Origin of the sequence: Nocardia paucivorans NBRC 100373 (assembly GCF_000308675.1) — a bacterium.
GTDB lineage: Bacteria > Actinomycetota > Actinomycetes > Mycobacteriales > Mycobacteriaceae > Nocardia > Nocardia paucivorans.
The window spans coordinates 57,672-224,548 of record NZ_BAGE01000052.1; the positions used below are offsets into that span (position 1 = coordinate 57,672).

Here is a 166,877-nt window from a genome sequence, read left to right on the forward strand (position 1 = left end):
TATCGCCTCAACGATGTCACCGACCTGTACAGCACGGTGCTCGCCGGAATACGAAACCGTTACGCCACACCGTTTTTCGACGCCCTGCGCGCCTACGCTGCCGCGCCGGTCGGCCAGTTCCACGCCCTTCCCGTCGCCCGCGGCGCCAGCATCTTCAACTCCCGGTCACTACAGGACATGGGCGAGTTCTACGGTCGCAATATCTTCATGGCCGAGACATCGTCCACTTCCGGCGGGCTGGACTCGCTCCTGGACCCGCACGGCACGATCCGAGCGGCGATGGACAAGGCCGCCGAGACGTGGTGTGCCCATAGCACATACTTCGTGACCAACGGGACATCCACCGCGAACAAGATCGTCGTACAGGCCCTGACCCGACCGGGCGATATCGTCCTGATCGACCGCAACTGCCACAAATCGCACCACTACGGCCTGGTGCTGGCCGGGGCATACCCGATGTACCTGGACGCCTACCCGCTGGTGCCGTTCGCCATCTACGGCGCCGTATCCCTGCACACCATCAAGAAAGCACTCCTGGACCTCGAGGCGGCCGGGCAACTGGATCGGGTGCGCATGCTGCTGCTGACCAACTGCACTTTCGACGGCCTCGTCTACCACCCCCAACGTGTGATGGAAGAGGTCCTGGCGATCAAACCGGATATCTGCTTCCTATGGGACGAGGCATGGTACGCGTTCGCGACCGCGGTGCCGTGGGCGCGGCAACGGACCGCGATGGTCGCCGCCGAACAACTCGAAACGATGTTGGCCTCGCCCGAGTACGCCGCGGAATACCGCAGGTGGCGTGAGGCCATGCGGGAAGTCGACCGCGCCGAGTGGAGCGAACACCGGCTGCTCCCCGACCCCCAACGGGCGCGAGTACGCGTATACGCGACGCACTCCACCCACAAATCGCTGTCGGCGCTGCGGCAGGCGTCGATGATCCACATTCGCGACCAGGATTTCAGGGCTCTTGTGCGCGAGACATTCGCCGAAGCGTTCCTGACCCACACCTCGACCTCACCGAACCAGCAGCTCCTGGCGTCACTGGACCTGGCGCGACGACAGGTCGACATCGAGGGCTTCCAAATGGTCCGCCACGTCTACGATATGGCGCTGGTGTTCCGGCACCGCGTCCGCAAGGACCGGCTCATCGGCAGATGGTTCCGCATCCTCGACGAGGACGACCTGGTGCCCGACGAGTTCCGCTCCCCCGATGTCAGCTCCTACCGGCAGGTCCGCCAGGGCGCCCTGTCGGAATGGAACGAGGCGTGGCGCTCCGACCAATTCGTGCTCGATCCCACCCGGGTCACCCTGTTCATCGGCAGAACCGGCATGAACGGGTACGAGTTCCGCGAGAAGATCCTCATGGACCGGTTCGGCATCCAGATCAACAAGACCTCGATCAACAGTGTGCTGTTGATCTTCACCATCGGTGTCACCTGGTCGAGCGTGCACTATCTGCTCGATGTGCTCCGTCGCGTGGCCACCGACCTCGACAGCAACTGGAACGCGGCCGGTAAGGCCGATCGCGCCCTGCACCGGCGCCGGGTCGCCGAATACACCCAGGATCTGCCCGCGCTACCCGATTTCAGCGAATTCGACCGCGCGTTCCGTCCCGATATCGCCTGCCCGTTCGGGGATATGCGGTCGGCCTTCTACGCCGCGTACGCGGAGTCCGACCGCGAACACGTCCTGCTCGGCGAGGCCGGGCGACGGCTCGCCAAGGGCAGGCCACTGGTATCCGCCACCTTCGTCGTTCCCTACCCGCCCGGTTTCCCGATACTTGTTCCGGGACAGGTTGTTTCGAGAGAGATCCTGTACTTCCTGGCCGAACTCGACGTCAAGGAGATCCACGGATACGACCCCGACCTCGGATTGTCGGTGTTCACCGAGGCGGCGCTCGCTCGGTTGGCCGCGGCTCGACACACCGGCGCCGTGACGTCCAACGGTGCGTCGAAGACCGCTCAGGTACCGGCGGGCTACGACCAGGTGGGGATCTCCTAGTGTTCCGATCCTCGAATCCGTTGTTCGACTGCGCATTTAGGCCACATCGATAACCGGCGGATCTGGCGGTGCCCGAGGCTCGACGTCAGGAACCGATGCAGGCGCCCTTCCCGCTCCCTACCGGTCGCTATCCGGAATCATCAGATCTTGCTGCAGCATCATCTCCCGGCGACATCCTCCCGAGGGCTCACGTCGACCTGCACACACCGGCGTGGCTATCGTCCGGGAATCACACGTCGCGGATCGCGCCGGAAATTCTCCTCGTCGAACAATACCCACTCACCTACCGTGATCTCATACAGACGAGATGCCCCCTCGGGCATCGCATCCAGCACCGGAGCCGCGTTCGGCCAGCGCGCCACGAACGCCTTCGCCCGATCGTTCACTCCCGAACCGGGCAACTCGTGTGCCCGCCCCGAAAACGACACCCCGCGCGCCGTCTGCCCGAGCTCGTGCAAAGGGATATCCATGATCGCTCCCGCCACCAACGGGTTCCGTCGGATATTGCGGGAATGCTCACGATCCTGTCGAGAAACGAACCACAAACGATCCGGACGAAACTCCGCCAGATACCACACACTGCACACACGGGGCGCGCCATCCGCATCGATGGTGGAAAGCTGCATCAGCTTGCCGCCGGCAACGTACTCCTCCAAAAGGGCCCGTTCGTCCACTACGCTTCCACCGCCTTCGGTGCCGGATGTTTCCGTTCGGCAAAGCCGCATCAAATCCCCGTGTCCGCCTCGGTCGACGAGATACTACAGCTCGCGAGACGAACGTGGTGGCGTCGGCGGAGGGGCCCCGGACTGTCCTGAAGCTCCGGAACCCGGTGGGTTGCGGTGACAGGGCGGTCGCCCGATTCGAGCGGACAGGCCGGCGAACCGGCCTTTCTCACCGATGTTCGGACGTGCCATTCGGATTCCATCGCTCAGCGGACGCTCGTGCAGCGTTGGGGAGGCGTGATACGTACCCGCCGATCGTGGGGCGCGTTCTCGATGTCGTCGAGTTGCGCGATGATCGTATTGCGCAGGTCGTCGTAGTTCTCGAACCGATAGTCGTGGAACAACGTATAGCCCGTCCACATCAGGTTGGCGCACACCCGGGCAGGCACACGACCCGTTTGGGCGCCCATACCGACCAGTGCCACCGATCCGATGCCGCCCGGCGTCTCGTCGTTCTGTTGGTGGATCGCCTGGAACGCGGCGGCACACGCCAAGGCCACATTCAAGGTCTCGCTGACATCCTCCGCGGACGTTTCCATGGTGGGCGTGGAGATCAGGAACTTCGGGTTGGTCGCCCCGGAGGGAACGCACACCGCGCTTCCTATCGGAAGCCTGCCCGCGAAACGATCGCGGATCGCCCGCTGCACCCGCAGTTGGATTCCGGCCCCGAGGTGCCGTTTGATGGCCGCGTCGACGCCGCCGTCCATCCGCCCGCGGGAGTTGGTCGGGGTGACCCAGGCATCGACATGTTCGTCCAGGATCGACCCCCAGTGGATTTCGATCTCGGGGTGGTCGGCGAACGCCGCCTGCCACGCTTCCACGACGCGTGGGTTGATATCGCTCAACACCACTCGCAGCGATGCCTGTCCACGATCCGCACTCATGTTCTGCTCCAATCGGATACGACTTTCACCGGTCGCGGACGCTACCGCGCCCCACCGACAGGAACGCTTGCCGAGAGAAACGGATGACATATAGTGCCGACGGTGAGCACGACCGATCCGTTGGCACTTGCCGAACTGTTCGAAGGCGGCGGTGAGCCGTGGCTTCCATTGCTGAAGCCGGTTATCGAGGCTCGGCCCGATGCGGCCGTATTCATGGGACCGAACCGTGGCCCGCACGTTGTCCCTGTCCGGGAATTGACCTTCCAGGCGCTCAAGCCCAATCCCCCACACAAATGGAAGGTCGTGGTCTTCGGTCAGAACCCGTACCCGCGTCCGGAAAGCGCCACCGGTATCGCCATGTTCGACAACGCCTTCCACGACTGGAAGGACAGTCGGTTCGGGCGGGTTGCCAGCATCCGCTGCATTATCAAGGCAGCGGCGATGTGGAAGTACGGCATACCCAAGAAGACTCCGATTGCCGATATTCGCGCATTGTTGCGGGAGCACGAGGTCGTCCGCCCGCCGGAATGGTTCCAGGCGATGCTCACTCAGGGGGTGCTGCTGTTGAACGCGGCGCTCACCGCGAGCAGCGACGGGTCGCTGGGCCCCGATGTGCACACCGCGTTCTGGCGTCCGGTCGTCGAGCGGATCATCGAAGAGATCCTCCGCGCCAAGCAGAACGCCGACGAGGCCGACCGAGGCGTCGTGTTCGCGTGGTGGGGGGTCCACGCACGGAACCTGAAAAAGGTTGTTCTGCGACTACAGAAGAAGTATCCCCGGGTCGAGGTGCGGCATGTGGACCATGCCAACCCCGCGGCGCAGGGCGATATCTTCTGCGACGGAAATCATTTCGGCACGGTGAACGCGGCCCTCGCGGCACTGGGCGCCGAAGAGATCGACTGGTTGCCGAGCGCCGGGTGGAACGAGCCCACGACGAAAACCGAGGGAAAGGATCACGACACCGCCGAACGCATGGGAGCGTTCATCGCGTCCACCATGGAGCTGCATCAGCTGTATCTCGAGCGGCTCTCGAGCGTCAAGGACGAGGGGCTCGTCCTTCCCGCGATCACCGGTGTGTTCGACACCCCGCTCATGGGTTTCCTGGAGGCCATCGCCCCGGTCGTCGACCTGCTGCCCGGTCTCGGTCGGTACGCCGCGATGGCGTACGAGTTCGGTGAGGAGCGAGCGAGCCGAACAGGCACTACCCTGTCCGCCCACGCGATCGCCGCACTCTACCTCTACACCTGCGAGTCCGCGTTCTACCGGGAGATCAACGCCGCGCTGCGGGACCCGGACCGGTCGAGGCTCGCCCCCTACCGTCCGTATCTGCGGTTGCTGTTCTCGGCGGTGTCACGGCTTCCCGCCCGCAGCGAACCGTTGTGGCGGGGCGTATCACTGGACCTGCGCGCGCAGTACCCGTTGGGTCGGACCATCACCTGGTGGGGTGTGTCCTCGTGCACGTCTCGGCCGCATGTGGCGCGGGCCTTCCTCGGCGGTCGCGGTAGGCGAACGCTTTTCGAGGTGTTCCCGGCCCGGGCCGTGAGTATCCGGGATTTCTCCGCGTTCACCGGCGAAGAGGAATTCATCCTCCTGCCAGGCACTCAGCTCGTGGTGAAGGATGTCAAGGCCCAACGCGGCGGGCTGTACACCGTGAAGTTGGTCGAATCCGATCGACAGCCCCTCGTGTCCTGAGCTATCGGGAACTTCACATGTCGGAGTCTCCGGCTACGTCACGAACACCCCGATTTCAACGGAATGAGCGTGCCCGTGTTCGAGACCCCGCCAGAATCCACCCACCATGGTGAGGCCGGCCCGGCTGAAGCCGGTGAGCATCGCACCGATTCTCGCATGCGCGCCCCGAGACTCGCGGGGCAGCAACCGGACAGGCCGAGGCGGCCTTGTGCCACTCCACCCGCCTCGGGACCGATCGGCCGTCCTCACGACGCGCCGGAAAACCACCGTCGAAAACGACCGAGTCCGGAACTTTTCCGACCTGGCATATGGCGAATGTGTTCGAACCAGTCGGGTAGTGGTTCCCGCGCGGCGAGCCAGGAGTGAGGCACCCCGGCGGCCGATCCGGATGGGCCGCCGGTGTGGGCGGCGACGATCCCACCGACGATCGCACTGGTGGTGTCGATATCCCCGTCCGCCGCAATGCATGTGGTGATCGCGGTCGGATAGTCGTCCAGATGCGTCGCCGCGACCCATATCGTGAACGGCACCGTGTCCTGCGCGGTCACCCGGGAGCCGTTGCCGAGTTCCTTCGCGGCCTGCTCGGCGGGGGCGTCGAGCAGGGTGCGGGCACGGCGGATCAGTCGGGTCGTCTCGCCGTCGTCGAGGTGGTCGAGGACGTCGGTGACGAATTCCTCCGGCGTGGGACGGGTGCCGGTCAGGCGCGCCTGTGCGGCCCGAGCGGCCGCGAGCGCCACCGCGACCGCGCCGGCGACCCCTTCGGGATGCAGATGCGTCACCTGCGCCGAGCGAACCGCTTCGGCGGCGGCCTTTTCCGGATCGCCGGCGTAATAGGCGCCCAGTGGGGCGACCCGCATGGCCGCGCCGTTACCGCAGGAACCCTGGTTGTCGAATGCGGATCCGGCGGCCTCTCGCCAGTGCACGCCTTCCCGGATGCGACGCAGGATGGTCACTGCCGTGAAGCCGTAATCACGGTGTGACTCGAAGCGGCGGGCGAATGCGGCGGCCAGCCGATCCTGGTCGACCGCTCCGTGCCGGTGCAGTTCGGCGACCACGGTGCAGGCCATCTCGGTGTCGTCGGTCCAGCCCCACGGTCCGGCCGGGAGATCACCGGCCCGCAGGTCGGAGATCGACCGGCGCATGACGGGGAATTCCGCCCCCAGCGCGTCCCCCACCGACAGCCCATCCAGCGAATCGAGCATCAGGTCGACGTACACCGCGCCGATGGTAGCCGCGCCGAAACGGTGACACCACCGGTCCGGTTACCGGCCGCCGCCCGGGGCGATCACCGATCGCTGTGGTACACCGACGTATTCGCTCAACGGACGGATCAGCGCATTGGATTCGCTCTGTTCGACGATGTGGGCGGTCCATCCGGTGACACGGCTCATGACGAAGATGGGGGTGAACGTCTCGATGGCGAAACCCAGCAGATAGTAGGCGGGACCGGTGGGGAAATCGAGGTTCGGCGCGATCCCGGTGGTCTCGGCCATGGTGCGTTCCAGGGTGTCGTACATGCGCACCCACCGGTATCCGTCGGTGGCGGCGGCGATGTCCAGGAACGCTTTCTTCATGGTCGGCACCCGGGAGTCGCCGTTCTTGTAGACCCGGTGGCCGAAGCCCATGATCTTCTCCTTCCGGGCCAGTTTGTCGCGTACCCACTGTTCGGCCCGTGCGGGATCGCCGATCTCGAGCATGTTCCGCATGACCGCCTCGTTCGCACCGCCGTGCAGCGGGCCCTTGAGGGCGCCGATGGCGGCGGTGACAGCGCTGTAGATATCCGACAGGGTGGAGGTGACCACTCGGGCGGCGAAGGTGGAGGCGTTGAAACTGTGTTCGGCGTAGAGGATCAACGACACCTCGAACGCTTTCACCAGCTCCGGCGCCGGCACCTTGCCGAAACACATGTTCAGGAAGTTCTCGGCATAACCCAGGTGCGAGTGGGGCGCGATGGGGTCCAGGCCGTGGCGGCGGCGGTGATCGGCCGCGACGATGGTGGGCAGTACCGCAAACATTCGTAAGGCCTTGGCGCGGTTGGATTTCGGGGAATTGTCGTCCTCGGCCGGGTCCTCGGCGCCGAGATAGCTGATCGCGGTGCGCACCACGTCCATGGGATGGCAGTTGTCGGGTAGTTTCGCCACCAGCGACAGCAGCGACCGGTCGACCCGCCTGAAGGCGCGTTCGCGTTGACAGAAGCGTTCCAGTTCGGCGTGACCGGGCAGCTCGCCGTACCAGAGCAGGTAGGCCACCTGTTCGAAGGAGCAGTGCGCGGCCAGGTCCTGGACGGGATATCCCCGATAGGTGAGGGAATTGGTTTCGGGCACCACCTTCGAGATCGCGGTGGTGTCGACGACGACACCCGCCAACCCCTTGCGGATGGTCGGGAGCGCGGTCTCCGTCATCACTGGTTCCTTCCCAGGGTGAAATCGAAGATTTCGGAATCGAATTCGTTGTAGCGCTCGTACCGCAGCAGCTCGTAGAGGCGGCTTCGGCGTTGCATGCGGTCCAGCAGCCCCGCCTGGGTGCCCTGTTCGAAGATCTCGCGCAGGCCCGCTTCCGTGGCGAACATCGCCAACCGCAGGGTGGACACGGGATAGATCACGGCGTTGTAGCCGATGGATTCCAAGGTCGCGGCCGGGATCAGCTCCGATTTGCCGAACTCGGTCATATTCGCCAGCAGTGGGGTCGATACCGCGGACCGGAATTTCTCGAACTCCGCAGGTGTGCGCAGGGCCTCGGTGAAGATCAGGTCCGCGCCCGCGTCGGCGTAGGCCTTCGCCCGCTCGATCGCCGCATCGATACCTTCGATGCCGGCGGCGTCGGTTCGCGCGCAGATCACGAAATTCGGGTCGCGGCGGGCCGAAACGGCGGCCGCCAGGCGACGCACCATCTCGGTGGTGGGTACCACGGCCTTACCGTCCAGGTGACCGCACCGTTTGGGGTTCACCTGATCCTCGAGATGGCAGCCGGCGATTCCGGCGTCCTCGAGCACGGTGACCGTGCGCGCGGCGTTCATCGGTTCGCCGAAACCGGTGTCGGCGTCGATGAGCACCGGAAGGTCGGTGACCCGCGCGATCCGGTGACCGCGTTCGGATACCTCGGTCAGCGTGGTCAGCCCGATATCCGGTAATCCGAGGTCGGCGGACAGGACCGCGCCGGAGACATAGACGCCCTCGAATCCGATCTCCTCGATCAGCATGGCAACCAGCGGGTTGAACGCGCCCGGGAAGCGTTGGATGCGGCCGGATTCCAGGCCGGCGCGGAAGGCGGCGCGCTTGTCCGCCGCCGATGTGGATGCCGCGAGCAGACCGGTCATCGGAACAGCCCTTTCGGGGTGTGAGGCGAGCGAGCGAGCACATCCGGCGAGACGGTGAGGTTCAGCTCGCACAGCTCGTCGGGTGTCAGATCGGCCGTGCGCTGCGCGACCTCCAGGAACCGGTCCTGCTCGGAGAGGTCGACGACCCCGTCGGCCAGGGTGCGGAACTTCGCGATGTACTGCTCGCGGGCGAAGGGTCGGGCGCCCAGGGGATGCGCGTCGGCGACCGCAAGTTCGTCGACGATCACCTCACCGCTTTTCAGGGTGACCTCGGCGCGCGCCCCGAACGCCTTGTCGTTCGGGTCGACGGAGTGATAGCGGCGGGTCCATTCCGGGTCCTCGGCGGTGGAGATCTTGCGCCACAACTCCACCGTGTCCGGGCGCCGGGCCCGCTCCGGTGCGTAGGAACGCTCGTGATGCCAGGTGCCGTCCTGGAGGGCGACGGCGAAGATATAAGGGACCGAGTGGTCCAGGGTCTCCCGCGAGGCCATGGGATCGAATTTCTGCGGGTCGTTGGATCCGGTGCCGATCACCACATGCGTGTGATGGCTGGTGTGCAGAACGATCGAGGCGACCTGGTCGAGGTCGCCGATCCGGTCGCGGAGTCGGCGGGCCAGATCGATGGGGGCCTGGCTCTGGTATTCCGCCGAATGTTCCTTGGTGTAGGTGTCCAGAATGGCGCGTTTGGCCTCTCCGGGGCCGGGCAGCGGCACCGAGTACTCGGCTTCCGGCCCGCCGAGCAACCAGGCGATCACCCCGTCCTCGCCTTCCCAGATCGGCGCCGGCGCGCCTTCACCGCGCATTGTCCGGTCGACGGCCTCCACCGCCATCTTCCCGGCGAACGCCGGGGCGTAGGCCTTCCAGCTCGAGATCTCGCCCTTGCGGGATTGACGGGTGGCGGTGGTGGTGTGCAGGGCCTGGCCGATGGCCTGATAGATGGTTTCGGTGTCGAGGCCGAGCAGTGTGCCGATACCGGCGGCGGCCGACGGCCCGAGGTGGGCCACATGGTCGATCTTGTGTTCGTGCAGGCAGATCGCGCGTACCAGGTCGACCTGGATCTCGTACCCGGTGGCCAGGCCCCGGATCAGCTCGTGTCCGGATCGGCCCGTGTGTTGGGCGACCGCCAGGATGGGCGGGATGTTGTCCCCCGGATGTGAGTATTCCGCCGCCAGGAAGGTGTCGTGGAAGTCCAGTTCCCGTACTGCGACCCCATTGGCCCAGGCCGCCCACTCCGGGGAGAAGCGACCTTCCACCCCGAATACGGTCGCTCCCGGCCGATACGGGTGAGCCATTGCCTGGGCGCGGGCATTGGCGACGGGGCGGCGGGTCAGTGCCGCCGCGGCGACGGCCGCATTGTCGATGATCCGGTTGACGATCATCTCCTCGGTCTCCAGGGGCACCTCGACCGAGTCGGTCGCCACCTCCGCGATCCGCCACGCCAAATGCTGCTCGCGCGGGAAGTGTTCCGCCGAACGATGGGTTCGGACGAGATGATTTTTCACGTTCCGGTCCTCCGACAGTTGTTGCGAATTTCGCTTCATTCGCACGCTAATCGCGAGAAGATTCGACCGGAATACCTCACAATTGCCTAATTTTGCGGAAACAGGACCTTGAGTTTGTAAAAGTTGCGGAAATGGTGCGTGCTAGGTTGTGGACGTGCGGAAGATGTATGCCGGCGGGCGGTTGCGCGGTCTGCGCGAACGACACGGACTCTCCCAATCGGCCATGGCGAAAGCGCTCGGGCTCTCGGTCAGCTACGTCAACCAGCTGGAGCACGACCAACGTCCCCTCACCGTCCCGGTGCTGATGCGTCTCAACGAGGCCTTCGATCTCGATATGGGGTTTTTCGCCACCGATGCCGACGCCCGGCTGTTGGCCGACCTGCAGGAGGTCTTCGTCGAGGACCCCGACGGCGCCGGTCTCACCACCGGCGAACTCAACGAGCTCGTCTCCCGTGTGCCCACGGCCGCGCGCGTGCTGATCGGTCTGCATCGGCGGCTGCGCGGCGCCACCGAACAACTGGAACGCCTTTCCGCCGAAATCGAGACACCCACGACCGATACCGGCATCACCATGCCGTACGAGGATGTGCGGGACTATTTCTACGACCACCGCAACCATATTCCGGAATTGGATATCGCGGCCGAGGAGCTCTTCGACCGCAATCGCCTCACCCTCGGCGGACTCGATCTGCAATTGGCCCGGTTGCTGCGTGAGCAGCACGGTATAGCGGTGCGCATCCGCACCGACGATCCGAATCGCCCCGGACCCAAACGGATTTTCGACCCCGCCGATCGGATCATCACCCTCGCCCGCCGGCTCTCTCCCGGCCAACGCGCCTTCCAACTCGCCACCCAGCTCGCCTTCCTCGCCCAGGGCGACACCCTGGACGATCTGTTGGCGCGCGCCGATTCGCTACCCGCCGAATCCCGAGGACTGCTGCGGATCGGGCTGGCCAACTATTTCGCCGGCGCGCTGGTGCTGCCGTATCGACGGTTCCTCGCCGCCGCCGAGAATCTGCGCTACGACATCGACCTGCTCTCGGCGCAGTTCGAGGTGGGCTTCGAAACGGTGTGCCACCGATTGTCCACCCTGCAACGCCCCGGCAGTCGGGGGGTTCCGTTCTTCTTCGTTCGCACCGACCGGGCGGGCAATATCTCCAAACGCCAGTCCGCCACCGCCTTCCACTTCTCGCGGGTCGGCGGCAGCTGCCCCCTGTGGGTGGTGCACGATGCCTTCGCCACCCCCGGTCGTATCCGCACCCAGATCGCCGAGATGCCCGACGGCCGGCGCTACCTCTGGTTGGCCCGCACCACCGGCGAAAGCGCTCCCGGTTATCTCACGCCCACCCGCGAGTTCGCCGTCGGTCTCGGCTGCGATATCGCCTACGCCGACAAGCTGGTGTATTCCCACGGCCTGCCGGTGGACGATCCCGGTGCCGCGGTTCCCATCGGTCCCGGCTGCAAGGTGTGCGAACGCATCGACTGCGCGCAACGCGCGTTCCCCCAGTTGGGTCGACCGGTTCGGGTGGACCCGGACCGGTCGGCACCGGTCCCCTACACACCGCTCGCCTGAGCGATCGGACCGGATCAGAACGGACGCTGGGTACGGATGATCTCGGCGAGGTAGGCGTAGTCGTCGGCACGGGCGGTAGAGGTGCGGAACACCAGGCCGAGGGTGCGTCCGGGCGCGGGGGCGGCGAAACGCGCGGTTTCGAGGGCGCCGCCCGTGGTTTCGGCCGCGACCGCCATCTCGGGGATCAGGGTGACGCCGAGTCCACCGGCGACGCACTGCACCACGGTCGACAGCGAGGCGGCACGGGTATCGCCGACCGCGCCCGGGTGGATATCCGCGGAGCGGCACAGTTCCAGGGTCTGGGCGCGGAGGCAGTGCCCCTCGTCCAGGAGCAGCATCGGTAGCGTGTTCAAAGCGCTCGGTTCGATATCGGTGCGGCCGGCGAGCTCGTGACCGGCGGGGACGACCAGTACGAATTCCTCGGTGTAGAGCGGAATCTCGGCCAGACCCGACGATTCGGTGGGCAAGGCGAGCACCGCGACATCGAGCACTCCCGCGCGCAGTTCGTCCAGCAGGCGGGCGGTTTTGTCCTCGACGATCTGCGGGGTCAGCGCGGGAAGTTTGCGTGTAGGGTGGGCAACAGCGACGGAAGGATGTACGGGGCGACGGTTGGGATGATTCCCATCCGGAGCACGCCGCCGAGGGTGTCACCGGTGGCCGAGGCCAGGAATCGGTCCGCCGCTTCCAGCGTGGCAGTCGCCGCGGGCAGCAGCCGCGCACCCGCCGCGGTCACCAATACCCGCCGGGTGCTGCGCTCGATCAGTTGCAAACCGAGGCCGTTTTCCAATGCGGCCAGCGCCTGCGATAGTGTGGGCTGACTCACATCGAGACGAGCCGCCGCCGTGCCGAAGTGCCGGTATTCGGCGACGGCAACGAAGGCACGCAGCTGTGAGAGGGTCGGCTGATAAGACTGATCGGGCATACCTATTAGTGTAGTGCAGCTAATCACCTTTGCCTTTTGGCGATTCTTCGGCAATATCTAGGTAGAACTATCCAGGCAGAACTTCCCCACCGGCCGGTCACCGACCGCGTCGGTACCACCGAAACAGACAACGGACAACGAAGGAGATTCGGGCATGCCCCTGCTGACCATCGGCGACCAGTTCCCCGCCTACGACCTCACCGCGGTGATCGGCGGTGATCTGTCCAAGATCGACGCTCAGCAGCCGGACGACTACTTCACTCGCGTCACCAGCAACGACCACCCGGGCAAGTGGCGGATCGTGTTCTTCTGGCCGAAGGACTTCACCTTCGTGTGCCCGACCGAGATCGCCGCTTTCGGCAAGCTGAACGACGAATTCGCCGACCGTGACGCCCAAGTGCTCGGCGTCTCCGTCGACAACGAGTTCGTCCACTTCCAGTGGCGGGCCCAGCACGAGGACCTGAAGACCCTCCCCTTCCCGATGCTGTCGGACCTGAAGCGCGAACTGGTCACCGCCACCGGCGTCCTCAATGCCGACGGTGTCGCCGACCGCGCCACCTTCATCGTCGACCCCAACAACGAGATCCAGTTCGTCTCGGTCACCGCGGGTTCGGTCGGACGCAATGTCGACGAGGTGCTGCGGGTGCTGGACGCCCTGCAGTCCGATGAGCTGTGCGCGTGCAACTGGAAGAAGGGCGACCCGACCATCAACGCCGCCGAGCTACTGTCCGCAAGCGTCTGAGAACGAAGGTAATTCGTGAGTATCGATAATCTGAAGAACTCGCTACCCGAGTATGCCAAGGATCTGAAGCTCAACCTCTCCTCGCTCGCCCGGACCACCGTGCTGAACGAGCAGCAGCTGTGGGGCACCCTGTTGGCCACCGCCGCCGCCACCCGTTCTGCGACCACCCTGCGCGAGATCGCGGAAGAGGCCGCCGACATCCTGTCCGCCGAGGCGTACAACGCCGCGCTCGGCGCCGCCTCGATCATGGGTATGAACAATGTGTTCTACCGGGGCAAGGCGTTCCTGGGCGGCCGCTACGACGATCTGCGGGCCGGTCTGCGCATGCAGATCATCGGCTCCCCGGGCGTCGACAAGGTCGATTTCGAGCTCTGGTCCTTTGCCGTGTCCTCGATCAACGGCTGTCAGCACTGCCTGGAGGCACACGAGCACACGCTGCGAGAAGCGGGCGTATCGCGTGAGGTGATCTTCGAGGCGCTGCGCGCGGCGGCGATCGTGGCCGGTGTCGGCCAGGCCGTGCAGGCCAACGAGGCGCTGGAAACCGCTTCGGTCTGACCTTCGGCCATCCCGCACGACGAGTGCGGGCCATATCCGGCGACCACCGCGCGGTGCGAACCCGACAACGGGTTTCCACCGCGCGGTGGTCTTTTTTATCCGAGCCTTCCGCCCCGACGACAGATACAGGAAGCGGTCGAGGTGTTCACACCTCGGCCACCACTCGACGTCGAAGCGATCTACCAACTCGAACGCGAGATCTTCGAGTTGCGACGTTCGGCGGCACCACTGATTGCGCCATTATCGACGCCACCCCGGCCCGCATCGCCGTGCGTCAGAACACCGATATGCGCAAGATCTCCGCACCCGTCGCGCTCGCCGCGGAGCCAACCCTGATCGCCGGCATCTACGGAACGAACTTCGGCCACATGCCCGAACCGAAACAGACCTGGGGTATCCCACCGTTCCGGTCGTCATGGTCCTGATCTGCGGTGGACCGGCCGTCCTGTTTCGCCGCAACGGCCGGCTGTGGCCTCCCGACCGGTATCGGGCGAACCGATTCAGCGAGCCGACGACCCCACGGAGAACACGGTGTCGATGAGGCGGGTGAAGCGGCGGGTGAGTTCGTCGGCCGACTCCTCCGGATGTTCGCGGGCCCATGCCATGATGGCGTCCACGATCGCGGTCCAGATACGGGCGAGGGCGTCGATATCGCGGTCGTCGGTATCGCCGAGCGCGTGCAGGAACCGGCGCACACCCGACAGGGCGTGGTCGGCGATCCGTTTGCGGTAGGCCCGAACCAGTTCCCCCACGGCACCGGTGTCGGGCGCGGTGGGGTCGTGCACGACGCGCCAGGCGGTGCGATCCGGACCGAGGGTGTCGAAGATGCCGTGGAGCGCATTGGCCGGCACCGCGAACGGCATTGCCCCACTGTCCATCTCGCGATCCAGCCGCTCGAGCAGCGGCTCGCCCACGTGGGTCAGGCATTCGGCGTACAGCTGCTCTTTCGAGGGGAAGTGCTGATACACCAGCGCCTTGGAGATGCCTGCCCGGGTCGCGATGGAGAGCATGGATCCTCCCGCGAAACCGCACTCGGCGAACTCACGCAGGGCCGCGGCCAGGATTTCTTGGCGGCGATCGTCGGAAGGCATGCCCTTGGTTCCCAGACCCGCGGCCGTTGACATGACCTTGAACTTACCCTACGGTCACTTCCACCGAAGTGACCGTAGGGTCACATCACACGGGTAGAAGAGGTACGCGGGCCATGTCCCTGTGGGAGCAGATCAACCAACCGGTGACCTATGCCATCCCGTTCTTCGTGCTGGCCATGGTGCTCGAGATCGCGGCGCTGCGCGGACACGACGACGACCGAACCGGCTACGAGAAGGTCGATGCGCGCAACAGCCTGATCATGGGCTTGGTATCGGTGTTCATCAGCGGCGCGGCCAAATTCGTGGCGCTCATCGCCTATGGCGTGCTGTATGTCCACGCACCCTGGCAGCTCGACCCGCGCAACCCGCTGTCGTGGCTCACCGTCATGGTGGGGGTGGACCTGCTCTGGTACCTCTACCACCGGGTGTCCCACCGCGTGCGACTGGTCTGGGCCGCACATCAGGTCCACCACAACAGTCGGTATTTCAACTACGCGACCGCGCTGCGACAGAAGTGGAATCCCTGGTTCGAACTGCTGTTCTGGGCGCCTCTCCCCCTGCTGGGGGTGCCCCCGTGGATGGTCTTCACCGCGTGGTCGTTCAACCTGATCTACCAGTTCTGGGTGCACACCGAAACCATCGGGACCCTGCCGCGCTGGTTCGAGTTCGTGTTCAACACCCCCTCGCATCACCGGGTGCACCATGCCAGCAATCCGGAATACCTGGACAAGAACTACGGCGGCATCCTCATCCTCTGGGACCGCATGTTCGGCACCTTCCGAGCCGAAACCTTCCGCCCCACCTACGGACTCACCAAGAACATCGACAGCACCGATATCCTCACCCTCCAGTACTACCAATTCGGCGCACTGTGGCGTGACCTGCGCTCCACCCGGCGCGTACGCGATTGGCTCGGCTACACCTTCGGTCCTCCCGGCTGGCAGCCCGACGACCGGGCGACCCCGACTCCCGCCGTCGGCGAACGACAGTGAGCACCTCGCATCGGTAGCGGGTGATACCCCGGCAGGTGGGTATACCGCGCACAGGACCGACCGAGCGGATCACCTCACTCCCCACAGGAGCCGAGGCGATCGCACATCACGACGGCCGCGCAGCACGACGACGAGGAGGAGTCCGAATGACGGGCGGACGTTACAACTACCTGTACCGGCGGGATCCCGAGGAGCTACTCGGCCTCGACGACGAGCTGACCGCCGTGCGCGAGCGGCTCGCCGAACTGGGCGCGGCGGATGTAGCGACCGAGATCGATGAGATCATCGCCGCGATCGACTCCTATCGCACCCAGGTCGAGCGGCGTATGGACAAGGTCGCGAGTGTGCTCCGCGCGGTGGAATCCCTGGACTCCGACGCCGGCGACGACAGCGACGTCGAGGAAGCGGTGGCCAGGTATCGGGCGCACGTGGACTGACGCCGCTATACCGCGTGTCCCGGCGGTATCAGGACCGGTGCGGAAGCGCGGCCGCCATCACCCGGCTCGCGCCGGCCTTCACCGAGTCCGGCAGCACATGCGCGACGGTGGACATCGCCCGGGTGCCCAGCGATCCGCCCACCACCTTCTGTTTGTCCTTCAACAGCGCGTCGACGCCCTGGCGGGCCACCCGCGCGGGATCCTCTTTGGGTCCGCGACCGACGGGGGTGTGCAGCACCCCGGCGCGGCGGAAGAAATCGGTGTCGGTGGGGCCCGGCATCAATGCGGTGATGTTCACCCCGGTTTCGCGGACCTCCGCGCGCAGGGCTTCGGCGAAAGACTGCACGAACGATTTCGAGGCGTGGTACACGGCCTGGCGAGCGCCCGGCATCATCGCAGCAACCGAGGAGGTGAACAGCAATCCGCCGGCGTCCCGGCGCACCATATCGCCGAGCACCAGTTTGGTCAGATGCACCGTGGAGCGCACATTGAGCGCGATGATGTCCAGTTCGTCGTCGAGGTCGGTCTCGGTGAACGCGCCACCGCGTCCCACCCCGGCGTTCAACGCCACGGCGTCGAGCGGACGCTCGTCCTCCGTCGCAGCCGAATACAGCTGTTCCACCCCTTCCGGGGTGCGCAGGTCCACCTGAACGGCCCGCACCTCGACACCGGGCCGGCGAACCGAATCGGCGGCCTCCTCGATCGCCGCGTCCTCGGCGGCCATCACCACATCGAAACCACGTTCGACGAAGGCCTCGGCCAGTTCGCGGCCGATGCCGCGCGAAGCGCCCGTAACCAGGGCGAGTGGGCGTGTGTCGGTCATGTCCCGCGGCTACCCCGGACCGCGCGGGTCATGCCCGGTGTCGGTGTTCTTTCCGATTACGGCCACCGTGATCGGATTGTCCACCATGAAGCGGGGTCGGGAGGAGAACGCGGACGGTATCTGCCGATACTCGCTGGTGGCGCCATGCGGTGATCTATCAAGTGATCTATCGGATCTATATCCGCAGTTTCGCCGACAGCGACGGTGACGCGGTCGGCGCGCCGCCCACCTGGGTGCTCTCCGGTCACGACACCACCCGGCATGTCACCCGGTACGGGCGGCCGTGCACCCGGGGAGAGGGATCGCGGCTTCAATCGCCCGAACCCGTCGATCGGGTGTTTGGACTGCGGCGCGCGTGGGCGGCATTGCTACTGATGCTCGCGCTGTCCGGCGGGGTCTACCTCTATCGGGGTGAGGAACTCGGTCCGGAAGAGCTCGAAGATCTTCCCGAGGAGGCACTCCAGGACCCCACCTGGCAGCGTTCCGGGCATACGGTGCGCGGCCGGGACGGCTGTCGTGTGCCGCTACCGTGGCGGGGCACTCGGCCACCGTTCGGGTTCGGGCCCGGCGATACGCGCCCCTGGCTACCGCAACCTCGACATTGGGCCTTGCGGACGGTCGAACGCCAAGAGTCGGATCCGAACTCGATGCTCACCCTCTACCGCGCCGCATTACACCTGCGCGCCCACCATCCGGCACTCGGCGCGGGCCGTGGTCGTGGGCGCCCGCCTCGATTCACGGGGCGTGGCCACTCGGCCGACCACGTTCCCACACCCAGCGCCCCGCAAGCCCCACCAACAGGCCGACGACGACACCGATCAGGGTTTCGAGTCCACGCTCGAATACCAGCTCACCCACCGGGGTGGGGGCGCCGAAGGCGGTCATGAGCAGGGCCAAAGGGGTGACGAAGACCAGCGCGAGGGCATAGTTGCGGCCGACGAACAGCTCCGCCCCCACCTGCAGCACCGTGGCGACGAGCACCAACGTCAGATCGGACAGGTCGGGAGCCAGCACCGCGAAGGACAGCCCGAGCCCGATGAAGGTGCCGATCAGTCGGTGCGCGCCGCGCACGAGTTGACCGGTGATCGTCGGGGCGGCGAGAGGCACGACGGCACCGACCATCGCCCAGTAGGGGCGACCGATATCGCTTGCGGTGGCGATACCGCCCGCGATGGCGACACCGATACCGGATAGCGCCACCTGCCGCCACACCCCTTCGGTCGACCCTCCGATAGGCGGGTTGGGTTCGGCTATCGACGCCGTCCTGCGCACCCGGGCCACGAGGGCGCCGGCATTGCCGACCGCCAGGGCGAACAGCGCCGAACCCCCGGCGATGACGGCGGCGACCGGAACGGCGGCGAGGGTGCCCGGAACGGCGGCCACCGCCGAGAAGGCGAAAACCGGGAAGAGCGAGCCGGGCGGATGCCAGTTCTGCCGGAACGACAGATAGGTCGTCACGACCGCGACCACAGTGGTGATCGGAACCGAGAGCCACGACCGGGCCGGGGAGATCGCCACGACCGCGCCCAACACCACCATGACACAGAGGACGGTTCCTGCGGTGGCCTGCAGCACCATACGCGGCCGGTCCACTCGCTCCCGCCCGTAGAGCGAGGTGAAGGCGCCGAACACGGCGTAGATCGACCATTCCGGGTGCCCGAGAAGTTGCAGGAGCAGCAAGGGAACCAGTACCGAGATACCGGCTCGGGCGGCCACTCGATGCGCTCCCGCGTGCGGTCCGATATGCAGAATCTGTTCCAGCACGGTGGGCTGTTGTTCCGGACCGGTGGTCAAGACCTCCCCTTCCGGTATGTCGACGACGAGTTCGGGATCTTTCCGGGCGGGCGATATTCCGGGCCGAGAACACTCGGCGACCGAGGCCCGTGACCGGTGAATCGGTTACGCCACGGTCGGGGCGGGTCGGTTCGGGGTGCGGGTCATACCTTTCCGGTCGTAGAAGGCGGTGACCAGAGCGCCGAAGATCAGGCCGAAGGCCAGCCCGAACACTGCCATCCAGGTGCCCCGCTCCAGCCCGGAGGCGCCGTGGGCGTTGAAGTAGAGGACAGCGCGCACACCGAGGAATATCTGGTGCATGGGCTCGAAGGTGGCGAGCCAGGAAAGGTATCTCGGGGTGGCCTCGATCGGTACCGTCCCACCGGCCGAGGGCAGTCCGAGAACGACGAACACGATCAGGTTCAGCAGCATGCCCGCCGAGCCGAATGCCGCCAGAACCGACAGGGCGGTAACGCCCACGGCGAGGATGGCCAGGGTGCTGTAGAGGAACAGGGCCAGTGGGCGATCGACCGGCATGTCGAGGAGCGCGGTGACGCCGAGGAACACCGCCGATACGATCGGCGCGGCCACGGCGAGCGTGCCCCATTTCATCAGCAGGGTGCGCAGCCGGGACAGCGGGGTGGGCGGGTAGTGCACATACCAGGGGCCGTACTCGGTGGGGGTGAAGCCCAGCGCCGAGTCCACCATGATGTTGATGATCATCGCACCGGTGAATCCCGCCAATAGTAGAAGCAGGGTGTAGAAGAACGCCGACAAACCGTCGCCGGTGCCGTCCGGCAGCGGCCGATACGGGTCGATGACCACCTCGATGGGTTTTTCCAGTGCCAGCCGACTCGCTCCGGACAACTGGGGGGCCGACGCGCCGGGCGTGGAGTCGAGTTGGGCCCGGACGGTCTCGGTGAGCTGCCGTCCGACCTCGGCATTGACCTGCTCCATGGCCTGATCGGCGATGCGCAGCATGATCTGGGTGGCGTAGGTGCCGGTGCGGGGATTGGTCTGCACGGTGATGACGGGTCGACTCACTTCACCGGGGACCACACTGGCGGTACCGAGTATCGCCAGGCGCTTGGTCAGGTCGCTCGGAATGATGATGGCGCCGTAGATATCACCGTTTCGCTGCATATTCTGCGCTTCGGTGATCCCCACCACCCGGAGATCGATCTTGTCCGCGGGAATTTTCGTCATGAGCGCTTCGGTGATCTGATCACCGATATCGAGCTGCCGATCGCCGAGTTTGTCCCCCTCGTCCCGATTCACCAGCGCGATCGGGAAATCGTGCAGGTTGTCCTCGGGACGTACCACATAACCGAGGTATGTCGTGGCCAGTAACGCCATCAACAGGGTGACCACCGCGACGGGTGAAAGCCAGGAACGAATCCGAAGCCGCCGCCTGGTCGCGGCGTGGTCGCGGCCGGAGTCGGCGGTGCCGGTCTCGGCTGCCGGGCCCGACGCGGACTCGGGTTCCTTCGTTCCCATATATCACTCCTCGTGGTCGGCCGGTCGGTGGTTCGACGCTCGTGCCCCGGTACCGACCGCATTCTCGGGCATCGATATCGGTACGTTCTCGAATCACAGTCCGAGGGGCGAACCGAACGCAATTCTCGAATACCACATGTGACCACTGGCACTACCGACACCGGATCCGACGGGCCGTGACGGACGAAACAGCGCACCCAGGGGCAACGGTCCGGCTTTCGAGGTCGCGGTCCATTCGCGATTTCACGGTACCGACCGTCGACGCGGGAAACCGATCCGGGTTTCCCCCGCCGGCGTCCGGGCAACCGGCCACCATGAACGCCGACAAAACGACTCCCGGGACATCCACCTCGACACCGATGCAACCCGGTGCGCACTCCCGCGCCCTCGTCACGGAGGAAGATCTGCGGCGCTTGCTGACCGCCGACGAGCCGAACGCGCGCCTCGTCCTCGAAGAGGGACGGATACGACTCGAAGGTTCCACTGCCGAACCCGAAGGGATGCTCGTCATCTCACGCACCGATCTCCTGGCCCGGATCGGTGACGCCCCCGACCCCACGGCCCTGACCGAGCAGGCCACCGAACTGGACAACGAAATCCGTCTCATGGGCGCGTGACGAATCGGAGATCCGGCCTTCCGATCGAACACCGCGCTCGCCGACGGAACGCCCGCCGATCCGTTCGGGCTTCCAACTCTCGGTCGAGCACGTCACCGGGGGTGCCCACGTTTGTTCGGCAGCCCGACGGGTAGTGACCACGGTGGAGTCGAACCGCTTTTTCGCGGCCGACCGGATACAGGCGCACCACGCATTCGGCGGCGGGCCGGGTAGAGCCCGGCCGACTCGGGCGGCACGGATCCCGCTCGACAACCGAGAGAACATCGGGCCGGCTCACCACGACCGACCGACTCGATATCTGTCATTCCCGGTGTCGGATCACCTATCCGCGTGCACACCTGTATGCGGCACGAAGCGAGGAGGAAGAACATGTCCCAGCGGACCGAACAAATCATCGGTGACACCGTCTACGATCCCAACGGCGACAAGATCGGCAAGGTCAAACGCGTCTACGTCGACAATATGTCCGGAGAGCTCACCTGGGCGGCCGTCAGCACCGGACTGTTCGGCACGGATTCTCTGGTACCGCTGTCCGGGGCCGGTATGCGGGAGGACAAGGCCGGAGGGTTGCAGGTGCAGGTGCCCAAGGAGGCCGTCAAGTCCGCTCCCCGGATGGAAGGCGACGGTCTGATCACCCCGGAGGCCGAGGACGAGTTGTTGATCCACTACGGTATGGACCCCCGCCATACCGGTCGGGACGATTACAACCCCACGGCCGGACAGACCGGCACCGCGGCGCAGAACCGTGGCCTCGGACAGGAGGAACGCGCGGACCGACCGCGCCCGGGCGAATATATCGACCCCGCCTCCGGACCGCGTTCCGAAGAGCAGCTCGATATCGGGACCGAGCGCGAGGAGTGGCGACGCTGACGGGAGCGTCCATCTCGGCTCCGCTCGGCCACACGTCGCCGGGCACCCCGCACGAAAACCCCTCCGGACCGGACCGGAGGGGTTACGTATGACCCGGCTCCCGGCGTGCTTGCAGTTTCGGGTGACGGAGAGACATTCTCGTCAGCGAGTGGACTGCTCGGCGAGGCCGTGGCCTGCGTTCGTCTGCGCGACGATCGCCGCTCCCATCCAGCGCCGCAGATAACGCCGCAACTCGTCGTCGCCGCGCGGTGGGTTGCCCGGCGAGATGAAGAACGACTGCATGGTGCGCAGAATGTATTCGACGAGCTCGGGTAGGGATTCGTCGTCGTATCCGTAGTGCTCCCAGTCGACGTCGAAACGTCGGATCATGGTCATACCGAAGGCCTTCGCCTCATCGGATGTGATGCCGTCGCTGTGGACGTCGGGATATCTGCCGGTGAGCAGCAGGCCCAGGTGGGGTGTGCGGCGCACCTCGGTGAGGGTGAAGACCACGGCCTCGGTCATCGCGTCCACCGGCTCCGTCCGACCGCGCACGTGATCGGCGAGCCGGTCGAGGAATCCGTCGACCGATGCGATGGCCGCGGCCTTCATCAGCGCTTCCGCACTGGGGAAGTACCGGTACACGGTCTGCCGGATGACCCCCAGGGATTCGGCCACATCGGCGATACCGATCTCCGAACCCGTGCGAGCGATCAGTTCCACAGCAGCGGCGACGATCCGACGTGACGCTTCCTCGTCGCTGTCCGGTGGGCTGCCGCCCCATCCGCGTCTGCGTGCCACCGCCCCGCTTTCTCGGCTCGAAACCGAACCGGCCGTACGTCCTTCCCATGGAAGGCTCCCTGACCAGTTCCTGGTCAGGGCCCCTGACGCTATCACAGGCTCCACCTCCACCAATGGCGCGGGATGGAATGTAAACCAGAAAACTGATCATACATATAGACAGTTGTGTGTATGGTTACTTTCGTCGTGGCGGCGCCGAGCGCCCACCGCATCCGTCAGACGAGGTAGGAACAGTGACCGATCTTCAAGTCCGAAAGATGAACTTCGCGTTCGACGAATACGACGTGCCGTTCCTGTGGAATCCGGAGAATCCGGCCTTCTCGAGCATGGCCAATGCGGTCTCGTTCCTGGCGATCGGCTTCGAGAAGATGATCGTGAACATGATCCTGCAGGCCAAACCGCTGATCACCGATCCGGCGGTGGCCGAGGAAGCCGACGCGTTCATGCGGCAGGAAGGGCAGCACTCGACCGCGCACCGCCAGCACGTCAAAGGACTCATCCGCAACTATCCGGGGTTGCAGGAAACACTCGACGAAGTGATCGGCGCCTTCGACGAACTCACCCGCAGCACCACCCTCGAATATCGCCTCGCCTACACCGCCGACCTGGAGGCGACATTCACCCCGGTGTTCAAGCTGATGCTCGACAACGATGCGGCGCTGTTCCGTCCCGGCGACGATCGGGTGGCATCACTGTTCATCTGGCATTTCGTCGAAGAGGTCGAACATCGCAGTTCCGCGCTCATCATTTTCGACTCCGTGGTCGGCAGCGACGTCTACCGAATGCGCAAGGCTCCCTCGGTCTTCAAACATGTCCTCGATGTCGTCGAGCTGGCCTCGGCGGGCTTCAACAAACATGTGCCGCTGGAGGAACGCAAGGTCGACGCACTGGCCATGTTCGCCAGGTACCGACGTATGCAGACCTTGCGCAAACTGATTCCGGGACTGCGGCCGGCCGACAACGGACCGATGCTGCGGGCCTTCGACGTGCTACCGCTGCGCGAACAGCTCGTCGCACTGGCCGGCATCATCCGCAGCCAACTGCCCCGCCACAATCCCGCCCACGAGAAACTGCCCGCGCTCGCCGGTGAATGGTTCGAACGCTACGACGCCGGCTACGACGTCCAGCGTTGGTACACCGCTGAGACGACCGCGTCCTAGGAGCCGTAATCATGGCCGAACATTGCTCCGCCACCTTCGCCCGGCTCGCGACGGAACTCGGTTTCTCCTGTGAGGAGGCCGGCGGGCTCGTCGAATTCCGCAGCCCTCTCACCCTGGAGAACTGGACCCTGCCGGTTCTCGAACTCACCATCGTCATCGGTGCGATACTCGCGCTCGCGCACGCCGTGGCGCGACTGCGCCGCCTCGGCGACCCCACCAATGTGGTGCTGTGGTTCGGCGCCACCGCCTATCTGTTCATCATCGAGCCCCCGCTGTACTTTCCCGCGGCGTTCGGCATCGAAGAACACGTGGACACGATGTTCGCCCACAATGTCTTCACCATCGATTTCCTCTGGGGCAGACTGCCGCTCTACATCATCGCGATCTATCCGTTCATGGCGACGGTCTCCTTCGACATCGTGCGCATGCTCGGCGTGTTCCGGCGCTACGGAGTGCTCATCGGCGCCGCCTGCGTCGGCTTCGTGCATCACGCGTTCTACGAGATCTTCGATCATCTCGGCCCACAGTTGCGGTGGTGGGAGTGGTCGACCACCAACCCGATCAACCAGCCCATGTTCGATGCGGTACCGCTGCCCAGCGTGGTCGTGTTCGCCGCCCTGTGGCCGATGTCCCTGGCCCTGTGCGTCCAGTGGTTCGTGGGGCGCCACATCGATCGAGGGCGCGGCTTCTCCGGAATCGAATTGCTCTGGCGCACCATCATGATCGGCCTGCTCGCCTCGACGGGCACATTCGTGCTGCCGATCCCGGCGACCGTACTCGGTATGGGCAGCACGGTGGTTCGGGGAGTGACCTACGCATTGGAACTGATCGCGGTCTCGGTGGTGGCGATCATGATTCTGTTCCGGCAATGGTCGCGGTTGCGCCGGGAACCGGTGGAGGACCCGGAATACACCAGCGAGTTCGCCCGACGGTACGGCGTGGTGTACCTGGGCGTCATGGCGGTTCTGTGGGCGAGCGCGTTACCCGACTTCTTCGCGGCCGTGGACGGTGTCACCGACAATGGTGATCCCCTCGGCAACCTCTGGTACACCACGGCGTGTTTCGCCGTCGCGATACTCTGCCTACTCGCGGTGTTCACCGCGCCGGCCCGTAGGACCGCGGCGACGGGAACGGGCGGCGAAGTGGTCGGCGCGCCCGGCCGGTGATCCCCGCTCGACACCCGACATTTCTCGAAACCGACCATCGATACCCGGGCGATCGGATCAGATGACGGGAGGGGGGATTCGGGTGTAGGTCACCGGTGCACTGATCCCGCCGGGTGTGGTGACGGTGATCGGGGTCGGCCCGGCCGCTCCCGCAGGCGCGACGGCGACGAGGTGGTTGTCGGAGACGGCGGCGAATGCAGCGGGTGTGGCGCCGAACAACACCGCGTTCGTCCGGGCGAGGGCGCTTCCGGTCAAGGTGACCGTATTGCCCCCGGCGGTGGGGCCTTGGCCCGGATTCGACTCCGTGACGGTCGGCGTGGGCAGGTAGGTGTAGGAAATGGCGTTACTCGTCCCACCGGGGGTAGTGACGGTGACCTCCACCGTCCCCGTTCCGGGAGGAGTTGTCGCGGTGATCAGACCGGCCGAGACCACGGTGAACGAAGCCGCCGGAGTCACACCGAAATGCACCGCCGTGGCCGCGACGAGGTCGGTGCCGGTCAGCGTGACGGTATCGCCGCCCGCGAGCGGACCCGAATCGGGGACGATGCCGGTGAAGGCAGGAGTGTTGAGGTAGAAGTAGGAGCCGGCGAGGGTGCCGCTGCCGCCCGGGGTGACCACGGTGATATCGACGACCCCGGCACAGCCGGCGGGGACCGTCGCGGTGATCTGACCATCCGAGACCACGGTGAACGAGACCGCCGGAGTCACACCGAAACGCACCATGGTGGCCCCGGCCAGATTCGCACCGGTCAAGGTGACCGTATTCCCACCTGCCGTGGGACCCTGGTTCGGACTCACACCGCTCAGGGTGGGCGCCGCGACATAGGTATAGGAAATCCCGTTGCTGGTGCCGCTGGGCGTGGTGACCGTGACCTGCACCGTCCCCGCCCCGGGGGGAGCCGTCGCGGTGATCTGACCGGCCGAGACCACGGTGAACGAGACCGCCGGAGTCACACCGAAACGCACCGCGGTGGCGGTGGCCAGATTCGCACCGGTCAAGGTGACCGTGTTCCCGCCCGATGTGGGGCCCTGGCTCGGGCTCACACCGCTCAACGACGGAGCACCGGCGTAGGTATAGGGAACCCCGTTGCTGGAGCCCTCCGGGGTGGTGACGACAACCTGCACCGTTCCTGTTCCGGGAGGAGCGAGCGCGGTGATCCGGGTGGGGGAATCGATGGTGAAGATAGTGGCGGTACCGCCGAACAGCACCGACGCGGGCCCGACGAACCCGCTACCGGTGATGATCACATTGTTACCCCCCGCGGTGGGGCCCGAGGTCGGAGACAGGGACGTGATGGTGGGAGGCATGATCATGCTCCTTCGGCAGTGGTCCGCGGTGTCGATTCGGTTGCGCTGACAAATATTTCGGCCGCGACGAGTGACGGCGTGAGGGATGGCCCGCCTCGGCCCCGAGCAAGGAATGGACTCGCTCGGGGCCGGCGTCGTCCGATGGCCGGCGGGCCACACGGCCCGGACGACGTCAGATACCGGGTCCGGCGACGTAGGTGAAGGCGTCGGTCCCGGTGGCACTGCCCCCACCGGTGGTGATCACGACGTCGACGGCACCGGCGGTTCCCGGTGGGGTGACCGCGGCGACCGAGGTATCGGAGATGACCGAGAACGGCGCGGCAACATCGTCGAAGGTGACCGTTTGGGTGGTTGTCAGGCCGGTGCCCGAAATGGTCACCGCGGTGCCGCCGGCCGTGGGACCGGAATCCGGGGACAAGGTACCGATGGTCGGCTCGTCGACATAGGTGTAGGACAGACCGTTGTTGGTGCCGCCCGCGGTGGTGACCTCGACTCCCACCGCTCCGGCCGCCGCGCCCGCGGGCACGGTCACGGTCAACTGGCTGTCGTTGACCACGGTCGGAGTGGCAGCGTTACCGCCGAAGCTCACCGAGGTGGCAGTGGACAAACCGGTTCCGGTGATGGTGACCGTGTTACCGCCCGCGGTGGCGCCGGAGACCGGGGACAGGGTGGCCTTGAACGGCGCCCCGACATAGAAGAAGGACAGCGGGTTGCTGGTTCCTCCCGGAGTTGTCACCGTCACCGGAACGGTGCCCGCCCCGGACGGGGCGACAACCGTGACCGAGGTGGGGGTGTTGTCCGTGATGGTGGCCAACTTGGAGCCGAAGTGCACAGCGATGGCATCGGCGAGATTCGTACCGGTGATGGTGACGATCGTTCCGCCTCCGGTCGATCCCTGGTTGGGAGAAATGGGCATGGAACAGCCTTCCTGGACGATCTTCCCTCGGGTGAGGACCCGAATTTGCTTGAGGCCCGCCGATTTCCATTAACCTCCCGGAAACACCACACAACAAGACCTGTATTGATCCGGTTTTGTCCGTTTTCGTTCTCCCGAAGCACCGTTCGGATCACCGGAGCCCCACCCTGAGGGATTTCGATCCGATCGCTCTGTCACACAGCGTGATCCGCGGCGGTCGACACCTCCGCCACCATCCGGGCCGGCAACGCACCGAAACGATTACCCGGGCGCCGATATCGAAGCGGGTTCGGGCACTCCCGCACCCCGAGGCGGCCGAAGCGACCGTCCTCTGCACCGACCGTCCTCTGCACCGACCGTACAGGCGAAAACGGACGAAAACGGAATGCAAGAAGCATTGCCTCGCAACCGATTCAGAGGCATTAATGAAAGAGCGGGTCAAGTAGTCGGGCAATCATCGCCCGGTGCACGAGGAGCATCACTGTAGCCATCAGGAGGCAGCGCACCATGCCCACCATCACTTCTCTCTCCCCGACCTCCGGACCCACCACGGGCGGCACCCCCGTCACGATAACCGGCACCGACTTCATCGGCCCGCTGACCGTACGGTTCGGCGGTACCGCAACTGCCTTCACCATCGACTCCACCACCCAGATCACGGCCATCGCTCCCGCCGGCGCGGCCGGTACGGTGCAGGTCACCGTCACCACCTCGGCAGGTACCAGCAACGGCGTCGACTACACCTATATCGCGGTGCCCGCCCTGAACAGCATCTCCCCCAACCAGGGCCCCACCTCGGGTGGAACGACGGTCACCCTCACCGGTTCGGGACTCACCGGCGCGACCGCCGTCGCTTTCGGTGCCGCCCTGGCCACCTCGTTCACCGTCGACTCCGACACCCAGATCACGGCGATCGCTCCCGCCGGGACGGGGATCGTTCCGGTCACCGTCACCGGGCCGGGTGGGACCAGCAATGCCGTCCCCTACCTGTATGTCATTCTTCCGGCCATCACCGCCGTCGAACCGACCGCAGGCCCCACCTCGGGAGGAAACTCCGTGGTGATAACCGGTACCGACTTCATCGGTCCGCTGACCGTACGGTTCGGCAACACCGCTACCGTTTTCACCATCGATTCCTCGACCCAGATCACGGCGGTCGCTCCCCCCGGATCGCCGGGCACGGTGCAGATCACGGTCACCGGTTCGGGCGGGACCAGCAACGGTGTGACCTACACTTATGTCGGGGTACCTGTGTTGACCGGTATCGCCCCCGACTCCGGACCGGCAGCGGGTGGTACGGCGGTGGTTCTCACCGGAACGGGACTGTCCACCGCATCCGGGGTGAACTTCGGTGCAACACCGGCCACCTCGTTCACCGTCGATTCCGATACCCAGGTCACGGCGGTCGCTCCTGCGGGGACCGGAACGGCGCAGGTCACTGTCACCACCCTGGGTGGAACGAGCAACGACCTCTCATTCATATACACCTGAGAGTCGACTCGACCGGGCCGGCGGCAGTTGACGCCGGCCCGGTCGGCTTGCGGTTGAGCGAACAACTACAGAATTTTCGTCATTGTGGACGAAGGTTGCAGGGGTAAAGGGGGTTTCGTTGGCAACCGTACTGAAAGTTCTACTGGAGGAAAGACATCTCAAAAGTCATCCGGATTTCCTCGCCGCATACGACAGGTGCGCCGCACAGCTCGATCCGTCGATACCGCCGGGATACGGGCCCGCCAAGGCACAGTATTACCAGTGGCTGTCGGGCCGCATGGTGGGGCTTCCGCGTGACCATCACTGTCGGGTACTGGAGAAGATGTTTCCGGGTTGGACGGTCGAGGGCCTGTTTCAACGGGCCGACCCGACCACGACCACCGGCCGATCGCATCGAGTGGACACTCCCGTACCCGACGTCCGACTCGAATCGTTGCTCGGAACCGAAATGATCACCACCGGGGCGACTCTGGTATATCCGGCCTTCGAGTTGACCGGGCAATCCGTGAACGCACTGCGAACAGCGGGGATTCCTCCCGAACACATCCTCGGGAAGAAGGACGGGGCGTACCCGGATCGGCACCACCTCGACAATACGAAATTCGTCCCGGAGAACGAGGTTCGTGGACTGCTGTATGTATTCTCGCTGATCGGGCGATACCCGACCATTCCGACCACGGTGCACAGTGACGACGAAGTCGTGAACCGATGCGACCGACCGTTCATCAGTTTCGGGCTGAGCAGTAACGACTGCACGCACGAGTATGTCGAAACCATGAAGCGCCCACTGTTCACCATCGGAAAACGGATCGCCGAAGACGGCTCGTACCTGGAGTACGTGCGACTGTCCGACGGAAAACACTACGACTCGAGCGATGGCCGCAATCTCGGCATGATCGCCAGAGTGCGACCGAATCCCGACGCACACCCCGACCGGTATTGGATATATTGCGCGGGTCTGGGCCCGCGTGGCACCGCTGGAGCGGGCTGGTATCTCGCCAACAACTGGCGGCCGCTACAACAGCGTGTCGGTGATCGAGAGTTCGTGGCGGTCGTCGGTGTTCATCAGCGCTCCGACCGGGCGACCGGCCTGGAACATCTGCTGGTCGAACCAACCGGATGACTTGGGTCGTATGCCGACGTCGGTGAAAGTTGTCGGCGTCGGCATACGAGCGAAGCCAGGGTTGTGCGACAAGCCGGTGTCGCACAACCCTCCGCAGCCGCCGGCCGAGTCAGGACCGCACGGCTCGGCGGACCGCATCGTCGGCGGCCATCGCATCACGCAAACTCTTCGGCCGCATATCCGTCCAGCTCTTCTCGACGTACTCGATACAGGAGGCCCGGTTGTCCTCCCCGAAGACGACCCGCCATCCCAGCGGGACCTCGGCGAAGGTCGGCCACAGGGAATACTGCTCCTCGTTGTTGATCAGGACGAAGAATCTGCCGTCTTCGTCGTCGAAGGGATTGGTACTCATTTCACCTCTCTGCGAACTGTCATTGGGTATGGGCGAAGAAGCACTCGAATCCGACCATTCCGCTCCCGGGCTCCCCATCCACCGGCTCGGATATTCTCCCGGGAAGCCGCTGTCCGTCCTCCTTACTCGAATCGGTCGGCGTCGCTCATGAACTTCTCGAGGAGCGGCCCGACAATGGCGAGCACATGCCGGTGGCTCATCTCGAGATGACGGGCATCGATGACCGTGTTGTGCACACCGCCCGTGACGTAGGGACGCCACGCCTGTGCGAGAGCCTCGTGATCCGCATGCTCGCGTCCCGCGGTGAAGAAAACCAGGTCGCCGTCGAAGAGCTCCGGGCGGTAGGCGTCGGCGATGACGTCCGCGGTTTCGAAGCTCTCCATGATGCGGTCGGCCTGCTCGGTGGTGAACAAACCCGTATTGATCACCTGGTCCCGAACGATGGCCCACGCTTGTTCGTGGGTCTGCGCCGTCATGTCCTCACCGAGGTCGAACAGCTCCCGCCAGCCACCGAGCAGGTCGGCTATCAACTCTCCTGGAGCGGGATCGGCCGCGGATGTGGTTGTCGAGGTATCCGGTGCGCCGACAGCACTGTCCAGCAGCGCCAGCATGCCGACCGGTTCGCCTTCCTGCTGGAGCCGCACGGCCATGGCATGCGCGATCTGGCCGCCCAACGACCATCCGAGCAGGTGATACGGTCCGCTCGGCTGGGCGCGCCGAATCTCGGCCACATAGCGTTCGGCCAGCTCGTCCACCGATTCCGCGCGCGGCTCCCCCGTGGTGACATGGGGATCCTGCAAACCGAACACGGGCCGATCCTCGTGCAGGAATTCGACCAGACCACCGTAGAACCACGCCAGGCCGCCGGCGGGGTGCACACAGAAAATGGGTGGTCGCGTCCCGCCGGCCCGCAGTGGAAGCAGCACCCGTAGACCGGCGCTGCCCTCCGCGTCGTCGGCGCGCCGCGCCAGGGCCTGGGGAGTGGCGTCGTCGAACATCCACGGCAACGAGACCGTCACACCGCGGGTGCGCAGCTCGGTCACCACCATGACGGCCAGCAGCGAGTTACCGCCCAGATCGAAGAAACTGTCCGCCACGCCGACCGTCGGGACAGCCAATACCTGCCGGTACACATCGCAGATCAATTTCTCCGTATGGGTCCGGGGGGCGACGAAGTCGGTGCCGGTGATATCGAAGGTCGGCGCCGGCAACGCCTTGCGGTCGAGTTTGCCGTTGACCGTGAGCGGCAGCTCGGGCAGTACCATGACCGCCGACGGCACCATATAGCCCGCGAGTGTCTGTGCGGCGGTCTCCCGGACCTGCACCGGATCGATCCGCTGCCCCTCGGCGCCCACCACATAACCGATGAGCTGCCCGACTCCGCTCTCGTGACGGTGCACCGTAGCGGCGGCTCCGGTCACACCCGGATGCCGGAGCAGAGCCGACTCGACCTCACCCAGTTCGATGCGGTAACCCCGCAATTGCACCTGGGCGTCGGCGCGGCCGACATACAGCAGCTCCAACCCGTTCGCCGCTATCCGCCACCGACCGATATCCCCAGACCGGTACAGCCGGGCGCCGGCCGGATCGAACGGATTCGCCACGAAGCGGGCCGCCGTCGACGCCGGGGCGCCCAGGTATCCCCGGGAGAGCTGGCCACCGGCCACATAGATTTCCCCGGCGACCCCGATCGGCACCGGCCGCAACCGCTCGTCGAGCACATACACCCGCATTCCCGGCAGCGGCGAACCGATGCCCACCACATGCGGATCGGTGACCTCGGCGAAGGTCACGTGCACGGTCGTCTCGGTGATTCCGTACATATTGATCAGTCGCGGTGAATCCGGAGCATGTGCCGCGAACCAGTCGGTCAACCGCACCGGATCCAATGCCTCACCACCGAAGACGACATACCGTAAGGCGAGATCCGGCTCCCCACGACCGGATTCGCGCCGGTCACATTCGGCCGCCGCGAATCCGTAGAAGGCCGACGGGGTCTGACTCAACACCGTCACCCGCTCGCGCGCCACCAGGTCGACCAGTGCCTCCGGTGTTCTGGACACGGCATGGTCGACAACCACCAATCGCCCACCGGACAGCAGGGCGCCCCACATCTCCCATACCGCGAAATCGAAGGCATAGGAATGGAACAGCGTCCACACATCGTCGGGTCCGACGTCGAAACGTTCCGCCGTGTGGGTGAACAGGGTGATCGCTTCGCGGTGGGCGACCGCCACCCCCTTGGGGCGACCGGTGGAGCCGGATGTGTAGATCACATAGGCCACGTTCTCCGGGCGGATGTTCGGCAGCGGCGGGTACGGTTCCGCCGATCCGTCGTCGACGCATCCGTCGATGAGCACCACGGGAAGCGGGGGCTCCGGTAGCGCCGGGGCGGTCTCCGCGGAGGCCAGCACCACCGCGGGCGAGGCATCGTCGAGGATGAACCGCAGCCGCTGCGGTGGGTAGGCGATATCCAACGGCAGATAACCCGCGCCCGCGCGAACCACCGCGAGCAGCCCGGCGACCAGGTCGACCGAACGCGGCAGGGCGACGGCCACCAGTGTTTCCGGCCCCACACCGTGCTCGAGCAACTGTGCGGCAATGCGCGCGGCCCGACGATCCAGCTCCGCATAGGTCAGGCTGGTCACCCCATCGGATACCGCGACCGCGTCCGGATGCTCGTCGACCCGGGCGGCGAACAGGTGCGCGAGTGTGGTGTCCGCGACCGGTGCTCCGTCGTGTCCGGCCGCGTCGAGCAGCGCGCGCCGCTGGTCGGGATCGACAAGGTCGATATCACCCACGAGCATCTGCGGATTCGCGGTGACCTCCTCGAGAATCCGCACGTATGCGTGCGCGAACCAGGTCATCGTCCGTTCGACGAAGAGATCCGCCGCGAATGTCAGGCGTCCCAGCATGCCGTTCGGGCGGCTGCGTTCGTCGAATCGTTCGACGAGCTTCACGTTCAGATCCGCCTGCGCCTGATCGAAAATATCCTCGATCGGTTCGACGGTGAGATCCGGCAACCGCAATGCGGCCTCGCTCAGGTTCTGGACGTCCAGCGTCACCTGGTAGAGCGGCAGGTGCGCGGTCGACCGGGGCGGATTCAATGCCTCCACAACCTGTTCGAAGGGCACATCCGCATGCCCGAACGCGGCCAGATCGGTTTCCCGCACGGCGGCGAGCAACTCGGCGAACGACTGCCGCGACCTCACCCGCGAACGCAACACCAGGGTGTTGACGAACATACCGATCAGATCGTCGAGCTCCCGGACGCCGCGACCGGCCACCGGGGTGCCCACCGCGATATCGTCGACCCCGGCCAGTTTCGACAGCAGCACCGACAGCGCGGCGTGCAGCACCATGAACGCCGTCGCGTTCGCCGTCCGCGCCACCGCGCCGATCCGGGCGTGCAGCTCGGCGGACAGCTCGAAATCGACCGTCCGGGCGCGCAGGGACGCCACCGGAGGCCGAGGCAGATCGGTCGGCAGTTCCAGTAGCTCGGGCAGACCCGCGAGGGTGCGTTCCCAGAACCTCAGCTGCCGGGATACGAGTGAATCGGGATCGCCTTCGTCGCCGAGCATCTCACGCTGCCACAGCGCGTAGTCCGCGTATTGGATCGAGAGGGCCGGCCATTGCGGTGCCGTCCCCTGTCTGCTCGCCTGATAGGCCGCTGCCACATCCCGGGCGAGCGGTATCATCGACTGCCCGTCGGCACAGATGTGGTGCACGGTGATCATCAGCACGTGATCCCGCTCGCCGAGGGTGAACAGTTCGGCCCGCAGCGGCGGGGCCTGGGTCACGTCGAAGCCCGTCGAGACGGCGGCGAGCACGCGTTCTCGCAGTTGATTTTCCTCGACCGGAACCGCGACCAGGTTCGGCACGACCTCCTCGGCCGCGACCACGACCTGATGCGGAGTTCCCTGTGTCATGGGGAACTTGGTGCGCAGCGACTCGTGCCGTTCGATGACCATGGCGCAGGCGCGGCGCAGCGCATCGGGATCGAGTTCTCCCCGCAGTCGGATCACCAGGGGAATGTTGTAGGCCCCGACCGAGGTGTCGAACTGGTTGAGGAACCACATGCGCTGCTGCGCCGGCGACAGCGGTACCAACGCGGGCCGGGGGCCCGGGGTGGGCAGTTTTCCGGCGATGCGATCGGAATCGGCCAGGTTCGCGGCGAGATCGGCCACCGTTGCCGCCTCGAACAGGTCCCGGACGCCGACGCGCACCCCGAGGGCGGCGCTCAGCTGCGCGGCCACCCGAGTGGCCGAGAGTGAGTTGCCGCCGAGGTCGAAGAAACTGTCCATCGCGCCCACTCCGTCGACGCCCAGCACCTTCTCGAACACCTCCGCGACGCATCGTTCGGTGTCGTTGCGTGGCGCGACCCGTTCCCGGCCCCGATCGAATTCGGGCATCGGCAGCGCCCGACGATCGAGTTTGCCGGTGGCGGTGAGGGGCCGTTCGGTGAGCACCATGAACACCTCGGGCACCATGTGCGCGGGCAATTTCGCCCGGGCGGCCGCCCGAACCGCGGCGATGTCCACCTCTCCGGCACCGAAGAGGTACCCGACGAGTCGGTCGACACCGCGTTCGTCGGTCCGCAATGCGACCACCGCGTCGTCGACACCGGCGGTTGCGGCCAGCACGGTTTCGATCTCGCCGAGTTCGATGCGTTGCCCGCGGATCTTGATCTGGAAATCGCGGCGACCGAGGTATTCGAGGGTGTGGTCCGCGGTCCAGCGCACCAGGTCGCCGGTGCGGTACATCCGAGAGCCCGCCGCCCCGAACGGATTCGCCACGAAGGCGCCCGCGGTCGCGGCACTGCGGCCCAGGTACCCGCGCGCCAACTGCACGCCCGCCAGATACAGCTCCCCCACCACCCCCATCGGCACCGGTCGCAACCACTCGTCCAGGACGAGCGCCTCGACGCCCCGCAGCGGACCACCGATGGTCACGGCGCCGCCCACGGACAGCTGCCCGCTCATACAGGCCAGGATGGTGGTCTCGGTGGGGCCGTATCCGTTCAACAGACGGCGGCCGGGAGCCCACGCGGTGACCGTTTCCGGTGTTACCGCCTCACCACCGGCCACGAGCACCCGCAACGACTCCGCGTCCGCGGGCGGTATCGTCGCCAGCACGCTGGGGGTGATGAACGCATGCGATATCCGCTGCGATCGGATCAGTTGCCCCAACTCCTCGCCCGCGTAGACCTCCGGTGGTGACAGCACCAGCACCGCGCCATTGGTGTGAGCCAGCAACACCTCGAGAATCATCACGTCGAAACCGGGCACGGAGCCCTGCAGGACACGCGATCGGCTGTCCACCTCGAACCGGACGCGCTGTTCGGCCGCGAAATTCGCCAAACCCTCGTGGGTGACGGCCACCCCCTTCGGGGTGCCGGTCGATCCCGAGGTGTAGAGCACATACGCCGTGTCCAGGACATGTGCCGCGCGCACACGGTGGGCGTCGGTCACCGGGTCGATCGACCGCGCGGCGATCTCCTCCCGGGTGTCGTGGTCGTCGAGGATCACCGGTCGCACCGACTCGGGCAGCAGACCTCGGGAGGTCTCGACCGTGATCGCCACCCGGATATCGGCGTGCTCGACCATGAGGGCGATCCGTTCGGCCGGATTGCGGGTGTCGATGGGTACGAGGGCGGCACCCGCCTTGGTCACCGCCCACAGGCCGATCATGAATTCCACCGATCGCGGCAGCGCCAGGGCCACATGATCACCGGGGCCCACACCCGCGTCGATCAGGAGTCGCGCCACCTGGTTGGACACGGCGTCCAGTTCCGCGTACGACATGGTGCGGTCGCCCGCGATCAGGGCCGGGGCATCCGCGGACACGGCGGCTCCCGCGGTCAACAGATCCGCCATCGGACGCGCCGGTTCCGCCACACCGCCCGAGGCCGGCACCAGTTCGCGCCGCTCGGCGGGGGTCAGCAGATCGAGTGCGCCGATTCGGGTCCGTGGCTCGGCGGCGATGGCGCGCAACACCATCTCGAGCCGGTGCGCCAGACCCGCCGCCGTGTGGGCATCCACTCGGGAAGGTTGGTAGCGGACCCGCACATGCAATGTGTCGGTGTGGTGCGCCTGCACCAGGAGCGGATAGTGGGCGGCGTCGCGACCCTCGGCCGACAGCACCCGCATCCCGTCGATATCGGCGTCACCGAGACCGCTGCTGTCGACCGGATAGGACTCGAAGACGACCAGGGTGTCGAACAGCTGGGGGTTGTCCACGGCCTCCAGGATTCGCGACAGTTCCAGGTAATGGTGGTCGAGCAGACGGGTGCTGTCGGTCTGCAACCGAATCAGCGCATCCGCGACGGTCCGATCACGGCCGACATCGACGGCGACCGGGATCGTATTGATGAACAGACCGATCATCGACTCGACATTCGGCAGGTCGGCGGGTCGACCGGATACCGTGCTGCCGAAGACCACCCGCTCGGCGCCGAGCAGATTACCCAGGACCACCGCCCACGCGAACTGCACGATGGTGGCCATCGTCACCGAGCGGCTCCGGGCGAATTCCACCAGCCTCTCCGTGTCGACGCCGTCGAGCGCGATCGGCAGATCGACCGGGATATCGGCGACGGTGGCGGTTCGCGGATCGGCGACCAGGGTGGGTTCGGTGATATCGCGCAGCGCCTCCCGCCACACCTGGATACCGGCATCGTGGTCACGCCGATCGAGCCATTCCAGGTAATCGCGGTACGACGGCGCCGGCGGCAGCAGATCCGACCGACCATCCACCGCGTACAGGCCGATCAGCTCACGGCACAGCATCGGCAACGACCAACCGTCCAGCAGGAGATGGTGGGCCGTCAGCACCAACCGGAAGTCCCGCGGCCCCACCGTGACGAGGAGGAAACGCAGCAGCGGCGGATCCGCGGGATCGAACACCACCGCCCGCTCGGCCTCCAGCAGCTCGTCCAATTCGGACGGGGCGCCGGACAGATCGACCGTCCGCCAGGGCACGGATACATCGGCGGGGATGACCTGCGCGGGGACACCGTCAGCGGTTCGAGTGAAGGCGGCACGCAGGTTGGGGTACCTGATCAGCAACGCTCGGGCGGCTCGCTCGAACCTGTGCTCGTCGACCGTGCCCGCCAGGGTGAGGGTCGATTGCGCTGTGTAGACGTCGAGTTCACCCGCGGCGAGTTCGGCGTGGAACAGCAGCCCGGCCTGGAGCGGCACCAAGGGCCACACATCGGTCAACCGGCCGTAGCGGTTCGCGAAGGCGTCCAGATCCGACCGGGTGAGGTCGACGAGCGGAACGTCCGCCCGGGACAGTCCCCAGTCGTCGTCCGCGCGGGCCGCGGTGGCGATATCGGTCACCGCCGCCACCCAGGTGTCGACGAGTTCACTCACCTCGTCGTGGTCGAGCAAGCGCGAGGCGTAGCCGATATGCGCCGTCAGGGTCGGTCCGGTCGCGGTGTCCACGATGTTCACATCGATCGTGAGCACCGCCGGGGCGGGCATATCCGGGTCGAAGGCGGCGCGACGGTCGAATTGTTCGTCCGTCGGCACCCAGGCCACATCCGACAGCGTCGTGAGATCGACACCGACGCGACCGAGGTTGTTGTAGCTGATCTGCGGTTCCGGGGCCGCCGCGAGCCGGGGGGCGGTATCGGGGTTCAGATAACGCAGCAGTCCGTAACCGATTCCCTTGTCGGGGATTTCCCGCAACCGATCCTTCACCGACTTCACCGCGGCACGTACATCGATCCCGTCGCTTTCGGGCAGCTCGAACGCGACGGGATAGGTGTTGGTGAACCAACCCACGGTACGTGAGACATCCGCGCCCGCGACGATCTGTTCCTGTCGACCGTGTCCCTCCAACAGCACCTTCATGCCTGTGTTCGGGATACCGCGTCGGGCCCGCCGGCGCGTGAGGGCAACCGCCAGACCGGCCAGCAGCGCTTCGTCGATATCGGCGCGAGCGACCTCGGGCACCGCCTCCAGCAGTGCGGAGGTCACCTCGGTGGGCAAGGACACCGTCAGCTGCCGCACCGTGGCCTGGGTGTCGATCGCGGGATCCAGTGCCGCGCGCCCGAGGAGCGGATCGGGGGCCGTACCCATCCGATGCCACAGGTCGAATTCGTCGGCGCGTTCGGCCGCGGCGGCGGTCAATGCGTGCGCCCATCGACGCATGGATGTGCCCTGCGCGGGCAACTCGACCGCGCGGCCCTGCAGAATCTGCTGCCAGGCAGTGGCGAAGTCGGGGAGCAGAATCCGCCACGACACTCCGTCGACCGCCAGATGGTGGATCACGATGAGGGCGCGGCCCTCGGCCTCGACCCCCGGTTCGGGCAGCAGGCACGCGACCTGCGCCATCCGGCCCGCGGCCGGGTCGAGCCGGTCGGCGGCCTCGCGCGAGGCCGCTTCCACGACGGTGGTGAAACCGGCGCTGCCGGGTGTCGCGTCCGCCCCGAACGTGCGCACGAAGACGGAATCGGCCGCGTCCACCGCGCCCACCGGTAGCACCTCCAGGCCGTGTTCGCCCAGTCGGGAGCGCAACATATCGTGCCGGTCGAGCAATGCCTGCACGGTCGCGACCACATCCGTGACGCGCGCGTCGGCCGGTAGCCGCACCACCATGGATTGCGCGAATCGACGCGCCGCGCCGAGCCGCTCGACGAACCAGGCCACGATCGGGGTGCGCGGAATTTCGCCCACCCCACCACCGGGCAGTTCCGCGATCACCGGCCGTTCCGCGGCCGCGGCCACCTGCGCCAGTCCCCGGACGGTTTTGTATTCGAATATGTCCCGGGCCCGCACCACGACGCCCACGGCCTTCAACCGGGAGGCCAGTTGGATCGACATGATGGAGTCACCGCCCAGCGCGAAGAACGAACTCGTCGCGCCCACCGACGGCACACCGAGGACATCGGCGAAGGCGGCGGCAATGGTTCGTTCCAGGTCGGTGGCCGGCGCGTCGGCGATGTCCTCGCCGATATCGAAGCTGGGTTCCGGCAGGGCCTTGCGGTCCACCTTGCCGGTCGAGGCGAGCGGCATCCGGTCGAGCACGGTGACCGTCGACGGCACCATATGGGCGGGCAGCACCTCGGCGAGACGATCCAGGACGGCGCTCGGCTCGACGACCGCCGCTGGTTCGGGCACCACATAGGCGGCGAGCAGCGGCTGCCCACCGGGGCCGGGACGGCTCACCGTGACGGCGGTGGACACCTCCGGCAACGCGACCAATGCCGCATCGATTTCGCCGAGTTCGACGCGCTGGCCGCGAATCTTGACCTGGAAATCGATACGGCCGACATATTCCAGGGTGTGGTCCGCGGTCCAGCGGACGATATCGCCGGTTCGGTACATGCGCGACGCAGGATCCCCGTAGGGGTTCGCCACGAACGCGCCCGCCGTCGTCGCCGGGCGGTTCAGGTAACCGCGGGCCAATGCGGAACCGGCCAGGTACAGCTCTCCCGTGACCCCGACCGGTACCGGCCGCAATCGCGTGTCCAGCACCAGGGCCTGCGCGCCCCGGATGGGACCACCGATGGTGATCGGGTCGCCGGGCCGCAGCGGCTCGCTCATGGTGATCACGATCGTCGACTCGGTCGGGCCGTAGATATTGTGCAGCCGCCGTCCCGGAGCCCAGGTGGCGATCAGCTCCGGCGGAACTTTCTCACCGCCGACCGCCAACATCCGCACCGAACCGACATCGTCCGGCGATATCGTCGCCAGCACGCTCGGTGTCAGGAACGCGTGCGACACCCGATGCGATCGGATCAGGTGCGCCAGTTCCGGACCACCGAAGACCTCCGGAGGCGAAATCACCAGGGCCGCACCGGCCGCGCACGCCATCAACGCCTCGAGCAGCACCGCGTCGAAGGCCGGGGCCGCCACGTGCAGGATCCGCGAGGTCGGTTCCACCCGGTAACGCACCCGCTGTTCGGTCGCGAAACTCGCCAAACCCTCGTGGGTGACCACCACACCCTTCGGGACCCCGGTCGAACCGGAGGTGTAGATCACGTAGGCCGCGTCCTGAAGGCGCAGGGGGCGCGGCCGATCCGCGTCCTGCACGGCGCGATCGGGACAGGCGGCGATCTCCGCGGCCGAACGCGGCTCGTCGAGCACCGTCCAGCGGGTCTGTTCCGGCAGCGACGACCGCGCGGCCGTAACGGTGATTCCGATCTCGGCCCCGGAATCCCGCACGATGTGGGCGATCCGTTCCGGGGGGTAGCGCAGGTCCACGGGGACGAATGTGGCCCCGGTCTTGGCGATGGCCCACATGGCCGTCTGGTATTCGACCGAACGCGGCACGGCCAGGGCGACGCAGACTCCCGGCCCGGCGCCGCGTTCGAGCAGGTACGCGGCGATCCGATTGGCTCGCCGGTCGAGCTCGGCGTAGGTGAGGGCCTCGGTCTCGCCGATCAACGCGACCGCGGTGGGGTTCGCGGCCACGGCGGACGCCAGCAGATCGGGCAACGGGCACGGCGGGGTGGCCGCACCACCGACGGCGGGGACCAGCCGCTCGGTTTCCGTACTCCCGAGCAGATCGACGGCACCGACGACCCCGGCCGGATCGGCGGTCACCACCTCCAGGACGCGGATGAACCGCTCGGCGAACGCTTCCGCAGTCGAGGCGTGGAAGAGGTCGGTGGCGTAGACGACCTCTCCTGCCAACCCGTCGGGCCGGGCGCCGGCGAATCGCTCGCTCAATGTCACGGTGAGATCGGTTTTGGCCTGCGCCAGACCGGGGTCCAGGATCTCGACATCGACACCGGGCAACTCGAACCGCGCGTCACCCGTGTTCTGCAATCCGAACATCACCTGATACAGCGGTGTATAGGACGTCGACCGCGGGCGCTCGAGAATATCCACCAATCGTTCGTAGGGAACGTCCGCGTGGGCGAGTGCCGCCACGTCGACCTGGCGTACCTCGGACAGAAGCTCCCGGAACGAGCGGTCCTCGCGCACCCGGGTACGCAGCACCACGGTATTGACGAACATGCCGACCAGATCGTCGAGCGCTTGGTGGCCACGACCGGCGACGGGGCTGCCGACACAGATGTCGTCGCTGTGCGCGGTGCGCGCCAACAGGATCGCCAATGCCGCGTGCAGGACCGTGAACACGGTCACGCCCTCGGTGTGGGCCAACCGCACGATCTGCTCGTGCAGTCGCGCCGAGATGTCGAACCGGACGCTGCCGCCGGCCATCGACATCGTCGCCGGACGCGGCCGGTCGGTCGGCAGATCGAGCAGTTCGGGAGCATCGCCGAGGACCTCGGTCCAGTAGGCGATCTGCCGCGCGATGAGCGAGTCCGGATCGTCCTCGGCGCCGAGCAGTTCCCGCTGCCACAGCGCGTAGTCGGCGTACTGAACGGCGAGCGGGGTCCAGTGCGGCGCCCGCCCGTTCGAGCGGTCCGTGTACGCGGTGAAGATATCGCGACCCAATGCGACCATCGACACGCCGTCGGCCGCGATGTGATGTACCACCAGAACGAGCACGTGTTCGGCCGGACCGGTGCGATACAACCGTCCCCGCACGGGCGCCGTTGCCGCGACATCGAACCCCTCGGCGACAACCTGCCGGATCCGGTCGGTCAACTCGTTTTCGTCCACCGGTTCCGGCTCCGGCAGCGCATTGTCGGCCACCGTCGCGGAATCGAGGACGACCTGGCACGGTTCTCCCTCGACCGCGGGATACATCGTGCGCAGGGGTTCGTGCCGGGCCACCACGTCGCAGAACGCCGCCCGCAGGGCGTCGACGTCCAAGGGTCCGGTCAACCGGGCCGCAAAGCAGATGTTGTACGCCGCCGAGGCGGTGTCGAACTGGTTGAGGAACCACATCCGTAGTTGCGCCGCCGCCAACGGCACCCGCTCCGGCCGGGGGCGCGGGGTGAGTGGGATCTGCGCGATGGGAGCGCGCGCCGCGATTCGCCGGGCCAGTCCGACGATCGTCGGTTCGTCGAAGATATCGCGGATGCCGACCTCGACCCCGACAACCGCCCCGGCCCGCGCCGCGATGCGGGCGGCGGACAGCGAGTTGACACCGATCTCGAAGAGATTCGCCGTCACGCTCACCCGGTCGGCACCCGTGATCTGGGCGACGATCCGCGCGAGTGCCGCTTCGCGCTCGGTGCGGGGTGGCACGTATTCCGTATCGTCGTCGAACACCGGCTGCGGCAATGCCGAACGGTCCAACTTGCCGTTGGGGGTGAGCGGCATGGTCTCGAGCACCTGCACCGCGGACGGGACCAGATACGACGGCAACGTGCGCCCGAGCCGGTCCCGGATCGTCCGACCATCGATCTGTGTGCCGGGAGCGAGCGTCACATGGCCGACGACCCGTTCCGCCGTCGCGACGACAACGGCCTGGGCAACCTCGGGCAGCGCGCACAACGCCGCTTCGATATCGCCGGGTTCCACCCGCTGGCCCCGAATCTTCACCTGGAAATCGCTGCGGCCCAGGTATTCCAGTTCACCGGCCTTCGTCCAGCGGGCCAGGTCGCCGGTGCGGTACAGCCGCTGTCCCGGTCGTCCGAACGGATGCGCGACAAAGGCGGTGCAGGTGAGGTCGGCGCGCGCGTGGTAACCACGCGCCACCTGGACACCCGCGACGTACAGTTCACCGGTCACTCCCGCGGGCACCGGCTTCAGCCGGGAATCCAGCACATAGGCCCGCATATCGGTCACCGGCGTACCGATGGGGACCGTGGCGCGGGTACCCGCCCCCGCTCGACAGCGGTGGGCCGTGACGACCTCGGCCTCGGCCGGTCCGTACCAGTTCACCACCTCGGCGTTGCCGAATATCGGCGCCGCGGCGTCGACGGTGCGCTGTGCCAGCGCCTCGCCGGCGACGAACACCCGCCGCACCGAAGGCTGCGCGACGTCGGTGGTGTCGAGGAGCACATCGAGCATCGACGGCACGAAGTGTGCCGTGGTGATCTTCCGGCGGGCGATGAGGTCGGCGAGATAGGCCGGGTCGCGGTGCCCGTCCGGGTCGGCGATCACGATCGACGCGCCGGCCTGCAACGGCCAGAACAACTCCCATACGGCGATATCGAAGGTGATCGGTGTCTTGTACAACACCACATCGGAGTTGTCGTGCGGCCATTGTCGCTGGGCCCAGGCCAATTGGCTCACGGTCGCGGCATGGGTCAGCGCGACCCCCTTGGGCGTCCCGGTGGAGCCGGAAGTGAACAGGACATAGGCGACGTTGTCCGGACGCAGTGACGAGCGGCGCTCGCCATCCTGAATCGGGGCATCCGACAGACCCGTCGTCTCCACTCGATCGAGGCACACCACGTCCCGGTCGGCGGGCAGACCGTGCCCGTCCGCCGAGGTGGTGAGCACCAGCAGCGGGTGGGCCGCGTCCAGTACGCGGGTGATCCGCGCGCTCGGGTGGTCGGGGTCGATCGGCAGGAAGGCGGCACCGGACTTGATCACCGCATACAGCGCGGTGACCAGGTCGATCGAGCGCCGAATCGCCACCGCCACCACTGTTTCCGGGCCGGCGCCGCGGGCGATGAGCCACCGGGCGAGCCGATTGACCTGTCGATCGAAGTCCCCGTAGGTGATGATCTCCCCGTCCGGGAGCCGGAGGGCGGGGGCAGCCGGGGTGCGCGCCACCTGATCGTCGAAGGCATCGACCAGGGTACGGGCCGCCGGCGCGGGACCGGCGGTGTCGTTCCACCGTTCCAGCATCAGCCGGCGCTCGGCGGCATCGAGCAGTTCGATCGCACCGACCGTCGAGTCCGTATCGGTTGCGGCGGTGTCGAGCACCCGCACGAACCGGTCGACGAAGCCCCGGACGGTGTCCTCGTCGAAAAGGTCGGTGGCGTAGGTCAGGCGCAGCGTCATACCGACCGGCTCGTTGTGGGCGCCGTGCCCTTCGCTCACCATCAGCAGCAGGTCGTAGATCGCGGCGCTGTCGCCCGGATCGATGTTCTCCACGGTGAGATCGGGTAGTTCGACGCGGGCCTGCGCCATGTTCTGGTAGGCGAGCATCACCTGGAACAGCGGCGTATGGGCGGTCGAACGCACGGGATTCAGTGCTTCCACCAGCTGCTCGAACGGGACGGTGGCATGTTCGAAGGCCTGGATATCGGTGCGGCGCACCTGGTCGAGCACATCCCGGAACGTCTGATCGGGTGTTATCCGGGTGCGCATCACCAGGGTGTTGACGAACATCCCGACGAGACCGTCGAGCGAGCGGTGACCGCGGCCGGCGTGGGGGACGCCCACGGTGATGTCATCGCTACCGGACAGTTTCGACAGCAGGACCGCCAGCGCCGCGTGCACCACCATGAACGTCGTGACCCCGGCACGCCGCGCCGCTGTCTCCACCCGTCCCTGCAGTTCACCCGGGATGGTGATATGCACGACAGCGCCGTGTTGGGTGCGTTCGAGCGGCCGCGGACGGTCCGTCGGCAGTTCGAGGAGGTCGGGTATTCCCGCGAGCTGCGTGCGCCAATAGGCGATATCGCGGGCGGCGCGCGAGTCCGGATCGTCCACCGAGCCGAGCACATCGCGCTGCCACAGGGCATAGTCGGCGAACTGGAGGGGAAGCGGCGCCCAGTCCGGGCACTCACCGGCGGAACGCGCCCGATAGGCGGTCACCAGATCGGCGGCCAGCGGCGCCACCGAATAACCGTCACAGCTGATGTGATGCGCGGCCAGGGCTATTACCCAGCCCTCGTCCGACAGCTGATACAACGCCACCCGCAGCGGCACCTCGGTCGCCACATCGAATCCGCGGGCCGAGAAATCGGCCAATCGGCGCGCCAGGTCTCGTTCGCCGATCGGCTCCGGGGTGAGATCCCACATCGCGGCGACCTCGGAGACGGGGAGCACCACCTGGGTGGGTGTTCCGTCGACCGCCGGATACATGGTGCGCAGACTTTCGTGCCGTTCGACGATATCGCCGACCGCGGCCGCCAGTGCCTCGAGATCGAGCACCCCTTCGAGTCGGATGGCCAGCGGCACGATATATCCGGAGGCGTCCGGATCGAACTGGTTGAGGAACCACATGCGGGCCTGCGCCGGTGACAGCGGGAGGCGATCCGGGCGCGGCCGGGCGGTCGGCACCGGAAGGCTCGGCACCGCACGCAACCGCTCGATACGTTCGGCGAGATCGGCGACGGTGGGCGCCTCGAATATCACCCGCACCGGTACGGACACGTCGAGAACATCACCGATACGGCTCAATGCGCGGGTCGCCAACAGCGAATTCCCGCCCAGCGCGAAGAAATCGTCCTGTGCGCCGATCTCCGGCAGCTCGAGCAACTCGGCGAAGACCTCGGCCACGGCCTGTTCGACAAGTCCGCGCGGCGCGCGATACTCGGCCTCCCGGTTCCTCGGATCCGGTGCCGGCAGCGCCCGGTAATCGACCTTGCCGTTGGCGGTGAGCGGGATCGCGTCGACCCGGATCACCGATGACGGCACCATATGGGTGGGCAACCGTTCCAGCAGGAAGCTCCGGAGCTGTCCGTGGTCGAGCGGTTGCGCGGTGACCACGTGGGCGATCAGTCGCTGTTCCCCGCCGTCGGAATACACCTGCGCGACGGCCGCGCGCACCCGCTCGTGCGCCAGCAACGCGGCTTCCACATCGCCGAGTTCGATCCGCAGGCCGCGCAGCTTCACCTGGGTATCGGCGCGGCCGATATAGCGCAGGACACCATCGGCATCCCAGCGGACCAGGTCACCGGTGCGGTACAACCGGGCACCATCGGAGCCGAACGGATCGGCGACGAACGCCGCGCACGTCAGATCCCGACGTTCGTGGTATCCGTGGGCCAGCTGCACACCGCCCAGGTACAGTTCGCCGATCACTCCCACCGGAACCGGGCGCAAACGCGAATCCAACACTCGCACCGTGACATTCGATTCGGGTTCCCCGATGGGCACCACGGTTCCGTCCACGGTGTCGATCCGGTGGGCGGTAACGCTGACGGCGGCCTCCGTCGGACCGTACAGGTTATCGATACGAATATCGCCGAGTTCCCGGAAACGCCGCACGGTTTCGGCGGGCAGTGCCTCACCGATGCACAGCACCCGCCGCAGGGCCGGGAACTCGCGCGAACCGGCCACGGCGAGGAATGCGGCGAGCAACGACGGCACGAAGTCCACGGTGGTCACGCCATGGTCGGCCACCAGCCGCACCACCGTCTCGGGATCGCGGTGCGCGTCGGGACCGGCGACCACCAGCGCCGCACCGCATGTCGGCGCGGAGAACAGCTCCCACACCGACAGATCGAAGGTCACCGGCGTCCGCAACAGCATCACATCGGTCTCGTCGAGCCCGTAGTGATCCCGCATCCACCGGATCTGATTCACCACCGCGGAATGCGGGACGGCCACACCCTTCGGCACACCCGTCGATCCGGAGGTGTAGATGACATACGCCAAAGCGTCCGGGTGCAGAGGACGGATGCGATCGGCATCGGTCACCGGGGCGGGGTCGGCGCATTCGCCTTCGAGGTCCGTGATCGACCACACCGGAACCTCGTTCGGCAGGTTCGTCTCGTCACCGGGCCGGGTGACGACCGCACTCGGCCACGCGGTGGTGAGCACGGCCCGTATCCGCTCGACCGGATATTCCGGATCCAGGGGCAGATAGGCGGCGCCCGCCGCGTGGACGGCGTACAGGGTGACCGGCAGATCGACACAGCGGCGCATGGCGACGGCCACCACCGTTCCGGGGCCTATCCCCCGACCGATCAATGCGCGGGCCAGGACGTTCACCCGGGCCGCGAACTCACGGTAGTCGAGGCGGGTATCGCTCTCGGCGTCGATCAGCGCCGTGTTCCGGGGGGTTGCCGCCGCCTGCGCGGCGAACAGGTCCACGAGGGTGGCGGCCGGGGCCGATATCGTCCGCCCGGTCGAACGCACGACCAGTTCACGTTTCTCGGTCGCGGTCAACAGGTCGATATCGCCGATGGCGCCGGCGGGGTCGGCAACGACGGCACGCAGCAACAACAGATAGCGGTCGAATATCGCGGCAACCGATTCCTCGTCGAACAGGTCGGTGGCGAAACCGAATTCGACCGCCATACCGGCCGGCTCGCCATCCGGTGTCGGAGCGTCGATGAGATTCAGATGCAGGTCGTACTTGGCGACGCTCGGGTCGGCCATCCGGACCGTCACCGTCAGGTCCTCGAATTCCACCGTGGGGATCCGGATGTTCTGGAACGAGAAGCCGACCTGGGTCAGCGGAGCGTGGGCCGTGGAGCGCGGCGGATTCAGCACCTCCACCAGTCGCTCGAACGGGATGTCGGAGTTCTCGAAGGCAGCCAGATCGGTGGCCCGCACCTGATCGAGAAGCCGGAGGAACGAGGTGCCGGGTTCGATTCGGGTCCGTAGCACCAGCGTATTGACGAACATGCCGATCAGACCCTCCAGGCCCGGCTCACCGCGGCCGGCGATGGGGGTGCCGACCGCGATATCACCGGTTCCCGACAGCCTGGCCAGCAAAGCGGCGTAGGCGGCGTGCATCACCATGAAGACGGTCGCGTCGTGGCGGCGGGCCAATGCGGCCACCGCGCGATGCAGGTCGGCGGGCACCTTCGCCGTCACCGTCGCCCCGCGGAAACTCTGTTGCGCCGGCCGCGGACGGTCGGTGGGCAGGTCGAGCACCTCGGGAAGGTCGGCGAGGGTCGTCCGCCAGTATTCGGTCTGGGCGGCGGTCGGACTGTGTGGATCGTCCTCGGTGCCGAGCAGTTCCCGCTGCCACAGCGTGTAATCCGCATACTGCACCGGCAACGGCTCCCACTGCGGCGCCCGGTTCCGCACCCGGGCCCGATACGCCGTGGTCAGATCCGCGGCCAGTGGCGCCAGCGACGACCCGTCGAAGGCGATGTGGTGCACGACGAGCACCAGGGTGTGCTCCTCGGGTGCGCTGCGCAGCAACGCGATCCGGAACGGCACCTCGGCGGTGACGTCGAATCCGGCCGCCACCGTCTCGGCGATCCGTTCCTCGAGCCGATTCGCCGCCACCGACACCGGCACCAGCGGGGGCAGTGCCTCCGCCGCCGAGACGACCACTTGATGGGGTCCGCTATCGCTGTCGGGATAGCGCGTCCGCAGGGCTTCGTGCCGATCGAGCACATCCGCGATCGCTGCCTGCATGGCGGCCACATCGAGGGCACCCGACATCCGGACGACCAGGGGAATGTTGTATATCGGTGAGTCCGGGTCGAACCGGTTGAGGAACCACATGCGCGTCTGGGCGGGCGAAAGCGGTATCCGCTCCGGTCGCTCCCGCGGCACCAGCGGGGCCCGACCGGAGGACTCGCCGCCACGCAACCGTTCCGCCATGGCCTCGACCGTCGGCGCGTCGAAGACCGTCCGCAGCGCGATATCGACGCCGAAGGCCACCCCCAATCGCGCTACCGCCCGGGTCGCCGACAGCGAGTTGCCGCCCAGGTCGAAGAAATTGTCGAGAGCACCGACCCGCTCGAGACCCAGCACATCCGCGTACACATCGGCCACGGCCTGCTCGGTCGCGTCCCGCGCCGCGACGAATTCCGTGCCGGCGCCGAATACCGGTTCGGGCAATGCGGCACGGTCGACCTTGCCCACCGAGGTCAGCGGCAGTTCGTCGAGCACCAGCACACTTTCCGGAACCATATGCGCGGGCAGGCGCTGCGCGACGTATACCGCCAACTCCGCCCGGTCGACAGCGGTGCGCGCCGGGACCACATACGCGGCCAATCGTGTTCCGCTCTCCGTCTCGACGCCCACCACCACCGCGGCCGACACCTCGGGATGCCCGAGGAGAACGGCCTCGATTTCGCCGAGTTCGATACGCTGACCGCGAATCTTGACCTGGAAATCGGTGCGACCGACATATTCGAGGGTTCCCTCCGGTGTCCACCGCGCCAGGTCGCCGGTGCGGTAGAGCCGGGCGCCGGGAGCGCCGTACGGATAGGCCACGAATGTGGTGGCCGTGGCAGCCGGTCGGCCGAGGTATCCGCGGGCCAACTGCACCCCGGCGATATACAGATGTCCGGTCACCCCCACCGGCACCGGCCGCAGGTGGGTGTCCAGGACCACGGCCTCGACACCGCGGATCGGACCGCCGATCGTGACCCGCTCCCCGACGCGCAGCGGATCGCTGATCGCGACCATGATCGTGGTCTCGGTCGGTCCGTACCCGTTGAACAACTGCCGACCCGGCCCCCACACCGCGACCGTTTCCGCCGATACCGCCTCGCCGCCGGCCACCAGCACCCGCAGGGAATCCAGACCGTCCGGCGACATCGTCGCCAGCACACTCGGGGTCACGAACGCGTGCGTCACCCGCTGGGCGCGGATCAGCTCCGCCAGTTGTCGGCCCGCGAAGACATCCGGTGGCGCCACCACCAGCGCCGCACCGTTCGCGTGGGCCATGAGCAGTTCGAGCACGACCGCGTCGAACCCGGGGGCCGCCAGTTGCAGAACCCGCGCGGAATTGTCGACCCGATACCGTTCCCGCTGCTCGGCCGCGAAATTCGCCAATCCTTCATGGGTGACCTCGACACCTTTCGGTCTGCCCGTGGACCCCGAGGTGTACAGCACGTAGGCCGTGTCCTGGATCCGGGCGGGGCGCACCCGGTCGGCGTCCGTCACCTCCGCCGCCGACCGGGCGGCGATATCGGCGACGGTCTCCGGATCGTCGAGGACCAGCTGTCGGACCGATTCCGTGAGCAGACCCCGGTGCGCCTCGACCGTGAGCGCGACCCGTATCCCGGCATCGGCGATCATGAGCGCCATCCGCTCGGACGGATTGCGGGGGTCTACCGGGACGAATGCCGCCCCGGTCTTGGTCACCGCCCACATCCCCACCACGAATTCCACCGACCGCCCCGACACCAGCGCGATCCGATCCTCGGGGCCGACCCCCCACTCGATCAATCGGCGCGCTATCCGGTTCGACCACAGGTCCAGTTCGCCGTAGGACACCGCGCGTTCCCCGGAAACCACCGCCACCGCGTCGGGAGTCGATGTCGACAGCACCTCCGCCAACACTCGCGGGGTTTCGGCGGGACCGCCCGAGGCGGGCACCAGGTCGGTCCATTCGTTCGTCGCCAGCACGTCCACGGCGCCCACGTGGGTGTGCGGATCGGTCACCACCGCCTCGAGGACCCGGTTCAGCCGTGCGGCGAGCTCGTCGACGGTGTCGCGATCGAACAGGTCTGTGGCGTAGTCGATGCGCAGGGCGATATCACCCCCGGCGGCCGTGTTCTCGGCGACGGTGACGATGAGATCCACTTTCGCCGGCTGCGGACCCGGGTCCAGGACCTCCACCGTGAGCTCGGGCAACTCCAGGGTCGGGCGGTCCATGTTCTCGAAGGCGAGATACACCTGGCACAGTGGGGCGTGCGCCGTCGAACGCCGCGGATCGATTTCCTCCACGACGCGTTCGTACGGCAGGTCGCTATTGGCGAAGGCGTCGACATCGATGCTTTTGACCCGCGACAGAAGCGCCAGGAACGATTCGTCGGCGCGTATCTCGGTGCGCAACGCCACCGTATTGACGAACATGCCGACCAGGGGCGCCAACACCTGGTCGCCGCGGCCCGCGACCGGTGTCCCGATGGTGATGTCGTCGGAATCCGCGAGTCGGGCGAACAGCACCGCCAGGGCGGCGTGGACGACCATGAAGGTGGTGACGTTCGCCCGGCGCGCCAACTGTTCGATCCCGGCGTAGACCTCGGCCGGGATCACGGTGTCGGCGATATCACCGCGCAGGGACGCCTGCGCCGGACGCGGTCGGTCGGTCGGCAGTTTCAGCAGCGGTGGTTTGCCCGCCAACTGCCGTGTCCAGTAGTCCAATTGCCGGGCCGCCGGCGAGTCCGGGTCGTTCTCGTCCCCGAGCAGTTCGCGATGCCAGATGCTGTAATCGGCATAGTGCACCGTCAAGGGCGACCAATCCGGCGTCTTGCCCTGCGCCCTCGCCTCGTAGGCGGTCGCGACGTCGGCGGCCAGCGGCCGCAGCGACGCGCCGTCACAGCAGATGTGGTGCAGGACGAGGACCAGCACATGCCGATGTTTGTCGGGGGAGGCGAGCAGCGCGGCCCGGATCGGTGGTTGCGCGCTCAGGTCGAAACCCTGTGCCGCCATTTCCCGGATCCGGCGCACCATATCGTCCGGGTCGGTCGGGTCGGGGGTGAGGTCGAGGTGGGCGGCGACGTGTTCGGCCGGCAGCACGACCTGGATGGCCGTCTCCTCGAAGGCGGGGAAAACGGTGCGCAGCGGCTCGTGTCGATCGATCACATCCATCAGCGCGGCGCGCAACGCCGCCACATCGAGCCGTCCGGTCAGCTGCACCACCAACGGAACGTTGTATGCCGCCGAGGCCGGATCGGCCTGGTTGATCAGCCATATCCGGTTCTGCGCCGGCGCCAACGGGATGGGGTCGACCCGGGGTCGCGCCCGCAGGGCGGCTCGGCTGCGATGCTCCTGTCCGGCCAGGTGCGCGGCGAGTTCGGCGACGGTCGGCCTGCCGAACAGGTCGCGTACCGACACCTCGCATCGGGTCAGTTCGGCGATCCGCACGGCGGCATTGGTCGCAGTGAGCGAATTACCGCCCAGCTCGAAGAAATTGTCCAGGACACCGACCCGCTCCATCCCCAGTATTTCGGCGAAGACATCGGCGATCGTCTCCTCGACGAGCGTGCCGGGTGCCACATAGGCCGCGGCCGAGTCGAAGACCGGTTCGGGCAGGGCGCGGTAATCGATCTTGCCGTTGACCGTCAACGGCAACTCGGGCAATACGACGATGCTCGCCGGCACCATGTATTCCGGCAGCACCGCCGCCACATGAGCGCGCAGAACGTCGCCGGCGCAGACCGTATCGCCGGCGGGCACCACATAGGCGACCAGTCGGGCGGCCTCCGTATCGGGTCGGTTCACCACGACGACCGCCGTCGAGACCGTGTCGTGGGTCAGCAGCACATTGCGGATCTCGTCGAGTTCGATGCGGAAGCCCCGCAGCTGGACCTGTTGGTCGGCCCGGCCGCGGTATTCCAACTCACCGCGATGGTTCCGCCGCCCGACGTCACCACTGCGGTAGAGCCGCTCCCCCGGTCGTCCGAACGGGTTGGCGACGAAACGCGCCGCGCTCAGCCCCGGCCGGTCGAGATATCCGCGGGACAGTTGCGGTCCCGCGACGTAGATCTCACCCCAGGCGCCCAGCGGCACCGGCCGCAACCGCTCGTCCAGCACATAGGTACGCAGGCCCGGCAGCGCCGATCCGATGGCGCTCGGCGCACCCGCCACCGCGATGGCCGGGGTCATGGGCAGGTAGGTGACGAACACCGTGGTCTCGGTGATGCCGTAGCTGTTGGCCACCAGAGGTTGGTGCGGGTGATGCTCGTACCAACTGCCCAGTCCCGCCGGATCGAGTCGTTCACCCGACAGGATGACCAGTCGCAATACCGGCTCCCCCTCGGGAGCACCCGCCTCCGTGTACCGCTGCCGTGCCGCCGCGAACTGGTGGAAGGCCGACGGTGTCTGGTTGAAAACGGTCACCTTCTCGCGCGCCACCAAACGAACGACCTCGTCGGGCGACCGTGCGGTGAGACCGTCCACCACGACCACCCGACCACCCGTGGTCAACGCCCCGAAGATCTCCCATACCGAGTAGTCGAATGCGAACGAATGGAACAGTGTCCACACGTCATCGGCGCGGACACCGATCTCGGCGCATGCGTTCACCAGGTAGGTGACGACGGCTTCATGGCCGATCGCCACACCTTTCGGCCGCCCCGTCGATCCCGAGGTGTAGATGACATAGGCGATATTGTCGGGGCGCAGCGGGCCCACCCGATCGGCGTCGGTGATCGGGGCCGCGTCCGCGGTGAGATCGTCGTCGAACAGCACCACCCGATCGGGATCGGCCGGTACGTGTTCGAGGGCGTCGCGGTTGGTCACCACGACGATCGGATCGGCGTCGGCGAGCACATATTCGAGCCGCTCGGCCGGATGCGCGATATCCAACGGCAGGTACCCGGCCCCCGATTTGAGGACGGCCAGCGCGACGACCAGGAGATCGGCGTCCCTCGGCATCGCTATGGCCACCAGTTTTTCCGGCCCCGCACCGCGCGCGATGAGCGTGCGGGCGAATCGGTTGGACCGTTCGTCCAGATCACGATAGGTGAGGGCGGTCTCCCCCGAGGTCACGGCCACGGCGGAGGGCGTTGCCGCGGCCTGGCGGGCGAGCAGGTCCACGAGGGTCGCGTCGGCGCTCGCGCCGTCCCGGCCGGCGAGCTCGCCGAGAATGCGCGATTCCTCCGCGGAATCGATCAGCGGGATCTCGACCACCGGGGTGTCGAGCGGCGATTCCATCAGCCGCTGCAGGAAGGCTATGAACCGCGTGGTGTGTGCTTCGAGTTCGTCCTGCGTGTACAGATTCGCGTTGCCGTGCAGTTCGAACAGTAGCGGCCCCTCGGTTCCGGGCCGATACAGGTTCAACTGCAGGTCGTCCAGGGCGCCCGAGGTCAGGGCACGATAGCGGCCCACGGCCGAACCGAGGCGGATTTCGGAGTCGAAGAACAGGATGTTGACTACCGGGCCGAACGAATTGGCCGCCGGATCCATCGCATTCGTGTCCCGACGCAGATCCTCGAACCGGTAGAGCTGGTGTCGTATCGCCGAGACGAGTTCGGCCACCGAGGCGCGGACCAGTTGTTCCACCGTGGTCGTCGGGTGCACCGCGAAACGGATCGGCACCATATTCGCCAACATGGCGAAGGCATTGCGCAGGCGTCGGTTCACCCGGCCGCTGACCGGCATCGACAGCACCACATCGTCGGCACCGGTCATCCGGGACAGGAATGCCGCGAATGCGGCGACCACCACCTGTGCGGGTGATGCCTGCAGGTCTTCGGCGAAACGGTCGAGCAACTCGGTCAATCGATCCGGCAACTGTCGACCCGCGAAGTGGTCGTCTTCGCTCCATCGCGCGGTGCGCCCGGACAGACTCACCGGCGCCGGAAGGTCGGCGACCTTGTCGAGCCAGTAGGCCCGGTCGGCCGCGAAGCGGGATCCGGCGCGATACGCGAGCTCGGCCTCGGCCACTTCGCGCAGATCGGCCGCGACCAGCGGGGGCGGCTGTGTGCCGGCGAGGATGGCGTTGTAGCGCTCGGCCGTGCGGCTCACGAAGTTGAAGGCCCCGTAGCCGTCGATCACGAGATGGTGTGCACGCGCGTACCACAGATAGCGTTCCTCGGCGATGCGGAGAAGCCGCGTCACGGTGAGCCGGTCCCGGCTCGGATCGATCGCCTTGGCGCTGTAATCGCGGCGCATCCATTCCATGGCCGCCGCGAACGGATCGTCCTCGTCGGTGAAGTCCAGTACGGGATCGGCGTAGGTGATGCTGCGGTCGACGAATTGATATGGACGCCCGTCGCGTTCGACCACCCGCACGACCAAGGCCTCGGTTTCCCCACCGGTCTCGTTCACCGCCATGGTGAACGCGTCCACGTCTATCGCGCCCTCGATCTCGACGTAGTGAGCGATATTGACGGGCGGCCTACCGGGCAGATTGTCGGCAAGCCACATGCCGTATTGCGCTCGCGACAGCGGTATCAGATCCAGGTCGTGATCGACGGCCGCGGCCGACTTCGAGTTCATTCTCCAACCCCTCGCTCAGATTCGGAGGCCCCCGCAGCGGGCAGCACCATGCCCCTGCCCATGCGCGGATCGCCTGTATACGCGCTTCGGTCGAGCCGAAGCGGTGTTCACACCCCTGCAGTCGGACACCAATTAGAGCAAACAGCTATAGAACGCGGGGATCATGTTAATCACGCCCACCTCACATACCGCAAGGGAAGCGGCATTTCGCCGCTCGGCGCGTCGAGAACCCCGTCCGCGGACCGACGGTATCGCGACCCGGCCCGAATGTTCGACACAGCCACGCCGTGGAGATGAATTTCGTTCGGCGAGGACGAATCCCCCACCGGCGCACCACAGGGTTGATTAGGCTGTGCGCGGCAATCGCCGGGACCGGCCACAAGGGGGTGCCATGAGCGGGTCGCGCACCCGGGTCCCATCTCGGGAATTGATGGAAACCGCTATGGCGGCGAGAAACGGGGGCACGATGGAAGATCGTGGTTTTTTCGGTCCATTGCCGGACAGTCGGACGGTGGCGACGACGTTCGCCCGAGCAGCCGATTACCCTATGGGGGCAGCCGATCCCGGGCACGGGATAATCGAATCGATCGCAGGACTCGTCAACACACATCGGCGCCTGGAGGTACTCCGGCCGCATTGGGGCGATGGGGTGATGACACGGACCGTGGGAGACCGGGACATCGTATTGCCGTCGATGGATGTCGACAGCGATCCGTTCCTTCGCGCCTGGGAAGACGCACAGCGACACATAGCGGCAATCGACCTGGCGGCGCACGGAATTCTGGGCGAACCCCCCATCGATGCCGAGGAATATCACGAGGGCCTGGGCGCGGTCTTCTGCCGTATGGCCTACCTGTACACGATTTCGTTCAACCGGTTCGTACTGGATGGCCCAGAAGGGGTCAACCGCCGGCAATTGGCTCGCGCATACACCTCGTACGACAACCTCGTACACGATTTGACCTGCGGAAAGAAATACCTACCCACCCCAGGGAGCAACCTCGGGACCTGAGGCCCGACTCCTCGACCGACGTTCGCGGGATCACCCCCGGTTGCGCGTCGGCCGGCACACCACGCGTCCCGAGAACGACCCACCCCGACCAACCATCGGCTTCTCCACACCTCGACCACCCGATAGAAGTCGATCGAGGGCGGTCGCGTATTCCCGTCACAGGGAACAACTTCCACAAAAACAAGCCGTTATGTATCGTACCGTCATATAGCGGCACGTTTGGTCGCGTCCGGACGTAGTACCGGACACAAGATATCGAATCGATGGAAGCGGGGTCGGAATGTTCTACGACATGATGGCATTCATGTTCCTGATGTACAGCATGATGCTGCTGTTCTAGAAACGCTCCGGCCTCGGTCCCGACCCACCCATCAACCCGGTACCGCTCCGGCCGTGCCGAGGCCCGGAACAGGCAACACACGAATCACCACACCGAACGCCACCTCTCGGCCCGAGCGGACATCCCGGTTCGGGCAGCTCCTGCGGGGCCGGCCCCATCCACATGTAGGCACACATCCTGTCTGCGACAAGGAATCCCGAGGTCGGCCGAAGGTAAGATTCGGCTCGAGAGGTCCGCTCGAAGTCGCAGTGACGGTCGCCACGAATGCGCTGCCCATGCAGTCGGGGACATTCCCCTCGAGCGCCGCCGGGAACGCGAGGGATCGACGCAATCGACGGGCGATCGACCACCCTCACCGATATGACCATTCCCCGGGAGCCGAAAGCGAATTCCGCGATTCGACCCCCCGGGAGCAGCTCCCACTCGGAACGACCTCCGATCCGCGGTGACCAGGGCGGATCACCGCGGCTCCCGGTCGGCCACCTCGAACACGGTTTCACCTCCGGCGGTCACCATCCGCCGCGTGAGTTCGTCGGGCTCGGCGGTCACCACCGCGAGCAGCACTCCACGGCCGCCCAGGCGCACCGGGTCGGGGTCGAATTCATCGGCGTCCTTCACCTGGAACATCGCCCCGCAGGGCAACTCCAGTTCGGCGAACAACACCCGACCGGCCGCCACATGGCAATCGCGAAGTACGGCATCCAAGGCCTCGCCGTAGTAGCGGATCGCCTCATCCGCACCCTCGACACTCGACTTCGGTGCGATCTGCTCGATGCTCATGACACCGAGCATGAGCGCCCGCGACACCCACCGGCTTGGAATTTTGTCGCCTCTCGGCTTTCCTTCCACCGCAACGGGTCGCGCTCGACCACGGCCCCGCCCCGCGCTCACCGAAATCGGGACGGATCTCGAAACCCGAGCTAAACGGTCTTTATCACCCCACCATCGGCCAGATAGTCCGCACCGGTCAGGTTTCCGGAAACCGGGGAGGCGAGAAAGGCGACCAGTGCCGCGATCTCGTGCGGTTCGGTGAGCCGACCGGTGGTGATACCCATCCGAGCGGGAGCCTGGGCGAGGAACTCGTCGAGGGGCATCCCGCTGTGGGCTGCGACATCGGCGGCGTAGCCGTCGGGATCCGACCAGTGGCGGGTGCGGGTGGGCCCCGGTGAGACGGTGAGTACACGTAGACCCTGGCCGCCGAACTCCTCGGCGAGCGCCTTGGTGAGATTGTTCAATGCCGCTTTCGCGGTGCCGTAGTCGACAGGGTGATAGGCGGCGCGAGCCCCGATCGACGAGATATTGATGATCACGCCGGCCTGTCGCAGCAGGCTCGGCAGGGCCTGTCGGGTGACCCGGACAGTGCTGAAGAAGTTGAGTTCGTAGGTGCGCTGCCACGCGTCGTCCGCGATGTCGAGGAAGCCCCCCGCGTCGGCGCTACCGGGGACGACGCCGCCGACATTGTTGATCAGGAGATCGATCTCGCCAAGGATCACACTCGCGCGTTCGATCAGATGCGCAGCCCCGTCCGGCGCCGCCAGATCGACGGTCACCGGCGTGACGGAGCCCTCGAGCTCGCGAAGTTCGTCGGTGACGGTACGTGCGGCAGCCACCACGCGCACACCTTCGGCGCTCAACGCCCGGACGATCTCCAGGCCTATTCCTTTACTGGCCCCCGTAACGACAGCCGTCTTCCCGTGAAGTTGTAGATCCACCATACACCTTTCTTGAACTTCGGTTATAAAATAAGAGCAAAAAGAGGCGACCGCCGCGCCGCGGCCACAGCGAGATCACAACGCGCGCAGCACCGTTTCGACCAATCCGGCGAGCCGTTCGGGACGAGGATCGACCCTGGCGAGCACCCGCATGCCATTGATGGTGGCCAGCAGGAAATTCGCCGCCGCACGCGGGTCGAGGTCCGCGCTGAACTCACCGGCGCGTTGCCCCTCCTCGATCGCCCCACGGAAGGCATCGTGCTGCCGGTCGAAGATCCGCCGTACCAACAAACCCACCGTATCGTCGTCACCGAGCTCGACGGCGGTATTCGTGGCCAGGCAACCACGCTGATCCGGATCGGCGACGGACGCCTCGAGCACCAGGGTGAGCGCGGCGCGCACCCGCTCCCGCGGGGAGCCCGGCCCATCGAGCAGATCGATCAACCGCACCGTTTCCTTCGCCTGATAGCGGCGCAACGCCCGTTCGAAGAGATCCCGTTTACCCGCGAACGCGTTGTACAGACTGCCTCGGCCGATACCGATCGCATCGACGAGATCCTGTGGCGTCGTATGGGCATATCCCTTGCGCCAGAACACCTCCATCGCCTTGTCGATCGCCTCGTCGGGATCGAAACTCTTCGTCCGCGCCATGAAACCGACCGTAGATATTTTGTAATCTGAAGTCAAATATTATGGCGGCCATTCCACCGTCACCTCGGACCAGCACACGACACAGCGCAGGCACAGCTCACCCGAGCCCGGCGACGCGCGACTCGCTCGCCCGAAGACCCCACCGTTCGCATACCGTCCCGAGGCCGAGCGCGTGCGCACCCCCACCACCTCCCCCACGGACCGGCAGCCCCGGCGGCAGAGTTCCGAACCCCCGTCCCCCCTCCTGTTCACACGGCTTTCGCAATGACCAGCGCCGAACAGACACCGAGTTCACCGGCCATCGCCCAAAGACTCGCCTGCGGTCGAATCATGCCCCGAAGTGTTACGAGCAATCCCGACGTTACGGTTGACGCATGACCGATAGCACAGCACCGACCCGAGCCGGTCGCCCTCGCGACACCCGGCTCGACTCCGCAATACTGGCGGCGACAGCGGATCTGATCGCCGAGCGCGGATACAGTGCGGTCACCCTACAGGCGGTGGCAGATGCCGCCGGGACGAGCCGGCCCGCCCTGTATCGGCGGTACACCGACCTCGCCGACCTGGTCTCGGCCATGCTGATAGAGCGTTTCGGCCTCGAACCCGGCGCCGAGGATCTCGGTGGAATCGAAGCGGAACTACTGGCGATCCAACGACATCAGCTGGACCTGTTCAACGATGTGGTCATGCGCAGGGCACTGCCCGGCCTGCTCGCCGACCTGGCCCGCAGCCCGGAGAAGGCCCAACGATTTCACGAACAGTTCCTCCGACCACGTCGGCTTTCGACCGCCTCCATTCTGGAACGCGCGGTGGTGCGCGGAGAGATCCTCCCGGGGACCGACCCGGAGTGGCTCTGCGACCTGATCACCGGCCCCATGCTGATGCGGGCGCTCGTCCCCACACTGGACCCGATCGATGCGAAACTGGTCCAGCTCACGGTACGTTCGGCGCTCGACGCCGTCGGCTACCGCAAACACTGAACGAGTTATACCCCCCTCGCAATTTTATGGTTGACGTCACGTTTGAACGGTCCTAAATTGATTACGATCCGTAACGTAATCAGAGGAGTCGGCATGCGGACGGACATCGAATTCGACAGTAACGGCGTGACATTGCGTGGCTGGTTGTACCGCCCCGATGTCTCCACGGGCGACACCCCGCTGGTGGTGATGACCCATGGTTTCGCCGGAGTCAAGGAATGGGTGGCGCCGTTCGCGGAGGTGTTCAGCGCTGCCGGACTCTCCTGCCTGGTCTACGACCATCCCGGATTCGGCACCTCCGACGGTGAACCGCGATACGAGGTCGACCCGGTGGCCCAGATCGAGGGCTACCGCAACGCGATCACCTTCGCCCAAACCCTGGAAGGCATCCAACCGGATCGGATAGCGATCTGGGGCACGAGCTACGCGGGCGCTCATGTACTGGTCGTCGCCGCCACCGACCGCCGGGTCCGGGCCGTGGTCTCCCAGGTGCCGCTGACCGCCGGATGGGACACGTTCACCCGACTGGTCCCCTCCACCATGCTGCCCACCGTTCACGCCGCTATCGCCGCCGACCGGGCCACCAGACTCGCCGGCAAACCCCACGAAACGATCAAGGCCGCCTCCGACGACCCCACCGAAATGGTGGCCATGCCCGGCATCGAGGTCTACGAATGGCTGATGGCCAACGGCCCGCAGGTCCCCACCTGGCGCAACGAGGTAACCCTGTCCAGCGTCGACAAATTCCAGTCCTACGCTCCCGAGGCCTTCATCTCCCGGGTAGCCCCTACCCCGCTGCTCATGGTGGTCGCAGAACAGGACACATTGACCCCCACCGAGATCGCCCTGCGCAGCTACGCCGAAGCCCTCGAACCCAAACAACTCGCACTGATACCCGGTGGCCATTTCGCCGTCTACGAAGAACAGTTCGAGCGGGCCGCCACCGTCGCCCGCGACTTCCTGGTCGGCCGCCTCAACGGCTGACCCAACCGCCGCCATGCCCACGCCCGAGAACACGAACATCACTGGGTCCATACCATCCGGCGCGATATTTTCCGGCCCACGCTGTCATCATCGACCGGCGATCGCACGGTGATGGGCGCGAACCTCGCACTCATCGGGCTCATCCTGGGGTTGATCGGGCTCACCGTAGCACTGTTCCGGGAGTGAATATGTTCGACTCCAACGAATCGGAAGACCACACCTCACCACCGAACAAGCGTTGTGCCGGCCACGCCTTCCGATCGGAGTACCGGAGAAGTCGATACCTCGGTCAGCGGAGATTCGACCACGAGTCGAACTACTGGGTATCGATGAAACCGGCTGCCGTCTGCCCCGATTGGTGGTCTCGAACATGGCATCGGCCGCCCGGAACGTGACCCCGTACCGGTGCCCACACGGGAAGGGACCGCTGCACGATCAAGTGGTGATCAGGTACCGCCACGCCGGAATGTAGCCGATGGCTTCCAGAAGAGTTGCGGCGGTACGGATACAGCGATCGGGCCCAGCGGAAAGGACGTGCGGCCGAGGTATCATCGTCCGCCTGCGCCAAGGCAGGGCTTCACGGATACGGAACAATGCTGCCGGCCGGGGAGAAAGCGCATTGGTTTCCAACACCATGCCGGCGATGCGCAGGGCTTCCGCGAACAATCGGATTCGCAGCGGAAAGCCACCACAGGAGCACGACAGAGAGCCGAGATCATCCCGGTGACATACCGCGAAATCGCATGGCCGGAGCTCGTCACGACGCGGGCGGAAACCGTCCCGGGTCCTCGGTCCCTCCCCGCTTGGCCTCTCCCCGCTTGGTCTCTCCCCGCTTCGAATGTTTCGAAAGCCGTCCGGCGAGCCTCGCCGACATCGGCGCGAGCCGTGCAAGCAGTGAAGGCGGAGCGAGACCGAACAGGCACAGCAGCACCCCGAGCACCCCCAGCACGGCCACGCCGAATATCGAGGTCAACCCCCACAGCACCGATGCGTGGCCGGTGTAGACATACCGGCGGGCCCCCAACTCTATGAGCCGGGGCCGGGCGGTCACCACCTCCCCGGCGCTCACACCGTACAGCTCGACGATGCGGTCTTCCCCGATCACACGGCCCCACCCCGGCTCGGCATCATCGCTCGGCGCGTCGAAACCCGTACCGACAACGACCCTGACCTGCATCTCGTCGCCGTAACCCAAATAGTAGGCGACCACATTGATCGGGTCCGCGAGCAGGAACAGTGCCGCCAGCGTCAATACGATTCCCAGTACACCGGCCGGTATTCGCTTCCGCCACAGCCCCATACCCCGGCCCCACTGCGGGCCGGTCACAGCATCCTCCATCCCATGATGGAATCACACCGCCCACACCGGCGACAGCCGCCGAACCACCGCGTTGCACTCCCTCACGAATCGGGCACCGTGAACAGCGAACGGAAGCTGCCGCCCCGAGGCCCCGCCGGGCGTACCGTATCGGACACGGGCTATGCCGGGGTGTTGTTCACCCGCCCCATCCGGGCCACGAGGGTGGCGAACGCGACCACCACGGCGGCGGCGATCGCCATACCTCCTACTACCGCCGATTCCGGAGCGTCGGCGAAACGGGCGACCGCGATCCACCCGAGCCCCCACACCATGGCGAGCGCGAACGCGACCCGACCACCACTGATGAACGCCAATCCGGCTCCGACAGCGGCAGCGATCACCAGCACCACCACCGCCCACGGCTCCGCACCGAGACCGAGGTGGTCGACACCCCCGGCTTTCAACGCCGCGGCGATATTCGCCACCGTCGCGACGACCACCCACCCCAGATACAGCCCCATCACACCGTCGAGCAGCACGGCTTCGACCCGGTCCGCGGGACGCGAACGCAGACAGCGGACGAAGATCACCGCCAGCGTGGCGAGCAGGGCGAGGATCACCACCGCACTGACCTGAACCCAGCCGAGCTGCACCGTGGTGATCCACAATGCGTTCAGCAACAGCGACAGGGCGACCAACCACCATACGTCCCGAACCCGCGGGTTCCCACGTTGCGCCGGGAGAAGCTGCCAGACCGCGAGCGTGAGGAAACCGAGGTACAACAGCGACCAGATGGCGAAGGCCGGACCGCCGGGAGCGACAAAGGTGGCATCGGCGGCCAGCGCCCCGTCGGCGGCCTCGGCGATCGGTGTGCCGCCCAATGCGCCCGAGCCGATCACGGCGGCGATCACCGCTATCACGGCAGCCACCGCGAGCAGTACCTGCCTGGAGATATCGGAAGATCTGTCGGTCATGTAGCGCGTATGCCCGCTCGCGGGAGCTTCAACCATCCACGTGGTCGATGGTCCGGTTCCGAACCCGGAACCGTCTCCGCCGCTCGGGCCCATTCGTGGGAAACCGGCCTCCTCACCGGTGAGACGTTCGATCCGATCGGGCACCACTTCACTTCCTCCCGGGATGCCGTGAGCCGGTCGACCCGAGTCGACCCGCTCGGCAGATCACGGTCGGAATCCCGCGGTCGGGTATCGCCCGGCAGATGGATCGTGCCGGCTCGACCGAGCAGCCCGAGCACCACCGTCTCGCCGCCCGCGGATATTCGAAAGCAACCACATCGCGGTATGCGAGGCCCGTGGTCGTCGCGTGACCTTGTCACGACCCGGCTCCCGTTGCCGCGCAGTGTCGTACACTTCCGGTGCCGCCCGGTATCGCATCGGGCAAGTGGTATCGAAGACGAAGCGGGTGGGAATGTCGGTTCGGCGGATAGCGCTTTTGTCGATCGTGGTCGGTTTGTTGCCGGTCGTGGCGGCATGTGGCGGGGTGCAGAACAGCACAACTCCGATCGCAAAAACACGCGACCTCGAGGCGGTCTGCACGGGCAGTGATTTCCTGGGCCCGAAACGAACGGCCTTTCCCGATGCGGCGGCCTACGGGGGCAGCACACATCCTCTGGTGATCATCGAGCATACGGGTATCGACAACCCGTCGTCGACCAACAACTGGAGCAAGTTCTCCCCAGCGATCCGGATCTGAAGCGCATCGAGGACCCGAAGCAGGTACAGCTGGTCGCCTGCGCCGAACACGGTGACGATTACGAGAGTGTCGGCACCTGCACATTCGACAAGGGCGAGACGGCAAAAGTATTGCGTTCCAGCGCCAAGGTGACAATCTTCGAGGCCAGAACGGCGAAGAAGGTCACCGAGGTGACCGTTGACGCCGCCGAATACTCCTGTCCCTACATCATCGTGTTCGAAGGTGAACCCACGGTATACACCTCACCGACCATGCAGGAGTACCGCGAGGCGCTGACCAAGGCCATCCCCGGCACCGAGATCGTCGGATAGCCGAAAGGGCCGATGCGACCCACTTCCGGTAGACCTCACTCCCAGTGCGGTAGAGCGACCGTATTCACTCTATCCGCGCTGAGGAAAGACGGTCCGGAGCCGATGGACGAGGCTTGTCGTCGTTCCCGTATGGATGTGCTCGCGCAGCCGGATGACCCAGAAGCACGTAGCCGCTTTCGGCGTGACAGATGCCTCCTACCAATCCACGGATAGCCTCGCGAGATGCTTTTTATCGATTTTTCCTGCCGCCGTCGTCGGTAGGCTTTCGAGGAACTCGACCTGATCCACCACCTTGAATTCGGCGAGGCCGCGTTCACGAAGGAATCCGTTCAGCTCCATCGTGGTGGGCCGCTCGACCCGGGGACGGGTCGCGATGAACGCGCGGATACGTTCGCCGAGGTACCGGTCGGGTACGGCGACAACCGCGACATCGTGCACGGCGGGGTGGGTGCGGATATAGCGCTCCATTTCGGCGGCTGCGATCTTCTCTCCGCCCCTGTTGATCACGTCCGTCGCCCGGCCTTCGACCACGATATTGCCGTCTGCGGTGATATGTGCCAGATCTCCGGTTCGGTAGAAGCCGTCGTGGGTGAACGCGGTTCGATTCCGTTCTTCGGCGCTCCAGTATTCCCGGATCGTGGCGGGCCCCCTGGCCAACAGGTGGCCCGTGGTACCCGGCGGCACCTCGCGGTCACGGCTGTCGACGATACGGATCTCGTCGGCCGGGGACATCGGCCTGCCCTGGGTTGTCGTGATGACCTCGTCCGAATCGTCGAGTCGCGTATAACAGACGAGTCCTTCGGACATTCCGTACGACTGCTGCAACAGACAGTTGAAGGTCGGTCCTATGCGCCGTGCGATATCGGGCGACAGCTTGGCGCCGCCGACCTGCAGGATCTGTAGGCTCGAAATATCCGTCGCCATCGCATCCGCGACCTCGAGCCAGACCAGGGCGAGTGCGGGCACGACAGCGGTGATCGTGACGTGTTCGCGCCGGATGAGTTCGAATGCCGGGTCCGGGTCCGGGCGGTCGGTGAGGACGACCGTCCCGCCGGAGTACAGCGTGCCGAGGACGCCCGGGGAGGCGAGGGGAAAGTTGTGCGCTACCGGGAGCACACACAGATAGATGCTGTCGGGGCCGAGACCGCAGATCTGCGCGCCGGTGCGCACTCTGTACAGGTAGTCGTCGTGGGTGCGTGGGATCAGTTTCGGTGCGCCGGTGCTGCCGCCGGACAACAGCAGTAATGCGGTATCGCTCGGCTTCGGTCCCGCGGGAAGCTCGCGGACGGCGGTGTAGAGATCGGATAGCTCGAGGTTTTCCCCGGCGTCGCCCACCACGATCACGAGGACCGATGCCCCGCTGCGAGCCGATATGCGCTGTTCGAAGCCCTTGGGGACACCCGCCGTCATGTAGGCCACCGCTGTCGTCGCCACGCAGAGGTTCTCGATTTCGTGCGCCCCATACGCGGGCAACGCGAGGACCGGTATCGCGCCGAGGCGGGTCAGGGCGAAGAGCACGTCGAAGAACTCCACGCTGTTCGGCAGCTGGACCACCACTCGGTCGCCGGGGCGAATTCCGTGTTCGAGCAGCCCCGCGGCCAGACGGCCGGCCCGGTCGGCGAGTTCGGCGTACCCGATACGGACGGCACCGGCGACGAGGGCAGTGCAATCACCGTGCCGAGCGGCCAGGCGCGCGAGGAGCTCGCCGAAGGTCTCTCCTCGCCAATAGCCCTCGGATCGGTAGTGTTGCGCGAGTTCGGTCGGCCACATCGGCACCCCTCGATTCCTGAGCGGACTACTGCGTATACGAACGATGGCCGTGCATGTTTCCCGAGGCCGACGGCGTCATGTCCCGGTCGGCGCCTTCGGCGATCAGTTCGAGGTGGTAGCGGAATCGCGCATACAGATCGTCCACGAAGGATCGGTCGAAAACATTCGGATGATAGGACAACTCGAAGGAAAGCCGGTCCCTCGAATAGGCGTACAACACGAGCGCGTAGTGGATGGATTCGATGATCCCGTAGCCATCGATGTGCAGATCCGGTCCCGGTTCGGGGGATACCTCGGGCCGCATGAGGTTCTGGAAGACGACCAGGGTGTCGAACAGTGGAACGAATCCCGCGGCGCGCTGGATGTCGTCCGAGTCCAGGAACTCGTAGGGGGTCATTTCGGCGTGCTGATCGCGCAGTCGCGTGAGCAGGTCCGCCGGGGTATCACCAGTGTGGATCCGCATCCGGACCGGTACATCGTTTATCAGCAACCCCACCGCCCTGTCGATCGAGGGAACGGCCGCCGGACGACCGCAGGTCGTATACCCGAAAACGATATCGTCGCTTCCGATGGTTTCCGCCAGGGTCAGACCCCACGCGCATTGGACGGCCGTGCTGAGCGTGGTTCCCAGATCACGCGCGCGGAGCTCGAGCGCGGAACCAACCGAATGCGGCAGTGTCGAAATGATTTTCGCGGTCGATCCGATGGATTCCGGTGGTTGCGCATTCATGAGGAGGGTCGGCTGTTTCACCCCGGCCAGGACTTTCCGCCAGGCATGGATGGCGTTCTCGCGATCCTGGCGGGAAAGCCACTGTAGATAGTCGTCGTATGGGTCGGCAGGAGTGTCCGGCGCCGCTTCTTCCGGGGCGTTGTACAGCAACGTCAGCTCTTCGGCGAGGATTCCGGCGGACCATCCGTCCCAGAGAATATTGTTGTGGGTGACGACCAGGCGATATCGCTCAGGACCGCGCCTGATGAGCAGGATTCGGAACAGCGGGGAACGGGTCGGGTCGAAACGCGACACCCGTTCGTCGCGGAGCAAGGCGTCCTCATCGACCTCCTGTTCTTCGAGGTCGTGGTAGCGCCAGGGCAAGGGCATATCGGTGTCGATCTCGCGCACCCACCGCCCCTCGCTCGGGTCCATCCGAAACCGACAGCGGCAACTGGGGTGTCGCCGGACGAGCTGCTGTGCGGCCGTCCGCAGCCGTGCGATGTCCAGGTCACCCGAGAGGTCGACGTAGAGCTGTACGACCTCGGTCTCCGCGCCGTAGGTTCCGGCGACGTCGAGCATGTGCTGTTGTAGCGGCGACAGTGTCCGTGGCCGGTCCGCGTCCACCACCGGTCGCTCGAATCGGTCGCCGGTCGCCGGGGCGGGCCGTGCGGACCTGATCGCCGCCAGGGCGGCGAGACGTTCGGGGGTGTCCTCGGTCAGCAGGTCCTCGGTCCGGATCGGTAGGCCCGCGGCCCTGGCGCGCACGGTGAGCACAATGGCGCGGATACTGTCGCCGCCGAGTTCGGCGAAGCTGTCACGGGGGTCGACAGTGGGGAGCTCGAGTACTGCGGCGAACAGCTCGCACAATAGGGTTTCCGGTGTTTCGCCTACCGATTCCGAGCGGGAATCACCACCATTACCGGTGTTGTGAGCCATCGACGGCGCCCTCTCTCCTGGCAGATGTCATGTCATACGGGCGATGCGGCCGTTTGTCCGAATATCGACACCGGACCGGCTTCGGCCACGAGGGCGCCGGCGGCTTCGCCATGGTGATCATAGGGTGAACCACCGTGATTCCGATCGGTTCCTCCGAGCCCATGTCTTCCTACCTCGTCATCGATCTCACGCAGGTGCGCGACAACTACTGCGCACTGCGATCCGCCTTGCCCACGGCACGAATCCGCTTCGCGGTCAAGGCCGCTCCGATATCGGAGGTCATACGGCTACTCGCCGACGAGGGCGCGGAGTTCGATGTCGCCGGTGTCGGCGAGATCGAACAGTGCCTGGGGCTGGGTATCGACCCGGCTGCCATGTGTTACGGCAATCCGATCAAGAAGGCGTCCCATATCGCCACCGCTTATGCGGCGGGGGTGCGCCGGTATGTCTTCGACACCGAGGACGAGTTGAATCGTATTGCCGTCCACGCTCCGGGCGCGGAGGTCGAGTGTCGGTTTCTGGCATCGGTACCGCGGGCGCGGGTGGCGTTCGGCGCCAAATTCGGTTGTGCGCCCGGTGAAGTGGCGCGAATGCTGGTGCGAGCACGTGATCTGGGATTGCGGGTCGTCGGGCCGTGCTTCCATGTGGGGTCACAGCAGTTGGATCCGGCCGCCTGGCGGATCGGTATCGAGCAGGCGGGTGGTATCGCGGAAATATTGGCGAGCGAGGGAATAACGGTTTCCACCGTGAATATCGGCGGGGGTCTGCCGATCTCGTATGCCGACCCTGCTCCGGCGCCGGCCGTGGTGGGTGCGGTGATCGCCACCGCGGCGGGGCGATATCTTCCGGACGGTGTCGATCTGGTGGTGGAACCCGGCCGAGCCCTGGCCGGCAGCGCCGGGGTGATCCACACCGAGGTCGTGGCCGTGCGCACGGCACCGAATGGGCGGCGCTGGGTGTATCTGGATATCGGCCGCTACAGCGGATTGATCGATACCGACTACATCGACTATCGAATCGAGACGGATCGGGATGGTGATCCCGCGGACGAGGCGGTACTTGCCGGTCCGACCTGTCGACAAACCGATGTGCTCCATCGGTGCAGACCTGTCCTTCTGCCGATCACGCTGCGCGCCGGTGATTCCGTGCGAATCCGCGATACCGGCGCCTATACAGCGAGTTTTTCCTCGGTGTTCTTCAACGGCTTTCCGCCTTTGGCGGTCCGGGTCGTCGGCGCGTGACGCGGTTGTCACGCACCGACGACCGCTACGGCCCGGATCTGCGAGAGGTATCCGCGCAAGTTCGGGCGCGGTGGCCTCCGATTCCGTAGGATGCGGCCGTGAACGGCTTCCGGGCGCACGAATTCCGCTCGCACCCGAGCAAGGAAGTGACATGGGAATCTCTCGGGTGACATCGACACGGCTCGACCGATTCGATCGGACCGCATTCGACGATGCCCTGTCGTTCGTGCGCGGCGCCGAGGTCGAAACCGTTCTCGCTGCCATGGTTCCGCGACTGACCGGACGGCAACGGGCAGCGGTGGCGGCACACACCGTCGTGGCGCACACGGCCGCCCTGGTCTTCCCCGCGACGCTCGAGGCCTTGGTCGCCGAACTGCGCGGTCTGGGCCTGGCCGTCGGCGCGCCGATTCCGAGTGTGGTGGTCCGCGACCGGCTCGGTCAACGCTACGCTCTGGACATCGGATCCCTGAATGTCACCATATTTCACGTGCGCGAGCACGCGGACATCACCGGATCTCCCACGGTCGAGTTGTTCGCTCTGCTCGTGGCCGCCGGCGGGAATTCGGCCCGGATCGTGGACCGTGAGCGCTCGGAGCGCAACGAGTCGCATATCGCGTTGCAGCTCGCCCCAACCGACCATGCCACCGCCGCGGAAATGACCGCGCTGCTGCTCGAACACGGTGGACTGTTACCCGATGGCGGCGGATACAACTCGTTCGAGGACTGCACGAGTTTGTATTTCCGCTCTCCGCGCACCGACGGGCCGCTGCCCTATCGACGGTTGGAGTTACGCGTTCGCGGCCGAATGCCGACCGACGAACGACAACCGTGACCGGCCGTGTAACCGGGAGAGCCGAGCCCGAGTCGGCTCGAATATTCGGTTGCCGGCGGAGCGGATACGGCGTTGAGTAACGGCGAACGCATCCGTCACGAGAAAAGCTCTTCGATATGAACACCGGTGAGAACATCGAACGTCCGGACCTGACCGCGTGGCGCCGCCGACACGAGATACGGCGCTCGAATGCCGCCAGGCCCGTGAAATCCGGCCGCGCCTACCAACGGAAACCGAAACACGAACAGGACAGAAGAAAACGCGACGCCTGATCGGCGTCGCGTTCGCGCGGGCTCAGGTCTCCTCACCACGCCCGTGGCGGCTGCCGGTATAGGCGAGTTCCCGAACCCGCGCGACGAAGTTCGGGACGAGACCGACCTCCGGCGGATGATTGAGCATGGGGTCGAAGAAGTCGGTGCGGTATTCGCCGGGTTCGGCGGGGCGCAATGCCAGCTCACCGATGGCGCCCGGTGCGGAGGCCAGACCCGCGGCCTTCAGCTCGAACAGGGCCATGTGCTCGCGCAGATGTTCCTCCATTGCCTCCAACGAGGGCGTGTCGGGCTGGTCGGAAGCCGGTTCGGCGAAGATCCAGGCCAGGCCGGCGTCACCGAGTCGGTAGGGCAGCAGGGTGCCGTAGCGGGCGCTTCGCCAGCCGCGGGCGACCGTGAGCGCGAGGCGGGTGATATTGCCCTGTCCGGTGGTGGCCAGGGCGAAATCCCACGGATTGTCGTCGCGGTCGAGGATGCGGATGGCGAGACCGAGAACATCGGGTATACCGTCCGGGAGGCCGGTTCCCTTCGAGAGGCGCCCGATCACCGCCCGATCCCCGGAACCGAACAGCGGTTCGAAGGCGGGCACGGCACGGAAACGGCCCGCGAGTTCTATCCCGTTGGGGTGGAAGACCCGTGCGTGTCGGACGCGCGCGAGCACGTCGAAGACACTTGTCACCACGGCGGAGGCTGGATCAGGCATCGGAATCCTTTCGGCAGGAGGTTTCGGCGGAACGCCCGGAATCGCCCGGGTCACGCCATTCGTCGCTGTCGACCAGTTGGCCGGCCTGCGGTCCCATGAGCAGCATGCCGCCGTCGACGACGAGCGACGCCCCGGTCATATATCCGGAGGCGGGCATGGCCAGAAACGCCACCACGGATGCGACCTCGTCGGCGTGACCGGGACGTCCCAGCGGCACTCCCGGTCGGGGCCGGGTACGCGGGTCGACGTCCTCCTGCCCGGTCATCGGGGTGGAGATCTCGCCCGGAGCAACCGAGTTCACGGTGATGTTGTGCTCGGCCAGTTCCAGCGCCAACACTTTGGTGAGCGCGCCGAGCCCGGCCTTGGCGGCGCAGTAGGGGGCGGCCCCCACTTTCGGCGCATGTTCGTGCACGCTGGTGATATTGATGATCCGCCCGCCGCGACCGGCATCGATCATGTGTTTCGCGGCGCGCTGCGCGCACAGGAACGCTCCGTCGAGGTCGACCGACAGCACATGGCGCCAGGTGTCGTAGTCCATGTCCATCGCCTTCTGCGCCGAGCCGGTGCCGGCACAGTTCACCAGGACGTCCAGCCCGCCCAGTTCCTCGGCGAGTTCGTCGATGACGGCCGCGCCGGTCGGCAGGTCGTCCAGGTCGAGGCGGCGGACCGCGGGGATCGCGCCGCGTTCCCGTACCAGTTCGGCGGTGTGGGCGGCGCCCGCCTCGTCCGAGTGGTAGGTGATTCCCACGTCCACGCCGCCACCGGCCAGTGCCACGGCGATCGAGCGCCCGATGCCCGAATCGGAGCCGGTTACCACGGCGCGCATCGTGGGATTGATGCGTTCTTTCGGTAGGGGAGCGATAGTCGGCATATCGCTCGGCTACCCGGTCGCGGCGAAGTGACACCGGATAATGCCGCCACATCCGATGGTCGACGCGACAGCGGAAGTTCACCACCGGCGAGGTGATCGGTGGCCCGTCGGCGGGTCACGGACGAACCGTGCCCGCCGACGGCCGATGAGAACGCGAACACCAGGAGGAACACCTAGGAGACGGCCTCGCTGATGGCGTTCGGCCCCTCGTAGAGGCCGTCGGGCAGTTCACTGAGGAGGTCGAGCACATTGTCGTCGGCTCCGTTCGCCTCCGCCGTGAAGATGATCTCATCCCGATCGCACGGGTAATCGATACCGCCGAGGAACTTCTGGATCTGAACCGGACTGATCTGGCTCATGAGATTCACACAGCTCCTTCCTGGATTCGATTCGCTCGGGCCCCCGGTCGGGGTCGGGGGCAGATGGACATCGGCCGCTTACCCCATTCGCATTCGCCGAACCCGATTCGCGGAAACGAAATCGATGAGCGGCGATACCGGCGACGTTTGCCCCGATAGGCCCGGGGTAGCCGCTGAGCGATCGAGCCCGGCGATGAAACGTTCCGCGTTCACGACGATTTCCCGCACAGCGGACGATCCACGTGTCGGGCGCGGAGACAGTCGAGCCTGGAAGGTGGCGAGGTATGAAGGCTGTGACCTGGCAGGGCAAGCGGAATGTGGCGGTGGACGATGTCCCGGATCCGCGGATCCAGGAACCGACCGATGCGATCGTCCGGGTGACCTCCACGGCGATCTGCGGATCGGATCTACACCTGTACGAGCTGCTGGGCGCCTATATGAGCCCGGGCGATGTGCTCGGACACGAACCGATCGGCATCGTGGAGGAGGTCGGTTCCGAGGTGCGAACACTATCGGTCGGCGACCGGGTCGTGGTGCCCTTCCAGATCAGCTGCGGCACCTGTGTGATGTGCCGGCAGGGCCTGATGACCCAGTGTGAGACCACCCAGGTGCGAGAGCACGGTTGTGGGGCGGCGTTGTTCGGTTATTCGAAGCTGTACGGACAGGTTCCGGGTGGACAGGCCGAGTACCTACGGGTGCCGCATGCGGATTTCACCCATATCCGGGTGCCCGAGGGACCCGACGACACCCGCTACCTGTTTCTGTCGGATGTGCTGCCCACCGCATGGCAGGCGGTGGAATACGCCGATGTCCCCGAGGGCGGCTCGGTGACGGTGCTGGGGTTGGGACCGATCGGTGATATGGCGGCCCGGATCGCGGCGCATCGGGGACTTCGGGTGATCGGGGTGGATCTGGTGCCCGAACGAATGGCCCGGGTCGCGGTACGCGGGATCGAGACCATCGATCTACAGTCGGTGGACGGCGATCTGGCCGACGCCATTCGCGGCCGCACCGACGGGCGCGGCACCGACGCGGTGATCGATGCGGTCGGGATGGAGGCCCACGGGTCACCGCTGGCGGCGGTCGCCCAACGCGCGACCTCCTATCTACCCGGTGGGGTGGCCCGGCCCGCGATGAACGCCGTGAGCGTGGATCGTCTCTCCGCGCTGCACACCGCGATCGATATCGTCCGACGTGGTGGCACCATTTCGATCATCGGCGTGTACGGCGGTATGACCGACCCGATGCCCATGCGGGTGCTTTTCGACAAACAGATCCAGTTGCGGATGGGGCAGGCCAATGTGAAGCGGTGGGCCGACGACATCATGCCGCTGCTCGAGGACGGTGATCCGCTGGGCGTGGAGAACTTCGCCACTCACCGGCTGCCGATGTCGTCGGCCCCGGACGCCTATCGGATGTTCCAGAACAAAACCGAGGGCGCGGTCAAGGTGATACTCGATCCGGCCGCCTAACGTTTGCCGGGTTTGCCGACCGCGCGACGCGCGGCCCGTTCGGCGGCTTTCGCCTTCTTCGTCCGAGCGCGTTCGGCGTCGACACGTCGCTTGGCGCTCGCCGCGAGCAGGGTGCCGGCGCCGAGCGGGGTGGTCGCGCGACTCACGAGCAGCATCCGACCGATCGGCTTCGCGGCCCGGCCGGCGATCACGAGCCGATCCCGACCGCGCCGGCGGTGTTCGGTGGCACGACGGCCATGACGATTTTCGGCGCCCCTTCGGTTCTTGCGGGATCGCCGTGCCTCGAGCCGGCGGCGTGCGCTCGCGGCCCGGCGGGTGTCCTTACCGGTCCGGCGGCCGGTCCGGTGCTCCGTGGCCCGCCGCTGTGGCATCAACCGGCGGACGAGGAACCAGCCGACCAGTGCGGCCGAGATTCCGCCGAGGAGAACCATGGGCCGCGTCCGGCCGGCCTCGGCCAATTGTCGGGTGCGGTCGGCCACCGGGGCCGGCGTCGCCGATTCGGCACGCGCGAGCAGTCCATGAGCTCGTTCGCGAGCATGATCGGCGGTCTCGAGCGCACCGTGTTTCGCTTCCCGGGCACGATGCCGACCCGCTTCCGCGATATCGTGCGCCTTCTCCTCGGCGCGGGCTCGGACATCGAATTTGTCGCTCAGTTCCGTGACGGTCCGACCGAGTTCTCGGCGCGTACGGTCCCGATCCTCCCGCAGCAGCTCCGCTTCGTTCTGTTCCCCGTCTCGTCCGGTGGGGGTCATGATCGCCTCCCGCTCGTAATGGTTTTCAGGTCGGTGCGCACGTCTTCGACAGCCCCGCTCGGTATCGGCGGTGCGGCCTCGGTGACGTTCTTCTTGCCCATCAGCCCCAGCGCCCCCGCCACCGCCAGCAATACCGCTCCGACGATCAGCGCGGATGCCCAGGCAGGCAGGACCAGGGCCAAGGCCAGCACGGCGGCGGCGATCAACGCCCCGCCGCCGTAGAACGCGAGCACCGCCGCCGCGCCGGCCAGCCCCGCGCCCTTGGCGATCCCCTTCGTTTTGTCCATCGTTTCGATCCGGGCCAACCGGATCTCGTCACGCAGCAGCCGGCCGAGCTGGGTGGTGGCGTCGTCGACGAGTTCGGCGATCGAACGTTTGTCCCCCGCGGCGGTCCCGTCGACGCGGTGCGCCCCCTCATACCTGTGTGCCATGTTGACCATGGTGGTTCCCTAAGTTTGTCGGTGTCTGGGGTTGGTGGCCTGGATGCCCTGAGCGGGCGTGGGGTGCGGCCCGCCGATCCGCGACGGGCCGAAACCGCTACTCGATGATTCCGGGCTGCCGACCGGACAGGCCGGTACTCGGCCGCACGTGCCTCGGCAGGAAGGCACCCAGGGCGATCATCCCGACGCCGAGACCGAAATGCAGCCAGTCGTCGGCGGTGTCGAGCGGGACGAAATTGGCATCGCTGTGCTTGTCGACGACCAGGCCGTAGATCCACAGCAACAGGTAGATCGCGCCGCCGACGATGAGGAACAGGCGGGACGCGGCCGCACCGGCGGCGACGACCAGACCCACGATGCCGAAGAGCACGTGTACGAGGTTGTGCAGCACCGAGACCTGGAACAACCCCAGCAGCTGGGCCTCGGAACGGTGACCTGCCCAATCGAGGGTGTCGTAATCGGTGGTGATACCGGGAATGAAGCCCGCCACGCCGACCAGGAGAAACACCGCACCGACCGCCAAGGCGGCCAACTGCACCGGCGAGCGCATCGTCACTGCGTTGCTAGAGCGGTTCGACACGAGAGTTCGTCCTTTCGTCTCACGCGGCTGCCGCCGCGGCCTGTTCCACAGCGCAATCTCGGACGTGGGCCGGGTGCCCGCAGATGTGATCGACAAACCTGCTCGCGGGGCGAAATCGCCCCCGGACCGGGCGTCCTGCAACCGCCCGCCGAAACCGTTTCCCCGTTTGCACGGCCCGAACACGGGTAGTCCGGGCGGAACGACCGATGTCGAAAGGGGAATCCATATGCCGGACGCACGACAGCGCAAGCGCGTGATCGTGGTGGGTAGCGGCTTCGCCGGTTACGAATGCGCGCGTGTCCTGCGGAATCGGCTCGCCACCAAGGCACCCGATGTCGAGATCGTGCTGGTCTCGCCGCACAACTACATGCTGTACACGCCGCTGCTGCCGGAAGTGGCCGGTGGGCTGGTCGACCCGCGTTATGTGGCGATCCCGCTGGCCAATGCGCTGCCCGAGGTCGGCTACCGCATGGGACGGGTGGAATCGGTCGACTTCGATGCCCGCACGGTCACGGTCGCCGATTGCGCGCCCGAGACGACCACCATGTCCTGGGACCGACTGGTCCTCACCCCCGGCTCGGTGACCCGGCTCTTCGATATTCCCGGCCTCGCCGAACACGCCCGCAGACTGAAAACCGTCGCGGAGGCGCTGTACATCCGCGAACATTTCCTGCGCCAACTCGAGCTGGCCGACCTGGAACCGGACCCGGACCGGCGCCGCGCCCGGCGGACCGTGGTCGTGGTGGGAGCCTCCTACGCAGGCACCGAGCTGGTCGCCCAATTACGGGCTCTCGCCGATACCTACGCCCGTCAACGCCACCTGGATCCCTCGGCGATACGTTTCCTACTACTCGACACCGCCGACCGGGTGATGCCTGAGGTGGGGCCGAAATTGAGTGCGAAAGCCCTCGATGTGTTACGTCGGCGTGCGATCGATATCCGACTCGGCACCACACTGACCCACCTCGCCGAGGACGAGGTGACCCTGACCGACGGCACGACCGTCGGCACCCACACCGTCGCCTGGGTCACCGGGGTGACGGGCGCTCCCATGCTCGCAGGTCTCGGGTTGCCGTTGAACCACGGCAGGCTCGAGGTGAATGCCGATCTGAGTGTGCCGGGCCATCCGCATGTTTTCGCTGCCGGTGATGCCGCGGCCGTCCCGGACCTGACCCAACCCGGGAAGATCACCCCGCCCACTGCCCAACATGCGGTGCGGCAGGGTCGGACGGCGGGGTGCAATGTTGCGGCGAGCCTCGGGGTCGGCCGAGCCCGCGACTACAAACACCGGGATATGGGTCTGGTGGTCGATCTCGGCCCCGGATTCGCGGTGGCCAATCCACTCGGTATCCATCTGTCGGGCCTCCCCGCCAAAGCCGTGACCCGCGGCTACCACCTGCTCGCGGTGCCCCGGGGAGCCAACCGATGGGCGATCGCCTCGGCCTATCTGCGGAATACGGTGAATGCCCGTCCGCTGTCGCTCCTCGGTCTGGTCGGGGCCGACGAGGCCGGATTCCATTCGAGCGAGGGCATTCCACGCGAACCCGAGCGAGCGGCCGCCGGACGTTCCGCCTGATACCGATCCCCGCCCCGCCGAGCCGATACCGGTTCGCACGGACCGCGCCGGACTCGACAGGGGCGGTCGTGTTCGTTCGGGAAAACCGCGGGATTCACAGCGGAAGAAGCGGATCGTGCCCCATCGACATGAGTCGACGCCGCCATTTGTCCTTACCGGCCTGCGGCTCGAGATCCGACTCCGCCCCTCGCGCGGCGGTGATCTCGTTCACCGCTGTGCGCATCACCGCGATATCGTCGGCGTTCAGATCGGTTCGGCGTTTGCCGAGGATCGCCACGATCTGCCGGCCGATCGCCGGACCGGCGCGATCCGGTTCCATCTCGGCGCGGGCGGTCGCGCCCTCGGTGCGCAACCATTCACGCAACTGCCGTGACGACATATTGACCAACCGGTGGAATTCCTCCCATAGGTCGTCGTCCACAGGGGTTTCGGCCACTGCTGTCACCTCCCTCTCGGCGGTCCCGACGGGTGCCCGGCGACTACCCGCGCCGCACTACGCCAAACCCCGGCACCCGGGCGGCGCGAACGCCGGAAAATCCGAGTCATACCACTTTGTGGAGGTTCCGAAGCCGGTAACACTCCCGAGCCCAAGACGGAATCTCTTATCGCGGTCGTTCGGCGCGGCGAGGCCGGCCGAGCGCGATACCGAGCGCGGCGACCACGCATCCGGCCACCGCGTAGACCAGCATCGGACCGCCCGCGCTACGGGTCAGCACCCAGTGGACGACAATACCTCCGAGCAGTAGCAAACCGCTGGTCAATGCCAGCATCGGCGCCAGCGGACTTCCGCGGGCCGCGTCGACCGCCGTCCAGAACATGGGCGCGGCCCCGAGCAGGACGAGCAGAAGCGCGATCACCGGTGAGCCGTGGAAGGGGAGGTGGGCCTCGGGTTCGATCATCCCGATGATCAGGCCGGCGGCGCCGACCACCGCACACACCGCCACGAATCCCGACAGCAGACACAACGCGGTGCACCGTCCATCGATGGTGAAGGGCGACAACTCGCTCATCCCCTCCTCGACCGGTCGGCGACCGGCAGGGTTGCGACAGAGGCGGGCGTTGTCGGCGGCGAGGTCGTCGGTCTCGACAGTTCGGATCGCGGGGCCGACCGGTGCCGACGAGGTGTCACCGAAATCGGGTACCTCGGTCGCGGGTGCGGCCGGGTCGTTCGCCATCTCCAGCTCGAAGGTCTCGGTTGCCGGTAGTACGAATGTCGGCGCGGTGAACGGATGCAGTTCCCGACCGTCGAAAACCCAATACCAGGGCAGGCGGTCGTCCGGTGTGGAATCGTCGGCGGACGGGGCGACCTCGTCGATGGAAGCTTCGATCGATCCTTCGTCCATGGTGACGACGCTAGAACGCGACCATCGATACGAAACGGGTCGAAGGTCCCCGGGTTTCCCCTTCGGGGACCTCGTCCGTTCCCCGGGAACGTGGGACCTTCGACCCTGGTGTGGGGCCCCACACCACCGAGTGGGGCCCGCGACGCGGCTCTGGCCTGCGATCAGTCCGTGATCGCGGCGAAGCCCTGGCGGAGGTCGGCGAGGATATCGTCGATACCCTCCACACCGACCGCGAGCCGCACGAGACCCGGGGTGACACCGGTGGAGAGCTGCTCTTCGGGGGTCAGCTGGGAGTGCGTCGTCGACGCCGGGTGGATCACCAGCGACCGGACGTCACCGATATTGGCGACATGGCTGTGCAGGGTCAGCGCCTCGACGAACTTCTTACCGGCGTCGACACCGCCTGCCAGCTCGAACCCGATGATCGCGCCGGTCCCCTTCGGCGCCAGCTGACGGCCCCGCTCGTACCACGGCGAGGACGGCAGACCGGCGTAATCCACCCGGGTGACGCCCGGCTGCTTCTCCAGGAACTCGGCGACCGCCTGGGCGTTGCTCACGTGCCGCTCCACCCGCAGGCTCAGCGTCTCCAGGCCCTGGCTGATCAGGAATGCGTTGAACGGCGAGATCGACGCGCCGACATCGCGCAGCAACTGCACCCGGGCCTTCAGCGCGTAGGCGGGAGCGCCGAGGTCCGCGTACACCACACCGTGGTAGCTGGGGTCGGGCTCGACGAAGCCCGGGAACCGCGGCGCGTCACCGGAGCGAACGGTCCAGTCGAATTTACCGCCGTCGACGATCACACCGGCGATGGCCGCGCCGTGACCACCCAGGTACTTCGTGGCCGAGTGCACGACGATATCGGCACCGTGCTCGAGCGGCCGAAGCAGATACGGGGTGGCGACGGTGTTGTCCACGATCAGTGGAATGCCCGCGCTGTGCGCGACCTCGGCGATGCCGGGGATGTCCAGGATGTGGCTCTGCGGGTTGGACACCGTTTCGCCGTAGAACGCCTTGGTGTTCGGCCGGATCGCCGCACGCCACTGGTCCAGGTCGTCCGGATCGTCCACGAACGCGACCTCGATACCCAGCTTCGGCAGCGTGTAGTGGAACAGGTTGTAGGTGCCGCCGTACAGCCGAGGGCTGGAGACGATCTGGTCACCCGCGCCGGCGAGGTTGAGAATCGCGAAGGTCTCCGCAGCCTGGCCGGACGCCAGCAGCAACGCCGCGACACCACCTTCCAGCGCGGCGATCCGCTGCTCCACCGCGTCCTGGGTCGGGTTCATGATCCGGGTGTAGATATTGCCCGGTTCGGCCAAACCGAACAGCGCCGCGGCGTGGTCGGTATCGCGGAAGGTGTAGGAGGTCGTCTGGTAGATCGGCAGGGCGCGCGCATGGGTACCCACGTCCGGTGCCTGCCCCACATGGATCTGTTTGGTTTCGAAGCTCCAGGATGCGGTCGGGTCGGCCGGCTGCGGGGATTCGGTCATCGGGAGGCGCTCCTATCCGTTGTTCCCAATACGAGGGGACAACAGTTTATTTCTCTTCCATGGACCGCCGGACCGGCAGGCGCGCGGTCGAGCACCGGGCGGTGCGCATACCACGGACACCGCTGCTCGGTGCGGCATATCGAGGCTACTCCGCCGAGAATCCGATGACGATGATTTGACTCATCGTGAATTCAACCGGGACACACCGGCGGTGCACGGTCTATTCGGTGGTTGTCGACGCGGGCGAGGTGGTCGTTTCACCGCCATCGGATTCGCCGGGATCGTCCCCCTCCTCCCCGGAGCCGTCGCTCGTCGTGGGCACGGCGGCGGAGGTACTGGTGACCGTTTCGGAGGTGGGTACCACAGAACTCGATGTCGTGGGTGGAGTCGACGAGGACGGAGTCGGCGAGGGCCGGGTGGACGTCGGCGGCTGTGTGGACGTCGGCGGCTGTGTGGACGTCGGCGGCTGTGTGGACGTCGGCGGGGGTGTGGAGGATGACGACACGGGCGGAGGGGGTGGTTCCTCCGGTTCGGGCTCGGCCGCCGGCGGGTTGCCGGCCGGTGGTCCGGATACCGAACCGGGATCGGGATCGGGTACCGATTGCTCGGGGCCGTTACCGGCGATCGGACGCGATTCGATCACCGATACACCGGGCCCTGTGACGGACGGCGGGTTCGGATCGGGTCCGCCGGGCCTGGGCCCCGGCGGATCGGTCCGCGTAGCGGAGACGACACTCGCTTCCTCGTCACCGGAACCGACGGAGGTGGTGTCCTCCCGCGCTACGCTCAGGGCCAGGGCCACCGCGGACACCACCGCCACGGCGGCGGCCGCGGCCACGAACCGATACCGATGGCCGAGCCGAGGCGGGTCCACCGGGTCGCTGTCGGCGGGGTCGACCGCCGTGACGACCGGCTTCGGCGGCGCTTGCGGCGGCTGCGCGACATTCGGAGTCACCAGATCGGCCAATGCCGTGCGCGCCGCCGTCATGAGCGCACCGGCGGAGGCATAGCGGTCCTGGGGGTCTTTCGCCATGCCCGTGGCGATCACCGCGTCGAACACCGGGGGCAGACCGGCATCCGAGGGTCGGGGCGGTGCCTCGGTGAGGTGCGCGGTGATCTGCCGTTCGACGCTGTCACCGGAGAACGGTTTGCTTCGGGTCAGGCATTCGTAGAGCACACACGCCAGCGAGTACACATCCGAGCGCGCGTCGATGGTGTCGTGCGCGAGCCGTTCCGGCGCCATATAGGCGAAAGTACCGATCATCGCGCCGGTGGTGGTCAGACCGGTGTCCGTCGCGCTGCGGGCGATCCCGAAATCGATCAGATAGGCGAAATCGGCGGAGGAAACGAGGATATTCGAGGGTTTCACATCGCGGTGCACCAATCCGGCACCGTGTGCGGCGTCCAGGGCATCGGCGATCTGGGCGAGCAGCGCCACCGCGCGGGTGGGTTCCAGCGGACCCTCGTTCGAGAGGAGCCGTCCCAGATCGGTCCCCTCGACCAAACGCATGTCCAGGAACAGTCTGCCGTCGATCTCCCCGTAGTCGTGGATCGGGATGACATGGGGTTCGGTGAGACGTGCCGTGGTCTGCGCCTCACGCCGGAACCGGCGACGGTACATCGGATCGCCGGCGTACTGTGGGGCCAGTACCTTCAGCGCGACGACGCGATCGGTCCCCGTGTCGTAGGCGCGATACACCTGTCCCATGGCGCCCGCGCCCAAGAGTTCGAGCAATCGATATCGGCCGAACGACGTGCCTTCCACCAGACACGCTTACCACACCGGCCGGCGAACCGCCGAACCTCTTCGACGACCGAACCCGAGCCGGGAGCCCGGTCAGGAAGGCTCGGACAATCCGCCGAATACCACGGCATTCGTCTTCGCCACCGCCCGACGCAGCGGTATCGCCTTCTGATAATCCTCCTACTCGTATCAGGCCCGAGCCACCGCCACGGACTCGAATTCCAATACGACCGTGCGGCTTTCGGGCCGCGCCGGGCCCGCTTCACATTCGCACAGGAATTCACCGCAGGAAGACGGAATCACCGGATACTCCTCGTCTTCGACGACGGACACCGCTATGGACGGGGAAGGCCGCGCAGGGTCGCCGTCAGCAGATCCACCCGATGTCGCTGCAGGTCGGTGAATTCCGGGGGATGGTGGATCTCGACGCTCAACCGTCCCGCGAAGGTGCTGATGATGGTGGTGCCGGCGCCCGGTTGCCGAGGGCGACGACCCGAACGATCCGGTTTGGCGATGATCGCCGAGTGGAAATCCCGCACCCGTAGCCCGGATGGGACAGCGGGCGTGGGCAGGGTGCCCCAGTTGGTGGCGACGACAATGCCGGGAACCGGTGGGGGCGCGGCACCCGGGTCGCCGATATGCAAGGGTGACTGCTGCACCACCCCCGCCGACAGCGCTGCCCGGAAGGTTTCTCCGATACCGCGCGCGAGTCCCAGTGGACCGGCGCCGACCTCGGCGGCGGGCAGGTAGCTCGCCATCCCGAGCACGTTCGTCCCCTCGGTGGGACCGATTTCCGGTGTGACGCGGGCGCGCAGGTCGACGGAGTACAGGTAGAGCAGTTCGGACAGGGCGAGTTCGCGCAATTCGGACTCGGTGTGCAAGAGCGCCGCCGAGACCAGTTCGTGTACGGTCACGCCCTCCCGGTGGCCGAGATCGACGAGGGCGGTGGTCTCCTCCCGCGTCAGTCGGCATCTGGTGGTCACCGACACCGGGTATTCGTCCGCGGTGACCGGCGGCGCTACGGACGGATCGGGTGGACTCGGCGGGTCGGGTGGATGCGGCAGGTCGAGCTTGCGCACTCCGCGGGCGGCCAACAGCTCCTCCACCGGCGCCGGATACGGATGCGGCCGAGGCTCGGGAACACTCCCCCGAACGACGGCGTCATAGCACGACCAGAGCGTCTCGACCACGGCCAGGGCGTGCCGGGTATCGGCCACGCTGTGATGGATCATGAGCGTGATGCCCGCCGTCTCCTCGGCCCGCGCCACGCACAGCGCGGCGACCGATTCGCGCTGATCGAATGTCGCGCCCACGAACAGCCGGTCGGGGTCTCCTTCCGCGACCATCACCCGTGGCGGTGTATCGGTCTCGACGAAAACATGGCCGCTGTCGGCCGCTTCGATGCGTACCCCCAGAATCGGATGCGCGCGAACTGTCGCCTCGAACGCCACCGTCAGCGCGGGAAGATCCACTGCACCCACCACCCGGATGCAGTAGCCGATGTACACCTCGCCGCCGGCGAACATCTCCTCACTCGGAGCGAGCCGCCGAACAACACCTGCCATGGTCGTATCGCTTTCTCCGCTTTCCCGAAGCGTAACCGACAGATCACCGACGCGGTTCGCGTTGCGGAAACACCACCCGCACGAAAGCCCAGAACCGGAACACCATACCCGCGGCGGTGCCGATCACCTGCGCGGAGACGAAATCGGTGATCTCCTGGGTCATCCGCGGTACATACGGGACCTCGAGATGCAGGACATAGCGCGAGATCCACAGTGGCGCGGTATTGATCGCCACCGCCAGGAAACTCACCAGATAGAACAGGATCGCCTCGTGATGGGTGCGCCGGCCGGCGCGTTCGCGAAACGACCACTGCTTGTTCAGCAGATACGACAGAGTGATGGCGGCGAGGACCGCGATCGCTTTCGCGGTGACCGGACGGTCGGCGAGCACGGTGGTCTTCAATCCGACGAATACCGCCGTGTCCAATGCCAATGCGGCCACACCGACCAGCGCGAACCGCACCAGCTCCCCGCGTCGGGTCTTGTCTCCGAGCGTGGAAGTGACCCGCTCGAATACCGAACGTCGAGAGAAAAGCACAGGTAAAGTCTGGTGCACGGCGTGATATCCCACAGCCGATCAACGGATTTCACCGGGATTGCCCGGTACTCGCGTACCAATAGGCGGCATTGTGAATGGGAAACCCGTGCAACGGAGCACTTCTCGATCCGTCGAATCCGACGTCTCTCGGCACCGAGACCTGAGTGCCGCGCCCATCGCGGTGGTGGGTATCGGCTGTCGGTTCGCCGGCGGTGCCGATTCCCCCGAAGCGTTGTGGCGGCTGCTGCTCGACGAGGTCGACGCCGTCACCGAGACGCCACCCGGCACCCGGGGGACCGACCTCACCGCCCCCGGTGCCTATCTCCCGGACGTGGCAGGGTTCGACGCCGAGTTCTTCGGTATCGGACCTCGTGAGGCGGCCGAGATGGACCCCCAGCAACGGTTGGCGCTCGAATTGGCTTGGGAGGTCTTCGAGGATGCGGGCATCCGGGCCGAGACGGTCCCGGAAACCGGGGTGTACTTCGCCAACAAGTTCAACGACTATCGAGCGCTCAAACTAGCCCGTGGGCCTGCCGGAATCACTCCGTTCACCAGCACCGGTGACGTGGAAGGTGTTATCGCCAATCGGGTTTCGCACTTCCTGGGGCTGGACGGCCCGAGCATGACCGTCAATGCCTCCTGCGCCGGATCGCTGATCGCGGTGCATCTGGCCTGTCAGGCGCTGCGGGCGGGTGAATGCGCCACGGCGATCGCGGGCGGGGTACATCTGAATGTGATTCCCGAGACCACTGCCGGACTCGCCGCACTGGGGGTGCTGTCGCCCACGGGGCGGTCTCGGGCCTTCGACGCCACGGCCGACGGTTACGTCCGCGGGGAAGGAGGGGCGGTCGTCCTGCTCAAACCGTTATCCGAGGCGCTACGTGACGGCGACCGCGTCTATTGCACGATCCTCGGCGGTGCCACCAACAACAACGGCCGCGGGCGCACCATGCCGGCGAGCAGCCCGGAAGGCCAGCGACAGCTACTGCGCCGCGCCTGCCGCCATGCCGGGATCGACCCCGAAACCGTCGATTACGTGGAGGCACACGGCACCGGAACCGTTGTCGGCGACCATGCGGAACTCGTCGCGCTCGGCGCCGAGTACGGAACCGGACGAGCCGAGGGCCGCGAACTTCTCGTCGGGTCGGTGAAGACGAATATCGGGCATACCGAGGCCGCTTCGGGTATCGCGGGTCTGGCGAAAACCGCTCTGGCCCTACGGCATGGGCGGATACCACGCACCCTGCACTTCCGGTCGGCCCCGGACGATATCGATCTCTCCGCGCTCGGCCTCCGCATCACCGCCGAGGCACAGGACTGGCCCACCCCTACCGATCGAGTGGCCCGGGCCGGAGTCAGCGCGTTCGGTTTCGGCGGGTCCAATGCCCACCTCCTGCTCGAGGCGCCGCCCGTGCCCGGTCGGACGGGTCGCGTTCACAGAGGCCCTTCCGATCGTGCGGAGACATCGCTCCGTCATGGGGTCGATGGCGTACCCGTGACCGGCACCATGGACGAATCTCGGTCACTTTCCGTTACGACCCCAAGCGTTGCCCCGGAACGGGAACGACACCGGTCCTGGTGGCCCTGGCTCCTCGGCCGTGCTCGGCGACCGCGGAAACATCCGTCGGCCGTGTCGGCGGATATGTCGAATATCGAGGTCACCGCTTCGGCCGATATCTCTTCGGCCACCGGGAAGAGCTCGACCGAACCCGGTCCCGAGATCACCGAATCGGATGCGCTCGCCTGGGGCCGGTATCGCCTCGTCGCCGTATCCGCCCGTACCGACACCGCCCTGCGCGAGCACATCCGGCGGCTGCGTGACCATCTCCTCACCCGTGAGGTCCCCGACGAGCCGACGTTGGACGATATCGCCTACACCCTGTGCGAGACCAGGATGCATTTCTCGCAGCGGTACGCCTGGGTCACCGATTCGGTGGACGCGTTGATCTCCGAACTCACGAAGTTCCTGGACTCCGATGCCATCGACACCCCCGAGGGACACTCCACCACCGCGGGACTGCTCGCCGCCGCGCTCCACCCCGATACGGTCACCCGCAGAGAGCTACTCGAAACCATCGCGGCCGCCTACCGGCAAGGTCTCGACCCGGAATGGGAATCCGTCAATCCGGCGGGGCGAGCGATCCCCCTTCCCACCTACCCGTTTCAGCGGCAACGGTACTGGGTCGACACTCCGGTCCACACGGACCCGGATATCGACCACGGACGCATCCGCGACAACCCCCGGCCGGCGGTAGATGAGTGGCCACAACCGGCCGACGTGCACGCCACCGAGCTCGTCGGCCTCGTCACCACGGAGGTCGCAATGGTGACCGGGCTGCCCGCCGTGGAGATTCCCGCCGACCGGAACTTCGCCGAGCTCGCATTCACCTCCGTGCACGCGCTCGAACTGAGCAGCCGCCTCACCGCACGCCTGAACACCACGCTGCCCGCGGCCGTGATCTGGGGGCATCCGACCGTCCGTGGGCTGGCGGCCGAACTGGCGCGCCGGCTGCACCGGGAATCCGGGGGCGATACGGGCTCCCCCACACCCCCGCCGCGCGATCCCTCGACAATCGTTTCCCGGGCATCGGACACCGATGGCGATACCGCGGCGACCCCGCCACACTCCCCCACAGATTCCGATACGGTGACCGAAGTCCTCTCGACCGCCGAGCTTCTCGCCTTGGCCGACAAATTGCGCCTGTGACCGCCCCGAGGCGGCGGAGCGACGACCTATGCGTGAATCGAGGCGGTGGTCCGACGAATCGGTTTGATGCGAATCCCGTTGGCGGGACGCAGATTCACCGACGCCAGTGCTGTCACCTGGTGTGTCGGATCCAATTCCAACCGGAAACGCTGCACGGTCATGGCCAGGATCAGGGTCATTTCCGTCATCGACAGATCCTTCCCCAGACAGATCCGAGGTCCGCCGGAGAACGGGAAGAAGGCGAACTTGGGCCGTTCGGCATCGGCGGTGTCGTCGAATCGCTCCGGCCGGAATTCCTCGGGGGCATCCCAGAGACGTTCGTCGCGGTGGATGTAGTACATGCACAGCGTCACCCTGGCTCCTGCGGGCACGTGATAGCCGCCGATCTCGTCGTCGGTGATCGGGGTGCGTTCCACGATCCACGCGGGCGGGTAGAGCCGCATCGTCTCCTCCAACACCATTCGGCAGTAGGAGAGGCCGGGCAGGTCGGCGAAGGTGGGGGTGCGATCGCCGAGCAGGTCGCGGACCTGTTCGGCCAGCCGTTCCTGGATTCGCGGATGACGGGCCAGCAGGTAGCACGCCCACGACAAGGCATTGGCCGGGGATTCGTGCCCGGCCACGAGTAGGGTTTTGATCTCGTTGAGCAGGTTTTCTTCGCTCATCCCCCGCCCGCCCTCGTCACGGGCCCGCACCAGGGCGGTGAGCACATCGGAGGTCTCGGCGCCTTCGCGGCGGCGTTCGGCGATGAGACCACGCACCACATTGTCGAGTTCCCCCACCTTGCGGGCCACGCGTCGCGCCGTCGGCGACGGGAAACCCTGCGGCAGCTTCACCGGCGCGTTCACCCGCTTCATGATGAAACCGAAGGCCGCGTCCATCGCCTCGGTGATGGGATCGGTGCCGTCGGACAGGTCGAGGCCGAACAGGATACGTCCGGTCACGGTGAGCAGTAGCCGCACATGGTCGTCGTAGATATCGCGGAACTGCCCGGCGCCGCTGTCCCAGCGGTCCAGCATGGCCGCCGCGCCGGTGGTGATGTCATCGGCGAATTTCTTCACATGCGAATGCGAGAACGCCGGGTGGATGAGTGAGCGTTGTGCCCGCCAGTAGTCGAGGTCGTTGGTGGTGAGCTGGCCTTCGCCGAGGAGTATGGCGAATTCGTCGTAGATCGGACTCTTGCGGTAGTTGGTGTAGTTGTCCTGCAGGACGTATTTGGTCATGGTGGGATCCCGCACCAGATACACCTGCATCGGCCCGGCGTCGACACGCACCATATCCCCATAGCGGTCGATCAAGGTGCCGACGGTGCCGAGCGCGTCGCGGGACAGTCGCGGCAGCAATCGCACGGTTTCGAGCGGACCCGGACCGGGTGCTTTCATGGCTCGACCTTTCATTTCAGCAGCTTCGCGTGTTTGCGCAGCTGGTACAGATAGTCCTGTTTCTCCACCACCAGCGGATAGTGGTCGGCGTGGTAGAGGCGCAGCCCCGCATACAGATTCGGTTGTGGACCGCGGATCGCCGTCTCGAATCGGCGCACCCGTATGGGATCGGATTTCGCGATCAGGTAGTCGGCGACGAGTTCGGCCTGCCGTTCGTAGAGGTCCCAGTGCGAACCGATGGGCCGCACCATGCCCACCACGAACAGGTTGGGGGTGTGCGGGGGAAAGATGTTCAGGTAGAGCCGTGGCCGGAGTTCACCGTCCACCCAGTTCAGGTGCTCGCGGTCGACCACCGGGTAGTCGGGGACGAATCCGGTGGCCAATAGGATCAGATCGACGGTTTCGGTGCTTCCGTCGGCGAATTCAACCGTGTCGCCGTGTATTTCGACGATATCCGGTTTGGCTGCGATATCGCCGTGGGTGTAGTGGTGGTGCAGTTGGTCGCCGAGCATGGGGATGACCACGCCCTCGGTGAAATCGGGAACCGGCAGCCCGAATGCGCGCGAGCGGCGACGCAGGTAGGAGAACAATCCGAGGAACGCCCGTCGGCGCAGCGGTCGCCACATCCGTCCCTGCAGCAGGGTATCGGTGGGGCGGCCCAACAGGTATTTGGGCATGCAGTAGAAGCCGCGACGACTGCTGTGCACGGTGCGCGCCGCATTGACGGCGCAATCGGCGAGGATATCGGCCGCGGACTGGCCGGCACCGATCACCAACACCCGTTTTCCCAGTACCTGGCTCGGGTCCCGGTATTCACAGGAGTGCAGCACCGGGGCGGTGGGGTCACCCGGGAGATCGATCCGCCTGGGGTGTCGATCGTGTCCCGTGGCGACGACGACCCCGGCGAAGTCGCGGCGTGAGCCGTCGCCGAACTCCACCGTCCAACCGGCGGCCGAGCCACCGGCGGCGGGTTCGACCCGGGAGACGGGGCTGTTGAGCCGGATATATCGCAGCAGGTCGAACCGTTCGGCATAGGCGTGCAGATAACGGAGGACGAGCTCGTGCCCCGGATAGGCCGGGTAATCCTCCGGCATGGGGAAATCCGGAAATGCCTGCACCTGTTTCGAAGCGATCAGGTGGGTGTTGCGGCTGACCGGGGAGTCGGGCCGACGAGCATCCCACAGCCCTCCTATACCGTCGGCGGCCTCGAACACCTCGCATGCGATCCCCCGGGCCACGAAGCGACGTGCGGTGGCGAGTCCGGCCACACCGGCACCGATCACGCAGTAGGTATCGGCACTCATGTGGTCACCACCGATCGTTGACCCGTCGACTCGGGTTCGTCCGTCGCCAGGGGTGTGGTGCCCGTGGCGGCGCGCAGGGCGAGCGCGAAGCATCCGAGGTAGATGATGAACTGGGCGACGAGGGTGAAGTAGACGTTCTCGGTGTAGACGGCCACGATCGACCAGACCACGGTGAGGACGGCGATATTGCGCAGTTCGGGCCGCATCAGCCCGGCGTAGATCGCGAACAGCCATACCGCGCCGACCGCTATGTACACCCACGGCCCGAACGGCGCGCGGAAGGAGGCCAGGGTCAGCACGGCTGCCCAGATGGCCAGGTTCTCGGCCCGGAAGCGGCTACCGGCGGCGCCGGCGACGGATCGGCGGTGGATTCGCAGCGCGGTGATCACGACCAGGATCACGAGCAGCAGGGTGTAGATATTGGTGATCAGCCGGGCGGGACCGGTCGGATCGGTGATCTCCATGCCGAGGATCTGCGCTTTGTACGGCAGGCCGTAGGGCGAATAGTTCACCAGTTGATTGGCTCGTTCGGTGAGCACCCACTGGTGGTACTCACCACTGGCCAGGCGTTTCCAGGTGCCGTCGGACAGGAACTGTTTCCACGGCTCCCACCCGAACACCAGGTAGGTCGCCCCGGCGTAGATCGCCCCGAACGCGGCGGTCCACGCCACGGGCCGCCAGCGCCGTTGGACCAGCAGATAGATCAACAGGATGGCGGGTGACACCTTGGCCACGATGGCGAATGCCAGCGCCGCGCCGCCCAGGACATTGCGGTTGCGGGTGAACAGCACCATCGCTGCCAGGCAGCCGACGTAGAGGATCAGTACGTGGATATTGCCCAGCTGCAAGGTGGCCAGGGTCGGCAGACTCGCCCAGATCAGCGGGGTGCACGCCGCGAGCACGGCACCGGCGCGACCCCCGACCCAGCGGGCGATCGCAAGCATGGCCAGCAGCACCACCGCCACATACAGGGCGTACCAGAGCGCCCGAAGGGTGTGGAAGTCATGGGAGAACAGCAGCAGGATCCGGGGCAGCAGCAGAAACGGCGGTGGGTACAGATACACATCGCGTTCCTGCGGCAGAATGCTCGGCAGTACCGCGTCGGCCTCGGCGGATTCGTAGCGGTGCCGGTTGTAGAGTTCGCCCGGTTCGTGTTCGGCGACGAGAGCGCCGCTGATGTATCCGGACAGGTGGGTGTGTTTCAGCAGGAAGTCGTCGTCCGGTGACAGGGAACTGTCGGCCTGGTTCGGGTCGATCATGAACTCGGCGAGCCGCGCCAGAACGGCGACGACCACCACGATCACCGCGCTCCACAACGCCTTGACCACCCAGGGTCTACCGCGCACGACATCACGCCATTCGGTGGGGATGAGTGGAACGACGACCAGGAACAGGGTGATGGCGACGACGATGCCGAGGACAGCGGTACCGAGGGTCGGCAACCCCACCACCGATCCGAGGATCATGGCCACCGGAACCAGCAGTCCGACGATGAACACCGCGAACATGGCCGAGTAGTAGTCGATTTCCCGACGGAATCGGGTCCAGGTACTGGAAAGCATGGGCAACCTGTGGCTTTCGGTCTTCGGATACAACGTTCGGCGGGGCGGACCGCCGAGTCAGGTGGCGTATTCGGCCAGGCGCGCCTCGATATCGGCGACCACCGTCGCGGGGGCGGGGGCTTCCCGGATATCGGCGCCCAGTTTCCGGGCGCCGGCCCGGTAGGACGGATCGTCGAGCAGGGCGCGCGCCGAGTCGGCGAGGGCATCGATATCGTTCTGGGCGGCGGCATCCTCGGCCGCTATACCGGAGCCGGTCCGGGCGATACCGCGCGCGAAATCGAACTGGTCGAACATCTGCGGTAGCACCAGTTGCGGCAGCCCGTACCGGGTGCCGGTCAGGCCGGTGGTGGAACCACCATGGTGCACCAGCACATCGCAATCACGCAGGAACAATTGCAGCGGAACCTGTTCCAGCACCCGCACCCGCTCCGGTTGCTCGCCCAGTAGCGGGCGGTCGGCTGCCGACAGGGCCACCACGATCTCCAGATCGGGGATCGATACCAGCGCCTCGACCACATTGCGCAGTGGCCGCGCCCCGGTCAGGCTCAACACACTGCCACCGAAGCACACCGCCGCGCGCCGACGATCGGACCTGGTGCGCAGTTCCCCGGACAGGACACCGGTGCCGTTGAACGGGATGAACTGTAAGAGATCGCTCGGCACCGCGTCGGGCGCCTGCAATGCGGGCGGGCAGATATCGAGTGTCACCACCGGAGCCGCCACTGTCCGACCGCCGGCGATATCGGATTCGGCGACCAACGCGGCGGTGCGTTCGGTGAACGGACCGCCGGTGGGGTCGATACCCCAGCGGTGCGATATCACCGGCAGTCCGAGTTCGGCGCCGAGCGCGCGTCCGATGGTGGCCAACGGATCGGTGACGATCACCTGCGCGCCCCACTCGCGGGCCAGATCGGCGAACACCTCGAAGAATTCGACGGCATGGCGGTGCCAGTTCTGTGCGGCGATATGCCACAGCCCCTGCCCCGCGCCGCCGCGTTCGGCGAACAGCGGCACCGGGAACATCTCCGGGCTCACCTGGTTGCGCAGGGTGTCCATCGGCACCTCGAGGGCGGGCAGGTCCGCCGCATCGAGTCCGGCGCGCTGCGCGGCGGCGGTGACATCCGCGCGTGAGGCCACCAGGACCTCGTGTCCCGCCAACCGCAACGCCCAACAGAACGGCACCATGGCCAACAGATGCCCCGGTGAGGGCACGGGAACGACGAGAAACTTCATGACGATCGGCTTTCGTTGTTCTTCATCCACACCATGGGGTTGGTATTGCGCGGTACCCAGGGTGCGGCCGATTGTTCGGCATTGCGCCGTTTCTCGACGAACGCGAGATTGTGATAGAAGTGCAGCCCGCCCACCCACTCGTCGAACCGACCGGGTGCGCGTTCGACGCCGGACTCGATATCGCGGTGGTGCAGGGCGTCGACCAGAGTTTTCAGATATCCCACCGAGGTATTCGGATCGTCGAGGCGGGTACTCGAACCGCCCCAACCCGACCAGTAGGAGGTCTGGAGATCCTCCACCACATACAGGCCACCCGGACGCACATGGGAGAACAGGACCTCGAACGAGGCGATCACATCGCCGCTGATATGGCTGCCGTCGTCGATGACGATATCGAACGGACCGAGTTCGGTGCCGAGCCGCGCGAGGAACTCGGCATCGCCCTGATCTCCGCGTACCGGTTGGATACGTGGTTCGGCGATACCGGATTTGTCGAAGTAGTCGAGGCCGATGACGATCGAGCGCCGGAAGTACCGTTTCCACATCCGCAGCGAGGCGCCACCGACGTCGGGTGCCTGATAGCCACCGATACCGATTTCCAGAATGCGCAGCCGGCGGTCGCGCAGCGGACCGAAGTGGCGTTCGTAGTGGGGGGTGTACCAGTGACCGCCCCATTTGTCGGAGCCGTAGTGCAGCGACAGCTCGTTGAGGTCGTGGTGGGGGGCGGCGCAGGCGGTGATGATCCGGTGCGCGGCCATCTCGGCCGCCGAGCGCGCCACCCGCCAGGGATCGTCGGGCGCGAAACTCGCCGGACCCGGTTCGTCCTTCACCGTGATGGCGCGGGTCGCGGTTCGGTCCTCGGGCGCACCGTAGACGGCACGGACCAGTTCCACCAGATCCTGACGCACGGTCAGCCATGGGTCGTCCAGGGTGCCGGAGGTGATATCCGCGTCGTCGGCACCGATGGTCACCAGATAGTCGAGTCGCTTTCCGTCGTAGTCGAGTTCGAACACCACCCGCACCGGGATCTTCGGCCGGTCACCGTAGCGGGTGCGCCACTCGATCTCCCGTAGGACGGCTTCCGCGGCGGTGTCGACGCCCAGGTCCGCGAGCCGGGCGGTGGTCTCGTCGTGGTCGCCGTCCGCGGCGGCGATCAAGCGGGCGGCCAGTATGTTGTCGGCATCGAGGTTCACGTGTTTCCTTCCGTTCGGCCGGCCCGCACCGGCATCGGCCGCGTGGTGGGCGCATTCGGTTCCCGGGTCGGTTCCACCCCCTCGGCTGCGAGCATGAGCCGCACCATCTCCCGAAAATTCACCGTCGGCGCCCACCCGGTGCGTTCCCGCAGCCGCCGGGCATTGCCCACCATTGCGGGTTCGCGGCGGGTCAGCAGCGTCGGCTCCTCACGGACATAGCGGGTCCAGTCCAGCCCGACCGCGCCGAAGGCCTCGGCGCAGAAGTCGGCGACGGTGTGGTGGACACCGGTGGCGACGACGAAGTCCTCGGGCTCGTCCAGGTCCAGCACGGCGCTCATGGCGCGCACGTAGTCGGGGGCGTAACCCCAGTCGGCGCCCGCGTCCAGGCGACCGACCACGAGCTCGTCGGCCGTACCGCGGACAATCGCGGCCACCGCGCGGACGATCTTGCGAGAGACGAATTTTTCCGGACGTAACGGTGATTCGTGGTTGAACAGGATTCCGGCCGCGGCGTACACCCCTCGGGCGCGGTGGATGCGGCAGGCCAGCAGCCCGGCCGCCTTGGTGAGGGCGTAGACGCTGCGCGGTTGTATGGGGCTGTCCTCGTCGCGGACGGCGATCCCGGTGCCGGAATCGATCGCGGAACCGTAGATATGGGCGGAGGCCGCGTAGAAGATCCTGGTGTCGGGGCTGTGGTGTGATACCGCTTCGGCGAAATTGTGCACCTGCAGGGTGTTCACCCGGTGGGCGGCGTGGGCGAGTTCATGTGCCGCCATCGGCGGGTCCTGGGCGGAATGTTGCACCGCGGCCAGCAGATACACCCGGCTCGGTCGCAGCTCGGCGACGAGCCGTGCCACCGCGTGCGGATCGGTGATATCGATCGGACCCCCGCGCCCGATACCCAGGACGGTTTCCCCGCGTTCGACCAGCAACCGGGTCAGCAGGGTTCCGTCCTGTCCGTCCGCACCGGTGACGATCACGGTCATCGCACCACATCCAACCGCGGCAGTGGGAACACCAACCGCCCCCCGGAGGCGAGGAAGGCGCGTTCCCGTTCGATCATCATGTCGCGGAAATGCCAGGGCAACACGAAGAACTGGTCGGGGTCGCGGCGCCGCGCCTGCTCCTCGGAAACGATGGGTATGCCCGTGCCCGGGGTGAACTTGCCGAATTTGTCGTCGTTGACCTCGGCGATGCATTCCAACCACCGCGGTCCTATGCCGCAATGTTGCAACATCACATTGCCCTTGGTGGATGCGCCGTAGCCGAGGGTACGCAGTCCGGCGCGTTCGGAGCGGTCGAAGAAGTCGCGCACCGATTCGCGGTGGTCGGCGACGCGGGCGGCGAACTCGGCGTAGTGGTGGCCGTCGTGCAGATTCAGTTCGCGTTCCTCCCGCCGCATCCGATCGATGCGGGTGGTGGCGTCGCGGGTGGGGGTACCGATCTTGCCCAGGGTCAGCGCGAAGCTACCGCCGTTGACCCCGTTGCGTTCCACGTCCAGCACCGTGAAACCACAGCGCCGGGCCATCCATTCGATCTGTTCGAGCGTGTAGTACTCGAGGTGTTCGTGGCAGATGGTGTCGTAGGAGGTGGTCGCCAACATGGCGGGCAGATAGCTCTGTTCCAGAACCCAGACACCGTCGTCGGTGAGGGTTTCGTGAACCGCCCGCATGAACTCCAAAGGGGCGGGCACGTCGTAGAACATGGCGATCGAGGTGATGACCTTGGCCTTGCGCCCGTCGAGGGCCTCGGCCACCGCTTTCGCCGAGAAGTAGCCGGGTATCAGCCGCACATGCTCCGGATAGAAGCGGCGGAACTTCTCCGCCAGTGGGTCGATACCCACCAGAGTCGCCGAACCCACCGGATATTGTTTCAGCAGTGTCGCGTCATTGCTGCCGATATCGATCACGATATCGGCGGGTTCCAGCGGAACGCGTTCCCGAATCCGGGCGACCCGGTGACCCAGATGCGCGATCATCGCGCTGTTGAGCCCGGACCGATACCCGTAGCCGGGCGAGTACATATCGTCGAAGTCGGCGGTGTGCCGCAACTGCACCAGGCCGCATTCGTGTTCGTCCGACGGCACACAGCGCACCACCTCGAGCGGATACCGGGGCGCCGACAGCGGTTCACGTGCCGGGAACACCCCGGTCAATGCCATGGTTCCGAGATCGATGACCGTCTCGAGTCGCGGGTTGTCGCATACCCGGCACCGATCGATACTTCCCGTCTGCTTCACGCGTGCTCCATATCGTGGGCGACCATCAGTTCCACCAGCTCGGTGAAACTGGTGCGCGGCTCCCAGCCGAGCTTCTGTTTGGCCTTGGTCGGATCGCCGGTGAGGTGGTCGACCTCGGCCGGACGGAAGTACATGGGATCCACCTCCACCAGCACCCGGCCGTTGCGACGGTCGATACCGCGTTCGGCCAGACCCTCGCCTTCCCATTCCAACTCGATACCGACCGCCGCGAAGGCGGTTTCGCACAATTCGCGCACGCTGTGGGTCTCGCCGGTGGCGATCACATAGTCGTCGGGTTGGGGCTGTTGCAGCATCAGCCACATGGCCTCCACGTACTCCTTGGCATACCCCCAGTCCCGGCGGGCGTCCAGATTTCCGATGTAGAGGCGGTCCTGTTTACCGAGGGCGATCCGCACTGCGGCGCTGGTCACCTTGCGAGTGACGAAAACTTCCGCTCTACGGGGTGATTCGTGATTGAACAGGGTGCCGTTCACGGTGTACATCCCGTAGGCCTCGCGATGGTTCACGGTGATCCAGTAGGCGTACAGCTTGGCCACCGCATACGGGGAACGCGGGTGGAACGGGGCGGTCTCGTTCAGCGGTTCGGTGCCGACACCGCCGTAGAGTTCCGAGGACGAGGCCTGGTAGAAGCGGGTGGCGATACCGGTTTTGCGGATCGCGTCCAGGATGCGCAGGGTACCGATGGCGTTGGTCTCGGCGGTGAACTCCGGGATCTGGAACGAGATGTGCACATGCGACTGGGCGCCGAGATTGTAGATCTCGTCCGGCCGAACGTCTTCGAGGATGCGGTTGAGACTGCTGGAGTCCATGAGATCGCCGTAGTGCAGGAACAGCCGCCGCGGGGAATGCGAATCCTGGTACAGGTGATCGATACGCTCGGTATTGATATTCGAGACACGTCGAACGATACCGTGCACCTCATATCCCTGCTGCAACAGGAATTCGGTCAGATATGAACCGTCCTGCCCGGTGATTCCGGTGATCAACGCCTTCCTCATGGATCCTCCACGCAGAGACTAACTATGGACGCCCGGTGGGTCAATATCTTTCCTTCGCCATCGATCGCAATTAAAATCGGTACGCATGAATGCGGCCTCCAATCGAACATTGGTGATGATTCCCACGTACAACGAGAGCCGCAATGTCGGCCCGTTGCTCGCCGAAATACTCGACCAGGGCGACGATTTCGACATCCTTTTCGTCGACGACAACTCCCCCGATGGAACCGGTCGCCTACTCGATGAACTCGCAGCTCAGCACACCCATCGAATTCATGTGCTGCACCGATCGAATCGGCGGGGAGTGGGTTCTGCGCACCAAACAGGAATCCGTTGGGCATACGACAACGGCTATTCCGAATTGATAACGATGGATTCCGATTTCGCACATCCACCGTCGTATATTCCCGCCTTGATGGCTGCCGCGAAAGGTTTCGACATAGTGGTCGGTTCGCGATATCTGAGACAGGACAGTCTGGCCGACTGGACCCCCTTCCGAAAAATTCTCACCAGGGTCGGGCATTTCCTCACGGTTACGCTTCTGCGAATGCCCTACGATGCCACCGGTGCGTTCCGATTCTACCGGCTCGACACCGTTCCCGTGGCGGCTTTCGATCTCGTTCGCTCCACCGGATATTCGTTCTTCTTCGAAAGCCTCTACATCCTCACCGCGAACGGCTTCTCCATTACCCAGATACCGATCCACGTCCTCCACCGCACCGCCGGCGAATCGAAGATGCGCACCCGTGATGTCGCCATCAGTGTGCGGTTTCTGCTGACGTTGTGCGCGGAGAAGTATCTGCGACCGTCGCGTCATCGCCTCACCTCGCACCCATCGCGTTGACGCGCCGAGCGGCCAGCCAGTCGATGACCGCGTGCGCCTCCGGCCAGTCGGGGGCGGTCGCGGTCACCGGGTACTGGTCGTCGACGTAGTCTGTGGCGAACTGCGAGCGGGACCCGACCGCATCGCGCACCTCGGTCAATGTCACCGTGGTACGCGCACCCACCTCGCGCATCCCGGTTCCGTCCGCGTTCGCCGCGATCCATTCGGCGCACCAGGTGACCGGCGCAAAACTCTGTCGCGAGTGCCCACTGGCGAAAACCGGCCGATCGGCGGCCATATCGGCGAGCGCGCCCTTGCGGTAATCGCCGGCGTACATCGGCCCCAGCCGAACCACGAAGCTGTCGTCGCCCACGCACAGCCGTTCGGCCTCGGCGCGGTTGTGACCGTAGACGGTATCGAGCTGGGTGCGCGCGGAGATACTGCTGATCTGCACGAACCGTTCCCAATGCCAGTCGCGGCGCAGGGCGCGGGTGGTGGCCACGGACGCCGCGTGGTCGGCCTCCGGATTGTGTTCGGCCCAAAACCTTTTCGACGGACAGGCCGCATTCACCAGCAGCTCGTAGTCGCCGACCTGCAGCCGCTCGTGGTCGCCCCGCACGACCGGGACCACCTCGTACCCGCCGTGCGCCCGGAACGCCTCGGTGAGCGCGCTGCCGACATAGCCGGCCGCGCCGATCACCGCGACCCGGGGGCGGGTCACGAGTCCTTCCCTTCCAGGGTGTGTGGCAGTGGTTCCACCTGCACGATCGGTGGATCACATTCGTCCCAGGGTTTCGTCAGCATGGCCACGAAGGTCAACGAGGTGATCGAGTAGACGGTGTGCATCACCCCGATCGGGGTGCGGGTACAGATGCCCTTGGAGACGTGGATGAATTCTTCCGGGCAATTCGGGTCGGTGTGATCGTCCTTGGTGACCAATACCCCCTCGCCCGCCACGAACAGCAGATACTCCACGAAATGCGGGTGGTAGTGCAGTCCGCGCACCTTACCGGGGTGCATGTAGATGAGGTTGAACTCGAGCAGCGGCTCAGGGGGAACCCAGGTGAAGATCCCGCCGCGACCGTCGCGAACGGTGTCCAGGTTGCACGACGGCTTGAGAACTTCGACTTTCACAGGTGGCTCCTTCATCGGGCGGGTACGGTGCGGGCGAGTTCGTCGGTGATGGCGGCGACCAGCGCGTACCGCTGATCGGTGAGGAAGAAGTGCCCGCCGGGCAGCAGGCGACGGTCCCGGACGTCCGGCAGAACGTCTCGCCAGGCGTCCAGCTGCGTGGGCGTGACGGTCGGATCGTCCCGGCCGCCGAAGAGGTGAGCGGGACAGCGTGGCGGTGGCAGCGGAACGAACCGGTAGTCGTCGTAGAGCTCGAAATCGGTGCGTAGAGCGGGTAGGAACAACTCCATCACCTCCGGGGTGTCCCGGATCTCCGGGGGAATACCGCCGTAGTATTCGACGGCGGTGAGAAAGTCCTGATCGGGGAGGGCGGACAGTGTGGCGGGACGCGGCAGGTGCGGCGCCGCCGAGCCGGAGAGGAACAACGCCCGGGGGTGGTGCCCGTCGGGGAGTCTGCGAGCGACCTCGAAGGCGGTGAGCGCGCCGAGACTGTGACCGAAAAAGGCGAACGGCAGGTCGGACAGTTCCAGCACTCGGGTCACCGCAAGCTCTACCAGGGTCTCGAAGGCGCGTAATGGTGTCTGGCGGGTATGCCGTTGCCGCGCGGGTAGTTCGACGACGGCCAGTTCCAGGGTGTCCGGGAGCAGATCGCGCCACGGCGCGTAGGCAGCCGCCTTCCCCCCGGCGAAAGGCCAGCAGAACAACCGCATGCGGACGGTGGTGGTCCGGTAGCGGTGGACGGTCAAAGGAGAATCCGAGGTCTCGCGGGTCGGGGCGAACCGATCGGATACCGCCGAGGCACGATCGAAAACCACACCGGTGTCGGATGATTCGACCGTGCTCGTGGCCGGTACCGACCGCGGCGGCCGACCCCGAGCGGAAACATTGCGTCGGTCCTCGGCCGAGGAATCCCGGATCACGGCGGCCACCGTGGACAGATCGCCCACCCGGGAAAGCGGGGTGACCGATACACCGAGGGTGGCGAAGAATTTCGTCAACGGTGTGGAGCCGCCGATTTCGACGACGGGCGCGCCCGGGTGTGTAGTGGTGAGCGTGCGCATATTCGCCGTCCACCGCACGGGAGCACTGATCTGACGTACCAAGTGCTCGACGACGGTGGCGGGATCGTGGAAGCCACCGGTGTGGTTGGAGGTCACCACGGCTGCGCGGTCGGCGCGTAACCTGGCCGCGCAAGCGTTGAGGTGTTCGGCGAACTCGGGTTCGACAACGCGCATCCAGCGCGAATGAAAGGGTGCGCTCACCCGCAAGGGGATGAACCGCAGATCGGGGACGTGCGCCGCGAGTCGCTCCCGTGCCGCGGCGATATCGTCGACGCGCCCGCTTATCACCATCTGGTCCGGTGAGTTGTCGTTGGCGATCTCCGCACCGGTGGCCGCGATGATCGCGCCGATATCCCGGTCGGCGATATCGGGCACAACGAGCGCCGCCATGGTGCCTTCCCCCTCGGGCACCGCCCGCTGCATGAGCGCTCCACGGGTGCGGACCAAACGCACCGCGTCGGACAGCTCCAGTGCCCCGGCCGCGACCAGGGCGCTGTATTCGCCGAGGCTGTGTCCACCGAATGCGCTCGGCCGCCAACCGAATTCGTCGACCAGGACCCGGTAGGCGGCCATCTGTGCCGTCAGCAGGCACGGTTGGGTGAACTCGGTGCGGTGCAAGCGGGGATCCCTCCGTGCGCAGAGCGCGTACAGATCCTCCCCGATCGCTTCACTGGCCTCGGTGAAAATCTTTCGCGCCGAAGGGAATTCGTTGCAGAAATCGACTCCCATACCGGTACGCTGCGCCCCTTGCCCCGGGAAGACCACAATGCCCATCACACCGCCTCCGCCGGTATCTGTGGCGACGGTAGATAACCGACGCGGGCACAGTGCTCCAGATAGGTGCGCACCAGGTCCCTGGTCGAGGGGCAGTCGATCCCCACGGCACCGAGCACACCCCGGGTGTAGGCGCAGTCGGCGTAGGAGCTCTCCTCGTAATGGATCATGCCGAACAGTTCGATGCCGTACTTGAACATCTCCAGGGTCTGGCTCTGGTACTCCCGGTTGCTGTCGCGCCAGCGGATCAATCGTTCGGTGACCCTGCGGTGGAACTCCTCGAGCGGTACGAATTCCACCGGATACCCGGCCTCGCGCACGTACTGCACCACGTCGTAGTAACGGCGGATATCGGGGTTGGTGAGGTGGTAGGTCTCCCGATAGGTGGGGCGGTGCAGCGCTATGTGCACAATGGCGGCGGTGACATAGTCGACCGGGGTGATATCCCAGTGCACCGGGGTCAGCATGGTCTGCCCGGTCTCCACCATCGTCTTGAGAATGTCGTAGTAGGCGCCTTTGACGCTGACCTCGGAGAACGGGTACCGCCCGGTGACACTGTCGCCCATGATGTTTCCCGGGCGCACGATGTCCCAGCGCAGGCCTCGTGCGCTCGCGGCGCGGATCAGCTTCTCGGATTCGTATTTCGTCCGTTGATACGGCAGGTGGTCGTAGCCCTGGCCGAGTTCCAGATCGCGTTCGGTGAACGGCGGATTGTTGAAATTCAGCCGATCGCCGAGGGCGCTGAAACTGGAGACGTAGATCAGGTATCGGCCGCGGCTGTGCAGTGCGAATTCGACGGCCCGCGCGGTACCCGCCACATTGATCGGAGCGAGTTGTTCGTAGAACCCCACCAGGGTGGTCCGGCCGGCGGCGTGGATGGTGAGGTCGGTGTCGGCGGCCAGCCGTCGCCAGGTGGTCTCATCGAGCCCGAACCGGTCGCGGGAGACGTCACCGAGCAGCACCGTGACCCGCTCGGCGAACGCCTCGGCCAGGGTGTCGTCGGGATCATAGGTGGTCAGGAAATGTCGGATCCGCCGGATGGCGGCATCCATCGAGGTCCCACGCACCAGACAGGTGATGCGGGTATCGGTGGTCGCGAGTAGATCGCACAGCAGTTTGCCGCCGAGCACACCCGTGACACCGGTGACGAAGACGGACTCGACGGATATCGGCCGATCGAGGGTGATCACCGCGATCTCCTCGACCGATTCGGCGGCCGACGCGCTCTCGACGCCGGTGGCCGATCGGGCGGTCTCGCCATGTGCCGCCGGGGTGATGATGCCCTCGTCCACCAGATACGAACCGAAGGCGCGAATGGTCGGGTACAGTTCGGTCGACTCGGCGGGGATGTGGACGTCGTAGCGTTTCATCACCCGGTTCAGCATGCGCACGGTGGTCACCGAATCGAACCCGAAATCGATGAACTCCGCGTCGAGGTCGAGTTCGGCGGCGTCGGTTTTGGTGAGGTCGGCGAAAATATCCCGGATCTCGGTGTACAAGCGCGTGCGCAGACCGTTTTCATCGGTCTCATCCGCATGTCCGCCACCGGTCCTGTCCCGAGCCGGACCGGTGAATTCGCCGGCGCCGTCACGCGCTTCGGCGGCGATATCCCCTCCGGCGCCGACCCGAGCGGCGGTACCGTGCTCCCGAACCGACCCGAGACGGCCCATGGGGTTCTCGTCCCGATGGGCCTGCGGCACCGGTGCACCGCCTGCCGCGCGCAGGGGGCGGTCCTGCGATATCGACCACCGGTCCGAACCTTCCGAAACCCTGGTGGGATCGGTGCCCCTCCGCATATCGTCCCGCACACCCGCGGGTCGGGGGTCCGGCTCAGGGTCGGCTGCCGACACGGAACCGGCACGCGGATCCGTTCGCCGACGATAATCCTCCGGCACGATCCAGTACCGTTTCCGCGCGAAGGGATAGGTGGGCAGGCCGACAATACGACCGAAGGGCGTCTCGTACGCGTTCTCCCAGTCGACGGTCCACCCCGAGGCCCACATTTCCGCTACCCGGGGCAGATTCCCGGAGCGCAGCAGGGACCGTATCCGGGCGCGGTCGGACTCGGACTCTCCCGGTAGCTCGTCGACCTGCCGATGGGTGGGCGCCACACCGCGGAAGACGAGCAGCCCCTCCGCGGCGGTGCCATCGGTGAGCAGCGAGAGCAGTTCCTCGGTCGACGAGGCGACCACGGCCAGCCGGTGAGTGAACTGTCGGCGGCCTACCGCCAGCGTCCACGCCACATCCGCCAGCCGGGCGGGTCGGCGGCGCAGAGCGTGGACGAGTCGTTCGACGGTTTCGGTCAACCGGTCGCCGTCACGGGCCGAGAGCACCACGATCCGGGCGCGATCCTCGCTTGCCGGCAACTCGGGCGCGGCGGCGTCGGTCAGGATCAGGTGAGCGTTCGCGCCGCCCGCGCCGAACGAGCTCACGGCCGTGATCCGGGCGCTTCCGTCGGCGTGTCGTGGCCACGGGGTGGGCGCGTCGATCACCCGGAACGGGCTCGCGGCGAAATCGATCGCCGGGTTCGGCGGGTCACCGTGCAGGTTCGGCGCCATCGTGTTCTCCCGCAACTGCAGGAGCGCCTTCACCACCCCGGCGGCGCCCGCGGCGGCCTCCAGATGCCCGATAACCGATTTCGCGGAGCCGATACCGCAGTAGCCGCGGGCGTCGGTGGATCGACGGTAGGCCTTGGACAGGGCTGCGATCTCGATCGGGTCACCGAGCGCGGTACCGGTGCCGTGCGCCTCCACGAATTCGATATCGCCCGGGTCGACCCGGGCGGTGGTGAGCGCCCGCTCGATGAGTTCGGCCTGAGCATTCGGGTTGGGGACGGTGAAACCGTTGGTGTGGCCGCCGTGATTGATCGCGCTGCCGCGGATCACCCCGTGGATACGGTCGCCGTCGCGCAGCGCGTGCCGTAAGGGTTTGAGCACCAGTGTCACCACCCCTTCCCCCGGCACATACCCGTCGCCGCCGGCGCCGAAGGAGCGGCAACGTCCGTCGCTCGACGCCCACCTTCCATATCCGAGCAGCAGATATTTCCCGGGGTGGATCGATACGTTCACCCCGCCGGCCAGCGCGTACGCGCATTCGCCCCGCCGCAGGCTTTCGCAGGCCAGATGCAGGGCGGTCAAGGATGCCGAGCAGGCGGTGTCGACCGCCAGGCTGGGGCCGGTGAAACCGAAGTGATACGACACCCGGTTCGCGACGGCGAAATACCCGGAGATGGGCACCCCGACGAACGCCTGGTATTCGGCGTACCCGACCCCGACGAACACGCCGGCGTCCGGCAATCCGCGCGCGTGGGCGCGTAACCGTTCGGGCGGGTATCCGGCGTCTTCCAATGCCGCCCAACATGTTTCCAGGAACAACCGCTGCTGTGGATCCATTTCTTCGGCGTCCTTGGGGGTCACCCCGAAGAAGGGGGCGTCGAAGCAGTCGACATCGTCGATGAATCCGCCCCAGCGGACGTAGGTGGTGCCGGGTTCGTCGATATCGTCGGAGAGATAATCGCGATGGTTCCACCGCTGCGACGGCACCTCGATGATGCAGTCCCGGCCGGCGACGAGGTTTTCCCAGAATTCCTCGATATCACCGGCCATGGGGAACTTGCCCGCCATACCGATGACGGCGATCTCCTCGACATCGGGGGGCGGCGTCGGCACGGTCGACTCGGACCGTGGGTGCTCCCGGTCCGCGACCTCGGGAGAGGGTCTGTCTGTGACGGTGCCGGATGTATCGGTGGGTGCAGGTGACTCGGCGGCGAGCGCCACGAGCCGGTCGGGGTACTCGCGGGCCAGGTGTTCGGCCAGCTCCCGTACGGTTCGGTATTCGAAAAACAGCGTGCCGGGCAGTGATCCGAAGTCCTGGCACATCCGTTCGGTCATGGTGGTGACGAGCACCGAGTCGATGCCGTAGTCCTGTAGCGGTCTCCGGGTGCGGATGCGGTCGGGGTCGAGACGGCAGTAGCCGGCGAGCAGGCCCTTCAGATAGTTCTCGGCAACTCGGCGGATCTCGTCGCCGGTCGCGCCCACCTCGAGCCGTGGTGTGGCGGGATTCCGCGTCTTTTCCGGGTCGGGGTCCGGCGGGGCGATCGTGGGCGTCCGGGCCGCGGGTTCGGCGTCCGCGGCCTCGACCGGATGCGCCTCGGAGAACCAGCATCGTTGCCGGTCGAATCGGTAACCGGGCAGATGCAACCGACGGACGTCGGGTAGGTACCAGGTGGCACAGGCCACCGGTTCGCCGGCGGCCCACCGTCGCGCGGCCTCGGTCGGCTCGGCCACGGTGGTGTGTGACCGCTCCGGTTGCGGAATATCGGCGATGGATTCGCCGAGGAACACCGTTTCCGCGAACTCGGCGGCGTTTCCCGCCGCGGTGGCGCGGAGTCGGGCGATCAACGCGGCGCGGGAATCCGCCACGATGGCGAGCCGGTGTTCGAAAGCGGTCCGACCGACGGCCAGGGTGTGCGCGATATCGCGCAGGCGGTGTTCCGGATGGGTTTCGAGGTGGCGGGCCAGATGGTATGCGCCGTCGCGCAGGCTGCGCGGAGAGCGCGCCGAGAGCACCACGACATTCACGGTGTCCCGACCGGTGTCGTCCGGCGCCGCGGCGACCGGTTCCACATCGGGTGGCGCGGAAACCACCAGATGCGCATTGGTGCCGCTGAATCCGAACGAACTCACCGCCGCGGTTCGCGCGTGCGCGGGCCACTCGCGCGGCTCGGTATTGACGTAGAACGGTGAATCGGCCAACCCCAGCAGGGGGTTCACGGTGTTCAGATGCAGTGACGGTGGAATCGTTCCAGCGCGCATCCCCAGCAGGACGGCGAACAGCCCGGCCATGCCGGCGGCGTGCGAGGCGTGTCCGATATGCGATTTCACCGAACCGATGGCAATGGTGCCGACCGTATCGGTGTACTGCCGGAATGCGGCGGTCAACGCCTCTATCTCCACCGGATCCCCCAGCCGGGTACCGGTTCCGTGGGTTTCGACATAGCCGATCTCGGATGGGTCGATCCCGTACCGGCGATACACCTGCAATTCGAGTTCGGTCTGCGAGCGGGCGCTGGGGGCGGTGATGCCGAAGGTGCGGCCGTCGTGGTTCACACCGATACCGCGGATCACACCGTGGATGGGGTCGCCGTCGCGGCGAGCGGCGTCCAGGGATTTCAGGACCACCGCGCCCACACCTTCGGCGATGACGAAGCCATCGGCCTCGGCATCGAAACTCGCGCAGCGCCCGCGCGGCGACAGCATGCCCATGGCGGAGGCGAGCAGGTGATATTCCGGGGTGACGAATACCGCTACACCGCCGGCGAGGGCCAGTTCGGACTCCCCGGAGGCGATACTGCGGCATGCCTGGTGCACGGCGACCAGCGCCGAGGAGCAGGCGGTGTCCAATCCGATGCAGGGGCCGGTCAGATCCAGGTGGTAGGCGATGCGGGCGGGAAGGATCGCGGGGCTGTTACCGGTGAACACATGGGGTGAGGCGATACCCGTCCGGCTGCGCAACAAGGCGGCGTAGTCCGAACCGGGCGATCCGACGAACACACCACATCGCTTGCGCCGCAGCGATTTCGGATCTATCGCGGCGTCCTCGAGCGCGAGCAGGCCGTGTTCGAGGAACAGCCGCTGCTGCGGATCCATATAGTCGGCCTCGGCGGGGACGATATCGAAGAAGACGGGGTCGAAAAGGTCGATATCGTCGAGGAACCCGCCCCGCCCGAAGGCGATCTGCTCCGGTGCCGACGTGCCCGACCGATAGCCCTCGGCCAAAAGCCGGCGTCGCGGTGGTATCTCGGTGACCATATCCCGGCCGGCGCACAGATCGGCCCAGAACTCGTCCAGGTCGGCGGAACCCGGGAACCGCCCGGACATGCCGATGACGGCGATATCGAGCGAAGTGCCCGAAGCGGTTTCCGACCGGGACGGGGTGACCGTCGACGACGCGAGGTCCCGGAGCGGGCGCGGTGCCGGAGTGGTGGTCGGTACCACGCCGGGTGCATCGTCCGCCACCGGCGCGGCATGGCCGGGATGGGAGCCGGATGATGCGGCGGGTGGCGGTGCGGTGGCTACCTCGATGGTGATCCGTTCGGCCAGCCGCCGAACCGTCGGGTGGTCGAAGACCACGGTGGGACGCAGATCGAGACCGTATCGGGTGTTGATCCGGTCGACGATCTTGACCGCGAGAATGGAATCGACCCCGTAATCCGATATCGGTAGATCGGCGCTCAGATCATCGGCCGCGATATCGAGGCATTCGGCCACGATATCGGCGACCCCGGTGGTCGGTGCGTCACGGACGGCCGGTGCGGTCTCGGATGGTGCCGTGGCGGCGGGTGAGACCGCGGCCAATACGCGGTATCCGGGGTCGGTGCCGTCGGCCGTTTCCGCGCCGTAGGCCCGCACATCGGCGAAACCCGCTCCGGACAGCGCCGCACGCCACCCGTCCTCGGACAGCAGGGGGGAGTTCGGGAGACGCAGGTGCGGGTCGGTGTAGGCGTGCCAGCCGTCGAGGAGCCCGAAGGTCAGGGCGAGCGCTTCCCGGTCGGTGGTGGTCTCCAGACAGGCCAGCAGCCCACCCGGGGCGAGCACTCGCCGCAGATTCCCGAGCGTCGGGGCAATGGCGGCAACGGCGTGCAGGACATTGGCGCACACCACCAGATCCATGCCGTGCTCGGCGACGCCTTGGGCGAGTGGATCGGCGGTGAGGTCGAAAACGGCGAACCGCAGTTGCGGGTGGTCACCGAAAACGCGGCGACCGTGTGCAACCAGCCCGGGCGAGATATCGGTGTAGTGGTATTCGAACTCGACCCCGGATTCCTCGAGCGCGGCGAGCACCGCGTGGGTCGTGCCGCCGGTGCCCGCGCCCACCTCGAGGACACGCAGGACGGGGCCGGTGTGTTCGACGGCCGCCGCGGATACCAGTTCGGCGAGCAGGGTGTTGGCGGCGTCGTAACCGGGATTGCCATGGTAGATCGCGCCGACCAGATCGAGATCGCCACCGGGGAACAGCACCTCGGTGGCGGCCAGGTCGCCGCGCAGTACCCGCGGATAGGCGGTCAGGCAGACGTCCAACAAGCGCACATACGGTTGGGTGTGGGGATAGCGGGCCACCAGATCGGCCCGCATCCAGGTGGTGCCGGGCGGAGGTCCCGGCACCGTCAGAAGTTCGCCCGTCACACGAATCAACCCGTGCTCGCGCAGAATGTCCACGCAGGCGGTCAGCAGGCGGTGGTATCGGGGCAGGATACCCAGTTCGTCGGCGAGCGTGGCGATCCGGTGGGCACCGGGGGCGAGACCGAGATCGGCGAAGGTCGCGAACAACAGTAGTGCCGCATAGCGGCTCACCTCGACCTCACCGAGTGCCACCGTGGGGCGACTCGCGCGTGGTCTGCTCTCGAAGCGGCGGAAGACCGCGGTACCGGCCTCCCCCGTCTCCGTTTCGGCCTCTCGCGGTTGCCCCGTGGCCGCCCGGAGAATCGGGGCAGCGTCCGGCGCGTGGACCCCAATGGTGTCCGTACCGTTCTCGGGCTCTACCGACAGTGCGGTGGTCGTCTCGGTGATCCAGTACTCGTGCCGTTCGAACGGGTAGCCGGGCAGGGACATACGTCGAATCGGTCCGCCGCGCCGCGACCAGTCGACCTGCGCGCCCGAGACCCACAGCTCGGCCAACCGTTCGGGTGGGGTGTTCGGATCGATGGCGGGGGTCGGCGTGGTGGAGTCGACGGTGCCGGTGTGGACGGCCCCATCCGTACCCGCCGCATAGGAGTCGAGTGCGTCCGCGACCGCACGGGGACCGACGGCGACGAGAGCGAGCCGATGCGGCAGGGCCGGGCGCCCGATCTGCAGGGTACGCGCCGAATCGGTGAAATCGGCGCTGTCCATGTCCCGGAAATGCCGGGCCATCAGTTCGGCGTATCGTCGCAGGCGTTCGGGTGTGCGCGCCGAGAGCACGACGATTTCGGGATCGCCGGTGCCGTGTGCCCCGGCCCGATCGTCGACGAACTCCGCGACCACCACATGCGCGTTGGCGCCGCCCGCACCGAAGGCGCTGATACCGGCCATCCGCCCGCGAGCGGGGTCGCGGCGCGGCCAGTCCTCGACGGATCGGGGCAGATGAAACGGAAGTGTGGCGGGGTCGATCACCGGGTTCGGACGGTCGGCGTGCAGGGTCGGAGCGATCTGTCCGTGGCGGAACTGCAACAGCACCCGGATCAGGCCGGCGATTCCGGCCGCGGCTTCCAGGTGGCCGATATTCGATTTCACCGAGCCGATCGCCCGCCGCGCCGCGGACCGATTATCCGATCCGAATACCGTTGTCAGGCCGGTTATTTCGATCGGATCACCCAATGGGGTGCCGGTCCCGTGCGCTTCCAGATAGTCGATGTCGTCGGGGCGCGCCCCCGCTTCGGCGAGCGCCCGAGCGATCACCTCGGCCTGCGCCTCGGGGTGCGGCACACTGTATCCGGCGGTGCGGCCGCCGTGGTTGACCGCGCTGCCCAGGACGAGTCCATGCACGGTATCGCCGTCGGCGAGGGCGGTGGCGAGCGGTTTGAGATAGACCGCCCCCACGCCTTCTCCCGGCACATAACCGTCGGCGTCCGCGCCGAACGGGCGACATCGGCCGGATGTCGACATCATGCCCAGCTCGCGCAACAGCAGGAATTTGTCCGGGTGCAGCAGCAGATTCACTCCGCCGACGACGGCGGCGTCGCATTCGCCGTCGAGGATGCTGCGCCGGGCCAGGTGCAGGGCCGTCAGCGATCCGGAGCACGCGGTGTCGACGGTCAGGCTCGGTCCGCGCAGCCCGAGGGTGTAGGAGGTGCGATTGGCGATGGACGAGGGGATCGAGGCCACCGCCACCGGATTGTCGCCACGGGCCGTCGCCTCGGCGCCGAGCAGGCGGTAGTCGCTCCAGGTCGCGGCCGCGAAAACCCCCACCCGCCGCTGCCGGATCGTCGGGTCGTCGGGGTGGTATCCGGCGTGTTCCAGTGCGGCGTAGGCCTGTTGCAGGAACAGCCGCTCCTGCGGGTCCAGCAGTGGGGCGTGGGCGGGGGGAATCCGGAAGAACCGCGGATCGAAGGCACCCACCTCGCGCAGGAACCCACCGACGGTGGGTAACCGCCCGGCGCGGCCGTAGTCGATCGGCCATCCACGTTCGGCCGGTACCGGACCCACGGCATCGTGACCGGCGCGGAGATTGCGCCAGAATTCGGAGATATCGTCGGCGTCCGGGAAGCGGCCGCTGTATCCCACGATCGCCAGGGCGGTCTCGTCCGGAAGACGATCGCGCGCCACCGGGGGCACGTTCGGGGTGGTCCCGTCCCGATCCTGCGCCCCGGAATCACCCATCGTGTTCGGCTGTTTCGACGCCGTGGGAGGCACCGGCGCGGACACTCCGGTCACACCTGTGGAGGATGTCGATATCGCGGTGAACAGCCGCCGGACGATCGTGGCCCGGTCACCCCACACACACGCCGTATACGGCCGGTCGTGGGCCGACAACACCAGATCCAGCCCGACCTCGGTGGGCAGCGGAACCATCCCGGAGGCGCGCAACGCATCGATCTGCGCTTCCGGTGGACGCATACCACCCTCGGCCCACAACGGCCATGCCACGTCCACCACGCGGGTTGTTCCCACCCGATGCGTGGACCGGTATTCGGCGACGGCATCCAGCCAACGGTTGGCGGCCGCGTAGTCGGCCTGGCCCGGGTTTCCCAGCACCGCCGACACCGACGAGAACAGCACCAACAGCCGAGCGTCGGGCATACTGCGCAGCAACCGCATACTCCCGCGCACCTTGGGAGCCAGCACGGCCGCGGCGGCTTCGCGGGGACTGCCGGCGATCAGACCGTCGCGCAGCACGCCCGCCGCATGGAACACCACATCGATGCGGCCGAAGGTCGCGCGGGCGATGGCGGCGAGACGATCGGTATCGGCCGCCTCGCTCACATCGGCACGCACATGGATGGCCTCCCCGCCCAGTTCGGCGATCCGCGCGAGCAGAGCCGCACCCGACGCGTCGAGCGCCCGCCGCGACACCAACACCAGACGGGCCCCGTGCTCGCGCGCCATCCGCAGCGCCAGGACGCGCCCGATACCGCCGAACCCGCCGGTCACCACCGCGACCACCCCGGCCTCGAAGACCTTCTCTACGGGCCGGACCGCATTGGTCCCCGCCGTACCGGATGCGCAGGGAGCCGGAAGTTCTCGTGGTATCCGAATCCGGCGGCGGCCGGCCCGATAGCACACCTCGGATCCCGTCTCGTGGTCGGCGACGGCCAGCTCCGCGGCGACGACCGTCGGGATATGGCTCGGCTGCTCGCAGAGGACGGCGCGCACCGTCGGAGTCGGGGTCTCCAGGCGTAGGCTGCGCGCGAAACCCGCCGCCAGCGCATGGCTCAGTACTCCCGTTGCGGAATCGCTCGACACGGCGAGGATGCGCCGCACCGGCGCGGCCGGAGTCGAGCCCGATACCGCCTGCACCAGGTCGCGCAGCGGCAGATATACCGCCTCGACCAGGTTTTCCGGTTCCTCGGCATCGGTGACCCGTGTGCTCCACCCGTAGACCGCGGCGTCGAAGACAAGGCCCCGGGCGGCAAGTTCGTCGAGTACCGCGCGCAGGTGTTCGGGTCGGGTGGGGTCCACCGTGAACCCGTCCGCGCCCGAGGTGTAGTGGTCGCCGGGCCGGACCCGGACGAGGAAGGTCGAGGCGGGCGGGGTGGGATACGGTTCGTCGGCGGTATCGAAAACCAGTAGCGCGGTGGGGGCCACCGGGGCGGGCGCGGAATCGTCGAGGATCCAGTCGTATTCGAAGGTCACCAGCGTATGACCGGCCGGTCCGACCGTTTCACCCTCGTCGTTCTCCGGCCGCGAAGCGGTGTGGGGACGAATCGGTGCGGTGTGGGCCGTCGTCCCTACCGGACCGTCCACGGGTGCCGGCCATTCGACGGGTTCTCGCGGCATCTCACCGGGAGCGCGATGGTCCGCCGCTCGATATTCGGATTCGTCGGGCTGCCGCGCGGAATCGGGGACGCCTCCGCGCTCGGCCGGGCCGATATCCACATGAGGCACCGGTTCCGCGAAGGACACGGTGGAAGAGGACGACTCCGACGTCGAACGCCAGCGCGCGCCCACCGTCTCGGCGAGATATGTGGCAAGCGCGTCGACGGTCTGATACTCGAACAACAGGGTGGGGTACAGCGGTTGCCCGGCCCGCTGCTCCAGCAGTGCGGTGAGCCGTAGCAGCCTGCTCGAGTCCAGGCCCAACTCGTAGAAACCCACATCGGTGGCCACCGCCGTCACGTCGACGCCGAGTTCCTCGGCCACCAAGGCCAGTAGATCGGCGGCGATCACCGCGCTCGGGTCGTGTACCGCGGTGGGTTCCGCGGCCGGCGCTCCCGTGGACCCGTCCCCCGAGAGCACGGCGGCCGACCGGTTCTCGACCGATGTGGTCGCGGCGGTTCGCGGCGCGGACGAGAACGTGACAATCGTGGGTGATTCGGACGCGGTCGCCGTGACCGGTCGCCGGATATCGGCACTGCCCCGAACCCGTTTGGAGACCAGACGGTATTCGGCGATCGGCAGCCCCTGCCCATCGTGCAATCGCACATCTGCCTCGAGCAGATCCGTTCTCGTTCCCCCGCGGGCCGAGGCGGTGACGAACACCCGTTCCGGGGTGGGACGCCACGCCCGCACGGTGTCGAAATAGATCGGAACGAACGCGCTGTCGTCGTCGACGCCCAGACGGGCCGGGTCGACGAACGCGACAATGGTCGAGGCATCGAGGAAGGTCGGGTGCAGTAGGAAACCGGGCAGATACGCAGTGGCCTCCGGACCGAGCGTCAATTCCGCGGTGACCGTGTCGTCGACGCGGCGGAATCGGCCCCGAGCGCGCATGAAGTCGCGGTGTTCGATACCGCGTCCGCCGCTTTGGGCATACATCTCCTCCAGCCCGCGCACGTCCGGCGCCGAATCGAGCACACCGATGTCCATCGAGGGCGACGTTGTCGAAACCGATTGTTCGACAACACATTCGGCAAGATAAAGCACCGGCCCGGACGGTGCGCCCGTCGGGTCGAGCGGTTGGCCCTCTACTCGGATACGCCCCGAGGCCCGGTCGACCCGGAACATCAACCGGGTCGCCGTCCCGGCCGCCGGCGCCACCGGCCGCTGGAACAGCACCTCTCGGATGATCAGCTCGTCGAGCCGGTACCCGGCCGCCACCGCCGCACGCAATACGGTGTCCAGATACACCACGCCCGGCAGGATCGGCACCCCGTGCACACGGTGATCGCGCACCACCGGGTCGTCGGCGCGCACAACGGTGGCGAAACCGTCCATCGCGATACCACCGCTCATGGCAACGGCTCCAGACGCAGCATCGCGGGTATCGGCGACACGGGAACCGGCGCGGTCACCGTGGTCGTCGACGGTGGGACGGAAGACGATGCCGAGGTATCCGGCCGCGACTTGGGCAGCATGAATCTCCTCTTGTGGAACACGGGCGCGGGCAGAGCCGGTCGGGTCGGGATATGGCCGGTCGGGGCCTGTTCGACGATCAGATGCGCATTGGTGCCGCCGAAACCGAACGAACTCACCCCCGCGACGCGTGGCCGTCCATCCTCGGTGTGCCAGGGGCGCAGTTCCCGATTCACCACCAGCGGCGACCCGGCGAAGGCGAAACGCGGATTGAGGTTCGGGCTGTGCAGGCTCGGGGGTAGCGCGCCGTGATGGACGGCCAGAACGGTTTTCACCGCGCCCGCGATCCCGGCGGCCGAGAGCAGGTGGCCGATATTGGTTTTCACGCTGCCCACCGCGCAGGGCAGACCTCCGGTGCGGTCACCGAGCACCGTCGCCAGCGCCTTCAGTTCGATGGGGTCGCCGATCGCGGTCCCGGTGCCGTGCGCTTCCACATAGGACAGTTCCCGTGGGGATATTCCGGCGGTGTCCAAGGCGGCGGTGATCACCTCGATCTGCGCGCTCATATTCGGGGTGGTGATCCCCATGGTGTGTCCGTCGTTGCCGATGGCCGAACCGCGCAATACCGCGTAGATCCGGTCACCGTCGGCCAGGGCATCGTCCAGCCGTTTCAGCAGCAGTAGCGCCGCACCCTCACCGGGGACGAAACCGTCGGCGGAGCGGTCGAACGTGGCGCAACGTCCGTGCGGGGACAGCACCCCGGCGGCGGCGAGGGTGACAAACGGTGTCTCGTCCAGCAGTACTTCCACCCCACCGGCCAATGCGGCGTCCAATTCCCCGGCACGCAGTGCCTGACAGGCCAGGTGCACCGATACCAACGAGGAGGAACAGGCGCTGTCGAGCACCAGATTGCCGGCATGCCAGTCGAAGTGATCGGAGATGCGGGCGGCGATGAAGTTCTGTCCGATACCCACGATGGTGTGCCGGTCGGCGACCGGGATGCGGTCGAAGTAGTTCGCGGCGCGGCTGCCCGCATACACCCCGATCCGGCGACCGGCCAATTCGTCGCGCCGGTATCCGGCGTCGGCGACGGCCAGAACCGATGTCTCCAACAGCAGTCGCTGCAGCGGATCCATCTGTAGTGCCGCCTCATCGGAGATACCGAAGAACCCCGGGTCGAACAGGTCGATACCGTCGACGAAACCGCCCCATTTGCTGTTGGTCAGACCGGGACCACCGGCGGGATGGTAGTAGCGTGTCGGGTCCCAGCGAGCGGGATCGACCTCCCGGACGGGAAACCCACCGGTGGCGAGCATGCGCCAGAACGCCGCCGGGTCGTCACCCCCCGGCAACCGACAGCCGATACCGACGACCGCGATCGGTTCCACCGGTCGTCTACCCGTGATCGGGGCCGATCCCGATACGGCCGCGCTGCCGTTCGTCATGGACCGCGCGCCGACCGGCGGGGCCGACGGTGTGGCGGCCGGGGCGTCCGCCTCCGGCAACGACCGAGCCGCGGCCCCCTCCGTATCCGGACGCGAATTCCCCGGATTCGAATCGGGTTCCGCCGGCACGGGGTGGGCCGAGGGGGCGACGGTGGTGTCGTCGCCACCGAACCGGTCGGGATAGCGGTCGCGCAGTAGGGCGGCCAACTCGTCGAGAGTGGGGTATTCCAGCACCAGCGCCGGATCGAAGGGCTCACCGACGAGATGTTCGATACGCCGCACCGCCGAGGCGACGAGTACCGAATCGGCGCCGTACTCCTCGAACCGTCGGTCACCGTCGAAACGTTCGGGTGGGAGTTTCAGTTCGTCGGAGAAGATGGCCAGCAGATCGGTATACGCGCGATCCCGTACCGGGACACGGCCGGTGGGCGCGGTCTCCGCCGCGGGCTCCACCCGTGGGGGTGGTGGAGTCGTCGTGGCGTGCGGCGACAGCCGCAGCGGCGCACCGAGATACGGCAGCGCCACCGGGGCGTCCGGCAGACCGAGCACGGCGTCGAGCAGGTCGAAACCTTCGGCGGCGGTAAGGGTGGGCAGACCGGTGGCCCGATAGGCGGCGGTCTCGGCCGCGCCGAAACCGGTATCGCGGAACGAGGGCCAGTTCACCGACCGGAACCAGGTGCGGCCGCGAGCGTGCTGGGCCTCGGCGAACCGGTCCAGGTGCGCGTTCGCCATGGCATAGTCGGACAGCCCCACCGCGAGACCGGGTAATACGGCCGAGACCGAGGAGAACAGGACGAAGAAATCCGGACGGTCGTCGGCCAGCACATCCGCCAGCACCTCGGTGCCGGGGATCTTCGGTTCCAGCACGGCGGCCACCCCCGCACCGGTCTTGCGCAGGAAGGCCGGGCTCTCGGCGGATACCGCACCCGCACAGTGCAGTACCCCACCAATGGGACCCAGTTCGGCGCGGACCCGGTGGAAGAACGTGGTCAGAGCACCGGTATCGGTGAGCGGTCCGAAGTGGGTCAGTATCCGAACTCCCCGCTCCCGCAACGCCAGCAGGCGGCGCACCTTGACCGCGTACGGTCCGTCGGTGGCGGCGAGTTCGACCCACTCGCTTTCCGGTGGCAGCGGTTCACGGGCCAGGATCGCCAGCCGGCGCGCTCCGCGGGTGACGAGCGCGGCGGCGAATTCGGCGCCGAGCCCGCGGGTGCCGCCGGTCACCACATAGGTTCGGGACGGGTCGACGACCAGGCCATTCGATGGTGGTATCGCGGCCAGTTCGAGTGTTTCCCGCGTCGACCCGCGATACCGTACGCGGACGGCGCCGGATGCGGCATCGGCGTATTCGGCGCCGAGAATCCGCACCAGGCGGGTCGGATCGGCCAGGGCGACGGCGCGTTCCTCGTGAAGTTCGACCGTCCGGGTGGTCACCTCGCGGATCTCCTCGGCCAGTGCCGCGGCGAGTCCGCCGAGCGGCGCGGTTTCGGGGCCGTCGACACCGGGCCGTCCCGCCGACAGGTGCAACAGCACCAGGGCGGTGGAGCGTGCGTCGAGCAGGCCCTGATAGAGGCCGATGCGACCGAGGTCGGTGGCGACCCGATTCCCCGAGGTCGGGACGAGGTCGCAGATGTCGACCACACAGTCGGTGTCGGGGTGACGCGTGATGAGGAGGCGGCCCAGGTCGGCGCCGACGGTGAAATCGTCACGGTCCGGTTCGCCCGCCGACGGTCGGGAGATGGTGGTGCGTGTTTCGGGGACCCGGACCATTCGGGCACGCCCGCCGATCGCCGCGGCGACAGCGTCGAGGATCGGCTCAGGGGTGTGTTCGGCGTGGAGGACCAGGGTGCGCGAAGACAGTTGCCCGGTCGTCGCCTGCGTCGCCCGCCATACCGGGGCCAGCACCCGACGCGACGATTCGGCGGCGGCGGTGGCCGCGCCGTGCCCCACCGATATCGTCGCGGTCCGCGCGTCCGGGTGGTCCGATGCGGCGGCCGTGGGTCGGGGACCGGATTCCACTTCGGGAATCCAGTACCGCTCCCGGGCGAAGGGATAGGTGGGCAACGGGATTCGTCGGCAGGCATCCACACCCCGGATCTCGGCCCAGTCCACGGTGCCGCCCGCCAGCCATTCGGCCACCCGTGGATCCGCGGCGGCGCGGGTCGACTCCCGGGCCTCGGGCGCCCCGTCGAGCCACGCGCGCAGGCCCGCGCGCAGTTCATCGATGTTCTCGGCGACGAATGCGACCCGGGTGGCGGCCGGAAGCCGGCCCACCTGCATGGTGTAGGCCAGATCGGCCGGATTCGGATCGTGCTCGGCGAGGTGGCGGTCCAGGGCCGCCACATAGTCGGCCAGGCGCTGCGGGTTCTGCGCCGAGATCGGTATCACCTGCGGTCCGGGTCGGTGGGTGGCCGGCCGCCGGTCCAGGTACTCCTCGAGGACCAGGTTGGCGTTGGAGCCGCCCGCGCCGAAGGAGCTGACCGTCGCTCGGCGGGGTCGGTCCCCGGACGACCAAGGCAGTGGACGGTCCGGAACCCGGAATGGTGTCCGCGCGAAGTCGATATTCGGGTTGGCAGGCACACCGTGCAGTGAGGGGGCGATACAGCCGTGGCGCAGTTGCAGCAGCACTTTGGTGATCGCCGCCACGCCCGCAGCCGCCTCCAGGTGGCCGATATTCGATTTCACCGACCCCACCGGAACCTCCCCGGCCACATTGCCGAACACCTGTGCCAGCCCGGCGATCTCGATCGGGTCGCCCAACGCCGTACCGGTGCCGTGCGCCTCGATATAGGACACCGTCGCCGGATCCACTCCCCCGCTGCGCAATGCGCGGCGGATCACCGCGGCCTGCACACTCGGGTTCGGCACCGTGAACCCGTTGACCCGGCCGCCGTGGTTGACGGCGGTGCCCTTGATCACCGCGTGGATGGTGTCGCCGGCGGCCTCCGCCTCGGCCAGTGGCCGCAGGACGAGCGCACCGACCCCTTCCCCGGGCACATACCCGTCGCCGCCCGCGCCGAAGGAACGGCACCGCCCGTCGCTGGAGGCGAACTGCCCCTGGCTCAGGGCCACGAACTTGTACGGGTGCAGGGACAGATTCACCCCGCCCACGATCGCCAGCCGGCATTCCCCGGTGCGCAGGCTCTGGCAGGCCAGGTGAACGGCCGACAGCGAGGACGAGCAGGCGGTATCCACCGCCATACTCGGCCCCTGGAAATCGAGTGCGTGTGAGACCCGGTTGGGGATGCTCCAGAACGTCGAGGCGGGCAGGGTGCCTCGCCCCAATCGTGATTCCTCGGCCCCGAACAGCTGGTAGGTGCCCCACATGACGCCGACGAAAACCCCGGCGTCCTCGGGACGCAGACCGATACGGGCCGGCTCGGTGCGGCTGTATCCCGCGTTCTCCAGCGCCGCCCAGGCGGTTTGCAGGAACAGCCGCTCCTGCGGATCCATCACTTCCGCCTCGCGGGGTGAGATGGCGAAGAAGAGCGGATCGAAACAATCGACGTCGTCGAGGAAACCACCCCATTTGGTGTAGGCGGTGTGTGGATGGTGGCGGTCGGGGTGGAAATAGCGGGCGTGATCCCAGCGCTCGGCCGGTATCTCGGTGATGCAGTCGCGTCCTTCGATCAGGACGCGCCAGTAGGCGTCCAGATCGGGCGCGCCCGGATAGCGGCCGCTCATCCCGATGATCGCGATATCGCCGTCCCCGCGCTCCGATACCGGGTCGGGGCGCCGAGAAGCGCTCGTCGGCGCGGGAACGGCTGTGCGGGCACGGTCGTCCGAAACGAGTGATGCGGCGCCGTTGTCGCGATTGGGCATGGTCACCTCTGGGGTGGGGCGATCGCCGATGGATTCGAGTCGGAGCGGATGTCCGGATTCGATGTCGATTCGTCGCCCGTTGTGGGTGGCGGACCAGGAGGCCGGCGCCGATTCGTCGGTGCTCGTCACCGGGGCGGCCGGTGCGGCGCCGGGGGGATCCGCGGGTGGGCCGAGCCGCAGCAGGTAGTCGAGCACCGCCCGCGGTGTCGGATATTCGAAGGCCAGGGTGGACGGCAGTCGGTGACCGCTGGAACGGGACAGTTCGTCGCGGATCTCCACGGCCGCCACCGAATCCAGGCCGAGTTCGTGGAGAGGACGGTCCAGGCCGGCGTCCGGTGCCAACCCCAGACAGCGCCGGACCAGGGCTTCCATCCTGGCCGCGTAGTCGTCCCCGGAATCCGCGACGGGCGCGGTGACGGGGTCGGCGGATACGAGATCGCGCAGCACATCCGGAACGGATCCGGATGCGCCGACGGCAGCGGTGTCGAGTACGAGCGCGGTGAACGCTCCCGCCACCGCGCCGGTCAGGGCGCGATCGAGAGTGTCGGTTGCCGCATCGGCCGGAAGCAGCCCGTAACCGCGGGCGGTCAGTCGGCGGATATCGGTTTCGGTCAATCGTTCGACCATGCCGGCACCCGCCCACGGACCCCATGCGATGGAGGTGCCGGGCAGACCCGCGGCGACACGGGTCTCGGCCACACCGTCCAGGAACGCATTGGCCGCCCCGTACCCCGTCTGACCGGGCAGACCCACCACCCCGGACGCCGAGGAGAACAGGATGAAGAAACGCAGGGGCAGCCGCGCGGTGAGTTCGTGCAGATACCACGCGCCGCGTAGTTTGGGAGCCAGGACCCGGCGCAGACGTTCGGCGTTCTGGTCGGTGAGCACACCATCGTCGCGCACCCCCGCCAGATGCACGACTCCCCGGAGAGGCGGCATTCGGCGCGCGATCCACTCCAGTACCGCCGCCAATGCGGCGCGGTCGGCGACATCGGCGGTGCGCACCTCGATCCGGGCCCGAACCCGCAGCTCATCGAGCACCGCCGCCGCACGGCCCTCGGGCGCCGTGCGGGAAACCAGCACCAGATCGCGCGCGCCACGGTCGACGAGCCGGCGGGCCACTCGTAGTCCGAGACCACCGAGACCTCCGGTGAGCACAACGGTGCCCTCGAGCTCCTCCGGCGGTATCGCCGAGGCGGGACCGACCGGATCCGGTTCGGTTATCGGGGCCAGCCGCGGTACCAGTCGGCGACCGTCGCGCAATGCCAGCTGCGGGTGGGTCCGTCGGGCGGTCAGCTCGTCGACGATCCGCATGGCCGTCGTGGCGCGGGACAAGTCGATGATCCGACAGCTGTCGCGGTATTCCGATTGCGCATTGCGGGCAAACCCCCACAGGGCGGTTCCCACCGGGGATACGGGGTCGGTGGGGTCGATCCGGTGGGCGTCGCGGGTGAGCAGCCAGACCGGTGGTCCGTCCACGGCGGCCTGCACCAGATGCAGTGCGGCGAGCACCGCCGATTCCGCGGAGGCCGGCAGATCGGGTGTCGGCTCGGTCGCGGTCGGCACGGCGACGATACCGCGTAGCGGGGTGGGTGAGTTCGTGACGGCGGTGAGCAGGGCACGCACCGCCGCGGGCGAGCCGAGGTCCACCCGAAACCGTTCCCCGGGTTCGACCGCGAAACCGTCGCCCACCTGCGCCACGGAGACCTGCGCCCCGCGGGCACGCAGTTCGGCGGCGATCGCCGAACCGAAGGAGTCGGGCCCGGATATCACGAGCCAGTGGCCGTCGGCCCGGTCGGGTATCGCCGCGTCGACCGCGCGCCAGACCGTCCGATAGTGACCGATACGCGCGTCGCCTTCCGACCTCCTCGGTGTATCGATCGCCACCGCCGGCGCCTCGGTCGTCCGCACGATCCGCAGGCCCTGCACCCACACCACCGGATCGCCGGCCGCGTCGAACAACCTCACCTCCGCCAGACACACCCGCTGCGAGCACGTCGACAGCCGCGCCCAACCGAACGCGATCCGCTCCCGAGTGGCGGCGAGGACCACCCGGTCCATCGCCACCGGCAGCCACGTCCCCGGCGTGTCCTCCGCGGGCAACACGGCGTAGACCGCTTGGAACGCGGCATCCAGCAGGGTCGGATGCACCGAGTCGTCACCCCGGCCGGTCGGTGGGTCCGTCAGTGTCACGACGGTCTCGTGCCCACCCACCCGGATCTCGTGGATACGGCGGAACGCGGGACCGTAGCGCAGACCCGACGTGGTGAGCCGACGGTCGAGTTCGGCGAGCGCCAACCGCTCGAGGCAACGGCCGAGCGGCTCACCCACCCGTTCGCTCGGCACGGTGGCGGGCGACCCGACGAGAACACGACCGCGGACGTGGGAGGTCCATTTCCCCGAGGTCCTTCCGGTGAGCACGACCGTGTATCCGGTGTCGCACGGGTCGAACCGTAGATGCACCGGATGGGTGCCGCGGAGTTCGAGACCGGAGCCGATCACCAGATCGTCGAGTATCACCGGGGAGTTTTCGGTGAGCCGGCGAGCGGCCGATGCGATGGTCGACACGAACCAGGCCCCCGGGACGACCGGTCTGCCGCCGACGAGGTGATCGGTGAGATACCCGTCCCGCTCGATATCCAGTGTCAGGGTGAAATGCGTGCTTTCGCCGGGCATCTCGACCAGAACAGGGATCTCGGCGGAGACGGGCCGCGCGTCGGCGGCCGTATCGGCCCGGACCGGGTCGGTGGCGCGGCCTGCCGGCCGTGTCGAGGATGCCGACTCCGGGCGGTAGGTGCGTCGGCGGAACACCGAGGTCGGCGCGACCACCCGGCGACCGGGACAGATACGTTCCCACTCGAGTTCGACTCCCGCCACGAACAGTCGGGCCACCGCGTCGAGCAGGGTGGTGCGGTCACCACCACCGCGGCGCAGCGAAGCCAGGAATATCGCTGAGTCGCCGACCGTCCGGCGAGCGAGCGCCGTCAGGATCGGGTTCGGGCCTATCTCGAGGAAGATCCCGGTGCCGAGTTCGGCCATGGACCGTACCCCCTGCGCGAACCGCACCGGGCGGCGGGCGTGCCGAGCCCAGTATTCGGCGTCGAGTTCCCCGGCCCGCACGGGCACACCGGTGACATCGGAGATCCAGGGGATCGCCGGCTCACCCGGTTCGAGCCCGGCGGCAGCGGCGGTGAGGTCGTCCAGGATCGGATCCATCAGCGCGGAATGGAAGGCATGCGACACATCCAGGGCGCTCGACCGGATACCGGCATTCGCGAGTTCGGCCCGGAACCGGTCGACAACCGCGATATGTCCGGCGACCACCACCTGATCGGGACTGTTGAAACCGGCGATCGATAACTCCGGCTCGTATCTGTCGACCAGCTCGCATACCTGCTCCGGTGCGGCCCGCACGGCGAGCATGGCCCCACCCGCGGGCAGCCCCTGCATCAGCCGGCCGCGGGTGGCGACCAGCTCCAGCGCATCCGTGGGATCGAGCACGCCCGCCACACAGGCCGCCACGTATTCGCCGACGCTGTGCCCCATGACCGCCGCCGGGCGCAGCCCCCACGACCGCCACAGTCGCCACAGCGACCATTCGACCGCGAACAGGGCAGGCTGGGTGAAGGCGGTGCGACGCAACAGTTCATCGGACCGATCCGAGTACAGGGCGTCGAGCAGCCCGATCCCGTCGGCTATGGGGCCGAGGGTCGCGGCGCAGTGCTCGAGCGTGTCCCGGAACACCGGTTCGGTGTCGAACAGCTCCCGCGCCATCCGCGGGTATTGCGCCCCCTGTCCGGTGAACAACAGCCCCACCTTCGGCGCCGCGTCGGCCCGCTCGACCCGCCCGGCGATCGCCGGCTCCCGCCCGGCACGCAACCGTTCGACCGCTTCGGCGGCCGAATTCGCCACCACCGCCCGACGCCACTCACCGTGGTCGCGCCCCACGGCGGCGGTGTGCAGGAGGTCGGCGAATTCGTCGGGGCGGGCGCTCAGGGTCGCGACCCACCGTTCGACCGTCTCGGTCAGCACGGTCTCGGTGCGGGCGGACAACAGCAGCACACCCGGAGCGGCGGATCGCGGCGAAGCGGTCACCGTGGGCGGCTGTTCCAGCAGGACATGCGCATTGGTGCCGCTCATCCCGAACGAGCTGACACCGGCTCGGCGAGGTCCGGGCGTCGTCGGCCAATCCCGTAGGTCGGTCACCACTTCCACCGGCAGCCGACCCCATTCGATATGTGGGTTGGGGGTGTCGAAGTGCAGACTCGCCGGGATCCGACCGTGCCCGAGCGACAGAACGGCCTTGATGACCCCGGCCATTCCCGCGGCGGCCTCGGTGTGCCCGATATTGGTCTTCACCGAACCGATCAGCAGAGGATGGGTGCGGTTCGCTCCGTACACGTCGGCGAGGGCCGCCACCTCGATCGGGTCGCCCAGTGGTGTGCCCGTGCCGTGGGCCTCCACATACCCGACCGAGTCGGCGGGAAAACCGGCCTGCGCCAATGCCTCGGCGACGACCCGGCGCTGCGCCGGACCATTGGGCGCGGTCAGGCCGTTGGATCGGCCGTCGTGGTTGACGGCGATACCGCGCACCACCGCCAGCACGGTGTCACCGGCGCGGCGCGCCCGCGACAGTGTCGTCACGACGAGCACACCGCATCCGTCCGCCCGCACGTATCCGTTGGCGTCGGCGGCGAATGCGCGACAACGACCGTCGGGTGAGAGTGCCCCGATCCGGCAGAACCCGAGAGTGGTTTCCGGGGCCAACTGCAGGTTCACCCCACCGACGAGCGCCTGGTCGCATCGCCCGGCGCGCAGTGCGTCCCAGGCCGATTGCAGCGCCACCAGCGACGACGAGCAGGCGGTGTCCACCGTCAACGCCGGGCCGTGCGCGCCGAGGAGGTACGCGAGACGCCCGGCGGTGACACTGGGCGCCGCGCCCGTCACCGAATAGGCGCCCACCTCGACCGGGTCCAGGGCGGAGATACGAGTGCCGGGATATTCGCGGAAACACTGCCCGACGAATACACCGGTACGGCTGCCGGCCAGAGTGCGCGGCGCCCGTCCGGACCGCTCCAACGCCTCCCACGCCACCTCGAGCAGCAACCGCTGCTGCGGGTCCATGGCCCGGGCCTCGGCGGCACCGATACCGAAGAACTCGGCATCGAAATCCATGACACCGTCGACGAAACCGCCCCAGCGGGTGTACATGGTGCCCAGGGCCGCGGGGTCGGGGTCGTAAAAGGTATCGATATCCCAGCGGTCGGCCGGTACCTCGGTGATCGCGTCCCGGCCTTCGCGCAGCAGGTCCCAGAACTGTTCCGGGGTGCGGACCCCACCGGGGAAACGACAGGCCATACCGACGATCACGATCGGGTCGGTGTCCGCGCCGGCCGCACCGTGTGCCCGGTTCATATCGACGACCACATCGCTGTCGCCATACGCCCGGTTCGAATCGACACCCATATCGGCCTCGCCACACGCCCTGCTCAGGTCGGTGACCACATCGCTCTCACTGTGTGCCCCGCTCGGATCGGCGACCACATCGTCCTCGCCGTACACTCCGCTCGGGTCGGCGGCCACGGGTGACGGCACGGTCGTCCCAGGTGATGCAGGGACCGGCCGCACGCCCGACGAGGGCGATGCGACCGACTCGCCGGCGGAAGGTGCGATATCGGGCGAGGGTCCGGTCTCGGCCGACGGCGGCCGGCCCGCCAGTTTGCGCCGGATCAGTCCGGCGATATCGCGCACGGTCGGATGGTCGAAGACCAGACTCGCGGGAAGGGCGACACCGGCCTCGGCCATGAGCGCGGTACGCAGCTCCATGCCGGTGAGCGAATCCACCCCGCTGTCGTGCAGCGGCCGATCGGGATCGAGTTCGGTGTCGCGGTTCAGGACTCGCAGTATCACCCGCCGCACGAACTCGACCCACTCGCGTTCCCCACTTCCGTTCCGAAGCCCGTCCTCCGGTACGGCGCGTTCGGGTTCGGCCGGCGATACGACCGCTGCCGTCCCGGGCCCCACCGGTATTCGCGATGCGGTGGTGGCATCGCCCGCTACAACCGGATTCTGCTCCGTGGACTCGACGAACAGCCCGCCGGAACGGTCGCGATACCAGAGGTTCGGCACGAAATCGAAAACCCCCACGGCCGGATCGGCGAACCACCCACCCGCCGGTGCGGGGGATGCGAACAGTCGGTCCAGAACCGCGACCGCGTCAGCTTCCCGAAGCGGGGGCAGCCCGCGACGCTCCAGGCGAGCGGTGATGTCCGGGCGCCCCGCCGTCATCCCGATATCCGCGAACGGCCCCCACGCGATACTCGACGCCGGTAGTCCCTCGGCGTGCCGACGTCGCGCCAGCGCGTCCAATGCGGCATTGGCGGCGGCGTAGTTCGCCTGACCCGGTGTGCCGAGGATCCCGGCGACCGAGGAGTACAGCACGAACAGGTCCAGCGACATGCCACGGGTGAGTTCGTCGAGGTGGCGGGCGGCGGTGTATTTGGGGCCGAGAACAGTGCGGAACCGAGCCCAGCTCTGTTGGGTGATCATCCCGTCGTCGAGCACACCGGCGCAGTGCACCACCCCGCGTAACGGTGGTAGCCCGAGCGCGCCGAACTCGTGGAGCAACCGCGCCAACGCCGCGCGATCGCTCACATCGACCTGCCGAACGACCACCCGCGCCCCCGCCGCGCGCAGCGACTCGACCAGCCGGGCCCCCTGCTCGTCGGGCCCTCGGCGACCGACCAACACCAGATGGCGAGCGCCGGCGGCGACCAGTCGACGCGCCGCGACCGCACCCAGACCGCCGAACCCGCCGGTGACCAGATAACTTCCGTCCGCGACGATCCGGGCATCGTCTGTGGTTTCGGCCTCTGTGGTGCGCACCACCACCCGGCCCGGATGGTCGCGACGCCACACCGCGCGCAATGCGGCCGCGCTCTCGGCCATCCTGTACACCGCGTGCGGGGGCACGGTCAGGAGACCCCGGTCGATGAGGGCGACCACGGCGCGCAGCGCCTTCCCCAACGATTCGGGTGCGGCGGCGGCCGGATCGATGACAAAATGTTCGAGGTCGTGCGGTGGGTGCGGTCGAGGCGAACCGTCCGGATCCCATCGCACCACGCGGCCGCCGGGGGCACGGATATCGTCGGCCACCGGGGTGAATTCGGGTGTTATCGCACTGAACACCACATCGAAACCGACACCGCCGGCCTGCGCGCGGGCCCGCTCGGAGAAATCCCGGGCCCGCCAGTCCCCGACTTCGGCGATCTCGTATCCGGCCCGCGCCGCCCAATCGCGTAGCGCGACGGTGCCGGTCACCTCCGCACCGGCGTGGCGGGCCAGTTGAACGACCGCGATACCCAGCGCATCGGCGGGGGCGTGGACGAAAACCCGGTCCCCCGAACGGAGCCCGCCGAGTTCGAACAATCCGTACCAGGCGGCGGTGAAGGTGAGCGGAACCGTCGCGGCCGCTTCGACCGACAGCGCCGCGGGCAATGACGCCACCATTCGGTGGTCGACGATCACATGCGTGGCGAGACCACCCCCCGCCGCCGCGAGAACCGGATCCCCCACTCGCAGACCGCGCACTCGAGCGCCGATCGCACTGATACGACCGGCGCATTCCGCGCCGAGCCGCTCGGGCGTATCGAACGACATCCCCCTGGCGGCCCGCACATCCGCCGGGTTGACACCCGCTGCCGCGACGGCGATCTCGACCTCGTCCGGGCCGGGAGCGCGCCGCGGCACCGTCTCGATACGCACCCGATCCAATTCCCCGGACGGATGCGGCCGCACCACCGAGGCGTGGCCGGAATCGGCCATCGGCGCACCGGACACCAGCCATGCCGCCACGAGTTCGCCGGCACGGAGGGCCAACTGCGCGCCGGACCGGCCGAACAGGGCCCGCGACAGGACGGTCGGATCCGGGACACGCCCCGGTTCCACATCCAGCAGTCGAGTGCCGAGTGCGGGATGTTCACCGGCGACCGTTCGGCCCACCCCCCACAGCAGGGCCTGGTCGGGATCCGGCCGGTCGGTCTCCACCACATACTGGGCACCGGCCGTCACCAGCCACAACACCGAGATCGCTTCATCGGCTTCCACCAGTGCGGAGATCAGTTTCAATACCGTCGCGATCCGCGATGCCACCGGGCCCGCCGTCCAGGCGAAGACCACACCGCGCGGTGGGTCCGTCCGCGTGAGCACGGACGTCACCTCGACCGCATCCGGGTCGGAGGCCATCGGCAGATCGTTCGGGCGCACGACGGTCGGTTTCGCGCCGTGCGCGGTGATCCGCTCCGCGATGGCGGTGCCGAGTGGTCCATCGGCGAAGACCAGCCAATGGCCGGTGGGTTCGGCGATATCGTGTTCCGGTGCCGACCGCCAGGCGATATGGTGCGGCAACCGGTCGATCCCCCGGTCGGGGATCACCGCACTCGGCTCGACGCCGTCCCCCTCCGGATACCGCACCTTCGCGGGATCGGCTGTGGCGGTGACGAGACATACGCTTTCGGCCGCCCACAACACCGTGCCGGAGGGATCGCACAGCGTGATATCGCCGGTTATGGTTCGTCCGCCGTATTCGGTGAGCCGTGTCCGGCAGTACAGCGATTCACCGGCCCGCCCGGTCGGCGCCGTGCCCCGGACGGTGTCCACCGAAGCCGGCAGATACAGGTCCGAGACGGCGGGATCCGCGGTGAGAACCAGGGTGTGCAGGCATGCGTCCAGTACCGCAACGGCGGGATCGATCCGGGTGGTGGGCGGAATGCGCAATGTGGTCAGTGTTTCCCCGGCGCCGAGGCGGAGAAGATCGACCGCGCAACGGTAGTCCGGTCCGAGCTCGAGCCCCAGCGCGGCGAGTCGCTCGTAGTACGCCTGCCACAGGTTGTCGCGAGAGCCGTCGGGGATGTTCGGAAGATCACCGCGGGATGGGTGGCCATCGGTGCGCAATCGTGCGTGGGCGACGAGCGCGTCGGCGCCGGCCCGGGATTCGAGGAGTTCGACCCGCACCGTACGGTCGTCCTCGTCGGGGACCGTCCGTAGCCGTGCCCGGCCCGGGCCGCGCACCGTCAACGGACGGGTGAGGGTGAAATCGATGAGATGCGTGGTCACCTTCGAGGCCGTCGCGCGCATCAGCACGGTGTAGATCCACGCGGCCGGTGCGGTCGGCACTCCATGGAGTCGATGACCGTCGAACAGGGCGGGGTCGATGTCGACCGTCTCGGTATCCGTGGCCGTAATCCGCGGATGTTCGGGTGTTTCCGTGTCCAACCAGTATCGGACCCGCTGGAACGGATAACGCGGCAGGTCCACCACATACCGGTCGGCACCGGGATGAACCGCCCGCCAATCGATCTCGGCTCCCGAGACGTACCGCTGCGCGAGCGCAACCGTTTCCGGGTCGGAATCCGAGAACGGTCCGACGACCGATCCGGGAGTGACCGCGCCGGAGGCGACCTGCTCCAATGCGGTCCGCAACTGCGCGATCGTCTCGAAGACGATCGCCACCCGGTGCCGGAAATGGGTGCGGCCCATATTCGCCGCGGCACAGATATCGTGCGGATTCCGTTCCGGTGCGGCCGCCACGTGGTCGCGGTATCGCGCGGCGAGCGCCCGCAGCGCGGCGGTGTCCTTCGCGGACAATGCCAGCAGCGGTGTGCCCATCGGCGCCGGCGGAACCGGATGTGGCCGCACCGGCGGCTCCTCCACCACGATATGCGCATTGGTGCCGCTGATCCCGAATGCGCTCACCCCCGCGCGACGCACCCGGGACGACCGCGGCCAGGCCCGATGCTCGGCCACCACCCGCACCCCGGCCGTGTCCCAGTCCACATGTGGGTTGCCCGATCGGAAATGCAGTGTCGCCGGAATCCGTTCGTGCCGCATCGCTTCGACGACCTTGATGAGATTGGCGAGACCGGCGGCGGCCTGGGTGTGTCCGATATTCGATTTCACCGCCCCGATCCACAGCGGACGGTCGGCGGGCCGGCCGGCGGCCAGCACCTCCGCCAGCGCGTCGACTTCGATGGGATCGCCCAGCGCGGTGCCGGTGCCGTGCGCCTCCACATAGTCGATATCGGTCGCCGCCACTCCGGCGTCGGCGAGCGCGGCCCGAATCACCCGCTGTTGGGCGAGGCCGTTCGGCGCGCTGAGCCCTTGGCTGCGGCCATCGGAGTTCACCGCCGAACCACGCACCACCGCCAACACCCGGTCCCCGTCGCGTTGTGCGTCGGACAGCCGTTTCAACACCAGGGTCGCGGCGCCGTCGCTCCACACCACCCCGTCTGCGGCGGCGTCGAAACTCTTGCACCGTCCATCGGCCGCCAGCCCGCGGGCGCGGGCGAAGTAGATGTTCAACGACGGTGTCAGCAGCACCGTCGCCCCACCCGCCAACGCCAGGTCGCATTCCCCCCGGCGCAGGCTCTGCACCGCGAGATGGACGGTGACCAGTGAGGAGGAGCACGCGGTATCGACCGTCAGGCTCGGGCCGGTGGCACCGAGGAAATACGACAACCGTCCCGAGGCCACAGCGGCCAGGTTTCCGGTGCCGAACCAGGCGTCCGGCGCCATATTCGCCCGGGCCATCCGCTCGGCGTAATCGTTGGACATGAGACCGGTGAAGACCCCGGTTCGACTACCGGCTATCCGGTCCGCCGGATAGCCCGCGTGTTCCAAGGCCTCCCAGGTGACCTCGAGCAGCAACCGCTGCTGCGGGTCGAGCATCCGGGCCTCGCCCGGGGAGATATCGAAGAAACCGGCGTCGAATTCCGCCACCCCGTCGACGAATCCGCCCCAACGGCTGTAGGTCTTGCCCTCGGTATCGGGATCCGGATCGAAATAGGCATCGACATCCCAGCGGTCGGCGGGCACCTCGGTGATCGCGTCGGTTCCGTCCAGCAACAGCCGCCACAGATCGTCGGGTCCCCGCACACCACCCGGATAGCGGCAGCCCATGCCGATAACGGCAATGGCCTCGGCGAGGTCCTCCGCGGCCGTGGAAGTATCGGAGCGGTCCCGGTGCGCACGCCCGCTCTCCTCGGCCGGCGGTTCGTCCGAAGAGGGCGGTTCGACGGGCACGGCCGCGAGGCTTGCGGCGGTCCCGGATCCGGTGATCGGGTCGATATTCGTCCGATATCCGGCAGCGCCGGCCGTAATGGCCGCGGTCGCCGACCCGGTCCCCTCCTGCTCGCACAGCCTGGCGATTTCCTCGGCGAGGGCGGATACGGTCGGGAAGTTGAACAACAGTGTCGCAGGAAGTCGGATACCCACCTCAGCCGCAAGGGAATTGCGCAGGTCGACCGCCATCATGGAGTCCAGCCCGAAATCTCGCAGCGGGGCATCCTCGGGTATCGCGTCGGTACGACCCAACGCGGCGGCGGCATGCGCCCCCACCAGGTCGAGCAATGCCCGCCGCTCGAGGCCGCTCGCCGCGGGGGCGGCGCTTCGCGGGGTGGTGGCATCGACCTCGGCGGTGTCGTCCAGGGGCGCCATCATCGCGGGCGGTTCTGCGACCACTTCGGCGGTGGCCGGTTCGGGATCCACCGCCCCCGAGACGGCGACCGCCGGTTCTCCGGGATCGGCGTACCGGACTTCGTCCAATTCGGCTATCACCGATCCGTTCTCATCGAGCAGGAGAATCCGGGCCGTCGCACCGGTACGAACCGCCTCGGCCCGAGCGACGGCCGGCGCGTCCTCCCGATACACCCGAACCCGACCCAGGCCCGTCGGTAGCCGCATACCCACCGGACCCAGGTTCGATACCAGACCGGTCTGCACCGCCGCGTCCAGGAGGCAGACCATCGCCGCTTCCGGGTTGTCGGCGAGCGTGGCGGGCCGCGCCAGGTTCGCCGTCACACGTCCCTCGTACCTGGACAGGTGGGTGATCCAACGGAAAGCGGAACCGAGTTCCAGACCACCGGCCGCACAACGTCGATAGAAGGCGTCCGCCTCCGCCCGCCCCGACTCGGGGAGTCGTTTCGACCCGGTAGATCTCTCCGACTCGGCAGATCCCCCCAGCTCGGCGGTCCGCGCCGGGACGGCCGACATATGGGCACTGCCGGATCCGAACTCGATATCGACACGTCCGTCCCCGTCCGGCACCACCGTGGGATGGGCCGCTTCCCCGGGTGTCACCGGTCGTACGATCACGCCATCGGTCAGCTCCCGGCCGGTCACACCGCCCGCGGCCCGCAGCGCCGACCAGACCAGATACGCCGCCGGAGCCACCACGCGACCGCGGAAACGATGCCCGCTCAAATACGTTCGGGCCGAATCGATCCCATTCTCGGGTTCGATGGTCGGCGCGTACCGGTGCCGTTGGAAGGGGTAGGTGGGCAGCCCGGTGCGCCGCCGCGCCGAAGCAGGCATCACCTCGGTCCACGTGATCTCGGCGCCCGCGCGATACAACTCGGCGAGCGCGGAGAGTATCGGTGTGTCGTCGGTCGCGGCCCGATGCATACTCGACAACCATCGGATCTCGGCGTGATCGTCGAGCCACTTGCCCAACCCCAACAGCACCGGATGTGGTCCGATCTCGAGGCAGGTATCGATATCGAGTTCCGACAGCGCCCGCAACCCGTCACCGAAACGCACCGTGGCACGCGCGTGTTCTCGCCAATACCCGGCGTCGAGCGCCCGACCGTGGAGCGGTCGGCCGGTCACGTTCGACACCAACGGCACGATCGGCTCCCGCCCGGATGTGATCAGCCGGGCCGCCCGCTCGGTGAACTCGTCGAGTATCGGATCCAGCAGCGGCGAGTGGAACGCGATATCACCGGGTAACGGCACCGTGCGAATACCGCGTTCGGCCGCGTGGTCACGAACTCGCCGGACGGCCGCCACGGTCCCGGAGACCACGAACTGGTGCGGTCCGTTGATCGCCGCCACCACCGCAGGCTCGCCCGGATCAGCCAGTACCTCGGCGAATTCGTCCGGGCCGGCGAACACCGCCGCCATGACACCCGGCACCGTCGTCCCCATGAGCCGGCCGCGTTCGGCCGCCAACCGCAGCCCCTCCTCCGGGTCGAGCGCGCCGGCCGCCGTCGCAGCCACCAGTTCGCCGAGGCTGTGGCCGAGTACCGCGGCCGGCCGGATCCCCCACGACTCCCAGAGGCGGAAGCAGGCCCATTCGACGGTGAACAGCGCGGGCTGGGCGTATTCGGTCCGAGCCATCATGCGCTCATCGGAGTCGAACAGCAGCGCCTGCACCCGCAGACCACCGGTGAGCTCGCCCAGTATCCGATCACAGCGGTCCACTTCGGCCCGGAACACCGGATAACGCCGGTAGAGGGCACGGCCCATTCCCATGTATTGGGCGCCTTGACCGGTGAACAGCATGGCCACCCGCGGGGCCATCCGCGCTCGCTTCGCCGAATCCGCGTCCGCCATGGTGAGCAGATCCGCCGCTTCCCGCACGGTTCGCGCGACCACCGCGCGTCGAACGGGAGCGTGTCCGCGACCGGTCGCGGTGGTGGCGGCGATATCGGCGAGTGGGAGGTCGGTACCGGCCAGGAATTCGGTGTAGCGGTCGGTGAGCGCTGCCAGTGCCGCGTCGGTCCGCGCCGACAATGCCAATACATACGACCGTCCCGGCTCGGGTACCGGCGCCGGCGATGGGGGCGCTTCTTCCAGCACCACATGCGCATTGGTGCCGGCGAATCCGAACGAGCTCACCCCGGCCCGCCTCGGTATCGGCCCGGCGGGCCAGTCGATATCGCGGTCCGCTACGCGCAGCGCGGTGCCGGTGAGGTCGATCCTGGGGTTGAGGATGTCGAATTCGGGCTGGCGCGGAATGACACCGTGTTGCAGCAGCAATACGGTTTTGATCAGGCCCGCCATCCCGGCGGCCGCCTCCAGATGACCGAGTTGCGCCTTCACCGATCCGAGCAGGCAGGCCGAGCCGTCCGCGCGGGCGCCGAAAACCGTGGCCAGTGCCTCGATCTCGATGGGATCGCCCAGCGGGGTGCCGGTCCCGTGTGTCTCGATATAGCCGATATCGGTGGCGTCGAGTCCGGCGTCGGCCAATGCGGCCCGGAGCAATTCGTTCTGTGCCACGGGATTCGGTGCGGTGAGACCCATCGACCGACCGTCGTGGTTGACGGCGGAGCCACGGATCACCGCCCGGATATCGTCACCGTCGGCCCGGGCCCGGGACAGTCGTTTGAGAACGATGACACCCGCTCCCTCACCGCGCACATATCCGTCGGCGGCGGCGTCGAACGGTCGGCACCGCCCGGTGGGCGACAACGCCCCCATGCGGGCCAGTGCCGCGGAGGTCACCTCCGATTGGATGAGGTTCACCCCACCGGCCAGTGCCAGATCGCATTCGTCCGAACGTAATCCGCGAATCGCCTGGTGCACCGCCACCAGCGCCGAGGAACAGGCGGTGTCCAGGGCGATCGCCGGTCCACTCAGGCCGAGCAGGTACGAGACCCGTCCGGCGACAATGCTCGACATGGTGCCGGTGAGGGTGTGGGTGTCGACCGAACGGGTTCCTTCCGGGGTGAGCGTCCGCTGATACTCCGGCCATCCCACACCGAGATACACTCCTGCCCTCGTTCTCTCGCTGTGTCCGGGAGCGAGAGCCGCATCCTCCATCGCTTCCCAGGCGACCTCGAGCACGAGTCGCTGTTGCGGGTCCATCGCCACCGCCTCCCGCGGGGCGATACCGAAGAAGTCGGCGTCCATGAGCTCGAGGGGTCGCTCGAGCAGACCTGCGCGCCGGACCGCGTGTCGACGCGACGCGGGGGCGTCCACGATCGCGGAACGGCCCTCGGCCAACAGTTTCCAGTACTGTGGCGGACTATCGATACCGCCCGGAAAGCGACAGCCCATGCCGATTACCGCAATGGGCTCATGATCCTTCCCCTGCCGTTGTTCGAGTTCCTCGATCCGGCGCAACGCCTTGGTCAGGACGACACGTAGCTCATAGTCCCCATCAGCCATGTGACGTAACTCATTTTCTCGATCGAACCTGATCGCAAGATACCGCGCACCAGTGGGCACGGGAGGCTTTTTGTCTCAATTCATGGAAATGAACTTTCGGCATCCGGCGCCGAATCCGCGCCATTCCCCGCTCGAGTCGCGACCGAACACCATTCGACGGAAACTGGCAGCAAATGACCACACTTCCGACCGACCAGAATCATTTACACTATAAAGATTATAATAATTGAAGGTTGATCACCTTCGTTGCTAGGCTGGACGACATGGTTTTCGAGGCCGATCGAAGGCAATCTGCGTGACAGCCCCCAAGCGGGGACGCGTCGCGCAACACCGCGTCGCGCAAACCGTCGCCGCGGAGCTGCGCACCCGCATTCTCACCGGCCCCGACGACTACCGCCTCCCCACCCAGGACCAGCTGGTTCAGGAATTCGGCGTCAGCTATCCCTCCATCCGGGAAGCCATTCGAATTCTGGAGACCGAGGGACTGGTCACCGTGCGCCGCGGCAATGTCGGCGGCGCCGAGGTACACCGACCCGACGAGACATCGGCGGCGTACCACCTCGGGCTCGCCCTCCAGGGCGGCCGGGTCACGCTGCGAGATCTGGCGACCGGGCTGCAGATGCTCGAACCCATGTGCGCCGCCGAATGTGCGCGGCGGGAGGACCGCGCCGAGGTCGTCGTCCCGGCGCTCACCGCCAATGTCGAGAAATCGGCGGAACTGGTCGAAGACGGTGCGGCCTTCACCCAAATCGCCCGGGAGTTCCACGATCTCGTGGTGTCCTTCACCCCGAACGCGACCGTCCGCTATGTGGTCGGCAGCCTCGTGGCGCTCTGGTCCGCCCAGGAGGAGGCGTGGGCCGAGGCACTCACCGGCCGCAGCGAATATCCTTCACCGGATCAGGCCAGGGAGGCCGTGCGCACCCATCGGCGGATCGTGAAGGACATCGCGGCGGGCCGGGCCAACGCAGCAGAGCGAATGGCGTGCACCCATCTCTCCGCCACCCGGTCGCTTCTGCTGAGCCGCTTCGACGACGGCATCGTGAACGCGTCGTCGACCATTGCCCGTCAGGCCATCGAATCCGGCCGGATCACCCGCTCCTGAGCTCTCCGAGGGCGCGATCCGGCCGGGCTCACAACCGGGCTTCGCTCGATATTCCGGTCGCCGGTCCTTCGGACGCGAAGGCCCGGATCATGGCGTCCTGCGTGAACGAGGCCAGCAATCGACCGTCCTCGGTGCAGACCTGGCCGCGCACATAGGCCGTGCCCGCGCCCGCGTAGGTGCTCTCGTGGTGGTAACGCAACCACCCGTCCCAGCCGACGGGATCGTGGAAGGTCACCCCGATTCCCATCGGTGCGGTGGACAGCGTGCGATGCGCCTGCGCGGTCCCGACACCGGCGTGCGGGCGCAAAGACGTGGAGATTCCGAGGTGGCCGGTGAAATGCGCCAGCAGGGCGCGGCGCAGTTCGTCCCGTTCCGGGACGGTGTCGTAGCGCAACCAGGCATCCACGATCGGCGGACCGACCTCGTCGGGATCGTCGATATCGGTGACGCCGACAATGCGCACCTCCCGTCCCGACAGCGGAAGATTGCGAGCCGGCTGCGCCGACTCGGGCCCCACGATGGCCGGACGGGACGCCCGGTCGTGGCGGATCACATCGGGTTGCGGATCGTCCAGCAGCACAGTGGTGTTCGTGCAGATACGGCTGCCCTGACGGGCGGTGACCGTAGCGCTGGCGACCCCGCGCCCCACTCGGATGGGGGTCACGGTGAATTCGAGCCTGCGGGCCGGATCGGCCACGGAGACGAAGAGGGCGTGCGCCGAACGCACGGTGCGCCCGGACAGGGACTTGTGCGCGGCCACCAACGACTGTGCCAGGATCTGGCTGCCGTCGACCACCCGACGGGTCCCGCCGTCGCTGGTCCCGGAGAACTGATGGGAGTCCACCGAATCCGGCACGACATCGAAGATCTCCAACATTCGCTTCAGCGACGACTCGGTCACGCGCGTCCTCCCGTGTAGCGGCCCGCGCCGATCGTCACCCGAACCGCGTCCTGATCGAAACCGATGTCCTGATCGAAACCGATGTCCTGATCGAAACCGATGTCCTGATCGAAACCGATATAGCCCGCCGACCGAGCCACCTGCGGAAACGGTTCCGGATAACTCCAGGCGACACCGCACTCGTCTCCGGCGGCCGGATGCCGGTACACCGCCCGTCCCTCGAATGGGCAGACGGTGCGGGTCTCGGTCGGTTCCAGTTGCGAGAAGTCCACCGCCTTCCACGGGAAGTAAACGATCAATCCGTGGTCCTGTTCGTCCACGATCGGACAGGCATCACTGTGGGCGAGCCGGATATCTTCGTACCGGGCGGACATGACATTGGTACGGGCGAGCAGGTTGACCCGGTAATCGGGCCGCTCATGGTACATCGACCGGATGGGTTCCTCGCTCATACGGACTCCGGGTTCTGGTGGTGCGCAGGTTGGTTCGGCTCGTTCGCGAGCATATGTCAGAGCGAGGGCGCGGTCGCCGCCGCATCGGGAATCATCGGACGAACCGTGCCGGCAGCACCCGCCCGAGACGGCGTTCTCCGGCGCGTACCCGGGAATGCCCTTGATCTCCAGATAGTCGTGGAACCCGTATCCGCCCCCGCTCCCGCCCGTTGCCGCTCTTGCGGTAACCGCAGAAAGGACAGTGGAAGCGAAGGCGCCGTTGCTGGACACCCGGCCCATCCGGATCCGAGGGGCCATGGCACGCGCCTGTTTCCGATCGGCCTCGGCGACATTGCCGGCAAGACCGTAGTCGGTGTCGTTGGCGATCCGAACGGCGTGATCGATATCCTCGTATCCGAGGATGTACAGCGCCGGGCCGAAGATCTCCTCACGGGAGATCGTCATATCGTTGGTGACATTCGCGAAAATGGTTGATTTGGCGTGGAAACCGATAGTCGACCCCTCCGGACGGCCGGTTCCGCCGGTGACGAGCATGGTGCCCTTCCGGATCAGCGTCTGGATCTTGTGGAACCGAGCGGCGGAAACTCCGGTCCGACCGCGACATCGCCGGTGGGATCGCCGGCCGTCAACCGTTCGGCCGCCTCCCGCGCGGCGGCGATCGCCTCGGCCATCCGGGTCGCCGGCAGCCAGGTTCGGGGCTCCGCGCCGCCCGCCACGTTCACCGGACCATAGAGTTCGCCCTCGACGCTTTCGGTCCGGCGCAGCACGGCGGCGATTCCGTCATCGGCGTCTCGACCGGCCCACCGCGATCACGATCGCTCCCGCCTGCGACCAGGCGGGTTGTGGCGGTGCCGATACCGCGGCCACCCGCACCGCATCGAACGAAAGTTATGCAGATCATGAATGAGAATTCTCTTCTCATGTCAGAAGATCGTGAAGGCCATCGAGAAAACCGGAGCGTCGACGACCCGAGCTCACCGTTCCCGACGGGAACCCACCCACCGACCCCGCCGCAGAACCCGGAGGTGACCTGCCTCGGACCGACACCCGGCCGACCCGAACCCCACGCCTCTACACTCACCGCATGAGCTCATCGGACAGCGGAGACACCGCCGCCCCGGCCGGCGCATTGGACGGCATCCGGGTAATCGAGGTCGGCACCCTGATCTCGGGTCCGTTCGCCGGTCGTCTACTCGGCGATATGGGCGCCGAGGTGATCAAAATCGAACCGCCCGGCTCCCCCGACCCGCTGCGCACCTGGGGACAGGCCGAACTCGACGGACACCATTTCTTCTGGACGGTGCACGCCCGCAACAAAAAAGCCGTCACCCTCAACCTGCGCGAACCCGCGGGCCGCAAGTTGTTCTTGGAACTGGTGGAACGCTCCGACATCATCGTGGAGAACTTTCGACCCGGGACCCTGGAGAAATGGGGACTGGGTTACGAGACCCTGCGAGAACGCAACCGCGGCATCATCCTGGTTCGGGTGTCCGGCTACGGACAGACCGGTCCCGACGCGCACAAGGCCGGTTACGCCTCGGTCGCCGAGGCCGTCAGCGGCCTACGCCATATGAACGGTTTCCCCGGCGGACCGCCACCACGATTGGCACTCTCGTTGGGCGACAGCCTGGCCGGTATGTTCGCGGTCCAGGGCGCACTGGCAGCGCTCTACCGCCGCACCCGCACCGGGGAGGGACAGATCGTCGACACCGCGCTCACCGAGGCATGTCTGGCCGTCCAGGAATCCACCATCCCCGACTACGACATCGGCGGTGTGGTGCGTGGACCGTCCGGCACTCGCCTGGAGGGCATCGCACCGTCGAATATCTACCGTACCGCCGACGGTAGCTGGGTGGTGATCGCCGCCAATCAGGACACCGTCTTCCGCCGCCTGTGCGCGGCGATGGACCGACCCGAGCTGGCCACGGACGAACGATTCGCCACCCATACCGCTCGGGGTCGTAACCAGGACGAACTGGACAAGATCATCGGCGATTGGGCGGCCGGCCGCCAACCCGACGACATCATCGCCACCCTCAACGCGGCCGGGGTGATCAGCGGACCGATCAACACCGTCGCCGAGGTCGTCGCCGATCCGCAGTTGCGCGCCCGCGGAATGATCGCCGAGCACTACGACGAACGCATCGGACGCCCGGTGCTCGGCCCAGGAATCGTTCCGACGCTGTCCCATACCCCCGGAACGATCCGCAATGCCGGACCGGCCACACCGGGACAGCACAACGACGAGGTCTACATCGGGTTACTCGGCAGGACGGCGGCGGAGCTGGAGGAGCTGCGGAGCGAGGGCGTGCTGTAGCCCGTTTTCGAATACGGGCCCCGGCAGGGGCCGTTCGAATACCTCTGATCGCTCGTTCGTACTCCCGCTATTGGAAACGTGGGAGAATAACCACGGCGATCACGGATGGTGGAGATACGTATGGCGAAAGTCGACGGAAGTGACAAGAAGGACGTCACCCGGCCTTCGACGCACACGAAGACCGAAGAAGGCGGAGCAGGTGGGGCCGAGGAAAAGGTCATCCGCCCCATCTACAAGCGCGGGTGGAAGGTCAAACTGGTGTGCCCGTCCGGCGCGCGGCCGCCCCTGCGGGCGTTCATCCTCGGCAACAAGACCGTCGACGGCGCCGAGGACGCCATCCAGAAGGCGGTCGACCTACTCGGCTGCGGCATGCCCACCCCACCTCCCCCGCGTAAGCTTCCGCTGAAGGTATCGGCACGCCTCCAGGTCGGTACCAGCGCGATCAATCCCGTGTATCAGAAAACCGTGGACCAGGCCCACGGCCGCCAGGATTCGCTCGCCGGGATGGACAACCAGGTCTCGGGCACGTCGAAAATCGTTGCCGACAAGCAGCATTCCGCCCTGAACAAGATCAAGTCCATTGTCGCCGAGCTGAATTCCAAGTTGTCGGCTTTCGATGGGCGCAAACTGAAATCGGCGGAGGAAACGCAAATCGCCGAACTCGTCGCCCAGGCGGTGTTGGAGGTGTACGACCAGGTAATCCTCACCGCCGAGGAGAACGCACAGCTCGCCGAAGACCCCGGCAACGACAGCACCAAACCGGGCATTCCCGCCGCCGAGACCGTCGCCGGAACAGGAAACGCCGCCACCGAAGCAGGGGCCCCCGCCCAGGGAGCCGCCGGCGGCGAGGGTGGGCTCGGCTCCATACTGCCGATACTGGCGATGCTGCCCATGGCCGCCGTGCCACTGATCGGCATGATTCCCGACCTGTTGGAGCAGCAGCAGGAAAGCGAAGAGGTGGTGGAAGAAGAGGTCGGCCCGACGCCCCAGGACCCCACCCTCGTGCCCGTCGTCGGGGAAACCACCCTCCCCGCCGGTGGAGTCACCGCCCCGGACAACGGGCAACCGGCCGTACTCCCCTCACTTCCCACCCTCGGCCGCAATACCGCTTCCCGGCGCAATACTTCACAACCATCCGGCAACGACAACGACGCACAACCGGCCGAGAACGACGAGAACGTCACCGAACCGGTACTCGATCAGGTGTGAGCGGGCGGTCCGCAACCCGCCGCGACCGATGGTGCCGAACCGCTCGTTCCGGGCCATCCCGTTCGGGGCTATTGGAGCAGGGCGGTCACCACGGCGGCGGTCGCCTCGGCAATGGGCACGTCGTTGTTCGGCGCATCGGACAGATTCGTGGTCGAATCGCTGAACAGAACGAGCAGTAGCCGATCATCATTCGGCGCCCGCACCACACCGGCGTCGTTCACGGTGCCGTAGCCGCCGGCGCCGGTTTTGTCGGCCGAGGTCCAACCGTCGGGCAGGCCCTTTCGAATACGTTCCCCCGAGGTGACGTTCGCGGCCATCCATTCGGTGAGAACACGCTGTCGGGCCGGGGCGAGGGCGGAGCCGAACAACAGTTCCCGATAGCCGGTGGCCAGGCCCGTCGGGGTGGTGGTATCGCGCGGATCGCCACGGGCGACCGTATTGAGATCCGGTGCCCACCGATTGAGGACGGTGGCGTTGTCGCCCAGAGTACGAGCGAATTCGGTGATGGCGCGGGGACCACCCAACCGGCCGAGCAGGAGATTGGCGGCGGTGTTGTCGTTGTGGACCAGGGCCGCAGCACACAGTTCACCCAGAGTCATGGTGCGCCCTTGGACCGGAGCGGTCACGGGCGAATTCTCCACGACCTGGTCCGGCTCGACCCGCGCCTTGTCGTCCAGGCTCAGTCGACCCTGTTGTTCCCGGCGCAGCAGTGCCGCGACCGCATACACCATGAATGTGGCGCATAGGGCGAATCTCTCGTCGGCGCGGCGGGTGTAGGTGAGTTCCCGGCGGGGAGCGAACGCGTGGACACCGAGCCGCACGCCATAGAGGTCTTCCAGCTCGGTGAGCGCGAGATCGAGTTCGGCGAACGGGGCGTCCGGGGTGGGAGCCGGGGCCGGCACCGGCGAACTCACGGAGGGCGCGGTGGTGGCGGCGGTGGTACCGCACGAGACACCGGCCGAGAGCGCGGAGACCGCCAGGGCGGCGCGGATGAAGCGCCGGCGGCCGAACGAGGCGGAGTGAGTGTTCGGTGTGGTCACCGTGGCAGGACACCACCGCTCGGACGCGGAGGCCACTATCCGCGCGGTGTGTCCGCGAGTCGTTGTCGATATCGTCGCCCGACGGCACGGACTCGCCCCTCACCGGGAGCCGACGCGCTGGTTCAATGGCGGCATGGACCTCATCCGCTACCTGAGTTTTTTCGTCGCCGTTGCGGAAGAGGGCCATTTCGGTCGGGCGGCATCCGCGCTGGGTATGACGCAACCTCCGCTGTCGCAGGGGTTACGGCGGCTGGAACGGCGTCTCGGTGTCGATCTCGTGCATCGCACTCGGCACGGGGCGGTGCTCACCCCGGCCGGACTGGAATTGTTGCCGCGGGCCCGTCTGCTGGTCGACGACGCCGAGCGGTTGCTCGCCGAGGCACAGCGGATCGCCCGCACTCGCGGAACCGTGCGCTGGGGTGCGATACCGGCCCTGCCGGACCGGGTGGTCACCGCGTGTGTGACCGCATTGCGTACCGAACTCGGCGCGGAGGTAACCGTGTCCACCACGGTGGGGACGACGGTGGATCTGGTGTCGCAGGTGCGCTTCGGGCTGTGCGATACGGCGGTGGTCGAACATCCGGCCCTGGTCGACGGAGTCGAGGCCGGTCCGGTGGTGAAGGTGCCGCGGTGGGTCGTGGTACCGGAGGGACACCGCTGCGCCGATACGGAACGCCCCACCTTCCCCATGCTGGCCGGGCTGTCGTTCGCCGCGCCCGCCCGGACCGCCAACCCACCGGCCTTCGACACCGTCCGTGATCTCCTGCGTGAGCGGGGATTGGACGCGCCGACGGTAACGGTGCGCGACGACCGCGGTGTGTTCGCCGCCGTCGCGGCCGGAACATGTTTCGGACTCACCACATGTCCCCCGGCCCCCACGCCCGGGGTGGCCTGGGTTCGGATGGCGCCGCAGGCGACGGCGTTGCGGGTCCGTGTCGTGCGACGGGCCGGAGCCGAGGCCCCGGCCGAGGCCCTCGACCGAGTGCTGTATCGGGAGCGACTGCGATGACCGTCGAGGACCGGATCCGCGCGGTATTCGCCGATGCGGGCTGCACCGGATGGCTGCACGCGCGCCGCTGCGACGGTTCCGCCGCAGAGATCTCGATTGCCGGGTACGACCGCGTGGTCACCGCGTCCACCTACAAGCTGATGGTGCTCGTCGCGTTCTGTCACGCCGTCGACCTCGGGCGGATCGATCCGCTGGCCCCGATCACGGTCGTCCCGTCCGAGTGCACGCCGGGGCCGACCGGTATTTCCGCCCTACACGATCCGGTCACCATGAGCAGGCGCGACCTGGTGACCTCGATGATGACCGTATCCGACAACGCGGCCGCCGATATCCTGCTCGACGAGGTGGGCCCGGGCGCCGTCGAGGAACTGTTGGACCGGGTGGGGCTGACCCGTACCCGGATCATCGGCGGTACCGCCGATATCCAGCGCGGACTGATCCGTGATACCGATACCCACACCACCGCCGAGGCCTTCGCCGCGCTGGCCGACAACGACGAGGCGTGGACGGTGTCCGCCTACGATCCGGCCTTCACCAGCTCCTCTACCCCGGAGGAGATGACCCGGCTGCTGCAGGCGATATGGACGGGCACCGTCGTCTCGGTGGAGCAGACCGAGTTCATCCGCACCGTGATGCGCAAACAGGTCTGGCCGCATCGCATCGCCTCCGCCTTCCCGTATCGCGGGGTGACGGTGGCGGGGAAAACCGGGACCATCGGGGTGATCCGCAACGAGGTGGCGGTGGTCGAATTCCCGGGCGAGTATCCGGTCGCCGTGGGAGTGTTCACCCGGGCGGCCCGGGCCGATCCGGTACTGCCCGTCGTCGACGCGGCCATTGCCGAGGCCGCGTGGATCGCCGTCACCGAGCTGCGTCGCGCCAGGGAGCATCCGAGCGAGCACTACAGGTAATTTTATTCTCCCAATTTGCATACATTATTTACGGCGGCCATCGGGTCGCTGCGGGAAACCACGAGGCCTTCGAGCTCGCGCGCTGCCCGTATGCCTCCAACGAGCACGAGCCGGCCGAAGTGCATCGATGCGCCGACCCTGATCGCCCGGCATCGGGAACGTATGACCGGCTACAAGGTCCCCCGATCCGTGATATTTCTCGAGGAGCCGGCCGGTGAACGCCACCGGCAAGGTGGTGAACGATCTGTTGCGATAACCGTCCGAGAGAAAGCGAGCGCGGATGACCCACTTTCCCGACTTCGAGGCACTACGGGCGGCGGTGGGCACCGAACTCGGTGTCAGCGACTGGATAGAGATCGATCAGCGGCGTATCGACCTGTTCGCCGAGGCGACCGACGACCACCAGTGGATACATGTCGATCCGGAGCGGGCGGCACAGGGCCCGTTCGGTGCCACCATCGCCCATGGCTTCCTCACCCTTTCACTGCTCGTCCCTCTCACCCAGCAGGTGATGAGCGTGGGTGGGGTGCGGATGGGGATCAACTACGGGTTGAACCGTGTCCGGTTCATCACCCCGGTCAAGGTCGGTAGCCGCGTGCGGGGTTCGGTGAAACTCACCTCGGTGAGCGATATTCCGGGGGGTGTGCAGATGGAACGCACCATCACGATCGAGGTGGAGGGCTCCGAGAAACCCGCCTGCGTAGCCGAACACATCGCCCGAATCATGGTCTAGCCAATCTTTCCGGACATCCGATAGGCCCGAATCCGTCGACCCGAGAAGGGCTCTAGGTGTATCGCCGATCCCATATGAGAGTTCCGCTCTCGCAGGATGAGATTTTTACTCTCGGAGTCGGGGGTCCCGGCGTCGACCAGAAAGAGCGAAGGGCCCGGTGAATATCGACGACATGATTCCGGCGAGTATTCCGGCGAGTATCGACGGCCATGTCGTCGAACCGCGCAATATGTTCAACAACCACATGTTCAACAACCACGTGCCGAAGAAGTACGCCGAGTGCGATCCCGAGCTCGTCGTCGACGACAAGGGCATCGATCGCTGGATATACCGGGACCGACCGGCGTTACCGGCCTCAACGCGCTCGTCTCCCGACCGCCCGAGGAATGGGGCTACGATCCCGCCGGCTACGCGAAGATGCGCCCCACCGGCTACGACATCCACGACCGGGTTCGCGATACGGATGTCAACGGCGTCCTCGCCTCCATGTGTTTTCCCCCTTCACCGGATTCAGTGCCGGTCATCCGAGCTGCGGCGGTATGGACGAGATCACCGTCGCCATGATCTCCGCCCACAACGACCGGCATATCGAGGAGTCGGCGGATGCTTCCCCGGCCGGCTCATCCCGATCGCGATCCTGCCACTGTGTAACCGCGGCTCGCGGTCGCGGAAATCGAACGAGTCACCGCCAAGGGCTGCCACTCGATCACCATGCCAGAACTGCCGCATATCGATGGTCTGCCCAGCTATCACGACATCGACTACCGGGGCCCGGTGTTCCAGGCGCTCTGCGATGACTTCACACAGTTGCCACAAAACCCGCTACCGGAAGGTTGCAGCGACCGTGTCGTTCATGTCCCCGGGCAACCGACCGGACCCACCGCCGGGCGCATCACCGCACCGGCTCCCCGTCAACCGTGACGTATATCGCGGGGATTGGCGCCGAAGCGGCGTCGGAAGGCCGTGCTGAAGGCACTGGCCGAACCGAAACCCAGGCCGAGCGCGAGGGAGGCGATACTCCAGTGGCGGTACGCGGGGTCGCGCAGGCGGGCGTAGGCCAGCCGCAGCTTCTCCTCCTTGATGAGTTCCCGGGGTGTGGTTCCGGCGTGTTGTAGTGCGAGCTGGACCTGCCGCAGCGACCAGCCGAGCGCGTGGGCGACCGCGGCCCCGGTGAGTTCGGGGTCGTGGGCATGTGCGCGGATATACCGGCGGACCGCGAATTCCACCTCGGTGAGCCGGTCGCTTCCGGGGGTATGGTCGTCGCGAACGAGCAGACACAGCAGTTCGACCAGCCGATCGGCCACGGCATCGAATTGGTGCCGGTCCAGGGTGTCGCGTTGGGTGCACAGGGAAGTGGCGAGGTCTGCCACCACCCGTCCCAGTCCGGTGCCGAAGTCCAACGGGCGGACCGGCGGGGCGACGCGATCCAGCCGGGCCTCGATCTCCTGTCTCGGGATGGTCATGATGAGGCCTTCGGTGCCCTCCCCCAGGGAGATGCCGAACGGTCGGTCGATGGTCACCAGACAACCGGCATTGGACGGGAGAGCGGCATCCTGATCGTCACGACGGAAGGTCGCCGGACCGGCGGTGGGCAGGATCAGCCGGTAGTCCTCGTCGGGGTCCTCACGCACATGCCGAGTGGTGCGGTAGTAGGTCACCGCATCGGATCTCCACCCGATGAGCTGATAGGTGCCGGTGCGGCGCAGCACGGTACGGCCGTGGAACCCCTCGCGTCGCGGGAACTCGTAGCCCATACGGCAGTGATACGACTCGATCAGCTCGGCCCAATAGTCCGCGCGTTCCCATGGGTCGACGGTGCTCGTGGTCGCGGATTCGACAACGGCTGCGCTGTTCACCGACACCAACTCCCGACACCACGATCCAACCGCCTACCCGCACCCGAACGGGTTCATCCCACAGAATAGGTCGTCGAAGCGAACTCCGGATGCGGAAGGGTAACCGGAGCGCTGCGCCCGATCGCAATTTCTGTGCGCTCCCCGGCAAGCGGGGCACACATACCGGCTCTACCGTCACGATTGCCCGCCGCGGGACGGCCACGACATCGCGTCCCACCGACCGGCGGCGAAGCTCGATACCGACGACCACGAGGAGTTCCGATGCGCAGGATAGTTCTGGGTCACGACGAGTCCGGGAAGACGCAGGTGCTTGCCGACGAGGACGTTCCCCCGATCACCATCGCCATGCTGCCGGGGGCGCAGGTGCACCGGATGTGGGAGCTCGACGAGACGCCGAGCCTGCCGGTGACCACCGCGCAGGCCCCGGGGGTCGCCACCTCGTTCTTCCCCGGCCCCAACGGCGCCCGCTTCGGCTTCATCACCGTGCCGCCGGGCCTGTCCTACGACCCGCCGGCGCACTTCACCCCCGAGGACCTCGAGGCCGCGGCGGCGGAGGCCGAGGCGAAACTGCCGGGCATGTTCTCCACCTTCAACCCGGAGCAGCCCGGAATCCACGCCACCCAGACGGTCGACTTCGTGGTCGTGGTGTCCGGTGAGGGCCTGCTGCGCACCGACACGGGCGTCGAGATCCCCCTGCACCCCGGCGACTGCATCGTTCAGAACGGTTCCGGGCACGCCTGGCACAACAACGGCACCGAACCGTTCGTCTTCTGCTACTCCCTGATCGGCGCGCGCTGATCGACTTCCACCGCCGCATCGGAGTGGGGCCCGCTCGGGGAGGGGATATCACCTTCCCGAGCGGACATGTTCTGACCTGAATGGGGGTCATGCTCATCCCATGATCACTTCTCGGCTGGTTCGAACCGGTCCCGACTCCGCCAGGGGCCACGGCAGTCTCAATGCGTTCGCCGCGGTCAAAGGACCGGGCGGAGCGCGTGCATTCATCACATTCCTCGGGGCCGTTTTCGACGGACGTGAAACACCGGAAGCACACGCCGTCGACACCGATGGTCTGCTGATCCACGCCGAGGTGCGGATCGGGGACTCCTGTCTGATGATCGCGGACTCCAAACCCGATTGGGTGTTCACTCCGGCATTGCTCCAGGTCTATGTCACCGACTGCGACGAGCTACTGCGCCGGGCCGAAGCCCACGGGGCACGGATCATCACCGAAACCACCCCGTTCTACGGGGCCTCGTCCCTCGCCCGGTTCATCGATCCGTGGCGCAATGTGTGGTGGTTGTTCGGGCCGGCGATCGAGGGCGCTCCGGAACCGTCCTGGGACCCCGACGCCGAAGCCGAGGAATCGATCGTCCACGCGACCATCTGTCGGGCGATGCGTGAGCTGTCCCCACCGGCGTAGTGTCCGTCCGGGTCACCGGTGGTCGGTGACCCGGATAGCAGCCGCCGGGCATATCTCCTCGGCGGCGCGGATTGCGGCATGGTGCGCTCGGGCCGGCACGGACTCCAGCACCACCGATCTGCCGGCACCGTCCTGGTCGAATATCCTCGGCGCGGTCAGAGCACACATGCCCGCGCCGATGCAGCGTTCGTGATCCACGACGATTTTCATCGGCCTGCCCCCTCACCAGGTGACGGGGAGAGCGTGCACACCGTAGATGTCCAGGCCGTGCCGTAGCGGTATCTCACCGGCCGGCACCGCCAACCGTAGCGTGGGGAAGCGCTGCACCAGGGCGGGGAGCGCGATACGCATTTCGACCCGAGCCAGTTGTTGACCGAGGCATTGGTGGACACCGTGACCGAATCCCAGATGCCCGACCGCGTTCCGGTCGATATCGAAGGTGTCCGGATCGTCGAATTTGGCGGGGTCGCGGTTGGCGGCCTGGATGGACACCGCGACCGTCTCACCCGCCTTGATCAACTGTCCGTCGAGTTCGACGTCGACCAGAGCGGTTCGAGCTCCGGTGTGCGCGATGCTCAGGTATCGCAACAACTCCTCGACGACGCGATCGGCGCTGTCGGGATCATCACGCAACACCATGAATCGATCAGGATGGTCGAGTAGCGCGAAAGTTCCCAATGCCAGCATATTTGCCGTGGTGTCCAGACCGGCACCGAGCAGCAGGGCACCGATACCCGACAGCTCGTCGTCGGTCAGGTCGGTCCCGGTGAGATCCCCGAGCAGATCATCGGTGGGAGCACCGCGCTTGGTACGCACCAGTTCACGTATGTACTCCTGAATCGTGGTGAACGCGGCGGCCCGTTCCTCCATCGAGTCGTCCACGCCACCGAGAGCAGCAATGTTCTGCTGAAACAGGTCGCGATCGCCGTATGGGACGCCGAGTAGTTCACAGATCACCAGAGCGGGTATCGGAAAGGCGAAGGCCTCGACCAGATCGACCGGACCGCCGGCGCGTTCCATCGCGTCGAGATGGGCTCGGGTGATACCGGATACGTGTTCGGCGAGCCGTTGCATCCGCCGCACGGTGAATTTACCGGCCAACAGTTTCCGGTAGCGGGTGTGTTCCGGCGGATCCACCCCGAGCATGTCTCCCGGTACCGCGGGCGGGATATCCCCGGCGTCGGCGAGCGGGTAGTGCGTGATCTCGTAACGCACGCTGAAGCGTGGGTCGGCCAGCACGGCGCGCACCACGTGGTATCCGGTGGCCAACCAGCCCCGGTGGCCGTCGGGGAAGACCATCCGCGCCAGTGGTCGCCGCTCCCGGATCGTCGCCAATCCGGGTGGTGGATCGAACGGGCATCCCGGGCTGCGGGTAGTGGGGAGTCGGATTGCTTCGGACACGGATCCCGTCACGATGTCACCTTTCATTCACATCTGTTTGGACGAGATCGAACGCTACGTTGCATTCGCAAAATACTCCACGGAAAAATCAGCCAATGAGCACATATATGCAGATAAATCGCAAATCATCCTTGCAATGGCCATGAATCTCAATGCAATAATCCAGCCATCAAGTTGCAATGAGATGTGGTCGAACGCATGCTTTGGACACAGGGGTCAACAGCTCGTGACGAGCCGGAGGAGGAATGAACGATGCCGGGCGGCAGGCTCACCCACGAGGATCGTCGACAGATAGCGAGCGGATTGGTGCAAGGGCTCGGGTATGCCGAGATCGCCCGTCGGCTGGGTCGTCCGACGTCGACCGTGAGCCGAGAAGTTTTACGCAACGGTGGCCTCTACGGCTATCACCCACAGCGCGCGCAACGGGCCACCGAGCAGCGTGCGCGCCGCCGGAGAAAACCCACCACATCGGCGACCACCGCCGACGGTGACACCGTGACACGCGAATACCTCGACCGACTCGGCGCATTGATCGGCCGAACCGGCATACCACGAACCGCCGCGAACGTGATGACAGCTCTCTACACCGGCGACGCCGACGGACTCACCGCCGCCGACCTGGCGCAGCGGCTACACGTCAGCCCGGCCACCATCTCCTCAGCCGTCGGCGTACTGGAAACCCAGGGGCTGATCCGGCGCGAACGCGATGCGTCGAGCCGACGCGACAGATACATCCTCGATGAGGACGCCTGGTTCCAAGCGACATTGGCGAGCGGCCGACAGCTGCGTGACCTCGCCGAAGCGGCCCGCGACGGTATCGCCGTGTTCGGCGCGGGCACCCCGGCCGCCTCGCGCTTTCACACCATGAGCGAATTTCTCGAATTCGTCGCCCACGACGTGATCGCATCGGCCGAACGCTGGCGAAAGGTATTCGACGGAACCGGCCGCAACCGTACTGCGACACCGCAGACCCCGCCCGAGTGAGGCCACCCGGCCGCCACCGGCGACGGGACGGCGTCGACGCTACCGGGTCGTACCCGTTATCGAAGAAATACTGCTGCGCCGAAGAAGTACTGCTGCGCAACGAATTGCGCCGCCAGGATAGCGATGTATGGGCGATCCACCCGGGAGGACCGAAGATCTTGCTCGAATCCGCATGATCGCTCGGCCTCCCGCCCGAAGCAGCGGCGACGAACCGGGAGATGCTCGGCGAGTACGGAAACATGTCGAGCATCTCGCTGATCTTCGTGCTCGAACGGATCACCGACCGGAGCGGTCCGACGAGCCGATCTCGACCGGGTGGCGTTCTCGTTCGCGCCGGGGCCAACAATCGAAGGTTTCTCTTCGACGTCGTTCGCCGGTGATCACACCGTCGCCTGCTCCCGTTCCACCACGACCAGGGGGATCTCCCGTTCGGTCTGCTGTTGATGCGCTGCCATATGCGGGTGCCGCTCCTCGAGCAGGCCGAACAATCGCTCCCGCTCGTCACCCGATGCCGTATGTGCGGTGCCGGCGAACCGGTCGATGCCCTCGGGGGTGGCCCGCTCGACGAGCACCTGCGGATTCGCCACCAGATTTCGGTACCACGCCGGATGATCGGAGGCGGCCATATTGGACGCCCACAGCACGATGCGGTTCCGCTCATCGGTGAAGTAGCCGAGCGGAACGACATGCCGGCGGCCGCTGCGAGCGCCGGTGGTGGTCAACAGGACGAGATCGGCGCCTTTGAGCATTCCGTCCATGGTGATCCGGCCATCATGGGCACGGAAGTCCTCCACTACGGACCGATTGAACGCACGCATATCACTGGGCATCGACACCAGGCCGACAATAGTGCCGACAAAACTTGTCCCCAAATGATTTCTACCGCCGCTTCCGGAAACCACCGGCCGAGGGTGCAGAGCCGCGGTGGTCGGGTCGGCACTCGGGCGAAAGCACGTCCTCGGCGAGACGATCACGACTCGCTTACAGGGACGAGGACGCCCAGCCGAACTCCATCCAGGACATGCCGGCGGATTTAGGCTTCGAAGCCATGACCCCCTCCAGCGGTAAGGTCGCACTCGTCACCGGCGGCGCCGGCGGTATCGGCGCGGAGGTCGCCCGGCGGTTGTCGAGCGCCGTGGCTACGTACTGATCGTCTCCTCCCTGACCGCCTACGTGGCGATGCCGGGGTTGGCGGCCTACTCCGCCACCAAGGCCGGGGTGGAACAATTCGCGAACGCGTTACGACTCGAGGTGGCGCACCTCGGCGTCGATGTCGGATGTGCGCATATGTCATGGATCGACACCCCGCTCGTGCGGGAATCATTCGCCGAGCTGCCCGCGGGCGAACGAGCGCGCGCCACACTGCCGAGGCCGCTTCGTAGAACGACCTCGGTTCAGAACTGTGCTGCCGGATTCGAGCGGGGTATCGAGCGACGGGCCAGACGGATCAACGTACCCGCCTGGGTCGAGGCGATACGCTGGCTGAAACCGCTGCTGAACATCCCCCTCGTCGAGCGCGCGGCCAACAAGCGCACCCCTACCTGGCTGCCCCACCAGCCGCGCCACCCCTGATCGCGACAGGTCACATCGGCCAGGGTGAGTTCGGTCAGCAACCGCTGGTACTCGTCGGTGGTACCGATATCGGCGACCGCGAGCCTGCCGCCGGGCTCGAGCACGCGAACCGCTTCCCGGATCGCGGCGGCGCGGCCCGACTCGGTCGGCGACCCCTTCCACAACCGCATTACGTTCGGTGACCTGGATCGCGTTGCCCGACTGGTCGACACCGCGCCAGAGATCCACACCGAACGCTCGACCCTCGGGCCCGATCCGCCCGGCTGCGGCGAGCAGTACCGCGCCCCGACCACACCCGAGATCGGGTACTCGCTGTCCGTCACGAAGATCCAGCCGGTCCAATACCTCCACCGAGCGAACGGCCGGTCGTCGAGATCACAAGACCCGCGACCAAAGCCCCCAGGCCTGCGAGGCCCCAACCGATCGGAACACAGGGCGCGTCGATCCCGTATGTCCCTTTCCTTTCCCGACATACGGACAACTCCGACTCCTTCACCGAATGATCTTCCACACCAATCCAATCAAGGCCACCGAAAGACGATCGCGAAGTCTTGTCGACAGGGGACAACGGCCGGGTTCTCGACCCTACTGTCGGAGACGGATGTCGAGATGGGCCGGATCGATCGTTCGTTCGGCGGCGAACGCGGACACTCGACCCGGGCTTCCCATCACTCACAGCTCCCTAGAGGTGATCGTCGGGAATCACTTCGAATGTACCGTTCGGCCCGCCGACGAATCCGCACACTTGTATACGAAACTTTCGGCGCCACAACAGTTATGTGAAATCGGTTGTCGAAGAATGGAATATCCATCGGCAAACATGCGGTCCATACTCGCCCGCACGACGGTCCTACCTATCGGTCCGAATGATCTACCGTACCGGATATATGATGTAAGATCGGACGGCCCGGACCGGAGGTAACGGTGTTTCCGTAGCGCCGATCATCGGTCTTACCCATAGTGATAGCGAGGCCGGATTGAGCAATGGAGTCCTCTGGGTCGCCTCGCGAAGCACCGTAGAGTTGGCCGCCACACTGAAAGTAGCGGCCGATCATATCGCCAATCGTTTGTACAGAGGCAAATTCGTCAACCAAATGAAACACGGCCTCGATCATGAGGTCGAGACCGATATCCACAGCGGTGATCAGATCCGAAAAGCAGGATCCAACGGTGACGTCCCATCCGCAACCGGAACCGGCCCGACGGAAAGACCGGCCGACGCGTACCTGAGAAAAATATATGGAGAACAGTATCATACGGATGGCTCGACCCAGGCCTACGAATATGCTCGTTCACTGGCAGAACTACCACACCAATTCCACGAAAAGGTCGCCGCCCACATGAAAAGAGAGCCTCGTGGAGGGATATGGTTGGGTTCCGGAAAATTGCACGACCTCGGCCATACGGAATGGGCTGCATCGAAGCAACGGGATCAAACTCCCGGCGCATGGCCGGCAGGGACGACCTGGGACGATGTCAGCGGTATGTACAGCGAGGATTTCCGAGCACTACTCGTAGGGCACACACGATATTCCAGAGAGAATACTGCCGCCCATGAATTCGGCCATGCACTCGACGCTTCTCTCAACAGACTGAGTCACGGCCTGCCGTTTCATCGGTTCCACACCAAGGTTCTCGAGCACATCAAAAATACCATACCGAAACTTTACGAATATTTCGACCAATCCGACAGGGCAGGTAAGCGAGAGCTGTTCGCCGAAGGTTTCGCCTGGTACAACAAAACCATGCGGGATCCGTCCGACGCCACGCCGCCGGAATTCTACGGATCGGTCGCCGCAGGTCGTCATCTGATCGACTTCTATCGAATGCTGGACAACGAATTGGGAATTGAACGATGACCGAAGAGCACCCCTTGGCCCGACGTCTGGACGACGGACGAATCCTGCTGCGCCACTTCGGGGAAGAGTCCGAAGGGGATATCACCGACGGTTCGCTCGTCATCGGCCCCCAGGACCCCGCATACCAGGACTGGGACGCAGAGATCACGCGCTGGGAGCACCGTCCGAGACTGCTCGACGACAGTGGCGACTACGAACCCATCGACTGCGAAAATCTGCGCATACTTTCGGATACGCTCCCGGACGGTCACGATCGAGCGCTCGAGCACCGCGCGTGGTGCTGAATCTCCGGCCGAACACCGGGCACAACATCGGCGTCGGCCATACTGCCCTGGCATACCACCTGGGAGTGCTCGCCTTCGCCGAGGAATGCGTGGTCGCCCGCACGCCCGATGAATTTACCGGATATACAAGACAATTCGACGGCGGCATGGCCCCGCCGCCGAGGAGGTGAACCATGGACGTCACCGATATCGCGTTGTTTCTGCTGCGCCTCGTGGTGGGCGCGACCATGATCGCGCACGGAGTCAACCATTGGATCGGCGGCGGTAAGATTGCCGGAACCGCCCGCTGGTTCGAGAGTCTGGGCCTGCGCAACGGTGTTCTCCAGGCGTGGTTGAGCGTCGTCACGGAAATCGGCGCGGGCCTGCTGCTGATCTTGGGCCTGCTCACTCCGCTCGCGGCGGCGGCGATCATATCGGTCATGCTGGTGGCCGCCCTGTTGGCGCACCGGAAGAACGGATTCTTCGTCTTCAAGGACGGCTACGAGTATGTGCTCGTCCTCGCGGTGGTCTGCCTGGCGCTGGGTCTGCTCGGACCGGGATGGTTGTCGCTGGACCACGCGGCCGATATCGAGATCACCGGTTGGGCGGGCGGCGGTATCGCGCTGGGCGTGGGTGTCGTCGGCACCGCCGTTCTGGTAGCCCTGTTCTGGCGGCCGACCGCTCCCGAATCGCAGTCCTGATATGCGGTCGACTCCCGTCTCGAACACCGTTACGGCGCGAAAAGTGCGCTGATACGCGTCGAATTCATCGGATTGGGCAGTCAGGGCGGGCCGATGGCGCGCCGCATCATGGAGGCGGGGTACCCGACCGCGCTGTGGGCGTGGCGCCGCGCGCCCTGGAACCTTGCGCCGATACCGCGGCCCGAACCGCCGATACCGCCGCCGGTACGCTCATCGTCTTCGTGGAGGGGCGATCTCGACGCGGTGGAGCGGGCCCCCCGTCCGGTATCGGCCGGCTATGCCGACCCCATCCTGCACGTCGGGGCGCCCGGCGCCGGGCAGTGCGTCGAACTCGTCAACGTCGAACTCGTCAACAATGCGCTGTTCGCCGCGCAGATCGGTCTCGTCGCCGAGGCCGTGCGGCCGGCCGGTCACTTCGGGCTCGACGAGGCGACCGTGCTGTCCGTGCTCCCGCACGCCGGCAGTTCCGGGTGGGCTGTCGCCGGGGGTTCGGTCGCGGCGTTCTCCGATGCGGTCGGCGAATTCCTGCGCAAGGATATTGCCGTCGCCCGGCGACCGATCGATGAACTCGGCACCGACCTCGGATCCCTCGACCCGCCATCGGCGCCGCCGTCGACGAAGCCCGCTCCGGAATATCACGCTCCGCCGCCGGGGCCGTATCACCCGGCCGAATCGACTCCGGCACGCCCGGATCCGGATGCCACGGCGGGGGCATCCGGCCAGCTCGGTGAGCGACCGAGCATACGCAGTAGTCGTTGAAGGGCGGGCTCCTCGTCCCCACCGGGCAGGGCGGGCCCGAACGGGGAATCCGGTTGCATCCGCTGCGGCCCGTCCGGGACCGCGGCGGCGATCCGCAACGTGGGCTCGGCGAGATCGTCGTCGAGTTCGTAGTCGATTCCCAGAGCACGGGCGAGGTCCCAGCCGTGCACCACGTAGTCGACGAGGTGCATACCGACGGCCACATGCCCCGGGACCGAGGTTCCGAACTCCGGCATCGCGAACGGGCGGTCCAACACCTCGGGGGATTCGAAGGCCACCAGCACCTCCTGCGCGGCGGCGAGATAGTCGTCTCGGGTGTGGAGACCGGGTCGACGCGGCTGCCACAGCGCGAGATCATCGCCACACCCACGCGCCGAGGCGGCGAAACCGCGGTGCTGCGCGGTCATATGCTCCAGTAATTCACCCACCGTCCATTCCGAACAAGGTGTGGGGCGCGTGAGGTGTTCGGGCACGACGTGGGCCGCGATGGTCATGGTGGTGTGAACGGCTCGTCGATCGAATTCGCGGAGGTCTGCTGTTGTCATACCCAAACCGTAAGCACATGCTTACTATATGTCAATGCTTATTATTTTGCTTATTATTTTCCCTCGGTAGGTTTGTTCCATGGGCTCCACCGACCGTCCCGACCTCGCGGCCATGCTCGCCCCGCTGGTACGCACGCTCATGGCCCTCGAACGCCCCATCCTGGAAGCCCACGGACTGGCAATGTGGGCATATTCGGTCCTGACCGCCCTGAGCCACGGGCCGGCGCGCGGGCAGGGCGTCCTGGCGCAGGAGATCGGCGCCGACAAAACCCGCATCATCCCGATACTCGACGACCTCCAGGACCGCGGACTCATCGAGCGCACCCCCGATCCCGCCGACCGCCGCGCCCGCCTACTATCACTCACCCCCGAAGGGCGCCGACTACAGAAGGCCGTCCAGTCCGAGATTCAGGCCCGGGAACAGCGACTGCTGGACCTGCTACCCGCCACGGACCGACAAGGATTCCTCGCCGCGCTACGCACACTGTCCACTCTCCCCCGGGAGGAAATGACCGCGACGGTCACCGGAACGGGCACCGGAGCCGTGAGACATCGGCGAGAAAAGTGACGCCGGGACGAAACCGCCCACACACGAACGATCCGAGGTACCGAGTGAGAAACCGTGTCGCACCACGGATCTCGAACCGACAGCAATCCATATGGGGGTACCTCGCCGAGCGCCGGCCATCACGAGCGATACGGATTCCGGGTTGCGTCGGGAGCGAACCCGACGCAACCCGGGACCATTACGTCAGGGCCGGGTAGCCCTCATAACGGACGGTGAGCGCTTCGAGGTGGTGGCCGGACGGATCGTCGAAATACACGCCCCGACCACCGTAATTGGTGTTGATTTCGCCCGGCCTGCTCATCCGGGGATCGGCCCAGTACGTGATACCCCGCGCACGGATACGTTCCATGACCCGATCGAATGTGTCGTCGTTGACCAGGAATGCGTAGTGCTGGCCGGGAAAATCGATCGGCGGTTCGGCGAAATCGAGCACCCGACCGTCGGTCAGGTACACCGCGACGAAGAACCCCGCTTCCCGAGGCTCGGGCAGGCCGAAGACATCGGCGAAGAACCGTGCGGACTCATGTTTGTCCCGCGCGGCAATTATCGTGTGGTCGAAACGTACATCCACCTGCGGATGCGACATATGAAATTCCTTCCTCCATGGATTGTGAACCGGTGATCACCATGGAGGGGGCGGGCTTCTGGCCCGCCACGCGGTCAAGGAGCCGCCGGGAACCCTTCTCGCTTACGGCATATGGCCGACCCGGCAGTCACGCCGCCGACTCTAACACAGGTCGAGACAGGTCGCCCTCACGCGCGATCGGGTCGCCCGGATCGAGGACGGATGCCGTGACGGTTCCACAACGCAGCCCGCGCCTCGAGCGGCTGTGACCCGATCCACACCATAATCTGGAATGATTCCAATTAAATGGCGGTTGTGTGAGATGAAGGATCGACGAAGGAGCACACCATGACCGCAGCACTTCGGACCCAACAACGAACCAACCGCCGTTCCGCCGAGGAGATCCGGAACTTCACTGCCTCTCCCCGACTGGCCGCCGACCTACAGCGCGTACTGGTCGATCTCATCGAATTACAGCTCCAGGGCAAGCAGGCCCACTGGAACGTCGTCGGAACCAACTTCCGCGACCTACACCTCCAGCTCGACGAACTGGTCGACGCGGCACGCGAGGCCGGCGACACCATTGCCGAGCGCATGCGGGCCCTCGACGCGGTACCCGACGGTCGATCCGACACCGTCGCCACCACGACCGGTCTACCGGCCTTCCCCGCCCATGAGGTGAGCACCGAGGAGACCGTCGATCTGATCACCACACGCACCTATGCGGTGGTCGAAACCCTCCGCGATGTGCACGACGCCGTCGATGCCGAGGACCCGGCCACCAGCGATCTGCTCCACGAGATCATGAACGCGCTGGAGAAGTTGGCCTGGATGATCAAGTCGGAGAACCGCAAGGTCTAACCGGCGCGCCGGTCCGCCGGGCCGCCGGGACGACACCCCGCGGAAGATTCGGCGACAGATCGGCGACAGATCGGTGTAGGTGGCGATACCGGGTAGTGCGGCCACCACCGCGGGAATGGCGTTGATCGGCGGCATGACCGTCATGCCGCGGCCGAGCACCATGAAATCGACGATCGTTTCACCACGAACATCCGGGGGCGGCAGGAAGTTCGCTGTCATGTGCACCCTCGGCGTGCCGGCGACGGCACTCCGGTCGCAGGCGGTGTCGCGGTGTCGGCGGCCAGAGCCAGGAGTTCCGCGAATCCGGGACCAACCCGGCCGACACGCCCGTTCGATACGTGCTCGGTCGGCGCCCGGATTGCGGCCGGTGATGAACGAGGCCGACGAGACGACATTCACCCCCGCGGACAGGATGCGCACCAGCTCGTCGACATCGTCGAGGGCGGTCGGCGGTGTCGGTCGTCGTCGGTGTGGTGGTGATGCCCAACGATTCGACACCGCACGGCTCGCCACTGTCCCGTACCGGCCGTCGAAACACTGACTCCCTGCTCACAGAGCCTTTCGACGCCGTACGACGTGACGTACAGTGGCGACATGTCCGACTACGACAGCGTTCCGCTGAGCGATCTGCGCGACCGGCTCGGACGAGTCGTCGACCAGGTCGCCGCCTCGGGGCGTCCGGTGGTCGTCACCCGCGAAGGCAAGGACGCCGTGATCATGCTGCCCGCTTCGATACTCGAGGGGGGTGTGCTGCCACCGGCATTCCTGGACGAACAGGTGCGCAACACCACCATCGAACGCCTCGACACGAAGCTGGCCGAGCATTCTCCGGAAGAAGTAGCCCGGGCCGAGCAGTGGCTCGACCGGCTCAACGCGGGCGGTTCGGCGGGCGCCGCGTGAGTGTTGCCGACGACACCGCGCTGGTCACCCTCGCCGAAACACCCACCTATGGCTATGTGCTGCTGCGGCAGCTGGCCATCCACCGCCGCATCCTGGTGATCCCCACCGTGTCCCTCATGGCGGCGCAACGCTTCGCCGGCGACGGAGATTTCTCCGAGCTGTTCGCCGCGCGCGGCGTGGTGCGCTGGGTCGAACTCGATTGCGAGGCCGCCCAGCGGATGGCCGCCGAAGTACCACCCTGCGCCGATCCGGCCGACTGGGTGCTGATCGCCCCCGTGGTGTGGGCGGCCCGCTCGCTCCAGCGCAGCGTGCTGACCCAACGGCCGGAACGGTACAGGGGCTACGACGTGGACATCGAGGCTCTACCGGGCTCCTGAGCCCGCCACCACTACTCGTCCACGACCTCGATCGATCGCGCGTTCGGGACACGTATCCCCGGCCTCGGCGACCCCGGCCGCATACTGGGGCGCCATCGCCGAAACGGTCACCCCCGCACAGCCGTATTCGCTCGATGTGAACGTATCCGGACACGCCGACAGGCAGACTCCGTGACCGCAGCACCGATCGGCATCGACGGAGACCTTCATCGCGCGCATCGGCGGGGCCCTGCACACTTTACGACGGCGGTTTCGCCGGTATCCGCTTCCTCACCGAATCCGATGGAACCGGATATCCGAAAGCGAATTCCATACTGTGGGAGTGGATTTCACCGAACGCAATGCCCTGTTCGACGAGGCGTCGAAGGTGCTGTCACTGCACTGGAGCGAACAACCGTTCGACTACACCGGCCGCCATTTCAGCGCCCGCGACGTGGTGGCGCGACCACGTCCGGTGCAGCAGCCCGCCCCGATCCGGATCGGCGGCAACTCCGCGCCGAACCGGCAGCGACTCCTGGGCCACATCGGGGGTGGTTCAACCGGCCCGGGACGGCCGGGCCGATCACGTGCCGCTACGAATACTGTGTGGTGAGCAGTCGTAGCGGATCGGTGCGGATACCGAAATCGGTGCGCAGGGCGTGACCGGCGGCGTACAAACCGCACATACCGTGCACCCCGCCACCGGGTGAGGTCGCCGACGAGCACAGATAGACACCGTCGAGCGGGGTGGCGTAGGCGTTCCAGCGGGGAGCCGGACGGAACAGGGTCTGGCCGAGGGACATGGCGCCGACGGAGATATCCCCGCCCACGTAGTTGGCGTTGTAGGCGGGCATTTCGGCGGCCGTGCGGATATGAGTGGCCAGGATCAGATCGCGGAAGCCGGGGGCGAAACGTTCGATCTGGGCGATGACCTGTTCCCGGATATCGAGGTCCGAGCCATTGGGCACATGGGCGTAGGTGTAGAGGGTGTGCTTTCCGGCGGGAGCGCGATCGGGGTCCACGATATCGGGTTGGATGACGATGAGATACGGGCGCTCGCTGTGTTTCCCCTCGAGAAGGGTGTATTCGGTGGCCAGGGCCTCGGCGCGGGTACCCACCACGTGCAGTGTCCCCGCCTCCGCACAGCCCGGGGCCGCCCAGGGCACAGGTCCCGACAGCGCGAAGTCGACCTTGGTGGCGGCCCCACCGTAGCGGTAGCGGGTGAGCGTACGCCGGTAGCGGGCGGGTAGCCGATCCCCGGCGATGCGCACCAGTTCGGCCGGGGAGATATCACAGAGGACGGCGCGGGCTCCGGTGAACTCGTCCAGGGAATCCACGCGATGCCCGGTGATCACCCGCCCGCCGCGCCGCCGCAGATCGTCGGCGAGGGCGTCGACGATACGTTGACTACCACCACGCGGAATGACCCAGCCATCGACATGCGCCAGGGTGGCCAGCAGTGTTCCCGCCCCTACCGCGGGCAGCGCTCGGGGACGATCGATCACATGCGCGGCCACTCCGGTGAACAGCGCGGGCGCGATCCGACCGTGGAATCGCACATTCCACAGCGGCGACCCCTGCTCGAGCATGCGCAACCCGAACCGGATCGCGGCGGCCGAGATCGGGATATGCCGCATATCGGACATGGCCACATCCACCACCGCCCGCCACTCCCGCACCAGGGGCGCAAACAGCGACCGCCACGCTTTACCGTCGGGACCCAGTTCCGCAACCGTACGGTCCAGGTCCCGCCACGCCACCCCCGCCACCCCACCGTCCAGCGGATGCGCGTACGAGGCTTCCGGCGCCAGGAGCTCCACTCCGTGCGCGGCGAGATCGAAGGCCCGGAAGAACGGCGATGCCATGGCCATGGGATGTGCGCCGGCGCAGATATCGTGCCGGAAACCGGGCAGGGTCACCTCCGCCGTCCGACAACCACCGCCGAGGATGTCGCTCGCTTCGTGGACCTCGACCTCGAGCCCCGCAGCGGCCAGGATCACCGCGGCCGCGAGACCGTTGGGGCCCGAACCCACCACTACGACATCAGCCATTTGCGCTCCCGACTCGGTACTTCGACGATACCGCCCTTGTGGAGCCGTCGGTTCGCCTCCTGGAAGACGAGGTACCGGGGCCCGCCCTCGCATTCCGCATGAATATGCAGATGCGGCTCACCGGAATTACCGGAATCACCCACGGCACCGATCCGCCCACCGGCGGTCACGAACTGATCTTCCGTCACCATAACGCTCCCTCGCCGGAGATGGGACAGGCAGATCGACTCCGCTCCATTATCGGTTACGACCTCGTGCCCACCGCCACACCCATCGCTCGGTCCTTCCGGGTATTCATCTCGGTGACACCGGCGGGAATTCTGTGAGCCGTAAGGGCGCCTGAGCGATGTCTGTTTCCGGACCCGCCGGGACCTTGGTCGCGAATATCCAGTGGACCAGATTGTTCATCCGGGCAGGATGACCGGAAGTTCTACTGTTTCCACCCCGAAGTACGCTTCGGCCTTCGAGAGCAGCAGTTGCGCCCAGCGGGGCCCCGACCGCTCTCAGCGTCCCGTCCAACGCAGCGGGCGTTTCTCGGCGAAGGCGGCCGACCGATGGGCGCGTTCGTTCTCCTGCTCTTCACCGGGGCACCCGAGTGCGTTGGAAGAACCACCCCTTTCCCGGAAACAGCACCCTGAATCCCGCCCTGCCTTTGCGCATCCTCGACGAGAGGAAATCTCCCTCGCCGCGCCTCCCTTCCCGCGCGACCACCTGAGGCGCCCTACCCGCCGAGGCGGCCGTCGGATGCGCGGCGCTCGTCGCCGCCCGAAATTACCGGCAGGTGCTGGGCGGAATCGGCTTCACCGCCGAACACGAATTCCACCGACACTACCGACGGGCACTGGTGCTGGGCGCCCTCCTGAGCAGCACCGCGAGCCCACCCGCGAAGCGGGTGCCATCACAAGCTCGGTTACGCGCCCCGCCTCGCCCACCTCCGACCGCCTGTCACCGGGGAAAAGAACCATCGGCCCACTCGCCCCGAGCATGCCGGTCGGGACGAAACCGTCGCGGCCGTCGACACAGGACGCACGGTCGCGCGAGGTCCACCGATCGAGCACAGCGCGAAACGAAGACCCCGGGTACTCATCCGACCGAGGCTCAGTCCTGTCCACGCAGGGTGTGACCGAAGAGCGCGACGAGCTCCCGGTGGTGTCGCTCGGCCGCTTCGGCGTCGTATTCGGCGGTGTCGATCTGGGTGAAACCGTGCGCGGCACCGGAATAGACCTCACTGCGGGCCCGTACCCCGCCGGCGGCGAGGGCCTTGTCCAGCGTGTGGATCTGCTCCGGTGTCATTCCCGGATCCTCGTCGGCGAATGCGAGATACACCTGCGCGGTGATATCCCCGACGACACCCTCGACACTCGCATCCGTATCGCCGACGAGATTGCTGCCGTGGAAACCGGCGGCGGCCGCCACCCGATCCGGATACGCGGCGGCGGTCCGCAATACGAGCCGCACCCCCATGCAGTATCCGGTCAGACCCACCGGCCCCTCGGCCACCTGCGGCGCATCGCGCATCCATGCCAGGTATGCACCGGCATCCCGAACCAGGTCGTCGGTATTCGTACCCCGAAGAGCCGTAACGATCCGCTCGAACACCTCGGCACGGTTGTCCGGGCCGATGAACTCGGGCAGGTCGAAAACCGGTGCGAGACCAAACCGATGGAAAATATTCGGCACCAGCACGGTATAGCCGCTCGAGGCGATACGATCGGCGACCGCCCGTAGCGCGGGTCGTATTCCGAACGCATCCTGGAACAGCAGGACACCGGGGTAGGCGGCGCTGTCGTCCGGGTGGACCAGATAGGCGTCGGCCGTCCCGTCCGGGGTCGGGATGTCCACCGTCGTGCCCCGCACATCCGTCATCGTGGTCGGCCTTCCGTGTCCGTGGCTCTTTCTGCAGATCGTACGGACCGGCTCCGTGGCGCGGCCGCGTCGGGTCCGCGGTCCGCTTCGGCTTCCGGTCGGTCCGTTCCGGCCATGGCGTCGAGGCGGCGGGCGAGCGCGGCGGCGGCCTCACACAGCTCCGCCGGCTCGAGCACCTCCACGTCGAAACCCATCCCCACCACGTGCACGGCCAACCGGCCCAAATCGTCCCCACCGACGACGAGCACACACCAACCGTCGTGGTCGTCCTCGACGCGCCCCACCTGTGGCGGCACCAGCTTCCGCACCTGGTCAGGGTGGGCGCGCACCCGGATCCGGGCCAGGTACCGGTACGGCGCCTCGGCCACCGACCGTTGGACATAGCCGGCCGGATCCGGATGGTCCCTCGACCGGAAATGCCAGGTCGTCGCCACCACGTCGTGCATGCGATCCAGACGGAAGGTGCGCCAGTCATCCCGGTCGACATCCCAGGCCATCAGATACCAGCGCCAGTTGGTGGCAACCATCCGCACCGGCTCGACGGTGCGTTCCCGCTCCTCACCTGCACGTCCGGCATATCGGAATCGCACCCGCACGGCATCCCGGCAGGCGCGCGCGAGCGTCACCAACAGTTCCGCATCGATCTCGGCTCGGGGTCCGGCCAAGGTCTCGGTGGCTCCGTGCACCGCACGTACCTCGGCACGCAGGCGGGGCGGCATCACCTGGTCGAGTTTGGTGAGCGCCCGCAATGCCGCCTCACCCGCCCCGGCGACGGTGCCACCGGCCGCCAAGCGCAGGGATACCGCCGTCGCGATCGCTTCCGCATCGTCGAGCAGCAACGGTGGCAGCCGGGCTCCGGCACCGAGTCGATAACCGCCACCGACACCGGCCGCCGCCTGCACGGGATAGCCGAGCGCCCGCAGCCGCTCCACGTCCCGACGCACCGAGCGATCGGTGACACCCAGTTCGGCGGCGAGTTCGGCGGAGGTCCAGGACGGACGGCGTTGCAGCAGTTCCAGCAGCCGCAACACCCGCTCGGTGGTTCCCTCCACGCTCACCCGAATATCGTGTCACGAATCGCGGAACGAATCTGTCCGCAATAGGCGTAATGCTGTTCCCATGACCGATCAAGTCTGGAATCCCGTACTCCGAGATCAGGTGGACTGGTTGTGGACGAACCAGCTACGCGGCCGTCTCGACGGACTCACCGACGACGAGTACTTCTGGGAACCGGTGCCCGACTGCTGGAGTGTGCGGCCCCGCGGCACCGGCACCGCGCCGGTACAGGGCGGGTCCGGCGCGATGACCGTCGACTTCGCGTTCCCGCAGCCCGATCCACCGCCGTTCACCACGATCGCCTGGCGGCTCGCCCATGTGATCGTCGGTGTGCTCGCGGTCCGCAATGCCGCGCATTTCGGCCGCCCGGCCACCGACTACGGGTCGTTCGAGTACGCCGCCACGGCAACCGAGGCACTGGCCCAGCTCGACCGGGAATACGCCCGGTGGAGGGCCGGGGTCGAATCGCTCGGCGAAAGCGGTCTGGCCCGGCCGTGCGGACCGGCGGAAGGACCCTACGCCGACCTTCCGATGGCGACACTGGTGCTGCACATCAACCGCGAGTTGATCCACCATCTGGCCGAGGTATGCCTGCTGCGTGACCTCTACCTGCACACCCATCGAGCAACCCTGGTAGGGAGCGAACCGCGATGACCCGCGATATCCAGATCACCTTCGACTGTGCCGACCCGGCCGCATCGGCGGCGTTCTGGGCCGAGGCCCTCGGCTATCGACCACAGGACCCGCCCGAGGGATTCGACTCGTGGGAACAGGCCTTGGACGCCATGGGCGTACCACCCGAGCGCCGTAACGACGCGGCGGCGGTGGTCGACCCCGAGGGCTCCGGCCCGCGGCTTTACTTTCAACGAGTACCGGAAGGCAAGCAGCGCAAAAATCGCGTACACCTCGATATACGGGCCGCTCCCGGGCTCGTGGGCGAGGAGCGGATGGCGGCATTGGAGACCGAGGCCGAGCGGCTTGTCTCCCATGGCGCCACTCGACTGCGCCGTCACGAACCCGCTCCCCCACTCGATGCCGGTCATATCGTGATGGCAGACCCCGAGGGCAACGAGTTCTGCCTCGACTGATCCGTCACGGACGACTCCGCGATGTCGACATGCCCGCGGCGCGGCCCTTCGGTCCATCCCGCCGCGCGTGGGGATTCCGCCGTAGCCATGCCGTGAGCATCACGCCGAGCGGCCGCACTCCCCTCGCCGCCGTGCATCGCCGACGAGGTGATGACCGAGCTGCTCGCCCCGTTTTCCCGGACGAACGCCGACAGTTGCACGATCTGCTCGCCCGGTTCATCGACCACGCGGCCGAAAAGGACGGATACCGCGGCCGACCGGACCGCGAGTTCGCGGTCCGGTCGGCCCCCACTCGCGACTATCCGGAAACGGCACCGGAGGCGGGTAGTTCGTCCGTTTTCCGCCGCAGTGTCGGCGACCCGATCTCCACTTCCACTTCGTCTCGGCGCATGTGCATGTCCCACAGCGCTTCCGCGAGCCGATCCGGATCGACCCGGTCCATCACCAGCCCATCGGCCCCGTCCACCGGCAGCCCCTCGGGATCGGCATCCACCAGCGCCGCCGCTGCGCTGCGTTCGATCAGATCACCGATCAACAACGCCCCCACATATACTCCCCGCGGCGTCAGTTCCCGATGCAGCGCGTGCAGATGATTGCGCAACGCCGCCTGGGCCAACCCGACACTGCCGGTCATGGGTTCCGGGTATTTCGACGCCATTCCCAGTGCGTACAGCAGTGACCCGGTGCCACTTTCGGCCATGGCCGGCCATACGGCGCGCGCCACCGCGACCGGCGACAGCAGATTGAACGCCAACTGCTCCCGCAGCAGTTCCGGTTCGACGTCCAGGGTCGCGGACACACTGGTGCCCAGGCCGTCCGGACCGTAGTAGGCCACTTCGAGCGGGCCGAGTCGGCGGGTGATCCGCTCGACCACACTCGCCACCCCGGCGTGGTCGGCGAGATCGGCCGGAAAGGCCTCGGCTCTGATCCCTTCCCCGGCAAGGGTTTTCACATACGCGGCCAACTTCCGCTCGGTCCGGGACACCAGCGCGACCGATAGCCCTGCACTCCCGAATCGGCGCGCCACGGACAGTCCGAGCGCCGGACCGGCGCCGAAGACCGTAACCACTCCCATGGACTCCACCCTCCTAAGTTGAGAACCACCTCGAGTTATGCAGACTACCCCTAAGTTGAGGATGGTCTCAACTTATTTAGAATGAAGGTATGCCGACCCGGAGCGACTCCCGAGGACTGCGCAGCGACGCCCGCCGCAACCGCGAGCAGCTCATTGCCGCGGCCCGGACCGTCTTCGCGGACAAGGGGATCGACGCTCCACTGGAAGCCGTGGCGCGCGCGGCCGGGGTATCCATCGGTACGCTCTACAACCGGTTCCCCCGCCGGGACGACCTGGTCGCGGCAGCCTGCCTCGACCTGGTGGAAAACGGCATCACCGTAGGCGAACGCGCGCTGGCGATGCCCGATCCCTGGGAAGCGTTCACCTGGTTCCTGACCACCGTCTGCGAACTCCAGGTGACCGACCGCGGCTACGCCGACGTATGCGCTCGCGATTTCCCCGACACACCGGCCATCGGCGAGGTGAAACAGCGCGCGAGCCGGAACTTCGACTCGATCCTGGCACGGGCCAAGGAATCCGGCGACCTACGCTCGGACTTCACCGCCGAGGACGCGGCGCTGGCCATGGCCGCGGTGGTGCGCACCGCGGAATTGTCCCGACCCGATGCACCTGATGCCTGGCGGCGGCACCTGACGTTCCTGCTCGACGGCCTCCGGGCCTGCGCCGCACATCCCACCGACCCACCCCCACATGCTCCGAGCACGGTCGATCCACAAAAGGATGATATCACTCTCTTCAAAAGAGAGTGATATTCTCAAAAATCGAAATGAAGGCAGGTCGGGCGTCCGAGGGCAGGGCCGGCTCCAGTAGAGTGCATTCATGTTCTCCACACATGGGACCGAGTTGGTCGACCGGTGAGCAACCCCAGCGAAGAGCCGGCCTGGAAGCAACGTGCGGTTGAACGCTCCATCAGAACCGCCAAGCTGCGCGCAGAGCAGCGTGTGCAGCGTTTCCTCGATGCCGCCCAGGCGATCATCGCCGAGAAGGGCACCACCGATTTCACGGTCCAGGAGGTCGTGGATCGGTCACGCCAGTCCCTGCGTAGCTTTTATCTGCAGTTCGACGGAAAGCACGAACTGCTGTTGGCCCTGTTCGAGGACGCCCTCAGCCGCACCGCGGACCAGATTCGAGCCGCTGCGAGCGGTAAGGACGACCCGCTGGACCGACTGCGCCTGGCCGTCGAGTTGCTCTACGCGCTGTGCCGCCCCGACCCCACCGCACAACGGCCGCTGTTCACCGATTTCGCCCCTCGGTTGCTGGTCACCCATCCAACCCAGGTCAAGGTGGCACACGCGCCGCTGGTGGGTCTGTTCACCGAACTGATGACCGAGGCCGCCGAGGCGAATCTGCTGCGCCCCGAGGTGAATCCACGCCGGATGTCCGCCATGGTGATACAGACGGTCATGTTCACCGCACAGTCCAGCGGCGGCGACGACGAAACCGGCGACCCGATCACGGCCGAGGAGGTCTGGGACTTCTGTTCGCAGGGGTTCACCCGGAAACCGTAGGAGAACATCACTCTCCCCCATCGAGAGCTATGGCTTACATTGGGGCATGCCCGTTCTCTGGATCGGAGCCGCTCGGTCCGCATACGACCCGGCCGGACCGGTGGCCCCGTCGAGACCCGGCGGTCGCTCCCGGGCCACGCCGCTAGGATGGGTGTTCCGGCCGCATCGGTCGGTGAACGACGACGCCGACCCGCGGCGTGTTCCGGGCAGTTCGGCGAGCGGGTGGTATCTCTATGACGATCTCGACCTTCCAGAGCGACGACCTCGGCGTCACCGAGGAATTCCTCAGCTCGACCTATACCCGGATCCGGATCGGCAGCGACTCTCGACATCCCCGGGCCACCATCTCTCGTATCGATTCCGGAACTGTGAGTGTGGACGATGTCGCCTTCGATTTCGAAATGGATTATCGGGCAGATCCATTGGGGAAGGTGTGCCTGTGCAGTATGGAGACCGGCACGATCGAAGCACGTCTCCCCGACTGCTCGAACGATACCTTCGGCCCCGGCGACACCGCCCTACTCGCTCCCCTCGAACTGCCGTTCTCCGGAACACTGCACCACGTGCGTTACACGATCGCCATGTTCGATCCCCGGTTGCTCGACCAGGTGGCCGAAAGCCACCCCGGCCGGGAGCGGGAACCCGTGCGATTGACCGGCCACCGGCCCGTCTCCGCCGCAACGGCTCGCTCACTGCGCGATACCATCGCCCACTTGCGCGATAACGTCCTCGCCGACCCGCTCCTGCGCAGCGAACCCCTGGTAGTGGCCAACGCCACCCGGTATCTGGCCGCCATCACCTTGACCGCGTTACCCAACAACACGCACACCGAGCCCACGAGCACCGATACCCACGACGCCCACCCCGACACTCTGCGCCGCGCCATCGCCTATCTGGACGCGCATATCGCCGAGGACATCTCGGTGGCCGATATCGCGTCCGCCGCCCATGTCACCATCCGGGCCGTACAGCTGGCGTTTCGCCGGCACCTGGACACCACACCGATGGCCTATCTGCGTCGCATGCGGTTACAGGCCGCACACGAGCAGCTGCGCGCCGCCTCCCCCGAGAACGGCCAAACCGTCACCGCGATCGCGGCCCGCTGGGGGTTCGCGCATCCCGGTCGCTTCGCCGCCGAGTATCGACGCGCCTACGGCCGCAGCCCCAGCGCGGTCCTGCGCGGTTAGGGCCGCGAAACCGCCCATCGCATGGACTCGGCGAAACGATCGGCGGTGTCGACCAGCACGGGAACAGGCTGGTCGGAGAAGGCGCCCACCCGACCCGTGTACAGATCGAACACGGCCACCGCGGTGCCGTCGACGAGCACCGGCAGGCAGTAGACCGACCGGATACCCAACAGTCGTAGCTCGGCCGCGCATTCGGTCCATAGCGATACCTCGTGTAGGTCGCCCACCTCGATGGACCTGCCGGTGGACCGAACGTCCCGGTTCGGGGAGGCGCCCGCGATGATCTGGGCCTCCTCGGCCAGTTTCGCGCTGAGCGAGGTCCAAGCGGCCACCCGGGGCTCGTTGTCGAGCCACACGGTCACCCCGACCATGACATCCATCGGAAGCCGTTCGGCGAGCGGGACCATGAGGTCGGACAACTCGGCGTGCCAGGTAGGAGCGGCCCCACGCACGGCACCATCGCACCCACCGGTCACCACGGTCGTGTCGCCCACCAGTACCTCCATCCCGGTCGATCCCGTTCCCCGGCCGGGCGCCGGTATCGCATATCGGCTATGACACGCTGATACCTATACCATGCCGACCACTGCCATTTCGTCAGTCACCCTCGGCGAAGACCT

The 166,877-nt window shown here is 66.7% G+C and carries 112 protein-coding genes and 7 pseudogenes (1 of these 119 only partly in view); 53 read left to right on the plus strand and 66 right to left on the minus strand.

All coding sequences use genetic code 11. The features are described from left to right. On the plus strand, positions 1–2,004 hold the 3' portion of the coding sequence (locus ON32_RS18685) for an aminotransferase class I/II-fold pyridoxal phosphate-dependent enzyme (protein WP_051133428.1). It extends 798 nt beyond the left edge of the window; the window shows 2,004 of its 2,802 coding nt (coding positions 799–2,802); its start codon lies off the left edge, out of view; the stop codon is at positions 2,002–2,004. Positions 2,005–2,219: 215 nt separating this feature from the next. On the opposite strand, the gene ON32_RS18690 is transcribed toward ON32_RS18685, so the two are convergent. Beyond that, entirely contained in the window at positions 2,220–2,678 is a 459-nt protein-coding gene (locus tag ON32_RS18690; RefSeq protein ID WP_040792251.1) for a pyridoxamine 5'-phosphate oxidase family protein, read from the minus strand. 254 nt (positions 2,679–2,932) lie between these two features. After that, complete coding sequence (locus ON32_RS18695) at positions 2,933–3,610, minus strand: macro domain-containing protein (RefSeq protein WP_040792252.1); 678 nt, start codon at positions 3,608–3,610, stop codon at positions 2,933–2,935. A 102-nt stretch (positions 3,611–3,712) separates the two neighbouring features. Here ON32_RS18695 and ON32_RS18700 point away from each other — a divergent pair, with 102 nt between their 5' ends. Further along, positions 3,713–5,302 (plus strand): ADP-ribosyltransferase domain-containing protein, encoded by a 1,590-nt coding sequence (locus tag ON32_RS18700; protein WP_217998081.1) that lies wholly within the window; start codon positions 3,713–3,715, stop codon positions 5,300–5,302. Between the two features lie 245 nt (positions 5,303–5,547). On the opposite strand, the gene ON32_RS18705 is transcribed toward ON32_RS18700, so the two are convergent. Genes ON32_RS18705 through prpD form a run of 4 tightly spaced genes read right to left on the minus strand, consistent with a single transcriptional unit; the run spans position 5,548 to position 10,120 of the window. Next, positions 5,548–6,519 (minus strand): ADP-ribosylglycohydrolase family protein, encoded by a 972-nt coding sequence (locus tag ON32_RS18705; RefSeq protein ID WP_245551145.1) that lies wholly within the window; start codon positions 6,517–6,519, stop codon positions 5,548–5,550. A gap of 45 nt (positions 6,520–6,564) precedes the next feature. Next, complete coding sequence (locus ON32_RS18710) at positions 6,565–7,704, minus strand: bifunctional 2-methylcitrate synthase/citrate synthase (RefSeq protein WP_040792254.1); 1,140 nt, start codon at positions 7,702–7,704, stop codon at positions 6,565–6,567. Beyond that, complete coding sequence (prpB, locus tag ON32_RS18715) at positions 7,704–8,618, minus strand: methylisocitrate lyase (protein WP_040792255.1); 915 nt, start codon at positions 8,616–8,618, stop codon at positions 7,704–7,706. The genes ON32_RS18710 and prpB overlap by 1 nt, the downstream gene beginning before the upstream one ends. Further along, positions 8,615–10,120 (minus strand): 2-methylcitrate dehydratase PrpD, encoded by a 1,506-nt coding sequence (prpD, locus tag ON32_RS18720; RefSeq protein WP_040792350.1) that lies wholly within the window; start codon positions 10,118–10,120, stop codon positions 8,615–8,617. Before prpD ends, prpB begins: the two co-directional genes overlap by 4 nt. Before the next feature lie 163 nt (positions 10,121–10,283). On the opposite strand from prpD, the gene ON32_RS18725 reads away from it, so the two are divergent. Continuing rightward, the gene (locus ON32_RS18725; RefSeq protein ID WP_051133458.1) at positions 10,284–11,693 is read left to right on the plus strand and encodes a short-chain fatty acyl-CoA regulator family protein; all 1,410 of its coding nucleotides are present in this window, start codon (positions 10,284–10,286) and stop codon (positions 11,691–11,693) included. A gap of 14 nt (positions 11,694–11,707) precedes the next feature. Here the strand turns inward: ON32_RS18725 and ON32_RS18730 are convergent. Continuing rightward, positions 11,708–12,615: pseudogene (locus ON32_RS18730) on the minus strand (hydrogen peroxide-inducible genes activator). A gap of 154 nt (positions 12,616–12,769) precedes the next feature. Here ON32_RS18730 and ON32_RS18735 point away from each other — a divergent pair. The 3 genes from ON32_RS18735 to ON32_RS30175 all read left to right on the plus strand — a co-directional run bounded on the left by ON32_RS18735 (position 12,770) and on the right by ON32_RS30175 (position 14,337). Continuing rightward, the gene (locus ON32_RS18735) at positions 12,770–13,357 is read left to right on the plus strand and encodes a peroxiredoxin (protein WP_040792256.1); all 588 of its coding nucleotides are present in this window, start codon (positions 12,770–12,772) and stop codon (positions 13,355–13,357) included. 15 nt (positions 13,358–13,372) lie between these two features. Then, positions 13,373–13,912, plus strand: coding sequence for an alkylhydroperoxidase, AhpD family (ahpD, locus tag ON32_RS18740; RefSeq protein ID WP_040792257.1), 540 nt, complete (start codon positions 13,373–13,375; stop codon positions 13,910–13,912). Between the two features lie 287 nt (positions 13,913–14,199). Next, positions 14,200–14,337 carry a CorA family divalent cation transporter gene (locus ON32_RS30175; RefSeq protein ID WP_245551147.1) on the plus strand — a complete coding sequence of 46 codons (138 nt, stop codon included), beginning with the start codon at positions 14,200–14,202 and terminating at the stop codon, positions 14,335–14,337. Positions 14,338–14,412: 75 nt separating this feature from the next. On the opposite strand, the gene ON32_RS18745 is transcribed toward ON32_RS30175, so the two are convergent. Then, entirely contained in the window at positions 14,413–15,036 is a 624-nt protein-coding gene (locus tag ON32_RS18745; protein WP_040792258.1) for a TetR/AcrR family transcriptional regulator, read from the minus strand. An 80-nt stretch (positions 15,037–15,116) separates the two neighbouring features. On the opposite strand from ON32_RS18745, the gene ON32_RS18750 reads away from it, so the two are divergent. Both ON32_RS18750 and ON32_RS18755 read left to right on the plus strand, forming a co-directional pair. Further along, entirely contained in the window at positions 15,117–15,995 is an 879-nt protein-coding gene (locus tag ON32_RS18750; protein WP_040792259.1) for a sterol desaturase family protein, read from the plus strand. Positions 15,996–16,141: 146 nt separating this feature from the next. After that, positions 16,142–16,432: a hypothetical protein gene (locus tag ON32_RS18755; protein ID WP_040792260.1), complete on the plus strand. Its 291-nt coding sequence runs from the start codon at positions 16,142–16,144 to the stop codon at positions 16,430–16,432. 28 nt (positions 16,433–16,460) lie between these two features. On the opposite strand, the gene ON32_RS18760 is transcribed toward ON32_RS18755, so the two are convergent. Next, positions 16,461–17,255: an SDR family NAD(P)-dependent oxidoreductase gene (locus ON32_RS18760; RefSeq protein ID WP_040792261.1), complete on the minus strand. Its 795-nt coding sequence runs from the start codon at positions 17,253–17,255 to the stop codon at positions 16,461–16,463. Between the two features lie 233 nt (positions 17,256–17,488). On the opposite strand from ON32_RS18760, the pseudogene ON32_RS30965 reads away from it, so the two are divergent. Further along, a pseudogene (locus ON32_RS30965) lies at positions 17,489–17,950 on the plus strand (alpha-amylase family glycosyl hydrolase); the annotation flags it as partial. 40 nt (positions 17,951–17,990) lie between these two features. On the opposite strand, the gene ON32_RS18770 reads toward ON32_RS30965, so the two are convergent. Both ON32_RS18770 and ON32_RS18775 read right to left on the minus strand, forming a co-directional pair. Next, complete coding sequence (locus tag ON32_RS18770) at positions 17,991–19,049, minus strand: FUSC family protein (protein ID WP_217998082.1); 1,059 nt, start codon at positions 19,047–19,049, stop codon at positions 17,991–17,993. Between the two features lie 105 nt (positions 19,050–19,154). Further along, on the minus strand, positions 19,155–20,525 hold the full coding sequence (locus ON32_RS18775) for a YhgE/Pip domain-containing protein (protein WP_083874634.1): 1,371 nt from the start codon (positions 20,523–20,525) through the stop codon (positions 19,155–19,157). 314 nt (positions 20,526–20,839) lie between these two features. On the opposite strand from ON32_RS18775, the gene ON32_RS18780 reads away from it, so the two are divergent. After that, on the plus strand, positions 20,840–21,142 hold the full coding sequence (locus ON32_RS18780; RefSeq protein WP_157224239.1) for a hypothetical protein: 303 nt from the start codon (positions 20,840–20,842) through the stop codon (positions 21,140–21,142). A gap of 369 nt (positions 21,143–21,511) precedes the next feature. Beyond that, positions 21,512–22,012, plus strand: coding sequence for a PRC-barrel domain-containing protein (locus ON32_RS18785; protein ID WP_051133430.1), 501 nt, complete (start codon positions 21,512–21,514; stop codon positions 22,010–22,012). A 141-nt stretch (positions 22,013–22,153) separates the two neighbouring features. On the opposite strand, the gene ON32_RS18790 is transcribed toward ON32_RS18785, so the two are convergent. Further along, positions 22,154–22,792 carry a TetR/AcrR family transcriptional regulator gene (locus tag ON32_RS18790; protein WP_040792264.1) on the minus strand — a complete coding sequence of 213 codons (639 nt, stop codon included), beginning with the start codon at positions 22,790–22,792 and terminating at the stop codon, positions 22,154–22,156. 233 nt (positions 22,793–23,025) lie between these two features. Here ON32_RS18790 and ON32_RS18795 point away from each other — a divergent pair, with 233 nt between their 5' ends. Then, positions 23,026–23,952 carry a metal-dependent hydrolase gene (locus tag ON32_RS18795; RefSeq protein ID WP_040792265.1) on the plus strand — a complete coding sequence of 309 codons (927 nt, stop codon included), beginning with the start codon at positions 23,026–23,028 and terminating at the stop codon, positions 23,950–23,952. A gap of 11 nt (positions 23,953–23,963) precedes the next feature. Beyond that, entirely contained in the window at positions 23,964–25,118 is a 1,155-nt protein-coding gene (locus ON32_RS18800) for a hypothetical protein (protein ID WP_040792266.1), read from the plus strand. A gap of 57 nt (positions 25,119–25,175) precedes the next feature. Here ON32_RS18800 and ON32_RS18805 read toward each other — a convergent pair whose 3' ends face one another. Together ON32_RS18805 and ON32_RS18810 are read right to left on the minus strand one after the other, a co-directional pair. Continuing rightward, on the minus strand, positions 25,176–26,426 hold the full coding sequence (locus ON32_RS18805; RefSeq protein WP_040792355.1) for an IPT/TIG domain-containing protein: 1,251 nt from the start codon (positions 26,424–26,426) through the stop codon (positions 25,176–25,178). 172 nt (positions 26,427–26,598) lie between these two features. After that, complete coding sequence (locus ON32_RS18810; protein WP_040792267.1) at positions 26,599–27,342, minus strand: IPT/TIG domain-containing protein; 744 nt, start codon at positions 27,340–27,342, stop codon at positions 26,599–26,601. 507 nt (positions 27,343–27,849) lie between these two features. Here ON32_RS18810 and ON32_RS18815 point away from each other — a divergent pair. Next, positions 27,850–28,833, plus strand: a complete 984-nt coding sequence (locus ON32_RS18815; RefSeq protein ID WP_051133431.1) for an IPT/TIG domain-containing protein — start codon at positions 27,850–27,852, stop codon at positions 28,831–28,833. 118 nt (positions 28,834–28,951) lie between these two features. Continuing rightward, positions 28,952–29,956 (plus strand): hypothetical protein, encoded by a 1,005-nt coding sequence (locus ON32_RS18820; RefSeq protein WP_040792269.1) that lies wholly within the window; start codon positions 28,952–28,954, stop codon positions 29,954–29,956. Between the two features lie 109 nt (positions 29,957–30,065). Here the strand turns inward: ON32_RS18820 and ON32_RS18825 are convergent, their stop codons facing one another. Next, positions 30,066–30,308, minus strand: coding sequence for an MbtH family protein (locus ON32_RS18825; protein ID WP_040792270.1), 243 nt, complete (start codon positions 30,306–30,308; stop codon positions 30,066–30,068). A 122-nt stretch (positions 30,309–30,430) separates the two neighbouring features. Then, complete coding sequence (locus ON32_RS18830) at positions 30,431–54,886, minus strand: non-ribosomal peptide synthetase (RefSeq protein ID WP_051133432.1); 24,456 nt, start codon at positions 54,884–54,886, stop codon at positions 30,431–30,433. Between the two features lie 652 nt (positions 54,887–55,538). Between ON32_RS18830 and ON32_RS18835 the strand changes: the two genes are divergently transcribed. After that, positions 55,539–55,898 (plus strand): hypothetical protein, encoded by a 360-nt coding sequence (locus ON32_RS18835; RefSeq protein WP_157224240.1) that lies wholly within the window; start codon positions 55,539–55,541, stop codon positions 55,896–55,898. A gap of 799 nt (positions 55,899–56,697) precedes the next feature. On the opposite strand, the gene ON32_RS18840 is transcribed toward ON32_RS18835, so the two are convergent. From ON32_RS18840 to ON32_RS18850, 3 genes are all read right to left on the minus strand, one after another. Next, complete coding sequence (locus ON32_RS18840) at positions 56,698–57,018, minus strand: VOC family protein (RefSeq protein ID WP_157224241.1); 321 nt, start codon at positions 57,016–57,018, stop codon at positions 56,698–56,700. A gap of 140 nt (positions 57,019–57,158) precedes the next feature. Continuing rightward, positions 57,159–57,953: an SDR family oxidoreductase gene (locus ON32_RS18845; RefSeq protein WP_245551149.1), complete on the minus strand. Its 795-nt coding sequence runs from the start codon at positions 57,951–57,953 to the stop codon at positions 57,159–57,161. 72 nt (positions 57,954–58,025) lie between these two features. After that, the gene (locus ON32_RS18850; protein ID WP_040792273.1) at positions 58,026–58,601 is read right to left on the minus strand and encodes a TetR/AcrR family transcriptional regulator; all 576 of its coding nucleotides are present in this window, start codon (positions 58,599–58,601) and stop codon (positions 58,026–58,028) included. A gap of 374 nt (positions 58,602–58,975) precedes the next feature. On the opposite strand from ON32_RS18850, the gene ON32_RS18855 reads away from it, so the two are divergent. Both ON32_RS18855 and ON32_RS18860 read left to right on the plus strand, forming a co-directional pair. Continuing rightward, the gene (locus ON32_RS18855; RefSeq protein WP_040792274.1) at positions 58,976–59,581 is read left to right on the plus strand and encodes a TetR/AcrR family transcriptional regulator; all 606 of its coding nucleotides are present in this window, start codon (positions 58,976–58,978) and stop codon (positions 59,579–59,581) included. A 93-nt stretch (positions 59,582–59,674) separates the two neighbouring features. Then, positions 59,675–60,565, plus strand: a complete 891-nt coding sequence (locus ON32_RS18860) for an alpha/beta hydrolase (RefSeq protein WP_040792275.1) — start codon at positions 59,675–59,677, stop codon at positions 60,563–60,565. Positions 60,566–61,322: 757 nt separating this feature from the next. Here the strand turns inward: ON32_RS18860 and ON32_RS18865 are convergent. Together ON32_RS18865 and ON32_RS18870 are read right to left on the minus strand one after the other, a co-directional pair. Beyond that, positions 61,323–61,892 carry a hypothetical protein gene (locus tag ON32_RS18865; RefSeq protein WP_169331642.1) on the minus strand — a complete coding sequence of 190 codons (570 nt, stop codon included), beginning with the start codon at positions 61,890–61,892 and terminating at the stop codon, positions 61,323–61,325. A gap of 152 nt (positions 61,893–62,044) precedes the next feature. Then, positions 62,045–62,839 (minus strand): TspO-related membrane protein, encoded by a 795-nt coding sequence (locus tag ON32_RS18870; protein WP_040792358.1) that lies wholly within the window; start codon positions 62,837–62,839, stop codon positions 62,045–62,047. 424 nt (positions 62,840–63,263) lie between these two features. Between ON32_RS18870 and ON32_RS18875 the strand changes: the two genes are divergently transcribed. Together ON32_RS18875 and ON32_RS18880 are read left to right on the plus strand one after the other, a co-directional pair. Further along, positions 63,264–63,575 (plus strand): hypothetical protein, encoded by a 312-nt coding sequence (locus ON32_RS18875; protein WP_157224242.1) that lies wholly within the window; start codon positions 63,264–63,266, stop codon positions 63,573–63,575. Positions 63,576–63,703: 128 nt separating this feature from the next. Beyond that, positions 63,704–63,886, plus strand: a complete 183-nt coding sequence (locus ON32_RS18880; RefSeq protein ID WP_157224243.1) for a hypothetical protein — start codon at positions 63,704–63,706, stop codon at positions 63,884–63,886. 195 nt (positions 63,887–64,081) lie between these two features. Here ON32_RS18880 and ON32_RS18885 read toward each other — a convergent pair whose 3' ends face one another. Then, the gene (locus ON32_RS18885) at positions 64,082–65,656 is read right to left on the minus strand and encodes a (2,3-dihydroxybenzoyl)adenylate synthase (protein ID WP_040792279.1); all 1,575 of its coding nucleotides are present in this window, start codon (positions 65,654–65,656) and stop codon (positions 64,082–64,084) included. 25 nt (positions 65,657–65,681) lie between these two features. Then, entirely contained in the window at positions 65,682–67,304 is a 1,623-nt protein-coding gene (locus tag ON32_RS18890) for a condensation domain-containing protein (protein ID WP_040792280.1), read from the minus strand. A gap of 161 nt (positions 67,305–67,465) precedes the next feature. On the opposite strand from ON32_RS18890, the gene ON32_RS18895 reads away from it, so the two are divergent. The 3 genes from ON32_RS18895 to ON32_RS29360 all read left to right on the plus strand — a co-directional run bounded on the left by ON32_RS18895 (position 67,466) and on the right by ON32_RS29360 (position 69,649). Then, entirely contained in the window at positions 67,466–68,545 is a 1,080-nt protein-coding gene (locus tag ON32_RS18895; RefSeq protein ID WP_040792281.1) for a type III PLP-dependent enzyme, read from the plus strand. Between the two features lie 151 nt (positions 68,546–68,696). After that, positions 68,697–69,377 (plus strand): hypothetical protein, encoded by a 681-nt coding sequence (locus ON32_RS18900; RefSeq protein WP_051133433.1) that lies wholly within the window; start codon positions 68,697–68,699, stop codon positions 69,375–69,377. Positions 69,378–69,493: 116 nt separating this feature from the next. Continuing rightward, positions 69,494–69,649, plus strand: coding sequence for a hypothetical protein (locus ON32_RS29360; protein WP_169331645.1), 156 nt, complete (start codon positions 69,494–69,496; stop codon positions 69,647–69,649). 22 nt (positions 69,650–69,671) lie between these two features. Here ON32_RS29360 and ON32_RS18905 read toward each other — a convergent pair whose 3' ends face one another. The 3 genes from ON32_RS18905 to ON32_RS18915 form a co-directional block, all read right to left on the minus strand. Beyond that, complete coding sequence (locus tag ON32_RS18905; RefSeq protein ID WP_040792282.1) at positions 69,672–70,349, minus strand: catalase family protein; 678 nt, start codon at positions 70,347–70,349, stop codon at positions 69,672–69,674. Continuing rightward, entirely contained in the window at positions 70,342–71,220 is an 879-nt protein-coding gene (locus ON32_RS18910; protein WP_083874636.1) for an SDR family oxidoreductase, read from the minus strand. The genes ON32_RS18905 and ON32_RS18910 overlap by 8 nt, the downstream gene beginning before the upstream one ends. A gap of 173 nt (positions 71,221–71,393) precedes the next feature. Further along, positions 71,394–71,579, minus strand: a complete 186-nt coding sequence (locus ON32_RS18915; RefSeq protein ID WP_040792361.1) for a DUF2795 domain-containing protein — start codon at positions 71,577–71,579, stop codon at positions 71,394–71,396. A gap of 284 nt (positions 71,580–71,863) precedes the next feature. Here ON32_RS18915 and ON32_RS18920 point away from each other — a divergent pair, with 284 nt between their 5' ends. After that, entirely contained in the window at positions 71,864–73,051 is a 1,188-nt protein-coding gene (locus ON32_RS18920; protein WP_040792283.1) for a zinc-dependent alcohol dehydrogenase, read from the plus strand. Here the strand turns inward: ON32_RS18920 and ON32_RS18925 are convergent. From ON32_RS18925 to ON32_RS18935, 3 genes are all read right to left on the minus strand, one after another. Further along, positions 73,048–73,803 (minus strand): DUF3618 domain-containing protein, encoded by a 756-nt coding sequence (locus tag ON32_RS18925; protein WP_040792284.1) that lies wholly within the window; start codon positions 73,801–73,803, stop codon positions 73,048–73,050. The genes ON32_RS18920 and ON32_RS18925 overlap by 4 nt on opposite strands. Further along, positions 73,800–74,234: a phage holin family protein gene (locus ON32_RS18930; RefSeq protein WP_051133459.1), complete on the minus strand. Its 435-nt coding sequence runs from the start codon at positions 74,232–74,234 to the stop codon at positions 73,800–73,802. The genes ON32_RS18925 and ON32_RS18930 overlap by 4 nt, the downstream gene beginning before the upstream one ends. A 106-nt stretch (positions 74,235–74,340) precedes the next feature. Further along, entirely contained in the window at positions 74,341–74,793 is a 453-nt protein-coding gene (locus tag ON32_RS18935; protein ID WP_051133434.1) for a DUF4383 domain-containing protein, read from the minus strand. Positions 74,794–75,049: 256 nt separating this feature from the next. On the opposite strand from ON32_RS18935, the gene ON32_RS18940 reads away from it, so the two are divergent. After that, a complete protein-coding gene (locus ON32_RS18940) occupies positions 75,050–76,399 on the plus strand; it encodes an NAD(P)/FAD-dependent oxidoreductase (RefSeq protein ID WP_040792286.1) in 1,350 nt (449 codons plus the stop codon). Between the two features lie 94 nt (positions 76,400–76,493). Here ON32_RS18940 and ON32_RS18945 read toward each other — a convergent pair whose 3' ends face one another. From ON32_RS18945 to ON32_RS18970, 6 genes are all read right to left on the minus strand, one after another. Continuing rightward, positions 76,494–76,835 carry a DUF3140 domain-containing protein gene (locus tag ON32_RS18945; protein ID WP_040792287.1) on the minus strand — a complete coding sequence of 114 codons (342 nt, stop codon included), beginning with the start codon at positions 76,833–76,835 and terminating at the stop codon, positions 76,494–76,496. Positions 76,836–77,001: 166 nt separating this feature from the next. Further along, positions 77,002–77,742, minus strand: a complete 741-nt coding sequence (locus ON32_RS18950; RefSeq protein ID WP_040792288.1) for a hypothetical protein — start codon at positions 77,740–77,742, stop codon at positions 77,002–77,004. Between the two features lie 161 nt (positions 77,743–77,903). Further along, positions 77,904–79,229 carry a bifunctional o-acetylhomoserine/o-acetylserine sulfhydrylase gene (locus ON32_RS18955; protein ID WP_040792289.1) on the minus strand — a complete coding sequence of 442 codons (1,326 nt, stop codon included), beginning with the start codon at positions 79,227–79,229 and terminating at the stop codon, positions 77,904–77,906. 220 nt (positions 79,230–79,449) lie between these two features. Beyond that, positions 79,450–80,994, minus strand: a complete 1,545-nt coding sequence (locus tag ON32_RS29640) for a serine/threonine-protein kinase (protein WP_085995229.1) — start codon at positions 80,992–80,994, stop codon at positions 79,450–79,452. A 314-nt stretch (positions 80,995–81,308) separates the two neighbouring features. Then, on the minus strand, positions 81,309–82,538 hold the full coding sequence (locus ON32_RS18965) for a phthiocerol/phthiodiolone dimycocerosyl transferase family protein (protein ID WP_083874637.1): 1,230 nt from the start codon (positions 82,536–82,538) through the stop codon (positions 81,309–81,311). A 43-nt stretch (positions 82,539–82,581) separates the two neighbouring features. After that, complete coding sequence (locus ON32_RS18970) at positions 82,582–83,076, minus strand: GtrA family protein (RefSeq protein ID WP_051133438.1); 495 nt, start codon at positions 83,074–83,076, stop codon at positions 82,582–82,584. A 91-nt stretch (positions 83,077–83,167) separates the two neighbouring features. Here ON32_RS18970 and ON32_RS18975 point away from each other — a divergent pair, with 91 nt between their 5' ends. Further along, on the plus strand, positions 83,168–85,783 hold the full coding sequence (locus ON32_RS18975) for a beta-ketoacyl synthase N-terminal-like domain-containing protein (protein ID WP_157224244.1): 2,616 nt from the start codon (positions 83,168–83,170) through the stop codon (positions 85,781–85,783). Positions 85,784–85,809: 26 nt separating this feature from the next. Here the strand turns inward: ON32_RS18975 and ON32_RS18980 are convergent, their stop codons facing one another. From ON32_RS18980 to gmd, 8 genes are read right to left on the minus strand one after another with little or no spacing between them, the layout of a single operon-like run. After that, the gene (locus tag ON32_RS18980; protein ID WP_051133439.1) at positions 85,810–87,162 is read right to left on the minus strand and encodes a cytochrome P450; all 1,353 of its coding nucleotides are present in this window, start codon (positions 87,160–87,162) and stop codon (positions 85,810–85,812) included. Positions 87,163–87,173: 11 nt separating this feature from the next. Beyond that, positions 87,174–88,466, minus strand: a complete 1,293-nt coding sequence (locus tag ON32_RS18985; RefSeq protein WP_051133440.1) for a flavin-containing monooxygenase — start codon at positions 88,464–88,466, stop codon at positions 87,174–87,176. Beyond that, positions 88,463–90,028: a glycosyltransferase family 87 protein gene (locus ON32_RS18990; protein ID WP_040792291.1), complete on the minus strand. Its 1,566-nt coding sequence runs from the start codon at positions 90,026–90,028 to the stop codon at positions 88,463–88,465. Before ON32_RS18990 ends, ON32_RS18985 begins: the two co-directional genes overlap by 4 nt. 57 nt (positions 90,029–90,085) lie before the next feature. Then, positions 90,086–91,261: a nucleotide disphospho-sugar-binding domain-containing protein gene (locus tag ON32_RS28965; RefSeq protein ID WP_040792292.1), complete on the minus strand. Its 1,176-nt coding sequence runs from the start codon at positions 91,259–91,261 to the stop codon at positions 90,086–90,088. Then, on the minus strand, positions 91,258–92,454 hold the full coding sequence (locus ON32_RS28970; protein ID WP_051133441.1) for a class I SAM-dependent methyltransferase: 1,197 nt from the start codon (positions 92,452–92,454) through the stop codon (positions 91,258–91,260). The genes ON32_RS28965 and ON32_RS28970 overlap by 4 nt, the downstream gene beginning before the upstream one ends. Continuing rightward, positions 92,451–93,440, minus strand: a complete 990-nt coding sequence (locus ON32_RS19005) for a GDP-mannose 4,6-dehydratase (protein ID WP_040792293.1) — start codon at positions 93,438–93,440, stop codon at positions 92,451–92,453. The genes ON32_RS28970 and ON32_RS19005 overlap by 4 nt, the downstream gene beginning before the upstream one ends. Continuing rightward, a complete protein-coding gene (locus ON32_RS19010; protein ID WP_040792294.1) occupies positions 93,437–94,693 on the minus strand; it encodes a class I SAM-dependent methyltransferase in 1,257 nt (418 codons plus the stop codon). Before ON32_RS19010 ends, ON32_RS19005 begins: the two co-directional genes overlap by 4 nt. Continuing rightward, a complete protein-coding gene (gene gmd / locus ON32_RS19015) occupies positions 94,690–95,712 on the minus strand; it encodes a GDP-mannose 4,6-dehydratase (RefSeq protein ID WP_040792295.1) in 1,023 nt (340 codons plus the stop codon). The genes ON32_RS19010 and gmd overlap by 4 nt, the downstream gene beginning before the upstream one ends. An 85-nt stretch (positions 95,713–95,797) precedes the next feature. Between gmd and ON32_RS19020 the strand changes: the two genes are divergently transcribed. After that, entirely contained in the window at positions 95,798–96,556 is a 759-nt protein-coding gene (locus ON32_RS19020; protein WP_051133442.1) for a polyprenol monophosphomannose synthase, read from the plus strand. Here the strand turns inward: ON32_RS19020 and ON32_RS19025 are convergent. From ON32_RS19025 to ON32_RS28975, 5 genes are read right to left on the minus strand one after another with little or no spacing between them, the layout of a single operon-like run. Next, positions 96,534–97,256 (minus strand): NAD-dependent epimerase/dehydratase family protein, encoded by a 723-nt coding sequence (locus ON32_RS19025; protein ID WP_217998083.1) that lies wholly within the window; start codon positions 97,254–97,256, stop codon positions 96,534–96,536. The two genes, ON32_RS19020 and ON32_RS19025, sit on opposite strands and share 23 nt — an antisense overlap. Next, positions 97,253–97,669, minus strand: a complete 417-nt coding sequence (locus ON32_RS19030) for a cupin domain-containing protein (RefSeq protein WP_040792371.1) — start codon at positions 97,667–97,669, stop codon at positions 97,253–97,255. Before ON32_RS19030 ends, ON32_RS19025 begins: the two co-directional genes overlap by 4 nt. Positions 97,670–97,680: 11 nt before the next feature. Further along, entirely contained in the window at positions 97,681–99,501 is a 1,821-nt protein-coding gene (locus ON32_RS27225; RefSeq protein ID WP_083874641.1) for a thioesterase domain-containing protein, read from the minus strand. Continuing rightward, positions 99,501–111,869 carry a thioester reductase domain-containing protein gene (locus ON32_RS19045; protein WP_040792296.1) on the minus strand — a complete coding sequence of 4,123 codons (12,369 nt, stop codon included), beginning with the start codon at positions 111,867–111,869 and terminating at the stop codon, positions 99,501–99,503. Before ON32_RS19045 ends, ON32_RS27225 begins: the two co-directional genes overlap by 1 nt. Further along, a complete protein-coding gene (locus ON32_RS28975) occupies positions 111,866–132,142 on the minus strand; it encodes a type I polyketide synthase (protein WP_040792297.1) in 20,277 nt (6,758 codons plus the stop codon). The genes ON32_RS19045 and ON32_RS28975 overlap by 4 nt, the downstream gene beginning before the upstream one ends. Positions 132,143–132,437: 295 nt before the next feature. Here ON32_RS28975 and ON32_RS19055 point away from each other — a divergent pair, with 295 nt between their 5' ends. After that, positions 132,438–133,244 carry a FadR/GntR family transcriptional regulator gene (locus ON32_RS19055; protein ID WP_040792298.1) on the plus strand — a complete coding sequence of 269 codons (807 nt, stop codon included), beginning with the start codon at positions 132,438–132,440 and terminating at the stop codon, positions 133,242–133,244. Positions 133,245–133,272: 28 nt separating this feature from the next. Here the strand turns inward: ON32_RS19055 and ON32_RS19060 are convergent, their stop codons facing one another. The 3 genes and pseudogenes from ON32_RS19060 to ON32_RS30185 all read right to left on the minus strand — a co-directional run. Further along, positions 133,273–134,121 carry an acyl-CoA thioesterase gene (locus tag ON32_RS19060; RefSeq protein WP_051133462.1) on the minus strand — a complete coding sequence of 283 codons (849 nt, stop codon included), beginning with the start codon at positions 134,119–134,121 and terminating at the stop codon, positions 133,273–133,275. Positions 134,122–134,141: 20 nt separating this feature from the next. Beyond that, positions 134,142–135,131 carry a DUF427 domain-containing protein gene (locus ON32_RS27230; RefSeq protein WP_051133444.1) on the minus strand — a complete coding sequence of 330 codons (990 nt, stop codon included), beginning with the start codon at positions 135,129–135,131 and terminating at the stop codon, positions 134,142–134,144. A 131-nt stretch (positions 135,132–135,262) separates the two neighbouring features. After that, positions 135,263–135,519, minus strand: a pseudogene (locus ON32_RS30185) (hypothetical protein); the annotation flags it as partial. A 162-nt stretch (positions 135,520–135,681) separates the two neighbouring features. Between ON32_RS30185 and ON32_RS19070 the strand changes: the two are divergent. Continuing rightward, on the plus strand, positions 135,682–136,914 hold the full coding sequence (locus tag ON32_RS19070) for a CaiB/BaiF CoA transferase family protein (RefSeq protein WP_051133446.1): 1,233 nt from the start codon (positions 135,682–135,684) through the stop codon (positions 136,912–136,914). Between the two features lie 120 nt (positions 136,915–137,034). Then, entirely contained in the window at positions 137,035–138,123 is a 1,089-nt protein-coding gene (locus ON32_RS19075; protein ID WP_157224245.1) for a hypothetical protein, read from the plus strand. A 68-nt stretch (positions 138,124–138,191) separates the two neighbouring features. Here ON32_RS19075 and bla read toward each other — a convergent pair whose 3' ends face one another. Then, positions 138,192–139,163 (minus strand): class A beta-lactamase, encoded by a 972-nt coding sequence (gene bla, locus ON32_RS19080; RefSeq protein WP_051133447.1) that lies wholly within the window; start codon positions 139,161–139,163, stop codon positions 138,192–138,194. A gap of 133 nt (positions 139,164–139,296) precedes the next feature. On the opposite strand from bla, the gene ON32_RS19085 reads away from it, so the two are divergent. The 4 genes and pseudogenes from ON32_RS19085 to ON32_RS30190 all read left to right on the plus strand — a co-directional run. After that, on the plus strand, positions 139,297–140,172 hold the full coding sequence (locus ON32_RS19085) for a LysR family transcriptional regulator (protein WP_040792376.1): 876 nt from the start codon (positions 139,297–139,299) through the stop codon (positions 140,170–140,172). Continuing rightward, positions 140,169–141,080, plus strand: coding sequence for a serine hydrolase (locus tag ON32_RS19090; protein ID WP_040792301.1), 912 nt, complete (start codon positions 140,169–140,171; stop codon positions 141,078–141,080). The genes ON32_RS19085 and ON32_RS19090 overlap by 4 nt, the downstream gene beginning before the upstream one ends. Positions 141,081–141,360: 280 nt before the next feature. Continuing rightward, complete coding sequence (locus ON32_RS19095) at positions 141,361–141,813, plus strand: MaoC family dehydratase (RefSeq protein WP_040792302.1); 453 nt, start codon at positions 141,361–141,363, stop codon at positions 141,811–141,813. A gap of 172 nt (positions 141,814–141,985) precedes the next feature. Continuing rightward, positions 141,986–142,611 (plus strand): annotated as a pseudogene (locus tag ON32_RS30190) (amidohydrolase family protein); the annotation flags it as partial. Between the two features lie 113 nt (positions 142,612–142,724). On the opposite strand, the gene ON32_RS19105 reads toward ON32_RS30190, so the two are convergent. Beyond that, a complete protein-coding gene (locus tag ON32_RS19105) occupies positions 142,725–143,669 on the minus strand; it encodes an AraC-like ligand-binding domain-containing protein (RefSeq protein WP_040792377.1) in 945 nt (314 codons plus the stop codon). 261 nt (positions 143,670–143,930) lie between these two features. Between ON32_RS19105 and ON32_RS19110 the strand changes: the two genes are divergently transcribed. Then, positions 143,931–144,467, plus strand: a complete 537-nt coding sequence (locus ON32_RS19110) for a cupin domain-containing protein (protein ID WP_051133449.1) — start codon at positions 143,931–143,933, stop codon at positions 144,465–144,467. A 100-nt stretch (positions 144,468–144,567) separates the two neighbouring features. Then, the gene (locus ON32_RS19115; RefSeq protein WP_040792303.1) at positions 144,568–145,092 is read left to right on the plus strand and encodes a VOC family protein; all 525 of its coding nucleotides are present in this window, start codon (positions 144,568–144,570) and stop codon (positions 145,090–145,092) included. Positions 145,093–145,104: 12 nt separating this feature from the next. On the opposite strand, the gene ON32_RS19120 is transcribed toward ON32_RS19115, so the two are convergent. Both ON32_RS19120 and ON32_RS19125 read right to left on the minus strand, forming a co-directional pair. Beyond that, positions 145,105–145,302 carry a ferredoxin gene (locus ON32_RS19120; protein WP_040792304.1) on the minus strand — a complete coding sequence of 66 codons (198 nt, stop codon included), beginning with the start codon at positions 145,300–145,302 and terminating at the stop codon, positions 145,105–145,107. A 12-nt stretch (positions 145,303–145,314) separates the two neighbouring features. Continuing rightward, complete coding sequence (locus ON32_RS19125) at positions 145,315–146,505, minus strand: cytochrome P450 (RefSeq protein WP_245551150.1); 1,191 nt, start codon at positions 146,503–146,505, stop codon at positions 145,315–145,317. A 240-nt stretch (positions 146,506–146,745) separates the two neighbouring features. Between ON32_RS19125 and ON32_RS19130 the strand changes: the two genes are divergently transcribed. Next, positions 146,746–147,477, plus strand: a complete 732-nt coding sequence (locus tag ON32_RS19130; RefSeq protein ID WP_040792305.1) for a GbsR/MarR family transcriptional regulator — start codon at positions 146,746–146,748, stop codon at positions 147,475–147,477. Positions 147,478–147,857: 380 nt separating this feature from the next. Here the strand turns inward: ON32_RS19130 and ON32_RS19135 are convergent, their stop codons facing one another. Next, a complete protein-coding gene (locus tag ON32_RS19135) occupies positions 147,858–148,307 on the minus strand; it encodes a nitroreductase/quinone reductase family protein (protein WP_040792306.1) in 450 nt (149 codons plus the stop codon). 349 nt (positions 148,308–148,656) lie between these two features. Between ON32_RS19135 and ON32_RS30870 the strand changes: the two are divergent. Continuing rightward, a pseudogene (locus ON32_RS30870) lies at positions 148,657–148,824 on the plus strand (SDR family NAD(P)-dependent oxidoreductase); the annotation flags it as partial. Positions 148,825–148,871: 47 nt separating this feature from the next. Here the strand turns inward: ON32_RS30870 and ON32_RS30195 are convergent. After that, complete coding sequence (locus ON32_RS30195; protein WP_051133452.1) at positions 148,872–149,219, minus strand: hypothetical protein; 348 nt, start codon at positions 149,217–149,219, stop codon at positions 148,872–148,874. A gap of 807 nt (positions 149,220–150,026) precedes the next feature. On the opposite strand from ON32_RS30195, the gene ON32_RS19145 reads away from it, so the two are divergent. From ON32_RS19145 to ON32_RS19165, 4 genes are all read left to right on the plus strand, one after another. Beyond that, positions 150,027–150,908: an anthrax toxin lethal factor-related metalloendopeptidase gene (locus ON32_RS19145; protein WP_040792307.1), complete on the plus strand. Its 882-nt coding sequence runs from the start codon at positions 150,027–150,029 to the stop codon at positions 150,906–150,908. Beyond that, positions 150,905–151,192: a hypothetical protein gene (locus tag ON32_RS19150; RefSeq protein ID WP_040792308.1), complete on the plus strand. Its 288-nt coding sequence runs from the start codon at positions 150,905–150,907 to the stop codon at positions 151,190–151,192. Before ON32_RS19145 ends, ON32_RS19150 begins: the two co-directional genes overlap by 4 nt. 173 nt (positions 151,193–151,365) lie before the next feature. Next, positions 151,366–151,872: a DoxX family protein gene (locus ON32_RS19160; protein ID WP_040792310.1), complete on the plus strand. Its 507-nt coding sequence runs from the start codon at positions 151,366–151,368 to the stop codon at positions 151,870–151,872. 93 nt (positions 151,873–151,965) lie between these two features. Then, positions 151,966–152,631: an NAD(P)-binding domain-containing protein gene (locus ON32_RS19165; protein WP_040792311.1), complete on the plus strand. Its 666-nt coding sequence runs from the start codon at positions 151,966–151,968 to the stop codon at positions 152,629–152,631. Here ON32_RS19165 and ON32_RS19170 read toward each other — a convergent pair. Beyond that, the gene (locus ON32_RS19170) at positions 152,532–153,176 is read right to left on the minus strand and encodes a TIGR03086 family metal-binding protein (RefSeq protein ID WP_051133453.1); all 645 of its coding nucleotides are present in this window, start codon (positions 153,174–153,176) and stop codon (positions 152,532–152,534) included. The genes ON32_RS19165 and ON32_RS19170 overlap by 100 nt on opposite strands. Before the next feature lie 79 nt (positions 153,177–153,255). On the opposite strand from ON32_RS19170, the gene ON32_RS19175 reads away from it, so the two are divergent. Next, entirely contained in the window at positions 153,256–153,744 is a 489-nt protein-coding gene (locus tag ON32_RS19175; RefSeq protein WP_051133454.1) for a MarR family winged helix-turn-helix transcriptional regulator, read from the plus strand. Positions 153,745–153,922: 178 nt separating this feature from the next. Here ON32_RS19175 and ON32_RS19180 read toward each other — a convergent pair whose 3' ends face one another. Beyond that, entirely contained in the window at positions 153,923–154,315 is a 393-nt protein-coding gene (locus ON32_RS19180) for a VOC family protein (protein WP_040792382.1), read from the minus strand. Positions 154,316–154,657: 342 nt separating this feature from the next. On the opposite strand from ON32_RS19180, the gene ON32_RS19185 reads away from it, so the two are divergent. The 3 genes from ON32_RS19185 to ON32_RS19195 all read left to right on the plus strand — a co-directional run bounded on the left by ON32_RS19185 (position 154,658) and on the right by ON32_RS19195 (position 156,447). Next, positions 154,658–155,170, plus strand: a complete 513-nt coding sequence (locus ON32_RS19185) for a Dps family protein (RefSeq protein ID WP_040792312.1) — start codon at positions 154,658–154,660, stop codon at positions 155,168–155,170. Positions 155,171–155,764: 594 nt separating this feature from the next. Further along, positions 155,765–156,070 carry a type II toxin-antitoxin system Phd/YefM family antitoxin gene (locus ON32_RS19190; RefSeq protein WP_040792313.1) on the plus strand — a complete coding sequence of 102 codons (306 nt, stop codon included), beginning with the start codon at positions 155,765–155,767 and terminating at the stop codon, positions 156,068–156,070. Then, entirely contained in the window at positions 156,067–156,447 is a 381-nt protein-coding gene (locus ON32_RS19195) for a hypothetical protein (protein ID WP_040792314.1), read from the plus strand. Before ON32_RS19190 ends, ON32_RS19195 begins: the two co-directional genes overlap by 4 nt. Here the strand turns inward: ON32_RS19195 and ON32_RS28040 are convergent. Beyond that, positions 156,433–156,666, minus strand: a complete 234-nt coding sequence (locus tag ON32_RS28040; RefSeq protein WP_306307660.1) for a ferredoxin — start codon at positions 156,664–156,666, stop codon at positions 156,433–156,435. The two genes, ON32_RS19195 and ON32_RS28040, sit on opposite strands and share 15 nt — an antisense overlap. 103 nt (positions 156,667–156,769) lie before the next feature. On the opposite strand from ON32_RS28040, the gene ON32_RS19200 reads away from it, so the two are divergent. After that, complete coding sequence (locus tag ON32_RS19200; protein WP_040792315.1) at positions 156,770–157,039, plus strand: LLM class flavin-dependent oxidoreductase; 270 nt, start codon at positions 156,770–156,772, stop codon at positions 157,037–157,039. Here ON32_RS19200 and ON32_RS19205 read toward each other — a convergent pair. After that, the gene (locus ON32_RS19205) at positions 157,020–158,477 is read right to left on the minus strand and encodes a phytoene desaturase family protein (protein ID WP_040792316.1); all 1,458 of its coding nucleotides are present in this window, start codon (positions 158,475–158,477) and stop codon (positions 157,020–157,022) included. The genes ON32_RS19200 and ON32_RS19205 overlap by 20 nt on opposite strands. Further along, positions 158,462–158,878, minus strand: a complete 417-nt coding sequence (locus ON32_RS30565) for a peptidoglycan DD-metalloendopeptidase family protein (protein WP_083874648.1) — start codon at positions 158,876–158,878, stop codon at positions 158,462–158,464. The genes ON32_RS19205 and ON32_RS30565 overlap by 16 nt, the downstream gene beginning before the upstream one ends. A 317-nt stretch (positions 158,879–159,195) precedes the next feature. Between ON32_RS30565 and ON32_RS30205 the strand changes: the two are divergent. After that, positions 159,196–159,412 (plus strand): annotated as a pseudogene (locus ON32_RS30205) (acyl-CoA dehydrogenase family protein); the annotation flags it as partial. Positions 159,413–159,575: 163 nt separating this feature from the next. Here ON32_RS30205 and ON32_RS19215 read toward each other — a convergent pair. Together ON32_RS19215 and ON32_RS19220 are read right to left on the minus strand one after the other, a co-directional pair. Beyond that, on the minus strand, positions 159,576–160,343 hold the full coding sequence (locus ON32_RS19215) for a dienelactone hydrolase family protein (protein ID WP_040792318.1): 768 nt from the start codon (positions 160,341–160,343) through the stop codon (positions 159,576–159,578). A 107-nt stretch (positions 160,344–160,450) separates the two neighbouring features. Continuing rightward, positions 160,451–161,401: pseudogene (locus ON32_RS19220) on the minus strand (helix-turn-helix transcriptional regulator); the annotation flags it as partial. 61 nt (positions 161,402–161,462) lie between these two features. Between ON32_RS19220 and ON32_RS19225 the strand changes: the two are divergent. After that, complete coding sequence (locus ON32_RS19225) at positions 161,463–162,053, plus strand: DinB family protein (protein ID WP_040792319.1); 591 nt, start codon at positions 161,463–161,465, stop codon at positions 162,051–162,053. Further along, positions 162,050–162,487 (plus strand): VOC family protein, encoded by a 438-nt coding sequence (locus tag ON32_RS19230; RefSeq protein ID WP_040792320.1) that lies wholly within the window; start codon positions 162,050–162,052, stop codon positions 162,485–162,487. The genes ON32_RS19225 and ON32_RS19230 overlap by 4 nt, the downstream gene beginning before the upstream one ends. A gap of 298 nt (positions 162,488–162,785) precedes the next feature. Here ON32_RS19230 and ON32_RS19235 read toward each other — a convergent pair whose 3' ends face one another. Beyond that, entirely contained in the window at positions 162,786–163,562 is a 777-nt protein-coding gene (locus ON32_RS19235; RefSeq protein ID WP_051133455.1) for an SDR family NAD(P)-dependent oxidoreductase, read from the minus strand. Between the two features lie 89 nt (positions 163,563–163,651). Here ON32_RS19235 and ON32_RS19240 point away from each other — a divergent pair, with 89 nt between their 5' ends. The 3 genes from ON32_RS19240 to ON32_RS19250 all read left to right on the plus strand — a co-directional run bounded on the left by ON32_RS19240 (position 163,652) and on the right by ON32_RS19250 (position 166,257). Then, positions 163,652–164,311: a TetR/AcrR family transcriptional regulator gene (locus ON32_RS19240; RefSeq protein ID WP_083874650.1), complete on the plus strand. Its 660-nt coding sequence runs from the start codon at positions 163,652–163,654 to the stop codon at positions 164,309–164,311. A gap of 105 nt (positions 164,312–164,416) precedes the next feature. After that, on the plus strand, positions 164,417–165,070 hold the full coding sequence (locus ON32_RS19245) for a TetR/AcrR family transcriptional regulator (protein ID WP_040792321.1): 654 nt from the start codon (positions 164,417–164,419) through the stop codon (positions 165,068–165,070). 233 nt (positions 165,071–165,303) lie between these two features. Continuing rightward, positions 165,304–166,257, plus strand: coding sequence for a helix-turn-helix transcriptional regulator (locus tag ON32_RS19250; protein ID WP_040792322.1), 954 nt, complete (start codon positions 165,304–165,306; stop codon positions 166,255–166,257). Here ON32_RS19250 and ON32_RS19255 read toward each other — a convergent pair. Continuing rightward, complete coding sequence (locus ON32_RS19255) at positions 166,254–166,751, minus strand: GAF domain-containing protein (protein WP_157224246.1); 498 nt, start codon at positions 166,749–166,751, stop codon at positions 166,254–166,256. The two genes, ON32_RS19250 and ON32_RS19255, sit on opposite strands and share 4 nt — an antisense overlap. Between the last annotated feature and the right edge of the window lie 126 nt (positions 166,752–166,877).

Bases quoted from the DNA above. Each gene is read 5' to 3' on its own strand.
- ON32_RS19150 (WP_040792308.1), top strand. From the start codon at position 150,905: ATGACCGAAGAGCACCCCTTGGCCCGACGTCTGGACGACGGACGAATC.
- ON32_RS18895 (WP_040792281.1), top strand. From the start codon at position 67,466: ATGTCTTCCTACCTCGTCATCGATCTCACGCAGGTGCGCGACAACTAC.
- ON32_RS19170 (WP_051133453.1), bottom strand. From the start codon at position 153,176: ATGACAACAGCAGACCTCCGCGAATTCGATCGACGAGCCGTTCACACC.
- ON32_RS18815 (WP_051133431.1), top strand. From the start codon at position 27,850: ATGCCCACCATCACTTCTCTCTCCCCGACCTCCGGACCCACCACGGGC.
- ON32_RS18755 (WP_040792260.1), top strand. From the start codon at position 16,142: ATGACGGGCGGACGTTACAACTACCTGTACCGGCGGGATCCCGAGGAG.
- ON32_RS18800 (WP_040792266.1), top strand. From the start codon at position 23,964: ATGGCCGAACATTGCTCCGCCACCTTCGCCCGGCTCGCGACGGAACTC.
- ON32_RS18915 (WP_040792361.1), bottom strand. From the start codon at position 71,579: ATGAGCCAGATCAGTCCGGTTCAGATCCAGAAGTTCCTCGGCGGTATC.
- ON32_RS18750 (WP_040792259.1), top strand. From the start codon at position 15,117: ATGTCCCTGTGGGAGCAGATCAACCAACCGGTGACCTATGCCATCCCG.
- ON32_RS18965 (WP_083874637.1), bottom strand. From the start codon at position 82,538: ATGGCAGGTGTTGTTCGGCGGCTCGCTCCGAGTGAGGAGATGTTCGCC.
- ON32_RS18990 (WP_040792291.1), bottom strand. From the start codon at position 90,028: ATGCTTTCCAGTACCTGGACCCGATTCCGTCGGGAAATCGACTACTAC.
- ON32_RS18985 (WP_051133440.1), bottom strand. From the start codon at position 88,466: ATGAGTGCCGATACCTACTGCGTGATCGGTGCCGGTGTGGCCGGACTC.
- ON32_RS18760 (WP_040792261.1), bottom strand. From the start codon at position 17,255: ATGACCGACACACGCCCACTCGCCCTGGTTACGGGCGCTTCGCGCGGC.
- ON32_RS18935 (WP_051133434.1), bottom strand. From the start codon at position 74,793: ATGCGCTCGCCGGTGCAGTTGGCCGCCTTGGCGGTCGGTGCGGTGTTT.
- ON32_RS19130 (WP_040792305.1), top strand. From the start codon at position 146,746: ATGCCGGGCGGCAGGCTCACCCACGAGGATCGTCGACAGATAGCGAGC.
- ON32_RS19005 (WP_040792293.1), bottom strand. From the start codon at position 93,440: ATGACCGTGATCGTCACCGGTGCGGACGGACAGGACGGAACCCTGCTG.
- ON32_RS18920 (WP_040792283.1), top strand. From the start codon at position 71,864: ATGAAGGCTGTGACCTGGCAGGGCAAGCGGAATGTGGCGGTGGACGAT.
- ON32_RS19190 (WP_040792313.1), top strand. From the start codon at position 155,765: ATGTCCGACTACGACAGCGTTCCGCTGAGCGATCTGCGCGACCGGCTC.
- ON32_RS19020 (WP_051133442.1), top strand. From the start codon at position 95,798: ATGAATGCGGCCTCCAATCGAACATTGGTGATGATTCCCACGTACAAC.
- ON32_RS19095 (WP_040792302.1), top strand. From the start codon at position 141,361: ATGACCCACTTTCCCGACTTCGAGGCACTACGGGCGGCGGTGGGCACC.
- ON32_RS18955 (WP_040792289.1), bottom strand. From the start codon at position 79,229: ATGACCGAATCCCCGCAGCCGGCCGACCCGACCGCATCCTGGAGCTTC.
- ON32_RS19160 (WP_040792310.1), top strand. From the start codon at position 151,366: ATGGACGTCACCGATATCGCGTTGTTTCTGCTGCGCCTCGTGGTGGGC.
- ON32_RS18840 (WP_157224241.1), bottom strand. From the start codon at position 57,018: ATGAGCATCGAGCAGATCGCACCGAAGTCGAGTGTCGAGGGTGCGGAT.
- ON32_RS18775 (WP_083874634.1), bottom strand. From the start codon at position 20,525: ATGGGAACGAAGGAACCCGAGTCCGCGTCGGGCCCGGCAGCCGAGACC.
- ON32_RS18950 (WP_040792288.1), bottom strand. From the start codon at position 77,742: ATGGACGAAGGATCGATCGAAGCTTCCATCGACGAGGTCGCCCCGTCC.
- ON32_RS18910 (WP_083874636.1), bottom strand. From the start codon at position 71,220: ATGCCGACTATCGCTCCCCTACCGAAAGAACGCATCAATCCCACGATG.
- ON32_RS18725 (WP_051133458.1), top strand. From the start codon at position 10,284: ATGTATGCCGGCGGGCGGTTGCGCGGTCTGCGCGAACGACACGGACTC.
- ON32_RS19235 (WP_051133455.1), bottom strand. From the start codon at position 163,562: ATGGGAGTGGTTACGGTCTTCGGCGCCGGTCCGGCGCTCGGACTGTCC.
- ON32_RS19250 (WP_040792322.1), top strand. From the start codon at position 165,304: ATGACGATCTCGACCTTCCAGAGCGACGACCTCGGCGTCACCGAGGAA.
- ON32_RS18710 (WP_040792254.1), bottom strand. From the start codon at position 7,704: ATGACGGAGACCGCGCTCCCGACCATCCGCAAGGGGTTGGCGGGTGTC.
- ON32_RS18890 (WP_040792280.1), bottom strand. From the start codon at position 67,304: ATGGCTCACAACACCGGTAATGGTGGTGATTCCCGCTCGGAATCGGTA.
- ON32_RS18885 (WP_040792279.1), bottom strand. From the start codon at position 65,656: ATGTGGCCGACCGAACTCGCGCAACACTACCGATCCGAGGGCTATTGG.
- prpB (WP_040792255.1), bottom strand. From the start codon at position 8,618: ATGACCGGTCTGCTCGCGGCATCCACATCGGCGGCGGACAAGCGCGCC.
- ON32_RS19205 (WP_040792316.1), bottom strand. From the start codon at position 158,477: ATGGCTGATGTCGTAGTGGTGGGTTCGGGCCCCAACGGTCTCGCGGCC.
- ON32_RS18830 (WP_051133432.1), bottom strand. From the start codon at position 54,886: ATGAACTCGAAGTCGGCCGCGGCCGTCGATCACGACCTGGATCTGATA.
- ON32_RS28965 (WP_040792292.1), bottom strand. From the start codon at position 91,261: ATGAAGTTTCTCGTCGTTCCCGTGCCCTCACCGGGGCATCTGTTGGCC.
- ON32_RS19075 (WP_157224245.1), top strand. From the start codon at position 137,035: ATGGCGAAAGTCGACGGAAGTGACAAGAAGGACGTCACCCGGCCTTCG.
- ON32_RS18930 (WP_051133459.1), bottom strand. From the start codon at position 74,234: ATGGCACACAGGTATGAGGGGGCGCACCGCGTCGACGGGACCGCCGCG.
- ON32_RS18870 (WP_040792358.1), bottom strand. From the start codon at position 62,839: ATGACCGACAGATCTTCCGATATCTCCAGGCAGGTACTGCTCGCGGTG.
- ON32_RS30195 (WP_051133452.1), bottom strand. From the start codon at position 149,219: ATGCGGTTGTGGAAGGGGTCGCCGACCGAGTCGGGCCGCGCCGCCGCG.
- ON32_RS18855 (WP_040792274.1), top strand. From the start codon at position 58,976: ATGACCGATAGCACAGCACCGACCCGAGCCGGTCGCCCTCGCGACACC.
- ON32_RS18850 (WP_040792273.1), bottom strand. From the start codon at position 58,601: ATGGCGCGGACGAAGAGTTTCGATCCCGACGAGGCGATCGACAAGGCG.
- gmd (WP_040792295.1), bottom strand. From the start codon at position 95,712: ATGAGGAAGGCGTTGATCACCGGAATCACCGGGCAGGACGGTTCATAT.
- ON32_RS27230 (WP_051133444.1), bottom strand. From the start codon at position 135,131: ATGCTCGTCACCGGCGGAACCGGCCGTCCGGAGGGGTCGACTATCGGT.
- ON32_RS19110 (WP_051133449.1), top strand. From the start codon at position 143,931: ATGCGCAGGATAGTTCTGGGTCACGACGAGTCCGGGAAGACGCAGGTG.
- ON32_RS29360 (WP_169331645.1), top strand. From the start codon at position 69,494: ATGAACACCGGTGAGAACATCGAACGTCCGGACCTGACCGCGTGGCGC.
- ON32_RS19240 (WP_083874650.1), top strand. From the start codon at position 163,652: ATGCCGACCCGGAGCGACTCCCGAGGACTGCGCAGCGACGCCCGCCGC.
- ON32_RS18735 (WP_040792256.1), top strand. From the start codon at position 12,770: ATGCCCCTGCTGACCATCGGCGACCAGTTCCCCGCCTACGACCTCACC.
- ON32_RS19165 (WP_040792311.1), top strand. From the start codon at position 151,966: ATGGCGCGCCGCATCATGGAGGCGGGGTACCCGACCGCGCTGTGGGCG.
- ON32_RS18860 (WP_040792275.1), top strand. From the start codon at position 59,675: ATGCGGACGGACATCGAATTCGACAGTAACGGCGTGACATTGCGTGGC.
- ON32_RS18835 (WP_157224240.1), top strand. From the start codon at position 55,539: ATGACACGGACCGTGGGAGACCGGGACATCGTATTGCCGTCGATGGAT.
- ON32_RS18900 (WP_051133433.1), top strand. From the start codon at position 68,697: ATGGGAATCTCTCGGGTGACATCGACACGGCTCGACCGATTCGATCGG.
- ON32_RS19175 (WP_051133454.1), top strand. From the start codon at position 153,256: ATGGGCTCCACCGACCGTCCCGACCTCGCGGCCATGCTCGCCCCGCTG.
- ON32_RS19215 (WP_040792318.1), bottom strand. From the start codon at position 160,343: ATGACGGATGTGCGGGGCACGACGGTGGACATCCCGACCCCGGACGGG.
- ON32_RS18695 (WP_040792252.1), bottom strand. From the start codon at position 3,610: ATGAGTGCGGATCGTGGACAGGCATCGCTGCGAGTGGTGTTGAGCGAT.
- ON32_RS19230 (WP_040792320.1), top strand. From the start codon at position 162,050: ATGACCCGCGATATCCAGATCACCTTCGACTGTGCCGACCCGGCCGCA.
- ON32_RS19070 (WP_051133446.1), top strand. From the start codon at position 135,682: ATGAGCTCATCGGACAGCGGAGACACCGCCGCCCCGGCCGGCGCATTG.
- ON32_RS18940 (WP_040792286.1), top strand. From the start codon at position 75,050: ATGCCGGACGCACGACAGCGCAAGCGCGTGATCGTGGTGGGTAGCGGC.
- ON32_RS28040 (WP_306307660.1), bottom strand. From the start codon at position 156,666: ATGCGCGCGATGAAGGTCTCCGTCGATGCCGATCGGTGCTGCGGTCAC.
- ON32_RS18810 (WP_040792267.1), bottom strand. From the start codon at position 27,342: ATGCCCATTTCTCCCAACCAGGGATCGACCGGAGGCGGAACGATCGTC.
- ON32_RS19225 (WP_040792319.1), top strand. From the start codon at position 161,463: ATGACCGATCAAGTCTGGAATCCCGTACTCCGAGATCAGGTGGACTGG.
- ON32_RS28975 (WP_040792297.1), bottom strand. From the start codon at position 132,142: ATGGCTGATGGGGACTATGAGCTACGTGTCGTCCTGACCAAGGCGTTG.
- ON32_RS18825 (WP_040792270.1), bottom strand. From the start codon at position 30,308: ATGAGTACCAATCCCTTCGACGACGAAGACGGCAGATTCTTCGTCCTG.
- ON32_RS18805 (WP_040792355.1), bottom strand. From the start codon at position 26,426: ATGCCTCCCACCATCACGTCCCTGTCTCCGACCTCGGGCCCCACCGCG.
- ON32_RS19135 (WP_040792306.1), bottom strand. From the start codon at position 148,307: ATGCCCAGTGATATGCGTGCGTTCAATCGGTCCGTAGTGGAGGACTTC.
- ON32_RS19085 (WP_040792376.1), top strand. From the start codon at position 139,297: ATGGACCTCATCCGCTACCTGAGTTTTTTCGTCGCCGTTGCGGAAGAG.
- ON32_RS19185 (WP_040792312.1), top strand. From the start codon at position 154,658: ATGACCGCAGCACTTCGGACCCAACAACGAACCAACCGCCGTTCCGCC.
- ON32_RS19090 (WP_040792301.1), top strand. From the start codon at position 140,169: ATGACCGTCGAGGACCGGATCCGCGCGGTATTCGCCGATGCGGGCTGC.
- ON32_RS18780 (WP_157224239.1), top strand. From the start codon at position 20,840: ATGAACGCCGACAAAACGACTCCCGGGACATCCACCTCGACACCGATG.
- ON32_RS18745 (WP_040792258.1), bottom strand. From the start codon at position 15,036: ATGTCAACGGCCGCGGGTCTGGGAACCAAGGGCATGCCTTCCGACGAT.
- ON32_RS19060 (WP_051133462.1), bottom strand. From the start codon at position 134,121: ATGTTGGAGATCTTCGATGTCGTGCCGGATTCGGTGGACTCCCATCAG.
- ON32_RS19120 (WP_040792304.1), bottom strand. From the start codon at position 145,302: ATGAAAATCGTCGTGGATCACGAACGCTGCATCGGCGCGGGCATGTGT.
- ON32_RS19115 (WP_040792303.1), top strand. From the start codon at position 144,568: ATGATCACTTCTCGGCTGGTTCGAACCGGTCCCGACTCCGCCAGGGGC.
- ON32_RS18925 (WP_040792284.1), bottom strand. From the start codon at position 73,803: ATGACCCCCACCGGACGAGACGGGGAACAGAACGAAGCGGAGCTGCTG.
- ON32_RS27225 (WP_083874641.1), bottom strand. From the start codon at position 99,501: ATGGGCATTGTGGTCTTCCCGGGGCAAGGGGCGCAGCGTACCGGTATG.
- ON32_RS18980 (WP_051133439.1), bottom strand. From the start codon at position 87,162: ATGAAAGCACCCGGTCCGGGTCCGCTCGAAACCGTGCGATTGCTGCCG.
- ON32_RS18845 (WP_245551149.1), bottom strand. From the start codon at position 57,953: ATGGTGGATCTACAACTTCACGGGAAGACGGCTGTCGTTACGGGGGCC.
- ON32_RS18785 (WP_051133430.1), top strand. From the start codon at position 21,512: ATGTCCCAGCGGACCGAACAAATCATCGGTGACACCGTCTACGATCCC.
- ON32_RS19045 (WP_040792296.1), bottom strand. From the start codon at position 111,869: ATGAGCGGTGGTATCGCGATGGACGGTTTCGCCACCGTTGTGCGCGCC.
- ON32_RS30175 (WP_245551147.1), top strand. From the start codon at position 14,200: ATGCGCAAGATCTCCGCACCCGTCGCGCTCGCCGCGGAGCCAACCCTG.
- ON32_RS18905 (WP_040792282.1), bottom strand. From the start codon at position 70,349: ATGCCTGATCCAGCCTCCGCCGTGGTGACAAGTGTCTTCGACGTGCTC.